Annotated in this window: 158 protein-coding genes, 1 tRNA gene, 4 pseudogenes, 1 CRISPR repeat array and 2 riboswitches; of the genes and pseudogenes, 94 read left to right on the top strand and 69 right to left on the bottom strand. The window is 73.7% G+C overall.

Features of this window, described 5'->3' with window-relative positions:
• Positions 1-5: 5 nt before the first annotated feature.
• A CRISPR array of direct repeats spans positions 6-278; the repeat unit is 29 nt; unit sequence GTTCTCCCCGCGCAGGCGGGGGTGGTCCG.
• A gap of 51 nt (positions 279-329) precedes the next feature.
• Together G339_RS33970 and G339_RS0116280 are read right to left on the bottom strand one after the other, a co-directional pair.
• Positions 330-524, bottom strand: a complete 195-nt coding sequence (locus G339_RS33970) for a DUF397 domain-containing protein (protein WP_019632149.1) — start codon at positions 522-524, stop codon at positions 330-332.
• Positions 511-1362 (bottom strand): helix-turn-helix domain-containing protein, encoded by an 852-nt coding sequence (locus G339_RS0116280; protein ID WP_019632148.1) that lies wholly within the window; start codon positions 1360-1362, stop codon positions 511-513. Before G339_RS0116280 ends, G339_RS33970 begins: the two co-directional genes overlap by 14 nt.
• Before the next feature lie 305 nt (positions 1363-1667).
• Between G339_RS0116280 and G339_RS0116275 the strand changes: the two genes are divergently transcribed.
• From G339_RS0116275 to G339_RS37850, 3 genes are all read left to right on the top strand, one after another.
• Positions 1668-1964 carry a hypothetical protein gene (locus G339_RS0116275; RefSeq protein WP_240489827.1) on the top strand — a complete coding sequence of 99 codons (297 nt, stop codon included), beginning with the start codon at positions 1668-1670 and terminating at the stop codon, positions 1962-1964.
• Positions 1964-2278, top strand: coding sequence for a hypothetical protein (locus tag G339_RS0116270; RefSeq protein ID WP_019632146.1), 315 nt, complete (start codon positions 1964-1966; stop codon positions 2276-2278). The genes G339_RS0116275 and G339_RS0116270 overlap by 1 nt, the downstream gene beginning before the upstream one ends.
• A gap of 410 nt (positions 2279-2688) precedes the next feature.
• Positions 2689-2859, top strand: a complete 171-nt coding sequence (locus tag G339_RS37850; RefSeq protein ID WP_019632145.1) for a helix-turn-helix domain-containing protein — start codon at positions 2689-2691, stop codon at positions 2857-2859.
• 46 nt (positions 2860-2905) lie between these two features.
• On the opposite strand, the gene purL is transcribed toward G339_RS37850, so the two are convergent.
• From purL to purS, 4 genes are all read right to left on the bottom strand, one after another.
• A complete protein-coding gene (gene purL / locus G339_RS0116260; RefSeq protein ID WP_205625571.1) occupies positions 2906-5107 on the bottom strand; it encodes a phosphoribosylformylglycinamidine synthase subunit PurL in 2202 nt (733 codons plus the stop codon).
• A gap of 1096 nt (positions 5108-6203) precedes the next feature.
• Positions 6204-6884 carry a phosphoribosylformylglycinamidine synthase subunit PurQ gene (gene purQ, locus G339_RS0116255; RefSeq protein ID WP_026341502.1) on the bottom strand — a complete coding sequence of 227 codons (681 nt, stop codon included), beginning with the start codon at positions 6882-6884 and terminating at the stop codon, positions 6204-6206.
• Between the two features lie 90 nt (positions 6885-6974).
• Positions 6975-7421: an ATP-binding protein gene (locus G339_RS0116250; RefSeq protein WP_019632142.1), complete on the bottom strand. Its 447-nt coding sequence runs from the start codon at positions 7419-7421 to the stop codon at positions 6975-6977.
• A gap of 157 nt (positions 7422-7578) precedes the next feature.
• Complete coding sequence (gene purS / locus G339_RS0116245; protein ID WP_019632141.1) at positions 7579-7821, bottom strand: phosphoribosylformylglycinamidine synthase subunit PurS; 243 nt, start codon at positions 7819-7821, stop codon at positions 7579-7581.
• A 107-nt stretch (positions 7822-7928) separates the two neighbouring features.
• On the opposite strand from purS, the gene G339_RS0116240 reads away from it, so the two are divergent.
• The 5 genes and pseudogenes from G339_RS0116240 to G339_RS41080 all read left to right on the top strand — a co-directional run.
• On the top strand, positions 7929-9542 hold the full coding sequence (locus G339_RS0116240) for a hypothetical protein (protein ID WP_019632140.1): 1614 nt from the start codon (positions 7929-7931) through the stop codon (positions 9540-9542).
• A gap of 170 nt (positions 9543-9712) precedes the next feature.
• Entirely contained in the window at positions 9713-10843 is a 1131-nt protein-coding gene (gene pdhA / locus G339_RS0116235) for a pyruvate dehydrogenase (acetyl-transferring) E1 component subunit alpha (RefSeq protein ID WP_019632139.1), read from the top strand.
• On the top strand, positions 10840-11814 hold the full coding sequence (locus G339_RS0116230) for an alpha-ketoacid dehydrogenase subunit beta (protein ID WP_019632138.1): 975 nt from the start codon (positions 10840-10842) through the stop codon (positions 11812-11814). The genes pdhA and G339_RS0116230 overlap by 4 nt, the downstream gene beginning before the upstream one ends.
• A pseudogene (locus G339_RS41085) lies at positions 11811-12674 on the top strand (biotin/lipoyl-containing protein); the annotation flags it as partial. The gene G339_RS0116230 and the pseudogene G339_RS41085, both read left to right, overlap by 4 nt.
• 471 nt (positions 12675-13145) lie before the next feature.
• Positions 13146-13892 (top strand): annotated as a pseudogene (locus tag G339_RS41080) (dihydrolipoamide acetyltransferase family protein); the annotation flags it as partial.
• A gap of 249 nt (positions 13893-14141) precedes the next feature.
• Here G339_RS41080 and G339_RS0116220 read toward each other — a convergent pair.
• Positions 14142-15002: a DUF11 domain-containing protein gene (locus G339_RS0116220; RefSeq protein WP_019632136.1), complete on the bottom strand. Its 861-nt coding sequence runs from the start codon at positions 15000-15002 to the stop codon at positions 14142-14144.
• Positions 15003-15087: 85 nt separating this feature from the next.
• On the bottom strand, positions 15088-16182 hold the full coding sequence (locus G339_RS0116215) for an AraC family transcriptional regulator (protein WP_019632135.1): 1095 nt from the start codon (positions 16180-16182) through the stop codon (positions 15088-15090).
• An 87-nt stretch (positions 16183-16269) separates the two neighbouring features.
• Between G339_RS0116215 and G339_RS0116210 the strand changes: the two genes are divergently transcribed.
• From G339_RS0116210 to G339_RS0116200, 3 genes are all read left to right on the top strand, one after another.
• Complete coding sequence (locus G339_RS0116210) at positions 16270-17169, top strand: MBL fold metallo-hydrolase (protein WP_033323279.1); 900 nt, start codon at positions 16270-16272, stop codon at positions 17167-17169.
• A 13-nt stretch (positions 17170-17182) separates the two neighbouring features.
• Positions 17183-18823, top strand: a complete 1641-nt coding sequence (locus G339_RS0116205; protein ID WP_019632133.1) for an ABC-F family ATP-binding cassette domain-containing protein — start codon at positions 17183-17185, stop codon at positions 18821-18823.
• Positions 18824-18894: 71 nt separating this feature from the next.
• Entirely contained in the window at positions 18895-19191 is a 297-nt protein-coding gene (locus G339_RS0116200; protein ID WP_019632132.1) for a YiaA/YiaB family inner membrane protein, read from the top strand.
• A 186-nt stretch (positions 19192-19377) separates the two neighbouring features.
• Here the strand turns inward: G339_RS0116200 and G339_RS0116195 are convergent, their stop codons facing one another.
• The gene (locus G339_RS0116195) at positions 19378-19959 is read right to left on the bottom strand and encodes an SDR family NAD(P)-dependent oxidoreductase (RefSeq protein ID WP_019632131.1); all 582 of its coding nucleotides are present in this window, start codon (positions 19957-19959) and stop codon (positions 19378-19380) included.
• Positions 19960-19985: 26 nt separating this feature from the next.
• Entirely contained in the window at positions 19986-20804 is an 819-nt protein-coding gene (locus G339_RS0116190) for an NmrA family NAD(P)-binding protein (protein ID WP_019632130.1), read from the bottom strand.
• Between the two features lie 77 nt (positions 20805-20881).
• Here G339_RS0116190 and G339_RS0116185 point away from each other — a divergent pair, with 77 nt between their 5' ends.
• From G339_RS0116185 to G339_RS40880, 4 genes are all read left to right on the top strand, one after another.
• Positions 20882-21829, top strand: a complete 948-nt coding sequence (locus G339_RS0116185) for an AraC family transcriptional regulator (protein ID WP_019632129.1) — start codon at positions 20882-20884, stop codon at positions 21827-21829.
• A gap of 281 nt (positions 21830-22110) precedes the next feature.
• Positions 22111-22701: a hypothetical protein gene (locus G339_RS0116180; protein ID WP_019632128.1), complete on the top strand. Its 591-nt coding sequence runs from the start codon at positions 22111-22113 to the stop codon at positions 22699-22701.
• A 94-nt stretch (positions 22702-22795) separates the two neighbouring features.
• The gene (locus G339_RS36760; RefSeq protein WP_019632127.1) at positions 22796-23788 is read left to right on the top strand and encodes an RDD family protein; all 993 of its coding nucleotides are present in this window, start codon (positions 22796-22798) and stop codon (positions 23786-23788) included.
• A 46-nt stretch (positions 23789-23834) separates the two neighbouring features.
• Entirely contained in the window at positions 23835-23963 is a 129-nt protein-coding gene (locus G339_RS40880; protein WP_276203767.1) for a hypothetical protein, read from the top strand.
• 577 nt (positions 23964-24540) lie between these two features.
• On the opposite strand, the gene G339_RS37835 is transcribed toward G339_RS40880, so the two are convergent.
• Positions 24541-24984, bottom strand: coding sequence for an SDR family NAD(P)-dependent oxidoreductase (locus tag G339_RS37835; RefSeq protein WP_240489838.1), 444 nt, complete (start codon positions 24982-24984; stop codon positions 24541-24543).
• Between G339_RS37835 and G339_RS40440 the strand changes: the two genes are divergently transcribed.
• Positions 24881-25471, top strand: coding sequence for a TetR family transcriptional regulator C-terminal domain-containing protein (locus tag G339_RS40440; RefSeq protein ID WP_240489826.1), 591 nt, complete (start codon positions 24881-24883; stop codon positions 25469-25471). The genes G339_RS37835 and G339_RS40440 overlap by 104 nt on opposite strands.
• A gap of 195 nt (positions 25472-25666) precedes the next feature.
• Here the strand turns inward: G339_RS40440 and G339_RS33945 are convergent, their stop codons facing one another.
• Both G339_RS33945 and G339_RS0116155 read right to left on the bottom strand, forming a co-directional pair.
• Positions 25667-26932, bottom strand: coding sequence for a hypothetical protein (locus G339_RS33945; protein WP_019632125.1), 1266 nt, complete (start codon positions 26930-26932; stop codon positions 25667-25669).
• A 191-nt stretch (positions 26933-27123) separates the two neighbouring features.
• Entirely contained in the window at positions 27124-28098 is a 975-nt protein-coding gene (locus tag G339_RS0116155) for a helix-turn-helix transcriptional regulator (protein ID WP_019632124.1), read from the bottom strand.
• A gap of 88 nt (positions 28099-28186) precedes the next feature.
• Between G339_RS0116155 and G339_RS0116150 the strand changes: the two genes are divergently transcribed.
• The gene (locus tag G339_RS0116150; protein ID WP_019632123.1) at positions 28187-28588 is read left to right on the top strand and encodes a VOC family protein; all 402 of its coding nucleotides are present in this window, start codon (positions 28187-28189) and stop codon (positions 28586-28588) included.
• Here the strand turns inward: G339_RS0116150 and G339_RS0116145 are convergent.
• Positions 28548-29792 carry an MFS transporter gene (locus G339_RS0116145; RefSeq protein ID WP_051107857.1) on the bottom strand — a complete coding sequence of 415 codons (1245 nt, stop codon included), beginning with the start codon at positions 29790-29792 and terminating at the stop codon, positions 28548-28550. The genes G339_RS0116150 and G339_RS0116145 overlap by 41 nt on opposite strands.
• An 84-nt stretch (positions 29793-29876) precedes the next feature.
• Between G339_RS0116145 and G339_RS0116140 the strand changes: the two genes are divergently transcribed.
• Positions 29877-30818, top strand: a complete 942-nt coding sequence (locus G339_RS0116140; RefSeq protein ID WP_019632121.1) for a LysR family transcriptional regulator — start codon at positions 29877-29879, stop codon at positions 30816-30818.
• Here the strand turns inward: G339_RS0116140 and G339_RS0116135 are convergent.
• Positions 30811-31236, bottom strand: coding sequence for a VOC family protein (locus G339_RS0116135; protein ID WP_019632120.1), 426 nt, complete (start codon positions 31234-31236; stop codon positions 30811-30813). The genes G339_RS0116140 and G339_RS0116135 overlap by 8 nt on opposite strands.
• 73 nt (positions 31237-31309) lie before the next feature.
• Between G339_RS0116135 and G339_RS0116130 the strand changes: the two genes are divergently transcribed.
• From G339_RS0116130 to G339_RS0116120, 3 genes are all read left to right on the top strand, one after another.
• Complete coding sequence (locus tag G339_RS0116130) at positions 31310-31657, top strand: GntR family transcriptional regulator (RefSeq protein ID WP_019632119.1); 348 nt, start codon at positions 31310-31312, stop codon at positions 31655-31657.
• Positions 31654-32646 carry a hypothetical protein gene (locus G339_RS33940; protein WP_019632118.1) on the top strand — a complete coding sequence of 331 codons (993 nt, stop codon included), beginning with the start codon at positions 31654-31656 and terminating at the stop codon, positions 32644-32646. Before G339_RS0116130 ends, G339_RS33940 begins: the two co-directional genes overlap by 4 nt.
• Before the next feature lie 141 nt (positions 32647-32787).
• A complete protein-coding gene (locus G339_RS0116120) occupies positions 32788-34227 on the top strand; it encodes an MFS transporter (RefSeq protein ID WP_033323276.1) in 1440 nt (479 codons plus the stop codon).
• A 34-nt stretch (positions 34228-34261) separates the two neighbouring features.
• Here G339_RS0116120 and G339_RS33935 read toward each other — a convergent pair whose 3' ends face one another.
• Positions 34262-36223: an NHL repeat-containing protein gene (locus tag G339_RS33935; protein ID WP_019632116.1), complete on the bottom strand. Its 1962-nt coding sequence runs from the start codon at positions 36221-36223 to the stop codon at positions 34262-34264.
• Positions 36224-36422: 199 nt separating this feature from the next.
• Here G339_RS33935 and G339_RS0116110 point away from each other — a divergent pair, with 199 nt between their 5' ends.
• The 7 genes from G339_RS0116110 to G339_RS0116080 all read left to right on the top strand — a co-directional run bounded on the left by G339_RS0116110 (position 36423) and on the right by G339_RS0116080 (position 44344).
• A complete protein-coding gene (locus G339_RS0116110; protein WP_019632115.1) occupies positions 36423-38450 on the top strand; it encodes a ligand-binding sensor domain-containing protein in 2028 nt (675 codons plus the stop codon).
• A gap of 121 nt (positions 38451-38571) precedes the next feature.
• Entirely contained in the window at positions 38572-39825 is a 1254-nt protein-coding gene (locus G339_RS0116105) for an ABC transporter substrate-binding protein (RefSeq protein ID WP_019632114.1), read from the top strand.
• A 71-nt stretch (positions 39826-39896) separates the two neighbouring features.
• Entirely contained in the window at positions 39897-40829 is a 933-nt protein-coding gene (locus G339_RS0116100; protein ID WP_019632113.1) for a carbohydrate ABC transporter permease, read from the top strand.
• Positions 40829-41689 carry a carbohydrate ABC transporter permease gene (locus G339_RS0116095; protein ID WP_019632112.1) on the top strand — a complete coding sequence of 287 codons (861 nt, stop codon included), beginning with the start codon at positions 40829-40831 and terminating at the stop codon, positions 41687-41689. The genes G339_RS0116100 and G339_RS0116095 overlap by 1 nt, the downstream gene beginning before the upstream one ends.
• A 6-nt stretch (positions 41690-41695) precedes the next feature.
• On the top strand, positions 41696-42400 hold the full coding sequence (locus G339_RS33930) for an amidohydrolase family protein (protein ID WP_019632111.1): 705 nt from the start codon (positions 41696-41698) through the stop codon (positions 42398-42400).
• A 1-nt stretch (position 42401) separates the two neighbouring features.
• On the top strand, positions 42402-43172 hold the full coding sequence (locus tag G339_RS0116085) for an amidohydrolase family protein (protein WP_019632110.1): 771 nt from the start codon (positions 42402-42404) through the stop codon (positions 43170-43172).
• Complete coding sequence (locus G339_RS0116080; RefSeq protein ID WP_019632109.1) at positions 43169-44344, top strand: DegT/DnrJ/EryC1/StrS family aminotransferase; 1176 nt, start codon at positions 43169-43171, stop codon at positions 44342-44344. Before G339_RS0116085 ends, G339_RS0116080 begins: the two co-directional genes overlap by 4 nt.
• A gap of 46 nt (positions 44345-44390) precedes the next feature.
• Here the strand turns inward: G339_RS0116080 and G339_RS0116075 are convergent, their stop codons facing one another.
• Entirely contained in the window at positions 44391-45362 is a 972-nt protein-coding gene (locus G339_RS0116075; RefSeq protein ID WP_019632108.1) for an LLM class flavin-dependent oxidoreductase, read from the bottom strand.
• Between the two features lie 98 nt (positions 45363-45460).
• Between G339_RS0116075 and G339_RS0116070 the strand changes: the two genes are divergently transcribed.
• Entirely contained in the window at positions 45461-46579 is a 1119-nt protein-coding gene (locus G339_RS0116070) for a mandelate racemase/muconate lactonizing enzyme family protein (protein WP_019632107.1), read from the top strand.
• A gap of 20 nt (positions 46580-46599) precedes the next feature.
• The gene (locus G339_RS0116065) at positions 46600-47556 is read left to right on the top strand and encodes a dihydrodipicolinate synthase family protein (RefSeq protein WP_019632106.1); all 957 of its coding nucleotides are present in this window, start codon (positions 46600-46602) and stop codon (positions 47554-47556) included.
• Here the strand turns inward: G339_RS0116065 and G339_RS0116060 are convergent.
• The 4 genes from G339_RS0116060 to G339_RS0116045 are packed head-to-tail and all read right to left on the bottom strand — an operon-like array spanning position 47519 to position 51045.
• On the bottom strand, positions 47519-48409 hold the full coding sequence (locus tag G339_RS0116060) for a Gfo/Idh/MocA family protein (protein ID WP_019632105.1): 891 nt from the start codon (positions 48407-48409) through the stop codon (positions 47519-47521). The genes G339_RS0116065 and G339_RS0116060 overlap by 38 nt on opposite strands.
• The gene (locus tag G339_RS0116055) at positions 48406-49140 is read right to left on the bottom strand and encodes an amidohydrolase family protein (RefSeq protein ID WP_019632104.1); all 735 of its coding nucleotides are present in this window, start codon (positions 49138-49140) and stop codon (positions 48406-48408) included. Before G339_RS0116055 ends, G339_RS0116060 begins: the two co-directional genes overlap by 4 nt.
• A complete protein-coding gene (locus G339_RS0116050) occupies positions 49140-49883 on the bottom strand; it encodes an amidohydrolase family protein (protein WP_019632103.1) in 744 nt (247 codons plus the stop codon). The genes G339_RS0116055 and G339_RS0116050 overlap by 1 nt, the downstream gene beginning before the upstream one ends.
• Positions 49873-51045, bottom strand: a complete 1173-nt coding sequence (locus G339_RS0116045; protein WP_019632102.1) for a DegT/DnrJ/EryC1/StrS family aminotransferase — start codon at positions 51043-51045, stop codon at positions 49873-49875. Before G339_RS0116045 ends, G339_RS0116050 begins: the two co-directional genes overlap by 11 nt.
• A 147-nt stretch (positions 51046-51192) precedes the next feature.
• Here G339_RS0116045 and G339_RS0116040 point away from each other — a divergent pair, with 147 nt between their 5' ends.
• Both G339_RS0116040 and G339_RS0116035 read left to right on the top strand, forming a co-directional pair.
• Entirely contained in the window at positions 51193-52422 is a 1230-nt protein-coding gene (locus tag G339_RS0116040) for a helix-turn-helix domain-containing protein (protein WP_026341495.1), read from the top strand.
• Positions 52423-52439: 17 nt separating this feature from the next.
• Positions 52440-53324, top strand: a complete 885-nt coding sequence (locus tag G339_RS0116035; RefSeq protein ID WP_019632100.1) for a haloalkane dehalogenase — start codon at positions 52440-52442, stop codon at positions 53322-53324.
• Between the two features lie 100 nt (positions 53325-53424).
• On the opposite strand, the gene G339_RS0116030 is transcribed toward G339_RS0116035, so the two are convergent.
• Positions 53425-55125, bottom strand: coding sequence for an SDR family oxidoreductase (locus G339_RS0116030; RefSeq protein ID WP_019632099.1), 1701 nt, complete (start codon positions 55123-55125; stop codon positions 53425-53427).
• A gap of 146 nt (positions 55126-55271) precedes the next feature.
• Here G339_RS0116030 and G339_RS36750 point away from each other — a divergent pair, with 146 nt between their 5' ends.
• Positions 55272-57131, top strand: coding sequence for a CYTH and CHAD domain-containing protein (locus G339_RS36750; RefSeq protein WP_019632098.1), 1860 nt, complete (start codon positions 55272-55274; stop codon positions 57129-57131).
• On the opposite strand, the gene G339_RS33920 is transcribed toward G339_RS36750, so the two are convergent.
• Both G339_RS33920 and G339_RS0116015 read right to left on the bottom strand, forming a co-directional pair.
• A complete protein-coding gene (locus G339_RS33920; RefSeq protein ID WP_019632097.1) occupies positions 57128-58084 on the bottom strand; it encodes an NUDIX hydrolase in 957 nt (318 codons plus the stop codon). The genes G339_RS36750 and G339_RS33920 overlap by 4 nt on opposite strands.
• Positions 58077-60161, bottom strand: a complete 2085-nt coding sequence (locus tag G339_RS0116015; RefSeq protein WP_019632096.1) for an RNA degradosome polyphosphate kinase — start codon at positions 60159-60161, stop codon at positions 58077-58079. The genes G339_RS33920 and G339_RS0116015 overlap by 8 nt, the downstream gene beginning before the upstream one ends.
• Before the next feature lie 199 nt (positions 60162-60360).
• Here G339_RS0116015 and G339_RS0116010 point away from each other — a divergent pair, with 199 nt between their 5' ends.
• Together G339_RS0116010 and G339_RS0116005 are read left to right on the top strand one after the other, a co-directional pair.
• Positions 60361-61857 (top strand): pentapeptide repeat-containing protein, encoded by a 1497-nt coding sequence (locus G339_RS0116010; protein ID WP_084693269.1) that lies wholly within the window; start codon positions 60361-60363, stop codon positions 61855-61857.
• A gap of 124 nt (positions 61858-61981) precedes the next feature.
• Positions 61982-62320: a hypothetical protein gene (locus tag G339_RS0116005; RefSeq protein WP_019632094.1), complete on the top strand. Its 339-nt coding sequence runs from the start codon at positions 61982-61984 to the stop codon at positions 62318-62320.
• Between the two features lie 105 nt (positions 62321-62425).
• Here the strand turns inward: G339_RS0116005 and G339_RS0116000 are convergent, their stop codons facing one another.
• Positions 62426-62749 carry a hypothetical protein gene (locus tag G339_RS0116000; protein WP_019632093.1) on the bottom strand — a complete coding sequence of 108 codons (324 nt, stop codon included), beginning with the start codon at positions 62747-62749 and terminating at the stop codon, positions 62426-62428.
• 640 nt (positions 62750-63389) lie between these two features.
• Here G339_RS0116000 and G339_RS0115990 point away from each other — a divergent pair.
• Both G339_RS0115990 and G339_RS0115985 read left to right on the top strand, forming a co-directional pair.
• Entirely contained in the window at positions 63390-64709 is a 1320-nt protein-coding gene (locus G339_RS0115990; protein ID WP_019632091.1) for an NsdA family TPR-like regulatory protein, read from the top strand.
• Between the two features lie 52 nt (positions 64710-64761).
• The gene (locus G339_RS0115985) at positions 64762-65334 is read left to right on the top strand and encodes an NUDIX hydrolase (RefSeq protein WP_051107866.1); all 573 of its coding nucleotides are present in this window, start codon (positions 64762-64764) and stop codon (positions 65332-65334) included.
• A gap of 294 nt (positions 65335-65628) precedes the next feature.
• Here the strand turns inward: G339_RS0115985 and G339_RS0115980 are convergent, their stop codons facing one another.
• Entirely contained in the window at positions 65629-66027 is a 399-nt protein-coding gene (locus tag G339_RS0115980) for an STAS domain-containing protein (protein WP_019632089.1), read from the bottom strand.
• Positions 66028-66172: 145 nt separating this feature from the next.
• On the opposite strand from G339_RS0115980, the gene G339_RS0115975 reads away from it, so the two are divergent.
• The 6 genes from G339_RS0115975 (at position 66173) to G339_RS0115950 (ending at position 71831) form a co-directional block, all read left to right on the top strand.
• On the top strand, positions 66173-67378 hold the full coding sequence (locus tag G339_RS0115975; protein ID WP_019632088.1) for a PP2C family protein-serine/threonine phosphatase: 1206 nt from the start codon (positions 66173-66175) through the stop codon (positions 67376-67378).
• Complete coding sequence (locus G339_RS0115970; protein ID WP_019632087.1) at positions 67375-69009, top strand: sensor histidine kinase; 1635 nt, start codon at positions 67375-67377, stop codon at positions 69007-69009. Before G339_RS0115975 ends, G339_RS0115970 begins: the two co-directional genes overlap by 4 nt.
• On the top strand, positions 69002-69451 hold the full coding sequence (locus tag G339_RS0115965) for a response regulator (RefSeq protein WP_019632086.1): 450 nt from the start codon (positions 69002-69004) through the stop codon (positions 69449-69451). The genes G339_RS0115970 and G339_RS0115965 overlap by 8 nt, the downstream gene beginning before the upstream one ends.
• A 116-nt stretch (positions 69452-69567) precedes the next feature.
• A complete protein-coding gene (locus tag G339_RS0115960; RefSeq protein WP_019632085.1) occupies positions 69568-70023 on the top strand; it encodes a MarR family transcriptional regulator in 456 nt (151 codons plus the stop codon).
• Positions 70024-70290: 267 nt separating this feature from the next.
• Entirely contained in the window at positions 70291-71097 is an 807-nt protein-coding gene (locus tag G339_RS0115955; protein ID WP_019632084.1) for a L,D-transpeptidase, read from the top strand.
• Positions 71098-71147: 50 nt separating this feature from the next.
• A complete protein-coding gene (locus tag G339_RS0115950) occupies positions 71148-71831 on the top strand; it encodes a choice-of-anchor P family protein (RefSeq protein WP_019632083.1) in 684 nt (227 codons plus the stop codon).
• A gap of 142 nt (positions 71832-71973) precedes the next feature.
• Here the strand turns inward: G339_RS0115950 and G339_RS40875 are convergent, their stop codons facing one another.
• The gene (locus G339_RS40875) at positions 71974-72105 is read right to left on the bottom strand and encodes a hypothetical protein (protein ID WP_019632082.1); all 132 of its coding nucleotides are present in this window, start codon (positions 72103-72105) and stop codon (positions 71974-71976) included.
• Positions 72106-72167: 62 nt separating this feature from the next.
• On the bottom strand, positions 72168-72572 hold the full coding sequence (locus tag G339_RS0115940) for an ATP-binding protein (protein ID WP_019632081.1): 405 nt from the start codon (positions 72570-72572) through the stop codon (positions 72168-72170).
• 261 nt (positions 72573-72833) lie between these two features.
• Here G339_RS0115940 and G339_RS0115935 point away from each other — a divergent pair, with 261 nt between their 5' ends.
• From G339_RS0115935 to G339_RS0115925, 3 genes are all read left to right on the top strand, one after another.
• A complete protein-coding gene (locus tag G339_RS0115935; RefSeq protein WP_026341493.1) occupies positions 72834-74708 on the top strand; it encodes a CASTOR/POLLUX-related putative ion channel in 1875 nt (624 codons plus the stop codon).
• Positions 74709-74786: 78 nt separating this feature from the next.
• Positions 74787-75320, top strand: a complete 534-nt coding sequence (locus G339_RS0115930; protein WP_019632079.1) for a ferritin-like domain-containing protein — start codon at positions 74787-74789, stop codon at positions 75318-75320.
• Positions 75321-75420: 100 nt separating this feature from the next.
• Positions 75421-75735, top strand: coding sequence for a DUF2795 domain-containing protein (locus tag G339_RS0115925; protein WP_019632078.1), 315 nt, complete (start codon positions 75421-75423; stop codon positions 75733-75735).
• On the opposite strand, the gene G339_RS0115920 is transcribed toward G339_RS0115925, so the two are convergent.
• Positions 75732-76628 (bottom strand): LysR family transcriptional regulator, encoded by an 897-nt coding sequence (locus G339_RS0115920; RefSeq protein WP_019632077.1) that lies wholly within the window; start codon positions 76626-76628, stop codon positions 75732-75734. The genes G339_RS0115925 and G339_RS0115920 overlap by 4 nt on opposite strands.
• 127 nt (positions 76629-76755) lie before the next feature.
• On the opposite strand from G339_RS0115920, the gene G339_RS33915 reads away from it, so the two are divergent.
• The 4 genes from G339_RS33915 to G339_RS0115890 all read left to right on the top strand — a co-directional run bounded on the left by G339_RS33915 (position 76756) and on the right by G339_RS0115890 (position 80347).
• Positions 76756-77247 carry an FAD-dependent oxidoreductase gene (locus tag G339_RS33915; RefSeq protein ID WP_019632076.1) on the top strand — a complete coding sequence of 164 codons (492 nt, stop codon included), beginning with the start codon at positions 76756-76758 and terminating at the stop codon, positions 77245-77247.
• 95 nt (positions 77248-77342) lie between these two features.
• The gene (locus G339_RS0115910) at positions 77343-78536 is read left to right on the top strand and encodes an FAD-dependent monooxygenase (protein ID WP_033323349.1); all 1194 of its coding nucleotides are present in this window, start codon (positions 77343-77345) and stop codon (positions 78534-78536) included.
• 475 nt (positions 78537-79011) lie between these two features.
• On the top strand, positions 79012-79140 hold the full coding sequence (locus G339_RS40870) for a hypothetical protein (protein ID WP_019632073.1): 129 nt from the start codon (positions 79012-79014) through the stop codon (positions 79138-79140).
• A 667-nt stretch (positions 79141-79807) separates the two neighbouring features.
• Positions 79808-80347, top strand: a complete 540-nt coding sequence (locus G339_RS0115890; RefSeq protein WP_019632071.1) for a hypothetical protein — start codon at positions 79808-79810, stop codon at positions 80345-80347.
• Between the two features lie 174 nt (positions 80348-80521).
• Here the strand turns inward: G339_RS0115890 and G339_RS37830 are convergent, their stop codons facing one another.
• The 3 genes from G339_RS37830 to G339_RS0115875 form a co-directional block, all read right to left on the bottom strand.
• The gene (locus tag G339_RS37830; RefSeq protein WP_084693267.1) at positions 80522-81070 is read right to left on the bottom strand and encodes a flavoprotein; all 549 of its coding nucleotides are present in this window, start codon (positions 81068-81070) and stop codon (positions 80522-80524) included.
• Positions 81067-82539: a helix-turn-helix domain-containing protein gene (locus tag G339_RS0115880; protein WP_019632069.1), complete on the bottom strand. Its 1473-nt coding sequence runs from the start codon at positions 82537-82539 to the stop codon at positions 81067-81069. The genes G339_RS37830 and G339_RS0115880 overlap by 4 nt, the downstream gene beginning before the upstream one ends.
• 504 nt (positions 82540-83043) lie before the next feature.
• A tRNA-Gly gene (locus G339_RS0115875) sits at positions 83044-83117 on the bottom strand.
• Between the two features lie 142 nt (positions 83118-83259).
• On the opposite strand from G339_RS0115875, the gene dcd reads away from it, so the two are divergent.
• The 6 genes and pseudogenes from dcd to G339_RS39865 all read left to right on the top strand — a co-directional run bounded on the left by dcd (position 83260) and on the right by G339_RS39865 (position 90285).
• Complete coding sequence (dcd, locus tag G339_RS0115870; RefSeq protein WP_026341492.1) at positions 83260-83835, top strand: dCTP deaminase; 576 nt, start codon at positions 83260-83262, stop codon at positions 83833-83835.
• 338 nt (positions 83836-84173) lie between these two features.
• Complete coding sequence (locus G339_RS0115865) at positions 84174-85418, top strand: quaternary amine ABC transporter ATP-binding protein (protein WP_019632067.1); 1245 nt, start codon at positions 84174-84176, stop codon at positions 85416-85418.
• A 139-nt stretch (positions 85419-85557) separates the two neighbouring features.
• A pseudogene (locus tag G339_RS0115860) lies at positions 85558-86283 on the top strand (ABC transporter permease); the annotation flags it as partial.
• A 41-nt stretch (positions 86284-86324) separates the two neighbouring features.
• Positions 86325-87206: a glycine betaine ABC transporter substrate-binding protein gene (locus tag G339_RS0115855; protein ID WP_019632065.1), complete on the top strand. Its 882-nt coding sequence runs from the start codon at positions 86325-86327 to the stop codon at positions 87204-87206.
• Between the two features lie 65 nt (positions 87207-87271).
• Positions 87272-88066: an SAM-dependent methyltransferase gene (locus G339_RS0115850; protein WP_019632064.1), complete on the top strand. Its 795-nt coding sequence runs from the start codon at positions 87272-87274 to the stop codon at positions 88064-88066.
• A 287-nt stretch (positions 88067-88353) separates the two neighbouring features.
• Complete coding sequence (locus G339_RS39865) at positions 88354-90285, top strand: sigma-70 family RNA polymerase sigma factor (RefSeq protein WP_019632063.1); 1932 nt, start codon at positions 88354-88356, stop codon at positions 90283-90285.
• A 132-nt stretch (positions 90286-90417) separates the two neighbouring features.
• Here the strand turns inward: G339_RS39865 and G339_RS38840 are convergent, their stop codons facing one another.
• Entirely contained in the window at positions 90418-91173 is a 756-nt protein-coding gene (locus tag G339_RS38840) for a CAP domain-containing protein (protein WP_157407741.1), read from the bottom strand.
• A gap of 125 nt (positions 91174-91298) precedes the next feature.
• Positions 91299-93437 (bottom strand): (Fe-S)-binding protein, encoded by a 2139-nt coding sequence (locus tag G339_RS0115830; RefSeq protein ID WP_026341491.1) that lies wholly within the window; start codon positions 93435-93437, stop codon positions 91299-91301.
• A 384-nt stretch (positions 93438-93821) separates the two neighbouring features.
• Between G339_RS0115830 and G339_RS0115825 the strand changes: the two genes are divergently transcribed.
• On the top strand, positions 93822-94406 hold the full coding sequence (locus tag G339_RS0115825) for a TIGR03086 family metal-binding protein (protein ID WP_019632059.1): 585 nt from the start codon (positions 93822-93824) through the stop codon (positions 94404-94406).
• Positions 94407-94462: 56 nt separating this feature from the next.
• Entirely contained in the window at positions 94463-95989 is a 1527-nt protein-coding gene (locus G339_RS0115820) for a 3-hydroxyacyl-CoA dehydrogenase (RefSeq protein WP_019632058.1), read from the top strand.
• Here the strand turns inward: G339_RS0115820 and G339_RS0115815 are convergent.
• Entirely contained in the window at positions 95986-96306 is a 321-nt protein-coding gene (locus tag G339_RS0115815; protein ID WP_019632057.1) for a hypothetical protein, read from the bottom strand. The two genes, G339_RS0115820 and G339_RS0115815, sit on opposite strands and share 4 nt — an antisense overlap.
• Before the next feature lie 268 nt (positions 96307-96574).
• Here G339_RS0115815 and dnaK point away from each other — a divergent pair, with 268 nt between their 5' ends.
• The 6 genes from dnaK to G339_RS0115785 all read left to right on the top strand — a co-directional run bounded on the left by dnaK (position 96575) and on the right by G339_RS0115785 (position 104403).
• Positions 96575-98425, top strand: coding sequence for a molecular chaperone DnaK (gene dnaK / locus G339_RS0115810; protein ID WP_019632056.1), 1851 nt, complete (start codon positions 96575-96577; stop codon positions 98423-98425).
• Positions 98422-99024, top strand: coding sequence for a nucleotide exchange factor GrpE (gene grpE, locus G339_RS0115805; protein WP_019632055.1), 603 nt, complete (start codon positions 98422-98424; stop codon positions 99022-99024). The genes dnaK and grpE overlap by 4 nt, the downstream gene beginning before the upstream one ends.
• A gap of 79 nt (positions 99025-99103) precedes the next feature.
• On the top strand, positions 99104-100255 hold the full coding sequence (dnaJ, locus tag G339_RS0115800; RefSeq protein ID WP_019632054.1) for a molecular chaperone DnaJ: 1152 nt from the start codon (positions 99104-99106) through the stop codon (positions 100253-100255).
• Positions 100256-100289: 34 nt separating this feature from the next.
• A complete protein-coding gene (locus tag G339_RS0115795) occupies positions 100290-100742 on the top strand; it encodes a heat shock protein transcriptional repressor HspR (protein WP_019632053.1) in 453 nt (150 codons plus the stop codon).
• 18 nt (positions 100743-100760) lie between these two features.
• Positions 100761-103358, top strand: a complete 2598-nt coding sequence (gene clpB, locus G339_RS0115790; protein WP_019632052.1) for an ATP-dependent chaperone ClpB — start codon at positions 100761-100763, stop codon at positions 103356-103358.
• A gap of 871 nt (positions 103359-104229) precedes the next feature.
• Positions 104230-104403: a hypothetical protein gene (locus tag G339_RS0115785; RefSeq protein WP_157407739.1), complete on the top strand. Its 174-nt coding sequence runs from the start codon at positions 104230-104232 to the stop codon at positions 104401-104403.
• A gap of 25 nt (positions 104404-104428) precedes the next feature.
• Here G339_RS0115785 and G339_RS38835 read toward each other — a convergent pair whose 3' ends face one another.
• Positions 104429-105622, bottom strand: a complete 1194-nt coding sequence (locus G339_RS38835; protein ID WP_157407737.1) for a hypothetical protein — start codon at positions 105620-105622, stop codon at positions 104429-104431.
• A gap of 5 nt (positions 105623-105627) precedes the next feature.
• Positions 105628-105999, bottom strand: coding sequence for a hypothetical protein (locus tag G339_RS38830; RefSeq protein ID WP_157407736.1), 372 nt, complete (start codon positions 105997-105999; stop codon positions 105628-105630).
• Here G339_RS38830 and G339_RS0115770 point away from each other — a divergent pair.
• The 4 genes from G339_RS0115770 to G339_RS0115755 all read left to right on the top strand — a co-directional run bounded on the left by G339_RS0115770 (position 105946) and on the right by G339_RS0115755 (position 108109).
• Positions 105946-106941, top strand: coding sequence for a helix-turn-helix domain-containing protein (locus G339_RS0115770; protein WP_338028925.1), 996 nt, complete (start codon positions 105946-105948; stop codon positions 106939-106941). The two genes, G339_RS38830 and G339_RS0115770, sit on opposite strands and share 54 nt — an antisense overlap.
• Positions 106938-107138: a DUF397 domain-containing protein gene (locus G339_RS0115765; RefSeq protein WP_019632047.1), complete on the top strand. Its 201-nt coding sequence runs from the start codon at positions 106938-106940 to the stop codon at positions 107136-107138. The genes G339_RS0115770 and G339_RS0115765 overlap by 4 nt, the downstream gene beginning before the upstream one ends.
• An 88-nt stretch (positions 107139-107226) precedes the next feature.
• Positions 107227-107415, top strand: a complete 189-nt coding sequence (locus G339_RS37820; protein WP_026341490.1) for a DUF397 domain-containing protein — start codon at positions 107227-107229, stop codon at positions 107413-107415.
• A 223-nt stretch (positions 107416-107638) separates the two neighbouring features.
• Complete coding sequence (locus tag G339_RS0115755; RefSeq protein WP_019632046.1) at positions 107639-108109, top strand: hypothetical protein; 471 nt, start codon at positions 107639-107641, stop codon at positions 108107-108109.
• A 264-nt stretch (positions 108110-108373) separates the two neighbouring features.
• On the opposite strand, the gene G339_RS0115750 is transcribed toward G339_RS0115755, so the two are convergent.
• The 4 genes and pseudogenes from G339_RS0115750 to G339_RS41075 all read right to left on the bottom strand — a co-directional run.
• Complete coding sequence (locus G339_RS0115750) at positions 108374-108865, bottom strand: hypothetical protein (protein WP_157407733.1); 492 nt, start codon at positions 108863-108865, stop codon at positions 108374-108376.
• Positions 108866-109025: 160 nt separating this feature from the next.
• The gene (locus G339_RS0115745) at positions 109026-109322 is read right to left on the bottom strand and encodes a methyltransferase domain-containing protein (RefSeq protein ID WP_169514742.1); all 297 of its coding nucleotides are present in this window, start codon (positions 109320-109322) and stop codon (positions 109026-109028) included.
• 37 nt (positions 109323-109359) lie between these two features.
• Positions 109360-109758 carry a type 2 periplasmic-binding domain-containing protein gene (locus G339_RS39860; protein ID WP_019632043.1) on the bottom strand — a complete coding sequence of 133 codons (399 nt, stop codon included), beginning with the start codon at positions 109756-109758 and terminating at the stop codon, positions 109360-109362.
• 21 nt (positions 109759-109779) lie between these two features.
• Positions 109780-110005, bottom strand: a pseudogene (locus tag G339_RS41075) (hypothetical protein); the annotation flags it as partial.
• A gap of 88 nt (positions 110006-110093) precedes the next feature.
• Here G339_RS41075 and G339_RS0115735 point away from each other — a divergent pair.
• Positions 110094-110699 carry a response regulator transcription factor gene (locus G339_RS0115735; protein WP_026341489.1) on the top strand — a complete coding sequence of 202 codons (606 nt, stop codon included), beginning with the start codon at positions 110094-110096 and terminating at the stop codon, positions 110697-110699.
• Positions 110700-110704: 5 nt separating this feature from the next.
• Here G339_RS0115735 and G339_RS0115730 read toward each other — a convergent pair whose 3' ends face one another.
• Positions 110705-111076, bottom strand: coding sequence for a VOC family protein (locus G339_RS0115730; RefSeq protein ID WP_019632041.1), 372 nt, complete (start codon positions 111074-111076; stop codon positions 110705-110707).
• 9 nt (positions 111077-111085) lie between these two features.
• Complete coding sequence (locus G339_RS0115725; protein ID WP_019632040.1) at positions 111086-113098, bottom strand: sensor histidine kinase; 2013 nt, start codon at positions 113096-113098, stop codon at positions 111086-111088.
• Between the two features lie 115 nt (positions 113099-113213).
• On the opposite strand from G339_RS0115725, the gene G339_RS0115720 reads away from it, so the two are divergent.
• Positions 113214-114074, top strand: a complete 861-nt coding sequence (locus G339_RS0115720) for a hypothetical protein (RefSeq protein WP_019632039.1) — start codon at positions 113214-113216, stop codon at positions 114072-114074.
• On the opposite strand, the gene G339_RS0115715 is transcribed toward G339_RS0115720, so the two are convergent.
• The 5 genes from G339_RS0115715 to G339_RS40865 all read right to left on the bottom strand — a co-directional run bounded on the left by G339_RS0115715 (position 114064) and on the right by G339_RS40865 (position 120628).
• Entirely contained in the window at positions 114064-115281 is a 1218-nt protein-coding gene (locus G339_RS0115715; RefSeq protein WP_026341487.1) for an RNA polymerase sigma factor, read from the bottom strand. The two genes, G339_RS0115720 and G339_RS0115715, sit on opposite strands and share 11 nt — an antisense overlap.
• On the bottom strand, positions 115278-115664 hold the full coding sequence (locus G339_RS0115710; protein WP_033323342.1) for a YciI family protein: 387 nt from the start codon (positions 115662-115664) through the stop codon (positions 115278-115280). The genes G339_RS0115715 and G339_RS0115710 overlap by 4 nt, the downstream gene beginning before the upstream one ends.
• Before the next feature lie 103 nt (positions 115665-115767).
• Positions 115768-116343, bottom strand: a complete 576-nt coding sequence (locus G339_RS0115705) for a tetratricopeptide repeat protein (RefSeq protein WP_019632036.1) — start codon at positions 116341-116343, stop codon at positions 115768-115770.
• A 110-nt stretch (positions 116344-116453) separates the two neighbouring features.
• Complete coding sequence (locus G339_RS0115700; RefSeq protein ID WP_026341484.1) at positions 116454-117908, bottom strand: NYN domain-containing protein; 1455 nt, start codon at positions 117906-117908, stop codon at positions 116454-116456.
• Between the two features lie 242 nt (positions 117909-118150).
• Positions 118151-120628, bottom strand: coding sequence for a sigma-70 family RNA polymerase sigma factor (locus tag G339_RS40865; protein ID WP_084693288.1), 2478 nt, complete (start codon positions 120626-120628; stop codon positions 118151-118153).
• A 241-nt stretch (positions 120629-120869) separates the two neighbouring features.
• Here G339_RS40865 and G339_RS36740 point away from each other — a divergent pair, with 241 nt between their 5' ends.
• Entirely contained in the window at positions 120870-121814 is a 945-nt protein-coding gene (locus G339_RS36740) for a hypothetical protein (protein WP_157407731.1), read from the top strand.
• A 103-nt stretch (positions 121815-121917) separates the two neighbouring features.
• Here the strand turns inward: G339_RS36740 and G339_RS0115685 are convergent, their stop codons facing one another.
• On the bottom strand, positions 121918-123534 hold the full coding sequence (locus G339_RS0115685) for an alkaline phosphatase D family protein (protein ID WP_019632034.1): 1617 nt from the start codon (positions 123532-123534) through the stop codon (positions 121918-121920).
• Positions 123535-123790: 256 nt separating this feature from the next.
• On the opposite strand from G339_RS0115685, the gene G339_RS0115680 reads away from it, so the two are divergent.
• The 5 genes from G339_RS0115680 to G339_RS0115660 all read left to right on the top strand — a co-directional run bounded on the left by G339_RS0115680 (position 123791) and on the right by G339_RS0115660 (position 130655).
• Positions 123791-125512, top strand: a complete 1722-nt coding sequence (locus tag G339_RS0115680; protein ID WP_019632033.1) for a hypothetical protein — start codon at positions 123791-123793, stop codon at positions 125510-125512.
• A 110-nt stretch (positions 125513-125622) separates the two neighbouring features.
• Positions 125623-127860, top strand: a complete 2238-nt coding sequence (locus G339_RS39435) for an ABC transporter transmembrane domain-containing protein (RefSeq protein ID WP_019632032.1) — start codon at positions 125623-125625, stop codon at positions 127858-127860.
• A 166-nt stretch (positions 127861-128026) separates the two neighbouring features.
• Positions 128027-128209, top strand: a complete 183-nt coding sequence (locus G339_RS0115670; RefSeq protein WP_019632031.1) for a hypothetical protein — start codon at positions 128027-128029, stop codon at positions 128207-128209.
• Positions 128206-129996 carry an ABC transporter ATP-binding protein gene (locus G339_RS0115665; RefSeq protein ID WP_019632030.1) on the top strand — a complete coding sequence of 597 codons (1791 nt, stop codon included), beginning with the start codon at positions 128206-128208 and terminating at the stop codon, positions 129994-129996. Before G339_RS0115670 ends, G339_RS0115665 begins: the two co-directional genes overlap by 4 nt.
• Before the next feature lie 11 nt (positions 129997-130007).
• Positions 130008-130655, top strand: coding sequence for a pentapeptide repeat-containing protein (locus tag G339_RS0115660; protein WP_157407729.1), 648 nt, complete (start codon positions 130008-130010; stop codon positions 130653-130655).
• Between the two features lie 10 nt (positions 130656-130665).
• Here G339_RS0115660 and G339_RS0115655 read toward each other — a convergent pair whose 3' ends face one another.
• Positions 130666-131136, bottom strand: a complete 471-nt coding sequence (locus G339_RS0115655) for a hypothetical protein (RefSeq protein ID WP_157407728.1) — start codon at positions 131134-131136, stop codon at positions 130666-130668.
• 287 nt (positions 131137-131423) lie between these two features.
• On the bottom strand, positions 131424-132050 hold the full coding sequence (locus G339_RS0115650; protein ID WP_019632027.1) for a TetR/AcrR family transcriptional regulator: 627 nt from the start codon (positions 132048-132050) through the stop codon (positions 131424-131426).
• Between the two features lie 179 nt (positions 132051-132229).
• Here G339_RS0115650 and G339_RS40860 point away from each other — a divergent pair, with 179 nt between their 5' ends.
• The gene (locus tag G339_RS40860) at positions 132230-132361 is read left to right on the top strand and encodes a hypothetical protein (RefSeq protein ID WP_019632026.1); all 132 of its coding nucleotides are present in this window, start codon (positions 132230-132232) and stop codon (positions 132359-132361) included.
• On the opposite strand, the gene G339_RS0115640 is transcribed toward G339_RS40860, so the two are convergent.
• Together G339_RS0115640 and G339_RS0115635 are read right to left on the bottom strand one after the other, a co-directional pair.
• The gene (locus G339_RS0115640; RefSeq protein WP_026341481.1) at positions 132362-133009 is read right to left on the bottom strand and encodes a response regulator transcription factor; all 648 of its coding nucleotides are present in this window, start codon (positions 133007-133009) and stop codon (positions 132362-132364) included.
• A complete protein-coding gene (locus G339_RS0115635; protein ID WP_019632024.1) occupies positions 132994-134202 on the bottom strand; it encodes a sensor histidine kinase in 1209 nt (402 codons plus the stop codon). Before G339_RS0115635 ends, G339_RS0115640 begins: the two co-directional genes overlap by 16 nt.
• Before the next feature lie 125 nt (positions 134203-134327).
• Here G339_RS0115635 and G339_RS0115630 point away from each other — a divergent pair, with 125 nt between their 5' ends.
• Positions 134328-134714 (top strand): hypothetical protein, encoded by a 387-nt coding sequence (locus tag G339_RS0115630; RefSeq protein ID WP_019632023.1) that lies wholly within the window; start codon positions 134328-134330, stop codon positions 134712-134714.
• Positions 134715-134767: 53 nt separating this feature from the next.
• Positions 134768-135301, top strand: a complete 534-nt coding sequence (locus G339_RS0115625) for a TIGR04222 domain-containing membrane protein (RefSeq protein ID WP_019632022.1) — start codon at positions 134768-134770, stop codon at positions 135299-135301.
• 3 nt (positions 135302-135304) lie between these two features.
• On the opposite strand, the gene G339_RS36730 is transcribed toward G339_RS0115625, so the two are convergent.
• A complete protein-coding gene (locus tag G339_RS36730; RefSeq protein ID WP_019632021.1) occupies positions 135305-135727 on the bottom strand; it encodes an excalibur calcium-binding domain-containing protein in 423 nt (140 codons plus the stop codon).
• A 125-nt stretch (positions 135728-135852) separates the two neighbouring features.
• Entirely contained in the window at positions 135853-136314 is a 462-nt protein-coding gene (locus G339_RS0115615) for a MerR family transcriptional regulator (protein ID WP_019632020.1), read from the bottom strand.
• Positions 136315-136338: 24 nt separating this feature from the next.
• Between G339_RS0115615 and G339_RS0115610 the strand changes: the two genes are divergently transcribed.
• Positions 136339-137781: an MFS transporter gene (locus tag G339_RS0115610; protein WP_051107855.1), complete on the top strand. Its 1443-nt coding sequence runs from the start codon at positions 136339-136341 to the stop codon at positions 137779-137781.
• Here G339_RS0115610 and bluB read toward each other — a convergent pair.
• On the bottom strand, positions 137766-138386 hold the full coding sequence (gene bluB, locus G339_RS0115605; protein ID WP_026341479.1) for a 5,6-dimethylbenzimidazole synthase: 621 nt from the start codon (positions 138384-138386) through the stop codon (positions 137766-137768). The two genes, G339_RS0115610 and bluB, sit on opposite strands and share 16 nt — an antisense overlap.
• A 46-nt stretch (positions 138387-138432) precedes the next feature.
• A riboswitch (cobalamin riboswitch) is annotated at positions 138433-138596 on the bottom strand.
• A gap of 183 nt (positions 138597-138779) precedes the next feature.
• Here bluB and G339_RS0115600 point away from each other — a divergent pair.
• Positions 138780-139583 carry an SGNH/GDSL hydrolase family protein gene (locus G339_RS0115600; protein ID WP_019632017.1) on the top strand — a complete coding sequence of 268 codons (804 nt, stop codon included), beginning with the start codon at positions 138780-138782 and terminating at the stop codon, positions 139581-139583.
• A gap of 80 nt (positions 139584-139663) precedes the next feature.
• Here the strand turns inward: G339_RS0115600 and G339_RS33875 are convergent, their stop codons facing one another.
• Positions 139664-140404, bottom strand: a complete 741-nt coding sequence (locus G339_RS33875; protein WP_019632016.1) for a protein-L-isoaspartate O-methyltransferase family protein — start codon at positions 140402-140404, stop codon at positions 139664-139666.
• Positions 140405-140700: 296 nt separating this feature from the next.
• Here G339_RS33875 and G339_RS0115590 point away from each other — a divergent pair, with 296 nt between their 5' ends.
• From G339_RS0115590 to menC, 4 genes are read left to right on the top strand one after another with little or no spacing between them, the layout of a single operon-like run.
• Positions 140701-141420, top strand: coding sequence for an ABC transporter ATP-binding protein (locus G339_RS0115590; protein ID WP_205625563.1), 720 nt, complete (start codon positions 140701-140703; stop codon positions 141418-141420).
• On the top strand, positions 141420-143810 hold the full coding sequence (locus tag G339_RS0115585; RefSeq protein WP_019632013.1) for an FtsX-like permease family protein: 2391 nt from the start codon (positions 141420-141422) through the stop codon (positions 143808-143810). Before G339_RS0115590 ends, G339_RS0115585 begins: the two co-directional genes overlap by 1 nt.
• Positions 143811-143855: 45 nt before the next feature.
• On the top strand, positions 143856-144632 hold the full coding sequence (locus G339_RS39850; RefSeq protein ID WP_051107853.1) for a hypothetical protein: 777 nt from the start codon (positions 143856-143858) through the stop codon (positions 144630-144632).
• The gene (gene menC, locus G339_RS0115575; protein ID WP_019632011.1) at positions 144629-145729 is read left to right on the top strand and encodes an o-succinylbenzoate synthase; all 1101 of its coding nucleotides are present in this window, start codon (positions 144629-144631) and stop codon (positions 145727-145729) included. Before G339_RS39850 ends, menC begins: the two co-directional genes overlap by 4 nt.
• A gap of 1 nt (position 145730) precedes the next feature.
• Here the strand turns inward: menC and G339_RS33870 are convergent, their stop codons facing one another.
• Positions 145731-146072: a hypothetical protein gene (locus tag G339_RS33870; RefSeq protein ID WP_019632010.1), complete on the bottom strand. Its 342-nt coding sequence runs from the start codon at positions 146070-146072 to the stop codon at positions 145731-145733.
• The gene (locus G339_RS33865; RefSeq protein WP_033323262.1) at positions 146069-146359 is read right to left on the bottom strand and encodes a hypothetical protein; all 291 of its coding nucleotides are present in this window, start codon (positions 146357-146359) and stop codon (positions 146069-146071) included. Before G339_RS33865 ends, G339_RS33870 begins: the two co-directional genes overlap by 4 nt.
• A 73-nt stretch (positions 146360-146432) precedes the next feature.
• On the opposite strand from G339_RS33865, the gene G339_RS0115560 reads away from it, so the two are divergent.
• Positions 146433-146858: an SRPBCC family protein gene (locus G339_RS0115560; RefSeq protein WP_019632008.1), complete on the top strand. Its 426-nt coding sequence runs from the start codon at positions 146433-146435 to the stop codon at positions 146856-146858.
• Between the two features lie 8 nt (positions 146859-146866).
• Here the strand turns inward: G339_RS0115560 and G339_RS38810 are convergent, their stop codons facing one another.
• Positions 146867-149860, bottom strand: coding sequence for an SCO7613 C-terminal domain-containing membrane protein (locus G339_RS38810; RefSeq protein ID WP_157407725.1), 2994 nt, complete (start codon positions 149858-149860; stop codon positions 146867-146869).
• Positions 149861-150287: 427 nt separating this feature from the next.
• Here G339_RS38810 and G339_RS38805 point away from each other — a divergent pair, with 427 nt between their 5' ends.
• Together G339_RS38805 and G339_RS0115540 are read left to right on the top strand one after the other, a co-directional pair.
• Positions 150288-150698 carry a YbaB/EbfC family nucleoid-associated protein gene (locus G339_RS38805; protein ID WP_157407723.1) on the top strand — a complete coding sequence of 137 codons (411 nt, stop codon included), beginning with the start codon at positions 150288-150290 and terminating at the stop codon, positions 150696-150698.
• 41 nt (positions 150699-150739) lie between these two features.
• The gene (locus G339_RS0115540) at positions 150740-151342 is read left to right on the top strand and encodes a PH domain-containing protein (RefSeq protein WP_019632004.1); all 603 of its coding nucleotides are present in this window, start codon (positions 150740-150742) and stop codon (positions 151340-151342) included.
• 7 nt (positions 151343-151349) lie between these two features.
• On the opposite strand, the gene G339_RS0115535 is transcribed toward G339_RS0115540, so the two are convergent.
• On the bottom strand, positions 151350-151640 hold the full coding sequence (locus G339_RS0115535) for a WXG100 family type VII secretion target (protein ID WP_019632003.1): 291 nt from the start codon (positions 151638-151640) through the stop codon (positions 151350-151352).
• Positions 151641-151819: 179 nt separating this feature from the next.
• Between G339_RS0115535 and G339_RS0115530 the strand changes: the two genes are divergently transcribed.
• Both G339_RS0115530 and G339_RS40430 read left to right on the top strand, forming a co-directional pair.
• Positions 151820-152485 (top strand): hypothetical protein, encoded by a 666-nt coding sequence (locus G339_RS0115530; RefSeq protein ID WP_019632002.1) that lies wholly within the window; start codon positions 151820-151822, stop codon positions 152483-152485.
• Positions 152482-153990 carry an ImmA/IrrE family metallo-endopeptidase gene (locus G339_RS40430; protein WP_019632001.1) on the top strand — a complete coding sequence of 503 codons (1509 nt, stop codon included), beginning with the start codon at positions 152482-152484 and terminating at the stop codon, positions 153988-153990. The genes G339_RS0115530 and G339_RS40430 overlap by 4 nt, the downstream gene beginning before the upstream one ends.
• 178 nt (positions 153991-154168) lie before the next feature.
• Here the strand turns inward: G339_RS40430 and G339_RS0115520 are convergent, their stop codons facing one another.
• The 3 genes from G339_RS0115520 to G339_RS0115510 are packed head-to-tail and all read right to left on the bottom strand — an operon-like array spanning position 154169 to position 156443.
• Positions 154169-154627 carry a MarR family winged helix-turn-helix transcriptional regulator gene (locus tag G339_RS0115520; RefSeq protein WP_026341475.1) on the bottom strand — a complete coding sequence of 153 codons (459 nt, stop codon included), beginning with the start codon at positions 154625-154627 and terminating at the stop codon, positions 154169-154171.
• 41 nt (positions 154628-154668) lie between these two features.
• Positions 154669-155511, bottom strand: coding sequence for an RNA polymerase sigma factor SigJ (gene sigJ, locus G339_RS0115515; protein ID WP_019631999.1), 843 nt, complete (start codon positions 155509-155511; stop codon positions 154669-154671).
• Positions 155508-156443 (bottom strand): NAD-dependent epimerase/dehydratase family protein, encoded by a 936-nt coding sequence (locus G339_RS0115510; RefSeq protein ID WP_019631998.1) that lies wholly within the window; start codon positions 156441-156443, stop codon positions 155508-155510. The genes sigJ and G339_RS0115510 overlap by 4 nt, the downstream gene beginning before the upstream one ends.
• Positions 156444-156584: 141 nt before the next feature.
• On the opposite strand from G339_RS0115510, the gene G339_RS0115505 reads away from it, so the two are divergent.
• Together G339_RS0115505 and G339_RS0115500 are read left to right on the top strand one after the other, a co-directional pair.
• Positions 156585-157718, top strand: a complete 1134-nt coding sequence (locus G339_RS0115505; protein ID WP_033323324.1) for an MFS transporter — start codon at positions 156585-156587, stop codon at positions 157716-157718.
• A 140-nt stretch (positions 157719-157858) separates the two neighbouring features.
• Complete coding sequence (locus tag G339_RS0115500; RefSeq protein ID WP_019631996.1) at positions 157859-158800, top strand: isopenicillin N synthase family dioxygenase; 942 nt, start codon at positions 157859-157861, stop codon at positions 158798-158800.
• On the opposite strand, the gene G339_RS0115495 is transcribed toward G339_RS0115500, so the two are convergent.
• The 4 genes from G339_RS0115495 to metE form a co-directional block, all read right to left on the bottom strand.
• Complete coding sequence (locus tag G339_RS0115495) at positions 158791-159996, bottom strand: FAD-dependent monooxygenase (RefSeq protein ID WP_019631995.1); 1206 nt, start codon at positions 159994-159996, stop codon at positions 158791-158793. The genes G339_RS0115500 and G339_RS0115495 overlap by 10 nt on opposite strands.
• A gap of 89 nt (positions 159997-160085) precedes the next feature.
• Complete coding sequence (locus tag G339_RS0115490; RefSeq protein WP_019631994.1) at positions 160086-163178, bottom strand: ATP-binding protein; 3093 nt, start codon at positions 163176-163178, stop codon at positions 160086-160088.
• Positions 163179-163200: 22 nt separating this feature from the next.
• Positions 163201-164241, bottom strand: coding sequence for a cytochrome P450 (locus G339_RS36720; RefSeq protein ID WP_019631993.1), 1041 nt, complete (start codon positions 164239-164241; stop codon positions 163201-163203).
• A gap of 103 nt (positions 164242-164344) precedes the next feature.
• The gene (gene metE / locus G339_RS0115480) at positions 164345-166606 is read right to left on the bottom strand and encodes a 5-methyltetrahydropteroyltriglutamate--homocysteine S-methyltransferase (RefSeq protein ID WP_019631992.1); all 2262 of its coding nucleotides are present in this window, start codon (positions 166604-166606) and stop codon (positions 164345-164347) included.
• A 127-nt stretch (positions 166607-166733) separates the two neighbouring features.
• Positions 166734-166944: riboswitch (cobalamin riboswitch) on the bottom strand.
• 53 nt (positions 166945-166997) lie between these two features.
• On the opposite strand from metE, the gene def reads away from it, so the two are divergent.
• Complete coding sequence (gene def / locus G339_RS0115475) at positions 166998-167525, top strand: peptide deformylase (RefSeq protein ID WP_019631991.1); 528 nt, start codon at positions 166998-167000, stop codon at positions 167523-167525.
• Positions 167526-167867: 342 nt separating this feature from the next.
• Here def and G339_RS0115470 read toward each other — a convergent pair whose 3' ends face one another.
• Positions 167868-168701, bottom strand: a complete 834-nt coding sequence (locus G339_RS0115470; RefSeq protein WP_240489825.1) for an NAD(P)H-dependent oxidoreductase — start codon at positions 168699-168701, stop codon at positions 167868-167870.
• 16 nt (positions 168702-168717) lie between these two features.
• Here G339_RS0115470 and G339_RS0115465 point away from each other — a divergent pair, with 16 nt between their 5' ends.
• Positions 168718-169686: a GlxA family transcriptional regulator gene (locus tag G339_RS0115465; protein WP_026341473.1), complete on the top strand. Its 969-nt coding sequence runs from the start codon at positions 168718-168720 to the stop codon at positions 169684-169686.
• The last annotated feature ends 464 nt before the right edge of the window (positions 169687-170150 follow it).

The following is a 170150-nucleotide window of genomic DNA, read 5'->3' as shown; positions in this document are numbered from 1 at the left end:
GCCACGTTCTCCCCGCGCAGGCGGGGGCGGTCCGCTTACCGGGATGAGAGGACTCCGTCATGACAAGTTCTCCCCGCGCAGGCGGGGGTGGTCCGGGGGTGGAGACCGGCCGCCGCCTCGCACCGCGGTTCTCCCCGCGCAGGCGGGGGTGGTCCGGACGCCGACAGTGCGGGCGGGCGGCTCCGGGCGTTCTCCCCGCGCAGGCGGGGGTGGTCCGCTCTCCGCCAACGTGGACTACGACAAGGTGTTGTTCTCCCCGCGCAGGTGGGGGTGGTTCTGGGAATGGTGAAGCCCTTCCCGGTTGGGGGAAGGGCTTCGTCAGGTCTGGGTCAGAGGGTTTTGATGTGGGCGAGGAGCGTGGCGGCGGTGGTGCGGGTGAGGGTCAGGTGGCCTGCTGTGAGGGCCTTGCTGTCGCGGATGCCGACCATGCCGTCCGCTGAGCCGACCTCGACGCAGTTGCCGCCCTGGCCGCCGCTGTGGGTGCTCTTGCGCCACCGGGTGGACGGAAGATCAAAGCTGGTCACTGTAGCCCTCTCGTGCTTGCCGGATCATGGTCAGGGACTCGGCGCTGGTCAACGCCTCTCCCAACACGAGGTCGAAGCGTATCGCCGTGTCGGCGACGGCGTCGGGGTCGCGTTGAAGCTGACTGCTGCTCGGGCCTTCCACGTAGGCGACGTCGGGACCGTCGGGGAACGACAGCACCAGGAAGCTGCCGTCGAACGCTGCCCACGTGAGGCGGCTGAACGGGAGCATTCTGATCTGGATATGGGCCGTCGTGGTGATGATCCGTTCGAGGTAGGCGAGCTGGTCGTGCATCACCTTCGGCCCGCCGATCGGCCGGTGCAGCACTGATTCATCCAGGACGAAGGACAGGCGCGGCGGCCGGTCGCGGGTCAGGATGCCCTGCCGGTCGAGCCGCTGCGCGAGCAGGGCGGTCAGGCCGTCGCGGGCCTGGCCGGAGCCCATGACGCCGCGGGCGTAGTCCTCGGTCTGCAGCAGACCGGGTACGACCTGGCATTCGTAGGACCGGAACGACAGGGCTCGCTTCTCCAGGCTGAGGAAGGCCGGGAAGCTGGGGAGCATCGCCACCTGTTTGCCCGCGAGTTCGATCTCGCGTGCGATCGTCTCGAACGGCCTGCCGAAAGGGGCGAAGAAGAACGTGTCGAGGTCGATGGCGGTTTCGACGCTTGGTTTGGTGCCGGTCTCCAGCTTCTCGATCCACTGGTAGGTGCAGCCGAGGCGTTCGGCCAGCTGGCGGCGGCTGAGCTTGCCTTCCTTCCACTCCTCCCGGCATCTGCGCAGCAGTTCGCCGAACGCGCGGATGAGCGGGTCTCGGGTCAGGTCACCGGGTTCCGTGGGCATCGGGGGGTCCCTGGTAGGTCGCGGCCGGATCTTGGTAGGCGGCTGGGCCGCGTCGGTAGGCGGCCCGAGTGTTCACGCTATGTAGCGGCAGCGTAGCGCCGCGCGCCACGCTTGGGTCCTCGTTCCGGCAAGAACAGATCCTGCGAGGCGACGATGAGAAAGAAGACGGAACGCGCGCCCGCCGGGCGTGCGGGCGACGTCGTGCTCCTTCCCCGGCTCTGCGGCCGCTTTCCCGGACGCCGTGTCCGGCGCGCTCGCGTGGGCGGCGTATCGGTCGAATGGGACACGGCGTCGAGGGGGCGTCGATGAGTCGGCCGTCGAATCAGCGTGTCACGTTCCTCGACGTGCTCGCGTTGACGCTTCGGGAGCGGTATCCGGGCGTCCGTACGGAGGTCGCGCAGTTCAGTGCGGGGCTGCCGCCGTTGCTGCGGGTCTTTCATGGGCGCGTCGGGCAGGACATCGGGTGCGACATGGGGCGGGACGGGTGGACGTACGTCCTCGGGTTCGATCCGCGTCGGAACATCGCGCCGACCAGCGATCCCGTCCGGGCGGCTCGGGCCGTTGCGGAGATGCTCGGTATTCGCAGCCATCCGGAGCGCTGATGAGCGGCGTCGAGGCCGGTGAGTCCGCGCAGCGTGAGGCGAATGTCGTTTCGGGAGCGGACATCCGTCGGGCGGGCGTCGCCGAGGTCTGGGAGCTCGCGGACGCCGCCTTTCGCAGCGCGATGCGGCGGTACGGGATTTCGCCGCTCGCCGTCGACACCGTCCGGCATCGGGCGCGGCGGTCCTTCGATCTCTTCGTCCAGGTCGCGATCGACCATGAACTCCTCCGGGTGGAGGACAGCGCCGGGCCCGGCCCGGCGTCCAGGAGGGGGCTCCACCCGGAGGGCCGGTCGTCCGGCGAACCTCGGATGTGACTCCCCCAACCGCGAATTCCTCCGGGCCGCGCGGGCATTCAGGCATCCGGCGCGACCCCGCCGCCGTGCCGCGCGGTCCGGAGGCCGAACCCCGAAAGGAACTACGCCGTCATGCCCCTGACCGCACGGAGACCCGCACGCGCGCGTACCGGCGGGCGCCCCGGTTCCGAACCCCGCAGCCACGCCTGTGCGCGGGCTTGCGTCGTGTCCGGCGTCCGGCCGAGGGGCCAGCGGCCCGTGGGGACGCGTGGGGGCGCGTCGGGTCGGAGGCGCTGTGGTCAGCCGGTCTCACCGACGCGTGGGGGCGCGGCGTGCGGAAATCGTTTCGGTCCGCTTTTCGTGAAGGCTCGTTGGTCGGGGGTTTTTTCGGTGGGTGGGAGGGAGCGGTGAACGCGCGTGGGTGGGCGCCCGTGGAACTGCTCACGACCCGGGAGGTCGCGTTGATGTTCGGGGTGCATTCCGGGACCGTCGCGAATTGGGCCAAGGCCGGGTTGATTCCGGTGATCCAGTTGCCGTCCGGGCGGCGGCGTTATCCGGCGGACGCCATTCGGGCGTTCTTTGAGACGGTGGAGAACGAATGACGCGAGGCCCGGACCGCGGGAACGGTCCGGGCCTCGTTCAACTCGACTAACCCGCGTAGCTGGGCAGGGTGCGCTCGTGGGATTCGCGGAGTTCCGACAGCGGAATGGCGAACAGCTCCTGGGCCTCGGCCTCGCCGACCCGGCCCGTCACGCGCAGTTCGTCGCCGCCGATGACGCCGAGCTGCGTCACCGGGACTCCGGCCTGCTCGCACAGCGCCGCGACGCGCGCCTCGCCGCCGGGGCGGATCGCCACGACCGCGCGCGCGACCGACTCGCTGAACAGCGTCACGAACGCGTCGCCCGGCAGCGTGATGGACGCGCCGAGCCCGCCGCGCAGGCACGACTCAACGAGCGCCTGCGACAGGCCGCCGTCCGACAGGTCGTGCGCCGCCGTCAGCAGCCCCTCGCGGGACGCCGCGACCAGCACCGACGCCAGCGCCAGCTCCGCCGCCAGGTCCACCTTCGGCGGCAGCCCGCCCAGGTGCCGGTAGACGACGTGCGCCCACTCCGACCCGCCGAACTCCTCGCGCGTCTCACCGAGCAGCGCGAGCGTCGCCCCGTCCGACGTGAACGACATGTTCACCCGGCGGCGGACGTCGTCGTGGACGCCCAGCACGCCGATGACCGGCGTCGGGTTGATCGGCGTCGTGCCCGTCTGGTTGTAGAAGCTGACGTTCCCGCCCGTCACCGGCACGCCCAGGTAGCGGCACGCGTCCGCCAGGCCCTCGGTCGCCTGGGCGAACTGCCACATGACGCCCGGGTCCTCCGGGGAGCCGAAGTTCAGGCAGTTCGTCACCGCGAGCGGGCGCGCGCCCGTCGCGGCGACGTTGCGGAACGCCTCCGACAGCGCGAGCTGCGCGCCCGAGTACGGGTCGAGCCGCGTGTAGCGGCCGTTGCCGTCCAGGGACAGCGCGATGCCGAGGCCCGAATCCGGGTCGATCCGGACGACGCCCGCGTTCTCCGGCATCGCCTGGACCGTGTTGCCGAGGACGTACCGGTCGTACTGGGACGTCACCCACGTCTTGCTCGCCAGGTTCGGCGAGCCCGCGAGCCACAGCACCGTCCGGCGCAGCTCGTCGCCGTTCGACGGACGCGTGAGCTGCCCCGGCGTGTTGCTCTGCAGCGACCCCAGGTCGGCGGGCGGCGCGATCGGACGCTCGTACACCGGCCCCTCGTCGGCGGCCGTGCCCGGCGGGATGTCCACGATCGTCTCGCCGCGCCACGTCATCACCAGGCGGCCGGTGTCGGTCACCTCGCCGATGACGGTCGCCGGGATCTCCCAGCGCGCGCAGATCTCCAGGAACCGCTCGACCTTGGCGGGCTCCACGACCGCCATCATGCGCTCCTGGGACTCGCTCATCAGGATCTCTTCGGGCAGCAGCGTCGCGTCCCGGAGCGGCACCGCGTCCAGGTCGACGTGCATGCCGCCCGTCCCGGCGGCGGCCAGCTCCGTCGTCGCGCACGAGACCCCGGCCGCGCCGAGGTCCTGGATGCCGACGACGAGGTCCTCGGCGAACACCTCCAGGCAGCACTCGATCAGGATCTTCTCCATGAACGGGTCGCCGACCTGGACGCTCGGGCGCTTGGCGTGCGACTCGTCGTCGAACGTCGCCGAAGCCAGCACCGACGCGCCGCCGATGCCGTCCGGGCCGGTGCCCGCGCCGAACAGGATCACCTTGTTGCCGGGGCCGGGGGCCGCCGCGCGCTTGATGTCGCCGTGCTTCATCACGCCGACGCACAGCGCGTTGACCAGCGGGTTCTGCGCGTAGCAGGCGTCGAAGACCGTCTCGCCGCCGATGTTGGGCAGGCCGAGCGAGTTGCCGTACCCGCCGACGCCCGCGACGACGCCGGGCAGCACCCGCTGCGTGTCGGGCGCGTCCGCCGGGCCGAAGCGCAGCGAGTCCATGACGGCGATCGGCCGCGCGCCCATCGACATGATGTCGCGGACGATGCCGCCGACGCCCGTCGCGGCGCCCTGGTACGGCTCCACGTAGGACGGGTGGTTGTGCGACTCGACCTTGAACGTCACCGCCCAGCCCTGGCCGATGTCCACGACGCCCGCGTTCTCGCCCATGCCGACGAGCAGTGCGTCGGACTGCGGGGCCTTCTCGCCGAACTGCCGCAGGTGGACCTTGCTGGACTTGTACGAGCAGTGCTCGCTCCACATCACCGAGTAGATCGCCAGCTCGGCGGAGGTGGGGCGGCGGCCGAGGATGTCGCGGACGCGCCTGTACTCGTCGTCCTTCATGCCCAGCTCGGCGAACGGCTGCGGGCGGTCGGGGGTGCGGCGGGCGGTCTCGACGGTGTCGGTGACCGGCTCGGCGACGGGGCGCTCGCCGGTGCCGGCGACGGCGGGCTGCGGTCCCGTGCCGCCCACGGCGGGCTGGGGGCCGGTGTCGCCGGAGACGGCGGGCTGCGGGCCGGTGTTGGACGGGACGGCCGGTTGCGGGCCGGTATTGCCCGGCACGGCGGGCTGGGGGCCGGTGTTGCCGGAGACGGCGGGCTGCGGCCCGGTGTTGCCCGGCACGGCGGGCTGCGGGCCGGTGTTGCCCGGCACGGCGGGCTGCGGGCCGGTGTTGCCCGGCACGGCGGGCTGCGGCCCGGTGTTCCCGGAAACCGCAGGCTGCGGCCCGGTGTTGCCCGAGACTGCGGGCTGCGGGCCGGTGTTCCCTGACACGGCAGGCTGCGGTCCGGTGTTACCCGAAACGGCAGGCTGGGGACCGGTGTTGCCGGAGACAGCAGGCTGGGGACCGGTGTTCCCGGAGACGGCAGGCTGCGGACCAGTGTTGCCGGACACCGCAGGCTGCGGCCCGGTGTTCCCCGAAACCGCAGGCTGCGGCCCGGTGTTCGACGTCACAGCAGGCTGCGGCCCCGTCCCCGAAACCGCGGGCTGCTCGCCCGAGTCCCCCGCGACGACGCCCGGCAGCGGCCCCTCCTCGGCGAGCGCCCGCACGAACTCGGCGTCCGCGTCGGCGGGCGCGAGGCCCGGCGCGGGCGGCGGCGTCGGCGTCAGCTCGTCGGCCTCCTCGGGCGCGGGCGGCCGTCCCGGCTCGGCCCCGGCGGCCGGCGGCACGACGGGGTTGGCGGCCGACGACCGCCGCGCGGCCGCGTCGCCCTCCTCCACGATGGCCTCGAACGCCTCGGTGACCGCGGGGTCCACCGGTGCGAGCTCGGGGTCGTCGGCGTCGGACTTGAGGTCCTCCAGCCACTCCAGGCTGGGCTCGTCGTGCCCGCGCCGGGACCTGCGGTCCGACCCGGGCGCGTCGGGACGCTGCTCGCTCATCGGTCTCCCCCTCTCCACGACGGTGCGAAGGCGGCACCGCCCGTCGCCGTACTGCCCCCGGTCACGCCTCGACCAGCCGCTTGACGATCGAGGTGAAGAACCCGAGCCCGTCGGTGGACGGCCCGGTCAGCGACTCGACCGCGTGCTCGGGGTGCGGCATGAGGCCGACGACGTTGCCCGCCTCGTTGCGCACGCCCGCGATGTCGTTCAGGGAGCCGTTGGGGTTCAGGTCGAGGTACCGGGCGACGACGCGGCCCTCGCCCTCCAGCTCCGCGAGGGTGCGCGGGTCCGCGACGTACCGGCCGTCGCGGTTCTTGATCGGGACGACGATCTCCTGCCCGGTGCTGTAGTCGCGCGTCCAGGCCGTGTCGGCGTCGTCGATCCGCAGCCGCTGGTCGCGGCAGACGAAGTGCAGGCCCGCGTTGGGCAGCAGCGCGCCGGGCAGCAGGTGCGACTCGCACAGCACCTGGAACCCGTTGCAGATGCCGAGGACCGGCAGGCCCCCGTGCGCGGCGTCGACCAGGGCGCCCATCAGCGGCGCGAAGCGCGCGATGGCCCCGGCCCGCAGGTAGTCCCCGTAGGAGAACCCGCCGGGGAGCACGACGGCGTCGACGTCCTTCAGGTCGTCGTCGGCGTGCCAGAGGGCGACCGGCTCGGCGCCGGCCAGCCGCACGGCGCGCGCGGCGTCGCGGTCGTCGAGGGAACCTGGGAAGGTGATGACCCCTACCCGGGCAGCATCCATCTTCGTTCCTTAAGTGAGGGTTGCCGGAGATGGGCGGCGTTGCCCGCCGATCACCGATGCGCGTCGCACGATCCCCGCGCGGACCCCAATCTACCCGGCGCTGCGGATGAGGCTGCGCCCAAGGCGCCGGAGGGCGGTCTCGTCCCGCCAGGTCAGGCGCTTGCGCAGGTGGACGACGGTACCCCGGTCGGGGGCCGGGTCGATGCGCAGATCGTCCACCAAGGCCCGCATTATCCTAATCCCGCGTCCGGACTCGGCCAAGTCGCCGCGATCGGGGGTGAGAGATGCCTCACTCGCGCCGGTTCCCCAGTCCGAGACGCGCAGGCGGCACCACTCTCCGTCCACCAGCCCGTCGATCTCGTAGTCGCCGCGCGCGTGCTCGACCGCGTTCGTACACGCCTCGGAGAGGGCGATCAGGAGGTCGGCCACGCACTCCCCGTCGGCGCCGAGGCCCCGCAGCAGATCCCCGACCAGCCGCCTGACCAGCGGGATCGTCGGGGCCTCGCCGGGCATCGCCAGCGAGAAGCTCACGTCCACGGGCCACCTCGCGTCATTTCCAGGCCCCCCTGGTCCGGACACCGCGAATCGGACTCGGTACCTGTTAAGGGGTGCCCCGCCGCGTAAGGCCGTAATCGTTACGCTGTGGGGTCTTTGCGGGGCGAGGCGGTGACGCGCGCCTTACGCGGACGGGGCGCTAGAGCGGCCGGACCTCGAACGTCTCGATGACCGGGTTCGCCAGCAGCGTCTCGGCGATCTTGCGGACCTGCTCCAGCGCGGCGTCGTCGGCCGGGCCGTCCACCTCGACCTCGAACCGCTTGCCCTGGCGGACGGCGGTGACCCCGGAGAACCCGAGCTGCGGCAGCTTCCGGGCGATGGCCTGCCCCTGCGGGTCGAGGATCTCCGGCTTGAGCATGACGTCCACGACGACGCGAGCCACGAGCCGCCCCCTCACTGATCTGCGTGTTCTCCGCACGTTTCCCTGACGACAGGAAGCGTACGGCACCATGACAGGGCAGAAGTCACCATCCCCCCGGAGACGTTGTCATGAACCCCGACGAGCTGACGCCGCCCGAACGCCGCCTGTGGGAGGCGTACCGGCAGGGCGCGTCGGTGGACCTGTCGGGCGGGCATGGACCCGCCGACGATCCCACCGGTGTCCAGTGGGGTCCGGAGCGGCTCGTCCGCGCCGAGGTGATCACGGCGCTGCTCGCGGGCGTCGCGGAGCCGGAGCCCGGCCGCGTCCCCGGCGTGCGGCTCGCGGGCGCGCGCGTCACCGGGTCGCTGGACCTCGGGCACGCGCGGGTGGACGTGCCGCTGGAGCTGACCGCGTGCGCGTTCGACGAGGCACCGCGGCTGTACTGGGCGACGATGAGCAGCGTCCACCTGCTGCGCTGCTCGCTGCCGGGGCTCGTCGCGTCCGGCGCGCGGGTGGACGGCCACCTGTGGCTGGAGGGCAGCGTCGTCGGCGGCGGGCTGTGGCTGGACGGCGCGCACGTCACGGGCATCCTGAACATGTCGGGCGTCACGCTGCGCAATCCCGGCGGGGACGCGCTGCTCGGCGACCGGCTCACCGTGGACGCCAACGTCTACTGCGACCGGGGCTTCACCGCCGAGGGCGAGGTGCGGCTGCCCGGCGCGCGGATCGGCGGGCAGCTCATCCTGCGGCAGGCGCGGCTCGACAACCCCGACGGGGCCGCGCTGTACGCGAGTCGCCTCGACGTCGGCGCGAACGTGTTCTGCGACGGCGGGTTCCGGGCGCGCGGCGAGGTGCGGCTGCGCGGCGCGCGGGTCGGCGGCTACCTGTCGTTCGTCGGCGCGGATCTGTCGCATCCCGGGCGGACGGCGCTGAACGCGGGCGACCTCGTCGTGGACACCGACGTCTACTGCTCGGACGGGTTCACCGCCGAGGGCGCGGTCAGCTTCGCGGGCGCGCGCATCGCCGGGCAGCTCGACCTGCGCGGCGCGAAACTCGCGCACGACGGGACGGCGCTGAGCCTCCAGCGGCTCCAGGCCGAGGACGTCGTGCTGCGGCCCGCGCACGTCGTCCACGCGACCGTCGACCTGTCGTACGCCAAGGTCAACCTGCTGCGCGACGACCCCGCGACCTGGCCCGACCGGCTCCAGCTCGACGGGTTCCAGTACGAGACGCTGGAACCGCCGCTCACCGCCCGGCAGCGCCTCGACTGGCTCCGCCGCGACACCGACGGCTACCAGCCGCAGCCCTACGAGCGGCTCGCGCAGACCTACCGGACCCTCGGGCTGGACGCCGAGGGCCGGTCGGTGCTGCTCGCCAAGGCCCGCGACCGGCGCGCGACGCAGGGGCTGCCGCGCAAGATCGTCGGGTGGGCGCAGGACATCCTCGTCGGCTACGGCTACCGGCCGTTCCGCGCGGCGAGCTGGCTCGCGGGGCTGCTCGCGTTCGGGACGGTCGTGTTCTCGCTGCACCGGCCCGGCGTCCTGGACGACGGGCACCACCCGCATTTCAACGCGTTCTTCTACACGCTGGACCTGCTGCTGCCGATCGGGAGCCTCGGGCAGGAGGCGGAGTACGCGCCGTCCGGGCTCTACCAGTGGATCGCGAACCTGCTGACGGCGGCGGGGCTGCTGCTGGGACTGACGGTGGCGGCGGGGGCGACGCGGGCGTTGTCAAGGGAGTGAGCCGCCTGTGGATCGGGGGTACGTAACCCGGCATCGGGGGTTGCGCCCCGGGGCGTGATGTCTGTCACGATGAGTTTCGTGGCTTTCATCCCTCATCCGGGGTGAACGCCTCCGAGGCCGGCCCGGCCGCGGCGATCCCGCGTCCGGACCCCGAACGAGGAGGGTCATCGATGACGATCGACTCCATGCGCGCCGCGCCCCACCAGGGCGACGACGGCGGACCGGGGCTCGTGCAGCTCCTGACGCCCGAGGGCGAGCGCGTCGAACACCCCGACTACCCGCTGGACGTGACCGCCGACGAGCTGCGCGGGCTGTACCGCGACCTGGTCGTCGTCCGCGGCATCGACCGCGAGGCCGTCTCCCTCACCCGGCAGGGCGAGCTCGGGCTGTGGGCGTCGCTGCTCGGGCAGGAGGCCGCGCAGATCGGCTCCGGCCGGGCGCTGACCGGCACCGACATGGTGTTCCCCACCTACCGCGAACACGGCGTCGCGTACTGCCGGGGCGTCGAGCCGATCAAGCTGCTCGGGATGTTCCGCGGCGTCAACCACTCCGGCTGGAACCCCGCCGAGCACGGGTTCCACCTCTACACGATCGTGATCGGCAGCCAGACGCTGCACGCGACCGGCTACGCGATGGGCATCCAGCGGGACGGGGTCCTCGGGACGCCGAACGCGGGCGCGGCCATCGCGTACTTCGGGGACGGCGCCACCTCCCAGGGCGACGTCAACGAGGCGTTCGTGTTCGCGTCCGTCGCGCACGCGCCGATCGTGTTCTTCTGCCAGAACAACCAGTGGGCGATCTCCGAGCCGCTGGAGCGGCAGAGCCGGATTCCGCTGTACCGGCGCGCGCAGGGGTTCGGGTTCCCGGGCGTCCGGGTGGACGGCAACGACGTGCTGGCGTGCCTGGCCGTGACGCGGGCCGCGCTGGAGAACGCCCGGACGGGGCAGGGCCCGACGCTCGTCGAGGCGTACACGTACCGGATGGGCGCGCACACGACGACGGACGACCCCACGCGGTACCGGCTCAAGTCGGACGAAGAGGCGTGGAAGCTCAAGGACCCGATCGAGCGCGTCCGCGCGTACCTGGCACGCGAGGGGCTGGCCTCCGAAACGTTCTTCAGGTCTGTGGACGACGAGGCGAAGGCCGTCGCCGCCGACCTGCGCAAGGAGTGCCGCGCGCTGCCCGATCCGCCGCCCGGGGCGATGTTCGAGCACGTCTACGCCGCCCCGCACCCGCTGATGACCGAAGAGCAGGAGGCGTTCGCCGCCTACCTCGACACCTTCGAGGAGGTGCCGGCGTGACCACGCTGACGTTGGGCCGCGCCCTCAACGAGGGCATGCGGCGCGCGATGGAAGAAGACCCGAAGGTCCTGGTCATGGGCGAGGACGTGGGGCGGCTCGGCGGCGTCTTCCGCGTCACGGACGGGCTCCAGAAGGACTTCGGCGAGGAGCGCGTCATCGACACGCCGCTCGCGGAGTCCGGCATCGTCGGGACCGCGATCGGGCTGGCGCTGCGCGGGTACCGGCCCGTGGTGGAGATCCAGTTCGACGGGTTCGTGTTCCCCGCGACGGACCAGATCGTCACGCAGCTCGCCAAGATGCACATGCGGTCCCTGGGGACCGTGGGGCTGCCGGTCGTCGTGCGGATTCCGTGCGGCGGCGGGATCGGGGCGGTCGAACACCATTCGGAGTCGCCGGAGGCGTACTTCGCGCACACGGCCGGGCTGCGGGTCGTGGCGTGCTCCAACGCCGCCGACGCGTACACGATGATCCGGCAGGCCATCGCGTCGCCGGACCCGGTGATCTTCTTCGAGCCGAAGCGGCGGTACTGGGACAAGGCGGACGTCGATCTGGACGCGCCGCTGCCCGACCCGCACGCCGCCAAGGTCGTCCAGCCGGGGACGGACGTGACCGTCCTCGCCTACGGGCCCTCGGTGAAGACCTGCCTGGAGGCCGCGTCCGCCGCCGCCGAGGAGGGACGGTCGCTGGAGGTCGTGGACCTGCGGTCGCTCAACCCGCTCGACATCGACGCGATCACCGCGTCCGTCCGGCGGACGGGGCGATGCGTCGTCGTCCACGAGGCGCCCGTCTTCGGCGGGTTCGGGGCGGAGCTGGCCGCGCGGATCACCGAGCGGTGCTTCTACTCGCTGGAGGCACCGGTGCTGCGGGTCGGCGGATACTCGACGCCCTACCCGCCGTCCCGGATCGAGGACCACTACCTGCCCGACCTCGACCGCATCCTCGACGCGGTCGACCGGACCTTCGGTTGGTGACGGACGTGAGCGCACCGCAGTTGTTCCGCCTGCCCGACGTCGGCGAGGGGCTGACCGAGGCGGAGATCGTCAAGTGGCACGTCGGGCCCGGGGACCGGGTCGAGGTCAACCAGACGATCGTGGAGATCGAGACGGCGAAGGCGATCGTGGAGCTGCCGTGCCCGTTCGACGGGGTGGTGGACGAACTGCTCGCGGACGAGGGCACGGTCGTGGACGTGGGGTCGCCGATCATCGCGGTGGTGGACGAGTCCTCGTCGAGCGCGGCGTCGGCCACGGCGCCTGGCACGCCGGACAGCACGACGGGAGCTGCGTCGGCGTCGGGCGACGCGGCGGCGGGCGACGCGGACAGCGCGCCGGACGGCGCTTCGGGCGGCGCGGCGGCGAGGGCTGCGGCGTCGGCGGGCACTGCGGCGTCGGGCGACGCGGACAGCGCGCCGGACATCGCCACGGGCGACACAGCGGCGGCTGCGGCGGCGGGCGGGTCGCTGGACGTCGCGGCGGGCGGGCCGGTGGGGGCTGCGGCGGGCGGGTCGGTGGACGCCGCGCCGCCTGAGCCGACGCCGGCCGAGCGGATGCCCGCCGACCTCGCCGCGCCGGGTCCGGCGGAGGAGCAGCCCGCGCAGCCGGAGTCGCTGAAGGAGGACCTGGTCCCCGGCGCGCCGCCGGACGGGCCCAAGCGGCAGCCGGTGCTCGTCGGGTACGGCGTGAAGCCGGGCGCGACGAAGCGCCGCCCGCGCAAGGCGGGGCACGTTCCGGCGCAACCCCGTCCACAGGCTGTGGACGGCGCGTCGGCGCGGGCGGCGCTCGCGACGCCGCCCGTCCGGAAGATGGCCCGCGACCTCGGCGTGGACCTGACCGCGCTGCGCGGCACGGGCCCGAACGGCTCGATCACCCGCGACGACATCCGCACCGCCGCCGGAGCGCTCCCGGGCGCGTCGCCCACCGCGCCGACGGCGGCCCCCGGCCCGCCCGGCACCGCGCCCGGTTCGGCCACGACGGCGGGCGCGGCTGAGCCGAGCACCGCGAGCACGCACGGTCCGGCCGCGTCGGCGCCGCCCGGCGCAGCCACGTCGACAGCGAGCGCGCACGAGTCGACACCGGCTACGCGCGGTTCCGCCGCTGAGACGGGTGCGCACGGAGCGGGCGCCGCCATGCCGGGTGCAGGCGGTTCTGCCGCTGCTGCGGCGGGCGTGCGTGGAGCGGGCGTGGCGGGTGAGCGCGAGGCGGCCACGGCAGCGGGCGGGCACGGGTCGGCCGCGTCGGCGGGCGGGCGTGAGGCGGCCGTCGCGGGCGGGGGTGCGGGTGTTGCCGGGGCGGTTGCGGCTGAGGTGGCTGCACCGGAGGCCGCCGCCGCGCCCGCGCGGACCGCGGAGGAGTCCGCGGGGGGCGGGGAGCGGGTGCCGGTGCGCGGCGTCCGGCGGGCGATGGCGGCGGCGATGGTGGAGTCCGCGTTCACCGCGCCGCACGTGACCGAGTTCCTCCAGGTGGACGTCACCGAGACGATGGACACGGTCGCGCGGCTGCGCGCCCTGCCCGATTTCGCCGACGTGAAGGTCTCGCCGCTGCTGCTCGTCGCGAAGGCGCTCGTCGCGGCGGTGCGCCGCCACCCGCACGCGAACGCGTCCTACGCGGGCGACCACATCGCCGTCCACTCGTCGGTGAACCTGGGGATAGCGGCCGCCACGGACCGGGGCCTGATCGTCCCGAACATCAAGGACGCGCAGGCGCTGTCGCTCGTCGGCCTGGCCCGCGCGCTCGGGGACCTCACCGCGCGGGCCCGCGCCGGGAAGTGCTCGCCCGCCGACCTGACCGGCGGCACGATCACGATCACCAACGTGGGCGTGTTCGGCGTGGACGCGGGAACGCCGATCCTCACGCCGGGCGAGGCCGCGATCCTGGCGTTCGGCCAGATCCGCGACCTGCCATGGGTCCACGAGGGCGAGCTGGCGATCCGCAAGGTCACGACGCTCGCGCTGTCCTTCGACCACCGGGCCCTGGACGGCGCGGAGGGCTCGGCCGTCCTCCGCGACGTCGGCGCGATGCTCGCGGACCCGCTCACCCTTCTCGCCCACTCCTGATCAGCACACCGGCCCGGGTACCCCGTCGAGAGGCGGCACCCGGGCCGGTGCCGTCGCGGGAAATAACGCGCGGTGGCTCCGGCCCCGGCGGTAGGACCGCAGACGGCGGCCGCTACCAGGTGATCACCGGCCGTCGAAGCGAACACCGGCGGCCGCCTCGCGCGCCGAGCACGAAGCGGCCGCCGCGTCGATCCCGACGCGCGGCGCCGGGCGGCGGTGGGCCGGGCGGCCGACCCACCGCCCGGCGGATCAGGGGCAGTTGGCCAGGACGATCGAGATCACCGTGCAGGATGCCGAGGCGGTGTCGTTCGCGGCGTTCGGATCGGTGGGCGCGCTCGCGGTGCGGGCGGCGGTGACCGTCACGCGGCCGAGCGACAGCAGCGACAGCGGGACGCGGAACGTCCTGTCGACGGCCGCGCCGTGCGCGATCGGGCCGTACGCGCAGGTGACGGTGCCCCCGCCCGTCGTGCAGCCGGACGACAGGCCGGTCGCGACCGCGCCCGGCGGCAGGGCCGCGGTCAGGGTCGCGGACGTCGCGTCGCCGGGGCCGGTGTTGCGCGCGGTCAGCGTGTAGTGCAGGTTCGGCACGAGGATGCCGAGCCGGGGCGCGGCGGCCAGGTCGACGTCGATGTCGGCGGGCGGCGGGGGCGGGGCCTTGATCGTCAGGGACGGACCTTGCTGCGTGGCGTAGTTCCCCTGTCCGTTGGTGAGGAACTGGTAGCGGACGAGGAAGTCCTGCGGCGGCGTCCCCGGATCGACCCGCAGCGTGATCGAGGCGCTGATGGGGGCACCGGGCGCGAGGTTTCCGAGCGCGGCGAAGTACCCGAGACCGGGCAGTTCGGTGCAGGTGCTGGAGCAGTCGGCGACGGACGTGATCTGGTCGAGCCCGCCGCTTCCGGTCTTGTAGAAGCCGATGCGCGCGTCGGTGTAGGCGCCGTCCGCCGTCCCGGTCACCGTGATCTTGAACGTGTCGCCCGGCAGGACCTCCGACCGCGAGAGCGACGCCGACAGGACGGGATAGGCCCAGGCGGGCTCCGTCCACGCGAACGCCAGGACCGCCGCCAGGAGGACGGCGCAGGCTCGATACCACCGAACACCCGAGATTGCCATGTACGTCCCATCTGTGGGTTACGGGGTGACAGCGGTAAGTGTGCGTTCACGGAAAGCCAGTACCTATCACCACAGAGTGAGATCATTACTCCCTACCGGTACCGGTCACCATCAAGGCGGACGAACCGGCATCCCGATAGCGTCCCGGCGTCGTCCGGAACTGCCGGACGAACGCGTGCGAGAGCGCGTAGGGCGTCGCGTAGCCGACCCGGTGGGCGACCGCGGCGAGCGTCTCGGTGGTGTCGCGGAGCAGCGCGGCGGCGAGGGTGAGCCGCCACCACGTCAGGTAGGCCATCGGCGGGCGGCCGACGAGCGCGGTGAAGCGCCGCGCCAGCGTCGCGCGGGAGACGCCCGCCGCGGCGGCGAGCGCGTCGGCGGTCCACGGGGCGGCCGGGTCGGCGTGCAGGGCGCGGAGCGCGGCGGCCGTCACCGGGTCGCCGAGCGCGGCGGGCCAGGTCCCGGCCGCGTCCTCCGCGAGCCACGCGCGGATCATGTAGATGAGCAGCAGGTCGAGCAGGTGCGGGAGCGCGACGGACGCGCCGGGCGCGCCCCCGGCCAGCTCGCCGCCGATGAGGTCGATCGCCGCGCACAGCTCCGGGCGGCCGCCGGTCCGGCGCGGCAGGTGGACGACGTCGGGCAGCTCCGCGAGCAGCGGGTGCGCCAGCGCCCGGTCGAGCCGGTACTTGCCGCACAGCAACTCGGTCTCGGGCGGCGCGGGCGGGACGGACCGGCGTTCGAACGGCACGGCCCGCGCGGCCGTCTCGGACGGGGCGGGCGGAACGGGCCGGCGTTCGAACGGCACGGCCCGCGCGGCGGTCTCGGGGTGCGCGGGCGGAACGGCCTGGCGCTCGAACGCCACCGCCCGCGCGGCGGTGTCGGGCGGCGCGGACGGAACGGTCCGGCGCTCGAACGGCACGGCCCGTGCGGCGGCGGCCGCGTCGAGCGGGGCGTCGGCGATCACGTGGCCGGTGCCGCGCGGGAGCAGCAGGACGGCCCCGGGCGCGGCACTCACGGGCGCGCCGCCGTCTGGCAGCAGCCAGCAGCGGCCCGCGAGGACGATGTGGAACCCGATGCCGTCGTACGGCGCGAGCCGCACGGCCCAGGAGCCGCCCGCGCGGACGCGGTCGCAGGAGGGCCGCCCGAGGCGCACGGCCGAGATCGCGTCGCTGACGACATCCATGCGGCCGAGGATAGTGAGCGCCACGCGTATTCAGACGCGCGAAGGAAGCATCGAAGCGCTCACCCCACCGCCTCTAGCGTCGAATCCATGACCAATGTGAAGCGCATGACCCTGGGTGACGTCGAGATCATCCGGCTCACCGAATGGCACGGCGGTTTCCTCGCCGCCCGCACGCTCGCCCCGGACGTTCCCGAGGACCTGTGGAAAACCGCCGGACTAGAACCCGACCACCTCGAACCCGGCACCGGTATGGCCGTCGTGGCGCTCCAGACCTGGGTACTGCGCAGCGCGGGCCGCACGGTCGTCGTAGATCCGGGCGTGGGGAACGGGCGGGAGCGGCCGAGCCGACCGATGTTCCACAACTGGCAGGGCGATTTCCCCGGCCTGCTCGACGCGGCGGGAATTCGGCCGGAGGACGTGGACACGGTCGTCAACACCCACCTCCACGCGGACCACGTCGGCTGGAACACCCGCGACGAGAACGGCGAGTGGGCCCCGATGTTCCCCAACGCGCGGTACTTCGTCCCGGCCGCCGACGACGCCCACTTCGGCCCCGCGAACGGCTACGCGGGCGGCGCGCGGGCGGACGACCGCCTCATGTACGAGGACAGCGTCGCGCCCGTCCACCGCGCCGGGCAGGCCGTCGTCTGGGACGGTTTCCACAGGATCGACGAGCACTTGACATTGGAGGCGGCGCCCGGCCACACGCCCGGCTCGGCCGTGCTGCGCCTCGCGTCCGGCGGCGACCGGGCGGTGTTCGTCGGGGACGTCGTCCACAACCCCGTCCAGCTACTTGCGCCGGAGTGCAGCAGTTGTCTCTGCGAGGACCCGAAGCGGGCGGCGGAAAGCCGTCGCCGCGTGCTGGAGCGGGCCGCCGACGAACGGGAACTCGTCGTGCCCGCGCATTTCGCCGGGGCGGGCGCGGTGGAGGTCCGGCGGGCGGGCGGCGGGCTCGCGCTGGGACGGTGGGCGGCGTACGGCGGCTAGCATCGGCGGTCTGATGTCCGCCACTCTCGTCGTCAAGAAGCTCGCCGCCGGCCACGGCGACCGCGCGCTGTTCGCCGGGCTCGACCTCGTCGTCGCGCCCGGCGACGTCATCGGGCTCGTCGGGGCCAACGGGGCCGGGAAGTCCACGCTGCTGAAAATCCTCGCCGGGCTCGTCCGGCCCGAGGAGGGCGAGGTCGCGCTGTCGCCGCCGGGCGCGGTCGTCGGGCACCTGCCGCAGGAGCCGCAGCGGCGGCCGGGCGAGCCCGTCCGCGCGTTTTTGGCCCGCCGCACCGGTGTCGCGGCGGCGCAGCGCGCGATGGACGACGCCGCGCAGGGCCTCGCGGACGGCGTCCCCGGCGCCGACGACGCCTACAGCGACAGCCTGGAGCGCTGGCTCGCGCTCGGCGGCGCGGACCTGGACGACCGCGCCGAGGAGGTCGCGGACTCCCTCGGCCTCGCCGTCGACCTCGACACCCCGATGACCGCGCTGTCGGGCGGGCAGGCCGCCCGCGCCGGACTCGCGTCCCTGCTGCTGTCCCGCTACGACGTGTTCCTGCTGGACGAGCCCACCAACGACCTCGACCTCGACGGCCTCGACCGGCTGGAGAAGTTCGTGACGGGCCTGCGCGCGGGCACCGTCGTCGTCAGCCACGACCGCGAGTTCCTGGCGCGGACCGTCACCAAGGTCCTCGAACTGGACCTCGCGCAGCGGCAGATCAACCTGTTCGGCGGCGGCTACGACGCGTACCTGGAGGAACGCGAGGTCGCGCGCCGCCACGCGCGCGAGGACTACGAGGAGTACGCCGACCGGAAGGCCGCGCTGGAGGCCCGCGCCCGGACGCAGCGCAACTGGATGGACAAGGGCGTCCGCAACGCGCGCCGCAAGTCCACCGACAACGACAAGGCCGGCCGGAAGTTCCGCGCGGAGGCGACGGAGAAGCAGGCGTCGAAGGTGCGGCAGTCCGAGCGGGCGATCGAGCGGCTTGAGGCCGTCGCGGAGCCCCGCAAGGAGTGGGAGCTGCGGATGGAGATCGCCGCCGCGCCGCGCTCGGGCGCGGTCGTGGCGGTGCTGCGGGAGGCCGTGGTGCGGCGCGGGTCGTTCGCGCTCGGCCCGGCGACGCTGCAGATCGACTGGGCGGACCGCGTCGCGATCACCGGCGCGAACGGGTCGGGGAAGTCGACGCTGCTCGCCGCGCTGCTCGGCCGCGTCCCGCTCGACGCGGGCGACGCCGCGCTCGGCTCGGGCGTCGTCGTCGGCGAGATCGACCAGGCGCGGGCGGCGTTCCACGGGCCGGAGACGCTGCTGGACGCGTTCCGCGCGGCCGTCCCCGACACCGATCCCGCCGACGTCCGGACGCTCCTCGCCAAGTTCGGCCTCCGGGCCGACCACGTGCTGCGCCCGGCCGAGACCCTGTCGCCGGGCGAGCGGACGCGCGCCGCGCTGGCGCTGCTCCAGGGGCGCGGCGTGAACCTGCTGGTCCTGGACGAGCCGACGAACCACCTTGATCTGCCCGCGATCGAGCAACTGGAGTCGGCGCTGGACTCCTACACCGGCACGCTCCTGCTCGTCACGCACGACCGCCGGATGCTCGACGCCGTCCGCACGACGCGGCGGCTGCACGTCGAGGCGGGGACGGTCACCGAGCGCTCCTGAGCAGAACGCGCCGGGCGGATTTGAGCTTCCGTACTCACGACGCGCGGGTCGGGGCGGCGCACACTCGGGGCATGACGACGAACCCCCCGGTCAAGTCCGCCAGCACGACGATCTTCCTGGTGCAGGCCGCGATCTCGTTCCTGGTGTCGGCCGCGGCCGTCACCGTCGGGATCGTGTACCTCCCCGTCGAAGGGTGGGTCCGCGCGTTCCTCGCGCTGGGCCTGCTGTACGTCATCACGTCCACGTTCACGCTCGCCAAGTGCGTGCGCGACCGGCAGGAGAACCAGAGCCTGGTCGGCCGCGTCGACCAGGCGCGGCTCGACAAGCTGCTCGCCGAGCAGGACCTGTTCGCCAACCCGAAGCTCTGAGGGGGCCGCGCGGCGGACCCGCCGCCGGAGCGCCCGGCCGTCGTCGCGCGACCGGCCGTTCCGGCTCGCCGGGCAGAAGCCGCCTACCGCGCGGCGCGACCCGGCGGCGCGACCGCCTGTTCCGGCTCGCCGGGCAGGAGCGCGGTCCGGCTGCGCACGACTACCCGTTCCGGCTCGCCGGGCGGGTCAGGGTGGCCAGGGGACGGTGCCGTCCGGGCCGTGGGCCTCACCGGTCGGGCCGTCCGGGGCGAGGGTCGCCAGCCGGACCGCGACCGGCGCGCCGCCCGCCGCGACCGCGTTGACCTTGACGTTCGTGCCGCGCAGCGCGTTCGCGCAGTGCAGCGTCAGCGCGTCCAGCGCCGCGCCGACCGGCGTCGGCGGACCGTCCGGCGCGACCGCCGCCGGGTTCACGACGCGGCCCGCGCGGGACCGCAGCAGCAGCGGCAGCATCGCGCGCGTCACCCGGAACACGCTGATCACGCGGACTTCCGGCGGGAGGTCGGCGAAGCCCGCGTTGACGAGCGCGTCGAGCCGTCCGTAGGCGGCGGCCAGCGCGTCGGCGGCGGCGCGGACGGCGGCGGCGTCGGCGGGGTCGAGCAGCAGCGGGCGGACGTCCAGGCCGTCGAGCGCACGCGCCGCCGCGCGGCCGCCGTCCGGCGCGCCGAGCAGCACGTGCGCGCCGCGCTCGGCCAGGCTCCGCGCGACCTGGCGGCCGGGGCCGGTGTCGGCCCCGGCCACGAGCGCGACGGTGCGTGCGTTCAGGCCCACACCCGACTTCTACCCAGTTGCGGCGGTCAGTCCCAGACGCCCGTCGCGGCGGTCGCCGTCACATAGTCCTCGAACGCGCGCGGCGGGCGGCCCAGGGCACGTTCCACCCCGTCGCCGACATGATCTTGCAGATGCGTGAACAGGTCGGTGAACAGGCGCGCGACCGCGAGCGGAACCCCGTGCTCGATCTGCCGCGCGGTGTAGGCGTCGGGTTCGACGTGGACATACCGGACCGGCCGTCCGGCCGCCTTCCCGATCAGTTCGGCGGCCTCGCCAAAGCTCAGCGAGCGCGGGCCGGTCAGGGTGTACGTCCGCCCGTCGTGGCCGTCCTCGGTGAGCGCGGCGACGGCGACGTCCGCGATGTCGTCGGCGTCCACGAACGCGGTGCGGCCGTCGCCGGCGGGCAGCGCGACCGTCCCGGCGCGGACGGCGTCCAGCAGGAACGACTCGCTGAAGTTCTGCGCGAACCAGTCGGGCCGCAGGTGCGTCCACTCCGCGCCGGACGCGCGCAGGGCGTCCCGCGCGGCCGCGTGCAGGTGGTCGGCGCGGCCGTCCACGTCCGCCGCCGTCAGCAGGACGAACCGGCGGACGCCCGCCGCGGCGGCCCGCTCCACGAGCGCGGGGACGCGCGCGGCGCGGTCGATGTCGGGGCTCGCGTCGGGCTCCACGAGGTAGGCGGCGGCGACGCCGTCGAGGGCGCGCGGCCACGTCGCGGGGTCGCCGAGGTCGAAGGGGACGTCGCCGCCGCGCGACGCGGCCCGCACGGGCCGGCCCGCGGCCCGGAGGCGCTGGACGATGCGGCGGCCGACCTTGCCGGTCCCGCCGAGGACGAGGATTTCGCTCATGCCGTCCAGCCAAGCGCGGTCAGACGAGATGGCGAATGGGTGGACGTCGCCCGGACCTTTGTGATCGTCTGAACCGCATGGACGTTCTCAGCGACGTGCTCCACCGCGCGCGGGCCCGCAACGCCGTCATCCGGCGGCTCGTGCAGCGCCCGCCCTGGTCGCTGACGTTCGCGGACGCGCCGCCGCTCACCGTCGTCGCGGCGCTCGGCGGGACCGCGTCGATCCGCGTCGAGGGCGGCGAGCCGGTGCCGCTCGCGGCGGGCGACGTCGCGCTCGTCCGGGGGCCGGGGAGCCACGTCGTGGCGGACGCGCCGGGCACGCCGCCGCAGGTCGAGATCCGCGCCGGGCGCAAACGCGTCCTCAACGGCGACCCCGAGGCGGCGCACCGCCTGTTCGCGCCGCGCACCTACGGCGCGGACGAGCCCGGCGCGACGACGCTGCTGCGCGGCGCGTACGAGCTGCGCGGCGACGTCGGGGACCGGCTGCTGGACGCGCTGCCGCCGCTCGCCGTCGTCCCCGCCGGGCCGGGCACCCGCGCCGCGCTGGACCTGCTCGCCGCCGAGGTCGGCCGCGACGAGCCCGGCCAGGACGCCGTCCTGGACCGGCTGCTGGACCTCGTCCTCGTCCTGGCGCTGCGCGCGTGGTGCGCGCGGCCGGACGCGGGGCCGCCCGCCTGGCACCGCGCCCTCGCGGACGCCGCCGTCGGCGCCGCGCTGCGCGCCCTGCACGAGGACCCGGCGCGCCGCTGGACGGTCGCGGCGCTCGCCGCCGAGGCGGGCCTGTCGCGCGCCGCGTTCGCCGCGCGGTTCGCCGCGCTCGTCGGCGAGCCGCCGCTGCGGTACCTGACGGGCTGGCGGATGGCGCTCGCCGCCGACCTGCTGCGCGGCGGCGACGCGACCGTCGCGGCCGTGGCCCGCCGGGTCGGGTACGCGGACGCGTTCGCGTTCAGCGTCGCGTTCCGGCGGGCGCGCGGCACGACGCCGTCAGCCTGGCGCGCCGTCGCGCGGGAGCCAGCTCACGGTTAGCGCGACGACGGGCCGGATGGACCCCGCGACCCGGCCCCGGCGGGTCCTCGGCGCCCGACGTCCCGCGCGGCTCGGGGGTTGTCCCGCGGAGGAATCCGGAAATGGTCAGCACCGAATTCGCGGCCGTCGCCGCAGTTCACGATCCGGCCGCCGCCGAAAATGATAATAAAATGCGCACCAACGATCTCCCGGACGATTCTTTATCAATTCTCGTACTGGTTTCCCGGTTGCCGTCCGTGATCTCCTTGTGGCGTCCACCACCATTCACTCGAGGAGACGCCATGCGAATCCGGCGCACATCGCTGGTAGCCGCGGGAATCGTCACGGTCTGCGTCGCGGCGACGACGCAGGGGGTCGCGTCCGCCGCCCCGCCGCAGAACAAGCTGACGCTGAAGACGCTCTGCCGCAGCGACGTTCCCACCGCCACCGGCAAGACGGCCAAGCTCACCGTCAAGGCGGACATCACCCAGGGCGACAACGACCCGTACCCGACCATCGCCGGCAAGGAGAAGCTCGTCTTCCCCGCCGCGTACGCGAAGGGACTGCGCGCGGCCGGGCACGAGTTCGTCTCCGTGCGGGTCCGGATCTACGGGGACGCGCTCACCGGCTCGGCCGCGGCGGGATTCTTCCTGAACGTCGACGACCCGAAGGTCAAGATCCCCAAGAACGGGAAACTGACGCTCGCGGGGCCGGTGAAGTCCGGCTCGATGCTCTTCATCCGCGGGAACGGCGATGGAAAGGTCGTCATCAACGACGTCACCGTCAACATGACGCCCGTCGACAAGAAGGGCGTGCCGACCGGCGAGGGCGCGTTCAACACCGTCTGCAGCCCGAACCCGCCGACCCAGGACAACGTCCTCGGCCCGTTCTGATCCTTTGAACCGACCGGCGGGTCGCCGCGGCCCCGACGACCCGCCCACCGGCTAGGCTTCGCGACTGATCCGCCGACGCGAAGGGCCTTTCGCCTTGTACGGACCTCCCGTTCACGCGCCTCCCCCGCGCGCCTCCGAATCGGCTCCGCGTGGTCGGCGGCTGCTGGCGTGGGCGATCGACTCCGGCGTCCTCCTGGTCGTCGCGGCGCTGCTGGGCGGCGTCACGTGGGCGCGGCTGCAGGCGTACGCCGCCGAGGACGTGCCGCACAAGGCGTGGGCGGCCGGGGTCGCGCTGCTGCTCTCCGGCGGCGACGTCGGGAAGGCCGTCGCGGAGTTCGGCGCGGGCGTGTGGGGCGCGGTCGTCGCGATGGTGGACGAGGCGCTGCTGCTGCTCGTCCTGGTCGAGCTGCTGCACCAGTTCGCCGCGGCGGCGTGGACGGGCCGGACGGTGGGCAAGGCCGCGGCGGACCTGCGCGTCCGGCGCGCCGCCGACCCGGACGCGCGGCCCGGCAAGGCGCGGGCGCTGCGCCGGGCGCTGGTCGCCACCGCGTCCGGCACCGGGCTGTACGCGCTGGCGTGGGCGCTGCTCCTCGAGGGGCTGTTCGTCCCAGCGGTGCTGCTCTGGCTGATCGCGGTCGCGTTCTTCCTGGCCAACGGCGTGCCGGCGCTCGTCGGGCGGCGGCGCACGCTCGCGGACCGGGCGGGCGGCACGGTCGTCCTGCGCGCGCGGACGTACCGGCGCGCGGTCGCGGCGGCGCGGCAGGGCGCCGTCCGGGCGCAGGCCGGGGCGCAGGCCGTCCAGGGGAACGCGGCGCGGCTGGCGCGGCAGGCGGCCGAGTCGGACCGGGCGCGGCGGCTGCACGAACTCGGCCGGCAGTCGGCGGACCGGGTGCGGGACGCGGCGGCGGGCGAGCGCGCGCGGCGGCTGCAGGACGGGGGAAGGCGTCTCGGCGGCCGCGCCAGGGACGCCTACCGGAAGCGGCGCGGGGAGACGCAGCCTGCGCTGCCGCCGCCGCAGCCGCCCTACGGTCAGCCGATGCGGCAGGACGCGCCCCGGCAGTGGCCGCACGACCAGCCGCCCGTCTAAGCGACCGCGGTTCGTCCGGCCGCCTTCCGGGCAGGGGCGGGTCCGGATGTCTCGCACGCCCGTGATCGCGGTCGACGACGCGGAACTGGACGAGCTGCGCGCCCGGCTGCGCGCGACGCGGTGGGCCGCGTCGTGGCCGGTGAGCGGCTGGGACGCGGGGACGCTTTCACGGTGATCGTGCCCTCGCTGCCCGGGTTCGCCTTTTCGCCGCAGCGGTGCTCGCTCACCGAGCAGACGCGCGAGGGCGGATACCAGCACGAACAGAGCACGCGCCCGCTGACGCTGAGCCCTGGCCTGGCGGATTCGCCCGCCGGGCTGCTCGCCTGGACGCTGGAGAAGTACCGCGCGTGGAGCGACGGCGAGGGCATCCCTTTCAGCGACGATTTCCTGCTCACCCAGGCGTCGCTCTCCTGGTTCACCGACACGATCTCGACCTCGTTCCGTCCGTACTACGAATACGCGCAGGGCCTGACGCGGCGCGTTGAACGCGTGGACGTTCCCACGGCCGTCGCGCTGTTCCCGGCCGACCTGAGCCACCCGCCGCGAAGCTGGGCAGAGCGGATTTACAACGTCACCCGCTGCACGCGGATGCCGCGCGGCGGCCACTTCGCCGCCCGCGAAGAGTCCGCCCTTCTGGCGGACGACATCACGTCGTTCTTCCGCGACCACCGGCCTGGACACGTCAGCGAGTCCATCGGCAGGGCGGGCTCAGGCGGTGTTCGGGCGGGAAGTCACCGCCCGGACGGAAACGCTCAAAGGCCCGAACCGCCGGTGGCGTCGATTGTCCTGCCGGTGACCCAGCGGGCGTCGTCCGAGGCCAGGAATGCCACGATGTCGGCGACGTCCTCCGGACGGCCGACGCGGCCCAGAGCGGCCAGTGATGCCGCATGGGCCTCGGCCTCCGGATTGCCTCGCAGCCAGCCCGCGTTCACGTCCGTGTCGATGATTCCGGGCGCGACCGAGTTCGCCGTGATGCCCCGCGCACCCAGCTCCTTCGCGAGGTTAAGAGTGAAGTTGTCCAGGGCGCTCTTGGTGGCGCCGTAGGCGATTGCCTCCGGCATTGCCAGATGGGCCGCGCCGCTGGAGATGTTGATGATCCGGCCCGCGTCGCGCAGTCGCTTCAAGCCCTCTTGCACGATAAAGAACGGTGCTCGCACGTTCACGGCGAAGACCTCGTCGAAACCGTCCTCGGTCAGCGACGCCAGGTCCGCGCTGCGTCCGATGCCGGCGTTGTTGACGATGATGTCGGCGAACGGCTCAGGCGCGTGGTCGGAGATCCCGGCGTCGAATGCCGACCACAGGGCGGCGCTCCGCGAGGAGCCCACCGCGTACGGGGCGTTCGCGCGCATCCTCCGGGAGGCCGCGGTCATCTACCCGGACCCGGCGCACCCCGCCGGCTGCCTGGCCACGAGCGCGGCGACCAACGTCACTCCGGCGGACGCGGAGGTGGGGGCGTTCCTCCGCGATCTGCACAACAAGAACGTGGACGGCTTCGAGGCCCGGCTGCGGGAGGCGCAACAGGCGGGGGAACTGCCCGCCGAAACCGACCCCCGGGCCTTGGCCGACTACTTCGCCATCGTCCTCCAAGGACTCTCGCAACGAGCCCAGGACGGCGCGACCGCCGCCCAACTCACCGCAGCCGTCGAAGTGGCACTGACCGCCTGGCCGACAACACGCCCCTGAGCGAGCCCACGATTTCTCAGCGGGCGAGGCGGTGTTGTCGCGGGCGGCGCCTGGTGGCCGTGGTCGATCGGCGCGGGACTGCGTCACCTGGCCTGGGCGCGGTTGCCCGATTGGCGAGCCCGGCGGCCGAGCGTGGATGTGGGAACGGGGTGGGGCCCGGGCGGGGGGCGAGCGGGCTCCGGGGGTCGGGTTCTGTCAGGTGGCGTTGGCGTAGAAGGTGTCGGCCACCCATTCGCCGATCTTCATTCCGGCGGCGGTTCCGAGGGCGCCGCCGACGGGGGCGCCGATGAGTCCGCCCGCGCCGCCCACGGGGGCGGTGCCGATCACGCCCACGGTGGCTCCGCCGACCCAGCCGACGAAGAAGCCGCCGACGCCCCAGTTCCGGATGATCTTCTCGCGGGCGGTGAGCTCGCGGATCTTGCCCAGTTCGGGATCGAAGATGTGGTCTCCGTCCTCGGTCGGGTTGTCGGGGTCGTAGGGCCTGCGCGGGCCCCAGCCGTTCCAGGGTCCGTAGGGGCCGTAAAGGGGCGGCAGCGGTTCGTAGGCGGCCACCGTCTGCCGGTGGGCGGCCTGGACGGGCGCGGACCGCGCGACCCGCTGGCGGCAGGCATTGCCGATTCCCTGGGAGACGCCGAGCGAAAAGGCGAGGTGGTCCACATGGATTCTGGCGATGAGGGACGCGATGGCCATCGGGTCCTGGGCCGGCTGGTTCCCGCTGAGATACGACTTGGTGGGGCCGGGGTCCGGCGGTGTTTCCGCTTCGAGCGCCTGGCGCAGCAATTCGTCCTGCCAGTAAAGGCGGCCCGCCGCCCTCACGGCGTCATTTCGCGCCGCGCTGTCGCGAGCGGCGAGCCGGGTGACCGCGTCGGCCTCCGGAACCCTGCGGACCAGCGGCTCGGCGTCACCGGAACGCGGCGGAACCGCCACCGCCGGGGTCGTGGTGCGCAGCGAATGGAGGATCGACTGGTGGACGGCCTCGGCGGGGACCGCGGTGCTCGTTCCCGCGAGCAGGTCGCCGACGCGGGCGACCTCTTCGTTCACCGCGTCGACGACGAGCGCGATGTCGTCGTCCTCCGGCAGCGGCAGCGCGTATGCGTCGGCGTCGAACTCGGCGGCCGCCGTCGCGGCGGCCGCCAACCGGGCGCTGAGCTGCGGATCGCCGATCTGCTCGGCCTGCGCGGCGAGGTCCGCGCGCAGGCCGGCGATTCCGGCGAGAAGGCTTTCGGCACGCTCGGAATCGTTCTCGGCGACCTTCGCCACCACGGCCAGGTCCGGGTCGGTAAGCACCGGGGCGACGGGCGTCGAGGACAGCGTCACCGCGACCGCCTGCTCGAAGGTGATGTCCTCGTCGGTTCCGGAACCGGTCGTGAGCGGAGAGGCCAGAAGCCGGGCGCGGGTCGCGATTTCGAACAGGAGTTCAAGTGGCGGAGTGGAACCGCCGCCGAGCTTGGACAGCGCCATATGTTCTCCTTTCGTGGGCCTGCCGGACGCGACTCTAACCGAGCGGCCGCGAATCGTCCGCTGCGGAACCGCGACCACAAACGGCCAGACGATTCCCAGAGTTACCCGCGAGTTTCAGAGGACGGCCCGCCGACGCCACCGGTAGGGTCTTTTCGTCCCGACACCGGTCGTCATTAATTGCATTCCCGGGATTAGTCAGAAAGCGAATTCCCGGGACTTCGGTCGATGGCGTAGCGGGCGACCAGTTCGCTGCCGATCCGGGCTAGTTCGTCCTGGACGGACCGGGGTTCGAGGACTTCGAGCAGGTTGCCCCAGCCCGCGAGGTGGCGGGCGATGTCGCGGGGGGTCGGTGCGGCGACGCGGGCGCGGACGCGGCCGTCCGCGGACTCGCCGTCCGTCTGGAAGTGGCGGCCGAACCGGTCGTTCAGGACGGCGACGAACCGTGCCTCCACGAGCACGGTCGCCCAGGTGCGCGAGCGCCGCCGTTCGATCTCGTCCACGACCTCGCGCCAGGCCGCGTCGAGGGCGAGGTCGCCGGGGCGGTCGGCGGGCTCGTCGGTGGGCTCGGCCGTGACGATCCGGTCGACGCGGAACGTCCGCCGCCCCCGGTCGGTGCCCGCGAGCAGGTACCAGACGTCGTCCTTGTCGATCAGGCCCCACGGATCGACCAGCCTCGCGGACGTTTCCGCGCCGCGTCCGGTGTAGGTCAGCCGGACCTTGCGGCGGCCGATCACGGCCGTCTGGAGCAGGTCGACCGTCGCGGGCCGGGCGCGCCCGCTCTCGCCCCATCGGACGGGATCGACGAGCGTCGCGTCCGCGGCGGCCCGCGCGTCGTCGCGGAACGTGTGCGGGAGCGCGCCCATCAGCTTGCGCAGCGCAGCCCCGGCCTCCGGCGAGGCGGCCGCGGCGGGGCCCGCGAGCAGGAACAGCGCCCGCGCCTCGCCCGACGTCAACCCGCTCAGATCGGTGCGCGCCCCGCCGACCAGCGACCAGCCGCCGCCGCGGCCGGGCTGTGGATAAACCGGGACGCCCGCCGCCGCGAGCGCCGCCAGGTCCCGGCGGGCGGTGGCGACCGACACCTCCAGCTCGGCGGCGAGCCCGGCGGCGGTCACCCGGCCGCGCGTCTGCATGAGCAGGAGGACGGCCACGAGGCGATCGGCGCGCATGACCGAAGATTCTCCAACAAAGTGGTCAGAAGATGAACACTTCGCCCCGGAGTATGGGTGACGTCGCCAACCGGGAAGGAACCCGACCATGCTGCAGGGCCTCACCACCGTCAGCTTCTACGCCGCCGACGTCGCCGCCGCCGCGCGCTGGTACACCGAACTGCTGGGCGTCGAGCCGTACTTCACGCGCCCGATCGACGGGACGCTCGCGTACGCCGAGTTCCGCATCGGCGGGGACGAGGACGAACTGGGAATCATCGACAGCCGCTTCGCCCCGAACCGTTCCGCCGAAGCCGGCGGCGCGGTCGTCTACTGGCACGTGGACGACGTCGAGGCGGTATTCGCGCGGCTGCTTTCCCTCGGCGCGGAGACGTACGAGAAGCCGGTCGAACGCGGGCCGGGATTCGTCACCGCGTCCGTCGTGGACCCTTTCGGGAATGTGCTCGGCGTCATGCACAACCAGCACTTTCTTCAGATGGCGAGGCGGTGAGCGCCGCCGGGGCGCGCTGCGGAAGAAGAAGCGGAGTCGCAAGCAGCAGCACGCCCGAAATGGTGATCGCGGTGAGCGGGCTCGTCAGCGTTCCGAGGACGCCCCAAGCCGTCATGAACGCGGCCTGGGAGAGCTTGCTGCTGATGCTCCACGCGCTGACGACCTGCGCGACACGGTCGGCGGGCGTCCGCTGGAGGCGTTCCGTCGCGCTGATCGGGTTGAAGACGCCCATCGCCGCGATCAGCAGGGCTTCGACGACGATCACGGTCAGAAGGCCCGGAATTCCTGGACGGGTCAGCGCCAAGCCCAGCGGGAAGATCGAGCGCAGCCACCCGAACACGACCATGACGCGGTGTCGGCCGTACTGCGCGACGAGACGTGCGGAAAGGCGCGCCCCGACGAACCCGCCGAGCGCCGGAATCCCGAAGGCCAGCCCGTACTGCCAGGCCGGAAAGCGGTATTCGCCGAGCAGCAGGACCGCCATGAGCGGGCCGGTCGCCATGATCAGCCCGTTGACCGTCATCGCGTTGAGGAAAAGCCGCCGCAGGAAAGGGTCGTGGAAGATGAACCGCCAGCCGTTCGACAGCCCGGTGACGCGCGCGGCGCACGGCGACGCCACGTCGCCGCCCCGGATGCGCAGGATTCCGAGCGCGGAGAGCAGATAGCTGAACGCGTCCGCCGCGATGGTGACGACCGGGCCGAGCAGCCCGACGAGCGCGCCGCCGAGCGGCGGCCCGGCCGCCGTCGCCAGCCAGCTCGTGCCCTCGAACCGGCCGTTCGCGACGAGCAGGCGGTCCGCCGCGACGAGGTGCTTCAGGTACGCGCCGGACGCGGCGGTGAACGCGATGCCCGCCGTCCCCGAGACGACCGACACGACCAGCAGTTGTGCGTACGTCAGCACTCCGGCCAGGTACGCGGCCGGGACGCTGGCCATGACGAGGAACCGGACCAGGTCCGTCCCGACCATCACGGGCCGCTTCGCCCGGTGCTCGACCCACGGGCCGAGCGGCACCGCGACGAGCGCCGCGACGGCGAGCCCGGCGGCCTCCAGCAGCGAGACGGCGAACGCCGACGAGTGCAGGACGCGCACCGCGACGAGCGGGAACGTCCCGAACGCGATCCACGTGCCGTACGTGCTGACGGCGTAGGCCGACCACAACCACCCGAAATCGGACCCCAGTTTCGTGCGCGCATCGCTCTTCACGGTCCGGAAGCCTGCAGCGGACGGGGCCCGCGAGCAAACAACCGATCCTCGGGCCGTCACAACGGTCGGTTGTGCGCCCCTACGATGCCGTCCGTGGACACCGAAGCACTGCGATCGTTCGTCCGAGCCGCCGAACTCGGGCAGTTCCAGTACGCCGCCGACGAACTGGGCGTCACCCAGCAGGCGGTCTCCAAGCGGATCGCCGCCCTCGAACGCGAACTGGCGGCCCGCCTGTTCACCCGCACCCCGCGCGGGGTCGCGCTGACGCTGGACGGCCAGGCGTTCCTGCCGCACGCGCGCGGCATCGTCGCGGGCGTGGACCGCGCGGTCGCGGCGGTCCGGCCGGGGTCGCGGGCGCTGCGGATCGACGTGCTCGGGCGGCGCAGCGCGCAGGCCGTCGTCCTGCACGACTACTGGCGGGCGCGGCCCGGGACCGACCTCGACGTGGTGACGCTCCGCGTGGACGACCCGCGCGCGGCGGCCGCCGCCGTCGCGGCGGGTGACGTGGACGCGTCGTTCCGCACGGTCACCGACCCGGCCGCGCTGCCGCCGGACGTGCGGATGATCCCGGCGTTCGCGTCCCCGCTGGAACTGCTCGTCGGCCCGCGCCACCCGCTCGCCGCCGCCCGCAAACTCACCCCGCCACAGCTCAGGGGTCACCGCATCTGGGTGCCGGGCATCGCCCCCGGCAGCGAATGGTCGGCCTTCTACGACGAACTCGCCACCGAATTCGACCTCCGCATCGACGCGGCAGGCCCCCATTTCGGCGACGAAGTGCTTTTGGACACCCTCGCCGAATCCCCCGACATCGCAACCCTCGTCGGCCGACGAGACCGCTACATCTGGCCGACGAGCCACGACCTCCGCCGAATCCCGATCACCGACCCGACCCTCGCCTACCCCCTCTCCCTGCTCCTCCCGAAAACGAACCCCCACCCGGAACTCCAGGGCGTCCTAACCCACCTCGAAACCCTTCCCGAACCCCCGAAACCCACCTGGCTCCCGTCCTGGTCGCGGGTCAGTTGATCTGTTCGGCGAGGGCGACGATGATTCCGGCGGGGCCGCGCAGGTAGCAGAGGAGGAACATGTCCTCGTAGCGCGCGACCTCGCCCAGGAGTTCCGCGCCGTGCGGGCGCAGGCGGGCGATGGTGGCGTGGATGTCGTCCACGGCGAACATGACGCGGTGCAGGCCGAGCGTGTTGGGCGGCGTGTCGCGCGGGTTCGCGGGAATGGCGGCCGGGGCGTGGTAGGCGGTCAGTTCGAGTTTGCTGTGGCCGTCCGGGGTGCGCATCATCGCGATCTCGCTGCGTATCCCCTCGATGCCCACGGTGAGGTCGGCGAAGGCGCCCTCGATCTGGGCGCGGCCCTCCTGCTCCATTCCGAGTGCAGTGAAGAACGCGATGGCCGCGTCCAGGTCGTCGACGACGATGGCGACATTGTCCATCCGCTGAATGGTCACGCCTCCGAGCATAGGGAGGGCGTCGGACACGCCCGATGGTGCTACTGTTGATAGCACCATGTTGCTCACGCTCGACCTCAACGACCCCCGGCCCCTGCACGAGCAGGTGGCGGGGGCCGTCCGCCGGGCCATCGGGGACGGCGCGTACGGGCCCGGGGACCGGCTCCCCGCCGCGCGCGACCTCGCCGACGCGCTCGGCATCAACGCCAACACCGTGCTGCGCGCGCTGCGCGACCTGCGGGACGAGGGCATCCTCGAGTTCCGGCGCGGCCGGGGCGTCAGCGTGGCGACGGTGCCGCCGGGGCGGGCGCTGCTCGTCCAGCGGGCGCGCGACCTGCTCGCGGAGGCGCGCGGACTCGGCTTCGGCCGGGAGGACCTGCTCGCGATCGTCAAGGAGCTGCCGTGACCACGAACGCAAGACCGCACGTCCGCGCGGCGCTCGGGGCCGCGTGCTGGGGCGCGGCGGGCTGCGCCGCGCTGGCGGGCCTGCTGTTCGCCGTGCGCGGCCGCCTGCCCGACCCGATGGGGACGCACTGGCGCGACTCGGCGGTCCCGGACGGCCACGCGTCGTTCGCGGCGAACACCGCCGCGGTCCTCGGCCTGTGGGCCGCCGCGTGGGTGGTCCTGACGGGGCTGGCGCTGCACGGCCGCGTCTTCGAGCGCCGCTCGACGCGCGCCTACTGGTGGGGTTTCCTCGCCGGCTGGACGGTGTTCGTCCCGGGCATCGCGGCCGTGCTGGTCGGCGCCAACCTGGACCGTTCCACATGGGCGGACGCGCGGCTCTCCGGCTGGTCCGTCGCGCTGACGCTCGCCGGTGCGGCGGCCGTCGGCGGCCTGGCCGGGTGGCTCGGCCGCGGCCCCGCCGACCCGCCCTCCCCCGGCGAGCTGGACGCGCCGCGCCTCCCGCTGCGCCCCGGCCAGCGGTCCGCGTGGGTCGGCCGCGTGTCGTCGCCCGCGCTCGCCGCCGTCGCCGTCGCGTCCGCCGCCGCGACGCTCGTCCTCACCCTGCTCGGCGCGACCGGCGTCGGCGGCGGCACCGCGTTCGGCCTGGCCGCCGGGGCGCTCGTCGTGCTCGTCGCCGGACTGCTGCTGTCGGCGGTGCGGGTCCGGGTGTCCGAGCGCGGCGTCGCGATCGGGTTCGGGCCGCTCGGCCGTCCCGTCCGCCGCATCCCGCTGGAGCGGATCGAGCGCGCGTGGGCCGAGGACGTCCGGCCGAGCCAGGTCGGCGGCTGGGGGCTGCGCGGGCTGCCCGGCTCGGCGGCCGTGATGATCCGCGGCGGGGACTGCCTCGTCCTGCGGTACCGGTCCGGCGGGCGGCTCACCGTCAGCGTGGACGACGCCGGGCGCGGCGCGGCGCTCGTCAACGCCCTCCTGGACCGCCGCGACGCGCGCTGACGGGGTTCATCCCGCTCCCTGCCGATCGCAAAGGTTCCGCGCCGCGCCGCAGGTCGGCCGCGTCCCGACGGAACCTTTGATGATCATGGCGTTTGCTGACTTTCCCACCGGTTACGACCCCTTTCGTGACGGGTGATCAGCATGAGTAGCGCCGAAACGGGCGTGGTCCGGACGAAGATTCCGGCCCGATTGGACCGGCTGCCCTGGGCACGCTGGCACTGGATGATCGTCATCGGCCTCGGCACCGTCTGGATTCTCGACGGCCTCGAGGTCACGATCGTCGGAAACCTCGCACCGCAGCTCGCCAAGCCGGGCAGCGGCGTCAACATCACGGCGGGCGCGGTCTCCGGAATGGGCGCCGCGGTGTACGTGGCCGGAGCCTGTACCGGCTCGCTGTTCTTCGGCTGGCTCACCGACCGGTTCGGCCGCAAGAAACTGTTCATGATCACGCTGCTGGTGTACCTCCTCGGCACCGCGCTGACCGCGCTGTCGTGGACGCCGTGGTGGTTCTTCATGTGCCGTTTCATCACCGGTTTCGGCATCGGCGGCGAGTACGCGGCGATCAACTCGGCGATCGACGAGCTGATCCCGAGCCGCCACCGCGGCCGGATCGACATCGTCATCAACGGCAGTTTCTGGCTGGGCGCGGCGGCGGGCGCGCTGCTGACCGTCCCGGTGCTGAGCAAGCTGCCGGTGGACGTCGGGTGGCGGCTCGCGTTCGGCCTCGGCGTGCTGCTGGGACTGATCATCCTGGTCGTGCGACGGCACGTCCCGGAGAGTCCGAGATGGCTCATCATCCACGGGAAGACGGACGCGGCGGAGAAACTCGTCGGGGACGTCGAACGCGAGGTCGAGCAGGAGAGCGGGAAATCGCTCACCGAGCCGTCCCAGTCGATCGTCATCCACCAGCGCAAGAGCCTCGGATTCGGCCTCATCGCGCGGACGCTGTGGGCGCACTACCCCAAGCGCGCCATCCTCGGTTTCGCGCTGTTCATCGGGCAGGCGTTCCTCTACAACGCCATCACGTTCGGCTACGCCGACATCCTCACGAAGTTCTTCCACATCGACACCGACACCGGGTACTTCTACGCGGTCATCGCGGCGGGCAACTTCCTCGGGCCGCTGCTGCTCTCCCCTCTCTTCGACTCGGTCGGCCGCAAGCCGATGATCAGCGGGACGTACATCCTCTCCGGCGTCCTCCTGCTCCTCACCGCCTGGCTCTTCGACGCGGGAGTCCTCAGCGCGGTGACGATGACGGCGTGCTGGTGCGTGGTCCTGTTCTTTGCCTCGGCCGGTGCGAGTTCCGCCTATCTCACCGTCAGCGAGGTCTTCCCGATGGAGACCCGCGCGCTGGCCATCGCGTTCTTCTACGCGATCGGCACGGCGGCGGGCGGCATCTCCGGCCCGCTCGTCTTCTCGAAGCTGATCGAGGGCGGCGTCCGGGACACGGCCATCGCGTTCGTGATCGGCGCGCTGCTGATGATCGCGGCGGGTCTCATCGAGGTCGTCTTCGGCGTCAAGGCCGAACGGCGCGGCCTGGAGGACATCGCCAAACCGCTCACCGCGCAGGACGACGGGTGACCGCGTCCCGCCGCACGGCGGGACGCGGTTCCGGTCACTTGCGGTAGACGTAGAAGTTCGATTCGCGGGACATGTAGAGGTCGCCGGACGAAGTCCGGGTGAGCAGCGAGATCGGCCTCACGAGCTGGGTGTAGGCGAGCGTGCTCCGGTCGATGCGGAAGACCTTGGCCTGCGCCTTTCCGTACAGGTAGCCGTCGTCGGGGTCGAAGTAGAGGTAGGCGTCGCGCCACAGGTGGTGGACGGTGTCCCACGGGTAGTCGCAGTACTTCGCCGTCCGCAGCGTCTTCTGGGCGACCGGGTCGAATTCGAAGACCGTGCAGGTGGAGAAGCCCCAGACGTGGCCCTGGTCGTCGGTCGTCACGCCGCTGATCGACCGCTCGCCCGGCACGGGGACGGCGGTGAACTTGACGGCGCCGGTCGCGACGTCCACGGCGACGAGCTTGGCGTCGGCGTCCTTGGCGTCGATGCCGTTGCCGCCCCACACCGACGTGGTCCCGTAGACGACGCCGTCGCGGTAGGCGAGCCCGACGATGCTCTGCGTCGGGACGACGTCCCGCATGATCCGCGACTTACCGGTGGCCGGGTCGTAGAGCGCCAGCACGCCGCCGAGCACGCCGGACGACGGGACGGTGCCGACCGCGAGCACGCCGCCCGCGTCGACCATCGCGAACGGCCGGTCCTGCTGCTGCCCGGACAGGTCCATGATCCGGCGCGGGTTCGTCCCGGGCGCCCACGGCTGCGCCGGGTCGTACTCGTAGACCTGCGCCCTCGGGTACTCGCCCAGGTAGAGCTTGTTCCCGACGGTCACGATGCCTTCCATCTGCCCGACGCCCTTGTGGCCGACGACGGCCCGGGTCGCCGGGTCGTAGCTGGCCAGCCCGCCGGACAGGTACCCGCTCGCGTAGATCTTGCCGTCCGGCCCGACGCCCAGGGACTCGGGCGCGGTCGGCTGCTCGGCGAGATCAGCGTGGAACGCGCGGACCTTCCCGGACCGGAGTCCGACGCGCCACAGCGAGCCGCCCGTGTTGGCCTTCACCAGCAGGTCGCCGCCGGAGACCAGTCCGACGACGTGCAGGAGCGAGTCGGACTCGACGCGCGCGACCGTCCGGAGCGCGCCGCCGTGCGGGTCGAGCGCGGTCACGGCGGTGCCGCGCATGAAGTACAGCCGCGAGCCGTGGTCGACGAGGCCGATGCTCGTCACCCCGGTCACGTGCTGCCGCCACTTCCGCTTGGCCAGGTCGTACACCCACAGTTCCCCGGCGGCCGCCGACGCGGCGAACCGGACGGCGAGGTACCGCCCGCTCACCCGCACGTCGTAGGCGTACTGGTCGGTGTCGAGGCCGGCGGGCAGCGGGAGTTCCCGCTTGGCACCGGTGCGCGGATCGACGGCGACGACGTGCGCGTGCGCGCCGATGCCCGCGTACACCGTGCCGTCCGGGGCGATGTCGAGCGAGCGGACGTACTGCTCCCCCGCGACGAGCTGCCCGTAGTCCCGCACTGCCTTCGTCGCCGGGTCGTACTGGAAGAGCTTGCCGCCCGGCGAGGTCCCGCCGTAGAACCGCCCGGCGCGGTCCGCCGCGACGGACCAGACGAACGTCTCGCCCGGCAGCGGCGTGCCGAGGTCCGTGACGGCCGACGCGCCCCACGTCCAGTGGAACGCCTTGCCGGACGAGTAGCTGCCGATGAACGCGCTTCCGTCGCGCCCGGCGGTCACCGCCCAGGTCCCGAGCGCGCCCGGCAGCGGCAGCTCGTACGCGCGGCGCCCGTCGCGGGTGTCGATGACCGAGAAGATCGCGCTTCCGGCCGACACGGTGGACACGGTGTAGAGGTACGAGGCCCCGTCCGGGCGTTTCACCACGACGCCGCCGGGATTGGTGACGCTGCTCAGGGGCAGCGTGGGGAGGGTCTCCAGGCTCGCCGCCGCCGCGCCCGGCGCGACCGCGAGGGTCGCCCCGACGAGCAGCAGCGCCAGGAGCGCGGCTCCGAATCGTCTCACTGATCGACTCCTTGCCTCGATGTTCCGGTAGGCATAGCAATCGAAACGACTAACGGTCAAGGCCGTAACTGGAGCCGGATCAGCCAGATAGGCGCGGCTGTCAACGTCTTTTGGACACGTCCTGGGGGTTGACGGGTACCAATCCATCGCGTGACACTTTCGGCCGAGACCGTAAGAGGTCCAACCCCCGGGAGGTCCCGTGCCCAGACCGCGCTCGATCGCGGCGGCGTCGTTCGCCGCCGCGCTCCTCGTCCCGACGGCCGCCGCCCCCGCGGCGGCCCGCCCGCCGCGCCACCCGCACCCGGCGGCCGTGGTGCCGCTCGGCGTCCCGCTCTCCGACGTGCTGCTCATCGGCGGCACGGTCGCGCCCGGTCCGGACGGGCGGCCCGCGCTCTGGAACGTCTCGACCGGCAAGCCCGCGTACCTGAACGCGGTCGACCCGGCGACCGGCGCGCGGCTGGTCACCGCGCCGCTGCCGGGCGCGGAGGGCGGCTGGGCGGTGACCGCCGCGCCGGACGGCTCGGTCTACGCAGGGACCTACAACGACGGGCATCTGTACCGGTGGCGGCCCGGCTCCGGGGACACCGTGGAGGATTTGGGGCAGCCGATCCCCGGCCAGTCGTTCGTGTGGCGGCTCGCCAGCGACGAGGACGGCAACATCTACGGCGGCACGTCGCCCGGCGGCCGGGTGTTCCGGTACGACCCGCGCACCGGTGCGTTCCGCGACTACGGCCAGCCCGTCCCCGGCCAGACGTACGTCAAGAGCATCGCCGTCATGAACGGCAAGGTCTACACGGGCTCCTACGCGCAGGCGCACATCGCCGAACTCGATCCGGCCACCGGTGTGTCCCGCGAACTGCCGAAGCCGCCCGGCCTGGAGTCGATCGAGGGCCAGCAGGTCTACGACATCAACGCGCGCGACGGTCGGCTGTACGTCCGCATCGGCAACGCGTTCCCGAGCCCGATGTTCGTGTACGACGTCGCGTCGGGCCAGTGGACGGACGAGATCCCGCAGGCCCACGGCCTGGACGTCTCCCCCGCCGGTGACGACGGCGAGATCTACCTGATCCAGCAGAGCGAGCTGAAGCGCTACGACCCCGCGACGAAGAAGCTCACCGGCACCGGCCTGACGTTCACCGGCCGCGTCCAGAACGCCCGGTCGATCGGCTGGGCGGAACTCGGCCTTCCCGACTATCCGGGCAAGAGCATCGTCGGGACGCTGTGGCGCGGCGACATGTTCCGGTACAACCCGCAGACGGGCGAGTTCGCGATCCTGCCCACGGACGTCCGCCGGGAGCCGATCGAGATCCTGTCCGTCGCGGCCGGGAAGCGCCGCGCGTACGCGGGCGGGTTCCTCAACGGCGGCCTGTCGCTCGTGGACCCGGCGGACGGGAAGGCGACGTTCAACCGGTTCTCGCAGGTCGAGTCGGTCCTGGAAGCGTCCGATGGCCGGGTGTGGATCGGCACGTACCCCGAGGCCCGGCTGTACTCCTACGACCCGGCGAAGCCGTGGAGCAGCCCCGAGTACTCGCCCGGCCCGGAGGGCACGCCGGACAACCCGAAGCTCGCGGTCAACCTCAAGGCCGACCTCCAGATGCGGGCCCGCGCGCTCGCCGAGGTGGACGGCAAGATCGCCGTGGGCACGGTGCCGGACGGCGACCGCCTCGGCGGCGCGCTCGCGATCTACGACCCGCGCACCGGTAAGACGCAGGTCACCCGCAACGTCGTGCAGGACGAGAGCGTGTTCGGCCTGACCGCGCGCGGCCGCGTCGTCTACGGCGGGACGTCGATCACCGGCGGCCTCGGCACGACGAAGCCGACCCGCGACGAGGGGACGGTGTTCGCCTGGGACACGGCGCGCAGCCGCAAGCTCTGGGAGAGCGTGCCGGTGCCGGGCGCGGGGACGGTCAACTCCGTCGTCATCGGCCCTGACCGAAAGCTCTGGGGCGTGGCCGGAAAGACCGTCTTCTCCGTCGATCCGCGGACCGGCCGGGTCCTCAAGCGCTACGCGCTCGGCTCGAACACGACGGGCGGCGACATCGTGGCGACCCGCACCGCGCTGTACGCGAGCCTGGACGGCGGCAAGATCGTCCGGATCGACCCCAGCTCACGGCGTGCCCCGACCGTCGTGGTCGAGCACGCGGTCCGGCGGCTCGCGGCGCAGGGCGAGCACCGGCTGGTGTTCAGCGACGGCGCGAACCTGTTCCGCGTCGACCTGCCCCATTGACAGTCCGAAACCAATCCGGCTAATTTCGGCCTGGACCGTTATTGGCCCCCGATCCACCCGCCCACGACCGATCGCCCCGGGGAGCCCGCCGCGCCCCGGTCCTCTGAAACTAAGGGGTCCGATGAAACCCAACCTCACGCGCGTCACGGCGACGCTCGCCGTGCTCGCGACCGCCGGAGCGCTCACCGCGGCCTGCGGCTCCGGGTCGTCCGACAAGAGCCTCACCGTCTGGATGTATCCGGTCATCGCCGATCAGGCGGCGAGCCGGACCTACTGGCAGCAGATCGAGAAGGACTTCGAGGCGGCGAACTCCGGCCTCGACCTCAAGATCGAGCTGCAGCCGTGGGACAACCGGGACCAGAAGGTCGCCACCGCCCTCTCCGGCGGCAAGGGGCCGGACGTCGTGCTGCTCGGCCCCGACCAGATCCCGCAGTACGTCCAGAACGGCACGCTCGCACCGGTGGACGCGGCCGTCGCCGACGCGAGGTCGAGCTTCCTGCCCGGCGCGCTGAAGGCCCTGAGCGTGGACGGGAAGCTGTACGCCGCGCCGATCTACCACACGGTCACGAGCACGCTCTACAACAAGAAGCTGCTGGACAAGGCCGGGATCAAGAAGCCGCCGGAGACCTGGGACGAGATCAGGGCGGCCGCGCCGAAGCTCAAGGCGGCGGGCGTCGCCACGCTGGACTACTCGGCGTCCCCCGAGGCCAGCCTGAACCTCAACTACTACCCGCTGCTGTGGCAGGCGGGCGGGACGGTGTTCTCGCCGGACGGCAAGAAGGCCGCGTTCAACAGCCCTGCGGGCGTCGAGGCGCTGACGTTCCTGGTGGACCTCTACAAGTCCGGTGCGATTCCCAAGAGCGCGCTGAACAACAAGAACGTCCTCCCGGACCAGGCCCTCGGCAAGCAGCAGGTGGCGATGGGCTTCACGAACGTCCCGGCGGAGGTCAAGACGGCGGGCGACGCGTGGGGCGCGGACAACGTCGTCGTCGGGCTGCCGCTGCGGTACCGCAAGCAGGTCGGGTTCGGCCTGCCCGGCGGGCTCGGCGTCAACGCCAAGTCGAAGAACAAGGCCAAGGCCGAGGCGTTCCTGCGGTTCATGATCGCGCCGGAGCGGATCTCCGGGCTGACGCAGGCGTCCGGTTTCCTGTCGCCGCGCACCGACGTCAAGGCCACCGGTGGCGACGCGTCCACCGCGAAGTTCACCGAGGCGCTCACCTACGCCTACCCGGGCGAGCCCAACGCGGCGGCCCGCCAGGTGATGTCGCTGCTCAGCGCGGAGATCCAGGCCGCGCTCACCGGTAAGAAGCAGCCCAAGCAGGCGCTGGACGACGCGGCGAAGCAGGCCGACGACCTGCTGGCGCGCCAGCGCTGACCCGTCCGCAACATCCGCACTACCGGGTGCGGGCCGCCCCGGACGGCGGCCCGCGCCTTTCGGAGGCACCGGTGACACTGTCCACCCGGTCCCGGCCGTCCGCGGCACGGCGCCCGCGCGCCGGGACCGCGCCGACCACCGGGCGGCGGTCCCGGCAGGCCCGCGTGGGGCTGCTGTTCGTCGCCCCCATGCTCGTGCTGTTCACGCTGTTCCGCCTCGTGCCGACGGCCGGGGCGTTCCTGCTGTCCCTCACCGACTACAAGCTCAGCGGCGAGTGGTCGTTCGTCGGCGCCGACAACTACACGCGGCTCGCGCACGAGGACCTGTTCCGCGAGAGCCTGCTCGTCACGCTCACCTACGTCGTGGTGTTCGTGCCGATGACCGTGCTGCTGTCGCTCGGCACGGCGATGCTTCTGGACCGCGTCGTGTGGGGGCGCGGCTTCTTCCGGGGCGTGTTCTTCCTGCCGTACGTGACGAGCATCGTGCTCGCGGCCGTGATCTGGAAATGGATCTACGACGCCGAGGACGGCCTGCTGAACGGGCTGCTCCACCTCGTCCACGTCGGCCCGTTCGACTTCCTCGGCCATTCCGGGTCGGTGCTGCCGTCCATCGCCGTGACCTCCGCCTGGAAGGGTTTCGGCTACTCGATGCTGATCCTGCTCGCCGGTCTCCAGTCCATTCCGCGCTCCCTCGACGAGGCGGCGATGATGGACGGCGCGAACGCCTGGCAGCGGTTCCGCCACATCACGCTGCCGCTGCTGCGCCCGGTGCTGTTCTTCGTGCTGGTCATCGAGACCATCCAGGCGTTCCAGGTCTTCGACGCGATGTACGTGATGACCGGCGGCGGACCCGTCCGGTCCAGTTATTCGCTCGTGTACCTGCTGTACGACACGGGCTTCAAATACTTCGACTTCGGTTACGCGAGCGCGATCGGGCTGACGCTGTTCGCGGTCGTCCTGGCCGTCTCCCTCGTGCAGCGCCGGTTCGTCGGACGGGAGGACTGATGGCGACCACGACCCGCAGGCCCCCCGCCGCCCGCGCGGGACGGCGGCTCGGCGGCGCGGCCCGGCTCACGACGCCCGCGCTGCTGGCGCTCACGGCGATCGTGACGATCGCGCCGTTCGCCGCGATGGTGTTCATCGCGTTCGCCCCGGCGAGCGGGCAGACGTTCCCGGACGCGTTCATCCCGACGCACGTCACGCTGGAGAACTTCCGGAACGTGCTGTCGAACTCCGACATCACCCGGTGGACGATCAACTCCCTGATCTACTCGCTCGCGTCGGTGCTGCTGATCCTGCTGTTCGCGTCGATGGCGGGCTACGCCTTCGCCAAGAAGCGCTTCCCCGGCCGCGAGGTGATGTTCTGGTCCTTCCTCGCGACGCTCATGGTGCCGTTCCAGGCGACGCTGATCCCCACCTACATCCTGGTGTCGAAACTCGGCTGGGTGGACGGCTACTGGGGACTGATCGTCCCGACGCTCGCCAATTCGCAGGCCGTGTTCCTCATGCGCCAGTTCATCGCGCAGCTCCCCGACGAGCTGTTCGAGGCCGCCGAGATCGACGGCGCCTCGGAATGGCGGATGTATACGACGATCGTGCTGCCGCTGGTGCGCCCGGCCCTCGCGACGCTCGGCGTCTTCGTCTTCCTGTGGCACTGGAACGACTTCCTGTGGCCGCTCGTCATCGGGCAGTCCGGCGAAATGCAGACGCTGACGGTCGGGCTCGCCACGCTGCAGAGCGAGAACGTGCCGGTCAACCAGGTGATGGCCGGTGCCGCGATCACCGTCCTGCCGAGCCTGCTCGTCTTCGGGCTGCTCCAGCGGTACCTGACCGACAGCATCGCGGCGACCGGGATCAAGGGCTGAGCGCCGGTGTTCGAGGTCATCGACGTCAACCGGGTGCTCGGCCCGGTGCCGACCGACGACGTGCCGGGCGCGGACGCGTCCGGCCTGCTCGCGGAGCTGGACCGGCTGCGGATCGACGCGGCGTGCGTCGTCCACTCCCACGCCCTGCACTACGACCCGGCGACGGGGAACGCGGCGCTGCCGCGCGGCGGTGACCGGCTGATCCCCGTCCCGGTCCTGGTCCCCGGCCCGCTGGGGACGCCGTCCGAGGCGGCCGGGGTCGTCCGGCTGTGCCCGGCCGCGCACCGGTTCCGGCTGACCGGGCCGCACGGCCTCGCGCTCGCGCGGGACCTCGCGGAGCGCGGCACGGGCGTCCTGCTCGGCTGGGACGAGACGACGCCGGACGAGGTCGAACACCTCGCGACCCGCGTCCCCGGCCTGAATCTCGTGCTCATCAACACCGGCTACCGGAGTTTGCGCGAACTCGCGGACCTCATGGACGCCCACCCGCGCATCCACGTCGACACCGCCACGCTCAACGGTCACCTCGCCGTCGAATGGGTCGCGCAGCGGTTCGGGGCGCACCGCGTGCTGTTCGGCACGGGCGCGCCCGCCACCGACGACGCCGGGCCGCGCTTCCAGCTCGACCACCTCGACCTGCCGCCGGCCGACGCCGCGCTGATCGCCGGGGGCAACGCGCGCGCCCTGCTGCGCCCGCGAAAGGAGGACTGACGTGGACGAAAGCTGGCGGGGCCGCGTCATCGACGCCCACGGGCACCTCGGCTCCTGGTTCAACTTCGCGATCCCCGACGCGTCCACGGCGCGCCTGATCGACGTCATGGACCGCGTGGGCGTCGCGACGATGTGCGTCTCGCACCTGCTCGGCGTCGGCCCGGACGCGCGGTCCGGCAACGCGCTCCTGCTGGACGAGCTGGCGCGCCGTCCGGGCCGCCTCCTCGGCTACGCCGTCTACGACCCGCACGACCCGCAGGCGGCCGCCCGCGCCGCCGACCTGCTCGACGCCCCCGGCGTGATCGGGCTCAAGCTCCACCCCGACACCCACGAGCACCCGCTCGACGGACCCGGCTACGCCCCCGCGCTCGCGCTCGCCGCCGAGCGCGGGCGCCTCGTCCTGTCGCACGGGCAGCACGGCTCGCCCTGGTCGGACCCGGCGCGGTTCGCGGCCGTCGCCGCGCGCCACCCGGCGCTGCGACTGCTGCTCGGGCACGCCGGGCTGTGGCCGTCCGGGTACGCGGCGGCGGCCGGGGTCGCCGCCGCTCATCCGGGCGTCACGCTGGAGATCTGCGGGTCCCGGATGACCGCGCGGCACCTCGCTCGGCTGGTCGCGGCGGTCGGCGCGGACCGGATCGTCTTCGGGTCCGACGCGGTGTTCCTCGACCTGCGCGTCGGTCTGGGCCGCGTCGTGCTCGCGCCGCTCGACCCCGCCGACCGCGACCAAGTCCTGTTCGGCACGATGACACGGCTCCTGGAGGATCTGCGATGACCCTGGCGCTCGACGGCGGCACGCCCGTCCGGACCACCGGGTGGCCCGCGTGGCCGCCTCCCGCGACGGACGAGCAGCGCAAGCTGTTGTTGGAGGTTCTCGACAGCGGGGACTGGGGGGCGACGTCCGGGACGAAGGTCGCCGCGTTCGCCGACGCGTTCGCCGCGTCCGTGGGCGCGCGGCACGGCGTCTGCGTCGTCAACGGGACGGTCGCGCTGTTCCTCGGACTGCGCGCGCTCGGCGTCGTTCCGGGCGACGAGGTGATCGTCCCGGCGTACACGTTCGTCGCGAGCGCGACGGCCGTGGTGCTCGCGGGCGCGCGTCCGGTGCTCGCGGACGTCACGCCCGACACGCTGCACCTCGACCCGGCGTCGGTCGAACGGCTCATCGGCCCCCGCACGAAGGCCGTGATGCCCGTCCACCTCGCGGGCGCGCCCGCCGACACCGACGCGCTCGGCGCGCTGTGCCGCGCGCACGGCCTGGCGAGCCTGGAGGACGCCGCGCAGGCCCACGGCGCGACCCGGCACGGCCGCCCCGCCGGGACGCTGGGCGACGCGGCGTGCTTCAGCTTCCAGTCGAGCAAGGCGATGACGGCCGGGGAGGGCGGCGTCATCGTCACCGACGACGACGCCGTTTACGAGCGCGCCTGGTCGCTGCACAACGTCGGCCGCCGCCTGTCCGGCGCGTGGTACGAACACCCCGAAGTCGGGTGGAACCTGCGCATGACGGAGTTCCAGGCGGCCGTCCTGCTGCCGCAGCTCGACCGCCTGGACGGGCAGATCGCCGCGCGGGAGCGCGCGGTCGCGTTCCTCGCGGCCGGGCTGGCGGACTGCGACGGCCTCGACCTGCTGCCCGCCCCCGAGGGGACGACGCGCAGCAGCCACCACCTCGCGCTGCTCCGCTACGACCCCGCCGCGTTCGGCGGTCGGCCCAAGGCCGACTTCGTCGCGGCGATGACGGCCGAGGGCGTCCCGCTGGACGCGGGCTACCGCGCGCTGTCCCGCGAGGCGGCGCTGCGGCCGCACGCGGGACCGGCGTCGTGCCCCGCCGCCGAGGCCGCCGAGGACTCCGTCGTCTGGGTGCGCCAGCACCTGCTGATGGCCGACGAGGACGCGCTGTCCGACATCCTCGCGGCGGCGGCGAAGGTGCGGCGCGCCTTCCGTGCGGGCTGACCGCGCGGTCGGCTCCGGAGCCCGGAGCCGACCGCGAGTTCCGGTCTCAGCCGGAAATCACCGCGCCGAAACCCTCGATGGTCCGGAGCGCGTCCGCCTGGGACATGCCGGGCGGCTGGACGCGCAGGACGACGCCGTCCGCGCCGAGGTCCGCGTAGTGCTCCAGCCGATCGGCGCACTGCGCGGGCGAGCCGATGACGCCGCGCGCGGCGATGTCGTCCCAGCCCTGCGCGTACCGGGACGCGTCCGCCGACGTGCGCTTCCACCCCGTGTACGCGTCGTAGAGGTCGCGCAGCGGCTCCTCGAGGGCCTTGCGCGCGTCCTGCGAGGTCTCGGCGCAGTAGCCCTCGCGGCAGACGATGACCTCCTGGCCGAGCGTCCCGGCCCCGCGCGGGTGCGACCGGTATTCGGCGATCTTGCCGGGCAGGTCGGCGTCGAGCTCGTTGAACGACGTCGTCCAGCCGTCGCACATCCGGGCCGTGCGCTCCAGGACGGCCGGGACCCGCCCGCCGTTCCACAGCCGCGGCCTGGGGTCCTGCGCGGGGCGCGGCGACAGGAACGCCTCGCGGACGGTCGTGAACCGGCCCTCGTGGGTGACCTCGTCCTCCGTCCACAGGCGGGTGAGGATCGTCAGGCACTCCTCGAACCGCGCCACGCGCTCGGCCGGGGTGACGCCGTACAGCGCGAACTCCTCGGGCCGGTAGCCGAGCACGAACCCGGCCGTCAGCCGCCCGCCGGACAGGACGTCCAGGTGGGCGAGCGTCTCGGCGAGGACGACGGGGTGGTACAGCGGCGCGACGATGCCCGCGGTGGCCAGCCCGATCCGCTCGGTGTGCGCGGCGAGCCAGGTCAGCGAGGTCAGGATCTCGTGGTAGCCGGGCCGGTGCAGGTGCCGTTCGCCCAGCACGATCCAGGAGAACCCGGCCTGCTCGGCGAGGCGGGCCTGCTCGACCGCGTCCTGGAGCGAAGGCCGGTCGGCCCGGTCGCCGTAGAGATTGAGATACAGACCCAGGCGCATGGGTGTCCGCCTCCATTGACATCGACCAGTTTCCGTACTTACGGTCTAGACCGTAAATGGTTCGCCGTCCGATTGCGACCCCTCCAAGGAGTCAGATCTTGACCGTCGCCCCCAACCGGGACGTCACCGGCCGCGCGCCGGGGGACGACCGCATCGCCGCCGTCACCACCCGCGTGGTGCGCGCCCCCTACCGGCGGCCGTTCGAGATCAGCAGCGGGACGAGCACGGAGCTCGTCAGCCTCGTGGTCGAGATCGAGACGGCCGGCGGCGCGCGCGGTGTCGGCGAGACGTCCCCGATGACCGCGTACACCGGCGAGACGCTGGCCGGGGTCCGCGCGGCCGTTCGGGAGCATCTCGCGCCGGTGCTCGTCGGCCGCGATCCGCTCGACCGGGCCGGCGCGCACCTGGCGATGGACGCGGCGCTGCGCGGCCAGCACGTCGCCAAGGCCGGGGTGGACATCGCCCTGCACGACCTCGCCGGACGCGCCGCGGGCTGGCCCGTCCACGCCCTGCTCGGCGGGCGGGTCCGCGACCGCGTCCCGATCGCCTGGGTCGTCGGCCTCGGCACGCTGGACGAGATGGCCGCCGAGGCCGCCGAGCACGCCGCGCGCGGGTTCCGGCACATCAAGGTCAAGGGCGGCAACGACCCCGCGCAGGACCTGGAGCTCGTCCGCGCCGTCCGGGGCGCGCTGCCCGGCGACGTCGAGCTGTGCCTGGACGCCAACGAGGGCTACGACGCCGCCACCGCGCTGCCCGTCCTCGCCAGGATGGCCGCCGCGGGGCTGTCCCTGCTCGAACAGCCGCTCCCCCACTGGGACCTGGCCGGGCTCGCGCGGCTGCGCGAGCGGCTGGACCTGCGCGTGATGGTGGACGAGAGCGTCCAGTCGGCCCCCGACGCGCTGGAGATCGTCCGGCGCGGCGCGGCCGACGTCATCAACATCAAGATCCTCAAGGTCGGCGGCCTGCACCGCGCGCTCCAGGTCGCGGCCGTCGCGGAGGCGGCCGGGCTCGCGGTGAAGATCGGCTCGATGCCGGAACTCGGCGTGGCGACGCTCGCCGCGCTGCACCTGGCCGCCGCGCTGCCGGGCGCGACCGTCCCCGCCGACCTGGTCGGCCCGCTGCTCGTCCGCGACGAGCCGCTGGCCCCGACCGCGTTCGGCGACGCCGCCGGGTCCGTGCCGGTCCCGACCGCGCCCGGCCTCGGCCACGACCTCTGACGAAGCAGGAAGGCGAAGCGATGCACCCCCTCGTCGAACGGCTGCGCGGCACGCTGCTGCCCGCCGTCGTCACCCCGATGGACCGTTCCGGCGCGGTGGACCGCGCCGCGCTCGCCGCGTACGCCGAGCGCGTCGCGGCGGGGCCGATCGGCGGCGTGGCCGTCTGGGCGCACACCGGCCGGGGCCTCTACCTCGGCGAGCGGGACCGGGCCGACGTCCTGACCGCCTGGCGGCGGGCCACGTCCGCGCCGCTGGTCGCGGGCGTCGGCGTGCCGCGCGCGCTGACCGCGCCGAAACTGGCGGAGGCCGAGGACGCGACCGTCGCGATGGCCGTCCACGCGGCGGAGCTGGGCGCGGACGCCGTCATGGTCTACCCGCTCGCGGAGTACGCGGCGCTCCCGGACGGGCACGCGCGCGCGGTCGGCCTGCACGAGCGCGTCGCGGCCGAGAGCGGGCTGCCGCTCGTCGGCTTCTACCTGCACGGCGAGGCGGGCGGCTACCCGTACCCGCCCGAGCTGATCCGCGAACTGCTGGCGCTGCCGACCATGCTCGGCGTGAAGACCGCGACGCTGGACCGCGCCATCGGCTGCCAGGACGCGATCTGGGCCGGGCGCGGCACCGGCCGCCTCGCCATCACCGGCGAGGACCGCATGTTCGGGCCGTCGCTGATGTGGGGCGCGGACACCGCGCTCGTCGGCATCGCCGCCGCCCGCGCCGACCTGTCCGCCGACGTCGTGCGGGCCTGGACGGACGGCGACCACGCGGCGTTCGTCCGCGCCTCGGACCGGCTCGACCGCTTCGCCGCCGCCACGTTCTTCGACCCGATCGAGGGATACGTGCAGCGGATGATGTGGGCCGCCGTCCACGAGGGCGCGCTGCCCGAGCACGCGGCCCACGACCCCTACGGGCCTGCGCTCCCCGCCGCCGAGCGGGACGCCGTCATCGCCTGCCTGGACGAGCTAGGTTCCGCGCGCTGACGACCGCGCCGAGGACTTCCCGGGTCGTCGTCCACGGGACGGCGGCCCGGCCCTCGGCGGCGGCCGCGAGGAACGCGTCGAGCGTCGCGGCGTAGCCGAGGGGGTCGTCGCCGCCGTCCGGGAGCGTCACCGTCGCCGTGCCGCGCGGGGTGTGGACGGCGATCTCGTAGCTCTCGACGTCGGTCGCGCCGAGGACCTCAACGACGCCGTACCGCCCGTCCGGCCAGGTCAGCGTGATGACGCCGGTGTCCTCCGACCACGTCTCCCGGTGGACGCGCGCGGCCCGGCACGCCCAGCGCGCGCGGAACCCCGGCCCGAGCACCGCCGACGCCAGCTCGACGCCGTGCAGGCCCATCGTCGCCAGCGTGCCGCCGCCCTCGGCCGGATCGTCCAGCCAGCGGCGGCCGGGGTCCAGGTACGCGGTGACGGAGTGGCGGACGGTCACGCGGACGCCGAGGACGTCCGCCCCGGCCAGGCGCCGCAGCGCGGGGGCGAAGCGCAGCACCGAGCACGTCGTCACCGGGGCGGCGGCGGTCCCGACCGCCTCGTCCAGCCGGTCGAGGTCGGCGGCGGTCCCCACGGCGGGCTTCGTCACGAACGTCGGGACGCCCGCGCCCGCCAGGAGCCGCACCGCGCCGGGCACGTCCGCCGGGCGGAGCGTGACGATCGCGGCGTCCGGCTGCGCCGCGACGAGTCCTTCCGGCGAGTCCACCGGCCGCGCGCCGTGCTCGGCGGCGAACGACCCGTCCGCGTCGCCCCAGACGACGAGGTCGGTGACGCCCCGCGCGCGCAGCAGCCGGGCGTCCGCGCCCGGATGGTAGGTCGTGGCCAGGCCCGCGAACGCGACCCTCATCCCAACGGCCCGAAGAGGTCCACGGCGTTACGCCACAGCACGCGTTCGCGTTCCTCGTCGCTGAAGTCCGCGTCCCGCACGACGCCCAGCGCGACGCACGGGTCGATCAGCGTCGAGTCGGTGCCGAACAGGAACCGCTCGATCGGCACCCCCGCCGCCCGCGCGTACGCGACGCGGCCCGCGTCCGGGACCGTCCGGCAGTGCTCCAGGTACAGGCGGTCGCACGCGGCGGCGGCGTGCGCAGCCTCCCGCCAGGCGTCGCCGCCCGCGTGCCCGACGATCACGCGGAGCCGGGGGCGGGCCGCCAGCAGCTCCGGCAGCAGCGCGACGTCCGCGCCCCAGGTGTGCAGGAGCAGCGGGACGCCCAGCTCGTCCACCAGGTCGAACGCCTCGGCCATCTGCGGCGAGCCGATCGGGGCGCGCGCGTACGTCGTGTGGATCTTGACGCCGACGAACCGGCCGGACGCCAGGTAGCCGCGCACCTCGTCGGCGGCCCGTTCCAGGCGGCGCGGGTTGACCACCGCGTACCCGTACAGGCGCGGGTTCGCGGCCAGGACGTCGGCCAGCGCCGCGTTGCCCGCCTCCGCGTCCAGCACGACGGCCTCGGACGCGGACACGATCTGCGCCTCGATGCCGTACCGGTCCATCAGCTCCAGGTTGAGCCGGGCGTCCCCGACGTCCATGTGGAACGGCCACGGACCCCAGTGCCCGTGGACGTCGATGATCCGCATCAGCCCTCCCGGCCCAGCAGGCGCGCGGCGGTGCCGCCCGCGATCAGGCGCCGCTCGTCCGGCGTGATCCGCGCGTAGCGGAGCCGGAGGGTCTGCGGCGAGACGTCCATGAACGGGGTCCGCGAGCCGAACAGCAGGCGGTCCGCGCCGACCGTCCCGGCGACGCGCTCGATCGCGTCCGGCGCGGACAGCAGCCGCGTCGTCGCGCGGAAGCCCGGCTCGTCGCGGGCCAGCAGCAGGAAGTCCGCGAGCAGGTAGACGTGCAGGTCGAGGAAGACGACCTCCGCGCCCCGGCCCGCGAGGACGGGGCCGAACGCGCGCGGGTCGCCGTCGTGCAGCAGCACCAGGCCGCGCGCGACGGCCTCGGCCACGACGTGGCGGTGGCCGGGGTGGCCGGGTTCCGCGCCCTGCTCCTGGGTGAACAGCCGGACGAACCGGACTCCCTGCTCGACCAGGCCGTCCAGCAGGTCTCCGGCGGCGACGGCGTCCCGCAGGTCCACGGTCCCGACCGGGACGAGCGTTTCGTCGGCGGCGCGCAGCGTCTCGGCGTTGCCCGCGGCCGCGTCGAACAGCGCGCCCCGCGTCGAGACCGCGCAGGCGCGCCGGATCGCCGACCGCCGCAGCCGCCGCCGGACGTCGTCCAACCCAAGGTCGGCGGGGCCGGACGGCCACGGCCCGAACAGCACGTCGACGTCGAGCGCGATGTGCTCGTCGGCCGTGCGCGTCAGCCAGTCAGCGGACATCCGCGTGCGCCTTCCGGACGGCGGCCGCGATGTCGTCCACGTCCGCTTCCGTGTACGCCTCGTTCCACGGCAGCGTGACGAGCGTCCGGTCGATCAGCCGCTCGGCGTTCGGGCACAGCCCGGCCGGGTAGTCGCGGTCGATCGGGTAGCGCGAGGAGCCGTAGACGGGCGCTTCGGCGAGCGCGGGATTGGCGTAGAGCGGGCGTTCCAGGTATCCGGCGGACGCGGGGACGCCTTCCGCCTGGAGCGCCGCCGCGAAGGCCCGGTTCCCCGGCTCGTCCGGGACGGTGAAGGGGAACATCCACCACGCGTGCCCGTCCGGGCTCGGCAGCCCGAGGCCCGGCAGGTCGGCCAGCGCGTCGAGCAGTCGCGCCGCGCGCTCCCGGCGCCGCGCGACGACCCCGGCGACCTTCCCGAGCTGCGCGCGGGCGACGGCCGCCGCCAGCTCGGTCATCCGGTAGTTGAGCCCGTACATCAGGTGTTTCCGGCCGATGGAACGGTCCCAGCCCTTGTCCATGAAAAGCCGCATCCGTCGCGCGAGGGCAGGATCCGCCGTGATCGCCAGCCCGCCGTCCCCGGATGTGATGTGCTTGTACTGCTGGAGGCTGAAACAGGCGACGTCGCCGTACCGGCCCACCGGCTCACCGCTCGGCACCGTCCCCAGCCACGCCTGGGCGCAGTCCTCGACCAGGGCCAGACCGTGCCGGTCGGCGAGCCCGCGCAACTCCGCGACCGGCGCCGGGGCCCCGAACAGGTGGACCACCATGATCGCCCTGGTGCGCGCGGTGATCACCGCCGCCACCGACGCCGGGTCCAGGTTCCCGGTGGCCGGGTCCACGTCCGCGAAGACGGGGACGGCGTTCTGCGCGAGGATCGGCGCGACCGTTCCGAAGTCGGAGATGGGAGTGGTGACGATCTCGTCGCCCGGGTCGGGGTCCACGGCGGCGACCGCGAGGTGGAGCGCGGCCGTCCCGGACGAGCAGGACACCGCGGTGCGCCCGTACAGCTCCCCCATCTCGGCCTCCAGCGCGCGGGCCTCGGTGCCGAAGCTCCCGCACAGCGACGCCGAGTCGAGCACGCGCAGCACGGCGGCGCGCTCCTCGGCCCCGATCGTCCGCCCGCGGGGTTCGAGCGGGCCCGGCAGCGGCTCGGTTCGCGACATGACACCACCCGTCATTACTCAATTAAGGTCTTGGCCGAAACTAGACCGACGTCCCATGACCGTCAACCCTCGGGCTACATATCGGCATCTTCTTCGATATGCTTCGCGATTAGGGCCTGGGCCTAAACTTTGAGGAGCGGCACACCGATGACCCTCACCCTTGGGATCGTGGGACCGGAGGACCTCGTCCACCGCGTCGCCGCCGTGGGCGCGCCGGACGGCTCCACCGCGCTCCTCCCCCTGCCCTACCGGCACGAGAGCGAGACGGTCGAGATCATCGAGGGCGCGGACGCGCGCGTCGACGCGTTCCTGTTCACCGGCGTCGTGCCCTACACGATCGCGGCCGACGCGGGGGCGCTCACCCGGCCGTCGATGTACGTCGCCTACGACGGGGCGACGCTGCTGCGCGCGCTCGTCGAACTCCTGCGGCTCGGCCACGACGTCACCCGCGCGTCCATCGACACGCTCCGCCGCGCCGACGTCCTGGAGACGCTCACCGAGGCCAAGCTGCCGACCGACCACGTCAGCGTCCTGCCCTACCGGCCCGGCCTGACGTCCGACGACATCGTCGCCTTCCACCGCGCCGCGCGCGAGCGCGACGACTGCCGGGTCGCGATCACCTGCCTCGGGTCGGCGTACCACCGGCTGGAGACCGAGATGCAGGTCATCCGGCTCGCGCCGTCCCGGTACTCGATCCGCGCCGCGCTCCAGGCGCTCGTCCTCACCACCAGCGGGCGGCACGCGGGCGACGCCCAGGTCACGCTCGGCATGATCGAGCTGCCCGAGCCCGACGACCGGCTCCCCGGCGACCTGGTCACCCTCGGCGGCAGCCTCGCCGCGCTGCCCGGCGGCGGCCACCTCGTCGTCACCACGCGCGGCCTGCTCGAACAGGCCACCGGGCAGTTCACCCGGATGCCGATCCTGGACCGCCTCGCCGAGCGGCACCCGGCCGTCCACATCGGGTTCGGCGTGGGCCGCACCGCCGCCGACGCCGAGACGCTGGCCCGCCGCGCGCTCAACCGCGCCGCGTCGGTCGGGGCGGTCGCCGGGGTCGTCTCGATGGCCGAGGACATCGACATCGTCTTCGAGCCCGCCGGGGACGACGGGCCGCTCCCCGAGCGCGGCCAGGACGACCTGCCGCTGCTCGCGCGGCGCGTCGGGCTCAGCCCGCAGACCGTCGTGCGCCTCCGCGAGCTGGCCGAGACGCGGCCGGACGGGCTGACGACGCACGACGTCGCCGAGCACCTCGACGTCCAGCAGCGCACCGCGCGCCGCATCCTCAAGCGCCTGGAGCGCGCGGGGCTCGCCGCGCCGACGGGGAGCCAGCAGCAGGGCCGGACCGGGCGGCCGCCGACCGTCTACCGTCTGCACCTCTGAACCCGCATGATGTCCGGATGGACCTGCTGCGGACACCCGAGTCGCGTTTCACCGATCTTCCCGACTTTCCCTACGAGGCCCGGTACGTCGCCCTGCCGGACGGGGTCCGGATGGCCTATGTGGACGAGGGCGACGGGCCCGTCGTGCTGCTGCTGCACGGGGAGCCGTCGTGGTCGTTCCTGTACCGGCACGTCATCGCGGTGCTGGTCGCGTCCGGGTTCCGGGCCGTCGCGCCGGACCTGGTGGGATTCGGGCGCTCCGACAAGCCCTCGCGCGTCGAGGACCACACCTACGCGCGGCACATCGCGTGGACGGGCGCGTTCGTCGAAGCGCTCGGGCTCACCGACGTCGCGCTCGTCGGGCAGGACTGGGGCGGGCTGATCGGGCTGCGGCTCGCCGTCGCCGACCCCGCGCGGTACACGCGGATCGTCGCTGCCAACACCGGACTGCCGACCGGCGACTTCCCGATGCCGGAGACGTGGCTGCGGTTCCGGCGCGCGGTCCGCACCGCGCCCGAGTTCGACGTCGCGCGCAACATCCAGTCCGGGTGCCGGACGACGCTCGCGCCGGACGTCCTCGCCGCCTACGACGCGCCGTTCCCCGACGAGACGTACAAGGCGGGCCCGCGCGCGATGCCCGGCCTGGTCCCCGCCGAGCCGGACGACGTCGAGGCCCAGCCCAACCGCGACGCCTGGGACGCCCTCCGCGCCTCCGCCGCGCCGCTGCTCGCCGCCTTCAGCGACGGCGACCCCATCACGCGCCCGATGGCGGGGATCTTCCGCGACCTCCCCGGCGCCCGCGGCCTTACCCACCCGGTCCTCGAAGGCGCGGGCCACTTCCTCCAGGAAGACGCGGGCCCCCGCCTCGGCGAGGAGATCGCGACCTTCCTCAAAACCACCTGACGCTGCGGCGTGACCCGGCGCTCCGCGCCGGACCACGCCGCACCGGTACCCCGACCCCGAGCGAGCACGGAACCGCACCGGGCGGCCCGCGCCGGAGTCGTCAGAAGCGGGCGCGGGCGAGGGCTCGCATCAGGCCGGGCGACAGGCGCGAGCCCAGGTAGCCCAAGTGGGCCTCCGGGGTCACCGGGACGACCGCGCGGTCGTGGCGCACCGCCGCGACGATCCGCTCCGCGACCTTCTCCGGCCCGTAGCCGCGCAGCCCGTACGCGCGGACGGCGCGCCGCCGCTGCGCGTCCTGCGCGTCCGGGGCGAGGCCGACGAACGCCGTCGTCTTCGTGATCGCCGTGTTGACGATGCCGGGGCAGATCGCCGAGACGCCGATCCCGTCCCCCGCCAGCTCGCCGCGCAGGCACTCGGTCAGCATCAGCACCGCCGCCTTGCTGGTGCTGTACGCGGGCAGCATCCGCAGCGGCGTGTACGCGGCGGCGGACGCGGTGTTGACGATGTGCCCGCCCTCGCCGCGCTCCACCATCCGCCGCCCGAACAGCCGCGACCCGTGGATGACGCCCCACAGGTTCACGCCGAGGACGCGCTCCCAGTCCTCCGCCGTGTGGTCGAGGAACGACCCGGCCATGCCGATGCCCGCGTTGTTGACGACGATGTCGGGGACGTCGGTCTCGGCGGCGAACTTCTCCATCGCGGCGGCGTCCGACACGTCCACCGTGTAGGGGACGGCGGCCGGGCCGAGCAGCGACGCGAGTTCGGCGGTGCGCGCGGCGGACTCGGCGTCCCGGTCGGCGGCGACGACCTCCGCGCCGCGCTCGGCGAACGCGAGCGCGGTCGCGCGGCCGATGCCGCTGCCCGCGCCCGTCACGACGACGAGGCGTCCGGCGAACTCGGGCTCGTCCCCTTTCCCGGCGCGGACCCGGCCGCGCCGCAGCCCCCGCGACGGCTCCCCGCCCGACACCTGCTCGATGTGCTCGGTGACGAGCCGCGCGACCAGCTCGGGCCGCGCCGCCGGGAGCCAGTGCCGCCCCTTCACCCGGCGAATCCACAGGTTGGGGACGAACGGCCGCACGGACTCGGCCATCGCGGGCTGCACGTACCGGTCGCCCTCGGGGACGATGAGCTGCACCGGTACCTCGGTGCGCCGTTCGCGGGGCCGCGCGAGCCGCCCCGGGATGTTGGCGCGGTACAACCGGACGCCGATCGCGCCGTCGCGCGGCAGCGTCGGCCCGAACTCGGGGTCGCCGCGCTCCAGCCGCGTGATCAGACGGCCGCCGACGCCGCTGCGCCACGCCAGCTCCGGCACCAGCGGCGTCTGGAAGAACCCGATGTACGCCGAGTGCAGCCCCTGCCGGAGCGACGCGAGGCTGGGCCGCCGCATCCACTGCGCGACGTGGTCGATGCACGGCCCCGAGATCGACGTGTACGACGCGAACCGCTCGCGGATCGTGCAGACCGCCTCCCACCCCTGGAGCGATCCCCAGTCGTGGCCGACGAGGTGGACGGGCTCGCCGGGCGCGGTCGCGTCCAGGACGGCGCGCAGGTCCGCCATCAGGTGCTCGAACCGGTACGCCGCCCGGCCGCGCGGCCGGGACGACGCGCCCGCGCCGCGCACGTCGTAGGTGATGACGCGGTACCGGCCGGCGAGGCGTTCCGCGACGGCGTCCCACACGCGGTGGGTGTCGGGGTAGCCGTGGACCAGCAGGACGACGGGGCGGCCCGCCTCGCCGCGCTCGAAGACGGCCAGGTCGGCGCCGTCACCGCGGACGGTCCGGGAACGAACAGTATTGGACATGACGTCATTAATTCCGCGCGACGGCGCTCCGGTCAACCCCCCACCGCCGGGAGTGGCACGCGTTACCCGCCGCGCGCCCTGGCCGGACGGCGGTCTCCGTGCGACGCTGGAAGGCGGCCCGGACGGCCGACCCGAGGAGGGACGCCATGCCCGACCGGCACACCGAGATCGAGTCCAAACACGAGGCCGGGCCGGATTTCGCCCTGCCGGACCTGTCGGCGGCGGCCGGGGCCGCGGCCGTCTCCGAACCGGCGGGCGCGCTGCTGAGCGCCGTCTACTACGACACCGCCGACCTGCGCCTCGCCGCGGCGGGCGCGACCCTCCGCCGCCGCACCGGCGGCGCCGACGCGGGCTGGCACATCAAACTCCCCAAACACGAGGGCGCCCGAGTGGAACTCCGGTTCCCCCTGCAAACCCCGCCGCCACCCACCCCGGCGCCCCCGAACGCGCCGGACGCCGCGACCCCGCGGGGCGGCACCGCGCAGGGCGACCCCGCCGCGCCGCCCGCGCCGCCCGCGCCGCCCGCGCCGCCCGCGCCGCCCGCGCCGCCCGCGCCGCCCGCGCCGCCCGCGCCGCCCGCGCCGCCCGCGCCGAGCACGCCTACCGCGCCCGCGCCCACGCCCGCGCCGAGCACACCGACCGTGCCGGGTAGCGCGGACGCCGCCGATGCGCCGGACAGCGCGCCCGCGCCGGACGTCGCCGATACGCCCGAGAGCGCGCCCGCGCAGGCCGCGCCGGGCGGCCTCGCCGGGTTCGCCGGGTTCGCCGGGTTCGCGGCCGCCGGGTTCGGGGAGCCGCCCGCGGCGGCCGTCGCGCTCGCGGGCGCGTGGACGCGGGGAGCGCCGCTGCTGCCCGTCGCCACGATCGACACCGAGCGCACGACGCGGCTGCTGCTGGACGCTGCGGGCGGCGTCCTGGCCGAGGTCGCCGACGACGCCGTCCACGCCCGGGCGCTCCCGCCCGCCGCCGCGCCCGGCCCGGACACGGCCGTCGCGTGGCGGGAGATCGAGGTCGAGCTGGTCGACGGCGGCCCGAAACTCATCGACGCGACGAGCGCCGTGCTGCGCGCCGCCGGGGCGCGGCCGGGCGAGTCGCCGTCCAAGCTCGCGCGGGTGCTGCGCGACCGGATCGTCCCGTCCGCCGCCGCGAAGGCCCGTGCCGAAGCCCGTGCCGAAACCCGCGCGGGCAACGACCAGGCGGGCGACGCGCTTCTCGCCTACCTCGCGGCCCAGGTGGACAGTCTGCTGCTGCACGACCCGTCCGCGCGGCTCGGGGACGTCGAGGGCGTCCACCGGATGCGCGTCGCGACGCGGCGAATCCGCAGCGTCCTGGCGACGTCCGCCGACGTGTTCGACCGCGCCCGTGTGGGGCCGCTGCGCGGCGAGCTGCGCTGGCTCGCGGCCGTCCTGGGCGACGTCCGCGACCTGGACGTCCTCACCGCCCACCTGGCGGACGCCGCCGATTTCGCCCAGGCCGCGACGGACGCCCGCCAACACCTGAACGACGCCCTCGGCTCCCCCCGCTACTTCGCCCTGCTGGACGCCCTCGACGCCCTCCACGCGAACCCCCCGCTCGGCCCCGCCGCGACGAGACCCGCCGCGACCGAGCTGCACCGCGCCGTCCGCCGGGCCTGGCGACGCCTGGAGCGCCGCCACGCCGCCCTGGCCGCCGCCCCCGACGCGACGACCCGCGACGCGGCCCTCCACGAACTCCGCAAAGCCGCCAAACGCGTCCGTTACGCCACGGAACCGGCCAAGGACGTCGGCGACGCCGCCGACCGCCGCACCGCGCGCCGCGCGGGCAAGGCGGCGCTGCGCTTCCAGACCGTCCTCGGCGAACACCAGGACGCGGTCGGCGCGCGCGAGCGCCTGCGCGCCCTGGCACTCACCGGAACGCCCGAGCGCGCGTTCGAGCTGGGCGTCCTCTACGGCGCGGAGGAACGCCGCGCCGAAAAGGCCAGGAAGCGGTTCGTGAAGGCCTGGGCGCACCGCCCGCACGTCCCCTAGCGGCCGGCGTGCCGCTCCAGCCCGACCGCCCCGCCGCTCGCCGCGTCGAGGTGGACGACCCAGAACCCGCCCTTCACCAGCGCCGGGTCCTGCGGCGGCGGCACGCCGAGCGCGGCGCACAGGCCGGGCAGCATCCCGGTCAGCAGCTCGCCGTGCGTGCAGACGACGGCGGGCCGCCGCGCGTCCGCGAGCCGCACGAGCAGCGCCGCGCCGGTCTCGGCGTCCCCGGACCCGACCGTCACCACGGGATCGGTGGTGATCGACGCCCCGGTCCGCCGCGCGAACGGCAGCAGGGTCTCCACGCACCGCGCCGTCGCGGAGCTGACGACCCGCACCCCACCGCCCGCACCCGGCGCGGCCCCCTCCGGCAGCCCGCCCGGTGCGCCCGGTGGGACGCCCGGTGTCGGGATCGGCGGCGGCAGGAACGCCGCCAGCGGATCGGCCAGCGCGACCGCCTCGGCGCGGCCGCGCTCGTCCAGCGGCCGCAGCTCGTCCGCGCCGCGCCACGTCCGCTTGTCGCCCGCCGAGCCGTGCCGGACGATCACCAGCGGCACCGTCCGCGCGGGCCCGGCCGTGAACTCGCGCAGCAGCGCCGCGTCCGCCGGGTAGCTCAGCCGCCGCTCGGCCTCGGCGGGCGGCAGCCAGTCGAGCGCGTCGACCTCGTCGTTGGCGGCGAACGCGGCCCCGTCCGCCTCCGCCGCCCAGTAGTCCACCCGCTTCGGCCGCCCGCGCACGGTGTACCGGCAGGTCGTGAGGCGGCGGCCAAGGTGCGGCGTCACGCCGGTCTCCTCGACGGTCTCGCGGACCGCCGCGACGACGACGTGCTCCCCGTCCTCGACCTTGCCCTTGGGGAACGACCAGTCGTCGTAGTAAGGCCGGTGCGCGACGGCGATCTCCACGCCGTCCGGCCCGGCCCGCCACAGGACCACGCCCGCGGCGCGGATCTCATCCATCGACGGTTCTCCAACGGCGGCTCTTGATCAGGTGCGTCTGGACGTCCAGAAGTGTCTCACCGGGGGGCGCGACCGCCCGCGTCCAGGTCCCGTCCGCGGCGAGGCGCCAGGCCGCGGCGCCGTCGTCCATCGCGAGGTCGAACAGCTCGACCAGCGACGCGCGCTGCGCGGGCTCCACGACCGTGACCAGCGCCTCCACCCGCCGGTCGAGGTTGCGGTGCATGAGGTCGGCGCTGCCGATCCAGACCTCCGGGTCGCCGCCGTGCTCGAACGCGAAGATCCGCGAGTGCTCCAGGAAGCGGCCGAGGACGCTGCGGACGCGGATCGTCTCCGACAGTCCCGGCAATCCGGGCCGCAGCGCGCAGATCCCGCGCACCCAGACGTCCACCGGCACGCCCGCGCTCGACGCCCGGTACAGCGCGTCGATCAGCACCTCGTCCACGAGCGAGTTGCACTTCACCCGGATGCGCGCGGGCCGCCCGGCGCGGTGGTGCGCGATCTCCCGCTCCACGCGCTGCACGAGTCCGGACCGGACGCTCTGCGGCGCGACGAGCAACCGGTGGTACGACGTCTGCCGCGAGTAGCCCGTCAGATGGTTGAACAGCGCGCTGACGTCCTCGCCGACCTCCGGCGCGGCGGTGAGTATCCCCAGGTCCTCGTACAGCCGGGCGGTCTTCGGGTGGTAGTTGCCGGTGCCGATGTGGCAGTAGCGGCGCAGCGTCCCGTCCGCGTCCTGCCGGACGACGAGCGCGAGCTTGCAGTGCGTCTTCAGCCCGACGAACCCGTACACGACGTGGCAGCCCGCCTTCTCCAGCTTCCGCGCCCACGCGATGTTCGCGCGCTCGTCGAAGCGGGCCTTCAGCTCCACGACCACGACGACCTGCTTGCCCGCCTCGGCCGCCTCGATGAGCGCGTCCACGATGGGCGAATCGCCGCTGGTCCGGTACAGCGTCTGCTTGATCGCCAGGACGCGCGGGTCGATCGCCGCGTCCTCGATGAGCCGCTGGACGGTCGTCGCGAACGAGTCGTACGGGTGGTGGACGAGCACGTCCCGCTCGCGGATCGCCGCGAAGATGCTCGCGTCCGCGGGCAGCGCCTCCTTGGACGGGACGAACGGCGGGTACTTCAACTCGGGCCGGTCCAGATCCGCGACCGCGCCGAGTCCGGCGAGGTCGAGCGGCCCGGGGACGCGGTAGATCTGCTGCTCGTCAATGCCGAGTTCCGTGGTGAGCAGATCAAGCACACCCGGCGAGATCGACCGCTCGACCTCCAACCGCACCACGGGCCCGAACCGGCGGCGCAGCAACTCGCGTTCGAGCGCCTGCAACAGCCCTTCGCTGATGTCCTCGTCGATCTCAAGGTCCTGGTTCCGCGTAACCCGGAACGCGTGGTGCTCCACGACCTGCATACCGGTGAAGAGCTGCCCGAGATGGGCGGCGATGACGTCCTCCAGCGGCGTGTACCGGTCGGCGGACGCCTCCACGAAGCGCGGCAGGACGGGCGGGACCTTCACCCGCGCGAACATCGTCGCGTCCGTGTCCGGATCGCGGACGATCACCGCCAGGTTCAGCGACAGCCCCGAGATGTACGGGAACGGATGCGCCGAGTCCACGACGAGGGGCGTCAGCACCGGGTACACGCGGTCGCGGAAGTAGCGCCGCAGCCGCTCCCGCTCGGTCTCCGACAGCTCGTCCCAGCGCAGGATCGCGATGCCCTCGCCCGCGAGCGCCGGGCACACGTCGTCGTGGAAGCAGGCCGCGTGCCGCAGCATCAGCCGGTGCGCGACGGCGGCCGTGCGCTCCAGGACCTCGCGCGGCTGCCGCCCGCTGGCGGACTGGACGGCCAGGCCGGTCGCCATGCGCCGCGCGAGCCCCGCGACGCGGACCATGAAGAACTCGTCGAGGTTGCTCGCGAAGATCGACAGGAAGCGGACGCGTTCGAGGAGGGGCAGGTCCGGGTCCTCGGCCAGCTCCAGCACGCGCTGGTTGAACCGGAGCCAGCTCTCCTCCCGGTCGAGGAACCTGTCGTCGGGCAGCGCGTCCGCGTCGCGCGGGAGGGGGTCCGGGTTTACGGTCATGACGCAATCGTCCCTGTCCGAGGTGAACAGCAGCGGAACGGCAGTGTTTCGGCGAAGTGTCAGACACGTCGATCATGCCCCCGGTTCCCACTGATCACTCGATTTCGGGCTCATGGAATGACATTCGGCGACAGGGCATCATCGACCTGTCCCAACAGACAGATTCCGGGCGAGCCCGCACCTTGGTAGAACGGGCAGCGTGAACGCCTCAGCGAGCACCCTGGACTGGCCGCACTGTCCGGTGGACGGCTGCACGGGGCGGTCCGCCGTCCCGTCCGGCCGCTGCGTCGCCCACCTGCGGCCCGACCGGTTCGCCCGGCTCCTCGACGGGCTGCGGCCCGGCCGCGACCTCGACCTGCGCGGCGTCGCCGTGCCCGCGCCCGTCCTCGACGCGCTCCTGGCGGCACTGCGCGGGCCGGACGGCCGCCCGCACCTCGGCCGCGCCCGCTTCGACCGGGCCGTCCTGCCCGCCGGGGCCGCGTTCACCGGCGCGTGCTTCGAGGGCGACGCGTCCTTCGACGGGACGGCGTTCGCCGGGCACGCGTCCTTCTACGACGCGCGGTTCCTCGGCCACGTCTCGTTCCACGGCGCCCGGTTCGGCGGGAACGTCACCTTCCACACCGCGCGGTTCCACCGGCACGCGTCGTTCGAGGGGGCCGTCCTCGGCGGCGACGCCCTGTTCGGCGAGACGTCCTGGCACGCCGACGCCCGCTTCGACCGGGCCGCGTTCGTCGGCGCCGCCGCGTTCGACCGCGCCCGGTTCGGCCGCGACCTCGCGCTGCGCGGCGCGCGGTTCACCGGGCACGCGTCGTTCCGCCGCGTCGAGGTCGGCCGCAACCTGCGGCTGGACCGTTCGCGGTTCCGGCGGGACGCGCGGATCGGGCCGCTCGCCGCGCACGGCGCGCTCGTCCTCGACGGGCTCACCGCGCACGAGGGCCTGCACGTCCACGCGGCCGCGCCGCAGATCACCGCGCGGCGGGCGGCGGTGTCCGGCGGCGGGGACTTCCGGCTCCGGTCCGCCGCGCTCGACGCCGCCGGTGCGTCCTTCCGGCGCGGCCTGGACGTCCGCGCGCTCGCCCGGCCCCTCGCGGGCGTCGCCGAGCCGCCGGACGAGCCCGCGCGCGTGCTGTCCCTGCGCGACGTCCGCGCCCCGCACCTCGCGCTCACCGACGTCGACCTGTCCCGGTGCCGCCTCCTCGGCGCGACCGGCGACCTGCGGCTGGCGGGCCGCTGCACGTTCCCCGCCGAACGCCCGCGCCTCACCCCCTGGCGGACGCGGGCCCACGTCGCCGAGGACGCCGGGGTCCGCGGCGCCCGCCCCGGGGACGCGGGGCGGGGCCGGGGTCCGCGCCGCGCGGGGCCGGGCGGCGCGGACCCCGCACCGGACGCGCGGCTGCCCGAGCTGTACGCGCGGCTCGCCGGCGCGACCGGCGGCGCGCTCGCCCGCGACTTCCGGCACCGCGCCCTGCGCGCCCGCCGCCGCGCCGAGCGCGACCCGTGGCGGCGGCTGCTGCTCGGGCTGCTGTGGGTGACGGTCGGGTACGGCCTCGGGTACGCGCGGTGCGGCGTCCGGACGGCGCTGTGGCTCGCGGTGTTCGTCGCCCTGGTCGTCACTGGAGCGCGGCACGTCCACCCGACGCCGCGGCGGCCGCACCCGGCCCCGTCGCGCGCCGCGCTGACGCCGCCCGGCCGCTGATCCGATTCGCGCGCCATTTACCGATCACGAACCGGCCACGCGAACCCATCCGCGACGCCACTGCGAAGTGGCCCGATCCGGCCGCGCGGATGGAATGTCAGACCCCTGGGTAATGATGTGGGGTATGAGCACGGAAACCCATTCGGGGGCGGAGTGCCCCCGGTGCCACGCCCATCTCGCGCTCGTTATCGTTCCGGCCGAGCGCGTCGCGGAGGGAATCCCGCCGAGCGCGCCCGCGCGGCCGCTCATTCCCGTCGCCGCGGTCGTCCCCCAGCCCCGCGAGGAGTACACGCCGCCGCCCGTGGCCGAAGTCCTCGCCGTCTACGCGGGCCGCAAGATCGACGGCGCCACCGCCGCCCGCGGCGCGGCCCAGGTCCGCGAAAGCCTCAACGCGGCCCGCGCCGCCGTCGCCCAGCGCCGCGCCACCCGCCGCGCCGTCCGCCGCCCCCTGAAAAGCGCCTGACGCACCACCACATTCACACCCCACCCACCCGGCAAAGATCATCACCAGCATCCCGCTCATCCGCCCCGATTCCGCGCCACCGCCAATTCCCTCCCCGCGCCAGACTCAGCGCACCCCCGCTTGAGCCCCACCGCAGATGCGCCGCCACAGCCGGTCCACCTCCCCCGCCTCACGCTCGCGGAAGCAGAACATCACCGTCGCGCCACCCGCATATCTCTCGACGTTCCACACCACGGCCGTGCCGCCCAACTCCCCGCGCACGAACCAGCACGGTGAACACACCGGGCACGTGTACCCGGTCACGACCTCGATCGGCACATCCCGCCGCGCCGCCCGCCACGCCACCACCGGCCGCGCCCGCGCATGCAACGAGAACCGCCCGCACTCGGCCCGTTCAGCCAGATAGGAAACGACGTCCCCCAACGCCATAGCCCCAGGCAGCAACGACGCACTCACACGACCGCCCCGAACACGAGCGCCCGGCGAGGACCCACCGGAACAGGCGACCGCCGATAACGCCCACGCGGCGGCCTCGAACCCCGAGCCACCCCAGCCCGCCGAGCCACGACCTCGTCGACGAACCCCTCGACACCCGCACGAAGCGCAGCGGGATTCCCGGCCTCGACCAGCCCCTCCCCGACCAGGGCCCACCACCGCCCGGTCGCCCCGCCATACCAAGCGGACACCCGCACCCCCCGCCGAACCCCGTACCTCTCCAGTTCCCCGACGACCCCGCGCACGACAGGATCGCCGGCAATCCTGACGGCCCTCTCGGACGGGCCCTCCGCTCTCTCCACGAGTCGAACCTCCACAGCCGATCGAGGCCCCGAAACCTCTGGCGTCTCCACGCCCGAGCAAGGCCGCCTGCGTTTCTTGCGAGCGCCGCAGCCAGTGCGCCACGTCCGCATGCGGCAAGCGTGTCGGCAGCGATGTCGTCACCAACAGGCGTGAACCGCTCTCTGCGAGGGACAGCGTTCACACGGGGTGTGAAGCAATTGAGCCGAGAGTCTGTCGCTTACGGTGACGATGCTCCTACACTGCGCGTGCGCGAGATGAACAGGGGTGCGTTGTGGAACCGAATCTGCTGCTCGACGCTCTTCTCGGCGAGGCTCGGATGTCGTACGCCGGACTGGCAAGCCGCATGAACAGCGGCCGCGCGACGCGCTACGACCACACGTCCGTGGCGCGCTGGGTCCGGAACAGCGCGATTCCCCGAGGTGACGGACCGGACCTGATCTGCGAAATCCTCGGCGAACGCCTCGGACGAGTTCTCACTCTCGCGAGTATCGGCATGGACCGAGCAGCGGCCGGATCGGCAGACGCATCGCTCGAATCGGCGCTGTCACGCGCGACGGCTCTGTGGCGCGGTGACGATCAACGGACCGACATCGTCGGCCGTACGAAGCTGCTCAGAGGGCCCGCCGCCGTCGCGCCGGTTTTCGATTGGGAGAACCCACCCGATGACACGGACGTTTCCCACCGTGGCACGTTCCGCGTCGGTGCCGCCGAGGTCCGGAGAATCCACGCTGCCCGGGAACGCTACGAGCAGATGTACCGACGCGTTGGCGGCGTTCCTGTCAGGCCTCGCGTGGTCGCCTACCTTCATCGGCAGGTCGCACCGCTCGTACGCGGTACGTACGACGACGCGACCGGCCGCGAGCTGTTCCGTGCCGTGGGCGGGCTCGTCGCGCTGGCGGGCATCGCGTCCTACGACGCCGATCAGCAGCCGGTCGCGCAGCGGTATCTACTGCACGCTCTTCGATTGGCGAAGGCGTCAGGCTCAAGGGCGTTCGGCGGATACGTCGTCGCGCTGCTCGCCAACCAGGCAATGTACCGGGGTACCTACCGGCAAGTGGTTCAGTACGCCGAGACCGCTCTGCGTGGAGCGCGCGGCCACCTGTCCCCGGCACTCGTCGTCGATCTACACGCGCTTCAGGCCAAGGCATATGCCCGGATGGGCGACACCGCCGGATGCCACCGACACATGGCACGGTCGCACCGTATTGAGATCCGCCCGGAAAACGAGCCTCCCGAGACCGGATACGTTCAGCCCGGCTTGGTGGCTGCCCAGCACGCTGAAGCCCTACGCCGCCTTGGAGATCTCCGCGCCGCGCAAGAGCACGCGGAGCAGGCGCTCAGACCCGATGACGTCCACACCCGGGGCCAGGCTCACCGGCTCGCGACGTTCGCGCACATTCTCGCTCAGCGCGGCGAGGCCGAGCACGCGGCGGCAGTCGGAGAGCAGATGCTCGACCGTGCCGCCGGCATGGAGTCCGGCCGGATCGCCGAGCGTGTCCGCGATCTCGTTGACGCGCTGTCGAGATACGACACCCGGGCCGTTCGAGACCTACGCGCACGCGCCGCGCAACATCTCGACGTCCTGATGTAACACCCCGATACCGTGGCCAGTAAGTTCCGTAGCCGACCCTTCGGGAGTGCGCGTGCGCTGGACCGTCCAGTCCGAAGAAAAGCTCTACACCGACCCGTGGCTGGACATCCGGACGGCGCACGTCGACATCGGCAAGGGCCGCGCGCTGGATCACCGGCTCATCCGAACGCCACCTGGTGCCGGAGTCGTCGCCGTGGACGACGCGCGGCGCGTCCTGATGATCTGGCGGCACCGCTTCATCACCGACGCCTGGGGCTGGGAGATCCCGATCGGCCGCATCGAGGACGGCGAAACCCCGGCCGAAGCCGCTGCGCGCGAGGCCGAGGCCGAGACCGGCTGGCGGCCCGGCCCCCTACGCCTGTTGCTCACCGTTACCCCCACACCAGGCATCAGCGACAGCAGGCACCACATCTTCCGCGCGGACGGGGCGGAGTTCATCGGAGAGCCCACCGAGGACTGGGAGTCCTCACGTGTGGAATGGGTCCCGCTCGACGACGTCCACCGCCTCATCGCCGCCGGACACTTGATGAGCGGAACAAGCCTCGCCGCCGTCCTCTACACCCATTCCACCGAGCCCGCCGCCCCTCCCCGCGCACGCGGGGATGGTCCCCCGGCGAACGGCTGATCGCCTCAAGCCGACAGCACGCTCCCCGCGCACGTGGGAGCACACCGCGCTTGAGGCGTTCCACGCCGTGCGCTGCCCGTCCATCCCCGCGCACGCGGGGATGGACCACTGCCGCGCACGCCGTTCGGCTGCGCCCTGCCGTCGTCCCCGCGCAGGGGCATTGCGGTACAAGCTCTCGCGATCGGCGCGGACGAGTTCTCCCCTTCTCCCCGCGCGGGTGGCGTTCGCGTCACCCCCGTACGGCGGGCGGTGGAGGGTTTTGTTGCGGTGGGTATTGGGGTTGTCGCCTCGGGGTCAGTCCGGGAGGGGGAGAAGGCAGTCGAGGCCGCAGCGGCGGATCAGGGAGCGGACCTGGCGGGAGGCGGCCTCGACGCGGAGGGAGCCGCCCGCCGCCCGCACCCGCTTGGCGGCGTAGACGAGGGCGGAGAGGCCGTAGGAGTCGCAGAACGGCACGTCGGCGAGGTCGAGGGCCAGGCGGGGCGGGCCGCCGGAGCAGGGGCGGCGCGCGGCGTGGAAGCCCGGGCCGGAGCCCGGGGAGGCGCCCGGATCGCGCGCCGGGTCCAGGGCCGCGTCGACCAGCGCACGCAGTAGGTCCGCCCGAGTACAGTCAAGTTCGCCCCGAATACGAACAATCTGCCAGGATTCGGCGGCGTGGACGGTTCCCCGCCGCGCGGGCGGCACACTCAGCGCCATCTCCGGTGGTCTCCCTCCGCTCAGGTCGGGTTTACTTCCCGGAGTGACTCCAGGTAACCGGTCTCCTGGCTTAACATTTGCCCGATGACAAGCAGACCGGGACTCTCGCCGTCACCCCCGGGCGCGTAGAGAAGGGAGCCATGCCGTGTCCGCCGTCGCACACAGCGGGCCGGGCGGTCTCCTGGAGACCGACACTCGGCTGCGCCTCCTCCTCATCGAAGACGACGCCGCCGACGCGTTCCTCTTCGAGGAGCTGATCAGCGAGTCCGAACCGGACGTCGAGATCACCGTCGCCCGCACCCTCGGCGAGGCGCTCCGCTCGCTGACCCCCGGCATCCAGTGCGTCATCGTCGACCTGTCGCTGCCGGACGCCGCCGGCCTCGACGTCCTGCGCCAGGTCCTCAAGGCGACGCCCTACACCGCCGTCCTCGTCCTCACCGGCCTCGCCGACGCCCACGTCGGCGTCGCCGCGGTCGGCGCGGGCGCCCAGGACTACCTGGTCAAACAGGACGTCGACGGCCCGCTGCTCAGCCGCGCCATCCGCTACGCGATCGAGCGCAAGCGCGCCGACGAGTCCGAGCGCCAGCTCGTCGAGGCCCGCATCCTCGGCCGCGAGAACGCGCGCCTGGAGCGCGGCCTGCTGCCCGTCCCGATCCTCGCGGACCCCGCGATCGGCCACGACGCCCGCTACCGCCCCGGCCGCGACCGGGCGCTGCTCGGCGGCGACTTCTACGACACCGTCCAGGTCGAGGACGGCACCGTCCACGGCGTCATCGGCGACGTCAGCGGCCACGGCGCGGACGAGGCGTCCCTGGGCGTCCGCCTCCGCATGGCCTGGCGGACGCTCGTCCTGGCGGGCCACACCGGCTCCCCGCTGCTGCGGACGCTCGACACCGTCCTGTGCCACGAGCGGTGGAGCGACGAGATCTTCACCACGCTCTGCATGTTCGCCCTCGACCCCGACCGGCGCTCCCTGCGCGTCTGGCGCGCCGGCCACCCCCGCCCGCTGCTGTTCACCCCGGACGGCGTCCGCGCCCTGCCCGACGAGCACTGCGGCCCCGCCCTCGGCCTGCTGCCCGGCCTCGACTGGCCCGTCGCGCACGTCGACCTCGGCGAGCACTGGTCGCTGATGCTCTACACGGACGGCCTCATCGAGGGCTACTCCGGCAACGACGACGGCGAGCGCCTCGACCTGGACGGCCTCCTGGAGCTGGCCGCCGCCGCCCACACCCGCGGCGACCGCGGCCGCGCCCTGCTGGACGGCCTGATCGGCGAGGCCGAGCGCCGCAACGGCGACGTCCTGTCCGACGACCTCGCGCTGCTCCTGCTGAGCCGAGGGGAGATGCGATGACCACCGACCAGGCCACCCCCGCCGACGAGGACCTCGAAGCCCTGGAGGAGATCCTCGGCCCGCCCTCCTTCGTCGAGCCCCGCCAGGGCCCGGCCCCGCGCGGCCTGGACAAGCTGCGGCTGTCCCAGCTCTACCGCGTCGGGTCGGCGCTGCTCGCGCTGCTGCTCGTCGGCGCCATCGCCGTCGCGGCGCTCGCGCTCGGCGGCAACATCGGCGCGCGCAACACCCTCATCGACCGGGTGGACCCGGCGACGCTCCAGATGTTCCAGCTCAGCGGCTCGATCGCCCGCCAGGACACGCTGGTCCGCGACAGCGCGACGCGCGGCGGCGCCCAGCCGCTCGCCGACTACCGGGACGCCGTCCGCGACGAGAAGGCCGCCGCGGACCGCATGCGGACGCTGCTGCGCGGCGTCCCCGGCGCGGAAGCCACCCTGGACAGCCTCGCCCGCGTCACCGGTGGCGCGGCGGGCTGGCGCACCGCGTTCGCCGACCGGCTGTCCCCCGGCAAGGGCGTCCCCGCCGACCTGGAACGCGACGGCCGCGCCCGGTTCGCGGGCGTCCGCGCCGACATCGCGCGGATGCAGGCGAACCTCACGTCCCTGCACGCGCGCACCGTCCGCACGCTCCAGGACCGCGCCGACACCGCGACGTGGTCGGTCGCCGGGGCGCTCGCGATCATCCTGGTCATCGCGGTCGCGCTGGCCGTCCTGATCCGGCGGACGGTCCTGCGCCCGGTGTCGGAGCTGAGCCGCAAGGTCCAGGCCGTCGCGCAGGGCGACCTGACGCACCCGCTGGACGTCTCCCGCCCCGTCGAGATCGCCGAGCTCGCCCGGATCATCGACGCGATGCGCCACCGCATCCTCCAGGAGTGGCAGCGCACCGCCAGCGCCCGCCAGCTCCTGGACGCGCAGACCGCCGAGCTGCGCCGCTCCAACTCGGAGCTGGAGCAGTTCGCCTACGTCGCCAGCCACGACCTCCAGGAGCCGCTGCGCAAGGTCGCGAGCTTCTGCCAGATGATCGAGCGCCGCTACGGCGACCAGCTCGACGACCGCGGCCGCCAGTACATCGAGTTCGCCGTGGACGGCGCGAAGCGGATGCAGGCGCTGATCAACGACCTGCTCGGCTTCTCCCGCGTCGGACGGCTGTCGCGGACCGAGGACGCCGTCGACCTCAACGACATCGCCGAGCAGGCCCTCGGCAACCTCGCGACGCTCCGCGAGGAGACCGGCGCGGAGGTGACGGTCGCGGACCTGCCGTCCGTGCGCGGCGACCGGACGCAGTTCGGGCAGCTCTTCCAGAACCTCATCGGGAACGCGATCAAGTTCCGGCGGCCGGACGCCGCGCCCGTCGTGGAGATCACCGTCCGCCGCGACGGCGACGACTGGGAGTTCGCCTGCGCGGACAACGGCATCGGCGTCGAGCCGCACCACTCCGACCGGATCTTCCTGATCTTCCAGCGCCTGCACCCGCGCGAGGAGTACTCCGGGACGGGCATCGGCCTGGCGCTGTGCAAGAAGATCGTCGAGTACCACGGCGGCCGGATCTGGCTCGACACCGAGACCGAACGGGACACCCCCGGCACCGTCATACGCTGGACGCTGCCCGCCGAGAAGGAGAACGCCGATGAATGACGACCCGCTGCCCGACGCGCGCGCCATCGCGGTGCTGCTCGTCGAGGACGACCCGGGCGACGTGCTGCTGACGACGGAGGCGTTCGAGCACAACAAGCTGCGCAACAACCTCCACGTCGTCAACGACGGCGAGCAGGCGATGCGCTTCCTGCGCCGCGAGGAGGAGCACGAGAAGGCCCCGCGCCCGGACCTGATCCTGCTCGACCTCAACCTGCCCCGCAAGGACGGCCGGGCGGTGCTGGAGGAGATCAAGGCCGACCGCGACCTGCGCAGCATCCCGGTCGTGGTGCTGACGACGTCCGAGGCGGACGAGGACATCCTGCGCAGCTACGACCTGCACGCCAACGCGTACGTCACCAAGCCGGTGGACTTCGACCGGTTCATCCAGGTCGTCCGGCAGATCGACGACTTCTTCGTGACGGTCGTGAAACTGCCGCGCTGAGCCGCGTCCGCCGTGCCGCCGTCCCCGTCCCGGGGGCGGCGGCACGGCCGTTTCCCGTGGTCCGCCCGCCGAATGCGGGATGCCCGCGCCCGACGACGTGTGTAACAGTGGGACGCATGGTCGCTCCCCTCGGTCAGGACCCGCAGGAGACCGCGACGGCCCTCGACGCTGCGGCGGACGCGCTGCTGGAGGCCGTCGCCCGCGCCCACGCGGGCCCGGACGTGCCCGTTCCCCCCACCCAGTTGCGCGCGCTGTTCATCGTGGAGCGCGGTCCGGTGAACGTCAGCGGGCTCGCGGCCGGGCTGGGCGCGCTGGCGTCGTCGGCGAGCCGCCTGTGCGACCGGCTGGAGGCGTCGGGCCTGCTGCTGCGCGACGCGGGCCGGGACGGGCGCGAGGTGACGCTGCGGCTGTCGGCGGAGGGCCGGCGGCTGCTGGACCGGGTGCGGGCCCGGCGGTACGAGGAGCTCGGCCGGGTGCTGGCGGAGATGTCGGTTCCGGCCCGGCAGGCACTCCTCTGGGGCCTGATGGAATTCGCCGCGGCGGCCGGGAGTGCCGCCCGCCGCCCCCGCTGAATCCGACTATTCACCGCAAATCCTCGGCCTTGCGCCGCAATGTGCCACGCTATGTCCGCCTAGGCGAAACTCGTCCGCCATTACGGAAATAGCCGGGCTTATCGGACACTTATCGGCGCGCGCGCGGAAAAGTCGGCCCGGATTCACCGGAAGTCCGAACACGCGCGCATCCGTCCCCGCTAGCATCCCCGCGAGATGGCGACCGTAAATGTTTCTCCCGAGATCTTTATCGGGACGGACATCACGCCTCCCGGAGGGGGCCTTCCCATGAACCAGAACCGCACCCGTCCGCGCGCCCGCGCGGCCGCCCTGCTGCCCGCGGCCGTCCTGGCCCTGGCCCTCGGGGGGTGCGGGGGCTCCGGCGAGAAGGGCGCCGCCGCGGGCGGCGGTCCCTCGACCGCGGCGCCCGCCCCGACGGGGAAGGTGCCCGAGACGACCACGTTCGCGAAGATCGCCCAGATGCCCCGGGACACTGGGGCGACGGACGCCGGAGACGGCACGGTGGTCCACCCGACCGCGCCCCGCACCGTCTACGACGGCCCGGGCGGGCACCCCGTCGCCACGCTCCCCGTTCAGGAGCTGGGCGGCCCGACCTGGGTTCCGGTCGTCGACCGCTCCGGCGACTGGCTGCGCGTCCTGCTGCCCAGCCGGCCCAACCAGGCCAGCGGGTGGATCTCCGGCGGCGACGGGCTGACCGTCGCGCACTCGCCCTACACGGTCAAGGTCGACACGGCCCGGCGCACCCTCACGCTGGAGAAGTCCGGCAAGGGCGTCGGAACGTGGAAGGTGGCCGTCGGCGCGGACAAGACCCCGACGCCGGCCGGCCGCACGTTCGTGCTGGCCCAGCTCGCCCCGGCCAAGAAGACGCCGAGCCCGCTGGTCATCCCGCTCGGCACGCACTCGGCCTCGCTCGACTCCTTCGGCGGCGGGCCGGGCACGGTCGCCTTCCACGGCTGGCCGGACGCCTCGGTCTTCGGCAAGGCCGTCTCCCACGGATGCGTCCGGGTGCCGGACGCGGCGCTGCGCGAGCTGTCCCGCGTCCCCCTCGGAACCGTCGTCCTCGTCTCCGGCTGACCCCCCGGGTCGGCCCGTACCAACGTTCCTCGAAGTGGAGTGACTGACGCATGTCCTCGTTCAAGGCCGCGCGCCGCGCCGTCCAGATCGGCCTCGTCGCCGCCGCGTTCGGCGCGACCGCCACGGCCCCCGCGCTCGCCGCCGCCCCCGCCCCCGCCCCCGCGCCCGCTCCCGGCAGCTCGGCGTTCGGGCTCACCGCGACCGGGCCGGTGGCGCTGCCGCCGCTGCCCGTCGCCCAGTCGCTCAGCGACACCGTCTCGCGCAGCCTGCTGCGGGAGAACCTCAAGGTCGTGGACGCCGGGGTGCTCAACGTCAAGGCCGCCAAGGGCTACGCGCACTCCGACGTCGCGACGCTCAAGGTCCCGACCGCGGGCCTGTTCGCGCAGGCCGTCAGCGCGACCTGCCGCGACGGGCGGGGCGTCTCGCACGTCGCGAACGCCGTCGTCGCCGGGAAGCACCTCGACGTCAGCCCGCCGCCGAACACCACCGTGCCGTTCCACGTGGACGGGCTCGGCGACGGCTCGGTCGTCATCAACAAGCAGGAGCGGCTCGGCGACGGACGGCTGCGCGTGACGGCGCTCGCGGTCCGCGTCCCGCTCGGCGGCGGGAAGGCGCAGACGATCCTGGTCTCGTCCGCGACCTGCGGGAAGCTCCCGGCCAAGCCGGTGACGCCCCCGCACTCCGCCGCGCCGAAGCCGCACCCGGTCCGCGGCGACCTCCCGGTCACCGGCTGAGTTGATCGCAGATCAGGCCAAGCCGCTCGCGGCTTCGCCTGACCTGGTGCGAGCGCGGCATCGCTTCGCGATCCGCCGCGCTCGCGCCGTGGCCGAACCACAGACCGGCCGGGCCGCGTTCGCGCGGCCCGGCCGGTTTTGGTCAGACGGTCTCGTCCGCGGCGAGCCCGAGAAGCGATTCCCGGAGCCGTTCACCGGTGGTGACGTCCGCGTCCCCGGAGAGGGACACGACGGTGTGGTCGCCGTAATGGCGGTGGGCGGCGCTGAATTCCACGACTTCTCCCGCGGGTCGCACGCGGAAGTCCTGCGGCCCGGGTAGCGAGCCGCCGCCCGAATTCACTCGACCAGCGATTTCTCGAAATGCACCACGGACCCGTCCGCGTGCATTCGGTCGGAAATGTGCAGTTGTTCGGTGCAGGCGCGGATGAGCTGGAGCCCGCGCCCGTTCTCCGCGTGCGGCGCGGCGTCGGCGCGTTCCCACGACGCGCGGTCCACCCGGTCGCCCCCGTCGATGACGTCGACCACGCAGCGGATGCCGTCCATCCGGGCGCGGACCTCGTACTGCTGGCTGGCGTGCGCGTGCTGGATCACGTTGGCGCACGCCTCGCTCAGCGCGAGCGCGATGTCGGCCCGGGCGTCGGGACCGACGCCGAGCCCGCGCAGGGAGGCGTCGAGCGTGTGCCGGGCCAGCGGAGCGCTCCCGGCGTCCCGGGGCAGGGTCATCTCGATCACGACCTTCATACCGGATCGCCTCCGTTTCCCTCGACAATGGCAGACTGCCCCGGCTGGGCCGGTGGAAACGCGCGGGACGCCGAAACTCCCCTGCGGCTGCGGGGACGCCAGTGGTCCATCTCCGCTTTGACCGAGAACCAAAACCTTTCACCCCCTTCCCCGCCCGCGCCCGCCCATTCGGCCGCGCCGCGGGTGCGCCGCCTTCGCGATCCGTGGTTGTCTGTCCGGCGGGACGGGCGAAACCACGACAAGACGGGGCGGGTGGCCGGGGTGGCACGGGTCAGGCGGCGGGATCGGCTGCGCTACTGGTTCGACGGGACGATGGCCAAGGGCACCCCCGCCCTCATCGGCTGGCTCGCCCTGGCGTCCGGGGTGCTGATCCTCGTCGTCGCGACGCTCGCGGCGGTGTTCACCCCGCACGACTCCGACGAGAACGGCCACTGGAACGGCCTGCTGTGGCGCAGCCTGCTGCGCACGCTCGATCCCGGCACGATGGGCGGCGACGAGGGCTCGGGCCCGTACCTGGCGCTGATGCTGACGGCGACGATCGGCGGCATCTTCATCGTCAGCGCCCTGATCGGTGTGCTGACCACCGGCCTCGAAGGCAAGATCACCGAGCTGCGCAAGGGCCGGTCGGTGATCGTGGAGCGCGGCCACACGCTGGTGCTGGGCTGGTCGGAGCAGGTGTTCACGGTCGTCGCGGAGCTGGCGGAGGCGAACAAGGGGCAGGGCCGGTCCTGCATAGCGATCCTCGCCGACCAGGACAAGGTGGACATGGAGGAGGCGATCCGGTCGCGGGTGGGCGACACCGGCCGGACGCGCGTGGTGTGCCGGCGCGGCAACCCGCTGAAGGTCGCGGACCTCGAACTCGTCAGCCCGGGCACGGCCCGTTCGATCATCGTGCTGTCGCCGCCCGGTCCGGAGGCCGACAACCACGTCATCAAGGTGCTGCTGTCGCTCGGCGCGCGGGCGTGGGAGGGCCGCCGCCCGCACGTCGTCGCGGCCGTCCACCGGTCGGCGAACCTGCCCGCCGCGCGGCTCGCGGGCGGCCCGGCCGCGCAGGTGATCGACGCGGACGACATCGCGATCCAGCTCATCGTCCAGTCGCACCGGCAGTCGGGCCTGTCGACCGTCTGCACGGACCTGCTCAACTACGAGGGCCACGAGTTCTACATGCGGCCCGAGCCGTCGCTGACGGGCATGACGTACGGGGCGGCGCTCGGCGCGTACGAGCTGGGCATCCCGGTCGGCGTGCGGACGGCTGAGGGCGAGGTGCTGGTGAATCCGCCGCCGGACCGGGTCGTCGAGGCCGGGGACGAGGTGATCATCCTGGCCGAGGACGATCTGCTGATCAGGCTCGCCGACGACCCCGTCCCCGTCGTGGAGGACGCGGTCACCACGGCCGCGCCGACGCCCCGCGCGCCGGAGCGGACGCTGCTCGCGGGCTGGAACGGCCGCGGCGCGAAGATCGTGGAGCTGCTGGATTCGTTCGTGGAGCCCGGCTCGGAACTGGTCATCGCGGCGCGCTGCGACGACCCGCGCGGCGGCCTGGCTCCGCTGGCGAACCTGTCGGTCGGCTTCGAGCACTGCGATCCGACGGACCGGACGCGGCTGGAGGAACTGGACGTCCTGTCGTTCCGGCGCGTCATCGTCCTCGGCGACGCGGGCCTGGACCCGCAGCACGCCGACGCGCGGACGCTCGTCACGCTGCTGCACCTGCGCGACATCGAGCGCGTCGCGGGCGACCCGTACTCGATCGTCAGCGAGATCAACGACGACGCGAACCGCGAGGTCGCGCAGGTGACCAAGGCCGACGACTTCGTCGTCAGCGACAAGCTGATCAGTCTGATGCTGACCCAGCTCAGCGAGAACCGCCACCTGCACGACGTGTTCACCGACCTGCTCGACCCGGAGGGCTCGGAGCTGTACCTGAAACCCGCGTCGGACTACCTGCGGCCGGGCGCGACGGCGAACTTCGCGACGGTGATCGAGGCCGCGCGCCGCAGATCGGAGACGGCGCTCGGGTACCGGCTGCACGACCGGTTCCACGAGCCGCCGGACTACGGCGTCGTCCTGAATCCGGACAAGCGCGCGCCGCTGGAGTTGAGCGCGGAGGACACGGTCATCGTCCTGGCCGAAGACTGATCGTCGCCAGGCGGCGGTTTTGCCCCGGACGGGGAATGAACGGGCCACCGATGATCATGAACTGAGCCTGGAGGCCCCATGTCCGACAACTTCGTCATCGACGTGACGCGCATCCGCAACGAGGTCCGCCAGAAGATGCAGGACGGGCCGATCACCGAGACGTACGGCAAGGACAGCGACCGCGTCATCGGCGTCCTCAACGACGTCGTCGCGACCGAGGTCGTCTGCTGGCTCCGCTACACGCGGCACGCGATCTCCGCGTCCGGCATCGACCGCGCCCAGGTCTCGGCGCAGTTCACCGACCACGCCAAGGAGGAGCTGGACCACGCGCTGCGCGCCGCGGACCGCGTCAACCAGCTCGGCGGCGAGCCCGCGTTCGACCCCGCCAAGCTGACCGACCGCTCGCACACCGACTACACGACGCCGCTGGACGGCGACCTGAACCAGATGCTCCGCGACAACCTGGAGGCCGAGCGGATCGTCATCTCCACCTACCAGGAGATCATCCGCTGGCTCGGCGACGGCGACCCCACGACCCGCCGCCTCATGGAGTCCATCCTCGAAGAGGAGGAGGACCACGCGGACGACCTGGTGGACCTGCTCGGGATCTGACCCGGGCGGCGCGGCGCGGGCCGTCCGTCACGGCGACGCCACCGGCGCGTCAAGGCGGGCCCCCGTTACGCGCCCGGTCGCGCCGGGTAACCGGACCGACATGAGACTCCACGACGCGGGACAGATCAAGGGCGTGCTGGACGACATGGACTTCCCGGCCGCCAAGGACGACCTGGTCGCCCACGCGCGGGAGCGCGGGGCCGACGAGCCGCAGCTCAAGGCCCTGCGCGCGCTGCCGCTCGGCGACTACGACAACCTCGCCGAGGTGCTGCGGTCGGTGCCGGTCGACCCGGCGCCGGACCGGTCGGGCACCGTGCGCGCCGAGCAGGAGCGCTTCCACCGCCACCCGGACCTGGCCGAGCACGAGCGGATGGCCGAGCCGGGGCCGATCGAGCGGGAGCTGGGCGACGACTAGGGCGTCCGCCGGTCGAGGACGCCGACGTCGCGGACGACGTCGGCCAGCGCCCGGACCAGCGGCGTCTCGCGGGACGTCCGCCACACCAGCGCCCACTCGCTCGGCGGCGCGTCGCTGATCGGGACGAAGGCCAGGTTGGGCCACGGGTAGAAGTCGGCGGCCTCGGCGCTGACCACGGCGGTGAGCCCGCCCGACGCGACGGCCGTCAGCAGCTCGTGCCACGTGGACGCCAGCGAGCCGCGCGGGATCGGACGGCCCGACGGCGTGTGGAACGGGTTCATCGCCCCCTCCATCGACTCGGGCAGCGCGTGGCCGCGCACGATCGTGCAGTCCGCGAGGTCCTCCAGCGTGATCGCGTCGCGCCGCGCGTACGGGTGCTCCGTCCCGACCATGAGCAGCACCGACGACGTGTGCGTGACCGGGCCGACCGTCAGGTCCGGCTCGTGGACGGGCTGCCACACCAGCGCGACGTCCACGTCCCCCGACCGCAGCAGGTCCAGCGGCGCGGGCGGCTGGATCTCGCGGTGCCGCAGCCGCGCGGCCGGATGCCGCGTCTGGAACAGCTCCACGACGGGTTCGAGCAGCAGGTGGTGCGGGCCCATCGTCCCCAGCGTCAGCTCGCCCGCGACGCCGCGCGCGGCGGCCGCGGCGGCCTCGACGCCCTGCACGATCAGCCGGTAGCCCGCGTCGAGGTCACGGCGGAGGCGGTCGCCGAGCGGGGTGAGCCGCACGTCGCGGGTGGTGCGGTCGAACAGCGTCCCGCCGATGCGGCGCTCCTGCTGCTTGATCGACTGACTCACCCGCGACGGGGTGATGTGGAGCCGCTCGGCGGTGCGGCCGAAGTGCAGTTCCTCGGCCAGCGTCAGGAAGATCTCGATGTCCCGCAGCTCCATTCGTGCCTCCTGATTGTGAATCTACCGGTCAACAGTGCGTTGCCGAGATGGTCGTTGTTCGGGCGGTGGCGGGCGGCCACCCTGGATGCGCGGCCGGTCACCGGTTCGCGGACGAGGGGTGGGGAGATTGACCAAGCGGGTCCTGGTCGCGGGGGCGGGCGTCGCCGGATCGTCGCTGGCGTACTGGCTGGCGCGGTACGGCTACGCCGTCACGGTCATTGAGCGCGCCTCGGGGCCGCCGCCGTGTTCCGATCAGGCGGCTTCCGACGTGCTGGCGCATCTAGGTCTGCCTTCTCCGGACGGCGATATCGCCGTCGCCCTGTACGAGCGGAACCGCGATTCGGTGCGCTACGTGTTCGGCGACTCGATCGCCTCCCTCACCGACGCGGGGGACGCGGTCGTGGTCACGTTCGAGCACGGCCCGCCCGCCGTTTTCGACCTGGTGGTCGGCGCGGACGGGCCGCATTCGGTGGTGCGGCGGCTCGCCTTTCCCCCGCGCTGCGAATGGGGGAGCGGGCTGGCGCTGTATCTGCGGGGCCGCGCCATTTGCGGGCAGGGCTTCGACCGTCTCGTCCACGCGGCGAGCCTCGGCCACGCGGCGGCGGAGCGGACGGCCTGACCGCACCCGCGCCGGGCGGTCAGGCGCTCGTGCGCGACCGGTCAGCGCATTCCCCGACCGTCGTCGTCAACGGCACCGAATTCCTTGGAGCGGACATGACGAAACGGATTCTGATCTCGGGCGCGAGCATCGCGGGTCCGGCGCTGGCCTACTGGCTCGCGCGGTACGGCCACGAGGTCACGGTGGTCGAGAGGGCGCCGGAACTGCGGCGGGGCGGCCAGGCCATCGACTTCCGCGGCGACGTCCACCGCACGGTCCTGGAGAAGATGGGAATCCTCAACGAGATCAGGAACCACGAGACGGGCAACGGCCCGCTCCACATGATCGACGCCGAGGGCCGCGACCTGGTGACGCTCCCCGCCTCGTTCACGGGCGGCGATGTGGAGATCCTGCGCGGCGACCTGGCCCGCATCCTGTACGACCGGACGCGCGATTCCGCGAACTACGCGTTCGGCGACTCGATCGCGTCTCTCACCGACCTCGGCGACGCCGTCGCGGTGACCTTCGAGAGCGGCCGTTCCTCCGTCTACGACCTGGTCGTCGGCGCGGACGGCCTGCATTCCAACGTACGGCGCCTAGCCTTCGGCCCCGAGACCCAGTTCGTCAAGCATTCCGGCTACCACGTCGCCGTCTTCGAGGCCCCGAACCGCCTGCACCTCGACCGCGACGCGCTCCTCTACAGCGAGCCAAACCGCGGCCTGGCCCTCTACCCGATCGCCGGCGGCACGTCCGTGAACGTCATGTGCGTCTTCAAGGCGGACGGCGCGACCGTCGACCACCGCGACACCGACGCGCAGAAACAACTCATCGCGGACCGCTTCCACGGAATGGCCTGGCACACCCAGCCGATCCTCGCGGACCTGTGGAATGCGCCGTACTTCTACCACGACTCGATCAGCACGGTGAGAATGCCGACCTGGACAAGCGGCCGCGTCGCCCTCCTGGGCGACGCCGGCTACGGCGCGACCTGCGGCGGAACGGGCGCGGGCCTAGCAATAGTCTGCGCCTACGTCCTGGCAGGAGAACTAGCAACAAACCCCGCCCACCAAGCAGCCTTCACCACCTACGAACAAGAAACCAAAAAACTCACGAGGGCCTGCCAACGGGCAGCAGCCGGCGCAGGCCCCTTCTTCGCCCCCAAGAACATCCACCACCGCACCCTCCTCTACAAGACCCTGACCAAGGGCCCAATGCTCAACCTCCTAAACAAACTAACCACCAAAGCCACCACCGCAATCACCTTGAAGAACTACCCCACCCCAACCCACCCCACCCTGACGACCTTCTGACCGCATGGCGAGCCGCCCCAGTACCATCCGGCCAACCCCGAGGCACACCCGGATCACGAAACGCCGCCTGCCGAACCGGCAACGGCTGGGCACCTGGACCGGCGCCGCCGAGGCCATATCCCACTTCGCCCCGAAGTGAACACCGCAGACCCGGATCGGCCTCCACTCGCCTCAACCGCGCTTCCTACGGTGCGTCCGGTTGTACCCGATGGCCGGGTCATTGGACCGCCACTTCCGGATCATCTCGCCTTCGACCCTGAACACCTCGGAGTCATCCGCGTCCTCCGAGTCCCACAGAATCTCCTTGCGGATCGTGAAGTCCCGCAACTCATCCCGCGTGAAGTCGGCCGCGATCAGAGCATCACTGGCACTACCGAAATAGTTGGCACTGCCCCGCCGTCACCCGGTTCGCCCCGGACGTCGCCGCAGCCGACCCCGATTGACCGTTTCATCCGATTGGGCGCATCCTCTTTCCGTGATCAACGACGACGACGCGGTGTTCACGCCGTTCCACGCGCGAGCCGGGTCCAGCGACCACCGCGGCGAGCGGACCGGTGAACGGTGCGGCGCGACCGACGCCGAGTACGCCGCGAATAGTGTTTGACCTGCGCATGCCCCGCGGCAGGGGCGTCTCCCTCGGCCCGGACGAGCGAGAGATCTGGTCCGGCGCGCCCCGTCGCCACCGCCTCATCCGATGCCAGGAACGTACGGCGGGCGTTTACGTGGCGCTCGGGGCGGCACACGGATGCGTCGTCTCCGAGTCGCTCGGCTCGCCTTACGGCGGAATCCACGGCCTCCCGCTTCCCGTCACGCTGGCGGCCTTCGCCGTGCCGTGGATCGTCCTTCTCTTCCTCGGTGAATGGCTGATCCACCGAACGGTGCGGTACCGGGTCACCGACCAGCGGGTCATCGTCACCTGGGGCGCGCCGTGGGTCCGACCGATCAGCAGATCGACCTCCGCCCGGCCCCGCTCGACGACGCGGTCGAACCGTGACAGCGAATCTATGTCGCAGATGAACGGCAAGGATTGCGTAGCGCTCGCGACGGCCCCATCCGACCGGAACGGCAGCCTGTTGGCGCGCCGAACGGCCCGAAGAGACCGCACCGATGTGCCCGCCGGACGACGCCGACTACGGCGCGGCCTGCGGCGGAATGGTCGCTGGACTGACAATGGCCTCCACGTACCGACCGTCCTCCGCCACATTCGCCGACGCTGATCATTATCCGGCACAAGTGCCGTACAATCCGCCTACCCCCGCGAAGGTGATCAGATGGACAACGACGGAGTGTACGAAGTCCGCCACGGCGCGACACGAAGCAACATCAGCATGCTGATCGGCTGCCTGATCTTCACCGCCTGCGCCATCGCCCTTCCGGACATGGCGCCGATCACGCGAGTACTCGGCACGATCCTCTTCGGCGCGGGCTTCATCATGGCCCTCATAACCATCACCACGCGCCGGGTCTCCCTACGCGTTGACGCCGAAGGCATCACGATCGGCGGCAACCCGTTCCGCTACCAGAAAACAACGCTGCACGCCCCGTGGAACGAGGTGGCCGCGATCATCCTGTGGAAGCAGACGACCACGGCCAAGGCCATCAACTACATAGGCTTCGAGCACAAGGAAACGTCGTCGGCCACGGAAACCGGCTCGGCCCGCCGTTTCATGTCCCGAGCGGTGGTCCCCCATGTCCCGCCCCACCTGGTCCGCTCCAGCCGCCCCATCAACGGCTGGCGCCTGGACCGAACCCGCCTCACGGCAGCCGTAACCCACTTCGCCCCCCAAGTGAACGTCACAAACCTGGGCTGACTTTGAGGCTGCAGTCGAACGTCCGCCTGAGCCAGAGCATGGCACTGAGCACCTGCCCCTTGACGATCAGCTCATCAAGCTGATCGAACTCCCCGCCCATCCCCCGATCACCGCACTCCCCAGGCCAGCCCCACGCGGACCGCAACGACGCGGGCGTGACGTCAGGCAGCGGGCTCACGCGCCCATCTCAAGCCGCCGGACCTCGTCCAGCGCGCTCCCCCAAGGGAACGCGTCACGCGTGGAGTCACCAGTGCCAGGAGGATGAGGCTCGAAACCACCCGGCCCAAGCAAAACCCGCACTCCCTCCCCGGCAAGTACACTAATACTCCGCTGAAACGGCACCCGATTGAACATCGCCTCATTAACATAAGGCAGAACGACGACCGGAATACCAAGCCCAGGAGCCTCCGCGAGAACGCCGAGCGCGTACGTATCACTGATCCCCGCCGCCCACTTGTTGATGGTGTTGAACGTGCCAGGCGCGACAACGACGGCATCGGCCTTGGGCGACCGAGGCTCACCCGGCTTACGATAACGACTCCGAACGGGATGACCGGTCTGCTGTTCAAGCGCTTCGACATCAATGAACTCCAGCGCCGCAGGCGTGGCGACAACGTGAACGTCCCAACCACGCTGCTGTGCGAGCACGACAAGCTTCCCAACATCCACCGCAACACCGGCAGCACAAACGATAAGCTTCAGAATCCGTCGCTGGTCGTTCACAGGGCGATTCCAATATCGTCAACGAACTCATTGAGGCAGCGTCGAACACTCGGCGGCGCGGTCGCCATGAGGTCTCGCATCACGCGACGGGCGGAAGGCCGAGCGACTTCCTCGGGCGCGAGCTGATGCGCGAAACGCAGCATCTCATACGCCTTTTCATGTTTACCGCATTGGGCGAGCGCGCGGGCGGTGTCCATGATGAGCGTCGCCTTGCGCTCGGTGAGTGCGATGCGGTCGAGGTCGATGGTGCGCGCGTGCCGCAGGGCGGTACCGGCGTCACCGAGTTGCAGGGCGATGTTGACCCGGTGGAGCTGGACGTTCGTCGGGCCGAACGCCGTCCACCGATGATTGAAGTCACCACCGAGCTGCCGACCGGCGTCGTCGGCCTCATCCAGCAGAGCGGCGGCAGTGTGATGGTCTCCGCGCTGCCCTGCGGCAACGGCTCCCCGCAGGAGAAGCGAGCCGTACACGGACAGGAACTCCGGTGTGCGGTCGTCGCTGTCGCGGTCGATGCGTTCCGCATAAGTACTCGCTGTTCTGGTGGCGGCACCGAAGTGACCGTCGTTCATCAACGCGTGCGTGACGATACGGGCGCTCGACCCGACGACGGTCGGGTCCTGGGTACGGCGCGCGGCCCGCATACTCCGGTCCGCGGCCAGCCACGCGAGCCCCTTGCGGTCGAACTTGAGCAGAATGCTCGCGGCGACGTGATGCGCCTCGGCCGACAGCGCTTCGACCTTCACCTGCTCATCCCCCGAACGAGCCGTACCCGCCACTTGCAGGTCGGCCAGCAGCCCGGGCAGGGAAGCGATGACGGTGGAGTAGCGACAATCCTGGTAGTCGCGCTTCGCAGCGGCTACAGCATCCCGCAGTTGGTCCAGCGCGCGAACTGCCGAATGCACTTTCTCGCGCATCCCATCGCAGTCGATCAGCACGCCCGCGAACGCTTCGACCCCGTGAAACGGAGACGCATCTCCCGGCAGGTCGGCCAAGACCGCGTTGAACATACTGGTTCCGGCCAGCTTGGTGAACGTCCTTCTCCGCACCGCGTCCCCCTCCGCACTGGTGCCTTGCTCACCACCGAGGAAACCTAACCCGGCATGGAAGGCGAAGCCCGAAAACTGATCAGCCGCTGGCGCCGTCACAGCGCCACTCTCCGGCGGTGCCGCGAAGGATCGTGGTGCGAGACCAAGGGTCATGCGAGCGTCATCGGGCATGTCGAGGCCATCGGCGATGCGTTCGAAGACCTCCAGGGCGTTGATCTGGCGTCCGCCCGGTTTCATGGTCTGGCTGACGTTGCCTTGGGTCATGTGGCAGGCGATGGCGATCTGGGTCTGGCTTGCGCCGGTGTACTGGCGCAGGAGGCGGAAGGCCGCGCCGATGTCGCGGGCGCGCAGAGCGTCCAGGACCGGGAGCCGATGCCAGAAGACGTCCGGTATGTCGATGAGGTCTGAAGCACGTCCCGCCATCCGGGTTCCCCTTGTATCCCGTGCGTGTCCGGCCTTCGGCGCGAGCGTATATCCGAGCGGCTGATACCGCGCGGGAATCGGACCTGACCGTCCACTGACCGATCGTGGCGAGCATGACACCCACAGCCACAACCCGGCAAGCCGCTTCCCGTCGCTTGTCAAACGCCCGTGCGAGTCGAGCGGAGCATACGAGCTGCGGTCCCGTTCATCGCACCGAACCAATGGTGGACATCCAGCTTGATGAAAGGGCAATGGACGACGGCGCTAAGGACGGCGGCCACAGCGCCGACCGGTCTTGCGACGTGGGTGAACACCATCAGCGGGTCGCGCCCGGCTGACGGCGACGAGTACGTGCCGGTACCGCCACAGCGTTGAGGTTCCGCGGTGGGCCGAGGCGCGGGGAGAACTGTGCCGGCGCATCCTGCGTGGGCAGGCTCGATCAATGGCTCCCGAGAATGAACAAGGCCCGAGGCGGAAAACTGAATCCTGCCTGGGCCTTCGTTGTGGAGCGGGTGACGGGAATCGAACCCGCGTTGTCAGCTTGGGAAGCTGAAGTTCTACCATTGAACCACACCCGCGTGGCGGGGTTTTGGGCCCGCCTGCTCGGTCATCGTACCGGAAAGTCAGGCGTGGCGCAGACGGGTTCGGGGTGGGCGGCCGTGTCGGGCCGCCGGGGGCGTGTGGCGGCGGGTGGGGTGGGGAGCCGGTAGTTTCGTGCGCGTGCTGCTCTCCGATCGTGACATCAGGGCCGAGCTCGCGGCCGGGCGGGTGAAGATCGACCCGTTCCAGCCCGAGATGGTCCAGCCCTCCAGCGTGGACGTCCGGCTCGACCGGTACTTCCGGGTCTTCGAGAACCACAAGTACCCGCACATCGACCCGGCGGTCGAGCAGCCGGACCTCACGCGGCTCGTGGACGTCAAGCCGGACGAGCCGTTCGTGCTGCACCCCGGCGAGTTCGTGCTCGCGTCCACCTACGAGGTGTTCGCGCTGCCGGACGATCTCGCGGCGCGACTGGAGGGCAAGAGCTCGCTCGGCCGGCTCGGGCTGCTGACGCACTCGACGGCCGGGTGGATCGATCCCGGCTTCACCGGCCACGTGACGCTGGAGCTGTCGAACGTCGCGACGCTGCCGATCAAGCTGTGGCCGGGCATGAAGATCGGCCAGATGTGCCTGTTCCGGACCAGCTCGCCGGCGGAGTACCCCTACGGTTCGGCCAAGTACGGGTCGCGCTACCAGGACCAGCGGGGGCCCACACCATCACGTTCCTATCTCAACTTCCATCGCACGGAGGTCTGAGGTCGCGGTTCCGAGGGGGCCGTCGCGCACTGCGCGGCGGCCCCTTCGACGTCTCCGACCTGCAAAGAGTCACGCACAGTAGCCAATACGACACAAGCGACACCAAAGAGTGACCGAAATCACGCAAAGATGAAAGTTTAAGGAATCGCGGGTACTTTCGATGAATGTATAGCGGTGGCACCCGTTTTGCGTGCGCTTTACCTGTGCGCGGGCCGGGTGCCCGGAAGCAGTGGCGCACGGCATGTCCCAGCATGCCCGCCGAACCGTTTCCCACCGCCGCGCCGGAGGAGATGGAACGTTCCCCACCGGCCCGGTCACCGGGAGCAGGAAAGGAGAACGTGTCCCTACTCCGAGCGGAACACGTAACGAAAATCTTCGGCCGCAAGGCGGCCGAGGCCCAGCGGAAACTGAACGCCGGGGCGGACCCGGCGAAGCTGCGCGGACTCGGGGTCACCCCGGCCGTCGTGGACGCGTCGTTCGAGGTCGAGCGCGGTGAGATCTTCGTGGTCATGGGCCTGTCGGGGTCCGGCAAGTCCACGCTGATCCGGATGCTGAACGGCCTGCTGGGCACCACGTCCGGCCGCGTCCTCATCGACGGGCAGGACATCGCGAAGCTGTCCCCCAAGGCGCTGCGCGCGCTGCGCCAGGAGAAGATCAGCATGGTCTTCCAGCACTTCGCCCTCTTCCCGCACCGCACCGTTCTCGCCAATGCCGCCTATGGCCTGGAAGTGCGCGGCGTCCCGAAGGAGGAACGCGAGAAGAAGGCGCGCGAGTTCCTGGGACTGGTGGGCCTGGACGGGTGGGAGGACAAGGTCCCCGGCCAGTTGTCGGGCGGAATGCAGCAGCGCGTCGGCCTCGCCCGCGCGCTCGCGGCGGGCACCGACATCATCCTGATGGACGAGGCGTTCAGCGCCCTCGACCCGCTGATCCGGCGCGAGGTGCAGGACCTGCTGCTCGAGCTGCAGGCCCGCCTGGACAAGACGATCGTCTTCATCACGCACGACCTGAACGAGGCCATGCGCATCGGCGACCGCATCGCGGTGATGCGCGAGGGCAGGATCGTCCAGATCGGGACGGCCGAGGAGATCCTGACCGAGCCGACGAACGACTACGTGGCCCAGTTCGTCGCGGACGTCGACCGCACGCGCGTGCTGACGGCCGCGTCCGTCATGGAGAAACCCCTGGTCACGGTGCCCGCCAACACCGGCCCGCGGACGGCGCTGCGCACGCTGCGCGAGCACCAGGCGTCGGCGGCGCTGGTCGTCGGCCGGGACCGCAGGCTCGTCGGCAAGGTCTCCGCCGCGGTGATCGCGGACGCGGTGGGCGACGGCGGCCGCTCCCTGGACGAGCTGATCGACCCCGAGGACGTCGCGCCGGTCCGGCCCGACACCCCCGTGGCCGATCTGTTCGCCCGGGCCGCCGAGAGCGACCTCCCGCTGCCCGTCACCGACGAGCACGGCGTCCTGCTCGGCGTCATCCCCCGGGTGACGCTGCTGGCGGCGCTCGGCGCGATCAACACGCACGTCGAGGCGCTGATCGAGTCCGCCGAGCCGGAGAAGGAGGGCAGTCCCGTTGACGCATGACGTTCTGGCGTCGGACCTGCCCCGGGTTCCGCTCGGCGACTGGTTCGACAAGGCCGTCACCTGGCTCACCGACCACTGCGGCTGGCTGTTCGACGGGATCGGCTCGGCGGTCGAGAGCGTGGTGGACGGGCTCGTGGACGTCCTGACGTTCCCGCCCGCGCTCGTCCTGACGGTGATCCTCGCGGTCGTCGCGCTGGTGCTGCGCGGCTGGAAGCTCGCGCTGTTCACGCTGGTCGGCTTCGGCCTGATCGACAGCATGGAGCTGTGGGAGCCCGCGATGGACTCCCTGGCCCTGGTGCTGGTCGCGGCCGTCGTGGCGGTCGTCATCGCGATCCCGATCGGCGTCCTGGCAGCGCGCAACGACACGGTCAGCCGCGTCGTCCGGCCGCTGCTGGACCTGATGCAGACGATGCCCGCGTTCGTCTACCTGATCCCGGCGATCTTCTTCTTCAGCATCGGCGTGGTGCCCGGCGTCGTCGCGACGGTGATCTTCGCGCTGCCGCCCGGCGTCCGGCTCACCGAGCTGGGCATCCGCGGCGTGGACAAGGAGATGGTCGAGGCGGGCGAGGCGTTCGGCGCGGCACCGCGCAAGATCCTCGGCGGCGTCCAGGTCCCGCTGGCGATGCCGTCGATCATGGCGGGCGTCAACCAGCTCATCATGCTGTCGCTGTCGATGGTCGTCATCGCCGGAATGGTCGGCGCGGGCGGGCTCGGCGGCGTGGTGCTCGAAGGCATCAACCGCGTCGACATCGCGACCGGGTTCGAGGGCGGCACGGCCGTCGTCGTGCTCGCGATCTTCCTCGACCGCGTCACCAGCGCCCTCGGCGACCGCACGCCGGTCGCCAAGGCCGCCGCGCGCCGGTAGCGCGGCGCTCCCACCCCCGATAAGAAAGGCTCTCCTCAGTTATGCGTTTCGGCTTCAAGAAGGCGACCGTCGCGGCCGTCGTCGCGCTGGCCCTCGGCACGACCGCCGCGGCCTGTGACAGCGGTTCCGGCGGCGACGACAAGAAGCTCACGATCGGCGTCGTGTCCGGCTGGGCGGAGGGCCAGGCCGCCACGGCCCTCTGGGAGAAGATCCTGGAGGACAAGGGCTACAAGGTCGACGTCAAGACGCTCGACACCGGCCCCCTCTACACCGGAATGGCGCGCGGCGACGTCGACCTGTTCGTCGACTCGTGGCTCCCCTACACGCACGAGGACTACTGGAAGCAGTACGGCGACAAGCTGGAGAAGCTGGGGATCTGGTACGACTCGGCGCCGCTGACGATCGCCGTCCCGAACTACTCGCCGCTGAAGTCGCTGGAGGACCTGAAGGGCAAGGGCTCCCAGTACGACGGCAAGATCATCGGCATTGAGAAGTCGTCGGGGCTCTACCGGGTGTCCAAGGAGAAGATGCTCCCGGCGTACGGGCTGACGGGCGAGTACCAGGTCACGACGTCCTCGACGGCCGCGATGCTCGCGGAGCTGAAGAAGGCCGTCGACGCCAAGAAGGACATCGTCGTCACGCTGTGGCGTCCGCACTGGGCCTACTCGAAGTTCCCGATCCGCGACCTCGCGGACCCGAAGGGCGCGATGGGCAAGCCGGACGGCATCAACACGGTCGCGCGCAAGGACTTCTCCAAGGACCAGCCGGAGGTCGCGGGCTGGTTCAAGAAGTTCAAGATGAACGACCAGCAGCTCGGCAGCCTGGAAGACCTGATCGAGAACAAGTACGCCGGCAAGACCGACGGCGCGGTGGACGAGTGGCTGAAGGCCAACCCGGACTTCGCGAAGAACATCACCGGCTGACGCCGCACCGGGGAGGACCGTTCCAGGGCGGTCCTCCCCGCGCTTTCCGGGGAAGGAAGCCCGGTATGGCGAACCAGGATCTCCGCACCGACACGGCGCAGAACGCTCGGGTCTGGAACTACTGGCTCGGCGGCAAGGACAACTTCCCGGCGGACCGCGCGGTCGGCGACCGGATCTACGGGATCTACCCGAGCATCGTCCAGGTCGCGCGGGCGGACCGGGCGTTCCTCGGCCGCGCCGTGCGGTTCCTGGCCGGGGAGCGCGGCGTCCGGCAGTTCCTCGACCTCGGGACGGGACTGCCGACCGCCGACAACACCCACGAGGTCGCGCAGCGCACCGCGCCGGACTCGCGCGTCCTGTACGTCGACAACGATCCGCTGGTGCTGCGGCAGGCGCGGATGCTGCTGACGAGCACGCCGGAGGGCTCCACCGACTACATGGAGGCCGACGTCCGCGACACCGAGGCGATCCTGGCGCGCGCCCGCCGCACGCTGGAGCTGGATCAGCCGGTGGCGGTCATGCTGCTCGGCATCCTGAACTTCCTGCTGGACGACGCGGAGGCGCGGGCCGTCGTGGACGAGCTCGTCGCGGCGGTGCCGTCCGGCTCGTACGTCGCGCTGACGCATCCCACGCTGGAGCTGGGCGGCGACGCGAACGCCGACGCGATGGAGTTCTTCAACAGCAACGCCGAGCCGCCGATCCGGACGCGCACCGGTGAGCAGATCGCGTACCTCCTACGGGATCTCGAACTGGAGGAGCCGGGGCTGGTGTCGTGCGCGCGGTGGCGGCCGGGGCGGACGCGCGACGGGGCCGAGCCGCCGCTCGTCGCCCAGTACGCGGCGGTGGCGCGCAAGCCCTAGGTGGTGTTTCGAAGTCCCGGCCCACGGCCCTCGCCTGGCGGCCCGGGCCTGTGCGAGCGCGGCATCGCTTCGCGATCTGGGCGCTCGCGCTGGGGCTGAGGCGCTCTGAGACAGCCCCTAGGTGGCGCGGCGCTTTCGCTGAGCCCGTCCGGGCCACCCAATCGGGAGAAAAGGGACATCCTTGGGCGGGTCGGGTCCTGGTTCGGGCCCGGCCGCCAGGTTTCGGTTATCGGCGGCGGTCCCGCGGGGTCGGTCAGAGCGCCGGACGGACGACCCGAGGGAGGCCCATGCGCCCGGACGACAACGCCGCCCCGCTGGTGCGGGCCGCGCAGCAGGGCGACGCCGCCGCGCGCGAACGGCTCGTCGGCGAGAGCCTGCCGCTGCTCTACAACGTGGTCGGGTGGGCGCTGGACGGGCACGCCGACGTGGACGACGTCGTCCAGGACTCCGTCGTGCGGGCGCTGCGCGGGCTCGGCGGGCTGCGCGACCCGGCCCGGTTCCGGCCGTGGCTGGTGTCGATCGCGATGAACCAGGTGCGGCGGCGGTGGGCGGCCGCGCGGCGCGGGGCGCTGGTCGGCCTGGACGCGGCCGAGCGGCTGCCCGACCCGGCCGCGGACTTCGCGGGGCTGGTCGTCGCCCGGCTGGACCTGTCCGGCCAGCGCCGCGAGGTCGCCGAGGCCACCCGCTGGCTGGACGACGACGACCGCGACCTGCTCGCGCTGTGGTGGCAGGAGGCGTCAGGCCAGCTCACCCGCGCCGAACTGGCGGCGGCGCTGGACGTCTCCCCCGCGCACGCCGCCGTGCGCGTGCAGCGGCTGAAGACGCGCCTGGACGCCTGCCGCGCCGTGACCCGCGCCCTGACCGCCCGCCGCTGCCTGCTGCTGGCCGATCTGACGTCCGCCTGGGACGGACGCCCGACGCCCGTCTGGCGCAAACGCATCGCCCGCCACGTCCGCGGCTGCCGCCTCTGCGGCCCGCTCGCCGAGGACCTGGCCCCACCCGAGGCCCTTCTGACGGGCCTGGCGCTGGTACCGGTCCCGTTCCTGCCGCACCTGCTCCGCGCGGCCCTGACGGCCCTGAACACGAGCGGCCCACCCCCGCCCCCACCACCCGGCGGCACGCCCGGCGGACCCACCGCGGCCGACGCACCGAACACGAGCGGCGTGCCGGACCCGCACGGCGGACCCGGCGCGGGCAGCGGGCCGGACGCGGGTGGCGCGCCGAACACGGGCAGCGGGCCAGAAGCGGGCAGCGGGCCGAGCGCGGGTAGCGGGCCAGAAGCGGGCAGCGGGCCGAGCGCGGGTAGCGGACCTGACACGAGCGGCGCGATGGGAGCGAACGGCGGCCCGGGTACGGGCGGCGCGCCGGGCGCGAACGGCGGACCAGGTACGAACGGCGCGTCGAACGCGGGCGGCGGGTCTGGGGCGCACGGCGGGCCGGGCGGCGGCGGCAGGTTGGACACGTCCGGTGCGCCGGACGCGAGCGGCGGGCCTGGGGCGTCCGGCGAACCTGGGGCGGGCAGTGGGCCGGGCGCGGGTGGTGGGGCGGGTGCCGGTGGCGGGCCTGGGGCGCGCGGTGGGTCGGGCGGCGGGGCTCATGTGCGGGCGGGGCGGCGGGTGACGCCGGGGCGGGTCGTCGCGGGGGCGGCCGGGGCGGCGGCGGTCGGGGCCGCGTTGTGGGTCCTGGTGCCCGGTGGTCCGGGCCGGGAGCCCGCGCCCGCGCCGGTGGTGGTTCCGGCGGTGTCCGCCCCCGGCCCGACGCGTGCGTCGCGCGTGCCGGAGCGTCCGCGTACGGAGCGGCTGCGGCGCAGTGCGTCGCCGCGGCCGTCGGCGGCGGCGTCCACTGAGCAACAGGTGCTCCGGGCCGTCAACGCGCGGCGGGCGGCGGCCGGGTGCCGGCCCGTGGCGGCCGACGCCCGGCTGCACCGGGCCGCGCAGGGGCACAGCGACGACATGGCGGCGCGCCGCGTCCTGGATCACGATGACGCGAACGGCGACGGCCCCGGCGACCGCCTCACCGCCGCCGGGTTCCGCTGGAGCGCGTGGGCGGAGAACGTCGCGGCGGGCCAGCGGACGCCGTCGAGCGTCGTGACGTCCTGGATGAACAGCCCGCCGCACCGCGCGAACATCCTCGGCTGCCGCTCGACCCGCGCGGGCGTCGGCCTGAGCCGCCGCGCGGGCGGCCCCTGGTGGACCCTGGTCCTCGCAACCCCCCGCTGACCCGCCCGACCCCGCCCGCGGCGGCGCGGGGCGCGCGGCGTCGTGCGTTGGCGGAAGTGCGGCGTCCCGCGTTGGGTCGCGGTGCGGTGGGCGGGAGTTCAACGGCGTGGCGGTGGGTGGGGTGGGGTGGGGTCAGCGTGGGGCGGCGAAGTCTTGGGTCCAGCGGGGGGTGCCGCCCGCGGTGGCGAGGCCGACGCCCAGGCCCGTGAACGCGCAGTTCAGGATGTTCGCGCGGTGGCCGGGGCTGTTCATCCAGGCGTTCATGACGTCCGCCGGGGTCCGCTGGCCCGCCGCGATGTTCTCGCCGTACGTCGACCAGCGGTATCCGGCGGCGGTGATCCGGTCGCCGGGCGTCGAGCCGTCCGGGGACGTGTGGTCGAAGAAGTTCCGCGCGGCCATGTCCGCGGAGAACGCCTGCGCGGCGCGGCGCAGCCGCGCGTCGGCCGTCACGGGGCGGCAGCCGTGCCGGGCGCGCTCGGCGTTCACCAGCGCGAGGACCTGCGCGGCCGGGCCGGAGCCGGCGGAACCCGAGCCGGAACCCGCGCCCGGCGCGGCCGGTTTCGTCGGGCGGGGCGACGGCGTCGCCGTGCTGGACGCCTCCGTCCGCGACCGCACCCGCTCCTTCCCCGCCGCCGCGTGCGACGGCGCGGTCCGGGGCGACGCCGCGTGCGAGGGCGCGGCGGACGCGGTGCGCGGCGGCGTCGAGGCCCGTCCGGCGTCCGCCGCGAGCGACGTCCCGGCCGAACCGCCGCCGGACCCGCCCGTCCCGCCCGTCACGACGTACCCCGCGACGCAGGCGAGCGCGGTGAGCCCGGCCGCGCCCGCGACCGCGCGTCCGCGCCGACGCCGCTTCCCGGACGCCCAGAACCGCGCGTAGGGATCGCTCATCGAAGTTCCTTCCGGTGTCTCCCGATGTCCGTCCGAACACCAAGCAGACCCGGCAGGTCACCCCGGATAACAAGAAAACGGCCCCGATCCCAAGAAACGGGATCGGGGCCGGAGAAAGCGGACCGTCACTCGGCGGCGACGGCCTCCTTGGGCGCCTCGCCCTTGATGGAGCGGATCAGGAGCTGGGAGACGTCCACGACCTCCAGCGTCTCCTTCGCCGCGCCCTCGTTCTTCTTCTCGTTGATCGCGTCGCCCAGCATGACCAGGCAGAACGGGCACGCCGTGGAGACGGTGTCGGGGTCGGTCTCCAGCGCCTCGTCCACGCGCTCGGTGTTGATGCGCTTGCCGATGCGCTCTTCCATCCACATCCGCGCGCCGCCCGCGCCGCAGCAGAAGCCCCGCTCCTTGTGGCGGTGCATCTCCTGCGTCTTGACGCCGGGGACGGTCGCCATGATGTCGCGCGGCTGCTTGTAGACCTTGTTGTGCCGGCCCAGGAAGCAGGGGTCGTGGTAGGTGATGTTCTCCTCGATCGGGTTGACCGGGGTGAGCTTGCCCTCCTCGACCAGGTGCGCCAGGAGCTGGGTGTGGTGGACGACCTCGTACTCCCCGCCGATCTGCGGGTACTCGTTGGCGAGCGTGTTGAAGCAGTGCGGGCAGGTCGCGACGATCTTCTTGGCGCCCGCCTCGTTCAGCGTCTCGACGTTCTGCTGGCCGAGCATCTGGAAGACGAACTCCATGCCGAGGCGGCGCGCCGGGTCACCGGTGCAGGCCTCCATCGGGCCGAGCACCGCGAACTTGACGCCCGCGATGTGCAGCAGCTCCGCGACGGCCTTGGTGGTCTTCTTCGCCCGGTCCTCCAGGGCGCCCGCGCAGCCGACCCAGAACAGGTACTCGGTGTCCTCGGGGAGCTTCTCGTCGACGACCTCGACCTCGAAGTCCAGCTCCTCGATCCACTCGAGGCGCTTCATCTCGGACATGCCCCACGGGTTGCCCTTGTTCTCCAGGTTCTTCAGCATGACGCCGGCCTCGCTCGGGAACGAGGACTCGATCATCACCTGGAAGCGGCGCATGTCGAGGATGTGGTCGATGTGCTCGATGTCCACGGGGCACTGCTCGACGCAGGCGCCGCAGTTGGTGCAGGACCACAGGACGTCCGGGTGGATGACGCCGTCCTCGGCGACGAGCTCGCGGTCCACCTGCATGGCGGCCTTCTGCTCGTCGGTGAACTTCTCGCGCTGCTCCTCGGAGGCCAGCATGTACGGGGCCTTGGCGAGGGCGTGGTCGCGCAGTTCGAGGATGACCATCTTCGGGGACAGCGGCTTGCCGGTGTTCCACGCGGGGCACTGGGACTGGCAGCGACCGCACTCGGTGCAGGTCGCCATGTCGAGGAAGCCCTTCCAGGTGAAGTCCTCGATCTTGCCGCGGCCGAAGGTGTCCTCGTCGGGGTCGGCCTCCTCGAAGTCCAGCGGCTTGCCCTTGCTCATCATCGGCTGGGCCGCGCCCAGGCCGTCCGGGCGGCGCTTGAACATGACGTTCAGCGGCGCGAGGAAGATGTGCAGGTGCTTGGAGTGGACGACGAAGATCAGGAAGACCAGCGCGACGCCGATGTGCAGCAGCAGGCCGATGGACTCCAGGATCTCCAGCGTGTGGTGGCTGAGCCCGTCGAAGAGCTGCCCGACGACCCAGGAGAAGTACGCGCCCTTCCCGTACGGGAGGTTGCCGTTGGCCCACTCGACGCCCCGGAAGAAGAACATCGTCCAGATCACGTTGAAGATCATGAACAGCGTGATCCACGCGCCGGACAGGTGCGAGCCCTTGAACCGCGACTTGCGGCCGATGCGCTTCGGCGAGTTCTTGACGCGGATCGCGGTGAACACCGCGAGGCCCAGCGCGCACGCCAGCGCGATCGTGTCCTGGACGAAGCCGATCGGCGGCCACGTCTGGAGCCACGGGATCTTCTTGTCCAGCCCGGCGAGCAGCGCGACCGCCGCCTCCAGGTACACCGTCGCCAGCAGGAAGAACGCCCACATGACGGCGGCGTGGGCGGCGCCGGCCAGGGACCACTTCAGCAGCTTGCGCTGGCCGAGGACCTCGGTGACCTGGCCCTCGATGTCGGCCTTGGGGTCACGCTTGACCTGCAGCACGCGCTCGGGGTCGGGCTGGCCGCTCTTGGCGACCGAGTACAGGAAGAGGACGCGGCGCCCCGCCAGCGCCAACGCGACCGCCGTCCCGGCGACCCCGATTATCAATGTGACCCAGAACACTGTTCCGTCCTCCTGAGGTACGGGCGTTGGCTGTCAGCGTAGGGCTCGCGACAGACCGGTCTCCATGCGGGAATACTACTCGCCAGTAGCTTAAGTGGTCGCACGCCGGGGGGTCGACCCCCGGATGACCGTCGTGCGCCCGACCCTCTGAAGTTTGCGCCGCTTTCGGGTGGTGACTCCCGGTGATTCCGTTTCATGGTAGGGCGAGGCGGGAGCGCTTCGGCAGGGGTTCCCGGCGGTCTCTCGCGTCCCGCGCCCCACTTGTTGCACCGGTGAGTACTTCGACGAGTTTTCACACCGCGGATGGTCTCTCTTGGATGACCGGTGTCGTCCCGTCCGCCGGGCGGGGTATGGAGCCGGTCCCCTACCGCGAGGAGACGCGCAATGGTTCCCGATCTGCGCCGGGCCGCCGACCGGCTCGCCACGCTCACCAACGAGATCCCCGACGACCTGCTCACCGCGCCCACGCCCTGCCCCGGGCTGACCGTCGGCGACCTCCTGGAGCACGTCGACGGGTTCTCGCTCGCCTTCGCCGCCGCCGCGCGCAAGGCCGTGCCGCCCGGCGTCGGCGGACGGCGCGCCCCCGACGCGTCCCGGCTGACGCCCGACTGGCGCGGCCGGATTCCGGCGGCGCTGGACGACCTCGTCGCCGCCTGGCGCGACCCGGCCGCGTGGACGGGCGACACGCGCGTCGGCGGCGTCGACCTGCCCGGCGCGACGGCCGGGCTGTTCGCGCTGGACGAGCTGGTCGTCCACGGCTGGGACCTCGCGCGCGCCGCCGAGCTGCCGTTCGCCGCCGACGACCGGGACGTCGAGGCGTGCGCCCGCGTCCTCACCCCCGCCCCCGGCGAGGAGCGGACGGGCGACGCGTTCGGCCCGGTCGTGCCCGTCCCGCCGGACGCGTCCCCGCTGGACCGGCTGATCGGGCTGTCCGGGCGGAACCCGTCCTGGACGCCGCCGCGCGGCTGACGCGCGCCGCTTCGATAGCGTCCGGACGCGGGAGTACGGCGAGCGAGGAGGCGGTCATGGCGGACTGGGCGGAGCGGGTCGCGGTGATCCGCGTCATCGGCGCCGGCGCGATGGGCCGGGGCATCGCGCAGTGGGCGGCGGCGGGCGGCGCGGCCGTGGAGCTGGCGGACGCGCGTCCGGAGGCCGTCGCGGACGCGGTGGAGCAGGTCGGCGCGATGTTCGACCGGCTCGCCGCGAAGGGCCGGATGACCGGCGAGGACGCGGCGGCGGCCCGCTCCCGGCTGCGGCCGGTGGACGGCCCTCTCGCTCCGCTGGACGGCTGCGATCTGGTCGTGGAGGCCGTCCGCGAGGATCTGACGGTCAAGCGGGAGTTGTTCGCCGCGTTGGAGAAGGTCGCGCCCGCTTCGATGCTTTTCGCGACGAACACCAGCTCGCTGTCGGTGACGGAGATCGGCGCGGCGCTCGCGGACCCGTCGCGGCTCGCGGGGCTGCACTTCTTCAACCCGGTGCCGCTGATGAAGGTCGTGGAGGTCGTGCCGGGCGCGCGGACGGCCGGGTGGGTGCCGGGGGCGTTCACGGCGCTCGTCCGGCGGTTCGGGCACACGCCCGTCACCGCGCCCGACACGCCCGGGTTCCTGGTGAACCACGCGGGGCGCGGGCTGGCGACGGAGGCGCTGGCGATCCTCGCCGAGGCCGTCGCGGCGCCCGCCGACGTGGACCGGATCGCGCGGGACGTCCTCGGGCTGCGGATGGGGCCGTTCGAGCTGATGGACCTCACCGGGCTCGACGTCTCGCATCCCGTGCTGGAGACGATCTGGGCGGGGTTCCACGGCGAGCCGCGGCTGCGTCCGTCCCGGATCACGCGGCTGCGGATGCAGGCGGGGTTGCTCGGGCGCAAGACCGGTGAGGGCTTCTACCGGTACGTGGACGGAGTGAAGCAGGAACCGCCCGCGCCGGAGCCGCCTGCTGTGACGGGGCGGCCTGTGTGGGTCCGCTCTGCTCCGGTCCTCGCGGATCTGCTGCGCGCGGCGGGCGTGCCGGTCGCGGACGGGCCGTCCGACGAGGCCGTCGTGCTCGTCGCGCCGGAAGACCGATCCGCGCTGGACGTCGCGCTGGAGGACGGCCTGCCCGCCGACCGGACGCTCGGCGTGGACCCGTTCGGCGGGTTCGCGTCGCGGCTGACGCTGGCCGTCCACCCCGGCGTCGATCCGGCGGCGGGCCGCGCGGCGTGGGCGGCGCTCGCCGCGACGGGGCGGGACGTGACGGTCGTCCGCGACGCGCCCGCGCCCGTCGCGGCACGGCTGCTGGCGTCGATCGTCAACGTCGCCGCCGAGATCGCGGAGCAGCGCCTGGCGACGCCCGCCGACATCGACGCCGCCGTCCGCCTGGGCCTCGGCTACCCGCGCGGCCCCCTGGAATGGGGCGACGCGGCAGGGGCCGCGCGCCTCCACACCGTCCTGACGGGCCTGCTCGCCCGCACCGGCGACCCCCGCTACCGCCCGAGCCGCTGGCTGACGGACCGCGCCGGGCTCGGCCTCCCCCTGACCGAACCCGGCACGACCCCCGCCGACCTGCTCGGCTAGGGCACGCTCGGGACGTGCGGCGGTCCGTCGGTCCAGCCGGCCTCCAGGTAGACGACCTGATCTTCGGGCGCGCCGCCCGACATCGACTGTGTCAGCACGGACGGGCCGTCCGGGTCGATGATCACGGTGGTCGGCGGCTCCGAGGCGAGCTTGAGGCCGACGCCCGCGCGGCCCCTCGCGTCGGACGCCGGGCCGGTCGCGACCACGCCCGGCGAGTCCGCGAGCGCCCGGCACGCGGCGGCGCGGACCGCCGACGAGACGGCGTCGTTCCCGAACGCGGCCGACGCTGCACGCGTGGGCGGCGCGGGAGACGTCATCCGCCAGGGGTAGGGGCCTCATCCGCTGGACGGATCTTCCAGATCACCCGGAACCGGAATAGGCGGCTCAACCGTCCTGTTGTAGAGGACGTCAGCAAAGTTGAGTCGCCTAGGCTCAACTGATTTGACAAGAGGCGGGTCCGCGAGGCACCCTCTCGGACAGCAGACCAACAAGAGGCCGGCCGCCGCAGCGCGGGGGACGCGACCGGGGCGGCGGCTCCGGCTGAGCCAAGAAGGCCGGCACCGGAGACTTACGGAGGACGAAGACATGGCACGTGCGGTCGGCATCGACCTCGGGACGACCAACTCGGTCGTCGCGATCCTGGAGGGCGGCGAGCCCACCGTCATCGCCAACTCCGAGGGTGACCGGACCACGCCGTCCGTCGTCGCCTTCGGCAAGAAGGCCGGCGAGGCCATCGTGGGCGCCCCGGCCAAGCGCCAGGCGGTGACCAACGTGGACCGGACGATCCGCTCGGTGAAGCGCGAGATCGGCACGGACTGGAAGACCACGATCGACGGCAAGGACTTCACGCCGCAGCAGATCAGCGCGTTCGTGCTGCAGAAGCTCAAGCGGGACGCGGAGGCGTACCTGGGCGAGCCGGTCACCGACGCGGTCATCACGGTGCCCGCGTACTTCTCCGACCACCAGCGCCAGGCCACCAAGGAGGCCGGGACGATCGCGGGCCTGAACGTCCTGCGCATCATCAACGAGCCGACGTCGGCGGCGCTGGCCTACCACCTGGAGAAGGAGAACGAGGCGACGATCCTGGTCTTCGACCTGGGCGGCGGCACGTTCGACGTGTCCCTGCTGGAGGTCGGCGACGGCGTCGTGGAGGTGAAGGCCACCAGCGGCGACAACCACCTCGGCGGCGACGACTGGGACGACAAGATCGTCGAGTGGCTGACCGGCCGCTTCAAGAGCGAGACCGGCGTCGACCTCGCCAAGGACAAGATGGCGCTGCAGCGCCTGCGGGACGCGGCGGAGCGGGCGAAGATCGAGCTGTCCAGCTCGTCGGAGACGCAGATCAACCTGCCGTACATCACGGCGTCGGCGGAGGGCCCGCTGCACCTGGACGAGAAGCTGACGCGCGCGGAGTTCCAGCGCCTCACGGCGGACCTGCTGGAGCGCACGAAGGCCCCGGTGAACCAGGTCCTGAAGGACGCGGGCGTGTCGATGTCGCAGATCGACCAGGTCGTCCTGGTCGGCGGTTCGACCCGGATGCCCGCCGTGTCCGAGGTGGTGCGCGAGCTGACGGGCAAGGACCCGAACAAGGGCGTCAACCCCGACGAGGTCGTCGCGATCGGCGCGGCGCTCCAGGCGGGCGTGCTGAAGGGCGAGGTCAAGGACGTCCTGCTGCTGGACGTGACCCCGCTGAGCCTCGGCATCGAGACCAAGGGCGGCGTCTTCACCAAGATCATCGAGCGGAACACCACGATCCCGACCAAGCGGTCGGAGGTGTTCAGCACCGCCGACGACAACCAGCCGTCCGTGGAGATCCAGGTCTACCAGGGCGAGCGTCCGATGGCCGCGCAGAACAAGAAGCTCGGCACGTTCCAGCTCACCGGTCTGCCCCCGGCGCCGCGCGGCGTCCCGCAGATCGAGGTTACCTTCGACATCGACGCGAACGGCATCGTGAACGTCAGCGCGAAGGACCAGGGCACGGGCCGCGAGCAGTCGATGACCATCACCGGCGGCTCGGCGCTGCCGAAGGACGACATCGACAAGATGGTCCGCGAGGCCGAGCAGTACGCGGAGGAGGACCGCCGCCGCAAGGAGGAGGCCGAGGTCCGCAACCAGGCCGACACCCTCGCCTACTCGACCGAGAAGTTCCTCAAGGAGAACGAGGACAAGGTCGCGGCGGACCTGAAGTCGGAGATCGAGGCGGCCGTCGCGGAGGTCCGGACGGCGCTGGACGGCACCGACGTCGACGCCATCAAGACCGCGACCGACAAGCTCGGCCAGGTCAGCCAGAAGATGGGCGCGGCGATGTACGCCCAGAACCCCGACGCCGCGGCGGCGGGCGCGCAGGACGGCGGTCCGACCGCCGAGCCGCAGGACGACGAGGTCGTCGACGCCGAGATCGTGGACGACGACAAGCCCAAGGGCGGTGCGTCGTGACCGACCGGGGCGAGGAGCCGGGCGGCCCGGTGATCCGCGACAGGCGGCGCATCGACCCGGAGACGGGGCAGGTCCGGGAGCCGGCGGCGACGCCGGCCCCCGAGGCCGGGGCCGAGCCCGAGGGCGGGGCGGACGACGAGAAGCTCGCCGCCCTCCAGGCCCAGCTCGACGAGCGCACCCAGGACCTCCAGCGGCTCCAGGCGGAGTACTCCAACTACCGCAAGCGGGTCGACCGGGACAAGGGCGCGCTCCGCGAGATCGCGGTCGGCAGCGTCCTCACCGAGCTGCTGCCGATCCTGGACGACGTGGGCCGCGCCCGGCAGCACAACGAGCTGACCGGCGGCTTCAAGTCGGTCGGCGAGAGCCTGGAGGCGACGGTCGGCAAGCTCGGCCTGCAGAAGTTCGGCGAGCCGGGCGAGCCGTTCGACCCGAACGTCCACGAGGCGCTGCTGCACTCGTACTCGGCGGACGTGACGGAGACGAGCGTGCAGACGGTCCTCGAACCGGGGTACCGGATCGGCGACCGCGTCCTGCGGCCCGCGCGGGTCGCGGTCGTGGAGCCGGAGGACGCCCCGGCCGAGTCCGGGGACGACGAGTGACGGGCCCCCGGGCGGTCCCACGCGGGGCCGCCCGGGCGGCCGGCGGACCTGCGGTGACGAGAGCGGAGAGCGGAGCGGCGTGAGCACCAAGGACTATCTGGAGAAGGACTACTACAAGGTCCTCGGTGTCGCGAAGACGGCCTCCCAGGACGAGATCAAGAAGGCGTACCGCAAGCTGGCCCGCCAGTACCACCCGGACGCGAACCGCAACGACTCGGACGCCGAGGAGAAGTTCAAGGAGGTCTCCGAGGCGTACGACGTCCTGTCCGACGAGAAGCGCCGCAAGGAGTACGACGCGGTGCGGGCGATGCCGGGCGGGATGCGCGGCGGCCAGCAGGGCGGGTTCGGCTTCGACTTCGGGGACCTGTTCGGCCAGCAGGGCGGCGGCGGCGCGGGCGACCGGTTCGGCGACCTGTTCGGCGGCCTGTTCAACCGCGGCGGCACCCGCACGGCGGGCGCGCGGCGGGCGCGGCGCGGCGCGGACGTGGAGACGGACGTGACGCTGACGTTCGCCCGCGCGATGAACGGCGTGACGGTCCCGATCAAGCTGACGAGCGAGGCGGCCTGCCCGACGTGCCGGGGCACCGGCGCGAAGACGGGCACGGTCCCGCGCGTCTGCCCGAACTGCGAGGGCACCGGCCAGGAGACCCGCGACCTCGGCGGTTTCGGGGTGCAGGAGCCGTGCCACGAGTGCCACGGCCGCGGCCTGGTCGTGGACGACCCGTGCCCGACGTGCCACGGCAGCGGCCGGGCGACGGGCACCCGCACGGTGCAGGCGCGCATCCCGGCGGGCGTCGCGGACGGCCAGCACCTGCGGTTGAAGGGCAAGGGCGCGCCGGGCGAGAACGGCGGCCCGGCGGGCGATCTGAACATCAACATCAAGGTGATGCCGCATCCGGTGTTCGGCCGGTCCGGCGACAACCTGACGGTGACGGTCCCGGTGACGTACCCGGAGGCGGTGCTCGGCGCGCAGATCGCCGTCCCGACGTTCCAGGGCCAGCCGGTGACGATGAAGCTGCCGGAGGGCACGCCGAACGGCCGGACCCTGCGCGTCCGCGGCCGGGGCGCGCCGCGCCGCGACGGGACGAGGGGCGACCTGCTGGTGACGGTGGAGGTCCACGTCCCGTCGAAGGTGGACGAGTCGACGCGCGAGGAGCTGGAGCGGCTGCTGGCGGCGGGCGACGGCGAGGAACTGCGCGGCGAGCTGGCCGCGCGGGCGCGCGAGAGCTGACCCGCGGGGACTGCGGAGAGGTGGAGGTGACTCGGTGAGCAGGGACGCGTTCGGGGACGACACGCCCGTGTACGTGATCTCCGTGGCGGCGGAGCTGTCCGGGCTGCATCCGCAGACGCTCCGCACGTACGACCGGATGGGGCTGGTGTCGCCGGGCCGCACGTCGGGCCGGGGCCGCCGGTACTCGATGCGCGACATCGTGATGCTGCGGGAGATCCAGCGGCTGTCCCAGGAGGAGGGCATCAACCTCGCCGGGATCAAGCACATCCTGGAGTTGCAGCGGGAGAACGCGGCGCTGCGCGACGAGCTGGAGCGGCTGCGCGCGTCGGCGAGCCAGCTCGCGGGCGAGCTGGAGTCGACGCGGTCGGTGGCGGCGCGGCTGGCGCAGCAGTTGCGGCGCGGCGAGCCGGCGGGCGCGCCGGGGGGCGATCTGGTGCCGATCCACCGCACGCACGTCGTGCTGTGGCACGAGCGGGGCCGAGAGTAGGACGGGGAGTTTCTGGCAATGGACACCAATCTGACGTTGAAGAGCCGCGAGGCGATGTCGGTCGCGATCCGTCGGGCCGCGGCCGAGGGGCACCCCGAGATCGCGCCCGCGCACCTGCTCGCGGGGCTGCTGGCGCAGCCGGAGGGCACGACCGTCCCGCTGCTGGAGGCGGTCGGCGCGGACCCGGCGGCGGTGCGGCGGCGCGCCGAGGAACTGCTGGCGCGGCTGCCGAAGGCGAGCGGGTCGACGGTTCCCGAGCCGCGCGTCTCCGGCCAGTTGCAGCGGGTGCTGGCGACGGCGCAGCACCGCGCCGAGGAGTTGCAGGACGAGTACGTCTCGACCGAGCACCTGCTCGTCGGCCTGGCGGCGGACGGCGGGCCGGTCGCGGAGCTGCTGTCGGACGTCGGCGCGACGCCGCAGGCGCTGCTGGACGCGTTCGAGAAGGTCCGCGGCCACCAGCGCGTGACGAGCGAGAACCCCGAGGACACCTACCAGTCGTTGGAGAAGTACGGCGTCGACCTGACGGCCCGCGCCCGCGAGGGCGGCCTGGACCCGGTCATCGGCCGTGACTCGGAGATCCGCCGCGTCGTGCAGGTGCTGTCGCGGCGCACGAAGAACAACCCGGTGCTGATCGGGGAGCCGGGCGTCGGGAAGACGGCGGTGGTCGAGGGGCTGGCGCAGCGGATCGTCGCGGGCGACGTCCCCGAGTCGCTGCGGAACAAGCGGCTGATCTCGCTGGACCTCGGCGCGATGGTCGCGGGCGCGAAGTACCGCGGCGAGTTCGAGGAGCGGCTGAAGGCCGTCCTCAACGAGATCAAGCAGAGCGAGGGGCAGGTCGTCACGTTCATCGACGAGCTGCACACCGTCGTCGGCGCGGGCAACGCCGAGGGCTCGATGGACGCGGGCAACATGCTCAAGCCGATGCTGGCGCGCGGCGAGCTGCGGCTGATCGGCGCGACGACGCTGGACGAGTACCGCGAGCGCATCGAGAAGGACCCGGCGCTGGAGCGCCGCTTCCAGCAGGTGTTCGTCGGCGAGCCGACCGTCGAGGACACGATCGCGATCCTGCGCGGGCTGAAGGGCCGGTACGAGGCGCACCACAAGGTGCAGATCAACGACTCGGCGCTGGTCGCGGCGGCGACGCTGTCCGACCGGTACATCACCGCGCGGTTCCTGCCGGACAAGGCCATCGACCTGGTGGACGAGGCCGCGTCCCGGCTCCGCATGGAGATCGACTCGCGGCCCGTCGAGATCGACGAGCTGCAGCGGCAGGTGGACCGGCTCCGGATGGAAGAACTGGCGCTCGCCAAGGAGACCGACGAGGCGTCCAAGCAGCGGTTGGAGCGGCTGCGCCGCGACCTGGCCGACCGGCAGGAGTCGCTGGACGCGCTCGTCGCCCGGTGGGACCGGGAGAAGGCCGGGCTGAACCGCGTCGGCGAGATCAAGGAGCGCATCGACCAGTTGCGCGGCGAGGCCGAGCGGGCGCAGCGCGACGGGGACCTGGAGACGTCGGCGCGGCTGACGTACGGGGAGATCCCAGCGCTGGAGAAGCAGCTCTCGGAGGCGTCCGAGCAGGCCGAGAACCGCGACGCGATGGTGAAGGAGGAGGTCGGCCCGGACGACGTCGCGGACGTCGTCGGGTCCTGGACGGGCATCCCGGCGGGCCGCCTGCTGGAGGGCGAGACCGCCAAGCTGCTGCGCATGGAGGACGAGCTGGGGCGCCGCCTGATCGGCCAGTCCGCCGCCGTGCAGGCCGTGTCGGACGCGGTGCGCCGCGCCCGCGCGGGCGTCGCCGACCCCGACCGGCCGACCGGGTCGTTCCTGTTCCTCGGGCCGACCGGCGTCGGCAAGACCGAGCTGGCGAAGGCGCTCGCGGAGTTCCTGTTCGACGACGAGCGGGCGACGACGCGGATCGACATGTCCGAATACTCCGAGAAGCACTCGGTGGCGCGGCTCGTCGGGGCGCCCCCCGGCTACGTCGGCTACGAGGAGGGCGGCCAGCTCACGGAGGCCGTCCGCCGCCGCCCGTACTCGGTCGTCCTGCTGGACGAGGTGGAGAAGGCGCACCCGGAGGTCTTCGACATCCTGCTCCAGGTGCTGGACGACGGGCGGCTCACCGACGGCCAGGGCCGGACCGTGGACTTCCGGAACACGATCCTGATCCTGACGTCCAACCTCGGGTCGCAGTTCCTCGTGGACCCGGCGCTGGAGCCCGCCGCGAAGCGCGAGGCGGTGATGAACACGGTGCGGACGGCGTTCAAGCCGGAGTTCCTGAACCGCCTGGACGACGTCATCCTGTTCGACGCCCTCTCGACCGACGAGCTGACGCGCATCGTGGACCTCCAGGTCGAACGCCTGGCGACCCGCCTCGCGGACCGCCAGCTCACCCTGACCGTCACCCCCGCGGCCCGCGAATGGCTGGCCCTGACCGGCTACGACCCCCTCTACGGCGCGCGCCCCCTCCGCCGCCTGGTCCAGACGGCCATCGGCGACCAACTCGCCAAGGAACTGCTGTCCGGCACGGTCCGCGACGGCGACGAGGTCGTCGTGGACCTGGACGAACCCGCCGACCGCCTCACGGTGGGCCCTGCGGGCAGGCCGACCCTGGTGAAGTGACCAACCACCACTGCGCCCGGAGCCCCTGCGGCTCCGGGCGCAGCGCTGTTCCGGGGCTCCGGAACCGGCCGAGTGAGTACGAGTCAGCGACACGGCCCGACGCGGGGCGGCGCGGGGGCGGCGCGGGGGCGGCGCACGGGCGGCGCGGGGCAGCGCGGCCCGACGCGGGGCGACGCGGGGGCGACGCACGGGCGGCGCGGGGCAGGCGCCGCGCGGGGCAGCGCGGGCCGTCCGGCGCGGCGCGGGGCCGCGTGGGGCGGGCGCAGTACGCGCAGTGCGGCGGGGGCAGCGCAGGTTCAGGCGCGGGGCGGCGCGGGGCAGGCGCCGCGCGGGGCAGCGCGGGCCGTCCGGCGCGGCGCGGGGCCGCGTGGGGCGGGCGCAGTACACGCAGTGCGGCGGGGGCAGCGCAGGGCGGTTCAGGCGCGGGGCGGCGCAGGGCGGGGCAGCGCGGGGCGGGGCGGCGCGGGGCGGGGCGGCGCGGGGCGGGGCGGGGCGGGGCGGCGTAGGGCAGCTCGGCGCCCGGGGGCGGCTCGGTGCGGGGGCGGCGCGGTGCGGGGAGACACGGGGCGGTTCAGGTGCGGGGCGGTTCAGGCGCGGGCGGTTTGGGACGTCCGGGTGCGGCGCGCGGTGGGTGGGTGTGCGCGGGCCGGGGGCGAGGGGTGGTGCGTACGGCGGCGGCCGCGCGTGCGGTTGCCGAAAAGGCCGCCGCCGAGGCGAGAATTTGAACGCGGGCGCCTGGTTCTGATTTCGGCGGGTGCGGGAGTGCTGGTCAGACGCTCGAACAACTCGCCGGGTTCACGTCCGGCAGGGGCCTTTTCCGGCCGTGCGGCCTGCGAGAATCGTCTGATTGGATTCCGCCGTGATCGTTTTCTTGGTTATCGGAATCATTTGGCTGGGCCTCGCCGTCGTCGGCGTGTTCTACTACACGGCCGTCACGATCAAGGACGGGTTCGGCGACATGTGGCAGCCCTGGTTGATGAAGATGGTGCTGGCCGCGATCTGGGGCGCGCTCGGGTGGTACATGATCAGCGTCGCGCTGGATTGAGCTGGGCTCGGGGCCCGTTCCGTGGTCAGGCGGAACGGGCCCCGAGCGGCCACCACCAGTGCGCCGCCCGTCCGCGCGGGCGGCGGCGGCGGCCGGGCCCGCGCGCTCCCCTCCGGGGCGCGGTGGTGGGGCTGCCGGGAGGCGGCGATGCCGCGTCCCGGCGTCCGGTGGGCGACGCCGCCCGCACTGGGCTCGGCGGCGCACTCGGGGAAGTCGGCCGCACGTCCCCACGGTCGTCGGCCAGCGGGGTTTCCAGCCCGGCGGGCGAGCGGCCGACCGGTGGGGCGTCCGGCCGGGCGACCGGGCGTCCGGCGGGGGAAGCGGGGCGCGGGGCGGGGGTGGTGGTCGGGAGGTGCGCGGGCGGGCCGGGGTGCGGCGGGGTGGCCGGGGCGTTCGCGGCGGCGCTCAGTGCGAGCCGGACGCGGCGGGCGGGCCGGTACATCATCGCCAGGTGCTCCGGCGGGAAGTCCCGGCGCGCGGCGGGACGGCCGGGTCGCGGCCCCGTGGACGCGCGCCGCACGGTGGGGGTCACCGTGGACGCGGACGCCCGGGGGTCGGGGCGGACGGGGCCGCGACGTCCGTTCGTCGGCGGCTCGGTCTCCGCCGACGAGAACCCCCGGACACCGGTGACCGCGCGTCGCGGAGTCCGGGGGTCGTTCTCTTCTCCATCCGCGCCCGGCGCGGCGGCCTGCTCGCCGGACGCACGCAGCCCAGCACCACCCGGGACATCCGGGCGCCGCGCGCAACCGCCCGACGCGGACAGGCTCGGCGCGGCGGGGAACTCGCCGGGCACGTGCAGCCCGGGACCGCCCGGGGAATCCGGGCGCCGCGCGCGACCGCCCGGCGCGGACCGGCCAGGCGCGGCAGGCTGTTCGCCGACCGCACGCAACCCGGCACCACCCGGGGCATCCAGGCGCGGCACGCAACCACCCGGCGTGGACAGGCCCGGCGTGGTGGGGTGCTCGCTGGATGCGCGCGGCCCGGGTTCGGGCGGGTCGGGCGGGTGCGGGACGGCGGGCGGGCTCGGTGTGGCGGGTGGGCGGGCGGCGTGCTCGGCGGTGCGGATCGCGGCGGTCAGGGTGTCCAGGGTCGGGGCCTGGACGTTCAGGGGTGCGGTGGACCAGGCCGCCCAGGCCGTGAAGGCGCGGCTGTACGCGCCCCAGACGACGACCCAGCCGGGGTGGAGGCGTTCGGCGCGGCGCGCGAGTTCGTGTCCCATCGCCGTCACATCCGGGGGTTGAGGACGCGCGCGACGGACTCGGCCGCGAGCCCGACGTCCCCGTTCCCGGCGACGTCCTCGTCCCAGGACCAGACGTAGCGGAGCTTCCCGTCCTCGGCGACGCGGGCGCGGATCTCCTCGGTCAGCGCGGCGAGCCCTTCGCCCCAGGCGGTGACGACGAGGGTGGGCGGCTCCTCGACGAACGGTTGTGAAATTCTCATCCGGAAGTCCCCGAGCCCTTCGAGGGCGTCCGCGAGCCGGTTCAGCGCGACGCGGACGCGGGCATTCCTGAGCCCTTCGAGTTTGAGATTCTCAGTGCCGCCGTGATCCGCCGTGGAAGATCGCCGGGGTTCGGGGCCGTGCGGGGTCGATTTCACCTGAGCGCTCGCCTTCGCTTCCGATCTCCGCCTTTCTGCGCGAGATCCGTCACCGACAAGCGTGGCCGATGTACCCTCCGCAGCGAAGCCCTCCAGCCTGTCGACCCGGAAGAGGCAAGAACCGTGGCCCGACCCCCGAAGCCGCTGACGCCGGACAGGTCATTTGCCCAGTTCTACGGGTCCCGTATTCGCCAGGATCGGGACGAAGCGGGCATGACCCTTGAGGAGCTGGCGCAAAAACTCCACTGCGACCCGTCGCAGGTCAGCCGCTACGAGCACGGCGAACGCGTGCCCGGCATCAAGACCGCCCAGATCCTCGACCTGCTGTTCGGCACGAGCTACTACACCGAGCACAACGCCGTCGCCGCCAACAGCCGCATCCCCGTCCGCGCCCGGCCCATCGCGCACTACGAATCCGGTGCGGCGATGATCCGGTCCTTCTCGCATGGGACGGTCGTGGGCCTTCTCCAGTCGCCGTCCTACGTGCGGGCACTCGTACGCGACGGCCTCATGCCGCAGGCCATCGACGAGGTCTCGGACGAACGCGCACGCCGCCAGGAGGTTCTCGACGGCGACCCGCCCGCCAAACTTCAAGCGATCATGGACGAGACGGTCATCCGCCGCCTGACCAGTCACCCCGAGATCGCGCGCCAACAGATCAAGCTGATCCTCGATCGCATGGAAAAGTGGAACGTGCAAGTGCAACTAGTGCATCAGTCGAACTTTTCCTATCCCGGGCTGCAATGCTCTTTCACCATCTACGAGTCGCGCGAGAACGGCTCTCTCGCAGCCTGGCACGACGGCGTCGGCAAGGCTGGCCGCGTCATCGAAGACAAGGCCATCATCGCTGACCTGCTGGAAAGCTATGATCTCATCCGCTCGGCGGCGATGTCCGCAGCCGAGAGCCGTGACGTACTGAAGACGATCCAGGAGTCCCTGTGAACGCGACCAATCCCCGCAACTGGCGCAAGTCGAGCTACTCGGGTGGCGAGCACGGCAACTGCGTAGAGGCCGGATCGGAGAACGGCACGGTGTCAATCCGCGACACCGCCAACCGCCCCGCCGGAGCCATCACCCTTCCCCCGGCCGCCTTCGCCACCCTGCTCACCGCCGCCCGCACGAACACCCTCAACCTCTGAGGCCCCAACGAAACCCCCGCCACGGCGGGGGTTTCGCCACCCCGCCGCTCGGGCACCCCGACACCGACCCACCCCGAGGGGAGCCCCCATGCCAACCAACTGGCGCAAATCAACCCACTCTGGCGGCCAACACGGCAACTGCGTCGAAGCAGCCTCAACGAACACCACAGTCTTCATCCGCGATACCGCCAACCGCGAAGCCGGAGCCCTGACCCTCCCCACCCCCGCCTTCGCCGCCCTACTCACCGCCGCCCGCACGAACACCCTCAACCTCTAGCCGTCCGCACCCCGCAACCGGCTCGTCCCCGGCCAGGCCACGCGACAGCTCCCCCGGCCGGACCACGCGACAGCTCACGCCCAGCGTCCGCCGAACCGGCGTCCACGCGCGCGGGCCGATCGGCACCGCCGCGCAACCGGCTCGACCGCCCACCCGGTCCAGCTAGGCAGCTACGCAGCAAGGCAGCTAGGCAAGAACCGTCCGCTCGAACTAGCTTGCCCGTGTGACGCAGCACTTCGAGAAGGTCTTCGACGAGCCCGAGCCGGAGCCCGGCGCGGACCCCGACGAGTTCGCCGACATCGAGTTCACGACGTACAGGGCGACCGCGACCCGGAGCGGCCGGGCCTGGACCGCCACCGTCCACGACGTCCCCACCGGCCACCCGGTCCTGGTGCGGGCGTCGACGTGGGACGAGCTCCACCGCACCGCGCACCGCGCCGTGGTCGACGCGCTGGGCACCGTGGACCAGGCGGTCGGCATCGACCTCGCCCCCGCCGACCCGGACGCCACCGCCGCGCTCCACGCCGTCGTCGACACCCGGGTGGCCCGCGCCGAGGCCGAACGCCTCGAACGCGAGGCCGTCACCCACGCCGCCCGCCTCCTGACCGCCCAAGGCTGGACGACCCGCGACGCCGGAGCGGCCCTACGCCTCTCCCACCAACGCATCTCCCACCTGGCCCCCCGCACCAAATAACCCCACGCTCCCGCCCACGCACTCGCGGCTACGAAATCGCTCTCCCCCACTAGGCTTCGCGCACGCAGATCATCGAAGGCGCGGGCACGTGGACTCCACCGACGACCGCAGCCAACGACTGGACGGAACAACTAAGAACCCCGGACCTCTCGGTGGGCACTCACCACATCCCCGCAGACGGCCGGACGACCGAACCCCGCGCACCGGTCCACGCAACGGATGGCGCGGACGGGCAACGGGACATCGGTGAGAACCGCTCCTGGCCTATGCGTCCGGTTCGATGCCGTCGGATGTCGTGATGGTCGTTGCCTGCGGGGCGCAGGAATCGGGGGCGTTGTCGGGTCGGCGGGGGATGGGGACGCCGCCGATGATGGCTTTGTCGCCTTCCAGCACGGTGCCTTTGTTTCCGGTGTCCAGGCCGCGTCGTCCATCGCGCAGGACCGGTTTCAGTGCGGGGCTGGTCCACGTGGAGAAGATGGGGAGGACGTTCCCCTTCTGCGTTTCCAGGTAGAGGCAGCGAGTCGCGGTGTCGTAGCGGAGCACGCCGCGCAACGCCGCGGTGGTCGTAAAGCCGGAGTCGGTCGTGGCGATCCTGGGATCTTCTCCCCTCACCTGGATGGAAGGGCCGCCCGGCGACGGACGGGTGCTGGGCGTTTCGGCGCTCGCGGAGGCGTCGGGGTCATTCCCGTCGTCGCATCCGGTTGCGGTGGCCGTTGCGGCCAGCGCGAGAGCGGCGGCCACTGCAAGTCGACGCATTCGGTACTCCTTCGTCCACCCATTGCCTGTGTGCGCGGAACACTGTCAGTCGATCACGCGGACGGGATCGTCCAGCCAGACTTGCTGGCCCTCCGGCGCGACCGTCATTCCGAACCGCTCACGGCCGGGACTCCCCCACGAGACCCAGCGCAGGAACGCCTCACGCAACTCCGCCCACAGGTCGCGAGACCCGCGCCGGGCCACCGTCGGCGAAGCTCCGTCCGCACGGCTCACCCGAGACGGACGGCACGTGCGGCCGCTGCGCGCGCAGCACCATGAAGACGCTGCCGCCGTGGAACCGCCCGACCGCGCCGCCGTCCCCGGTCACCGTCAGCCGGACGCGATGCCCGGCCTCCCAACCGGGCATCCACGGGAAGACGACCAGCCCGCCCGGCCGCATCTGCTCGACCCACGCGTACGGCACCCCTGCCAGGATGCGCCCCGGTCGCCTTTCCATCGCGTGAGACTCACCGGACGCACCTGTGTCGCGGCCGTCAAGGCATCTGGGTACTGGCGATGATTTCGCGGGCGTTCTTGCGCATCAGGGATGCGGCTACGGATGTGCCCAGGTCGTGAGCGCGGTCGCGGGTGTTCCATTCGTGGGCGTCGGCGAAGGTGGCTCCGTCTCGGCTGAAGACCATGCCGATCAGGCTGAGGCGGCCGTCTTCGGTGGTGCGGCAGTGGCCCGCGATCGGGCTGTTGCAGTGGCCTTGGAGGGCGTGCAGCAATGCTCGCTCGGCGATGATGTGGGTCCGGGTTTCGGCGTGGTCGATCTTTTGGAGTAGTTCGACGACTCGGTCGTCGGACTTGCGGCATTGGACGCCGACGACTCCGGCTCCGATGGCGGGGCACATCTCGTCCGTCGTCAGAATCTGCCCGACGCGGTGGTCCATGCCGACTTTGGCCGATCTCTTTCATGAACAGGCCCTTGCCACCCAGGTCCGACAGATCGCCCTGGTGGCGGTCCGCCGAGGTCTCGATCGGCACGTACTCGACCCGCAAGGGCGGCAGGACGGCCGTCAAGGCGTCGATGACCCGCCCGGCGTACGCGCGGGCGAGCTGCGACGTGCGCCCGCCCAGCCGGAGGACGCCGGACGGGAAGGCTTCGCGGAAGTCCCCGTCGGTGGGAGCGGTGGTCATGGTTCAAGCTTCTCCGGTCGGCGGATCGACGGGCCGCGGAAGCAGGTATCCACCACCCCGGCTTGCTGGTGGTTTGTACGCTTCGGGGGTGATTCGGGTGCTCATTGCTGAGGATCAGCACGTGGTGCGGGGTGCGCTTGTCGCGTTGTTCCAGTTGGAGGACGACCTGGAGGTCGTCGCTGAGGCCGCTTCTGGGGATGAGGTTGTGGCTGCGGCGCGGGCGGAGCGGCCTGATGTTGCTGTGCTCGATATTGATCTGCCTGGGCGGGACGGGCTGGCCGCGGCTGCTGAGTTGCGGGAGGCGGTTCCCGGGTGTCGGACGTTGATGTTGACCGGGAACGGGCGGCCCGGGTATTTGCGGCGGGCGTTGGAGGTGGGGGCGGCCGGGTTCGTTCTGAAGACCGCGCCGCCTGATGAGGTGATCGCGGCTATTCGTACCGTGGCGGCTGGGGGGCGGGTGCTTGATCCGAGTCTTGCCGTCACCGCTTGGGAGATGCCCGGGAATCCGCTCACGCCTCGGGAGAAGGACGTGTTGGGGCTTGCGGCCGAGGGCGCCGAGCCTGGGGAGATCGCTCGGCGGTTGCATCTTTCGGCGGGGACTGTGCGTAATCATCTGACGTCTGTTGTTGCGAAGCTCAATGCGCGGGGGCGCGGCGATGCGATTCGCATCGCGCGTGAGGCCGGGTGGATCTGACGGCGTCAGGTCACGCGTTTGCGGAGTAGGCAGAACTCGTTGCCCTCCGGGTCGCTGAGGACGTGCCAGGATTCTTCGCCGGTCTGGCCCACGTCGGCTGGGCGCGCGCCTGCCGCCAGAAGGCGTTCCAGTTCGGCGTCCTGGTCGCGGTCGGTGGCGTTGAGGTCGATGTGCAGGCGCAGCTTGCCGGTTTTGGGCTCGTCGGTCTTGCTGAGGATCAGCGTCGGCTGGAGCCCGCCGAAGCCCTCGCGGGGGCCGATCTCGACGTCTTCGCCGTCGCGGTCCAGCACGACGTAGTCCAAGACCTCGCACCAGAAGGCGGCGAGGTTCTCCGGGTCGTGACAATCCAGGACGAGTTCGGTGATACGGGAGGCCATGCGCCGTCCCTACCCCGCGACACCGGGCCCATGCTGGTCGGGGACGAGCGCCGTGACGCGGAAGCGGCCGTCCCCGAGCGGCCGCGCGTCGAGCGTTCCACCGAGCAGCGCCAGCCGCGTCCGCAGGTTGCCGATCCCCGCGCCCGGCGGCGTCACCGCGTCCGGCGCGCCGTCGCTCTCCACGACGAGCCGGACCCCGCCGCCGATCGTGATCGTGCAGTGGGTCGCGGTGCTGTGGCGGAGGATGTTCGTGACCGCCTCGCGGAGGACCGCGCTCAGGGCCGCGCCCGTGTCGCCGACCGGCGGGTCGGAAGCGGTGACGGTGACGGTGATGGCGGCGGCCGTCAGGACCGAGCGGGCCGAGTCGAGTTCCGCGCTCAGGTCGAGGCTGGGGGCCGCGCCGGTGACGGTCGCCATGTCCGCGCGGGCGCGGGTCGCGAGTGCGGCCATTTCGGCGCGTTCCGTCTTCGCGCGGACCGGGTCCACCGAGGCCAGGCGCCGCGCCAGCTCGCCTTTCAGCAGCAGCGCCGCGAGGCTGTGGCCCAGGAGGTCGTGCAGGTCCCGGGCCGCGCGCAGGCGGTCCTGGACGACGGCGGCGCGGGCGAGGCCGGCGTCGGCGGCGCGCAGTTCGTCGGCCAGGGACGCGACGCGCGTCAGGCCGAACACCACCAGACCGGTCACGACCGCGCTGACCGCCGTGTTCACCACGACCGTCGCGGACTGGTCGTACGCGACCGCGATCCCCGCCAGGCTCGCCGCGACGGCCCCGGCCAGCGGCCACGCCGCCCGCGCGGGCAGGACGACCAGCAGGGCGCCCGCCAGAAAGCCCGCCACGCCGCCCCACGCCCGTCCGAGCCACAGCAGCGGCAGATAGCTCAGCACCGCCTGGACGAGCAGCGGCCACGCGCGCACGCCCGGCCGCGTCCAGTGCAGTTGCAGCGCGCACGTCGCCGCGAGCAGCGGGACGGCCCAGAGCGCCTGCCGGGGCGACATCAGCAGCAGCCCCTTCGCGCAGAACCCCAGCAGCACGACGGCGAGCACCGCCACCGCCAGCCGGTGCTCGCCCGAGCGCGGCGGCGCGGCCTCCGGCAGCCGCCGGACGGACGCCTCCACGCGGAACCGCCCGTCCGGGTCCAGCCCCGTCGTGAACCGCCCGCCCGCCGCCCGGACGCGTTCGGCGAGCGCCGCGAACGGCTGCCCGCCGCGCTCGGCCGTCCGGACGCCGTCGCCGACGACCCGCAGCACCAGGTCCGCGCCGCGCTCCTCGGTCTCGATGAAGCAGTGCCGCGCCGTGCCCTGCCGCACGACGTCGGTGACGGCCTCGCGCAGCACGGCGGCGAGCAGCGCGCCCGCCGGGCCGAGCGGTTCGGCGTGCCCGATCGCGACGGTCGCCGCGACGTCCGCCGACGCCAGCAGCCCGCGCGCCGCCGCGACCTCCGGCGCGAGCGACAGGCTGCGCAGGTCGGCGGCGGCCGTCCGCGCCGCCGCGAGCGTCGAGCGGGCGGTGGCGAGCGCGTCGGCCAGCTCGTCGGGCCGCTCGGCGGCGCGCGCGACGGCGTCCAGGCCGCGCCCGAGCGTCGGTTCGAGTTCGGCGGCGATCCGCAGCCGCTCCTCGTCCACGGCCGCCGCCGCGAGGGTGAGCCGTGCCGCGTGGACCTCCGCGACGCCGCGCGTGAGGCGGCCGAGGCCGTACACGACGAGTCCGGTGAGGACGGCGGAGATCGTCACGTCCGCGACGACGGGCGTCCAGCCGTCCCGCACGCCCGCGATGACGGCGGCGCTGACGGCGACGAGCAGACCCGTCCGAAAAGCGGACCGCAGCAGCAGCGCCCCGACCACCAGCCCGAGCGTCCCCACGGAGATCCCGAGCCCGGCGACCGCCGCGTACACCAGCGCGGCCTCGGCGGCGACCGCCCACCGCGCCGGGACGGCCGCGCGCAGGTGCAGCGCGACCGCCGCGACGAGCAGCACCGCGACGGCGGCGGCGCGCGGCGGGTCGCCGATCGCCCCGAGCCCGTTCACCGCGGCGAAGCCCGCGACGACGACCCCGGTGACCGTACGAGCGGTACGCGGATGCGGATTAACGGCGAATCACCCCAGATAGGACGGACGATCCACGCAATTATGCTCGGCTACCATGCGGGCCGTGGAAATCCTGGAGCCGGACGCCTGGCAGGCCCGCGCCGCCGCGCACGAGCGCCGCGTCGCCGCCTGGACCGGCCCGTACCTGCGGCGGCGCGAACGCGGCGAGGCCCACCCCGTCGAGGACTTCCTGTTCACCTACTACTCCAACCGGCCCGGCCGCCTCGCCCGCTGGCACCCCGGCGCGGACGTCCTGCTGCGCGGCGCGCGCGACGTCGGCCCGGACTACCGGCGAACCGACGACGGCGCGCTGCTGGACACCGCCAAACTCGTCGAACGCCGCCGAACCTCCATCGAGTGGACCGCCAAGCTGCTCAGGGCCACCGCGGACCGCCCCGCGCACTTCGGCTGCTTCGGCCTCCACGAGTGGGCGATGGTCTACCGGACGCCCGAGATCCGGCACGAAGCCTGGCCGCTGCGGCTCGACGCCGACGAGATCGCGGCCGTCGTGGACGAACGCGGCGTCCGGTGCAGCCACTTCGACGCGTTCCGCTTCTTCACCCCGGCGGCCCGCCCGCTCAACACGCTCCAACCCACCCGCGACGCCCAGCATGATCTGGAGCAGCCCGGCTGCCTCCACGCCAACATGGACCTCTACAAGTGGGCGTACAAGCTGTCGCCGCTGGTCCCGAGCGAACTCGTCGCGGACTGCTTCGCGCTCGCCCGCGACGTCCGCGCCGTGGACATGCGCGCGAGCCCGTACGACCTGGCGGCCCTCGGCTACCCGCCGATCCGGATCGAGACCCCGGCGGGCCGCGCCGAGTACGCGGCGATCCAGCGCGGGTTCGCCGACCGCGCCGCACCGCTCCGCGCCCGCCTGAGCGCCGCCTGCGAGAACCTGCTCGTCACCCGGTGAGACGGGCCGCGCGCGCCGTCAGATACAGGCGTTCGGGCGCGCTCGGCGTCAGCTCGGCGGCGCGCCGGTACGCGGCCACCGCCGCCGGGACGTCCCCCGCCCGCTCGTGCAGATGCGCGCGGGCCGCCGGAAGGCGGTGGTTGCGGGCGAGCCGCGGATCGCCGTCCAGCGCGTCGAGGACGGCCAGGCCCGCCGCCGGGCCGCGCGCCATCGCCAGCGCCACCGCCCGGTTCAGCGTCACGACCGGGCTGTCGGTCATCCGCTCCAGCACCTCGTACAGCGCGTGGATCTGCGGCCAGTCCGTCTCTGACGCGGACGCGGCCTCGTCGTGCAGCGCCGCGATGGCCGCCTGCACCTGGTACGGACCGGCCGGGCCGCGCGGCAGCGTCCGCTCCAGCAGGGCGACGCCCTCGGAGATCGCGGCGCGGTCCCAGCGGGAGCGGTCCTGCTCCGCGAGCGGCACCGGCAGCCCCGCCGCGTCCGTGCGGGCCGCGCGGCGCGCGTCGGTGAGCAGCATCAGCGCCAGCAGCCCCGCCGCCTCGCCGTCGCCCGGCAGCAGCCGCACCGCCAGCCGCGCGAGCCGGATCGCCTCCCGCGCCAGCCCGACGCGCTGCAACGTGTCGCCGCCGCTGACGTAACCCTCGCTGAACACCAGATAGAGAACGTGCAGGACCGCCGCGACCCGCGCCTCCCGCTCGGCCGGCTCCGGCGGCCGGAACGGCAGCCCCGACGCCCGGATCGCCGCCTTCGCCCGTGCGATCCGCTGCGCCATCGTCGCCTCCGGGACGAGGAACGCCCGCGCGATCTCGGCCGTCGTCAGCCCGCCCACCGACCGCAGCGTCAGCGCGATGGCGGACGGCGTCGTCAGCGCGGGATGGCAGCACAGGAACAGCATCGTCAGCGTGTCGTCGTCGGACGGCGCGTCCGGCGGCGGCGCGGACCGGTCGGCCGCGACGCGCTCCTCCCGCGCCCGCCGCGCCGCGTCGCCCCGGATCTGCTCGACCAGGCGGCGGCTCGCGACCTGGACCAGCCAGCCGCGCGGCCGGTCCGGGACGCCGTCGCGCGGCCACTGCTCCGCCGCCGCGAGCAGCGCCTCCTGGACGGCGTCCTCGGCGGCGCAGAAGTCCCCGTACCGGCGGGTCAGTACGCCGACGACCTGCGGCGCGAGCGTGCGCAGCAGGTCGTCGGGGGCGGGGCCGGACGTCAGTCGAACTCCGGGAGGACGCCGATCGGGCGCACCTCGATCGGCATGTTCAGCGGGCGGCCGCCCGGACCGGGCGCGGCGGACGCGGCGGCGGCCAGCGCGACGGCCCGCGCGTCGTCGGCGACGTCCACGATCCAGTACCCGGCCAGCCACTCCTTGGTCTCGGGGAACGGGCCGTCCGTCACGACCGGCGCGCCGCCCTCGCCCGACCGGACGATCCGCGCCGTCGCCGGGTCGGCGAGGCCCTGCGCGTCCACGAACTCGCCGTCGGCGGTGAGCCGGTCGTTGAACTCGCCCATGTACGCGATGTGCGCCTTCACCTCCGCCTCCGTCCACGTGCTGATCGGCGGGACGCCGGACTGGGCGCTGAACTGCATGAGCATCATGTACTTCACGGTCGTTCCCCTCTCGGCCGCGCCGCCCTCGGGCGCGTCCACCCGGGGGTCGAGGCCGACCGCGCCGTTCTCGACATCCGCCGCGAAAAAAATCTCAGGCGTTCTTCAGCAGGTCGTCGAGCATCGCGTCGTAGTCGTCCTCGGGGCGGCCGAGGTCCACCCGCGCGCGGTACCGCAGGCGCAGCAGCGCCTCCAGGCTGTCCTCCGCGAGCGCCGCGTCCTCCGCCGCGCCGCCCGAGCCCCGGACGGCCAGCACCACGTCCGCGCCGCGCGTCGCCCACTCGTGGCAGCCCGCCGCGTCGCCCTGCTCGTACAGGACCTCCGCGACCGCGCGGTACACCTCGGGATCGCGCGGGGCGTCGGCGTCGATCCGCGCGACCAGCGCGCGGGCGTCGGCGTCGCGGCCCAGCTTGAACAGCGCGTCGGCCAGGTAGGCGCGGGGGTCGCCGTAGGTCTCGCCGCCATCCTCCAGCGCCGCGCGGTACAGCGCCGCCGCGGCCTCGTGGTCGCCCGCGTGCTGCCACTGCTCCCCGGCGCGCAGCAGCACGTTCGCGCGGGACACCCCGCCGGACACGGCCTCCGCCAGCTCGGAGAGACGCCGGGCCGCCGAGATGTGATCGCCCGTGCGCAGGGTGTCGAACTCCAGGTCGTCGAGATCGTCTTCCGTCACATGCGTCACGGTTCAACGCTACCCGCCGGTCGGCGACCGAAGCGGGCGAATCGACGATGATCGTGAAACATCTACACGTACATGTCGCGACATGGACACCGTGCGTGCGCTCAGCGGCGGGCGCGTTCGAGGGCGTCCCAGAAGCCCCGGCGCAGCGCGTGGCGCACCTCGTCGTGCAGCAGGAAGTCGATCGGCAGCGCCGAGCCCTGCAGCAGCCGCGCCTCCAGATCGGACGGCATCCGGGGCTTGCGCGCCAGGACCGCCTCCAGCCACAGCGCGGGCGCGTCCCGGGCGACGGACTCGCCGAAGTCCTGGCCCTCCTGGTGGGCGGCCTTCACCGCGTCCGACAGCGTGGGCGCGGTCTGCCGGGCGACCTGCTGCGGACCGGTGTACGGGCCGTGCTGCTGCGGCGGCTGTTGCTGCTGCTGCGGCGGCGGGGGCGTCGCGGGCTGCGGCGGGAGGTACTGCGGGCCGGACGACTGCGGCGACGGCGGGGACGGCGGCGCGGCGGGCGGCGGGGCCGCGCGGCCCGCCGACCCGAAGTCCACCGAGCCCGGGTCGGCCGGGGCCGGGCCGGGCGCGCGGTAGCCGGTGCCGTACTCGCCCGTGCGGTACTCGCTCTTGCCGTACTCGCTCTTGCCGTACTCGCTCTTGCCGTACTCGCTCTTGCCGTACTCGCTCTTGCCGTACTCGGTCTTGGCGTACTCGTTCTTGCCGTATTCGTTCTTGCCGTACTCGCCCGTCCGGTACTCGCCGGTGCGGTACTCGCCGGACCCGTAGTCGGCGGACGAGCCGTAGTCGGAGCGGTACTCCGGCGACGACGTCGGCGCGGGCACCGGCAGGCCCGTCAGCGGCGTCGACGGCGGCGCGGACCGCTGCGTCGAGTGCCGGGGCACCGGCGCGAGATCGCCCAGCGAGCCCGTGCCGTGCCCAGCCGTGCCGTGCCCACCCGTGCCGTGTCCATTGGTCAGCGGGCCCGCCGCCGGGAGCGCGGGCTGCCCGGACGGCCCCGCCTGCACCGCGTCGCCGCCGCTCACCACCGTCACGAACGGCCGCAACTGGCCCGACGCCAGCTCGACCAGGTCGTCGCACTCCTGCCGCAGGACGCGCGACACCGCCACGCCGCCCTCCACCGACACGTGGACGACCGTCACCCGGACCCCGAAGTCCTGCGCGTCCGCCACGACCCGCGCGACGTCCTCGTCGCCGCTCACCACGACGGCGTCGGCGAGCGCGCCGTTGCGGGCGAGCGTCATCAGGTCGCGGTGGATCTCGGCGTCCACGCCCTCGCGCCGCCCCGGCCGGATCTTGCCCAGCCGCAGCTTCAGGCCGGGCAGGTCCGCCAGCGACTCGTGCTCGGGGGCGCGGCGGCCCTCCTCGGTCGCCTCGTACCAGTAGCAGCGCAGCAGCGGCACGCCGGTCCGCTCGCGCGCGAGGTTGCCGAGCAACTGCAGCAGCCCGCCGAAGTCCCAGGAGACGGCCTCGCGGCGGCGGGTGCCATGTACCGCCATCGCGCCGTCGGCCAGGAGGTAGCCGGCGTCTACGAACAGCGCGCAGCGATCCATGCGACACCGCCCTTCCCTTAGCACGGGCCTTCCCTGAGCACGGGGCCCGGCGGCCGTCCCTGCGGGCGGACCGTCATGTGCGTCCTCCCGGCTCGGGGACGTGGACCGGCGCGGGGCCCCGGGCGTCATGAGCGTAGTGAAGCCCGCGAGCCACGTAGGCCGTTACGGAGATTCGCCACTCTTTCAGACGATCGCCCGGCGCGCGACCCCCCGAACGGGGTTTTCGCACGTCGCCGTGCGCGTCAGGGCTCCGCGGGAGCCGGGGCGGTGACCGTGACGACGCCCGCGAGGACCGCGTCCTGCCCGGTCGTGAGGGTGAGGACGGGGTCGCGGCCGAGGACCGCCGCGCAGGAGTCCACATCGACGCCGAAGGTCAGCTTCGGGCCGAGCGCGCCCGCCGCGGACCCGTCGAGGACGTTCCCCGCCGACCGGTCGCCGCCCGCAGGGACCAGCGGACGGCCGCCGAGCAGCAGCCGGTCGCCGGGCAGGTCCGCGTCGCCCTCCCACGCGACGAGGCCGACGCGCGCGGGCGTCGCGCCGGTCGCGAGCAGGCCGTCCGGGCGGACGTCGAGTCGGTGCGCCGCGCCGGGGCCGAGCGCCGTCGCGCCGTCCAGCACCATCGCCTGCCCGGCGGGGGCGCGCGCGTCGCGGACGACGGCGACCAGCGCCCAGCCCGCGTACCGGCCGGGGCCGGGCGTCGACGGCGCGTCCGCGCCCCACCAGACGCCGCCGCCGCGCGCGCGGACGAGCGCGGTGACGTCGGCGAACGCCTGGTAGGCGGAGTAGTCGGGCAGCCGCGCGCCGCTCGTCTGCGCCGCGCGGACGGTCGTGTACCGGGCCGCGCCGGGGCCGCGCAGCCGCATCGTGACGGGCTTCGCCCCGACCGGCGCGACGGACGCCGCGCCGGACCAGTACAAGCCCGCCCACAGCACGTCCCGCCCGGCCGGGACGGCGAGCCGCGCCGCGCTGGACGACAGGGTCGTCGGGTCGTCGTCGCGGTCGGCGGGCCGCATGACGTACCGGTCGTTGTCGCGCACCGGGCCGCGCCGGTCCAGCGCGGCGCGGCACGCGGGCTGGACGGCGCCGCAGTCGTAGAGGGCGTTGCCGACCGCGACGGTGCGGACGTGCCCGCGCTCGGCGAACCGGGCGGCCATCCCGTCGGCGGCGACGCCGCGCGGCGCGCTCGCGGCGACGGTCCGCGCCCCGCCCGCGCGCAGGGTGAGGCGCGGCGGGCCGCCGAGCGGCGCGTCCGCCGCGACGCGGACGCGCAGGTACGCGGTGGTCTCGCCGCCGGGGCCGACCGGTGCGTGCGCGCACGCGACCGTGCCGCCGCGCGGGCGGCAGGCCCAGCCGTCGCCGGGCGGCTCGGCGGGGACGAACGCGACGGCCGTGCGCCCGGACGTCGCGCCCTCGTAGGCGACGCCGGGCGGCAGCAGCACGTCGGCGGCGAGGTCGGCGGTGCGCGCGGCCCCCCGGTTGGCGACGGTCAGCGCGACGATGCCGGGCCGGTCGCGCACGAGCGACCCGACCGTGCCGATGCGCGCGGTGACGTCGCCGGTCACCGGGTGCTCCGCGACCGGGCCCGCCGCGGGCCGGTCCCGCGGCGCGCCGGGCGGCTGCTGCGCGGGCGGCTTCGCCTGCGCCGGCGGCGGCGCGGCCGGCGGCGCCGCGGGCGGTGCGGCGGGCGGCGCGGGCCGGGCGGCCTGCGGCGCGCCGGGCCGGTCCGCCGCCGGACCGCCGCCGCCGGGAACCGGCGTCGTCCCGGACACCAGCGCCAGCGCCAGCCCCGCCGCCGCGAGCGCCATCGCCACCGCCGCGCCGCCCGCCGCGGCCTGCTGCTTCTTCGGCATCCGCCGGACGCGCCGCAGCCGCGCGACGACGCCCGCGCCGAGCGGCGGCCCGCCGTGCGCGAGGTAGGCCAGGCCCGCCGCGCCGAGGACGATCGGGCCGAGGCCGTCCCGCAGCGCCGTGTTGACGTCCGTCAGCTCCGCGAAGATCGCGCGGCACCGGCGGCAGCCGTCCAGGTGCCCGTCGACCGCGCGCGCGTCCCGCCGGGACAGGCCGCCGCGCACGTGCGCGCCCAGCTTCTCCAGCGTCGGGCGGCACTCCGCCCCGGCGGGCGGCGGCCCGCCCGGCAGCGGGGCCGCCGGATCGGCCAGGTGCATCTGCAGGTACGCCTGCCGCAGCCCCTCGCGCGCCCGGTACGCCAGCGCCGCGACGCCGTTGGCCGTCAGCCCGAGCAGCGGCGCGACCTCCGCGGGCTTCGCGCCCTCGATCTCGGTGTGCCACAGCACGGCCCGCCACCGCTCGGGCAGCGACCGGTACGCGCGGACGACCATCGAGCGCTCCAGGCCCAGCAGCGCGGGGTCGTCGAAGTCCAGCGGCGCGTCGAGGCGCTCGATCTCCCCGGTCGGCTCGGTGCGGCGGTCGTCGCGGTGCCGGTCGTAGACGGCGCGGCGCACCGACGTCAGCAGGTACGGCCGGAAGTCGGCGGCCGGGCCGGAGCCGCGCCGCAGCGCCGCCAGGACGCGGGCGAACGCGTCCTGCACGGCGTCCTCGGCGACGTCGGGCGGGGCGAGATGCCGGGCGAGCGCGCGCGCCGCCGCCAGATGGCGTTCGTACAGCGGGCCGTAGGCGTCGAGGTCGCCCGCGCGGACACGGGCCAGCAGCGCGGCGTCGCTGGTCGCGCCGGGGGCCGGGCGGGGGGCGTTCTCGGCCATCTCGGCCACGGGAGGGCTCCTTGCCGTGACGTCACCGGACGGTATCCGGGCGGAAAAGAGGGGGTCGACCGCAAACTGTAGTTCCTCGCACACCCACTGTCGCGGTAAATGCACGGCCAAACCGCGTCATGGCCCGGCCCGAGCCCCGTGGGAGGGGTGTGACCGGGTGAACGACCAGGACAAGGAGAGGCGACGGGGAATGGTGGATCTCTGGAGCGGGCGGCGCCCCGGGGAGCGTCTGGTGCCGGGGCCGGGGGAGCTGCGCGAGCGGTGGCGCGGCCGGAGCGCCGAGGCGGGGTGGTCCCTGCCGGGCGACTGGTGGACGCCCGCCGTGGAGTCGGTGGTGTCGGCGGCGTGCGGGGAGCCGGGCCTGGCCGTCGCGTGCCGGCGGCTCGGCGAGGCGCGCGGCCGCGCGGGCGTCGGGATCGGGGAGACGCTGGAGGACCTCGGCGCGCTGTTCGCCGAGCTGAGCTGGCCCGACCCGCCGCTGTCGCTGGTGCGCTGCGCGGCGGAGGGCTGGGCGGACGGGGGCGCGCCCGCCGCGCCCGACACGGCCTGCGCGGACCCGCTGACCGGGCTGATGACGGCCGCGTACCTGCGCGGGCGGCTCGGCGAGCTGTACCGGGAGGCGGGCGGCGCCCCGACCGGGCACGTGCTGCTCGTCGTGGACCTCCCGGCGGGCGGGGAGCCGTGGCGGCGGCTGTCGCGCTCGCTGGTGGTGGCGCACGAGCTGCGGGAGGTGTTCCGGCGCGGCGAGACGGTCGCGTTCGCGGGGCCGTCGCGGGCGGTGGCGCTGGTCCCGGCGGGCCGCCGCGCGGAGGCGGACGCGGCGGTGCTGCGGACGCTGCTGGACGGGGCGCTCGGCGGGGACGGCGAGGCGGCCGCCCCGGGGCCGGACCGGCTGGGCGCGGAGCTGTTCGCGGCGGAGCGCTTCCGGACGTCCGACGCCGCGTGCGGGCGCGCGGTCGGCGGGGACTGGACGGGCGGCGTCCGGACCCGCGCGACGCGCCGCAGCGCCGCGCACGCGTGCCGCCGCCGCGGGCCGGACGCGCCGGGCGCGACCGGCGGCGCCGACGGGACGGACGGGGAACCCGGCGGCGGGCGCGACGCGTTCGCCGTGCGGATCGTCGTCCCGCCCGACGACCTGCGGGAGGCTCTGGCGCTGCTGGAGCCGACCGCTTCCTGACGCCGTCCGGCGCCGTGCCGGGGGGCGCGGCGCCGGACGGCGCGTCCGGGCGCGTCCGTCCCGAGGAGGGGGCGGGACGGACGCGCCCTCGGGCTTCTCCCGGTCAGTCGGTGATGCGGACCTCGGCGAGCCGGGTCAGCGAGCGCGGCGTGGCCGGGGCGTCCCAGCGGACGCGGGCGGCGCGGCCGTCGAGTTCGATCGTCGCGATGGCGTTGTCGAACCACGGCCCGTCCGTCAGCCGCCAGGCCAGCGGCGGCGCGGGCACGCGGGCGAGCCGCGCGAGCGCGCGGGTGGCGTTGGCGAGCGTGCCGGAGATCCCGAGCCGCTGCGCCCACCGGTACTTGCGCGGCAGCGGGTTGCGCAGCGGCGAGCAGACGAGCTGCGCGATGCGGGATTCGGTGGCGGGCTCGGTGACGCGCGCGACGTAGGAGTAGTGGACGTCCCCGGACAGGAACGCGATGCTCGCGGGCGCGGGGCCGCGCTCGCCGCGTCCGACCGCGACCAGGTCCGCCGCGACCTCCCGGAAGGACGCGCCGAACGCCGCCCAGTGCTCCAGGTCGGCGGCCTGCCGGACCTTCTCGCCGAACCGCGCGGCCCGCGCGCCCCACGCGCCGCCCGCGACGGCCTCGTTCCACGCTTCGGCGTGGTGGATGCCGGGCGCGAGCAGGTACGGCAGGGAACTGGCGACGAGCAGGTGGTCGACGCCGCCCTGGAGCTGCCCGTCGAGCCAGGCGAACTCCTCGTCGTCCAGCATCCCGCGCCGGTCGGGGGTCAGCAGGCGCGAGCAGCGGCTGTCCACGACGACGAGCCGCGTCCCGCCCCACTGGTGCGCGTAGCTCCAGCGGGCCGTGGCGGGTTCGGCGTCGGCGCGCTCGGCGAACGCGTCGAGGACCGCGCCGCCGTCGCCGCCGTCCGCCGACGCGGCGCGCACCGCCGCCAGGACGGGGTCGGCGGCGCGTTCCTCCGGCGACAGGTTCCCGAGGTGCTGGTACACCCAGTAGGACGCGATCCCGCCGACGATCCGGTCCCGCCACCAGGGCAGTTCCGCCATCTGCCGCCGCCACGCGTAGGACGTGTTCCAGTCGTCGCGGATGTCGTGGTCGTCGAAGATCGCGAAGGTGGGGACGGTGGACAGCAGCCACCGCACCGCCGGGTCCTCCACCCACGCCATCGCGTAGAGGCGCGTGTAGTCCTCGAAGTCCGCGATCTCGTCGGCGGGCTCGGCGTCGGGGCCGTGGCGTTCGAGGACGGCGGCGCGCATCTCGTCGCTCAGCTCGTCGGCGTACACCTGGTCGCCGAGCATGAGGATCGCGTCGGGCCAGACGGCGTCGGGTTCGGCGAGCCGGTGCGCGTACGCGGTGAGGGAGTCCAGGCCGTGGACGCGGCGCGGGTCGGGCGAGCGGCGGCACGAGCCGAACGACAGCCGCAGCGGCCCGGACGGGTCGAGGGTGCGCAGCGCGGGCGGCGGGAACTGCGATCGGTCGCGCGGCCAGACGCGCTCGCCGTCGATCTCGACCTCGTAGGGGACGCTCGCCCCGGCGGCGAGCCCGGTGACGTCGACGAGCGCGTAGTGGTGGCCGTGGACGGCGAACGTCGCCGCCGCGCCGGTCCGCTCCCCGGCGCGGACGGTCACCTCGGCGGGCCGGTCGGTCTCCACCCAGACGGTCGCGGTGTGCTCGCCGACGTGGCGGAGGAGGGGGCCGAGCACCAAAGCGGTCATGGTTCGACTCTCTAGCGGATCGAGGGCGGTTTCGTCCATTGAGACGAACGGGACATCGGGGCGGTGCCATTTCGTACGGCGGAATTTCCGGGTCGTGCGGACGTTTCGCGCCGTGCGCTCGACCTCGCTGAGCACGCTTTTTCGTCCGGGGGACGAACATCGGCGCGCCCGATGCGCACGCGCGTGAGTACCGCGCGGCGCGCGGACGGCCCATCCTGACCCGACCGACCACTCCGGCCCCCCGCGGAGGACACCGATGCGGTTCCCCACCCGCCGTACCGCCTGCGCGGCGGGCGGAACGCTGCTCCTGCTCGCCGCCGTGCCGCCCGTCCCGTCGGCGGTCGCCGCGCCCGTCGCGCCCGCCGCGCGGGAGGAGACGCCCGTCACGACGAACTCGTCGCCCGTGACCGGCGTCGCGGAGAGCGTCGTGCGGGTGAAGATCCCGCTGCCCGCGTCGGTCGGCACGCATCCGGCGGACTGCGACTGGGTCTCCTACCTGCGGTTCCGCGACAAGAACGGGCCCGCCGCGTCGGCCGACGCCGACCGGGTTCTCGTCGCGCAGCCCGGCATCTTCGAGGGCGCGGCGGCATTCGACAGCGTCGCGCGCAACACGATCACGGAGGCCGCGAAAAAGGGGAAGCACATCGAGTTCTGGGCGCTGGACCGGCGCTCGAACTGCCTGGAGGACAACACCGGCGTACTCGCCGGGTTGAAGGCCCGCGACCCGCACACGGCCGTCGATTACTACTACCGGAAGAAGGCCGTGGACGGCCGCGTCTTCGCCGGGTACCAGGGCAACGACCAGCTCAAATGGCTCGGGAACGTCGGGCTGGAGCAGACCGTCCGCGACCAGTACGACCTGCTGCGCGCCGAACTCCCCGACCAGCGGACGCGCCGCGACAAGGTCCTGTGCGGCGGCCATTCCCTCGGCGGCACGATCACCGGGTTCTTCGCCGAATGGGACTTCGACGGGAATCCCGCCACCACCGACGACGCGGGATACGCGCAGTGCGGCGGGTACTTCGCGCTCGACACGCGCGTCTCCACGTCCGCGCTCGGCCTCGGGGACCTGCCCGAGGACGCGGTTCCGCTGCTGAAGTCCGGCGCGGACGCGGTGAAGGCCGGACTGGACGCCGGAATCGTCCCGCGCGCGCTCGCGCTGCCCGCCGTCATCAACCCCGAGACGATGAACCTGCTGGCCATCGCGGGTCTCGCCGCCGACGTCGCGCCGGACGCCCGGTCCGACCTCGCGACGTACATCCCGTCCAGCTTCAACCTCGAAACGACGTTCCGGCTGCTGTTCTCCCGCGACTTCGCGACGTTCGTCTCCGGAACTCCGAAGGTGCAGGACTTCCGTTTCACCAATGACGCGGCGCTCGGCGGCCTGCTGGACGACAATTCGCAGCCGCTCGCCTTCTTGCAGGCCAGCGTCGGTTTCGTCACCGGCGGCCCGGTCGTGGACAAGGACTTCCCGCTGCCCAACGACCTCATCCTCTCGGGGAACGGCGCGTTCGCGAACCTGCTCGGCACCGAGCGGAAGGCGATGTTCGCCACGCCCAACGGGCCTGTTTACGGCTGGCAGAACTACAACGCGCTGAAGAACGTCGCCAAGGCGAAGGACGGCCAGCCGTTCACGACCCCCGCCAAGGAGGTCACCGACATCCGCGAACTCGCCCGCAGCCTGGCCGAGCACCCGATCGACTTCACCGAGGACTATTTCCCGACGCGGCTCGTCACCGACATCTCGCTGGCCAAGGCGCCCGGTGTCGCGGACGGGGCCGTCCATCCGGACGGCATCACGGCGAACCCCGTCATCAACCTGGAGGCGGGCGACGGGATCGGGGCGCGCAGCCCGCAGCCCGGCGACGTCATCGCGCCCGGGTACCAGCACCTCGACGTCCTGACGGCGTCGGCCGTCCAGAACGACGGGAAGCCGGAGCCGATCTCCACGGCGCTCGCGGGGTTCGCGATCCGCTGACCTGCGGGCCGGGTCACCGCGCGGGTTAGGTTAGCCTGTCCAAACCCGCGCGGCCCGGCGCCTTCCTCTCCGCCGGCGCGCGACCCCCGCCGCCGAAGGAGAGACGCCGTATGGGCTCCGAGCCGGTTCCCCGACCCCGCCCGGAACCGCCGCCGTCCGCCGCGACTCCCGCGGACGGACGCGCCACCGCGAGCGGCGTCCTGCGGCACGCGCTGCGCGCGGCGCGGCGGCCCGTCGCGGGCGCGGCGCTGCTGCTCATGGCGTGGCAGGTCTGCGAGGCGCTGGTGCCCGTCGCGATCGGCGCGGTGATCGACCACGCCGTCGCGCCGCAGGACGGCCGCGCGATCCTGCTGTGGCTCGGCGGGCTCGCCGGGCTGTTCCTCGTCCTGTCGCTGTCGTTCCGGTTCGGGTCGCGGCTGGCGCGGCGGGCCGCCGAGGAATCCGCGCACCGGCTGCGGACGGGCATCGCCGGGGTCGTCCTCGATCCGCGCACCCGGCCCGACCCGGCGCGGCGCACGGGCGCGCTGGTGTCGGTCGCGTCCGCCGACGCCGACCGCGTCGGGCAGGTGTTCAACGCCGTCCCCCGGACGTGCGCGGCGCTCGTGTCGGTCATCGTCGTCGCGGTCGCGCTGCTGCGGATCTCCGTGCCGCTCGGGCTGCTCGTGCTCGTCGGATCGCCGCCGCTGCTGCTGCTCATCCAGCGGCTCGGCGGGCCGCTGGAACGCCGCTCGGGCGCGGAGCAGTCGCGCGCCGCCGAGGCCGCCGGGCTCGCGACCGACCTCGTCACCGGGCTGCGGGTGCTCAAGGGCGTCGGCGGGGAGCGCGCCGCCGCCGACCGGTACCGCGCCGCCAGCCGCCGCTCGCTGCGCGCCACGCTGCGCGCCGCGCACGCCGAGGCGCTGTACTCGTCGGCGACGATGCTGCTCACGCTGTGCTTCCTCGCGCTCGTCGCGCTCGTCGGCGGGCGGTTCGCGGCCGAGCACCGGATCAGCGTCGGGGACCTGGTCGCGGCGGTGGGGCTGGCGCAGTTCCTGCTCGGGCCGCTGTCGGCGCTGACGGTCATGGGCGCGCTGCTGGCGCGGGGCCGCGCGTCGGCGGCGCGCGTCGCGGACGTCCACGCCGCGCCCCGCCACGACGGCGGCGGCCCGGCCCCGACCGGCGACGGCGTCCTCGACGTCACCGTGGACGGCCTTCGCTTCACAGCACGGGCCGGGGAGATCCTCGGCGTCGCCGCCGACACCGGCACGGCGGCCGCCCTCATCGACGCCCTGGCCGACGCGCCCTACACCCCGGCCAACGCGGTCCACGTAAACGAAACCCCCGTCGCCCACCTCTCCCCCGACGCGGCCCGCCGCACCCTCCTCGTCGCCCGCCACGACGCCCCCCTGTTCGCCGAGACAGTACTGACGAACATCACCGCAGCCGCCTCCACCGCCACCCGCTCCACCACCCCCGCCGCTCGCGCCGCCGCCACCCCCACCGACCCCAGCGCCAACAGCGACACCCGCCCCGCCGCCCCTGCCGCAGACAACACCGACGCCCGCTCCACCGACACTGCCAACGACAACGCCCACACCCGCTCCACCGCCCGTTCCGCCGCGGACAACGCCGACCTCCGTTCCGCCGTCCCCGCCGCCGACGCTCGCGCCGACGCCACCGCCCCCACCGGCCCCGGCGCTTCCGCCGCAGACAGCACCAACGCCCGTTCCGCTGTCCCCGCCGATGTCGCCGCACCCGACGGACCTGGTGCCGCCGCCGACGTCCGTTCCGCCACTACCGCCGCCGCCAACACCGACGCCCGTTGCGTCGGTTCCGCCGACGACACGGACGCCTGTCGGGCCGACCCCGCCGACGACACGGACGCCCGTTCCGCCGACGTCCGCGCGGGCGTCGCCGCTCCGGCCGGTGCGCGCGGCGGGGTGCTCGACGGGGTGCTCGACGGGGTGCTCGACGGGCGGGTCGCGGCGGCGATCCGGGCCGCCGACACCGACCAGGTCGCCGCGACGCTCCCCGAGGGCCTCGACACCGTCCTCTCCGAGCGCGGCGGTTCGCTGTCCGGCGGGCAGCGGCAGCGCGTCGCGCTGGCCCGCGCCCTCGCCGCCGACCCGGCCGTCCTCGTCCTGCACGACCCGACGACCGCCGTGGACGCCGCCACCGAGGCGCGCGTCGCCGCCGGACTCCGCGCCCTGCGCACCGGCCGCACCACGGTCATCGTCGCGACGAGCCCGGCCCTGCTGGCCGCCTGCGACCGCGTCCTCCTCGTCACCGATGGAGCGGTCCGCACCGAGGGCACCCACACCGTCCTCGCCGCCACCGACCCGACCTACCAAGCCCTGGTGATCGCATGACCATCCCGGCGCCGCTGCCCAATGCGTTGCCCGATGCCCTGCCCGTCGCGGGCCGGCCCGAGACCCGCCGCGCCCCGCACGGCCCCCCGCGTCCGCACCGCCGCTTGGCCACCGCCCCCCTCGCGACACTCACCGCCGCCGACCTACCGGAACCTCTGGTGATCGCATGACCACCCCCGCGCCGCTGCCCGACGCGTCGCCCGGTGCGCTGCCTGACGCGCTGCCCGTCGCGGGCCGGGCTGAGACGTGCCGCGCGCCGCGCGGACTGCTGCGCCCGCAGCGAGGGTTGACCGCCGCCCTCGTGACGCTCGCCGCCGAACCGGCCGACCGGGACCTGGTGATCGCATGACCGCCCCCGACATCTCGCCCGCCGCCCTGCCCGACAGGCAGGCCGACGCGTTGCCCGTTGCGGGACGCGCTGAGACGCGGCGGGCGTTGCGCGGGTTGCTGCGGCCGCATCGGGGCCTGGCCGTCGCCGCATTCGGGACGCTCGTCGCCGCGACCGCGTGCGGGCTCGTCGTCCCGCCGATCCTCGGGCACCTCGTGGACGTCGTCCTGGACGGGCGCGGCGCGGGGGCCGTCACCGTCCCCGTGCTGCTCATCGTCGCCGCCGCGGTCGGGCAGGCCGCGCTGACCGGCCTCGGCAACGCGCTCGTCGCGCGGCTCGGCGAGACGATGCTCGCGGGCCTGCGCGAACGCGTCGTGGACCGCGCCCTCGGCCTCCCGCTGGACCGGGTCGAGCGCGCCGGGCGCGGCGACCTGGTCGCCCGCGTCGCCGGGGACGTCGCCGTCATCGCCACCGCCGTCCGCTCCGCGCTGCCCGCCATCGCCGGAGCGGGCCTGACGATCGCGCTGACGCTCGTCGGCCTCGCCGCGCTCGACTGGCGGTTCGCGCTCGCCGGGCTGCTCGCCGCCCCGATCCAGCTCCGGACGCTGTTCTGGTACCTGAAGCGCTCGACGCCGCTGTTCGCCGCCGAGCGCGCCGCGTCGTCCGCCCGGACTCAGCAGCTCCTGGACTCGGTCGGCGGCGCGGACACCATCCGCGCGTTCGGCCTCGGGGACCGGCACGTCGCCGCCGTCGAGGAGCGGTCCGGCCACGCCCTCGGCTACGCGCTCGCCGCGAACCGGCTCGCGACGCGCTTCTACGGGCGGCTCAACTCCGCCGAGTTCGTGGGGCTCGCGGCGATCCTCGGCGTCGGGTACCTGCTCGTCGGGTCCGACGCGGTGACGGTCGGCGCGACGGCCGCCGCCGCGCTGTACTTCCACCGCCTCTTCGACCCGATCAACACGCTGCTCGGCCAGTTCGGGACAGCGCAGGAGGCCGCCGCCGGGCTCGCGCGGCTCGTCGGCGTCGCGGACGCGCCGGTCGCGGCCGGGGGCGGCGGCGCGGAGCCGCGCGACGGCTCGGTGGACGTGCGCGGCGTGTCGTTCGCGTACGCGCCCGGCTACGAGGTGCTGCACGACGTGACGCTGTCCGTCGCGCCCGGCGAGCACGTCGCGCTCGTCGGGACGAGCGGCGCGGGCAAGACGACGCTCGCCAAGCTCGTCGCGGGCGTCCATCCGGCCGGGGCGGGCCGGCTCGAAATCGGCGGCGCGCCTGTGGAAAACCTCGGCGAGGACGCGCTGCGCCGCCACGTCGCGCTCGTCACCCAGGAGGTCCACGTCTTCGCGGGCCCGCTCGCGGACGACCTGCGGCTGGCCGACCCCGCCGCAGACGACGCCCGGCTCCGCGCCGCCCTCGACCGGGTCGGCGCGCTGGAGTGGGCGGACGCCCTGCCGGACGGCCTCGCCACCGTCGTCGGCGAAGGCGGCCACCGGCTCACCACCACGCAGGCGCAGCAGCTCGCGCTGGCGCGGCTGCTGCTGGCGGACCCGGCCGTCGTCGTCCTGGACGAGGCCACCGCCGACGCGGGCAGCGCGGGCGCGCGCCGCCTCGACGCCGCCGCGGCGGAGGTCCTGCGGGGCCGCACCGCCCTGGTCGTCGCGCACCGCCTCAACCAGGCCGCCGAGGCCGACCGCGTCGTCGTCCTGGCGGACGGCCGCATCGTGGAGGACGGCCCGCACGACGCCCTGGTCCGCGCGAACGGCCGCTACGCCGCCCTCTGGGAGGCGTGGTCCGGCGCGCGCGCCGGATAGGGTCCGTCCGCATGGCCGAACCGACACCCCCGAAGATCCCCGCGCGGCCCGCGGCCGCGTCCCCGCTGGACGACGACCTGCGCGACGACGGCGTCTACCTGTCGCTGCACTACGCGGGCGCGGACCTGGTGGGCCGCGACGCCGAGGACGTCGAGTTCGAGCGGGTGCGCTTCACCGACGTCCGCCTGTCGGACTCGCGCCTCCGCAACGCCGGACTCGCGGACGTCGAATTCACCGGCTGCGACCTCGCCAACGCCCGCTTCCTGGACTCGCGCCTGTTCAACACGGCGGTGACGTCCTGTCGGCTGACGGGCGCGCACTGGGTCGAGTGCGGATTCCGCGACGTCCTGTTCGACGGCTGCCGCGCCGACCTTTCGAGCTTCCGCTACGGCCGCTTCAAGCGCGTTCTGTTCCGCGACTGCAACCTTGAGGAGGCCAACTTCCAGAACGCGGACCTGCGCGGCGTCCGCTTCGAGAACTGCAAGCTCGCGGGCGCCCAGTTCAGCGGCGCGAACCTCACCGACGCCCGTTTCACCGGCTGCGACCTCTGGGACGTGGCGGGCGTCGAGAACCTGCGCGGCGCGATCCTGTCCGCCGCCGACGCCCAAGCCCTCCTCCCGGCTTTCGCCGCCGCCCTCGGCATCACGATCGAGCCCTGACGCGGGCCCGTCACAGGGAGACGATCGCGAGGCCGCCGAGGTAGAGCGCCCAAGGGGCCGCCATGACGGCGCGGGCGGCGCGTGCGCCGGGGAGCCGGGTCAGCGCGAGCGCCGTCAGGACGGTCAGGCCCGCCTCGGCGGCGGCGAAGCCCGGCAGGCCGAGGAACAGCGCGACGAACGACGCCGGGAACGCGAGCGCCGCCGCCGAGACGTGGACGAGCGCCGCCCAGCGGAACGGCCCGGCGACCACGCGCGGCGCTCCCTCCCACATGACGCCGGTCACCAGCACGGCGAAGGCGTTGAGCACGACGCAACCGAACACGCTCGGCAGGATCTCGCCGAGATCGCCGGGCGACGTCACCGCGAAGAACCCCACCCACTGCAAGAACGGCAGCGCGAGCGTCCCAACGAGCGCGGTGAACAGCAATCCCGCACCGCCCGGCCCCCGCACGATTCCCGTCGACGAATCAACGAACCCCACCCCGGCACACCCGACGTCCGGCGTCGGACCAACAGCGGACGGCCCGACGTCCGCCGAAACCAAAGCTCCCATCTGCGGTCCGGCGGAGGCGACGCCCGACTGCTGCGGGCCGCTTGGTGCGGCGTCAGGCCGCTGCGGGCCGCTGGCCACGGCGGCCGGCGCAACGGGGGCGTTCGGCTGCGGGTCGCCGTGTGCGGCGGTTGACGCGGCTGCCGCGTCCGCACGCGCTTCGGCGGGTTTCGCGGCGTGGCGCTCGGGGTCGGGCGCGGACGGCGGCGGGGCGGCGGTCATCGGCCCGTGCGGCGGAGGCGGGCGCGGACGGCGCGGCGCACGACGGGGCCGAGGTCGTCCAGCGCGGTCAGCAGGACCGCGAACTGCTCCAGGGACTGCGTCGCGCGGGCCGCCGACGTCTCGTCCACGCCCCCGTACAGGTCCAGGCCGATGAACGACGCCGCGAGCACGCGCGCCAGCCCGTCGGTGTCCACGAACTCCCCGAGCGGCGTGTTCGCCAGGACGCGCCGCAGGACGGGCCGCAGCTCCGCCACCCACAGGTCGAGCCCCTGCGCCGTCGCCTCCCGCAGCCGGGGATTGGCGCGCCCGCCCGCGAGGAGCTGCGCGAGGACGGTCATGTTCCGCTCCGCCTCTTCGTCCGCCCGCAGCACCCGGCTCAACTCCACCAGCCCGCCGATGGACGTCACCCGCGCGAAGTGCGACCGGTACCGCGCGACCTGCTGTTCCGCCCCGTGCCGCAGCGCGGCGGCGAGCAGGTCGTCCATGCTCCCGAAGTGGTAGAAGACGAGCGCCTGGTTGACCCCCGCCGTGTTCGCGACGGCCCGCGCGGACGTGCCCGCGATACCGCGCTCCCGCACCGTCTCCAGCGCCCCGGCCAGCAGTTTCTCCCGCGTGTCGGCCATCGGACCCCTCCTGTTTGAGCGTTCGCTCAAGCGAGCCTAGCGCAGGTGGTTGAGCAATCGCTCAAACCGGGGTGATGGTGGGGCTGGCCCCACCCCGGAAACGGTGGTTGAGCCGCTGTCGGCCCCGACTTCCGCTCTCTACCTTCGAAAGTGAGGCCACCAAGGAAGGGAGAATCCCCATGACCCGCCCGCCGCGGCTGATCGCCCTGATCGTCGGAGCCGCCGCCCTGCTCGCGGTGTTCGTCCCGCCGCCCGCGCACACGCTCGCCCACACGCAGCCCCCAGCGCACACCGGGTCCGCCGTGCCGTGATCAGGCGCTGTTCAAGTACGCGAGGACGGCTCGAACGCGCCGGTTCCCGTCCTGGTCGTCGAGGATGCCGAGCTTCCCGAACATCGACGTCGTGTACTTGCCGACCGCGCTCTCGCTGAGGAACAGCCGCCGACCGATGGCCTGGTTGGACAGCCCTTCCGCCATCAGCTCCAGCACCGACCGCTCGCGCTCGGTGAGCCGGTCGAGCCGGCCGCCCGGGGCGGTGCCGGTCAGCAGTTTGGCGATGACGGCCGGGTCCATCGCGGTCCCGCCGCCCGCGACGCGTTCCAGCGCGCCGACGAACTGGTCGCCGTCGAACACGCTCTCCTTGAGCAGGTACCCGACGCCGCCGGACCCGTCCGCCAGCAGCTCGCGCGCGTACAACTGCTGGACGTGCTGGGACAGGATCAGGATCGGCAAACCCGGCATCTCCCGGCGCGCGGCGAGCGCGGCCCGCAGCCCCTCGTCGGTCTGGGTCGGCGGCATGCGGACGTCCACGACGGACACGTCCGGGCGGTGCTCGCGCAGCGCGTCGAGGGTCTCGGGCCCGGTGGCGGCCGTCGCCACGACCTCGTGCCCGTACGCCTCGACCAGCCGGACCATGCCGTCGCGCAGGAGATAAAGGTCTTCCGCTACGAGGACACGCATGGCACCGCAATCCTGACACGGGTCGGCCCGCCCGCGGGACTGTCGATCTCCAGCGTCCCGTCGAAGACGGCGAGGCGGCGGCGCAGCCCGTCCAGTCCGCCGCCGGGCCGCTCGACCGCGCCGCCCCGGCCGTCGTCCTCGACCACGACGGCGATCTCCGCGCCGTCCCCGGCCAGCGCGACGGTCGCCCGGGACGCCCGCGCGTGCTTCACCGCGTTCGTCAGGATCTCCGCGACGGCGAAGTACACGGCCGCGTCTACCGGTGCCTCCGGACGCGGCAGTTCGTCGGCGCGTACCGCGACGTCCAGCGGACTGTCCAGCGCGAGGAGCCGGACGGCGTCGACCAGCCCCCGCTCGCCCAGCACCGGCGGGCTGATCCCCTGCACCAGTTCCCGCAGCTCGCCGATCGACGCGGCCGCGTCGCCGCGCGCCGCCGCCAGCAGCGCCCGCGCCCGCCCGGGGTCGGTCTCCAGCAGCTTCTCGGCGGTCGCGAGGGACAGTCCGAGCGAGACGAGCCGCGCCTGCGCGCCGTCGTGCAGGTCGCGTTCGATGCGGCGGAGTTCGGCGGCCTGCACGACGGTCATGTCGGCGCGCTGGGCGGTCAGCTCGTCCACCCGTTCGGCCAGCGCCATCGCGCGGGACGGACGCAGGAAGCGCCGCGCCACCGCAACGAACGGCCGCCACGTGTACGGACTCGCGAGGACGGCCACACCCGCGACGCGCCCCACACCGGTAGGCAGAACCAACGCCGCCAAACCCAGCACCGGAATGGCCGCGACAAGACCCGCAACAGGCGCGACCAGAACGAACCGCAGGTCACGCCAGTTCGCCGGATCGAACCACCGGACGCGAAGTTCCTGCTCCTGCAACGACTGACGGCGGTTCTTCGTGTACGTGAAGCCGTTCCACCAGTACCCGGTGGACAACTGCACCAGCGGCGCGGGTTTCCAGTACCCGTCCGGGATCTCGGTGCCCGTCCACCGCGCGACGAGACCGCGCGTCATCCGGCACACCAAACGGGCGAGCAGGACGGTCGAGATGCACGCCCACAGCACCGGCGGTATCCACACCCACGGGTTCGACCCCGCCCACCAGATTCCGAGCGCGGCGAACGCCGCCCACACCGCCGGGATCAGCAGCGCGACGCCCGCCGCCGCAGCCGACCGGGCAAATCCGGAAACGAACTGTTTCATGCCCTCACTGTGCCCCAGACGGAGGCACTCGCCGCCCAGGTCAGCGCAGGAGTGGGCCTGGCCCCACCCGGCCGTGGGTCTGGCCGGATACCCCACCGGACGCGACCTTCGTAGCGTTCCGTGACATGGAAACCACGACACACCAGAACACCCCGTACCGCACCGTCAAGGGCCTGCTCGGCGGCTACGGCGCGCTCAGCGCGCTGCTGCTCGGCGGCGTCGCCGTCCTCGCGGCGACCGGGCGGACCGCGACCCCGTTCATGTGGAGCCGCGCGGCGGCCGTCCTCGCCAGCGCCGCCGTCCTCCACTGGCTGACCGGCCGCGCCGAGCGCGGCGGCCGCCGGGCGTACGAGCGGGTGCGCACCCTCACCCGCGTCCTGCCGCCCGCGATCGTGGTGGTCGACGTGGTGTTCCCCGGGCTGCCGGTGTGGTTCGTCGTCGTGCAGACGGCGTGCGCGCTCATCCTCGCGGCGACCGCGTTCCCCATCAGCAGGCCGGAAGCCCGGCCCTGACCGGCGAACCAGACAGAACGGGCACGCGTCCCATTCTGTGAGGGGAGCCCGACATGACAGGTCTGCACGAGGCCGCGTACGTCTGCGGCGGGCCGGAACGCGTGGCGCTCGTCGCGCTGGTCGAGCTGGAACGCGCGGGCCGCGTCCGGATCTCGTCCGGCGGGCACCGCGTCTCGGTCCTCGCGCGGGAGGCGGACGACCCGATCACGGCGGCTGCGCTCGCGGCCGTCCCCGACACCGGCCGCGTCCTGCGCGCGGTGCTCCGCGACGTCGCGTCCGCGACGGCCGTGGCGGGCCTCGCCGCCGCCCTCCGCGCCGAGGGCGTCGTCGCGCACCGCCTCCTGCCGACCCGGCTGACGTCCCGAGGACGCCGCCTACGCCGGAGCCTGACCAGCGACGTCACCACCGAGCGACGGACGGCGGTGCTGGGTGTTCCCGGCATCGCCGACCCCCGCGTCCGCCGGATCTTCGAGACCCCCGACCCGCCGCCCGCGGCCTCGCTCCTGCCGAAGAACCGCCGCTGGCCCGACCACGCCGGCCCGTACGACGCCCCGGACCGCTCCGGGGACAGCGGCGGCCTCCCCTGACGCTCAGGACTCGCAGACGACTCCGTCGTGGTCCCGGTCCGTGTACCAGTCGTACTCCGGGTCGACGCCCTGCCGGTACGGCCCGTATCCGGCCGCGTTGGCCGCCGCGCACGTCCCGAAGTGCGGATCGGTGCGCGGCTGCGCGGGCGGCGCGGCGGGCGCGGAGTGCGTCCGCTTCGGCTTGACGGTCTTCGTGACGGTCACCGTCACCCGGACCTTCTTCGGCGCGGGCGGGGTCGACGCCACCGGCGCGGACGCGACCTCGGCGGCGCGCGCCGGCGGCCGCGGCGTGGCCGTCGTGTCCGCCGCGCCCATCCCGTACCCCGCGCCGCACCCCGCGATCAGGCCGAACACCAGCCCGCCCACCCCGAGCAGGACGGGCAGCGCGGGAAACCCGCCGCGCGCGGGCGGCGTCGGTGAATACATGTGCGCTCCTGGAGGTCAGGGCGGGGGGTGCTCCTGTGACGCCCGACCTCCGACCCCGGTTCACACCCCGCGGCCTGGCCGACACCGGCCTCCGGACTTTTCATGGGCCGCCTCGCCTCGGCGCGCTAGGGCCCGGCGCGCTCGGTCCCGTCCGGGACGGGAGCCCAGAGCCGGTCCGCGTCCCCGGCCTCCAGCCGCCCCCGGTACACGTCGATCTTGTGGTCGATGACCCGCAGGTTCTCCCGCAGCTCGGCGATCCGCGCGAGCACCTGGTCGCGATGCGCCTCCAGCAGGTCGAGCCGGTCGTCCTCGTTGCCGCTTCCCGCCGCGACGAGTTCCGCGTAGCGGCGGATTCCCCGGATCGGCATCCCGGTCGCCCGCAGCCCGGTGCAGACCTTGATCCACTTGAGGTCGAGGCGGCGGTAGCGGCGCCGCCCGCCGTGCGTGCGGTCCACCGGGGTGACGACGAGTCCCGCCCGCTCGTAGTAGCGCAGCGTGTGGACGCTGACCCCGGTGCGGCGCGCGGCTTCGGCGATGCTCAGCCCGCCCGCGGGGATCTCGTCGGACGGCTTGTTGACTTCGAGCACGCTCTAAATCCTACGTTCTCCGTCATGTCTGATTCTGGGCTCGATCCTCGCCGCCGCATCCTGGTGCTCGCCGTCTGCTGCGCCAGCATGGTCGTCGTGGTGATGGACATCTCCATCGTCAACGTCGCCCTGCCCGCGATCCGGCACGACCTGCACGCTTCACTGACCGGTCTCCAGTGGACGGTGGACGCGTACACGCTCGTCCTCGCTGGATTCCTCGTCCTCGCCGGATCGGCCGCCGACCGGTTCGGCCGCCGCCGCGTCTTCCAACTCGGTCTCGCCGTGTTCGGCACCGGCTCGCTGCTGTGCGCGCTCGCGCCGAGCACCGGTTGGCTGATCGCCGCCCGCGCCGTGCAGGCGGTCGGCGGCACGATGCTCAACCCCGTCGCGATGGCGATCGTCGCGAGCACATTCCCCGAACCGGCCGAGCGGGCGAGGGCCATCGGCGTGTTCGGTTCGATGTCCGGCCTGGCGCTGGCGCTCGGGCCGATCCTCGGCGGCGCGCTGGTCGACGGCTTCGGCTGGCACGCCGTCTTCTGGATCAACGTGCCGGTCACGGCCGCCGCGCTCGGGGGCGCCGCGCTGTTCGTCCCCGAGTCCCGCGCGGCCCGCGCGCGCCGGTTCGACCCGGTCGGCCAGGCGCTCGTGGTCCTGGTGCTGGGCGGGACGGTCTGCGCCGTCATCCAGTCCCGGACGCTCGGCTGGGGTTCGCCCGCCGTCCTCGGCCTGCTCGCGGCGGCCGTGCTCGGCGCGGCGGCGCTCGCCGCGTACGAGCCGCGCCGCGCGGACCCGCTGCTGGAACTCCGGCTTTTCCACAGCCTCCCGTTCAGTTCGGCGATCCTCATGGCGCTGTTCGCGCTGTGCGGGTTCGGCGCGTTCCTGTTCGTCACCACGCAGTACCTCCAGGACGTACGCGGCATGTCGGCGCTCGCGGCCGGACTGTGCCTGCTCCCGGTCGGGGTGCTGGTCGTCGCGCTGTCCCCGGTCACCGGACGGCTCGTCGGCGGGCGCGGTCCCCGGCTGCCGCTCGTCGTCGCCGGGACGGCGCTCGCGGCGGGCGGGGCCGCGTCGCTCGCGCTCGGCCCGGCGACCCCGCTGCCGGTCGTGCTCGCCGTCTATCTGCTGTTCGGCGTGTTCCTCGGCACCGTCAACCCGCCCGTCAGCAACACGGCGGTGTCCGGAATGCCGCGTTCGATGGCGGGCGTGGCCGCGTCGCTGGCGTCCGCCGGGCGGCAGACGGGCACCACCCTCGGCGTCGCGCTCGCCGGGGCGATCGGCGGCTCCGCCGCGGCGCGCGGCGGGACCGCGTTCGCCGGTGCGGAGCGCGGCGTCTGGTGGACGCTGCTCGGGCTCGGCGTCGGCATCGCCGTCCTCGGCCTGCTCAGCACCGGCCGCCGCGCCGCCGCCACGGCCGCCCGCGCGGCGGCGCTGTTCGCGGACGTCGACCGCGTTCACCAGCGGTCGTGATGGACCGCCGCGTCGAGTGGACGGCGGCGGCGCCAGCCGTGGCGTTCGAGGTCCGGCGTCGTCCGGAGCCGCGTCACCGGGCCGAGGCACAGCCACGCGACCGGGCGGATTCCGTCCGGAATGCCCAGCAGTTCGCGCAGGAACGGCTCCCGGTAGAACGACACCCAGCCGACGCCGAGGTCCTCGGCGGTCGCCGCCAGCCAGAGGTTCTGGATCGCGAGGCAGACCGAGTACAGGCCGGTGTCGGCGATGGCGTGCCGGCCGAGCACGGCGGGGCCGCCGCGCGACGGGTCGTACGTCACGACGACCGACAGCGCGGACTCCAGCACGCCGTCGATTTTGATCCGCGCGAAAACCTTCGCCTCGTCCGAGTCCAGCGTCGCCGCGAAGGCCGCCCGCTCCTGTTCGACGTGGTCGCGGAAGGAGCGGCGGACGGCCAGATCACGCACGACGACGAAGTCCCACGGCTGCGAAAGGCCGACACTGGGCGCGGCGTGCGCGGCGTTGAGGACGCGGTCGAGGACGTCGTCCGGGACGGACGCGCCGGTGAACTCGGCGCGCACATCGCGTCGGCGGCCGATGACGTCGTAAAGATCGGTGCTCATGGGCAGGCTCCCGCTGCTCCGGGCCGCCGGTCGGCGGCCGCCGGCGCGAGGCCGGTCTTCGGACTCCCGGATCAGCGCCCGCCCGTCCGCCTTCCCGGCCTGCGGCCAGTGGCTGCGCGTGCGCGCGTGGACGGCGGCTCCCCGGTCACCGCGGCGGGCCCGTGCCGGATTTACACCGGCTTCCCGATTCTCCCCGGATGGGGCACCTCGCTCAGTTCATGCCGCCGCCGACTGTATCCGGCCCGCGACCGCCGTCCTCCGGCTGACCGGCGGCCCGCGCGCCGCCCGGCCCGGCCCCTCGACAGTCTCTGATACAGACATTATTGTCTGTTTGACGTTCGGGGGCCGTACTCCTTGCGACAGGACGTGAGCCGGATGAGGGTTTGGTCGAGAGTGGCGCTTGCGGCGTCGGTGTTCGCCGCGTGCATCGGTGCGGGTGCGGGCGCGGCGCGCGCGGAGACGCCGCCGGAGTACTACCTGGCACTGGGCGACTCGGGCGCGGTGGGCTACCAGCCGGGCAAGGGCCCGACCGACGAGGGATACACCGACGTCCTGTACGCCGACCTCAAGAAAACTCACGCGAACCTGAAACTGGTGAAGCTCGGCTGCCCCGGTGAGACGACCACCACCATGCTCCACGGCGGCATTTGCGAATACCCCGAGGGCTCGCAGATGGACGCGGCGGTCGCGTTCCTCAAGCAGCACGCGGGCGACGTCCGCTACGTCACCGTGAGCATCGGCGTCAACAACACCGCCTGCCTGTTGAACGGCGACGTCGAATGCGGTCTGCGCGGCGCGGTCAATCTCGCCGCCGAACTCCCGCAGATCGCCGGAGGACTCCACGCCGCGGGCGGCGACACCCCCGACTACGCCTCGATGACCTACTACGACCCGGGCCTGGCGTCCTGGATCACCGGCGGCCAGGCCGTCGCCGTCGCCTCGGTCCCCGCCCTCGACGTCTTCAACGCCTGGCAGCGCGCGGTCTTCTGGGTCAACGGCTTCGAAATCGCCGACGTCGACGGCGCTTTCGCCACCCACGACTTCACGACCACGACAGACCTCCCGCCCTACGGAACCCTCCCCCTCAACGTCGCCCGAATCTGCGCCTGGACCTACCAGTGCTCCCAGAACGACGGCCACGCCAACGCAGAGGGCTACCGCCAGATAGCCGCCGCTTTCTCAAAAGCCCTTTCCTGACCGCGCCGCGGCTCCCTGTTCGGAGCCGCGGGACATCGGCCGGGGCGTGAATCGGCGCTCCGTGCCGCGCGGCCCACGTCCTATTCGGTGAACGTGATGGTCTGGCCTGATTGGGTGACGGTGAAGCGGAGGCGGTCGAGGGGGCCGGCGGGGGTTGCGCGGAGGGCGGGTTGGATGTCGGTCTGGCCGCGCAGGGGCATGAAGTGGGCTCGGTCGCAGACGGCGCGGCCTTGTGCGATGCCGTTGGCGACGTCGAGGGCGATGAGTGCGCCCGCGTAGGCCATTCCCATGTACGGGACGACGATTCGGCCGCCGTCGCGGGTTTGTTCGACCCAGGCGTACGGGACGGTCTGTGCGCCCGCGGTCGCTGTCACGCGGTCGAACGGCGCGTGGTCGGGGGCGCCGTTCTCGCCGTCGGCGGTCAGGACGGTCACCCGGTCGGCGAAGCCCGTGCGTTCCAGCGCCGTTCGTGCTGCGTCCGCGATGTCGGGGACGATTTCGACGGAGACGACGCGCGCCCCGGCGTCCGCCATGAGCGCCGCGTTGTAGCCGGTGCCCGTGCCGATCTCCAGGACGGTCATGCCGGGCTCGATCGCGAGCGCGTCCAGCATCGCGCGGACGACCCAGAGCGCGGACGCCGAACTCGACGGCCAGACCATGCCGAGCCGATCCGTCCGCAGCCGGGTGATGACCGGATCTCCGCTTGCGACGAGCGAATTCCAGCGGTCCGGATCGTCCTGCCGTTCGAGCGGCGTCAGATCCGCGTCCTCACTGGGGTAGTGGTACACGCGGTCGGGGATGAAATCGCGCCGGTCGATCAAATCGACTTACCCGTTCCATTGCACAACGGGCAGGTAACTCGCTGTACCGTGCCGTCGTTCGGCTTGTCGACCTTTCCACTCCCCTTGCACCCGGGACAATCGGGGGCCGGTTTCCGTCGCTTTCCGCCTGCCATCTCACACCGTCCGTTGCTCTCGGTCGAGGCAACGGTAAGCGCGACCGTGCGCGACGGCAACCGGTTCGCCCAAGTCCGGCGCCGACCACCCGTGACATCCTCATGGGTCACTCGTGATCAATGCTCTGGCCGGTGAGAACGCCGCGCAGCAGAGTGGTGCGCATGAGTGAGGCGGTCAGGATGGAAGCGGTCAGCAAGGTGTACGGGCGGGCGGTGGCGGCGCTCCGGGAAGTGTCGGTGTCGCTGCCCGCGGGAGCGTTCACGGCGGTCATGGGGCCGTCCGGTTCGGGGAAGAGCACGTTCCTGCATTGCGCGGCGGGATTGGACGCGCCGACGTCGGGTTCGGTGCGGCTCGGCGGCGTGGAATTGAGCGGAATGGACGAGACGGCGCTGACGAAACTGCGCCGGGACCGTGTCGGGTTCGTTTTCCAGGCGTTCAATCTCGTCCCGGCGCTGACCGTCGAGCAGAACGTGACGCTGCCGCTGCGGATGGCGGGCCGCCGCGCACCGAAGGGGCGGGTCGCGGAGGTGCTGGGGCGCGTCGGGCTCGCGGAGCGGGCCAAGCACCGGCCCGCGGAGCTGTCGGGCGGCCAGCAGCAGCGCGTCGCGCTGGCCCGCGCGCTGGTCACCGAGCCGGACGTCGTGTTCGGCGACGAGCCGACGGGCGCGCTCGACACCGTCACGGCCCGCGAGGTCCTGGCGCTGCTGCGCGCGGCCGTCGACGACCTCGGCCGCACGGTCGTGATGGTGACGCACGACCCGGTCGCCGCCGCGCACGCCGACACGGTGCTGTTCCTGGCGGACGGCCGGATCGTGGACGCGCTCGACGCCCCGGACGCGTCCGCCGTCGCCGCCCGCCTGACCTCCCTGGGAGCGGCGTGATGCTGACCCTCGCGCTGAACTCGCTGCGCTTCCGCAAGGGCTCGTTCGCCGGGGCGTACGCGGTGCTGCTCGCCGCCGCCGCGCTGGTCTGCGCGTGCGGGACGCTGATGGTGACGGGCCTGCTCGGGCACGTCGGGCCGGAGCGGTACGCGGGCGCGCCGGTCGTCGTCGCGGGCGATCCGCAGAGCCATTTCGTCAAGGGCAACGGCAAGCACAAGAGCAAGCCGAACACCGCTCGGGCGCTGGTCCCGCCGGACGTCGCCGCGCGCGTCGCGGCGCTGCCGGGCGTCCGGACGGTCACCGAGATCACGGTCCCGGCGGTGCTGCAGGGCGTGCGCGCGTCCGGCCACAACTGGGCGTTCGCGGCGCTGGCGTCGGGACGCGCGCCGAGGGACGGCGAGATCGTCGTCGAGTCCGGCCGCGCCCGCGCGGGCGACCGGCTGACGCTTCTCACGCCGTCCGGAGCCCGCGCGTTCACCGTGTCCGGCACGACAGAGAGCACCACGGAACCGACCTTCTACCTCTCCCCCGCCGACGCCGCCCGGCTGGCCCCGCGCCCCGGGTTCACGGCGATCGGCGTCTGGCCCGCGTCCGCCGCGCCCGCCGTCGAGCGCGCGCTGCGCGGGACGGGCGCGGTCGCGGCGACCGGCGACGACCGGGGGCGGCTGGAGTTCCCCGCGTCCGGCGCGGCGCGCACGAAGCTCGTCAGCATGGGCGCGGCGCTCGGCGGCACGTCGCTGTTCGTCGCGGTGCTGGCCGTCGTCGGGACGCTCGGCGTCGCGGCCCGCCAGCGGGAGCGGGAGTTCGCCGTGCTGCGCGCCGTCGCGGCCACGCCGAGGCAGCTCCGCGCGCTGGTCGGCCGCGAGGCGCTGGTGCTCGGCTTCGCGGCGGCGGCGCCGGGCGCGGCGGCGGGCCTGCTGCTGGGCCGCGTGCTGCACCGCGTGTTCGTCCACTATGGGGCGATTCCGGCGAACCAGCCGATGGTGACGGCCCCGTACGCGCCGCTCGCGGCCGTCGCGCTGACCGTCGTCGCGGCGTTCGCGGCGGCCCGGATCTCGGCGCGCCGCATCACGCGGCTGCGTCCCGTCGAAGCGCTCGGCGAGGCGGCGCTCGCCCCGCCGCGCACGCCGTGGCTCCGGCTGCTCGCGGGCGTCGTCGCGCTGGCGGGCGCGGTCACGCTGACGCTCGTCCTGTCCACGATCCACAGCGAGGCGGGTTCGGGCCCCGTCACGCCGCTGGCGGCGCTGCTCGGCGCGACGGCCGTCGCACTGCTCGGCCCGCTGCTCGCGCGCGCCGTGCTCGGACCGCTCGCCGCGCCGCTGGAGCGCGCGCCGGGCGCGGTCGGGCTCGCCGCCGCGCAGGTGCGGTCCGGGCCGCGCCGCGTCGCGGCGGTCATGGCCCCGCTGACGCTGATGACCGCGCTCGCCGCGACGCTGCTGTTCGCCCAGACGACCCTCGCCGGGGCCGCCGCCGACCAGGCCCGCGACGGCGTCACCGCGGACTACGTCGTCGGCCCGGCGGTGCCCGCGTCGGGCGCGGCGGCGCTGCGGCGCGTGCCGGGCGTCACAGCCGTCACCGAGGTCCTGCACACGCGGGTCCGCGCGGTCAGCGGCCCGTACAGCGTGCAGGGCGTCACGCCGGACGGCCTCGCGGCGACGGCGGACCTCGGCGTCACGTCCGGCTCGCTGGCCGACCTGGGCGCCGGGACGGTCGCGGCCCGCGAGGGCATCGGCAAGCGCGTCGGCGACACGCTGTCCGTCAGCATGGCCGACGGGACGCCGGTGAAGCTCCGCGTCGTCGCCGTCTACCGGCGCGGCCTCGGCTTCGGCGACCTGACGATGCCGCACCAGATCGTCGCCGCGCATGTGGACAACCCGCTCGGCACCGTCCTGGTCGCCGCGCCGGGCGTGCCGCGCGCCGCGCTGGCCCGCGCCGTCGCGGACCTGCCCGGCGTCGGCGTCCTCGACCGCGCGGCGGCCCCCGGCCCGGCGGACGGCGGGACGGCCGTCAACTGCCTCGCCCTCGGCATGATCATCGGGTTCGCGGCGATCTCCCTGGTCAACACGCTCGCGATGGACGTCCTGACGCGCGTCCGGGAGCTGGCGCTGCTCCGCCTCGCGGGCGCGACCCGGCGGCAGGTGCTCCGCGCGCTGCGCCTGGAGACGCTCGCCGCGCTCGCCGCCGGAACGGTCCTCGGCGGCGGCATCGCGGCGGCGGCCCTCACCGCGTACGCGGCGGGGATGACCGGCTCGGCCGCGCCGCACGTCCCTGCGTCCGGCGTCGCGGCGCTCGTCGCGGCGACGACCGCGCTGGCGCTGCTCGCGACCGCGCTGCCCGCCCGCGCCGCGCTGCGCGCCGCGCCCGTCCAGGCGCTCGCCGCCCGCGAGTGACCCCCGGCCTACCGGTCACTCCGCGTCATATCGCACACTGGACGGGTGACCGGCGTTGAAGTGCGCACACTGCGCGGCCTGACGGAGTTCGAGGACGTCCGTCGGCTGTTCGACACGATCTGGAGCCCCGAGGCGGACGCGGTCCCGGTGCAGGCGGACCTGCTCGCCGCCCTCGCCCTGACCGGCAACTACGTCGCCGGGGCCTACAAGGGCGGACGGCTCGTCGGGGCGTCGGCGGGGTTCCTCGCCGACGCCCGCGACCCGTCCCTGCACTCCCACATCACGGGCACGACGGAACGCGGCGTCGGCTTCGCCCTGAAACTGCACCAGCGCGCATGGGCGCTCGAACACGGTCTGTCCCGGATCACCTGGACGTTCGACCCGCTGATCCGCCGCAACGCCCACTTCAACCTGAGCAAGCTCGGCGCGCGGCCGACCGCCTACCTGCCGTCGTTCTACGGGCCGGTGCGGGACGCGGTGAACCGGGGCGACGACACCGACCGGCTGTTGGTCGAATGGCGGCTCGACGACCCGGACGTCGTGGCGGCGGTGAACGGGACTCCGCGCGCCGTGTCCGTCCCGCCCGGCGCGCCCGTGGCGCTCGGCGAACGGGTGGACCTGCCCGCGCGCGGCGACGCGGACGCGCCGGTCGTGCTGGTCGCGCTGCCGAACGACATCGAGGCGCTGCGGCACACCGACCCGCTCGCCGCGCGGGCGTGGCGGCGGATGACGCGGGAGGTCCTGGGCGGGCTGCTGGCCGAGGGGGCGCGCGTCACCGGGGTCCACCAGCGCTCGCACTATGTCGTGGAGCGTTCCAAGTGAGGATCGAGGGCGTCGAGCTGCGCCGGATCTCGCTGCCGCTCCGCACCCCGTTCCGGACGTCGTTCGCGACCGAGACCGACCGGGACGTCCTGCTCGTCCGCGTCGTCGCCGACACCGCCGAGGGCTGGGGCGAGTGCGTCGCCCTCGCCGAGCCGCTGTACTCGCCGGAGTACGCGGACGGGGCCGCGGACGTCCTGCGCCGCTTCCTCGTCCCCGCGCTCCCCCGCACCGCCGACGCGCACGCCGCCGAACGCGCGATGGCCCCGTTCAAGGGCCACAAGATGGCGAAGGCCGCGCTGGAGACCGCCGTCCTGGACGCCGAGCTGCGCACGGCCGGGCTCTCGCTGGCCGCCTGCCTCGGCGCCTCGGCGACGCGCGTCCCGTGCGGTGTTTCGGTGGGGATCGCCGGGTCCGTCCCCGAGCTGCTGGACCGCGTCGCCGCGCACCTCGACGCCGGGTACACGCGTGTCAAGCTGAAGATCGAGCCCGGCTGGGACGTCGAACCGGTCCGCGCCGTCCGCGAGCGCTTCGGCCCCGACCTGCCGCTCCAGGTGGACGCCAACGCCGCGTACACCCTCGCGGACGCGCCGCTGCTCGCCCGGCTGGACGCGTTCGGCCTGCTGCTGATCGAGCAGCCGCTCGCCGCCGACGACCTCGTCCAGCACGCCGCGCTCGCCCGCGTCCTGCGCACGCCGCTGTGCCTGGACGAGTCCGTCGAGTCCGCCGCGCACGCCGCCGCCGCGATCTCGCTCGGCGCGTGCTCGGTCGTCAACGTCAAACCGGGCCGCGTCGGCGGGTACCTGGAGGCGCGGCGCGTCCACGACGTGTGCCGGGCGCACGGCGTCGCCGTCTGGTGCGGCGGGATGCTGGAGACGGGCGTGGGCCGCGCCGCGAACCTCGCGCTCGCGGCGCTGCCCGGCTTCACGCTGCCCGGCGACACCGCCCCGCCGTCCCAGTACTTCGACGAGGACGTGACACCGCCCTTTCTCCTGGAGGACGGCCATCTCACCGTCCCGACAGGTCCGGGCATCGGTGTCGCGCCCCTCCCCGACCGCCTGGACGAGGCCACCGCCGAGACGGAGTGGCTGCCGCTGTAGGTCAGTCGGCGATCATCCGGTCCGCGCCGAACTCGTACCGGAAGCCGCCGGACGCGGGCCGGGAGACGCGCTCCCACTGGCGGCGGACCGCGTACTCCCCGGGCGCGATGCCCGACGCGCCGTGCTCGGCGTGGATCAGGTACACCGGCGCGGACGCGCGCAGCACGCCGAGCGCCAGGCCCGTCCGGTCGTGGACGGCGGTCGTCCACTCGCAGGCGCCCGGCTCGGCGGTCAGCGTGTGCGCGTTGCCGCCCGCGCCGCCGCGCAGCAGTTCGATCCCGCTCGGCGGGACGCGCCGCCACACGCCGTCCCCGCGGACGAGCAGCGCGTCGCGCGAGGTCACGGGTGCGGGATGTCGCCGTCGTCGGTGGAGGTCTCGACGGTCTCGTCGCCGGGCGGGGTGCTCGGCACCGGGCGGTTCCGGGTGCGGCCGAAGCCCGAGCCGCCGGGCGTGCCGCCGCTCGTCGTGCCGATGCCGCCGGTCATGCCGGCCGTGTCGGCGTCGGCCTGCTCGCGGGACACGCGCCGGGTGGCGCGGACGCCGGGGCGGCGGTTGCGGAAACGGGGATCGTCGGGGTGGCTCGCCATGTCCTCGGCGAGCTCGCGCGGGGTCCTGCTGTCATCGCTCATGCGTCGGCCCCTACCCGGGCCTATCTGGCCAAACGCGTGTTATGTCCGGTGGCGCTCCGGGTAGCCGGACGGCATGGAATATCAAGCGAACCGCAGGATTCCCGCGGGCAGCGCCATCGTCTTCGACGTCGCCGCCGACCTCGACGCGATGCGCCGCTGGCTGCCCGAGGAGATCCAACTGCGCGAGATCGCCGACGACCTGGTGGAGGCGAGCAGCACGTTCGCCGGGACCGACGCCGAGCACGTCGGGCTGCTCCGCCGCGTCCCGGCGCAGCTCCGCCTCGAATGGGGGCTGCGCGAGCGGCCCGACTACTCGGGGTGGCTGCAGGTCGAGGACCAGGCGGACGGGGCGAGCGAGGTCGTCGTCCACCTGTCGTTCCTCGGGCACGAGCGGCCCGAGGCGCGCGGGGCGTCCCGCGCGGTGGACCGGACGAACCGGATGTTGGAACGGTCCCTGGACCGCCTCACCGAGGAGGTGCTGCGGCGGGTGCCGCAGTGATCCTCTGATCAGCGCAGGCGGGCGAAGGCGGCGCGGGCGCGTCGGACGTCGTTGAGACGGCGCTCGTACGTCGCGCCGACGACGACCAGCGCCAGCCCGGCCGCCGCGATCGGGCACCAGCGCGGGAGCCCCGCCGCGTACGGCGCGAGTTCCCGGACACCCACGAGCAGCAGCATCGCGCCGCCGATCGCGAGCGGCGCCTGCAACCGCAGCCGCGCGCCCGCCAGGACGACCAGCGCAGCGCCCGCGGCGAGCAGCGCGGGCCGCAGCACGCCGGACTGTACGAACGACGCGATCAGGCTCGGGAGCAGCAGCATGCCGAGCCCGGGGCCGTACGCCTCCCACGACGAGGCCGCGGTCCGCGACCACCGCGCCCACCCGACGACGAGCAGCGCGACCGCGATCGGGGCGGTGTACGCCTCGACCGTCCCGGTGTGCCAGGCGGCGAGCCGCACCCACCAGGCGGCGGCGAGCAGCACCGCGCCGACGTACGCGGCGGGCCGCCGCTCGCGGCGCAGCGCCGTGCCGTACGCGACCGCCCCCGCGACGGCGAGCGCCGCGCTCAACGCCCCCGGCTCCTGCACCGCCATCGCCACGCCGCACGCGCCGAGCACGCCGACCGCCGCGTCCGCCGGAACGCCGCCGAACCGCGCGACGGCCGCTCCTCCCGCCGCGACCGCGAGCACCGCGAACGCCGCACCGGTGGCCGGAAGTCCCGCGGCCAGTGCTCCCGCCGCCGCGCACCCGCCCGCCGCGAGCACGCCGACCGCGACCGCCCCGCTCCGCAACGGCGCGGAAAGCGCAGCCACCGCCGCGATAACGGTCAGCGCGGCGAGTACGGCGACGGTCAGCGATTCGGACGTCAACGAGTCCACCGCCGCCCAAACTCCGAGCACGACCGCACAACTTCCAGCGGAGGCGCGCACGTCCCAGATCCGGCTTCGCTCAGCGCCCCATCCCGACGCAGCCCATCCCGCGAACCCGGCCGCCCCCGCGACAGCGATGAACGGCCCAACCGCCGTCACGGGAAGCAGCAACACCGCGAACGTCGCCGCTGGCGCCGCGAGGACGGGCCGCCGCAGCAGCGCGCCCGCCACAACCACACAAACCAACGCGCCCGGCTGAAGAACCGTCGGCTCATCGTCACCGCTGCCCGTCCACACCCCTCGGGCCAGGATCGACAACGGGTTCCCGGCGTACAGCACGAGGCAAACGAACAACTCGGGCAGCGCCACGACCATCACGGCGAGACCACCGATGGCGAACGGCTTCCGCACCCCACGGAACCAGTTCGCACGGAACCAACACCCGCCCAACCGACCCACCCCGGACCGACCCACCCCGGACCGGCCCGCACCAAGCCGACCCACACCGGACCGGCCCGCACCAAGCCGACCCACACCGGACCGGCCCGCACCAAGCCGACCCGCACCGGATTGACCCGGACCGGACCGGCCCGGCCCGAACCCACCCACGCCGAACCGACCCGCCCCGAACCCTCCCACGCCGGACCGACCCGCGTCGAGCCGACCCGCACCGAACCGACCCTCTGCCGCTCCGTCCGCCCGCGTCCGACCGCGCGCGAACCACGCCAGCGCGACCGCGACGAGCACGACCCGCGCGCACATCCACTCCGACGCGGCGGGCAGGAACACAGCCGCGCCCAGCGCGCCCGCGGCGAGCACCGCCCGACGATCCCGCACGCCGAACCGTCCCGCCGCAAGCCACACCACCCCACCGACGACCGCCGTCGCGACCAGCACGAGTCCCCAACTCGCAAACCACCCCGCGACCCCGTCCGAAAACGCACCCGAAAACGCACCGCTGAGCCGCCCAGAAACCCACCGCCCCAGAACTCCCGCCACAAGCGCCCCCGCCGCCACAACCGAAGCCCCCGCCGAAGCCGCAGCCCCTCGCTGCACCACGCCCACCCCGGCACCCGCCGCCCGCCGCGCTCCCGCACCGCCCCACCCCGGCGCCCCTTCCGCACCCTCCCCGCCCGCTGCGCCCGTCGCGCTCACCACGCGCCGTTCCGCCGCGTCGCCGCACGCCGTCGTGTCCTCTTCGGACGCTGCGTTCGCCGCTTCTCCCTTCGCCGCCGCCGTGCCTGGTGCGTCCGCCGTTTCTCCGTTCGACGGGACCGCCGGCGTCGCGCCGTCTGTTGCGTCCGCCGGTCGACGCTGTGTTGCGGCGGACCACGCCGCCGCGCCGAGGCCGACCGCCAGGAGTACCGGTGCAGCCGCCCAGCCGAACGCGCCGCCCGGGTCGGTCGGGACGCCCGCGAGCGGGGCGAGCACGCCGCCGAACGCGCCGAGTGCGGCGACCGTCCCGGCGACCGCGCCCGCGACGGCCGCCGCGCGCCGGGTCCGTCCGGACGTCGCCCGCCGCAGCGCGAGGTCGGCCAGCGACAGCCCGACGAGCACGAGCACCGACGTCCGCGCCGGGACGTCCAGCGCGAGCAGAGCGAACGGCACCGGAAGCTGCGCGAGCGCGACGGCCGTGGGCGCGGCCGACCGAACCGCCGCAACCCGCGCATACCCCGCCCACAACGCAGCGAGCACCGCCGTAGCCCCAGCCGAGTACCAAAGCCCCGGCAGCCCCTTCAGCCCGCCGATGTCCGCGACCCACGCCAGCCAGGCCAACAACACGGCGAGCACCAGCCCAACGGCCGCGACCGCGTCCGCCGTCGCCACCAGTCCGCGCCGCGACAGCGCCCACCCGGCCCCGAGCGCGCCGCCCGTCCAGGCGAGCAGAACGAGCGCCCGCCCCACCAACCCCAGCAGGTCCCAACTCAACGCCGCGAACACGACGGCCGCGACCCCGAGCGTCACCGCCCCCAACCCCAGCAGGACGTTCCGCACCCCGACCCGCGGGACTTCCCGCCCCGCCGCCGGACTCGCCCCGCCAGAACCCGCCGACCCGTCCCACCCCGCCGCGCCCCCGGCCTGCGACGACCACCCGAGCGCCGCCGCCCGCCCGGCCCGCGCCGAAGCCGCGTGCATCGCCCGGAGAATCGAGTCCCGACGCGCGACGAGTTCCCCCAACGCCCGCTCGACGCGCCACAACTCCTCAGCCTCCGGCATGTTCAAACACAGCCCGCACCCGCGACAGGTATCGGTCGGGGACGCGATCGGACGGTGACAACCCGGACACAACAGCGACATGGGACCAGCGTCCGGCACACGGCGCAGTAGGACATCCGTCGTATTACTCAGAAAGTTCAGGTGGGAGTGCCTAGTCCCCACGTGCCGAGACTTGACTCCCTCTCACACACGACTAGCACAGCATTTTTGAGCCATTCGGCCACTTCCGGCCAGGGGCGCGAGAACGCGCACTTCACAATGCGTCGTGACTCAAGTCATCCTTGTCGTGGCCGCACAGCCGAAACGACTTGGCACCCTTGATGCGTCCACGAACGAAGGGAGTGCCGTGGAGTCACCCGCCGAACAGGCGAAGAAGACGCAGGAGGACGCGGACAAGCGGATTCGCGCCTATCAGGCGTTGCGCGAGGACATCCAGACGATGAAGGTCACCGCGAGATCGGCCGACAAGAGCGTGACGGTGACGGTCGCCCCGGGCGGCGCGCTCACGGACCTGCAACTGACCAATCAGGCGATGCGGCACAGCCCGGCGCGGCTCGCCTCGACCTCCGGGAGACCGCACGGGACGCCCAGGGGAAGGGGCTCCGCGATTTTCGCCCCGGTTCCCCGCTCGACGTCGGGAAGGACGTGGGCAAGGCGGTGGGCGTCAAAGGCGGCGGCGGTTTCGCACAGGACATCCAGGACAGCGGCGGAAACCCTTTCGGCAACCCGGACAGCGAGAAGATCAACCAGCTACTGAATCCGAACGACTGAGCACAGGACAGCAGGTGTACGTGGCGTATGCACGCGGCATATCCGATTCAGCCGATCAAGCCGACGACAGTCCGTTCGAACGGTTCACTGTTCTGGTACGCCGCCTGGACGGCGATCTGGACGACCGTTTTCGTCATCGACCCGATATACAACATCGCCACCACGAGCGACGACACGATCGAGACACTCAACGCGATGATCCCGATAACCGGATACGGGACGACGCTGGACATCGTCCTTTTCTGCCTCGCCCTTCCCAAAGTCATTGTCTCGGACCAGGGATTGATCATCCGGAACGCCCTGCACCGCCAGTGGATACCGTGGACCCATATCCGCGGGATCGCCAACGGCAGAAGCATCGAAATCACCTATGAGGATGCACAGGGAGAAGAGCGGGTCACGGACATCGCGGTCTTCTCGCGACACAAGAGCAGCCTGATCACGTTCGATGGGAAACGAACCAGGCTCCACGGCGAGCTGACCGCCTACTGGAACGACTGCAAGTCCCTGCGCCTACCGGACGAGTACACCGTTCCACCCTGGCGGCACTGGGACGCGATCCCTGCGGGAACGGTGGCGTCACTCGCGATCTGGAGCATCGGCATGGAGACCCTCGCCCTGTTGACGTAGTGACGCACTACTGCCACATCTCGGCGTTGGCCTCGTCCGCGGCCTGGTAGTTCTCCCGGGAGAGCCCCACGACGGAGGCGAAGTCCTTCACCGTCTCGGCTTGGGCACGGGCGACCTCGTCCCAGTTCTTCTTGGCCTCGAAGTACGCCTCGCGGGCCGCGTCCTCCCATTTCGCCAGGCCGCTCGCCAGGTCGGATTCGAGGTCGTCGAGGATCTTCGTCATCTGCTTGTGCCCGGCCTCGAACGACGCCTCCGCCTGCTGCATCGCCGCGTGATCGGTGCTGAACGGCTGCCCCATGACGCTCCACATCCTTCCTGACCATTCGTTGATGGCATCGAAACCCTAGCTTCGGTATCCACCGGTGCGGAAGGCGGCCATTCATGCGATCCGCGACCGCGGCTTGCGGGCGCCAGGTGAGGGGGCACTGTCCGTCCGGGCGGCGGCGGAGTGTCGGAGGGGGTGGCTAGGGTGCGGGCATGGGCGAGGAACGGGATGCGTGGGAGACGTTGCGCGCGGCCGGGTTTCTGCACGCCGCGCGGGAGGCCCACCGGGCGGCGACGCTGGTGGTCTTCGGCGGGATGAGCCGGTCCGCCGGGTTCAAGGAGCGGTCGTACGGCACCAGCGCGTTCGACGTGCTGGAGTCCCGGCTGGACCGGGTGTTCGGGATCGAGGACGGCGAGCCCGGCCCGATCGTCCGCGACGACCTCAACACCTCGCCCGGCTGGCGGTGCGGGCGGTACCGGGTCCTGTTGAAGCGGCACCCGTTCGGGGCCGTCCGGTCGCTGCGGTGGGACCGCGACAGCCCCACCAAGCAGGCCGTGGCGCGGCAGGAGTTCGCCGACGACCCGCAGCTCGCGTTCGAACTGCCCGGCATCCCGTCCGACACGCCCGGGATCGTCACGCTCGTCCTGGCGCACAGCGCCGTCGAGGAACCGCTGGACATGGAGCTGTTCCTCGGCCGTCCCCGCTTCAACGACGATGGAGGAAGCCCCTGGCACTGGGTCCGCGCGCTGGACGACGCGTCCCTCGGCGCCGATCCACGCCGTAAGCTCGTCGAACCCACCCTCCCGCTGTGGACGGACGACTCCGCGGACGTCCTCGTGCGGAGACGGAGCGAAACGAGCACCGAAACGGCCTGGTGAACGAACGTTTTTCCGATTCCGGCGCCGCCCGGCTGCGGTTCGACGGCGACCGGCTGACCCTCGCGCGGCGGCTGCGCGGCCTGCGCAAGAACCAGCTCGCGCAGGCCGTCGGGACCACCCCGGCCGCGATCGGACGCTACGAGGCGGGCATCGCGCGCCCGCCGGACCCGGCGTCCGCGCGGCTGGCGGTGGCGCTCGGCGTGCCCGTGGAGTTCTTCCGGGGCGGCCGGGCGTCGCGCGCGCCCGACGCGGCGCACTTCCGGTCGCTGCGCGCGACGTCGCAGCTCGAACGCGACCAGGCCCTCGCGTACGGGCGGCTCGCGGCGGACCTCGTCGCGGTGCTGGAGGAGGCCGTGGAGTTCCCGCCGCCGACGCTGCCGGAGCGGCCGGTCGCGCCGGACGAGATCGCCGGACCCGGCCCGGCCGACGCGGCGCGGCTGGCCCGCGCGGCGCTGCATCCGCAGCCCGGGCCGATCGGGCATGTCGTGCGGCTGCTGGAGGGCAGCGGCGTGATCGTGCTGGTGCTGCCGCGCGCGACGGAGCGGGTGGACGCGTTCAGCGTCGGCGCGCATCCGCGTCCGCTGGTCCTGTTCAACCCGGCGAAGGGCGACTACTGGCGCAACCGGTTCGACGCGGCGCACGAGCTGGGCCACCTGGTCATGCACGCGGACGCCGAGCCCGGCGAGAAGATCGTCGAGGACCAGGCGCAGCGGTTCGCGGCCGAGTTCCTGATGCCCGCCGCCGAGATCGCCGCCGAGCTGCCCGCCGTCGCCGACTGGGACCGGCTCGCCGCGCTGAAGGCCCGCTGGGGCGTGAGCCTCGCGGCGCTGCTCTACCGCGCGCGGACGCTCGGCGTGATGCGCGAACCGATCTACCGCTCGGCGATGGCGGCCCTCGCCCGCCAGAACAGCCGCAACCACCCGGCCCCGCCCGACGCCGTTCCGAGCGACGCACGGCTCGGCGGCCACGCGCACGTCCGGCGCGGCGATCGAACCGCCGACGAGCCCGGCGGACGCATCGGCCGCCGGGCGGCGGAACCACCCCCCGGCGAAGCCGCGTCCCCCCGCGATCGAGCCGCCGACCTGCGCGACGAGCCCGGCGGACGCATCGGCCGCTGGACGGCGGAACCACCCCGCAGCGAGCCCGCGACGCGCGGCGATCGGGCCACCGACCGGCACCACGACGAGCCCGGCGAGCGGATCGGCCGCTGGACAGCGGAACCACCCCACAGCGAGCCCGCGTCCCGCGGCGATCGAACCGCCGACGAGCCCGGCGGACGCATCGGCCGCTGGACGGCGGAACCACCCCGCAGCGAGCCCGCGTCAGGCGGACGTCCGGGGACCGGGCGCCGGCGCGAGCCCGGCCCGGCCCGGCCGCTGGAACGGCCCACGATGCTGACCCGTGCGATCGAGGTCGCCGCCGAGGCGGGCCTGTCCCGCGCCGAACTCGCCGCGCGCGCCGGAATCCCCCGCGCCGACCTGGACCAGCTCGTCCCGCCCCGCTGATCTCGGCCGCCGTCGCACGGCGTGGAACGCGACCGCTGCCGGGTTCGGGCCGTCGACCGGTGAACGCCGCGAGGCGCGGCCCAACCGTGGGGGACGCCGGGCGAGCGCGCCGGCGGGGCGATGCCGTTCGCCCAGCACGTTGGCACGGTCCACCGGGCGACCCGCACCGTCCCGCGAACTACAGGTCGGGCGCGAGGAACACCACCGGCACCTCGTTGTCCAGCACGATCCGGCCGAGCAGCCCGCCCAGCGCGGCCCGCTCCTCCTCGGTCAGGCCCGCCGCCAGCCGGTCCACCCGGCGGCACGTCTCGGCGTAGAACTCGTCCACCACGGCCGCGCCCCGCTCGGTGAGCGCGACGCGGACCGCGCGCGGGTCGCGCGGGTCGGGCTCGCGCGCGACCAGGCCGTTGCGCTCCGTCCGGTCCACCAGGCCGGTCAGGCTGGACTTGGCCAGCCGCAGCACCGACCCGAGTTCGCCCATTCCGTAGGACTGCGCCATCAGCACGCACAGCAACTGCCCCTGCTGCGCCGTCAGGCCGTGGTCGCGCGCCGATTCGGTGTAGACCGCGTTCACCAGGTACGCCGACCGCACCAATCCGGGGACGAGCCCCGGCCCCCGCTCGCCTTTTCTCGCCACGCGACCAAGCTAACAGCCAGTTCGCAGGCCGAACTATGCCATCAGACGCGCCCGAGCTTGTCGGGATTCAGGACTGCGAACAGCGCCGTCACCCGCCCGCCGGACACCCCGATCGCGACGATCTGCTCCCCGTCCGCCATCCCGACGCGCACGGCGGGCTCGCCGTTGGCCTCGACGATTTCGACGTCCCCGAGCCCCCACCGGTCGAGCAGGCCCGCGAGGAACCGCAGCGCCTTCGCGCGCCCCCGCACCGGGCGCGGCGCGGCGCGGACCTTCCCGCCGCCGTCGTTGTAGACGACGACGTCCTCCGCGAGCAGGTCCGAGAGCGCCGCGAGGTCGCCGCCCGCCGCCGCGTCCAGCAGCCGTTCGAGCAGCCGCCGGTGCTCGGCCGGGTCGGGCCGGAAGCGGCGGCCGGGCTCGGTGAGCCGCCGCGACGCGCGGTGGTGGAGCTGGCGGCACGCCTCGACCGTCGCGCCGACGATGTCGGCGATCTCCGGATACGGCAGGGCGAACGCGTCGCGCAGCACGACGACGGCGCGTTCCGGCGGCGACAGCCGCTCCATCAGGTGCAGCGTCGCGTACGACAGCGAGTCGCGCAGCTCGGCCGTCTCCTGCGGCCCGAACGCGGCCGCGTCCACCGGTTCGGGCAGCCACGGCCCGTGGTACGCCTCGCGGGTGACGCGCGCCGAGCGGAGCTGGTCGAGCGCGAGCCGCGTGACGATCGTGACGAGCAGCGCGCGCGGCTCCCGGACGTCGGCGGCCCCGGCGAACCGCGGGTAGGCGTCCTGCACGACGTCCTCGGCGTCCCACATGCTGCCGAGCAGCCGGTAGGCGAGGCCGAGCAGCATCGGCCGGTGCCGCTCGAACTCCTCGGCGGCGTTCATCGGACGGCGTCCGCGACGAGCCCGTCCCGCCACGACGCGTGCCGGGGCCGCCAGTCCAGCCGCAGCCGGGCGCGCGCGTTGTCCGCGCCGCGCAGTTCGTCCATGAACGCGACGCCCCAGCCGCCGACGGCGAGCCGCGCGACGGCGGCGGGCAGCGGCCGGGGCCGCTTCGCGCCGAGCCGGTCCGCGAGCGTGCGGACGACGTCGTGCAGCGGGGCCGGGTCGTCGTCGACGATGTTGAGCGCGCCGCCGACCTCCGGCCGGTCGAGCGCCGCGAGGACGGCGCTGGCCGCGTCGTCCGCGTGGGTGAACGAGTACACGGCGTGCGCGCCGCCGACGAGCGGGAGCTTCCCGGCGCGGATGTTCCGCACGAACGAGCCGTCCGCCGCCCACATCGTGCCCGGCCCGTACAGGTGGCCGAACCGCAGCACGAGTCCGCCCGTGTCGGCGGTGGTGCGCTCCAGGGCGAGCAGCGCGTCGAGGGCGGGCGCGAACTGCTTCGGCGTGCGGTCCGTCCACAGGGCGGCGTCCTCGTTGGCGAGACCCGGCGCGGGCTGATACGCGTACGCGAGCCCCTGCGCGAGGAACCGCGTCGCGCCCGCCTCGCGCGCGGCGTCGGCGAGGTAGCGGGTGCTCTCCGCGCGCAGCCGGTTCGTCAGGGCGAACTCGGCGGCGAAGCGGCGCGGGTGCAGTTCGGCCGGGATGGCGGTGAGCATGGTGACGACGGCGTCGGGACGCGCCGCGAGCACGGCGTCCCGCACGGCGGAGCGGTCGAGCGCGTCGCCGCGCGCGGCCCGCGCCCCCGCTCCGGCGAGCGCGGCGGCGGCCCGGTCGCTCCGCGCGAGCCCGACCACGTCGTGCCCGGCCGCGACGAGCATCGGGACGAGCCGCCGCCCGACGACACCGGTGGCCCCGGCGATGAAGACCCGCATGACAACCTCCTGCGTCCAGCGTGGATGACGGGTACTGGACGGCCGACCACCGACCCCTGTGACGTGACTTGCACCACATACATGCACCACGGGCGGGGGCCGGTCGTTGGAGCGCTGCACCGAGACGGCACAGTGTCCGACATGTCCGTCTCGTCGTCCCGGGCGCTCGGCCTGCTGTTCGCCGCCTCCGCCGCCGCCCTCGGCAACATGTACCTGCTCATGTCGTCCGTGCCGCTGCACGTCGCGGAACGCGGCGGGGGCGGCGCGGGCGCGGGACTGACCACCGGGACGATGATGCTCGCCACCGTCGCCGCCGAACCCCTCGTGCCCCGCCTGACCGCGCGGCTCGGCGCGCGCACCACGATGGCGGCCGGGCTGCTGCTGCTCGGCGTCCCCGCGCTGCTGCTGGCGGCGACGTCGTGGCTGCCGCCCGTCCTCGCGCTGTGCGCGCTGCGCGGCGTCGGGCTCGGCGTCGTCGTCGTGGCCGGGACGGCGCTGGTCGCCGGGCTCGTCCCCGCCGAGCGGCGCAGCCGGACGCTCGGCGTGTACGGCGTCGTGATCAGCGTCCCCGCCATCGCCGGACTGCCGCTCGGCGTGCGGCTCACCGAGCACGTCGGATTCGCGCCCGTCGCGATCACCGCCGGGGTCCTCGCGCTCGCGGGCCTCCTGGCGACGGCCGGGCTGCCCGCCGCCCGCACCCCCGACGCCGACCACGGCGCGGGCCTGCTCGCCGGGCTGCGCAGCGGCGCGCTCGCCCGGCCCGCGCTGGTGTTCGCCGCGACGACGATCGCGTCCGGCGTCGTCGCGACGTTCCTGCCGCTGGCCGTGGACCGCGACGCGCGCGGCCTCGCGGCGGCGGCGCTGTTCGTCCAGTCCTGCGTGACGCCGGTCGCGCGGTGGGCGGCGGGCCGGGCCGCGCGCGGCGCGCGGCTGCTCGTCCCGGCCGTCGTGCTGGCCGCCGCCGGGATCGCCGGGCTCGCCGCCGGGCAGGCCGCCGCGGTCGTCGCGGGGGCGGCGCTGTTCGGCGCGGGCTTCGGCATCGCGCAGAACGTCACGCTCGCCGTGATGTTCGACCGCGTCCCCGAACGCGAGTTCGGGACGGTCAGCGCGCTGTGGAACCTCGCCTACGACGCGGGCATCGGCATCGGCGCGACATGCTTCGGCGTCCTCGCGGAGGCCGTCTCCTACCAGGCCGCGTTCGCGGCGACGGCGTGCCTGGTCGCGGCGGCGCTCGTCCCGGCCGCGCTGGACCGCCGGACGGTGAGCACCATTTAACCCGCGCGTCACGCGCCATCGCCGATGATGGCGGCATCGCAGGGGCCGCGCGTAATCACGGGCACCGACTGCCTCGGATTGCGCTGCGGAGGAAGCCGCCTCGACAAGTGCGCGCGGTCCCGTGAGCGGGGATTCACACCATGCCCTACGAACTGACCGAACTGCACCGCGAGTCCCGCATGGGCGGGCGTGGGACCGAGACCGACCGGCCCGTCCCGCGCGTCGACCTCACCGACTTCGCCGCGTGCCGCGCCGAGATCACCGACGAGCTGTGGGCCGCCGCCACCGGCATCGGGTTCTTCCAGGTGACCGGGCACGGCATCGACCCGGCGGCCGTCCGGGCGGCGTTCGCCGAGGCGGAGCGCTTCTTCGCCCTGCCGGACGAGACCAAGGCCCGGCACGCCCTCAAGAAGGGCGCGAACGCGGGCTGGGAGAGCCTGACGCAGGTCCGCCCGTCCGTCGGAACCCCCGACCGCAAGGAGTCGTACCAGGTCACGCGCCCGCACATGGCCGGGCTGTGGCCGGACGAGGAGTTCCGCGCGACGCTGCTCGACTTCGAGGCCCGCTGCCGCGACCTGGCGATGCGGCTGCTGTCGTGCTTCGCGACGCGCCTCGGCTTCGACGACGACTTCTTCGCGCGCGCCCACGACCCGTCCAGCCCCCGCTACCGCAGCACGCTCCGGCTGCTGCACTACTACGCGCTGCCGCCCGGCGACCTCGCCCCCGACGTCTGGCGCGCGGGCGCGCACACCGACTTCGACTGCCTGACCCTGCTGTTCCAGCGCGCGGGCCAGGGCGGCCTCCAGGTGTGCCCCGGCGCGGAGATGGACGAGCAGGAATGGACGTCCGTCGAACCGTCCGAGGAAGCCATCACCTGCAACATCGGCGACATGCTCATGCGCTGGAGCGGCGACCGGCTGCGGTCCAACTTCCACCGCGTGACCGGCGACCACCGGGGCGACCGCTACAGCATCGCCTTCTTCGCGCAGGCGGACGGCGACGTCGTCATCGAGAGCCCCGCCTACCCGCCGATCACCGCCGACGAGTACCTGCGGCAGCGCATCGAGGCGAACTACGGCTGAGCCGCCCGGTCTCCCTCGCCGAGCGGGTACGCGGGGAGGGAGATCGCCTCGGCCGTGCGCCGCACGCCGCGCGCCATCGCCTTCTTTCCCGGCATGTACGGCATCATCCTGCTGCTGATCCGCAGGAGCGCCGCCATCGCCTTCGACGCCGGGACCATGAACTTCGCGACGCCGTCGCCCTGCTTGATGCAGCCGCGCGCGTACTCGGCGATCTTCTCCTGGTAGCGGGCGAACGCCGCCTCGTGGTCGCCGTGCGCCGCCGCCAGCTCCCCCGCGAGGACGTACGCGGAGACGAGCGCCAGGCCCGTCCCCATCCCCGACAGCGGCGACGGCGAGAACGCCGCGTCCCCGATCAGCGCGACCCGGCCGAGCGTGAACGACTCCATCCGCACCTGCGCGACCGCGTCGCAGTAGAAGTCGGGCGCGTCGTCCATCGCGGCGAGCAGCCGGTCGGTCTCCCAGCCCGCGCCCGCGAACGTCTCCGCGACGAGCCGCCGCTGCGCGTCCGGGCTCAGCCGCTCCAGGCCCAGCGAACCGGACGCGAAGTAGAACATCGCGCGCGCCTCGGTGTTGTCCCGCGCGGCGTACATCAGCGCGACCCGGCCCGGCGTCACGTAGCCGAGCCCCTCGCGGTCCAGGTTCAGGTGGTTCGGGACGGTGAAGACGGCGCAGTGCAGGCCGAGGTGCCGGACGAACCGCTCCTCCGGGCCGAACGCGAGCCGCCGGACGCCCGAGTGCAGGCCGTCCGCGCCGACGACGAGGTCGAACCGGCGCGGCTCGGCGTGCTCGAAGCTGACGGTGACGCCGTCGGCGTCCTCCCGCATCGCGGTGATCGTCTCGCCGAACAGGTACTCGGTGTAGGGGCGCGTCCGCTCGTACAGGATGCGGGCGAGGTCGCCGCGCAGGATCTCGACGTCCCCGGCGAACATGTCCTCGGGCATCGTGGCGATCCGCTTGCCGTTGGCCTTGACGTAGGACGTCGCGCCCATGTTCGTCTCGGCGGCCTCGATGTCGTCCAGGACGCCCATCTTGCGCAGAAGGCCCAGGTGGACGTCGCCGCGGAAGTCGACGGCGTACCCGCCGTCGCGCAGATCGGGGGCCTTCTCCACGATCGTCACGGAGTAGCCGGCGCGGTGGAGCCAGAGGGCGAGGGCGGGGCCGGCGACCGAGGCGCCGGAGATCAGCACGTTCTTCATGCCGCAGAGCTTCACGCACCCCGCTCACCGCGCACTCACCTGCGACTCACCGCCCGCTCCCCCGCACCGCGCGCGCAGGGTGACGCGGGTCAGGGTGTGCGGGCCGGGTCCTCGGCCAGGGCTTCGGTGAGGGCGGCGTGCTGGTCGAGGGCCGCGCCGGCGGCGTGGGCGGCGGTGTAGGCGGCCTCGCCCAGGGACGCGGTGAGCGCGGCGGCGAGTTCCGCGCCGGACGGCTCCGGAGCGCCGCGCAGCGCCGCCGCCGCGCCGAGCAGCCGGGCCGCCCGCGACGGATCGGCGTCCGCCGCGAGCGCGGCCAGCCCGGCGACCGCGCGCGCCGCCGCGAACACCGCGCCCGCGTCGGCGGCGGCCCGGACGGCGGCGCGGTACAGCCCGGCCGCGCGGCCGGAGTCGCCGTCGAGCGCGGCGAGCCGCCCGAGCCCGACGAGCGCGCCCGTCCGCGCGTCCACCAGCCGGATCTCGCGGTCGAGCCCGGCCAGCGCCTCCTCGTACAGGCGGCGGGCGGCCGTCCGGTCCCCGGCGGCGAGCGCGAGGTCCGCGAGCCCGCGCCGCGCCGCCGCGACGTACGCGGGACTGCCCGCCCGCCGCGCGACCAGCGCGGCCTCCTCGTAGTCGGCGCGCGCGCCCGCCGGATCGTCGGCCGCCCGGTAGTCGCCCCGGTTGACGAGCAGGTCCGCGCGGTCCTCGACGGCGGCGAGCGCGTCCGCGAGCAGCAGCGCCTCGTCGGTGAGCGCGACGGCCCGCGCCGTGTCGCCGCGCAGCCCGGCGAGTCCGGCGAGCGCGTCCAGCGCCAGCGCCGTCCCCCACCGGTCCCCGACCGCGCGGAACAGTTCGACGGCGTCGGTGAACTCGCGTTCCGCCGCGGTGTGCTCCCCGGCGGCGAGCGCCGGATAGCCCGACGTCAGGTGCGCGGCGGCGCGCGCCCACGGGTCGGCGGCGGCGCGCTCGGCGGCGAGCAGCGCGTACGCCGCGTCCAGCGAGGTGTCCTCCGCGCCCGCGGCGGCCATCAGCCACCGCATCGGCAGGAACGGGTACCGGCCCGTCCGCGGCCCGGCCAGGACGTCCGCCGCGGCGGCGCGGTGCGCGGCCCACGCCGGGTCCGGAAGGGACTCGCCCGCCGCGAGCAGCAGGCAGGCGACGTGCTCCTCCCGCCACGGCCGGTCCGCGCCGACGGCGGCGAGCAGGTCGGCGGCGAGCGCGGACGCCGTCCCGGTGCGGCCCCGGATCAGCAGGTACGGGCTGAGCGCGGCGAGCAGGTCCAGCGCGACGTCCGTCGCCCCGGACCCGATCGCCCACCGGACGGCCGCGAGCAGGTCGTCGTGCTCGGCGGCGAGTTCCGCGAGCCGCGCGAGCTGCCCGCCGCCCAGCAGCCCGGGCAGCGCGCCGCGCGCGACGGCCAGCGCGTGCGCGGCGTGCGCGGCCCGCGCGTCGGCGGTCCCGCCGGACGCGTCGAGCCGTTCGGCGGCGTACGCGCGGACGGTCTCCAGCATCCGGTACCGGCCGCCGGACACCTCCAGCAGCGACTTGTCCGCGAGAGAGTCCAGGACCGCCTCGTCCGCCCCGCACACGGCGCGCGCGGCGGCGGCCGTCGCGCCCGCCGCGAACACCGAGAACCGGGCGGCGGCGCGCTGCTCGTCCGCCGGGAGCAGTTCCCAGCTCCAGCCGACGACGGCGCGCAGCGTCAGGTGCCGGGCGTCCGCGCCGCGCCCGCGCCGGTCCAGGACGTCCAGGCGGCCGAGCCGGTCCCCGAGCCGGTCCGCGAGGTCGGCGGCGTCGAGGGTGCGGAGCCGCGCGGCGGCCAGCTCGACGGCGAGCGGCAGGTCGTCGAGCGCGCGGCAGATCCGGCGCGCCTGCTCCTCGTCGGGGACGAGCCCCGGCCGGACGGCGGCGGCCCGCTCCGCGAACAGCCGGACGGCCGCGTCGGACGGCAGCGGACGGACGGGCCACAGATGCTCCCCGGTGACCGCGAGCGGCTCCCGGCTCGTCGCCAGCACGCGCAGCCCGGAACACGCGGCCAGCACCCGCACCGCGAACGCGGCGGCGTCCTCGACCACGTGCTCGCAGTTGTCGAGGACGAGCAGCGCGTCCCGCCCGCCGAGCGCCGCCGCGACCCGGCCCACGGCGGCGTCCAGCCCACCCAGCCCGCCCCCGAACAACCCGGTCTCCCGCAGCCCGAGCGCGGCCAGCACGGCCCCGGCCACCCCGAGCCCGCCCAGATCCACGTCGCGCGGGCCGGGCGCGGCCGAGCCTGGGATCGACGCGAGGGGGACGTAGACGACTTCGCCGCCCGCGCGGTTCGCCACCTCGATCGCGAGGCGCGTCTTCCCGACGCCGCCCGGGCCGAGCAGCGTCGTCAGCCGGGACTCGGTGAGCAGGCGCGTGACCCCGGCGAGATCGTCGGCGCGGCCGAGCAGGGCCGTGAGCGGGGCGGGCGGCCGGGCCGGGGCGACGCCGCCGAGCAGTTCCCCGTGCAGCGCGGCGAGGTCCGGCGACGGGTCCGCGCCCAGTTCGTCCGCGAGCACCCGGCGCGCGTCGGCGAACGCCTCCAGCGCCCCGGCGGGGCTGCCGTCGGCGGCGAGCGCGCGCATCAGCAGCCCGTGCAGCCGCTCGCGCAGCGGATGTTCCGCGACGAGCCGGCGCAGTTCTGCGACGGGCGGCGCGCCGCGCAGCACGTCCGCTTCGAGCCGGTCCTCCAGCGCGGCGAGCCGCCGTTCGGTGAGCCGCACCGCGTCCGCCGACCGCGCGGACTCAGGAACGTCGGAAAGCGCATCGCCGCGCCACAACGCGAGCGCGGCGCTCAGCAATTCGGCCGCGGCATCAGCGTCCCCCGCACGCAGCCGGGCACGTCCTTCGTCCGCAAGCGCGTCGAACCGCGCGGCGTCCACCGAGTCCGGCGGAACGGCGACGCGGTACCCGGCGGCCGTCCGCTCGACGTCGCAGTCCGGCCGCAGGGCACGCCGCAACCGCGACACCTGCGACTGGAGCGCGTGCTCGGCGTCGGGCGCGTCGTCGTACAGCGCGGCGACGAGCCGGTCCACGGGCACCGCGTCGCCCGGCCGGACGAGCAGCAGCGCCAGCAGCGCGCGCCGCGCCGGACCCCCGAGCGGGATCTCCGCGCCGTCGTCGCGCCAGGCGCGCGTCTCCCCCAGGACACCGAACCGCATACGGGTGATTATCGCCCCGTATTCATCCGAGGACGACGGGCAGCGCGGTCGGCCCGCGCACCTCCAGTCCCGCGACGGCGATCTCGTCCGGCGCGACCGCCAGAGCGGCCGTAGCGAACCGACCGGCCAGCGCGTCGAGCGCGGCGCGGAGCTGCGCACCGGCGAGGTCCGCGTGGACGCCCGGCGGGAAGGCCAGCCCCGGCGCCGCCGCGTCCCGCGCCGGGTCGAACCGGTCCGGATCAGCGAAGACGGCCGGGTCGCGGTTCGCGGCGGCGGGCGACAGCAGCACCAGGTCGCCCGGCTCGGCCGTCACGCCGTCCCAGGCCAGCGCCGCCGTCGCGCGGCGCGGCCGGATCGCGGCGGGCGGCTCCCAGCGCAGCGCCTCCGCGACCGCCGCGCCCCGGTAGGCGTCGTCGGCGCGCGCCCGCGCCCACGCGTCCGGCGTCGTCAGCAGGCCGTGCAGCAGGTTCCCGATCCCCTGCCGGACCGCCTCGACGGGCACCAGCAGCCGGACGAACCCGACGATCTCGTCATCGGGCGCACCGGTCGCGACGAGCCGCGACAGCAGGTCGTCGCGCGGCTCCCCGCGCCGCTCCGCGATCGGCCCGGTGAGGCGGCGCGCGAACCGCTCCGCCCCCGCCGGGTCGGCGGCCAGCGACCGCAGCTCGGGCAGCGCCGTCCCGCCCAGCCCGAGCAGCCGCGACACCACCAGCGACGGGTACCGGGCCGCGAAGTCCGCGACGAGGTCCGCCGGCCCGGCCAGGTGCGCGGCGAGCCCGTCCGCCAGGGACCGCAGCGTCGCGCCCCACTCGGCGAGCTCGGCGGCCAGCACCGGGTCGAGCGGGTGCCCCGCCGCGTACGGGCCGACGTCGGGCCGCGCGTCCGGCGCGACGAGCGCGGCCGAGCCGACGCCCGCCGCGACGTCGGCGTACCGCGTCACCAGCCACGCCCGTTCGCCCCGGTACCGGACGGGCACCGCCCGCGCGCGCTCCCGCGCCGCCGCGAGCGTGCCGTGCGGGTCCGGAACCGGGTCCGCACCGAGGTCCACCGTGTCCAGCGCCATGCCATCGCCTCCGGGCCATCGCCTGGCCCCGATCATGCAGCGCGTCCGGCGGGAAGGAAAGGCCCCGGAAAGGTGACCCGCACCTCCCGGGGCCGTCCCGCGATCAGTCGTCCAGCGCCGCGCGGACGCGCCCGGCCGCCTCGACCATGTTGCGCAGGGCCGGTTCGACCTCCGCGTATCCGCGCGTCTTCAGCCCGCAGTCGGGGTTGACCCACAGCCGGTCCGCCGGGACGGCGCGCAGCGCGCGGTGCAGCGCGCCGGTCATCTCGTCGGCCGACGGGACGCGCGGCGAGTGGATGTCGTACACGCCCGGCCCGATCCCCGCCGCGTACCCGGCCCGGCGCAGGTCGTCGACCAGCTCCATGTGCGAGCGGGCGGCCTCGACGGACGTGACGTCCGCGTCCAGGTCCCCGATCGCCCCGATGACGTCGCCGAACTCCGAGTAGCACATGTGCGTGTGGATCTGCGTGCCGTCCGCGACGCCGGACGTGGCCAGCCGGAACGCCCCGACCGCCCAGTCCAGGTACGCGGCGCGGTCGGCGGCGCGCAGCGGCAGCAGCTCGCGCAGCGCGGGCTCGTCCACCTGGATGACGCCGATGCCCGCCGACTCCAGGTCGCGGATCTCGTCGCGCAGCGCCAGCGCGACCTGCCGCGCGGTGTCGGCGAGCGGCTGGTCGTCGCGGACGAACGACCACGCCAGCATCGTGACGGGCCCGGTCAGCATGCCCTTCACCGGGCGGCGGCCGCGCGACTGCGCGTACGTCGTCCAGCGGACGGTCATCGGCTCCGGCCGCGTCACGTCGCCGTGCAGGATCGGCGGCCGCACGCACCGCGTCCCGTACGACTGCACCCAGCCGTTGACGGTCGCCGCGTACCCGTCGAGCTGCTCGGCGAAGTACTGCACCATGTCGTTGCGCTCGGGCTCGCCGTGGACGAGCACGTCCAGCCCGATGTCCTCCTGCAGCGCGATGACGCGGTCGATCTCCGCGCGCATCGCCGCCTCGTACTCCTCGACGCCGATCCGCCCGGCCCGGTGCGCCGCGCGCGCCTTGCGGACGTCGTCGGTCTGCGGGAACGACCCGATGGTCGTCGTCGCGAGCACCGGTAGGCCGAGCGACCTGCGCTGCGCCGCCGCGCGCGCCTCCCGGGACGCGCGGGGCGTTCCCGCGCCGAGCGCGTCCAGCCGCGCCCGGACCCGGTTGTCGACGCGCGGCGCGGCGGTCGCGGCCGCGTGTCCCGCGATGACCTCCTGGCCCTCGGCGAGCGCGCGGCCCAGCAGGACGACCTCGGCCGTCTTCTCGCGCGCGAACGCGAGCCGCGCGCGGACGTCCGGCTCCAGGTCCGGCTCGGCGTCCAGCGAGATCGGGACGTGCAGCAGCGAGCACGACGTCGCGGGCACGACCTCGCCCGCCAGCCCGAGCAGCGCGGCGGCCGTGGACAGCGCGCCGCGCAGGTCCGCGCGCCACACGTTGCGGCCGTCCACCAGGCCCGCGACGACCGTGCGGCGCGGCAGCCCGCCGATGCCCGCCAGCGCCTCCAGGTTCCCGGGGCCCGCGACGAAGTCGAGCCCGATCGCCTCGACCCGCGTCGCGGCGAGCACGGGCAGCGCCCCGCCGATCTCCCCGAAGTACGTCGCGACGAGCAGCCTCGGCCGCGCGGCGAGTTCGCCGAGCCGGTCGTAGACGCGGCGCAGCGCCGCCAGCTCGGCGTCGGTGCGGTCGGCGGCGAGCGCGGGCTCGTCCAACTGCACCCACTGCACGCCCGCGCCCGCGAGCCGTTCCAGGATCTCGGCGTACACCTCGACCAGCGCGTCGAGCAGGTCCAGCGGACGGAAGTCGGCGGGCGCGTCCGGCGCGGGCTTGGCCAGCAGCAGGTACGTCAGCGGGCCGACGAGCACCGGCCGCGTCTCGACGCCGAGCGCCTTCGCCTCCCGGTACTCGGCGAGCGGCTTGAACCCGGCCGGGTCCGCGAGCCGGAACCTCGTGTCCGGGCCGAGTTCCGGCACCAGGTAGTGGTAGTTCGTGTCGAACCACTTCGTCATCTCCAGCGCGGGCACGCCCGCCGCGCCGCGCGCCATCGCGAAATAGGCGTCGAGCCCGTCGAGGTGGCGGAAGCGGCCCGGCACCGCGTCCACGAGGACGCTCGTGTCCAGGACGTGGTCGTAGAACGAGAACGTGTTCGACGGGATCTGGCCGACGCCCGCGTCCCGCAGCTCCTCCCACACGCCGCGCCGCAGGTCGGCGGCAGTCTCGTGCAGGGCGGCGGCGTCCAGGCGGCCCGCCCAGTAGCTTTCGGTCGCCCGCTTCAGCTCGCGGTCCGGGCCGATCCTCGGATAGCCGAGGACGGTGGTGGTCTTCGTGGTCAAGGCGGTGCTCCCTCGTCCGGCCTCTCGCCACGGCGCGCGCGACGAGGGCACGGCGAGCGGGCCCGTTCCGGGCCGGTCCACCGCGTCCCCGAGCCGTCCCGCGCGGCCGTGGACCACCGCGCGCCGGTCGGCGCGCGGGCGAGGGGCAGGTCTTCGGACTCACGGGCGACGTGCGCGCTCCTACCGGCCGTCGCTTCCCAGACCGCGTCGGTCCAGTGCGTCTGACGGCTTTCGTTCCCGTTCACCGCTGCGGGGCAGTCCCGGATTTCCACCGGGTTCCCTCTTGCGACGCCCGCGTCCCGTCCGGAAGCGGGCGAACCCCTCGCGACGGCGAGTATAGACAGGCCGCCGCCTATCCTTGGCTCCTCGACTTTCCGACGGGGGGACACCGATGGGCGGCACCGCACGACCGATCACGCTGGTGGGGACGCCGGTGCTGCACCGGCCGCTGCGGCCCGTGACCGAGTTCGACGACGCGCTCGCCGAACTGGTCGACGACATGTTCGCCAGCATGTACGCGGCGGACGGCGTCGGGCTCGCCGCGAACCAGATCGGCGTCGACCTGCGCCTGTTCGTCTACGACTGCGCCGACGCGGACGGCGTGGACCGCAAGGGCGTCGTCGCCAACCCCACGCTCGTCCTCCCGGAGGGCCCCGACCGGCGACTGGACGACGGCGAAGAGGGCTGCTTGTCAGTGCCGGGCCCGCACGCGTCCGTCCCGCGCCCCGACCGCGCGACGTGCCACGGCTTCGACACCACGGGCGCGCCGATCACCGTCGAGGGGACGGGCGTCCTGGCCCGCTGCCTCCAGCACGAGACCGACCACCTCGACGGGAAGCTCTACATCGACCGGCTCTCCAAGCGCGTCCGCAAGCGCGTGCTCCAGGAAATGGAAGAACTGCGCGCGACGTCCTCCTGACCAGGCGCGCGCCCAGGCCGATCGCCTCGGCCGCGCAGCACAGGGAAGCTGCGAGCCGCATCCGCCTGGCACTCACGGCACGCGAGCGCCCGACCCGCCTCGACCACGCAGCACGCGACGCTGCCCACCGCGTCCGCCTGACGCCCACCGCAGGCGCGCGCCGCAACGTGCGCACGCAGCACATGGAGAAACCGCGCGCCGCAACCTCTTGAAACTCACCGCGTATGGGCACCCAGGGCCGCCCCACGTGAAGGTGCGCGCCGCGGTCTCCTGACACCCGCACCAGGCGGGCGCCACGACGTGCGCACGCGGCACATGAAGAAACCGCGCGCCGCGCGCCGCTCACCGCAGGTGGGCCTCCAGGCCCGCCGCCCCGGCCGCGAGGTGCGGGCGCAACACCAGGTCGTCGTCGTAGTCGCCGCCGCTCTCGTGCCGGTACGGGATCGGGCGCTCGTCGGCGAGCCCCGCGAGGCGGGCGCGCAGCCGCGCCGCGTGCCGCTCCGCGTCGGCGGGCGTCGCGCGGTCGGCGGACGCGACATGCAGCGGCTCCAGCGCGTCCATGCCCGTGTACCAGTAGACGCCGTGCAGCACCGGCCACAGGACGTGCCGCAGGTCGCCGTGGACGCCGCGCGGCGCGAACGTCTCCGGCCGCGCGCCCGTCGACACGACTGTCAGGACGCGCCGTCCGCTCAGCGGCCCCGCGCCGTAGCGCAGCGCCCGGCCGTCGTCGGCGTGGACGCCGTGCGCGAAGCCCTGCACGAGCACCCGGTCGAACCAGCCCTTGAGGATCGCGGGCGGCCCGAACCACCACAGCGGGAACTGGACGACGACCGCGTCGGCCCAGCGCAGCTTCTCCTGCTCGGCGCGGATGTCGGCGGCGAGCGTCCCGGACGCGTGCGCGGCGGCCGAGTCGCGGCCGACGACGAGCCGCCCGGCCGCGTCGCCGTAGTCGGCGGCGGTGATGACCGGGTTCCAGTCCATCGCGTACAGGTCGGATTCGCGCACCTCGTGGCCGAGGTCCGCGACGGCCTTGAGCCCGGCGTCGCGCAGGGCGCCGTTCAGCGAGCCGGGTTCGGGATGGGCGAAAACCCACAGGATGCGAATGTCGTTCTCCTTCCGTTCCCGCCATCGTGCGCGGGCCGGACGGCGGCCCGGAAGTGGCCCGACAGCCAGCATGTGCAAGAATCCGGCCATGAGTGCAGGCCCGCACCGCGTGGCGGTGGTCATCAGGGACGGCGTGCTCCCGATGGAGCTGGGGCTCGTCCACCAGGTGTTCTCGGCGGCGCGCGACGCGGCCGGGGAACGGCTGTACGAGGTCCTGACCTGCGCTGCCGTGCCCGGTGAGGTCCGGACGTCCGCCGACTTCTCGGTGTCCGCGCCGCACGGGCTCGACGCCCTCGCCACCGCCGGGACGGTCGTCGTGCCCGCCTCGGACGGCGACGACGCGCGGCCGGACGGGGCCGACCCGGCCGTCACCGCCGCCGTCCGCGCCGCCGCCGAGCGCGGCGCGCGGGTCGCGTCGGTCTGCACCGGCGCGTTCGTCCTCGCGGCGGCGGGCCTGCTCGACGGGCGGCGCGCGACGACGCACTGGAAGTCCGGCGCGCTGCTCGGCGAGCGCTACCCGGCCGTCGCCGTCGACCACGGCGTCCTCTACGTGGACGAGGGCCAGGTGCTCACCTCCGCCGGGGAGGCCGCCGGGATCGACCTGTGCCTGCACATCGTCCGGCGCGACCACGGCGCGGGCGTCGCCAACGACGCCGCCCGCAAGATCGTCGTCGCGCCGCACCGCGAGGGCGGCCAGGCGCAGTTCGTGGTGCGGCCGGTGCCGGCCGAGCCCGGCGAGTCCTCCACGGCGGCGGCGCGCGCGTGGGCGCTGGACCGGCTGGACCGGCCGATCGCCCTGCGCGAACTGGCGGCCCGCTCGGCGATGAGCGTCCGGACGTTCACCCGCCGGTTCCGCGAGGAGACCGGGATGTCGGCGGGCGACTGGCTCGCGCAGCGGCGCGTCGAGCGCGCCCGCCAGCTCCTGGAGACCACGACGCTGCCGGTCGACCAGATCGCGCGGGCGGCGGGATTCGGAACGGGCGTCTCGCTGCGGAACCATTTCCACGACGCGCTCGGCGTGACGCCCAGCGCCTATCGCGCGGCGTTCCGCGGCTGATTGTTTTTCTTCTCCGGGTGTTGACATGATTGGGAGCCGTCCGGGTAACATGTCCGGCATGGAGCTTTGATTCCCACGGGTTGAGCCGCCGCACCGCGGTCCGCTCCCCTTCTCCGGCGCCGAGCGCGCCCGCCGTCCCCGTACCGTCCTGTGCCGCCACGTGCTGTTCTGCGCTGTCACGTGCCGCCACATGCGGTTGGTTCGCGATCTCGTCTTCCGGCGTCCCCGCGCCAGATTCCGACGTGCTCGCGTACGGATTCCGGCGCGTTCCTCGGCCTTCACCTTTTCCGCAGCCATTCACGGCTGTTTCCCCATGCTGCCCGGAGGTGGTTCTCACATGCGTGCCCAAAACATCGAAGACATCCTTTTCGCCGCCGCCGAGAAGGCGGACAAGCCCGCGAAGAAGAACGGCAAGGCGCACCGCCGGGCCGGCGACGCCCGCACCGCCGCACTGTCGGCGGGCG

Origin of the sequence: Actinomadura atramentaria DSM 43919, assembly GCF_000381885.1 — a bacterium.
Classification (GTDB): domain Bacteria; phylum Actinomycetota; class Actinomycetes; order Streptosporangiales; family Streptosporangiaceae; genus Spirillospora; species Spirillospora atramentaria.
This window is presented reverse-complemented; position numbering and strand designations above follow the sequence as displayed.

What these genes read in the sequence shown, in the direction of transcription:
- G339_RS0115960 (WP_019632085.1), top strand. Translation starts at nt 69,568, where the DNA reads ATGGTCGCTCCCCTCGGTCAGGACCCGCAGGAGACCGCGACGGCCCTC.
- G339_RS0115540 (WP_019632004.1), top strand. Translation starts at nt 150,740, where the DNA reads ATGCACGCGGCATATCCGATTCAGCCGATCAAGCCGACGACAGTCCGT.
- G339_RS33920 (WP_019632097.1), bottom strand. Translation starts at nt 58,084, where the DNA reads ATGGATGAGATCCGCGCCGCGGGCGTGGTCCTGTGGCGGGCCGGGCCG.
- G339_RS0116015 (WP_019632096.1), bottom strand. Translation starts at nt 60,161, where the DNA reads ATGACCGTAAACCCGGACCCCCTCCCGCGCGACGCGGACGCGCTGCCC.
- G339_RS0116185 (WP_019632129.1), top strand. Translation starts at nt 20,882, where the DNA reads ATGGACGTTCTCAGCGACGTGCTCCACCGCGCGCGGGCCCGCAACGCC.
- G339_RS0116280 (WP_019632148.1), bottom strand. Translation starts at nt 1,362, where the DNA reads ATGCCCACGGAACCCGGTGACCTGACCCGAGACCCGCTCATCCGCGCG.
- G339_RS0116040 (WP_026341495.1), top strand. Translation starts at nt 51,193, where the DNA reads ATGACCCTCACCCTTGGGATCGTGGGACCGGAGGACCTCGTCCACCGC.
- G339_RS0115465 (WP_026341473.1), top strand. Translation starts at nt 168,718, where the DNA reads ATGAGTGCAGGCCCGCACCGCGTGGCGGTGGTCATCAGGGACGGCGTG.
- G339_RS0115950 (WP_019632083.1), top strand. Translation starts at nt 71,148, where the DNA reads ATGTCCTCGTTCAAGGCCGCGCGCCGCGCCGTCCAGATCGGCCTCGTC.
- G339_RS0116180 (WP_019632128.1), top strand. Translation starts at nt 22,111, where the DNA reads ATGCGAATCCGGCGCACATCGCTGGTAGCCGCGGGAATCGTCACGGTC.
- bluB (WP_026341479.1), bottom strand. Translation starts at nt 138,386, where the DNA reads ATGAGCACCGATCTTTACGACGTCATCGGCCGCCGACGCGATGTGCGC.
- G339_RS0116060 (WP_019632105.1), bottom strand. Translation starts at nt 48,409, where the DNA reads ATGAGGGTCGCGTTCGCGGGCCTGGCCACGACCTACCATCCGGGCGCG.
- G339_RS40860 (WP_019632026.1), top strand. Translation starts at nt 132,230, where the DNA reads ATGACCCGCCCGCCGCGGCTGATCGCCCTGATCGTCGGAGCCGCCGCC.
- G339_RS0116075 (WP_019632108.1), bottom strand. Translation starts at nt 45,362, where the DNA reads ATGCGCCTGGGTCTGTATCTCAATCTCTACGGCGACCGGGCCGACCGG.
- G339_RS0116270 (WP_019632146.1), top strand. Translation starts at nt 1,964, where the DNA reads ATGAGCGGCGTCGAGGCCGGTGAGTCCGCGCAGCGTGAGGCGAATGTC.
- G339_RS0115720 (WP_019632039.1), top strand. Translation starts at nt 113,214, where the DNA reads ATGCGGGCCGTGGAAATCCTGGAGCCGGACGCCTGGCAGGCCCGCGCC.
- G339_RS0116240 (WP_019632140.1), top strand. Translation starts at nt 7,929, where the DNA reads ATGAACCCCGACGAGCTGACGCCGCCCGAACGCCGCCTGTGGGAGGCG.
- G339_RS0115505 (WP_033323324.1), top strand. Translation starts at nt 156,585, where the DNA reads ATGTCCGTCTCGTCGTCCCGGGCGCTCGGCCTGCTGTTCGCCGCCTCC.
- clpB (WP_019632052.1), top strand. Translation starts at nt 100,761, where the DNA reads ATGGACACCAATCTGACGTTGAAGAGCCGCGAGGCGATGTCGGTCGCG.
- G339_RS0116150 (WP_019632123.1), top strand. Translation starts at nt 28,187, where the DNA reads ATGCTGCAGGGCCTCACCACCGTCAGCTTCTACGCCGCCGACGTCGCC.
- G339_RS0116275 (WP_240489827.1), top strand. Translation starts at nt 1,668, where the DNA reads ATGAGTCGGCCGTCGAATCAGCGTGTCACGTTCCTCGACGTGCTCGCG.
- G339_RS0116045 (WP_019632102.1), bottom strand. Translation starts at nt 51,045, where the DNA reads ATGTCGCGAACCGAGCCGCTGCCGGGCCCGCTCGAACCCCGCGGGCGG.
- pdhA (WP_019632139.1), top strand. Translation starts at nt 9,713, where the DNA reads ATGACGATCGACTCCATGCGCGCCGCGCCCCACCAGGGCGACGACGGC.
- G339_RS0115685 (WP_019632034.1), bottom strand. Translation starts at nt 123,534, where the DNA reads ATGACCGCTTTGGTGCTCGGCCCCCTCCTCCGCCACGTCGGCGAGCAC.
- G339_RS0116210 (WP_033323279.1), top strand. Translation starts at nt 16,270, where the DNA reads ATGACCAATGTGAAGCGCATGACCCTGGGTGACGTCGAGATCATCCGG.
- G339_RS0115650 (WP_019632027.1), bottom strand. Translation starts at nt 132,050, where the DNA reads ATGGCCGACACGCGGGAGAAACTGCTGGCCGGGGCGCTGGAGACGGTG.
- G339_RS0116055 (WP_019632104.1), bottom strand. Translation starts at nt 49,140, where the DNA reads ATGCGGATCATCGACGTCCACGGGCACTGGGGTCCGTGGCCGTTCCAC.
- G339_RS40880 (WP_276203767.1), top strand. Translation starts at nt 23,835, where the DNA reads ATGTCTCGCACGCCCGTGATCGCGGTCGACGACGCGGAACTGGACGAG.
- G339_RS0115500 (WP_019631996.1), top strand. Translation starts at nt 157,859, where the DNA reads ATGCCCTACGAACTGACCGAACTGCACCGCGAGTCCCGCATGGGCGGG.
- G339_RS36750 (WP_019632098.1), top strand. Translation starts at nt 55,272, where the DNA reads ATGCCCGACCGGCACACCGAGATCGAGTCCAAACACGAGGCCGGGCCG.
- G339_RS0115630 (WP_019632023.1), top strand. Translation starts at nt 134,328, where the DNA reads ATGGAAACCACGACACACCAGAACACCCCGTACCGCACCGTCAAGGGC.
- G339_RS0115635 (WP_019632024.1), bottom strand. Translation starts at nt 134,202, where the DNA reads ATGAAACAGTTCGTTTCCGGATTTGCCCGGTCGGCTGCGGCGGCGGGC.
- G339_RS0116120 (WP_033323276.1), top strand. Translation starts at nt 32,788, where the DNA reads ATGAGTAGCGCCGAAACGGGCGTGGTCCGGACGAAGATTCCGGCCCGA.
- purL (WP_205625571.1), bottom strand. Translation starts at nt 5,107, where the DNA reads ATGAAGGACGACGAGTACAGGCGCGTCCGCGACATCCTCGGCCGCCGC.
- G339_RS0116140 (WP_019632121.1), top strand. Translation starts at nt 29,877, where the DNA reads ATGCCGTCCGTGGACACCGAAGCACTGCGATCGTTCGTCCGAGCCGCC.
- G339_RS0116035 (WP_019632100.1), top strand. Translation starts at nt 52,440, where the DNA reads ATGGACCTGCTGCGGACACCCGAGTCGCGTTTCACCGATCTTCCCGAC.
- G339_RS0115825 (WP_019632059.1), top strand. Translation starts at nt 93,822, where the DNA reads ATGGTTCCCGATCTGCGCCGGGCCGCCGACCGGCTCGCCACGCTCACC.
- dnaK (WP_019632056.1), top strand. Translation starts at nt 96,575, where the DNA reads ATGGCACGTGCGGTCGGCATCGACCTCGGGACGACCAACTCGGTCGTC.
- G339_RS0115815 (WP_019632057.1), bottom strand. Translation starts at nt 96,306, where the DNA reads ATGACGTCTCCCGCGCCGCCCACGCGTGCAGCGTCGGCCGCGTTCGGG.
- G339_RS39860 (WP_019632043.1), bottom strand. Translation starts at nt 109,758, where the DNA reads ATGGACCACCGCGTCGGGCAGATTCTGACGACGGACGAGATGTGCCCC.
- G339_RS0115700 (WP_026341484.1), bottom strand. Translation starts at nt 117,908, where the DNA reads ATGGATCGCTGCGCGCTGTTCGTAGACGCCGGCTACCTCCTGGCCGAC.
- G339_RS38810 (WP_157407725.1), bottom strand. Translation starts at nt 149,860, where the DNA reads ATGCACGCGGCTTCGGCGCGGGCCGGGCGGGCGGCGGCGCTCGGGTGG.
- G339_RS0115680 (WP_019632033.1), top strand. Translation starts at nt 123,791, where the DNA reads ATGCGGTTCCCCACCCGCCGTACCGCCTGCGCGGCGGGCGGAACGCTG.
- G339_RS0115710 (WP_033323342.1), bottom strand. Translation starts at nt 115,664, where the DNA reads ATGATGCTCATGCAGTTCAGCGCCCAGTCCGGCGTCCCGCCGATCAGC.
- G339_RS0116080 (WP_019632109.1), top strand. Translation starts at nt 43,169, where the DNA reads ATGACCCTGGCGCTCGACGGCGGCACGCCCGTCCGGACCACCGGGTGG.
- G339_RS0115590 (WP_205625563.1), top strand. Translation starts at nt 140,701, where the DNA reads ATGAGTGAGGCGGTCAGGATGGAAGCGGTCAGCAAGGTGTACGGGCGG.
- G339_RS0115640 (WP_026341481.1), bottom strand. Translation starts at nt 133,009, where the DNA reads ATGCGTGTCCTCGTAGCGGAAGACCTTTATCTCCTGCGCGACGGCATG.
- G339_RS38835 (WP_157407737.1), bottom strand. Translation starts at nt 105,622, where the DNA reads ATGGGACACGAACTCGCGCGCCGCGCCGAACGCCTCCACCCCGGCTGG.
- G339_RS0115925 (WP_019632078.1), top strand. Translation starts at nt 75,421, where the DNA reads ATGAGACTCCACGACGCGGGACAGATCAAGGGCGTGCTGGACGACATG.
- G339_RS0115965 (WP_019632086.1), top strand. Translation starts at nt 69,002, where the DNA reads ATGAATGACGACCCGCTGCCCGACGCGCGCGCCATCGCGGTGCTGCTC.
- G339_RS0115585 (WP_019632013.1), top strand. Translation starts at nt 141,420, where the DNA reads ATGCTGACCCTCGCGCTGAACTCGCTGCGCTTCCGCAAGGGCTCGTTC.
- G339_RS0115610 (WP_051107855.1), top strand. Translation starts at nt 136,339, where the DNA reads ATGTCTGATTCTGGGCTCGATCCTCGCCGCCGCATCCTGGTGCTCGCC.
- G339_RS0115955 (WP_019632084.1), top strand. Translation starts at nt 70,291, where the DNA reads ATGAACCAGAACCGCACCCGTCCGCGCGCCCGCGCGGCCGCCCTGCTG.
- G339_RS40440 (WP_240489826.1), top strand. Translation starts at nt 24,881, where the DNA reads ATGATCCGGCCCGCGTCGCGCAGTCGCTTCAAGCCCTCTTGCACGATA.
- G339_RS0115560 (WP_019632008.1), top strand. Translation starts at nt 146,433, where the DNA reads ATGGAATATCAAGCGAACCGCAGGATTCCCGCGGGCAGCGCCATCGTC.
- sigJ (WP_019631999.1), bottom strand. Translation starts at nt 155,511, where the DNA reads ATGAACGCCGCCGAGGAGTTCGAGCGGCACCGGCCGATGCTGCTCGGC.
- G339_RS38840 (WP_157407741.1), bottom strand. Translation starts at nt 91,173, where the DNA reads ATGAGCGATCCCTACGCGCGGTTCTGGGCGTCCGGGAAGCGGCGTCGG.
- G339_RS33865 (WP_033323262.1), bottom strand. Translation starts at nt 146,359, where the DNA reads ATGAGCGATGACAGCAGGACCCCGCGCGAGCTCGCCGAGGACATGGCG.
- G339_RS0115930 (WP_019632079.1), top strand. Translation starts at nt 74,787, where the DNA reads ATGTCCGACAACTTCGTCATCGACGTGACGCGCATCCGCAACGAGGTC.
- G339_RS0115535 (WP_019632003.1), bottom strand. Translation starts at nt 151,640, where the DNA reads ATGGGGCAGCCGTTCAGCACCGATCACGCGGCGATGCAGCAGGCGGAG.
- G339_RS0115530 (WP_019632002.1), top strand. Translation starts at nt 151,820, where the DNA reads ATGGGCGAGGAACGGGATGCGTGGGAGACGTTGCGCGCGGCCGGGTTT.
- G339_RS0115745 (WP_169514742.1), bottom strand. Translation starts at nt 109,322, where the DNA reads ATGGAAAGGCGACCGGGGCGCATCCTGGCAGGGGTGCCGTACGCGTGG.
- G339_RS0116095 (WP_019632112.1), top strand. Translation starts at nt 40,829, where the DNA reads ATGGCGACCACGACCCGCAGGCCCCCCGCCGCCCGCGCGGGACGGCGG.
- G339_RS0115980 (WP_019632089.1), bottom strand. Translation starts at nt 66,027, where the DNA reads ATGGCGCTGAGTGTGCCGCCCGCGCGGCGGGGAACCGTCCACGCCGCC.
- G339_RS0115490 (WP_019631994.1), bottom strand. Translation starts at nt 163,178, where the DNA reads ATGCGGTTCGGTGTCCTGGGGGAGACGCGCGCCTGGCGCGACGACGGC.
- G339_RS0116215 (WP_019632135.1), bottom strand. Translation starts at nt 16,182, where the DNA reads ATGGATGTCGTCAGCGACGCGATCTCGGCCGTGCGCCTCGGGCGGCCC.
- G339_RS0115510 (WP_019631998.1), bottom strand. Translation starts at nt 156,443, where the DNA reads ATGCGGGTCTTCATCGCCGGGGCCACCGGTGTCGTCGGGCGGCGGCTC.
- G339_RS0115850 (WP_019632064.1), top strand. Translation starts at nt 87,272, where the DNA reads ATGGCGAACCAGGATCTCCGCACCGACACGGCGCAGAACGCTCGGGTC.
- G339_RS0116000 (WP_019632093.1), bottom strand. Translation starts at nt 62,749, where the DNA reads ATGGCGTTGGGGGACGTCGTTTCCTATCTGGCTGAACGGGCCGAGTGC.
- G339_RS0115750 (WP_157407733.1), bottom strand. Translation starts at nt 108,865, where the DNA reads ATGCGTCGACTTGCAGTGGCCGCCGCTCTCGCGCTGGCCGCAACGGCC.
- G339_RS33945 (WP_019632125.1), bottom strand. Translation starts at nt 26,932, where the DNA reads ATGGCGCTGTCCAAGCTCGGCGGCGGTTCCACTCCGCCACTTGAACTC.
- purQ (WP_026341502.1), bottom strand. Translation starts at nt 6,884, where the DNA reads ATGGATGCTGCCCGGGTAGGGGTCATCACCTTCCCAGGTTCCCTCGAC.
- G339_RS0115970 (WP_019632087.1), top strand. Translation starts at nt 67,375, where the DNA reads ATGACCACCGACCAGGCCACCCCCGCCGACGAGGACCTCGAAGCCCTG.
- G339_RS0115665 (WP_019632030.1), top strand. Translation starts at nt 128,206, where the DNA reads ATGACCGCCCCCGACATCTCGCCCGCCGCCCTGCCCGACAGGCAGGCC.
- G339_RS0115855 (WP_019632065.1), top strand. Translation starts at nt 86,325, where the DNA reads ATGCGTTTCGGCTTCAAGAAGGCGACCGTCGCGGCCGTCGTCGCGCTG.
- G339_RS0116005 (WP_019632094.1), top strand. Translation starts at nt 61,982, where the DNA reads ATGAGCACGGAAACCCATTCGGGGGCGGAGTGCCCCCGGTGCCACGCC.
- G339_RS0116030 (WP_019632099.1), bottom strand. Translation starts at nt 55,125, where the DNA reads ATGTCCAATACTGTTCGTTCCCGGACCGTCCGCGGTGACGGCGCCGAC.
- G339_RS0116105 (WP_019632114.1), top strand. Translation starts at nt 38,572, where the DNA reads ATGAAACCCAACCTCACGCGCGTCACGGCGACGCTCGCCGTGCTCGCG.
- G339_RS0115920 (WP_019632077.1), bottom strand. Translation starts at nt 76,628, where the DNA reads ATGGAGCTGCGGGACATCGAGATCTTCCTGACGCTGGCCGAGGAACTG.
- G339_RS0115670 (WP_019632031.1), top strand. Translation starts at nt 128,027, where the DNA reads ATGACCACCCCCGCGCCGCTGCCCGACGCGTCGCCCGGTGCGCTGCCT.
- G339_RS0116205 (WP_019632133.1), top strand. Translation starts at nt 17,183, where the DNA reads ATGTCCGCCACTCTCGTCGTCAAGAAGCTCGCCGCCGGCCACGGCGAC.
- G339_RS0116135 (WP_019632120.1), bottom strand. Translation starts at nt 31,236, where the DNA reads ATGGACAATGTCGCCATCGTCGTCGACGACCTGGACGCGGCCATCGCG.
- G339_RS0115625 (WP_019632022.1), top strand. Translation starts at nt 134,768, where the DNA reads ATGACAGGTCTGCACGAGGCCGCGTACGTCTGCGGCGGGCCGGAACGC.
- G339_RS36730 (WP_019632021.1), bottom strand. Translation starts at nt 135,727, where the DNA reads ATGTATTCACCGACGCCGCCCGCGCGCGGCGGGTTTCCCGCGCTGCCC.
- G339_RS0116155 (WP_019632124.1), bottom strand. Translation starts at nt 28,098, where the DNA reads ATGCGCGCCGATCGCCTCGTGGCCGTCCTCCTGCTCATGCAGACGCGC.
- G339_RS39865 (WP_019632063.1), top strand. Translation starts at nt 88,354, where the DNA reads ATGCGCCCGGACGACAACGCCGCCCCGCTGGTGCGGGCCGCGCAGCAG.
- G339_RS0115660 (WP_157407729.1), top strand. Translation starts at nt 130,008, where the DNA reads ATGGCCGAACCGACACCCCCGAAGATCCCCGCGCGGCCCGCGGCCGCG.
- G339_RS40865 (WP_084693288.1), bottom strand. Translation starts at nt 120,628, where the DNA reads ATGGCCGAGAACGCCCCCCGCCCGGCCCCCGGCGCGACCAGCGACGCC.
- G339_RS0116130 (WP_019632119.1), top strand. Translation starts at nt 31,310, where the DNA reads ATGTTGCTCACGCTCGACCTCAACGACCCCCGGCCCCTGCACGAGCAG.
- G339_RS0116065 (WP_019632106.1), top strand. Translation starts at nt 46,600, where the DNA reads ATGCACCCCCTCGTCGAACGGCTGCGCGGCACGCTGCTGCCCGCCGTC.
- G339_RS0115730 (WP_019632041.1), bottom strand. Translation starts at nt 111,076, where the DNA reads ATGGCCTCCCGTATCACCGAACTCGTCCTGGATTGTCACGACCCGGAG.
- G339_RS0115940 (WP_019632081.1), bottom strand. Translation starts at nt 72,572, where the DNA reads ATGAAGGTCGTGATCGAGATGACCCTGCCCCGGGACGCCGGGAGCGCT.
- G339_RS0116190 (WP_019632130.1), bottom strand. Translation starts at nt 20,804, where the DNA reads ATGAGCGAAATCCTCGTCCTCGGCGGGACCGGCAAGGTCGGCCGCCGC.
- G339_RS0115470 (WP_240489825.1), bottom strand. Translation starts at nt 168,701, where the DNA reads ATGCTGGCTGTCGGGCCACTTCCGGGCCGCCGTCCGGCCCGCGCACGA.
- G339_RS0116200 (WP_019632132.1), top strand. Translation starts at nt 18,895, where the DNA reads ATGACGACGAACCCCCCGGTCAAGTCCGCCAGCACGACGATCTTCCTG.
- G339_RS0115495 (WP_019631995.1), bottom strand. Translation starts at nt 159,996, where the DNA reads ATGAAGAACGTGCTGATCTCCGGCGCCTCGGTCGCCGGCCCCGCCCTC.
- G339_RS0116220 (WP_019632136.1), bottom strand. Translation starts at nt 15,002, where the DNA reads ATGGCAATCTCGGGTGTTCGGTGGTATCGAGCCTGCGCCGTCCTCCTG.
- G339_RS0115910 (WP_033323349.1), top strand. Translation starts at nt 77,343, where the DNA reads ATGACGAAACGGATTCTGATCTCGGGCGCGAGCATCGCGGGTCCGGCG.
- G339_RS0115820 (WP_019632058.1), top strand. Translation starts at nt 94,463, where the DNA reads ATGGCGGACTGGGCGGAGCGGGTCGCGGTGATCCGCGTCATCGGCGCC.
- G339_RS36720 (WP_019631993.1), bottom strand. Translation starts at nt 164,241, where the DNA reads ATGGCGCTGGACACGGTGGACCTCGGTGCGGACCCGGTTCCGGACCCG.
- G339_RS0115890 (WP_019632071.1), top strand. Translation starts at nt 79,808, where the DNA reads ATGGACAACGACGGAGTGTACGAAGTCCGCCACGGCGCGACACGAAGC.
- G339_RS0116050 (WP_019632103.1), bottom strand. Translation starts at nt 49,883, where the DNA reads ATGTCCGCTGACTGGCTGACGCGCACGGCCGACGAGCACATCGCGCTC.
- G339_RS37820 (WP_026341490.1), top strand. Translation starts at nt 107,227, where the DNA reads ATGCCAACCAACTGGCGCAAATCAACCCACTCTGGCGGCCAACACGGC.
- def (WP_019631991.1), top strand. Translation starts at nt 166,998, where the DNA reads ATGGGCGGCACCGCACGACCGATCACGCTGGTGGGGACGCCGGTGCTG.
- G339_RS0115880 (WP_019632069.1), bottom strand. Translation starts at nt 82,539, where the DNA reads ATGGCGGGACGTGCTTCAGACCTCATCGACATACCGGACGTCTTCTGG.
- G339_RS39435 (WP_019632032.1), top strand. Translation starts at nt 125,623, where the DNA reads ATGGGCTCCGAGCCGGTTCCCCGACCCCGCCCGGAACCGCCGCCGTCC.